Origin of the sequence: Devosia ginsengisoli, assembly GCF_007859655.1 — a bacterium.
Taxonomy (GTDB): domain Bacteria; phylum Pseudomonadota; class Alphaproteobacteria; order Rhizobiales; family Devosiaceae; genus Devosia; species Devosia ginsengisoli.
Window position 1 is genome coordinate 2,599,029 of sequence record NZ_CP042304.1, and the last position, 188,472, is coordinate 2,787,500.

Annotated in this window: 169 protein-coding genes, 1 tRNA gene, 2 rRNA genes and 7 pseudogenes (2 of these 179 running past the window's edge); 60 read left to right on the forward strand and 119 right to left on the reverse strand. The window is 62.0% G+C overall.

Annotated features, from left to right (window positions below):
- Positions 1 to 483, forward strand: the 3' portion of a protein-coding gene (hpt, locus tag FPZ08_RS12685; protein ID WP_146290360.1) for a hypoxanthine phosphoribosyltransferase. Its footprint begins 57 nt before the window's first position; the window shows 483 of its 540 coding nt (coding positions 58–540); the start codon falls outside the window, past its left edge; it ends in the stop codon at positions 481 to 483.
- Between the two features lie 193 nt (positions 484 to 676).
- Here the strand turns inward: hpt and FPZ08_RS12690 are convergent, their stop codons facing one another.
- Genes FPZ08_RS12690 through galE form a run of 3 tightly spaced genes read right to left on the reverse strand, consistent with a single transcriptional unit; the run spans position 677 to position 4,094 of the window.
- Complete coding sequence (locus tag FPZ08_RS12690) at positions 677 to 1,834, reverse strand: SGNH/GDSL hydrolase family protein (RefSeq protein ID WP_146290361.1); 1,158 nt, start codon at positions 1,832 to 1,834, stop codon at positions 677 to 679.
- A 52-nt stretch (positions 1,835 to 1,886) separates the two neighbouring features.
- Positions 1,887 to 3,092 carry a lytic murein transglycosylase gene (locus tag FPZ08_RS12695; protein ID WP_146290362.1) on the reverse strand — a complete coding sequence of 402 codons (1,206 nt, stop codon included), beginning with the start codon at positions 3,090 to 3,092 and terminating at the stop codon, positions 1,887 to 1,889.
- 15 nt (positions 3,093 to 3,107) lie between these two features.
- Positions 3,108 to 4,094, reverse strand: a complete 987-nt coding sequence (galE, locus tag FPZ08_RS12700; protein ID WP_146290363.1) for a UDP-glucose 4-epimerase GalE — start codon at positions 4,092 to 4,094, stop codon at positions 3,108 to 3,110.
- A 95-nt stretch (positions 4,095 to 4,189) separates the two neighbouring features.
- Here galE and galU point away from each other — a divergent pair, with 95 nt between their 5' ends.
- Positions 4,190 to 5,074, forward strand: a complete 885-nt coding sequence (galU, locus tag FPZ08_RS12705; protein WP_146290364.1) for a UTP--glucose-1-phosphate uridylyltransferase GalU — start codon at positions 4,190 to 4,192, stop codon at positions 5,072 to 5,074.
- Here the strand turns inward: galU and FPZ08_RS12710 are convergent.
- The 3 genes from FPZ08_RS12710 to FPZ08_RS12720 all read right to left on the reverse strand — a co-directional run bounded on the left by FPZ08_RS12710 (position 5,071) and on the right by FPZ08_RS12720 (position 7,902).
- Positions 5,071 to 6,351 carry an outer membrane beta-barrel protein gene (locus tag FPZ08_RS12710; RefSeq protein ID WP_186766980.1) on the reverse strand — a complete coding sequence of 427 codons (1,281 nt, stop codon included), beginning with the start codon at positions 6,349 to 6,351 and terminating at the stop codon, positions 5,071 to 5,073. The genes galU and FPZ08_RS12710 overlap by 4 nt on opposite strands.
- A 97-nt stretch (positions 6,352 to 6,448) precedes the next feature.
- On the reverse strand, positions 6,449 to 6,898 hold the full coding sequence (locus tag FPZ08_RS12715) for an NfeD family protein (protein WP_146290366.1): 450 nt from the start codon (positions 6,896 to 6,898) through the stop codon (positions 6,449 to 6,451).
- 11 nt (positions 6,899 to 6,909) lie between these two features.
- The gene (locus FPZ08_RS12720) at positions 6,910 to 7,902 is read right to left on the reverse strand and encodes an SPFH domain-containing protein (protein ID WP_146290367.1); all 993 of its coding nucleotides are present in this window, start codon (positions 7,900 to 7,902) and stop codon (positions 6,910 to 6,912) included.
- Between the two features lie 136 nt (positions 7,903 to 8,038).
- On the opposite strand from FPZ08_RS12720, the gene FPZ08_RS21980 reads away from it, so the two are divergent.
- A complete protein-coding gene (locus FPZ08_RS21980) occupies positions 8,039 to 8,209 on the forward strand; it encodes a hypothetical protein (protein ID WP_186766981.1) in 171 nt (56 codons plus the stop codon).
- Between the two features lie 197 nt (positions 8,210 to 8,406).
- Here the strand turns inward: FPZ08_RS21980 and modB are convergent, their stop codons facing one another.
- The 4 genes and pseudogenes from modB to eda form a co-directional block, all read right to left on the reverse strand.
- The gene (gene modB / locus FPZ08_RS12725) at positions 8,407 to 9,087 is read right to left on the reverse strand and encodes a molybdate ABC transporter permease subunit (RefSeq protein WP_146290368.1); all 681 of its coding nucleotides are present in this window, start codon (positions 9,085 to 9,087) and stop codon (positions 8,407 to 8,409) included.
- An 11-nt stretch (positions 9,088 to 9,098) separates the two neighbouring features.
- Entirely contained in the window at positions 9,099 to 9,830 is a 732-nt protein-coding gene (gene modA / locus FPZ08_RS12730) for a molybdate ABC transporter substrate-binding protein (RefSeq protein ID WP_210246794.1), read from the reverse strand.
- A 66-nt stretch (positions 9,831 to 9,896) separates the two neighbouring features.
- Positions 9,897 to 10,265 (reverse strand): winged helix-turn-helix domain-containing protein, encoded by a 369-nt coding sequence (locus FPZ08_RS12735; protein ID WP_146290369.1) that lies wholly within the window; start codon positions 10,263 to 10,265, stop codon positions 9,897 to 9,899.
- A 5-nt stretch (positions 10,266 to 10,270) separates the two neighbouring features.
- A pseudogene (eda, locus tag FPZ08_RS12740) lies at positions 10,271 to 10,907 on the reverse strand (bifunctional 4-hydroxy-2-oxoglutarate aldolase/2-dehydro-3-deoxy-phosphogluconate aldolase).
- A 121-nt stretch (positions 10,908 to 11,028) separates the two neighbouring features.
- Here eda and nadA point away from each other — a divergent pair.
- Positions 11,029 to 12,096, forward strand: a complete 1,068-nt coding sequence (gene nadA / locus FPZ08_RS12745) for a quinolinate synthase NadA (protein ID WP_146290370.1) — start codon at positions 11,029 to 11,031, stop codon at positions 12,094 to 12,096.
- Here the strand turns inward: nadA and FPZ08_RS12750 are convergent.
- The gene (locus tag FPZ08_RS12750; protein WP_146290371.1) at positions 12,093 to 12,536 is read right to left on the reverse strand and encodes a hypothetical protein; all 444 of its coding nucleotides are present in this window, start codon (positions 12,534 to 12,536) and stop codon (positions 12,093 to 12,095) included. The two genes, nadA and FPZ08_RS12750, sit on opposite strands and share 4 nt — an antisense overlap.
- 1 nt (position 12,537) lies before the next feature.
- Between FPZ08_RS12750 and FPZ08_RS23030 the strand changes: the two are divergent.
- The 3 genes and pseudogenes from FPZ08_RS23030 to FPZ08_RS12765 all read left to right on the forward strand — a co-directional run bounded on the left by FPZ08_RS23030 (position 12,538) and on the right by FPZ08_RS12765 (position 14,802).
- Positions 12,538 to 14,201 (forward strand): annotated as a pseudogene (locus FPZ08_RS23030) (L-aspartate oxidase).
- A 51-nt stretch (positions 14,202 to 14,252) separates the two neighbouring features.
- On the forward strand, positions 14,253 to 14,519 hold the full coding sequence (locus tag FPZ08_RS12760) for a type II toxin-antitoxin system ParD family antitoxin (protein ID WP_146290372.1): 267 nt from the start codon (positions 14,253 to 14,255) through the stop codon (positions 14,517 to 14,519).
- Positions 14,509 to 14,802: a type II toxin-antitoxin system RelE/ParE family toxin gene (locus FPZ08_RS12765; RefSeq protein ID WP_146290373.1), complete on the forward strand. Its 294-nt coding sequence runs from the start codon at positions 14,509 to 14,511 to the stop codon at positions 14,800 to 14,802. Before FPZ08_RS12760 ends, FPZ08_RS12765 begins: the two co-directional genes overlap by 11 nt.
- Before the next feature lie 24 nt (positions 14,803 to 14,826).
- Here FPZ08_RS12765 and FPZ08_RS12770 read toward each other — a convergent pair whose 3' ends face one another.
- Positions 14,827 to 15,804, reverse strand: a complete 978-nt coding sequence (locus tag FPZ08_RS12770) for a carbohydrate kinase family protein (protein ID WP_186766982.1) — start codon at positions 15,802 to 15,804, stop codon at positions 14,827 to 14,829.
- A 320-nt stretch (positions 15,805 to 16,124) separates the two neighbouring features.
- On the opposite strand from FPZ08_RS12770, the gene FPZ08_RS12775 reads away from it, so the two are divergent.
- Complete coding sequence (locus tag FPZ08_RS12775; RefSeq protein WP_146290375.1) at positions 16,125 to 16,688, forward strand: TRAP transporter small permease subunit; 564 nt, start codon at positions 16,125 to 16,127, stop codon at positions 16,686 to 16,688.
- Positions 16,688 to 18,079 carry a TRAP transporter large permease gene (locus tag FPZ08_RS12780; protein ID WP_146290376.1) on the forward strand — a complete coding sequence of 464 codons (1,392 nt, stop codon included), beginning with the start codon at positions 16,688 to 16,690 and terminating at the stop codon, positions 18,077 to 18,079. Before FPZ08_RS12775 ends, FPZ08_RS12780 begins: the two co-directional genes overlap by 1 nt.
- A 123-nt stretch (positions 18,080 to 18,202) precedes the next feature.
- Here FPZ08_RS12780 and FPZ08_RS12785 read toward each other — a convergent pair whose 3' ends face one another.
- Entirely contained in the window at positions 18,203 to 19,303 is a 1,101-nt protein-coding gene (locus FPZ08_RS12785) for a TRAP transporter substrate-binding protein (protein ID WP_146290377.1), read from the reverse strand.
- A gap of 229 nt (positions 19,304 to 19,532) precedes the next feature.
- Between FPZ08_RS12785 and mctS the strand changes: the two genes are divergently transcribed.
- The 5 genes from mctS to FPZ08_RS12810 all read left to right on the forward strand — a co-directional run bounded on the left by mctS (position 19,533) and on the right by FPZ08_RS12810 (position 23,370).
- Entirely contained in the window at positions 19,533 to 20,915 is a 1,383-nt protein-coding gene (gene mctS / locus FPZ08_RS12790) for a two-component system sensor histidine kinase MctS (protein WP_146290378.1), read from the forward strand.
- Positions 20,912 to 21,556, forward strand: a complete 645-nt coding sequence (mctR, locus tag FPZ08_RS12795; RefSeq protein WP_146290379.1) for a two-component system response regulator MctR — start codon at positions 20,912 to 20,914, stop codon at positions 21,554 to 21,556. Before mctS ends, mctR begins: the two co-directional genes overlap by 4 nt.
- Positions 21,557 to 21,649: 93 nt before the next feature.
- Entirely contained in the window at positions 21,650 to 22,048 is a 399-nt protein-coding gene (locus tag FPZ08_RS12800; protein WP_146290380.1) for a COG4315 family predicted lipoprotein, read from the forward strand.
- A 15-nt stretch (positions 22,049 to 22,063) separates the two neighbouring features.
- Positions 22,064 to 22,570, forward strand: coding sequence for a sigma-70 family RNA polymerase sigma factor (locus tag FPZ08_RS12805; RefSeq protein WP_146290381.1), 507 nt, complete (start codon positions 22,064 to 22,066; stop codon positions 22,568 to 22,570).
- Positions 22,567 to 23,370 (forward strand): anti-sigma factor family protein, encoded by an 804-nt coding sequence (locus FPZ08_RS12810; RefSeq protein WP_146290382.1) that lies wholly within the window; start codon positions 22,567 to 22,569, stop codon positions 23,368 to 23,370. The genes FPZ08_RS12805 and FPZ08_RS12810 overlap by 4 nt, the downstream gene beginning before the upstream one ends.
- On the opposite strand, the gene FPZ08_RS12815 is transcribed toward FPZ08_RS12810, so the two are convergent.
- Positions 23,342 to 24,544 carry an alpha-hydroxy acid oxidase gene (locus tag FPZ08_RS12815; protein ID WP_146290383.1) on the reverse strand — a complete coding sequence of 401 codons (1,203 nt, stop codon included), beginning with the start codon at positions 24,542 to 24,544 and terminating at the stop codon, positions 23,342 to 23,344. The genes FPZ08_RS12810 and FPZ08_RS12815 overlap by 29 nt on opposite strands.
- Before the next feature lie 428 nt (positions 24,545 to 24,972).
- Between FPZ08_RS12815 and FPZ08_RS12820 the strand changes: the two genes are divergently transcribed.
- The gene (locus tag FPZ08_RS12820) at positions 24,973 to 25,887 is read left to right on the forward strand and encodes an SMP-30/gluconolactonase/LRE family protein (protein ID WP_146290384.1); all 915 of its coding nucleotides are present in this window, start codon (positions 24,973 to 24,975) and stop codon (positions 25,885 to 25,887) included.
- Positions 25,884 to 26,528: a class I SAM-dependent methyltransferase gene (locus FPZ08_RS12825; protein WP_246132646.1), complete on the forward strand. Its 645-nt coding sequence runs from the start codon at positions 25,884 to 25,886 to the stop codon at positions 26,526 to 26,528. Before FPZ08_RS12820 ends, FPZ08_RS12825 begins: the two co-directional genes overlap by 4 nt.
- On the opposite strand, the gene FPZ08_RS12830 is transcribed toward FPZ08_RS12825, so the two are convergent.
- From FPZ08_RS12830 to FPZ08_RS12840, 3 genes are read right to left on the reverse strand one after another with little or no spacing between them, the layout of a single operon-like run.
- On the reverse strand, positions 26,525 to 26,797 hold the full coding sequence (locus tag FPZ08_RS12830) for an acylphosphatase (protein WP_146290386.1): 273 nt from the start codon (positions 26,795 to 26,797) through the stop codon (positions 26,525 to 26,527). The genes FPZ08_RS12825 and FPZ08_RS12830 overlap by 4 nt on opposite strands.
- 4 nt (positions 26,798 to 26,801) lie before the next feature.
- Complete coding sequence (locus FPZ08_RS12835; protein ID WP_146290387.1) at positions 26,802 to 27,131, reverse strand: TfoX/Sxy family protein; 330 nt, start codon at positions 27,129 to 27,131, stop codon at positions 26,802 to 26,804.
- On the reverse strand, positions 27,128 to 28,678 hold the full coding sequence (locus tag FPZ08_RS12840; RefSeq protein WP_425457542.1) for a UxaA family hydrolase: 1,551 nt from the start codon (positions 28,676 to 28,678) through the stop codon (positions 27,128 to 27,130). Before FPZ08_RS12840 ends, FPZ08_RS12835 begins: the two co-directional genes overlap by 4 nt.
- A gap of 190 nt (positions 28,679 to 28,868) precedes the next feature.
- Here FPZ08_RS12840 and FPZ08_RS12845 point away from each other — a divergent pair, with 190 nt between their 5' ends.
- The 3 genes from FPZ08_RS12845 (at position 28,869) to FPZ08_RS12855 (ending at position 30,942) form a co-directional block, all read left to right on the forward strand.
- Positions 28,869 to 29,555: a GntR family transcriptional regulator gene (locus tag FPZ08_RS12845; protein ID WP_186766983.1), complete on the forward strand. Its 687-nt coding sequence runs from the start codon at positions 28,869 to 28,871 to the stop codon at positions 29,553 to 29,555.
- An 8-nt stretch (positions 29,556 to 29,563) separates the two neighbouring features.
- On the forward strand, positions 29,564 to 29,995 hold the full coding sequence (locus tag FPZ08_RS12850) for an RbsD/FucU family protein (protein WP_146290389.1): 432 nt from the start codon (positions 29,564 to 29,566) through the stop codon (positions 29,993 to 29,995).
- 95 nt (positions 29,996 to 30,090) lie between these two features.
- Positions 30,091 to 30,942, forward strand: a complete 852-nt coding sequence (locus tag FPZ08_RS12855) for a fumarylacetoacetate hydrolase family protein (protein WP_146290390.1) — start codon at positions 30,091 to 30,093, stop codon at positions 30,940 to 30,942.
- Between the two features lie 91 nt (positions 30,943 to 31,033).
- On the opposite strand, the gene FPZ08_RS12860 is transcribed toward FPZ08_RS12855, so the two are convergent.
- The 11 genes and pseudogenes from FPZ08_RS12860 to FPZ08_RS23035 all read right to left on the reverse strand — a co-directional run.
- The gene (locus FPZ08_RS12860; protein WP_146290391.1) at positions 31,034 to 32,689 is read right to left on the reverse strand and encodes a DUF3987 domain-containing protein; all 1,656 of its coding nucleotides are present in this window, start codon (positions 32,687 to 32,689) and stop codon (positions 31,034 to 31,036) included.
- Positions 32,690 to 33,057: 368 nt separating this feature from the next.
- Positions 33,058 to 37,158 carry a GH36-type glycosyl hydrolase domain-containing protein gene (locus FPZ08_RS22815; protein ID WP_342780187.1) on the reverse strand — a complete coding sequence of 1,367 codons (4,101 nt, stop codon included), beginning with the start codon at positions 37,156 to 37,158 and terminating at the stop codon, positions 33,058 to 33,060.
- A complete protein-coding gene (locus FPZ08_RS22820; protein WP_342780134.1) occupies positions 37,040 to 41,536 on the reverse strand; it encodes a glucoamylase family protein in 4,497 nt (1,498 codons plus the stop codon). Before FPZ08_RS22820 ends, FPZ08_RS22815 begins: the two co-directional genes overlap by 119 nt.
- 250 nt (positions 41,537 to 41,786) lie before the next feature.
- Positions 41,787 to 42,011, reverse strand: a complete 225-nt coding sequence (locus FPZ08_RS12875) for a hypothetical protein (RefSeq protein ID WP_246132647.1) — start codon at positions 42,009 to 42,011, stop codon at positions 41,787 to 41,789.
- Between the two features lie 72 nt (positions 42,012 to 42,083).
- A complete protein-coding gene (locus FPZ08_RS12880; RefSeq protein WP_146290393.1) occupies positions 42,084 to 42,434 on the reverse strand; it encodes a hypothetical protein in 351 nt (116 codons plus the stop codon).
- Positions 42,435 to 42,529: 95 nt separating this feature from the next.
- Positions 42,530 to 42,796, reverse strand: coding sequence for a hypothetical protein (locus tag FPZ08_RS12885; RefSeq protein ID WP_146290394.1), 267 nt, complete (start codon positions 42,794 to 42,796; stop codon positions 42,530 to 42,532).
- Positions 42,797 to 43,202: 406 nt separating this feature from the next.
- A complete protein-coding gene (locus FPZ08_RS12890; RefSeq protein WP_146290395.1) occupies positions 43,203 to 43,451 on the reverse strand; it encodes a hypothetical protein in 249 nt (82 codons plus the stop codon).
- 73 nt (positions 43,452 to 43,524) lie between these two features.
- Positions 43,525 to 43,732 (reverse strand): annotated as a pseudogene (locus FPZ08_RS12895) (cold-shock protein).
- Between the two features lie 440 nt (positions 43,733 to 44,172).
- Entirely contained in the window at positions 44,173 to 45,243 is a 1,071-nt protein-coding gene (locus FPZ08_RS12900) for a DUF3829 domain-containing protein (protein ID WP_186766984.1), read from the reverse strand.
- Positions 45,244 to 45,496: 253 nt separating this feature from the next.
- Positions 45,497 to 45,841 carry a DUF3592 domain-containing protein gene (locus FPZ08_RS12905; RefSeq protein ID WP_146290397.1) on the reverse strand — a complete coding sequence of 115 codons (345 nt, stop codon included), beginning with the start codon at positions 45,839 to 45,841 and terminating at the stop codon, positions 45,497 to 45,499.
- Positions 45,842 to 45,967: 126 nt separating this feature from the next.
- Positions 45,968 to 46,152 (reverse strand): annotated as a pseudogene (locus FPZ08_RS23035) (integrase); the annotation flags it as partial.
- Positions 46,153 to 46,314: 162 nt separating this feature from the next.
- Here FPZ08_RS23035 and FPZ08_RS12915 point away from each other — a divergent pair.
- The 6 genes and pseudogenes from FPZ08_RS12915 (at position 46,315) to arsK (ending at position 50,598) form a co-directional block, all read left to right on the forward strand.
- Entirely contained in the window at positions 46,315 to 46,671 is a 357-nt protein-coding gene (locus FPZ08_RS12915) for an ArsR/SmtB family transcription factor (RefSeq protein ID WP_146293136.1), read from the forward strand.
- The gene (locus FPZ08_RS12920; RefSeq protein ID WP_146290398.1) at positions 46,664 to 47,191 is read left to right on the forward strand and encodes an arsenate reductase ArsC; all 528 of its coding nucleotides are present in this window, start codon (positions 46,664 to 46,666) and stop codon (positions 47,189 to 47,191) included. Before FPZ08_RS12915 ends, FPZ08_RS12920 begins: the two co-directional genes overlap by 8 nt.
- A 6-nt stretch (positions 47,192 to 47,197) precedes the next feature.
- A complete protein-coding gene (arsB, locus tag FPZ08_RS12925) occupies positions 47,198 to 48,259 on the forward strand; it encodes an ACR3 family arsenite efflux transporter (protein WP_146290399.1) in 1,062 nt (353 codons plus the stop codon).
- Positions 48,256 to 48,678, forward strand: a complete 423-nt coding sequence (gene arsC / locus FPZ08_RS12930; protein WP_146290400.1) for an arsenate reductase (glutaredoxin) — start codon at positions 48,256 to 48,258, stop codon at positions 48,676 to 48,678. The genes arsB and arsC overlap by 4 nt, the downstream gene beginning before the upstream one ends.
- Positions 48,671 to 49,377, forward strand: a pseudogene (arsH, locus tag FPZ08_RS12935) (arsenical resistance protein ArsH). Before arsC ends, arsH begins: the two are co-directional and overlap by 8 nt.
- 6 nt (positions 49,378 to 49,383) lie before the next feature.
- Entirely contained in the window at positions 49,384 to 50,598 is a 1,215-nt protein-coding gene (gene arsK, locus FPZ08_RS12940; protein WP_146290401.1) for an arsenite efflux MFS transporter ArsK, read from the forward strand.
- An 865-nt stretch (positions 50,599 to 51,463) separates the two neighbouring features.
- On the opposite strand, the gene FPZ08_RS12945 is transcribed toward arsK, so the two are convergent.
- Positions 51,464 to 52,507, reverse strand: a complete 1,044-nt coding sequence (locus tag FPZ08_RS12945; protein ID WP_186766985.1) for a helix-turn-helix domain-containing protein — start codon at positions 52,505 to 52,507, stop codon at positions 51,464 to 51,466.
- A gap of 312 nt (positions 52,508 to 52,819) precedes the next feature.
- On the opposite strand from FPZ08_RS12945, the gene FPZ08_RS12950 reads away from it, so the two are divergent.
- Positions 52,820 to 56,593, forward strand: a complete 3,774-nt coding sequence (locus FPZ08_RS12950; protein ID WP_186766986.1) for an autotransporter domain-containing protein — start codon at positions 52,820 to 52,822, stop codon at positions 56,591 to 56,593.
- Positions 56,594 to 56,917: 324 nt separating this feature from the next.
- On the opposite strand, the gene FPZ08_RS12955 is transcribed toward FPZ08_RS12950, so the two are convergent.
- On the reverse strand, positions 56,918 to 57,259 hold the full coding sequence (locus FPZ08_RS12955; RefSeq protein ID WP_146290404.1) for a hypothetical protein: 342 nt from the start codon (positions 57,257 to 57,259) through the stop codon (positions 56,918 to 56,920).
- 241 nt (positions 57,260 to 57,500) lie between these two features.
- On the opposite strand from FPZ08_RS12955, the gene FPZ08_RS12960 reads away from it, so the two are divergent.
- From FPZ08_RS12960 to FPZ08_RS12970, 3 genes are all read left to right on the forward strand, one after another.
- Complete coding sequence (locus FPZ08_RS12960) at positions 57,501 to 57,899, forward strand: hypothetical protein (RefSeq protein ID WP_146290405.1); 399 nt, start codon at positions 57,501 to 57,503, stop codon at positions 57,897 to 57,899.
- A gap of 4 nt (positions 57,900 to 57,903) precedes the next feature.
- Positions 57,904 to 58,782 (forward strand): hypothetical protein, encoded by an 879-nt coding sequence (locus FPZ08_RS12965; RefSeq protein WP_146290406.1) that lies wholly within the window; start codon positions 57,904 to 57,906, stop codon positions 58,780 to 58,782.
- A gap of 457 nt (positions 58,783 to 59,239) precedes the next feature.
- Positions 59,240 to 61,234, forward strand: coding sequence for a BCCT family transporter (locus FPZ08_RS12970; protein ID WP_146290407.1), 1,995 nt, complete (start codon positions 59,240 to 59,242; stop codon positions 61,232 to 61,234).
- 431 nt (positions 61,235 to 61,665) lie between these two features.
- Here FPZ08_RS12970 and FPZ08_RS12975 read toward each other — a convergent pair whose 3' ends face one another.
- From FPZ08_RS12975 to FPZ08_RS12985, 3 genes are all read right to left on the reverse strand, one after another.
- Entirely contained in the window at positions 61,666 to 61,908 is a 243-nt protein-coding gene (locus tag FPZ08_RS12975) for a hypothetical protein (RefSeq protein WP_146290408.1), read from the reverse strand.
- Between the two features lie 243 nt (positions 61,909 to 62,151).
- The gene (locus tag FPZ08_RS12980; RefSeq protein WP_146290409.1) at positions 62,152 to 62,412 is read right to left on the reverse strand and encodes a hypothetical protein; all 261 of its coding nucleotides are present in this window, start codon (positions 62,410 to 62,412) and stop codon (positions 62,152 to 62,154) included.
- 129 nt (positions 62,413 to 62,541) lie between these two features.
- Positions 62,542 to 63,507: a DMT family transporter gene (locus FPZ08_RS12985; RefSeq protein WP_246132648.1), complete on the reverse strand. Its 966-nt coding sequence runs from the start codon at positions 63,505 to 63,507 to the stop codon at positions 62,542 to 62,544.
- A 111-nt stretch (positions 63,508 to 63,618) separates the two neighbouring features.
- On the opposite strand from FPZ08_RS12985, the gene FPZ08_RS12990 reads away from it, so the two are divergent.
- From FPZ08_RS12990 to FPZ08_RS22645, 3 genes are all read left to right on the forward strand, one after another.
- Positions 63,619 to 64,065 (forward strand): DUF1236 domain-containing protein, encoded by a 447-nt coding sequence (locus FPZ08_RS12990; protein WP_146290410.1) that lies wholly within the window; start codon positions 63,619 to 63,621, stop codon positions 64,063 to 64,065.
- Positions 64,066 to 64,133: 68 nt separating this feature from the next.
- Positions 64,134 to 65,636, forward strand: coding sequence for a DUF6600 domain-containing protein (locus FPZ08_RS12995; RefSeq protein ID WP_146290411.1), 1,503 nt, complete (start codon positions 64,134 to 64,136; stop codon positions 65,634 to 65,636).
- A 176-nt stretch (positions 65,637 to 65,812) separates the two neighbouring features.
- Positions 65,813 to 65,935 carry a hypothetical protein gene (locus FPZ08_RS22645; RefSeq protein ID WP_281285632.1) on the forward strand — a complete coding sequence of 41 codons (123 nt, stop codon included), beginning with the start codon at positions 65,813 to 65,815 and terminating at the stop codon, positions 65,933 to 65,935.
- A gap of 9 nt (positions 65,936 to 65,944) precedes the next feature.
- Here FPZ08_RS22645 and FPZ08_RS13000 read toward each other — a convergent pair whose 3' ends face one another.
- The 7 genes from FPZ08_RS13000 to FPZ08_RS13030 form a co-directional block, all read right to left on the reverse strand.
- On the reverse strand, positions 65,945 to 67,309 hold the full coding sequence (locus FPZ08_RS13000; protein ID WP_146290412.1) for an ATP-binding protein: 1,365 nt from the start codon (positions 67,307 to 67,309) through the stop codon (positions 65,945 to 65,947).
- Positions 67,306 to 67,968, reverse strand: coding sequence for a response regulator transcription factor (locus tag FPZ08_RS13005; RefSeq protein WP_146290413.1), 663 nt, complete (start codon positions 67,966 to 67,968; stop codon positions 67,306 to 67,308). The genes FPZ08_RS13000 and FPZ08_RS13005 overlap by 4 nt, the downstream gene beginning before the upstream one ends.
- Before the next feature lie 2 nt (positions 67,969 to 67,970).
- Positions 67,971 to 68,471, reverse strand: coding sequence for a PepSY domain-containing protein (locus FPZ08_RS13010; RefSeq protein ID WP_146290414.1), 501 nt, complete (start codon positions 68,469 to 68,471; stop codon positions 67,971 to 67,973).
- A gap of 427 nt (positions 68,472 to 68,898) precedes the next feature.
- Positions 68,899 to 71,496, reverse strand: a complete 2,598-nt coding sequence (gene ligD / locus FPZ08_RS13015) for a DNA ligase D (RefSeq protein ID WP_146290415.1) — start codon at positions 71,494 to 71,496, stop codon at positions 68,899 to 68,901.
- A 3-nt stretch (positions 71,497 to 71,499) separates the two neighbouring features.
- Complete coding sequence (gene ku, locus FPZ08_RS13020; RefSeq protein ID WP_146290416.1) at positions 71,500 to 72,336, reverse strand: non-homologous end joining protein Ku; 837 nt, start codon at positions 72,334 to 72,336, stop codon at positions 71,500 to 71,502.
- A 158-nt stretch (positions 72,337 to 72,494) separates the two neighbouring features.
- A complete protein-coding gene (locus FPZ08_RS13025; protein WP_146290417.1) occupies positions 72,495 to 73,493 on the reverse strand; it encodes a site-specific integrase in 999 nt (332 codons plus the stop codon).
- Between the two features lie 499 nt (positions 73,494 to 73,992).
- On the reverse strand, positions 73,993 to 74,970 hold the full coding sequence (locus FPZ08_RS13030) for a hypothetical protein (protein ID WP_146290418.1): 978 nt from the start codon (positions 74,968 to 74,970) through the stop codon (positions 73,993 to 73,995).
- 566 nt (positions 74,971 to 75,536) lie between these two features.
- Here FPZ08_RS13030 and FPZ08_RS13035 point away from each other — a divergent pair.
- The gene (locus FPZ08_RS13035) at positions 75,537 to 76,370 is read left to right on the forward strand and encodes a hypothetical protein (protein ID WP_146290419.1); all 834 of its coding nucleotides are present in this window, start codon (positions 75,537 to 75,539) and stop codon (positions 76,368 to 76,370) included.
- A gap of 741 nt (positions 76,371 to 77,111) precedes the next feature.
- On the opposite strand, the gene FPZ08_RS13040 is transcribed toward FPZ08_RS13035, so the two are convergent.
- Both FPZ08_RS13040 and FPZ08_RS22380 read right to left on the reverse strand, forming a co-directional pair.
- Positions 77,112 to 77,693, reverse strand: a complete 582-nt coding sequence (locus tag FPZ08_RS13040) for a histidine phosphatase family protein (RefSeq protein WP_146290420.1) — start codon at positions 77,691 to 77,693, stop codon at positions 77,112 to 77,114.
- Between the two features lie 228 nt (positions 77,694 to 77,921).
- Positions 77,922 to 78,143 carry an NAD-binding protein gene (locus tag FPZ08_RS22380; RefSeq protein ID WP_246132910.1) on the reverse strand — a complete coding sequence of 74 codons (222 nt, stop codon included), beginning with the start codon at positions 78,141 to 78,143 and terminating at the stop codon, positions 77,922 to 77,924.
- 784 nt (positions 78,144 to 78,927) lie between these two features.
- Here FPZ08_RS22380 and FPZ08_RS13050 point away from each other — a divergent pair.
- From FPZ08_RS13050 to FPZ08_RS13060, 3 genes are all read left to right on the forward strand, one after another.
- On the forward strand, positions 78,928 to 79,770 hold the full coding sequence (locus FPZ08_RS13050; protein ID WP_146290421.1) for a hypothetical protein: 843 nt from the start codon (positions 78,928 to 78,930) through the stop codon (positions 79,768 to 79,770).
- A gap of 127 nt (positions 79,771 to 79,897) precedes the next feature.
- Complete coding sequence (locus FPZ08_RS13055; protein WP_146290422.1) at positions 79,898 to 81,763, forward strand: AAA family ATPase; 1,866 nt, start codon at positions 79,898 to 79,900, stop codon at positions 81,761 to 81,763.
- Positions 81,760 to 82,170 carry a DUF6634 family protein gene (locus tag FPZ08_RS13060; protein ID WP_146290423.1) on the forward strand — a complete coding sequence of 137 codons (411 nt, stop codon included), beginning with the start codon at positions 81,760 to 81,762 and terminating at the stop codon, positions 82,168 to 82,170. Before FPZ08_RS13055 ends, FPZ08_RS13060 begins: the two co-directional genes overlap by 4 nt.
- An 85-nt stretch (positions 82,171 to 82,255) precedes the next feature.
- Here FPZ08_RS13060 and FPZ08_RS13065 read toward each other — a convergent pair whose 3' ends face one another.
- Both FPZ08_RS13065 and FPZ08_RS13070 read right to left on the reverse strand, forming a co-directional pair.
- Positions 82,256 to 83,428 (reverse strand): FAD-dependent monooxygenase, encoded by a 1,173-nt coding sequence (locus FPZ08_RS13065; protein ID WP_186766987.1) that lies wholly within the window; start codon positions 83,426 to 83,428, stop codon positions 82,256 to 82,258.
- A complete protein-coding gene (locus FPZ08_RS13070) occupies positions 83,425 to 84,003 on the reverse strand; it encodes a TetR/AcrR family transcriptional regulator (protein WP_146290425.1) in 579 nt (192 codons plus the stop codon). Before FPZ08_RS13070 ends, FPZ08_RS13065 begins: the two co-directional genes overlap by 4 nt.
- 487 nt (positions 84,004 to 84,490) lie before the next feature.
- Here FPZ08_RS13070 and FPZ08_RS13075 point away from each other — a divergent pair, with 487 nt between their 5' ends.
- The gene (locus FPZ08_RS13075; RefSeq protein WP_146290426.1) at positions 84,491 to 84,931 is read left to right on the forward strand and encodes a VOC family protein; all 441 of its coding nucleotides are present in this window, start codon (positions 84,491 to 84,493) and stop codon (positions 84,929 to 84,931) included.
- Here FPZ08_RS13075 and FPZ08_RS13080 read toward each other — a convergent pair.
- On the reverse strand, positions 84,928 to 85,314 hold the full coding sequence (locus tag FPZ08_RS13080; protein WP_210246893.1) for a RidA family protein: 387 nt from the start codon (positions 85,312 to 85,314) through the stop codon (positions 84,928 to 84,930). The genes FPZ08_RS13075 and FPZ08_RS13080 overlap by 4 nt on opposite strands.
- Positions 85,315 to 85,406: 92 nt before the next feature.
- On the opposite strand from FPZ08_RS13080, the gene FPZ08_RS13085 reads away from it, so the two are divergent.
- The 3 genes from FPZ08_RS13085 to FPZ08_RS13095 are packed head-to-tail and all read left to right on the forward strand — an operon-like array spanning position 85,407 to position 87,102.
- Entirely contained in the window at positions 85,407 to 86,123 is a 717-nt protein-coding gene (locus FPZ08_RS13085) for a DedA family protein (RefSeq protein WP_146290427.1), read from the forward strand.
- Positions 86,124 to 86,175: 52 nt separating this feature from the next.
- Entirely contained in the window at positions 86,176 to 86,742 is a 567-nt protein-coding gene (locus tag FPZ08_RS13090; protein ID WP_146290428.1) for a tetratricopeptide repeat protein, read from the forward strand.
- A gap of 57 nt (positions 86,743 to 86,799) precedes the next feature.
- Positions 86,800 to 87,102, forward strand: coding sequence for a GNAT family N-acetyltransferase (locus FPZ08_RS13095; protein ID WP_146290429.1), 303 nt, complete (start codon positions 86,800 to 86,802; stop codon positions 87,100 to 87,102).
- Here the strand turns inward: FPZ08_RS13095 and FPZ08_RS13100 are convergent.
- Positions 87,096 to 88,145, reverse strand: a complete 1,050-nt coding sequence (locus FPZ08_RS13100; protein WP_146290430.1) for a DUF3298 domain-containing protein — start codon at positions 88,143 to 88,145, stop codon at positions 87,096 to 87,098. The genes FPZ08_RS13095 and FPZ08_RS13100 overlap by 7 nt on opposite strands.
- 54 nt (positions 88,146 to 88,199) lie before the next feature.
- The gene (locus tag FPZ08_RS13105) at positions 88,200 to 89,969 is read right to left on the reverse strand and encodes a sensor domain-containing diguanylate cyclase (RefSeq protein ID WP_246132649.1); all 1,770 of its coding nucleotides are present in this window, start codon (positions 89,967 to 89,969) and stop codon (positions 88,200 to 88,202) included.
- A gap of 131 nt (positions 89,970 to 90,100) precedes the next feature.
- Between FPZ08_RS13105 and FPZ08_RS13110 the strand changes: the two genes are divergently transcribed.
- Positions 90,101 to 90,547, forward strand: coding sequence for a hypothetical protein (locus tag FPZ08_RS13110; RefSeq protein ID WP_146290431.1), 447 nt, complete (start codon positions 90,101 to 90,103; stop codon positions 90,545 to 90,547).
- On the opposite strand, the gene FPZ08_RS13115 is transcribed toward FPZ08_RS13110, so the two are convergent.
- Positions 90,544 to 91,161, reverse strand: coding sequence for an alpha/beta hydrolase (locus FPZ08_RS13115; protein ID WP_146290432.1), 618 nt, complete (start codon positions 91,159 to 91,161; stop codon positions 90,544 to 90,546). The genes FPZ08_RS13110 and FPZ08_RS13115 overlap by 4 nt on opposite strands.
- 151 nt (positions 91,162 to 91,312) lie before the next feature.
- Between FPZ08_RS13115 and FPZ08_RS13120 the strand changes: the two genes are divergently transcribed.
- From FPZ08_RS13120 to FPZ08_RS22825, 3 genes are all read left to right on the forward strand, one after another.
- Positions 91,313 to 92,707: an L-serine ammonia-lyase gene (locus FPZ08_RS13120; protein WP_146290433.1), complete on the forward strand. Its 1,395-nt coding sequence runs from the start codon at positions 91,313 to 91,315 to the stop codon at positions 92,705 to 92,707.
- 185 nt (positions 92,708 to 92,892) lie between these two features.
- Positions 92,893 to 94,782: a polysaccharide biosynthesis protein gene (locus FPZ08_RS13125; protein ID WP_146290434.1), complete on the forward strand. Its 1,890-nt coding sequence runs from the start codon at positions 92,893 to 92,895 to the stop codon at positions 94,780 to 94,782.
- The gene (locus FPZ08_RS22825) at positions 94,783 to 95,856 is read left to right on the forward strand and encodes a sugar transferase (protein ID WP_342780135.1); all 1,074 of its coding nucleotides are present in this window, start codon (positions 94,783 to 94,785) and stop codon (positions 95,854 to 95,856) included.
- A 30-nt stretch (positions 95,857 to 95,886) separates the two neighbouring features.
- On the opposite strand, the gene FPZ08_RS13135 is transcribed toward FPZ08_RS22825, so the two are convergent.
- From FPZ08_RS13135 to FPZ08_RS13285, 32 genes are all read right to left on the reverse strand, one after another.
- The gene (locus tag FPZ08_RS13135; RefSeq protein WP_210246795.1) at positions 95,887 to 96,831 is read right to left on the reverse strand and encodes a Gfo/Idh/MocA family protein; all 945 of its coding nucleotides are present in this window, start codon (positions 96,829 to 96,831) and stop codon (positions 95,887 to 95,889) included.
- 24 nt (positions 96,832 to 96,855) lie between these two features.
- Positions 96,856 to 98,340, reverse strand: a complete 1,485-nt coding sequence (locus FPZ08_RS13140; RefSeq protein ID WP_146290435.1) for a hypothetical protein — start codon at positions 98,338 to 98,340, stop codon at positions 96,856 to 96,858.
- Positions 98,337 to 99,476, reverse strand: coding sequence for a hypothetical protein (locus FPZ08_RS13145; protein WP_146290436.1), 1,140 nt, complete (start codon positions 99,474 to 99,476; stop codon positions 98,337 to 98,339). The genes FPZ08_RS13140 and FPZ08_RS13145 overlap by 4 nt, the downstream gene beginning before the upstream one ends.
- Complete coding sequence (locus FPZ08_RS13150; RefSeq protein WP_146290437.1) at positions 99,473 to 100,498, reverse strand: phosphotransferase; 1,026 nt, start codon at positions 100,496 to 100,498, stop codon at positions 99,473 to 99,475. Before FPZ08_RS13150 ends, FPZ08_RS13145 begins: the two co-directional genes overlap by 4 nt.
- On the reverse strand, positions 100,476 to 101,564 hold the full coding sequence (locus FPZ08_RS13155) for an N-acetylneuraminate synthase family protein (protein WP_146290438.1): 1,089 nt from the start codon (positions 101,562 to 101,564) through the stop codon (positions 100,476 to 100,478). Before FPZ08_RS13155 ends, FPZ08_RS13150 begins: the two co-directional genes overlap by 23 nt.
- Positions 101,565 to 101,578: 14 nt before the next feature.
- Positions 101,579 to 102,982: a glycosyltransferase family 28 protein gene (locus tag FPZ08_RS13160; RefSeq protein ID WP_146290439.1), complete on the reverse strand. Its 1,404-nt coding sequence runs from the start codon at positions 102,980 to 102,982 to the stop codon at positions 101,579 to 101,581.
- 46 nt (positions 102,983 to 103,028) lie between these two features.
- On the reverse strand, positions 103,029 to 103,757 hold the full coding sequence (locus FPZ08_RS13165; RefSeq protein ID WP_146290440.1) for an acylneuraminate cytidylyltransferase family protein: 729 nt from the start codon (positions 103,755 to 103,757) through the stop codon (positions 103,029 to 103,031).
- A gap of 3 nt (positions 103,758 to 103,760) precedes the next feature.
- Entirely contained in the window at positions 103,761 to 105,617 is a 1,857-nt protein-coding gene (locus tag FPZ08_RS13170) for an ABC transporter ATP-binding protein (protein ID WP_146290441.1), read from the reverse strand.
- 27 nt (positions 105,618 to 105,644) lie between these two features.
- A complete protein-coding gene (locus tag FPZ08_RS13175) occupies positions 105,645 to 106,964 on the reverse strand; it encodes an N-acetyl sugar amidotransferase (RefSeq protein ID WP_146290442.1) in 1,320 nt (439 codons plus the stop codon).
- Between the two features lie 51 nt (positions 106,965 to 107,015).
- Positions 107,016 to 107,831 (reverse strand): SDR family oxidoreductase, encoded by an 816-nt coding sequence (locus tag FPZ08_RS13180; RefSeq protein WP_146290443.1) that lies wholly within the window; start codon positions 107,829 to 107,831, stop codon positions 107,016 to 107,018.
- Positions 107,824 to 108,732, reverse strand: a complete 909-nt coding sequence (locus FPZ08_RS13185) for a Gfo/Idh/MocA family oxidoreductase (RefSeq protein ID WP_146290444.1) — start codon at positions 108,730 to 108,732, stop codon at positions 107,824 to 107,826. Before FPZ08_RS13185 ends, FPZ08_RS13180 begins: the two co-directional genes overlap by 8 nt.
- On the reverse strand, positions 108,732 to 109,502 hold the full coding sequence (locus tag FPZ08_RS13190) for an SDR family oxidoreductase (protein WP_210246796.1): 771 nt from the start codon (positions 109,500 to 109,502) through the stop codon (positions 108,732 to 108,734). Before FPZ08_RS13190 ends, FPZ08_RS13185 begins: the two co-directional genes overlap by 1 nt.
- Before the next feature lie 19 nt (positions 109,503 to 109,521).
- Entirely contained in the window at positions 109,522 to 110,214 is a 693-nt protein-coding gene (locus tag FPZ08_RS13195; RefSeq protein ID WP_146290446.1) for an acylneuraminate cytidylyltransferase family protein, read from the reverse strand.
- Positions 110,205 to 111,233 carry a Gfo/Idh/MocA family protein gene (locus FPZ08_RS13200; RefSeq protein WP_146290447.1) on the reverse strand — a complete coding sequence of 343 codons (1,029 nt, stop codon included), beginning with the start codon at positions 111,231 to 111,233 and terminating at the stop codon, positions 110,205 to 110,207. The genes FPZ08_RS13195 and FPZ08_RS13200 overlap by 10 nt, the downstream gene beginning before the upstream one ends.
- A gap of 24 nt (positions 111,234 to 111,257) precedes the next feature.
- Positions 111,258 to 111,899: an imidazole glycerol phosphate synthase subunit HisH gene (gene hisH, locus FPZ08_RS13205; RefSeq protein ID WP_146290448.1), complete on the reverse strand. Its 642-nt coding sequence runs from the start codon at positions 111,897 to 111,899 to the stop codon at positions 111,258 to 111,260.
- Complete coding sequence (gene hisF, locus FPZ08_RS13210; RefSeq protein WP_146290449.1) at positions 111,896 to 112,657, reverse strand: imidazole glycerol phosphate synthase subunit HisF; 762 nt, start codon at positions 112,655 to 112,657, stop codon at positions 111,896 to 111,898. Before hisF ends, hisH begins: the two co-directional genes overlap by 4 nt.
- A gap of 52 nt (positions 112,658 to 112,709) precedes the next feature.
- The gene (locus tag FPZ08_RS13215; protein ID WP_146290450.1) at positions 112,710 to 114,092 is read right to left on the reverse strand and encodes an aminotransferase class I/II-fold pyridoxal phosphate-dependent enzyme; all 1,383 of its coding nucleotides are present in this window, start codon (positions 114,090 to 114,092) and stop codon (positions 112,710 to 112,712) included.
- 86 nt (positions 114,093 to 114,178) lie between these two features.
- Complete coding sequence (locus FPZ08_RS23040; protein ID WP_425457603.1) at positions 114,179 to 114,745, reverse strand: NeuD/PglB/VioB family sugar acetyltransferase; 567 nt, start codon at positions 114,743 to 114,745, stop codon at positions 114,179 to 114,181.
- 50 nt (positions 114,746 to 114,795) lie between these two features.
- Entirely contained in the window at positions 114,796 to 115,929 is a 1,134-nt protein-coding gene (gene neuC / locus FPZ08_RS13225) for a UDP-N-acetylglucosamine 2-epimerase (RefSeq protein WP_146290452.1), read from the reverse strand.
- The gene (gene neuB, locus FPZ08_RS13230; RefSeq protein WP_146290453.1) at positions 115,926 to 116,954 is read right to left on the reverse strand and encodes an N-acetylneuraminate synthase; all 1,029 of its coding nucleotides are present in this window, start codon (positions 116,952 to 116,954) and stop codon (positions 115,926 to 115,928) included. Before neuB ends, neuC begins: the two co-directional genes overlap by 4 nt.
- A 21-nt stretch (positions 116,955 to 116,975) precedes the next feature.
- A complete protein-coding gene (locus FPZ08_RS13235) occupies positions 116,976 to 118,217 on the reverse strand; it encodes a glycosyltransferase family 4 protein (protein ID WP_146290454.1) in 1,242 nt (413 codons plus the stop codon).
- Positions 118,218 to 119,348 (reverse strand): UDP-N-acetyl glucosamine 2-epimerase, encoded by a 1,131-nt coding sequence (locus tag FPZ08_RS13240; RefSeq protein ID WP_146290455.1) that lies wholly within the window; start codon positions 119,346 to 119,348, stop codon positions 118,218 to 118,220.
- Positions 119,345 to 120,451: a UDP-2-acetamido-2,6-beta-L-arabino-hexul-4-ose reductase gene (gene wbjC, locus FPZ08_RS13245; RefSeq protein WP_146290456.1), complete on the reverse strand. Its 1,107-nt coding sequence runs from the start codon at positions 120,449 to 120,451 to the stop codon at positions 119,345 to 119,347. Before wbjC ends, FPZ08_RS13240 begins: the two co-directional genes overlap by 4 nt.
- Positions 120,452 to 121,486: a polysaccharide biosynthesis protein gene (locus FPZ08_RS13250; protein WP_146293150.1), complete on the reverse strand. Its 1,035-nt coding sequence runs from the start codon at positions 121,484 to 121,486 to the stop codon at positions 120,452 to 120,454.
- Between the two features lie 20 nt (positions 121,487 to 121,506).
- Positions 121,507 to 122,931, reverse strand: coding sequence for a glycosyltransferase family 4 protein (locus FPZ08_RS13255; protein ID WP_186766989.1), 1,425 nt, complete (start codon positions 122,929 to 122,931; stop codon positions 121,507 to 121,509).
- A complete protein-coding gene (locus tag FPZ08_RS21985) occupies positions 122,871 to 124,130 on the reverse strand; it encodes a hypothetical protein (RefSeq protein WP_186766990.1) in 1,260 nt (419 codons plus the stop codon). Before FPZ08_RS21985 ends, FPZ08_RS13255 begins: the two co-directional genes overlap by 61 nt.
- Positions 124,131 to 124,229: 99 nt before the next feature.
- Positions 124,230 to 125,690 (reverse strand): hypothetical protein, encoded by a 1,461-nt coding sequence (locus FPZ08_RS13260; protein ID WP_146290458.1) that lies wholly within the window; start codon positions 125,688 to 125,690, stop codon positions 124,230 to 124,232.
- Positions 125,691 to 126,917, reverse strand: a complete 1,227-nt coding sequence (locus FPZ08_RS13265; protein WP_186766991.1) for a lipopolysaccharide biosynthesis protein — start codon at positions 126,915 to 126,917, stop codon at positions 125,691 to 125,693.
- Positions 126,918 to 126,955: 38 nt separating this feature from the next.
- Positions 126,956 to 128,056 (reverse strand): DegT/DnrJ/EryC1/StrS family aminotransferase, encoded by a 1,101-nt coding sequence (locus tag FPZ08_RS13270; protein ID WP_186766992.1) that lies wholly within the window; start codon positions 128,054 to 128,056, stop codon positions 126,956 to 126,958.
- Entirely contained in the window at positions 128,056 to 128,517 is a 462-nt protein-coding gene (locus tag FPZ08_RS13275) for an acyltransferase (RefSeq protein WP_146290461.1), read from the reverse strand. The genes FPZ08_RS13270 and FPZ08_RS13275 overlap by 1 nt, the downstream gene beginning before the upstream one ends.
- On the reverse strand, positions 128,514 to 129,575 hold the full coding sequence (locus FPZ08_RS13280; protein ID WP_146290462.1) for a Gfo/Idh/MocA family protein: 1,062 nt from the start codon (positions 129,573 to 129,575) through the stop codon (positions 128,514 to 128,516). The genes FPZ08_RS13275 and FPZ08_RS13280 overlap by 4 nt, the downstream gene beginning before the upstream one ends.
- Positions 129,576 to 129,678: 103 nt before the next feature.
- Positions 129,679 to 130,398 carry a class I SAM-dependent methyltransferase gene (locus tag FPZ08_RS13285; protein ID WP_186766993.1) on the reverse strand — a complete coding sequence of 240 codons (720 nt, stop codon included), beginning with the start codon at positions 130,396 to 130,398 and terminating at the stop codon, positions 129,679 to 129,681.
- A gap of 144 nt (positions 130,399 to 130,542) precedes the next feature.
- On the opposite strand from FPZ08_RS13285, the gene FPZ08_RS13290 reads away from it, so the two are divergent.
- The 3 genes from FPZ08_RS13290 to FPZ08_RS13300 all read left to right on the forward strand — a co-directional run bounded on the left by FPZ08_RS13290 (position 130,543) and on the right by FPZ08_RS13300 (position 134,166).
- Complete coding sequence (locus FPZ08_RS13290; RefSeq protein ID WP_146290464.1) at positions 130,543 to 131,487, forward strand: hypothetical protein; 945 nt, start codon at positions 130,543 to 130,545, stop codon at positions 131,485 to 131,487.
- 93 nt (positions 131,488 to 131,580) lie between these two features.
- Entirely contained in the window at positions 131,581 to 132,900 is a 1,320-nt protein-coding gene (locus tag FPZ08_RS13295; RefSeq protein WP_146290465.1) for a UDP-glucose dehydrogenase family protein, read from the forward strand.
- Between the two features lie 72 nt (positions 132,901 to 132,972).
- A complete protein-coding gene (locus tag FPZ08_RS13300) occupies positions 132,973 to 134,166 on the forward strand; it encodes an O-antigen ligase family protein (RefSeq protein ID WP_186766994.1) in 1,194 nt (397 codons plus the stop codon).
- A 57-nt stretch (positions 134,167 to 134,223) separates the two neighbouring features.
- Here FPZ08_RS13300 and FPZ08_RS13305 read toward each other — a convergent pair.
- Both FPZ08_RS13305 and FPZ08_RS13310 read right to left on the reverse strand, forming a co-directional pair.
- Positions 134,224 to 134,618, reverse strand: a pseudogene (locus tag FPZ08_RS13305) (transposase); the annotation flags it as partial.
- A gap of 58 nt (positions 134,619 to 134,676) precedes the next feature.
- Positions 134,677 to 135,812, reverse strand: a protein-coding gene (locus FPZ08_RS13310; RefSeq protein ID WP_210246797.1) for an IS3 family transposase whose coding sequence is annotated in 2 segments (ribosomal slippage) — positions 134,677 to 135,560 and positions 135,560 to 135,812 — 1,137 coding nt in all. Because the reading frame shifts where the segments join, the coding sequence is not laid out codon by codon here.
- Between the two features lie 449 nt (positions 135,813 to 136,261).
- Between FPZ08_RS13310 and FPZ08_RS13320 the strand changes: the two are divergent.
- Positions 136,262 to 136,465: pseudogene (locus FPZ08_RS13320) on the forward strand (IS481 family transposase); the annotation flags it as partial.
- Between the two features lies 1 nt (position 136,466).
- On the opposite strand, the gene FPZ08_RS22830 reads toward FPZ08_RS13320, so the two are convergent.
- The 8 genes from FPZ08_RS22830 to FPZ08_RS13360 all read right to left on the reverse strand — a co-directional run bounded on the left by FPZ08_RS22830 (position 136,467) and on the right by FPZ08_RS13360 (position 145,338).
- Positions 136,467 to 136,928, reverse strand: a complete 462-nt coding sequence (locus FPZ08_RS22830; protein ID WP_186766996.1) for a hypothetical protein — start codon at positions 136,926 to 136,928, stop codon at positions 136,467 to 136,469.
- A 697-nt stretch (positions 136,929 to 137,625) separates the two neighbouring features.
- On the reverse strand, positions 137,626 to 139,065 hold the full coding sequence (locus FPZ08_RS13330) for an aldehyde dehydrogenase family protein (RefSeq protein ID WP_146290469.1): 1,440 nt from the start codon (positions 139,063 to 139,065) through the stop codon (positions 137,626 to 137,628).
- 22 nt (positions 139,066 to 139,087) lie between these two features.
- On the reverse strand, positions 139,088 to 140,236 hold the full coding sequence (locus FPZ08_RS13335) for a fumarylacetoacetate hydrolase family protein (protein ID WP_146290470.1): 1,149 nt from the start codon (positions 140,234 to 140,236) through the stop codon (positions 139,088 to 139,090).
- A gap of 8 nt (positions 140,237 to 140,244) precedes the next feature.
- A complete protein-coding gene (locus FPZ08_RS13340) occupies positions 140,245 to 141,195 on the reverse strand; it encodes an MBL fold metallo-hydrolase (RefSeq protein ID WP_210246798.1) in 951 nt (316 codons plus the stop codon).
- 12 nt (positions 141,196 to 141,207) lie between these two features.
- Positions 141,208 to 142,035, reverse strand: coding sequence for an enoyl-CoA hydratase/isomerase family protein (locus FPZ08_RS13345; RefSeq protein ID WP_210246799.1), 828 nt, complete (start codon positions 142,033 to 142,035; stop codon positions 141,208 to 141,210).
- The gene (locus FPZ08_RS13350; protein ID WP_146290471.1) at positions 142,032 to 143,210 is read right to left on the reverse strand and encodes a CaiB/BaiF CoA transferase family protein; all 1,179 of its coding nucleotides are present in this window, start codon (positions 143,208 to 143,210) and stop codon (positions 142,032 to 142,034) included. The genes FPZ08_RS13345 and FPZ08_RS13350 overlap by 4 nt, the downstream gene beginning before the upstream one ends.
- Positions 143,211 to 143,220: 10 nt before the next feature.
- On the reverse strand, positions 143,221 to 144,345 hold the full coding sequence (locus FPZ08_RS13355) for a type 2 periplasmic-binding domain-containing protein (protein ID WP_146290472.1): 1,125 nt from the start codon (positions 144,343 to 144,345) through the stop codon (positions 143,221 to 143,223).
- A 30-nt stretch (positions 144,346 to 144,375) separates the two neighbouring features.
- Positions 144,376 to 145,338 (reverse strand): 3-hydroxyacyl-CoA dehydrogenase family protein, encoded by a 963-nt coding sequence (locus FPZ08_RS13360; protein ID WP_146290473.1) that lies wholly within the window; start codon positions 145,336 to 145,338, stop codon positions 144,376 to 144,378.
- 153 nt (positions 145,339 to 145,491) lie between these two features.
- On the opposite strand from FPZ08_RS13360, the gene FPZ08_RS13365 reads away from it, so the two are divergent.
- Positions 145,492 to 146,499, forward strand: a complete 1,008-nt coding sequence (locus FPZ08_RS13365) for a LacI family DNA-binding transcriptional regulator (RefSeq protein WP_146290474.1) — start codon at positions 145,492 to 145,494, stop codon at positions 146,497 to 146,499.
- Here FPZ08_RS13365 and FPZ08_RS13370 read toward each other — a convergent pair.
- From FPZ08_RS13370 to FPZ08_RS13385, 4 genes are all read right to left on the reverse strand, one after another.
- On the reverse strand, positions 146,489 to 147,355 hold the full coding sequence (locus FPZ08_RS13370) for a carbohydrate ABC transporter permease (protein WP_146290475.1): 867 nt from the start codon (positions 147,353 to 147,355) through the stop codon (positions 146,489 to 146,491). The two genes, FPZ08_RS13365 and FPZ08_RS13370, sit on opposite strands and share 11 nt — an antisense overlap.
- Positions 147,356 to 147,368: 13 nt before the next feature.
- Positions 147,369 to 148,304 carry a carbohydrate ABC transporter permease gene (locus FPZ08_RS13375; RefSeq protein WP_146290476.1) on the reverse strand — a complete coding sequence of 312 codons (936 nt, stop codon included), beginning with the start codon at positions 148,302 to 148,304 and terminating at the stop codon, positions 147,369 to 147,371.
- A 90-nt stretch (positions 148,305 to 148,394) separates the two neighbouring features.
- Entirely contained in the window at positions 148,395 to 149,735 is a 1,341-nt protein-coding gene (locus FPZ08_RS13380) for an ABC transporter substrate-binding protein (protein WP_210246800.1), read from the reverse strand.
- A 52-nt stretch (positions 149,736 to 149,787) separates the two neighbouring features.
- Entirely contained in the window at positions 149,788 to 150,876 is a 1,089-nt protein-coding gene (locus FPZ08_RS13385; RefSeq protein ID WP_146290478.1) for an ABC transporter ATP-binding protein, read from the reverse strand.
- Positions 150,877 to 151,275: 399 nt separating this feature from the next.
- Between FPZ08_RS13385 and FPZ08_RS13390 the strand changes: the two genes are divergently transcribed.
- Positions 151,276 to 151,530: a hypothetical protein gene (locus FPZ08_RS13390; protein WP_186766997.1), complete on the forward strand. Its 255-nt coding sequence runs from the start codon at positions 151,276 to 151,278 to the stop codon at positions 151,528 to 151,530.
- 941 nt (positions 151,531 to 152,471) lie between these two features.
- On the opposite strand, the gene FPZ08_RS13395 is transcribed toward FPZ08_RS13390, so the two are convergent.
- A tRNA-Met gene (locus FPZ08_RS13395) sits at positions 152,472 to 152,548 on the reverse strand.
- 317 nt (positions 152,549 to 152,865) lie between these two features.
- Between FPZ08_RS13395 and FPZ08_RS13400 the strand changes: the two genes are divergently transcribed.
- Positions 152,866 to 153,903, forward strand: coding sequence for an aldo/keto reductase (locus tag FPZ08_RS13400; RefSeq protein ID WP_146290480.1), 1,038 nt, complete (start codon positions 152,866 to 152,868; stop codon positions 153,901 to 153,903).
- A 148-nt stretch (positions 153,904 to 154,051) separates the two neighbouring features.
- Positions 154,052 to 154,747: a DUF599 domain-containing protein gene (locus tag FPZ08_RS13405; RefSeq protein ID WP_146290481.1), complete on the forward strand. Its 696-nt coding sequence runs from the start codon at positions 154,052 to 154,054 to the stop codon at positions 154,745 to 154,747.
- A 114-nt stretch (positions 154,748 to 154,861) separates the two neighbouring features.
- Here FPZ08_RS13405 and FPZ08_RS13410 read toward each other — a convergent pair whose 3' ends face one another.
- Complete coding sequence (locus tag FPZ08_RS13410; protein WP_146290482.1) at positions 154,862 to 156,127, reverse strand: tetratricopeptide repeat protein; 1,266 nt, start codon at positions 156,125 to 156,127, stop codon at positions 154,862 to 154,864.
- 211 nt (positions 156,128 to 156,338) lie between these two features.
- Here FPZ08_RS13410 and FPZ08_RS13415 point away from each other — a divergent pair, with 211 nt between their 5' ends.
- The 4 genes from FPZ08_RS13415 (at position 156,339) to FPZ08_RS13430 (ending at position 158,635) form a co-directional block, all read left to right on the forward strand.
- Complete coding sequence (locus FPZ08_RS13415; RefSeq protein WP_146290483.1) at positions 156,339 to 156,650, forward strand: (2Fe-2S)-binding protein; 312 nt, start codon at positions 156,339 to 156,341, stop codon at positions 156,648 to 156,650.
- Entirely contained in the window at positions 156,616 to 157,101 is a 486-nt protein-coding gene (gene bfr, locus FPZ08_RS13420) for a bacterioferritin (RefSeq protein ID WP_146290484.1), read from the forward strand. Before FPZ08_RS13415 ends, bfr begins: the two co-directional genes overlap by 35 nt.
- Positions 157,102 to 157,210: 109 nt before the next feature.
- Complete coding sequence (locus FPZ08_RS13425; RefSeq protein WP_146290485.1) at positions 157,211 to 157,633, forward strand: VOC family protein; 423 nt, start codon at positions 157,211 to 157,213, stop codon at positions 157,631 to 157,633.
- A 135-nt stretch (positions 157,634 to 157,768) separates the two neighbouring features.
- Positions 157,769 to 158,635, forward strand: a complete 867-nt coding sequence (locus FPZ08_RS13430) for a polysaccharide deacetylase family protein (RefSeq protein WP_146290486.1) — start codon at positions 157,769 to 157,771, stop codon at positions 158,633 to 158,635.
- Here FPZ08_RS13430 and FPZ08_RS13435 read toward each other — a convergent pair.
- The 4 genes from FPZ08_RS13435 to FPZ08_RS13450 form a co-directional block, all read right to left on the reverse strand.
- Entirely contained in the window at positions 158,598 to 159,230 is a 633-nt protein-coding gene (locus tag FPZ08_RS13435; protein ID WP_146290487.1) for a nucleotidyltransferase family protein, read from the reverse strand. The genes FPZ08_RS13430 and FPZ08_RS13435 overlap by 38 nt on opposite strands.
- 133 nt (positions 159,231 to 159,363) lie before the next feature.
- Positions 159,364 to 160,356 carry an alpha/beta hydrolase gene (locus FPZ08_RS13440; RefSeq protein WP_246132651.1) on the reverse strand — a complete coding sequence of 331 codons (993 nt, stop codon included), beginning with the start codon at positions 160,354 to 160,356 and terminating at the stop codon, positions 159,364 to 159,366.
- Positions 160,357 to 160,529: 173 nt separating this feature from the next.
- A complete protein-coding gene (locus FPZ08_RS13445; RefSeq protein WP_146290488.1) occupies positions 160,530 to 161,741 on the reverse strand; it encodes a lytic murein transglycosylase in 1,212 nt (403 codons plus the stop codon).
- 128 nt (positions 161,742 to 161,869) lie between these two features.
- Positions 161,870 to 164,053 (reverse strand): mechanosensitive ion channel domain-containing protein, encoded by a 2,184-nt coding sequence (locus FPZ08_RS13450; RefSeq protein WP_146290489.1) that lies wholly within the window; start codon positions 164,051 to 164,053, stop codon positions 161,870 to 161,872.
- A gap of 130 nt (positions 164,054 to 164,183) precedes the next feature.
- On the opposite strand from FPZ08_RS13450, the gene FPZ08_RS13455 reads away from it, so the two are divergent.
- A complete protein-coding gene (locus FPZ08_RS13455; RefSeq protein WP_146290490.1) occupies positions 164,184 to 165,014 on the forward strand; it encodes an alpha/beta fold hydrolase in 831 nt (276 codons plus the stop codon).
- Here the strand turns inward: FPZ08_RS13455 and FPZ08_RS13460 are convergent.
- The 5 genes from FPZ08_RS13460 to FPZ08_RS13480 form a co-directional block, all read right to left on the reverse strand.
- On the reverse strand, positions 165,001 to 165,951 hold the full coding sequence (locus tag FPZ08_RS13460) for a carbohydrate ABC transporter permease (RefSeq protein ID WP_146290491.1): 951 nt from the start codon (positions 165,949 to 165,951) through the stop codon (positions 165,001 to 165,003). The genes FPZ08_RS13455 and FPZ08_RS13460 overlap by 14 nt on opposite strands.
- A complete protein-coding gene (locus FPZ08_RS13465) occupies positions 165,948 to 166,829 on the reverse strand; it encodes a carbohydrate ABC transporter permease (protein WP_146290492.1) in 882 nt (293 codons plus the stop codon). The genes FPZ08_RS13460 and FPZ08_RS13465 overlap by 4 nt, the downstream gene beginning before the upstream one ends.
- 59 nt (positions 166,830 to 166,888) lie before the next feature.
- Positions 166,889 to 168,163 carry an extracellular solute-binding protein gene (locus tag FPZ08_RS13470; protein WP_146290493.1) on the reverse strand — a complete coding sequence of 425 codons (1,275 nt, stop codon included), beginning with the start codon at positions 168,161 to 168,163 and terminating at the stop codon, positions 166,889 to 166,891.
- A gap of 89 nt (positions 168,164 to 168,252) precedes the next feature.
- The gene (locus FPZ08_RS13475) at positions 168,253 to 169,332 is read right to left on the reverse strand and encodes an ABC transporter ATP-binding protein (protein ID WP_146290494.1); all 1,080 of its coding nucleotides are present in this window, start codon (positions 169,330 to 169,332) and stop codon (positions 168,253 to 168,255) included.
- A gap of 188 nt (positions 169,333 to 169,520) precedes the next feature.
- Positions 169,521 to 172,298, reverse strand: a complete 2,778-nt coding sequence (locus FPZ08_RS13480; protein ID WP_146290495.1) for a glycoside hydrolase family 2 protein — start codon at positions 172,296 to 172,298, stop codon at positions 169,521 to 169,523.
- Between the two features lie 144 nt (positions 172,299 to 172,442).
- On the opposite strand from FPZ08_RS13480, the gene FPZ08_RS13485 reads away from it, so the two are divergent.
- A complete protein-coding gene (locus FPZ08_RS13485) occupies positions 172,443 to 173,465 on the forward strand; it encodes a LacI family DNA-binding transcriptional regulator (protein ID WP_146290496.1) in 1,023 nt (340 codons plus the stop codon).
- A gap of 3 nt (positions 173,466 to 173,468) precedes the next feature.
- Here FPZ08_RS13485 and FPZ08_RS13490 read toward each other — a convergent pair whose 3' ends face one another.
- The 5 genes from FPZ08_RS13490 to FPZ08_RS13510 all read right to left on the reverse strand — a co-directional run bounded on the left by FPZ08_RS13490 (position 173,469) and on the right by FPZ08_RS13510 (position 177,691).
- The gene (locus tag FPZ08_RS13490; protein WP_425457544.1) at positions 173,469 to 174,548 is read right to left on the reverse strand and encodes a LacI family DNA-binding transcriptional regulator; all 1,080 of its coding nucleotides are present in this window, start codon (positions 174,546 to 174,548) and stop codon (positions 173,469 to 173,471) included.
- An 89-nt stretch (positions 174,549 to 174,637) separates the two neighbouring features.
- Positions 174,638 to 175,018 carry a carboxymuconolactone decarboxylase family protein gene (locus FPZ08_RS13495; protein WP_146290497.1) on the reverse strand — a complete coding sequence of 127 codons (381 nt, stop codon included), beginning with the start codon at positions 175,016 to 175,018 and terminating at the stop codon, positions 174,638 to 174,640.
- A gap of 147 nt (positions 175,019 to 175,165) precedes the next feature.
- Complete coding sequence (locus tag FPZ08_RS13500; protein ID WP_146290498.1) at positions 175,166 to 175,894, reverse strand: ABC transporter permease; 729 nt, start codon at positions 175,892 to 175,894, stop codon at positions 175,166 to 175,168.
- The gene (locus FPZ08_RS13505) at positions 175,894 to 176,688 is read right to left on the reverse strand and encodes an ABC transporter ATP-binding protein (RefSeq protein ID WP_146290499.1); all 795 of its coding nucleotides are present in this window, start codon (positions 176,686 to 176,688) and stop codon (positions 175,894 to 175,896) included. The genes FPZ08_RS13500 and FPZ08_RS13505 overlap by 1 nt, the downstream gene beginning before the upstream one ends.
- Positions 176,689 to 176,713: 25 nt before the next feature.
- Positions 176,714 to 177,691 (reverse strand): ABC transporter substrate-binding protein, encoded by a 978-nt coding sequence (locus FPZ08_RS13510; RefSeq protein ID WP_146290500.1) that lies wholly within the window; start codon positions 177,689 to 177,691, stop codon positions 176,714 to 176,716.
- A 383-nt stretch (positions 177,692 to 178,074) separates the two neighbouring features.
- Between FPZ08_RS13510 and FPZ08_RS13515 the strand changes: the two genes are divergently transcribed.
- Entirely contained in the window at positions 178,075 to 178,743 is a 669-nt protein-coding gene (locus FPZ08_RS13515) for an EthD domain-containing protein (protein WP_186766998.1), read from the forward strand.
- Between the two features lie 53 nt (positions 178,744 to 178,796).
- Positions 178,797 to 179,480 carry a GntR family transcriptional regulator gene (locus tag FPZ08_RS13520; protein WP_246132915.1) on the forward strand — a complete coding sequence of 228 codons (684 nt, stop codon included), beginning with the start codon at positions 178,797 to 178,799 and terminating at the stop codon, positions 179,478 to 179,480.
- Positions 179,481 to 179,514: 34 nt separating this feature from the next.
- On the opposite strand, the gene FPZ08_RS13525 is transcribed toward FPZ08_RS13520, so the two are convergent.
- From FPZ08_RS13525 to FPZ08_RS13565, 9 genes are all read right to left on the reverse strand, one after another.
- The gene (locus FPZ08_RS13525) at positions 179,515 to 180,438 is read right to left on the reverse strand and encodes an ABC transporter substrate-binding protein (RefSeq protein ID WP_186766999.1); all 924 of its coding nucleotides are present in this window, start codon (positions 180,436 to 180,438) and stop codon (positions 179,515 to 179,517) included.
- A gap of 22 nt (positions 180,439 to 180,460) precedes the next feature.
- Complete coding sequence (locus FPZ08_RS13530) at positions 180,461 to 181,792, reverse strand: amidase (protein WP_146290504.1); 1,332 nt, start codon at positions 181,790 to 181,792, stop codon at positions 180,461 to 180,463.
- Positions 181,789 to 182,358, reverse strand: a complete 570-nt coding sequence (locus FPZ08_RS13535; protein ID WP_146290505.1) for an amino acid synthesis family protein — start codon at positions 182,356 to 182,358, stop codon at positions 181,789 to 181,791. The genes FPZ08_RS13530 and FPZ08_RS13535 overlap by 4 nt, the downstream gene beginning before the upstream one ends.
- A gap of 57 nt (positions 182,359 to 182,415) precedes the next feature.
- Complete coding sequence (locus tag FPZ08_RS13540) at positions 182,416 to 183,165, reverse strand: sulfite exporter TauE/SafE family protein (RefSeq protein ID WP_186767000.1); 750 nt, start codon at positions 183,163 to 183,165, stop codon at positions 182,416 to 182,418.
- Positions 183,166 to 183,188: 23 nt separating this feature from the next.
- Complete coding sequence (locus FPZ08_RS13545) at positions 183,189 to 184,619, reverse strand: NAD-dependent succinate-semialdehyde dehydrogenase (protein ID WP_146293162.1); 1,431 nt, start codon at positions 184,617 to 184,619, stop codon at positions 183,189 to 183,191.
- 66 nt (positions 184,620 to 184,685) lie between these two features.
- A complete protein-coding gene (locus tag FPZ08_RS13550; protein WP_210246801.1) occupies positions 184,686 to 185,903 on the reverse strand; it encodes an FAD-dependent oxidoreductase in 1,218 nt (405 codons plus the stop codon).
- Positions 185,904 to 185,925: 22 nt separating this feature from the next.
- Positions 185,926 to 187,122, reverse strand: coding sequence for an amidohydrolase family protein (locus FPZ08_RS13555; protein WP_146290508.1), 1,197 nt, complete (start codon positions 187,120 to 187,122; stop codon positions 185,926 to 185,928).
- A 243-nt stretch (positions 187,123 to 187,365) separates the two neighbouring features.
- A 5S ribosomal RNA gene (gene rrf / locus FPZ08_RS13560) occupies positions 187,366 to 187,481 on the reverse strand.
- A 129-nt stretch (positions 187,482 to 187,610) separates the two neighbouring features.
- Positions 187,611 to 188,472 (reverse strand): 23S ribosomal RNA (locus FPZ08_RS13565) (it continues 1,861 nt past the right edge of the window).

Sequence of the window (188,472 nt, forward strand, 5' to 3'; positions counted from 1 at the left end):
CGCGTTGAAGCTCTCGCCCGCGAGATTTCCGCCCATTATGCCGATACCGACAAGCTGGTCGTCGTCGGCCTGTTGCGGGGCTCCTTCATCTTCATCGCCGACCTGGTGCGCGAGCTCGACCTGCCGGTCGAGGTCGATTTCCTCGAAGCCTCCTCTTACGGAAATTCCACCGAATCCAGCCGGGAAGTGCGCATTCTCAAGGACCTGCGCGGCGAGATCGCCGGCCGCGACGTGCTTGTCGTCGAAGACATCGTCGATACCGGCTACACCCTCAAGCACGTCCTCGAAATCCTCGAGACCCGCCATCCCCGTCGCATGGAAGTCTGCGCCTTGCTCAACAAGCCGAGCCGCCGCGAAACCGACGTCACCGCCCGCTGGGTCGGCTTCGACATCCCCGACAAATTCGTCGTCGGCTACGGCATCGACTACGCCCAGCGCAACCGCAACCTCCCCCATATCGGCGCCGTCCGCTTCACCGATTGAACCCGGTCGCATGAGGTAGTTGTCACGCCCACCAGCCGTCACCCTCGGGCTTGACCCGAGGCTCTTCACTTACCGCTCTCTCCGCAAGTGCAGGCCCCTTGGGTCAAGGCCGAGGGTGAACCGGAAATTGAGCGAGAAGCAAAAAACTTATCCCCACCGGCAATGGCAGCGGCATAATGGCGTCCGACGCGGATCAACGTCCGCCGTCATTCTCCGCCGCACCGGCCGCCGGATCGACCCCCACGCCGAACGCATCGACCCGCCCCACCGGCGCCGTCACCAGTTGCTCGAGTGTGAAGGGCGCCGTGGCTGGCACACTCGCCGCCGTCACCAGGTCGGTGGCCCGCGCCGGCACCCGGCTGATCGGGATCACGGCGCCTGCCACTTCCAGCAGCCGAGCCGCCCCCAGGCCCTGATAGGGCGGCCGCAACATCGCCGCCGCATCGGTGCCCAGCAGCGGATCGGCCACCGCCATGGTCACCCCGCCGCCACGATAGAACGCCCTGATGGTCTGGCTCAGATAGAAGGCCAGCTTGTCCGAACCGGCCGAGGAAAAGTGGATGCCGTCATCCTTACGCATGCGGGCATTCTGCCCGTTCACGTCAGGCCCATAGGACGAATATTTGCCGTCCTCGCCCAGAAATCTCTCATAGATATCAAGGAACTCCGCGCCGCCCGAGAAGCTGGCGAGCCGCTGGATATTGCTGATCTGGCTGATCGCGGCCGAATATTCGCTCTTGGACATCGGCGGCAGTCCCACCCAGATAACAGGCTTGCGCGCCGCCCGCAGCTTGCCGAGAAAATCGGTAATCCGGCCCTGATAGGCGGCAGTCCATTGCTCGCTCAGTGGCGCAAAGCTCCCCCCACCCGTTGTGATCTCCTGCCGGTCATTGATGCCGATGATCACCACCGCCAGGTCGAAACTATCAGCCGCGATCTGCTCGGTAATCGCCTTGTCCCAGTCGAAATAGTCGAACCGCACGAAGCCCGACGAGCTGACGCCCTGATTGACCACGACCAGGTTGGGGTCTTCCGCGTAGAACCGCTCCAACGCCTTGCTGAGGTCGATAGCCAGCGAATCCCCGAACACGGCCAGCCGCGTGGCGTCGGCCGCCTTTTCCACCTGCGGCTTGGGCGGCGGCAAGGCCGCAGCAGGGGCAGCCGCTGCCGGGCGCGGCGCCTGCTGCACCGGGGCTGGCGCCGGTTCCGGTTCGCCGAACAGCAGATCGAACAGTGTCCGCCGCCGCTGCTCCTGCGCCACGATGATCGTGCCGTCGCTCTGGGCAAAAACCGGCGCCACGTCGATGAAGACGAGCATGCCGACCAGCAATGCAACCACGAGGCGGATCATTCCAACCCTCTAGCAAAACCGCTAAGGCAACGCCATCGGCGTCCCCGTGATGTTACCGCGCGGCCGCGGCCAGCGCCTCATACGAAGCCCGCGTGATGAAGCCATCGGCCACCTGCCCCTGGCTCGCCTGGAAGCGGGCATAGGCCTCCTGGCTGATCGGCCCCAGCCGCCCGTCGACGATCCCGTCGTAGAGCCCCAGCCGCGACAAAGCCTGCTGGATCGCCTGCCGCTGCGCCAGGTCGGGAAAGACGGTATTGCGCGGCCAGTCATCGACAAAGGCCCCGCCGCCCTTCAGCCGGTCGGTCATATGCGCCACGCTCATGGCGTAGCTGTCGGAGAAATTGTAGCCCTTGAGCATCAGGTAATTCTGCGTCATCAGGAATTTGGGCCCGTCCTTGCCCGCAGGAACATAGAGGAAAACCGGCAGGTTGAGGTCGGCAAACTGCCGCCCCGCCACCCGCGCAATGCCCCGCTCGGCAAAGAACGACACTGGCCGCAATTCCGTCCGCGTCGCCAGCAGGTAATCGAACCCCTCGGGCACCACCACTTCCATGCCCCAGTCCACGCCCGGCTGATAGCCAAGCGCCCGCAGGAACCGCGCGCTGGTCGCCAGCGCATCACCCAGCGAATGGTGCAGGTCCACCCGCCCGTCGCCATCCCCATCCGTGCCATGCGCCATGACATTGGACGGATTGACCTGCAGATGCCCTATGGCCCCGGCCCAGGAGCCGACCAGCGATTGCGCATCGAGCGGCCCCTTCTGCACTAGCAGCAAGGCCGCGATGAGGTCCGCCTCATCCTCCACCAGTCGCGTCCGCCGCTGATGCACCAGCGTCGCCAGAGAGCGCACGATCGGCCGTATTAGCCCATCATTGCCAAGCACCGCGCCATAATCGGTCTCCATGCCCCAGATGGCGCCCAAGATATAGGGATCGACGCCATAGCTCTGGCCCACCGCGGTAAACAGCGCCGAATTGCGGGCAATCGCCGCCTTGCCGCGCTCGATACGGCCGGATGTGACGCGGCCCTCGATATAGTCCCAGACCGGCGTGGTGAATTCGGGCTGCGTCGTCACCAGGTCCGGCACGCGCGTATCGGGGGTCAGCCCGCCCATGGCCGCATCATAGACCGCCCCGCTCACCCCCGCGGCCAATGCCTTGCTGCGGAAATTGGTGATGAAACTGTCAAAGCTCTCAACGGGTTGGCCAACGGCCGGAGCGGCGAGCAGAACGAAGAAGAGCGCAATCAGCCGCTTCATGCCCTGCCCCTCCGCTTACCGGTTCCGCGTCATCAGGTGGCGTTCCCACCAATAGGCCGATTCAACGATTTCCTGGAGGTCGTCATGCTGCGGCACCCAGCCCAGCAGCTTCCGCACCTTCTCGCCGGTCGCGGTGATCGAGGCCGGATCGCCCGCCCGCCGTGGCCCTTCATCGGCCCGGAAATCGACACCCGACACCGACCGCACGGTCTCCACCACCTGCCGCACCGAATAACCCTGCCCATAGGCGCAGTTGAGCGTCGTGCTCTCCCCGCCGCCGCGCAAATGCTTGAGCAGCAGCGCATGGGCGGCGATCAGGTCGGTGACATGGATATAGTCGCGAATGCAGGTGCCATCGGGCGTTTCGTAGTCGGTGCCGAAAATATCCATCTTCTCGCGCTGCCCGAGCGCCGTCTGGCAGGCCACCTTGATCAGATGGGTAGCAAGCGGTGTCGATTGCCCGCTGCGCTTGCCCGGATCGGCCCCGGCCACGTTGAAATAGCGCAGCACGCCATAGGTCATGGGATGGGCCGCCGCGACATCGGCCAGCATCCATTCGGTCATCAGCTTGGACCGGCCATAGGGCGACATCGGATTGAGCGGCGTGGTCTCGACCACAGGCGCCAGCCCGGTCATGCCATAGACGGCGGCGGTCGACGAAAAGATGAAATGCTTCACCCCACCCTTGATCGCGGCCTCGATCAGGTTGCGCGAAGTGGCGGTGTTGTTGCCGTAATATTTCAGCGGATCGGTGACCGACTCGGGCACCACGATGGAGCCGGCAAAATGCACGATTTCGGTAATGCCATGCTTGTCGATCAGCCCGCGCACATGGTCGATATCGCCGGCATTGCCGGGCTCGAAAATGGCGCGCCCATCCACGGCCCAGTCGAATCCGGTCACCAGATTGTCGAGCACGACGACCTTTTCGCCCGCATCGGTCAGGTTCAGCACCATATGGCTGCCGATATAGCCCGCGCCGCCGGTTACCAGAACCGCCATGGATTAACTCCGTATTTCAACCGCTTATTCGCCTTGATGATATTCTAGACAGATTGAGATAGTTTTACGTCCGATCCCAGAATGGAGTGCATGATTTGCCCAAGCGCGTCAGAACGGCTGTGTTTCCCGTCGCCGGTCTCGGAACCCGGTTCCTCCCGGCCACCAAGGCCCTGCCCAAGGAAATGCTGACCGTGGTCGATCGCCCCCTGATCCAGTATGCGGTCGATGAGGCGCGCGAAGCGGGAATCGAGCATTTCGTCTTCGTCACCGGCCGCAACAAGGGCGTGATCGAGGACCACTTCGACCGCCAGTTCGAGCTGGAAACCACGCTCGAAAGCCGCGGCAAGACCCAGGCGCTCGACGAATTGCGCAAGGACCTGCCATCAGCTGGCCGCACCAGCTTCACCCGGCAGCAGGAGCCGCTCGGCCTCGGCCATGCCGTGTGGTGCGCCCGCGACATCGTGGGCGACAGCCCCTTCGCCCTGCTGCTGCCCGACATGCTGTTCAAGGGCGAGCCGGGCGTGCTGAAGCAGATGATGGACGCTTATGAAGAAACCGGCGGCAATGTCATCGCCGTCGAGGAAGTGCCCGAAAGCGAGGTCTCGTCCTATGGCGTGATCAAGCGCGGCGAAGGCGCCGACAACAGCTTCGAAGTCACCGACATGGTGGAAAAGCCCAAGCGCGAAGAGGCTCCGTCCAACCTCATCATTTCCGGCCGCTACATCTTGCAGCCCGAAATCTTCGGCCTGCTGGCCAATCAGCAGCGCGGCGCCGGCGGGGAAATCCAGCTGACCGACGCCATGCAGACCCTGATGCACAACCAGCGCTTCACCGGCGTCAAATATGCCGGCCAGAGCTTCGATTGCGGCTCCAAGATCGGCTTCCTCACCGCCAATGTCGTCTATGCACTGGACCGCGACGACATCCGCGACGGCTTCGTCAGGGAACTGCGCAAGCTGGACCTGGAAGACCACCTCTAGCGGGTTAGCGTAATCCCGACGGTCACCCGATGCGCGTCCTGCACCCCATTGGTGCTGCTTTCGGAGTGATCATAGCCGTAATCGGCCGAAACGGCGGTGTGGGCGTTGACCTTGTAGTCGGCGCCCGCCCCCAGCCCATAGCCGGTCTCGGTATTGGCGCTGCCGGCAAAGCGCGCGCTGTTCCAGTCGGCGAGCGCCCGCAGCGCCAGCCAGGAATTGACTGTATAGGCGACCTCGGCATTGGCCGCATAATCCACCCGCGCCGTGCCGCCGGCATTGGGACCGGGCGGGGCTACGGTCGTCCCAAAGTCTGCCGTCATGCGCCAGGTCGGATCGGGCGTGAAGCTGACCTGGGCGCCATAAAGCTGGGTCACCACCTCGTCGAGCCCGGCCGCATCAAAGCGCCGCAAGCCGACGCCGGTCGATGCCGTGACTTCCAGAATGTCGTTCCAGCGACCGGTCACCCCGCCTTCGAGCGTGATGTCGGTGGCATTGGGATAGGCCAGCAGCGCTGCCGAAGGCCGGTCGAAAATATCGCGCCCGAGCCCGGCCCGCCCAAACACTTCGAAGATGGGCGTCGCCTGGAAACCGACGCGCAAAGCGGAATCAAGCGCCCAGTAATTCTGGTCCGAATTGTCGATCACCGCGCCCGTGGTCAGCGTCGTTTCGCCATAGATATTGCGCTGCGCCGCCCCGGTCGCCCCGACATTGAACTTGCCGAATTGCCTGGTAATGCCGGCATCGAACCCACCGCTGGTCGTCTGCGGGGCAATGGCGATATTGTCGGCCAGACCCGGCGTGCCCGGCGTGGCGCGGGTCAGTGACAGGTTGCCATTGGCCGTCAGCCGCGTGACGCTGTCGAGATCGTAGCCGGTTTGCAGGCCGAGCCGCAGCGCGCCGACATCGACCTTGCCATCGCCGCTGGGCCGCACGATTTCCGCACTGGCATCGAAATTGACCGCCGAGCGGCTGCCGATATGCTCGAGCCCGACCGCGGGCACGACCAGGATATCGAAGCGCTCGCCTGAAGTGGACTTGGCGTAGCTGCCGCGCAACGCCACCGACCAATCCACATCGAAGAACGGGTCATAGGGCTCGCGCAGCCAGTCGCTATTGGCCAGCACCGGATCGGCCGGATAGTCATTGGGCAACAGCCGCTCATTGTCGGTGCCCGACCCATCGCCTTCCGCCTGCGCCAGAGCAGGCACGGCAAGGCACAGCGCGCAGAGCGCCGTGGCGCCTGCAAGTCCCGCTGTCTGCCGCCACCACAAGGGCAAGATGCTCTCCGCCAACCAAAATCGGCCCGCGACGCACCGCCCGAACCTGCGGCGATCTTTCCATCTTATGGTTAATGAAGCCTTGCCTTGGCGGCGATCAGGTCGCCTCGACCTTGAGCACGGCGCCTTCATTGCCGACAATGCGCACGCGCTGCCCGGCCGGCATGTCTGCCCCCGAAACGCGCCACACCGTGTCGCCCAGCACTATGCGGCCGAAGCCCTGCTGGATCGGCTGTTCGAGCACCGCCTCCTGGCCGATGAAGTGATCGGCGCGGCGATTGAGATAGGGCCGGTCGGTCGCGGCCGGCCGGGTGCGTGTCCAGCGCACCCAGATTGCGATCGTGACCAGCGACAGCACGCCGAAGATCAGCCATTGTAGCGGCCAGACGATGGGCTGGAACAGCACCACCAGTCCGGTGACGATGCCCGAAATCCCCATCCACAGCAGGAACCCACCCGGCACTACCAGCTCCAGCGCCAGCAGCACCAGTCCGGCCACGATCCAGGCCCAGGGTCCATTGGCCGCGATGAAGTCGATGACCTGCATTATCGCTCCTTTTAGGGCTGACCCGCCGATGGCGGGCGACCCGGCCGCACGGGCGTCGATGGCGCTCCGCCCCCGAACGTCTCGCGGGCGATTTCGGCAATGCCACCGATCGAGCCGATGACGCTGGCCGCCTCGACCGGCAGCATCAGCACCTTCTGGTTGGGCGAGGTGGCGATCTTGCCCAGGGCCTCGATATAGTTGTTGGCCACGAAATAGTTGATGGCCTGCACGCTGCCCGAGGCGATGGCGTCGCTCACCATCTGCGTTGCCTTGGCTTCGGCTTCGGCGGAGCGCTCGCGCGCCTCGGCATCGCGGAAGGCCGCTTCCCGGCGGCCCTCGGCTTCCAGCACCTGCGCCTGCTTGGCGCCTTCCGCCTGCAGGATAGCGGATTGCCGCCGGCCTTCCGCTTCGAGAATGGTGGCGCGCTTCTCGCGTTCCGCCTTCATCTGGCGGCCCATCGAATCCACCAGGTCCTTGGGCGGGTCGATATCCTTGATCTCGATACGGGTGATCTTGACGCCCCAGGGCGACACGGCCGTATCGACCACATTGAGCAGGCGATGGTTGATCTCGTCGCGATTGGACAGCAGTTCGTCGAGGTCCATCGAACCCATCACCGTACGGATATTGGTCATGGTGAGGTTGAGGATGGCATTCTCCAGGTTGGACACCTCATAAGCCGCCGCGGCCGCATCAAGGATCTGGTAGAAGGTCACGCCATTGGCGGTGATCGAGGCGTTGTCCCTTGTGATCACCTCCTGGTGTGGCACGTCGAGCACCTGCTCCATGACGTTGATCCGCTTGCCGATGCCATCGATGAACGGCACGATCAGGTTTAGGCCGGGCTTGAGCGTGCGGGTATATTTGCCGAAGCGCTCCACCGTGAAGTTATAGCCTTGCGGCACCGTCTTGGCGCCGGCGAACAGCACCAGGAGCGCGAGGATACCCAGGCCGATCAGCGTGATGCTGAGCCCGTCGAGCGCGAAGCCATCGAATAGTTCCATCGCTGATTCTCCCTTGGACTTCATGGACCTGAGTGTAGGGTTGCCTGCAAGCCAGCGCAACGCACTGGAACGCGGAACAGCGCGCAACGTTGAACAGGCGGGCGACAGGACGCCCATCACCGGCAGGAGGCCTGTAGTGACCCAGCCAACCCCGCTCGACCCCAATTCCGGCCTCGCTGCCGCCGAGGCCGCCGGCATCAAGCTCACCAGCCCCGATCGCGTGGTCTATCCCGGCCAGGGCGTCACCAAGGCCGATCTGGTCGCCTACTACGCCGCCGTGGCCGAGCGCATGCTGCCCTATATCTAGAACCGCCCGCTGAGCCTGCTGCGCTGCCCGCAGGGCCGCTCGAAATTCTGCTTTTCCAGAAGCACGATACCGGCGGTTTTCCCGATGCCATGGCCTCGTCCCCCATCACCGAGAAGGCCTGACCCGTGGAAATATTACGCCTCCACCACCCAATCGATCACCAAGGCCATGTGGAGCGCCGTCGCTTCACCCGCGAGCTAGGGCATCGGCACGTTGATCCGTCTGTCGATGATCAGCGTCACCGCGATGACCACGAAGGCGAAGATGACCATGCCCAGCGCGATCACATGCGCCTCGCCCCATTGCAGGCGCTCGACATAGTCGTAGAGCGCGATGGCGATGACCTTGGTCTGGCCTGGAATATTGCCGCCGATCATCAGCACCACGCCGAATTCGCCCACCGTATGGGCAAAGGTCATCACCGCGCCGGTGATATAGCCCGGCCGCGCCAGCGGCAGCGCCACGTGCCAGAAGCGCTGCCAGTTGCTGGCCCCCAGGCTCGACGCCACCTCCAGCGGATCATTGCCGATGGCGGCAAAGCCATTGCGCAGGGGCTGCACCATGAAGGGCAGCGAATAAAAGAACGAACCGATGACCAAACCCGTGAAGGAAAAGGCCAGCGTACGCCCGCCCCAGAGCCCCGCAATCCACCCGCCCGGCCCATTGGGACCCAGCGCGATGAGCAGGTAGAAACCCAGCACCGTCGGCGGCAGCACCAGCGGCATGGCCACCACCGCCCCGACCAGTTCGCGATAACGGCTCTTGCTGCGCGCCAGCCACCAGGCGATCGGCGTACCGATAACGAGCAGGATGAGCGTATTGATCGCCGCCAGCGTCAGCGTCAGACTGACCGGCGTCCAGATATCACCGAAGCTCATCCCGCCCCCGCCTATTCGACGACATAGCCCGCCGCTTCAATCACCGCGATGGCCTGTTCGCTCTTGAGAAAGTCGACAAAGGCCGTGGCAGCAGGGTTCGCCTCACCCGTCTTGAGCAAAACCGCATCCTGCCGGATCGGCTCGAACAGGTCGGACGGCACGATCCACACGCCGGACTTACCCACCACCTGGCTGGCGGCGACGAAGCCGAGTTCGGCATTGCCGCTTTCGACGAATTGCAGCGTCTGGGAGATATTCTCCCCGGTCACCAGCTTGGGGGTAATGGCCTCGGTGAGACCGAGAGCGGCAATGGTCTCGGTCGCAGCCTGTCCATAGGGGGCGGTGGCGGGATCGGCGATGGCGAGCTTGTCGAAGGCCCCGGCCTCCAGCACGGCCTTGCCGTCCGTCACATCAATCGACGCACCGTAAAGCGCCAGCGCGCCAACGGCATAGGTGAAGACGCTGCCCTCGACACCGAAACCTTCCGTCACCGCCAATGTCGGCCGCACATCGTCGGCGGCCAGGAATACCTCGAAGGGCGCGCCCTGCGTGATCTGGGTATAGAGCTGGCCGGTAGCGCCGAAACTATAGCTGACGTCATGGCCGGTCTCGACCTTGAATAGCGGCGCCAGTTCCTCGGCCACCTTGGTGAAATTGGCCGCCACGGCGACGCTGACGCTCTCGGCATGTGCGGCGGTGGAAAGCAGCAGGCCGGCCAGCGCGCCCAGGATCATGCGGTTCATCGACAGCTCCGATATGGTTTGAAATCCATATCGGTTTTCACCCAGCCACGACGGACAAGGCAAGCGTTATTTCCGTTCGGACATATCGAATTTACGGCGCAGGGCCGCGACGTCATCGGCGATGGCCTGCCGTGTCTTGTCCTGCATGGCCCGATAGTGCGCGAGCACCAACCGCCCGGCTTCGGTCAGTTGCGCCCCACCCTGGCTGGCGCCGCCGCGGCTGGATTCGACCAGTGGCTGCCCGAAACCATCATTGAGCGCCTGCACCAGCCCCCATGCCCGTTTGTAGCTCATGCCCATGGCCTTGCCCGCGGCGGAAATGGACCCGGTGCTATCGATCAGTTCAAGCAGGTCGGCCCGGCCGGGTCCGATATAGGCGGTCTCGCTCAAGGTGACCCTAAGATGGGTAAGGCCATCCTTCGAAACGCCGGCCATGGCAATCACCCCCGCAGCGCGGAGGCTTCGCGCGCCAGTGCCTCGATACGGCCCCAGTCATTGGCGGCCAGCGCATCTGATGGCATGATCCACGAACCGCCCACGCAGATGACATTGGGCAGGCCGAGATAAACCTTGGCCTTGGCAGGATCGATGCCACCCGTCGGGCAGAAAGTGATATCCGCCAGCGGCGAGGCGAAAGCCTTTGAGCACCGGCGCGCCGCCATTGGCTTCGGCCGGGAAGAATTTGAGATAGCTGTAGCCCCGCTCGGACGCCGTCATGGCTTCGCTGGGCGTGGCAATGCCGGGCAGCAGCGGAATGCCGATATCGTCAGCCGCGTCGAGAATGCGCGGGGAAATGCCCGGCGACACCATGAAGCGGCAACCGGCATCGACCGACTGCTTCATGTGCAGGGCGTTACGCACCGTACCCGAGCCGACAATGGCACCGGTTACCTTGGCCATCTCTTCCATCACCTTGAGCGCATTGGGCGTGCGCAGGGTCACTTCGAGGATCGGCAAGCCGCCTGCAACCAGCGCCTCGGCCAGCGGCCGCGCCTGGCTCACGTCATCGAGGATGATCACCGGCACGACCGGAGCCAGCGACAGGATGGATCGGATGGCGGCGGTATCTTGCGGCATGGCTGTCCTCGTAGAGCTGTTGGGGAAGCGTTAGGACCGAGACTAATTTACCGCAACCCCGTTCATTGAAATGGCGGCAAAAAATCCCTAGGTTCCGCCTCGATTTCGGGAGGACACGGCCATGGTGCAGACGATCAACGCGGTGACGCCCCTTGATGAGGCCCGCGCCATCCTCGCCGGTCACTTCGATCTCAAATTCTCCAAGGCCGTCGAGCGCGCCACCGCCAAGGTGTTCGACCGCGTCCGCGACAAGATTCCCGAGATCGAATGGCCCTTCTATGCCCCGCTGATCTTCGAGATCAACCGGCTGAAGAAGGAGAAGGATGCCGTCATCCTGGCCCATAATTACCAGACGCCGCAGATTTATCACGGCGTGGCCGATATCGTGGGCGACAGCTTGCAGCTCGCCATCGAGGCCACCAAGGTCAAGCAATCGGTCATCGTGCAATGCGGTGTGCATTTCATGGCCGAGACCTCAAAGCTGCTGAATCCCGAAAAGACCGTGCTCATCCCCGATAGCCGCGCCGGCTGTTCGCTCGCCTCCTCCATCACGGCCGACGATGTGCTGATGATGAAGGCGAAATATCCCGGCGTCCCCGTTGTGACCTATGTGAACACCTCGGCTGCCGTGAAGGCCGTCACCGATGTGTGCTGCACCTCGTCCAACGCGCTCGACATCGTCAACCGCGTCGAGGGCGACACGGTCATCATGATCCCCGACCAGTATCTGGCGCAGAACACTGCCAAGAAAACCGGCAAGAAGGTCATCACCTGGGCCGGCGCCTGCGAAGTGCACGAGACCTTTACCGCCGAAGACATTTCCGAGCTGCGCCACGCCTATCCTACGGCCAAGATCATCGCCCATCCCGAATGCCCGCCCGAAGTGATCGACGCGGTGGACTTTGCCGGCTCGACCGCCGCCATGATCGACTGGGTCAAGACCACCAAGCCGCCGCGCGTGGTCATGGTCACCGAATGCTCGATGTCGGACAATGTGGCCAGCGAAACGACCGGCGTCGACTTCCTGCGCGGCTGCAACATCTGCCCGCATATGAAGCGCATCAACCTCGAAAACGTACTGTGGAGCCTCCACACCATGACCGAGGAAGTCACCGTGCCCGAGGGTATCATCCCGCCCGCAAGGCTGGCGGTAGAGCGGATGATCGAGATGAGCCGGAAGGGCGACTAGGTGCCCGGCGGCATTGCGCGGTGAAAAGCCAGGTAAGCCGGATTGGGCCGGAACAGCTGCTCGGCGGGCACCAGCAGGCGCCCATCCGCATGCGGGCGCAGACCCGCATGGAAAGCGCCGGGATTGCGGATCACCACCCGATAATCATCCTCGACGACGAAGTGGCCAAACCGGAAGGCGCGCGCCGCATGCTCTTCGAGCGCCAGGTAATTGTCGATCGCCAATGGCCCACCGGCCTCGCGCGGGCGGATCGCCACCACTTCGAGATGCGGATGCACCAACCCGGTATCGGGCGCGAACTGCTCGCCGGTCAGCGCACAGCGATAGCCATAGGCGGTCATCACCAGCCGATAGATCGCCTCATAGACATCGAGCGATGCACCGGTGGCAAATCCACCCTGCGGATTGTCGCCGAAGCCATCGCCATTCGCGCTTGCCATAATGCAGGGTCCCGGTCTTGTTACGTGCAAGACCTTACGGACAAATACCAGGTCTGAAAACACTCCGGAGCGGCCAGTGACCACCTTCGACAACACCCTCAATGCCGATGGCGCCCTGATCGTGGGCGCGGGCCTGGCCGGTCTGTTCACCGCGCTGAAACTGGCGCCGCGCCCGGTCACTGTGCTGTCGCCCAAGCCGCTCGGCACCGGCGCCTCCTCGGCCTGGGCGCAGGGCGGGGTGGCCGCCGCAGTGGGCCAGGGTGATAGCAGCCATGCCCATGCCCTCGATACCGAAATGGCGGGCGCCGGCATCGTCGATCACGGCACCGCTGAAAGCGTCACCTCAGAGGCGGCCGCACGCATCGAAGACCTGGCGCGCTGGGGCACGCCCTTCGACCGCGACGATTTCGGCCATTACGAGCTGGGCCGCGAAGCCGCCCATTCGGCCAATCGTATCGTCAAGGTTGAGGGCGACCGGGCCGGCTGGGCCATCATGCAGGCCATCATCGCCGAAGTGCGCCGCACCCCCTCCATCCGCGTGGTGGAAGGCATCACCGCCCTGAGCCTGGCCCGCGACAATGGCCGCATTGTCGGCGTGTTCTGCCGCCGGCTGGGCGACCGCTATTCCGAGCCGGTCTTCATCCGCGCCCGCGCCACCGTGCTGGCCGCCGGCGGGCTGGGCGGGCTCTATGCCGTCACCACCAATCCACCCGGCGTGCGCGGCCACGCCATGGGCATGGCGGCAAGAGCGGGCGCCCTGATCGCCGATGCCGAATTCGTGCAGTTCCACCCCACGGCCATCGCGACCGGCGCCGATCCCGCGCCCCTCGCCACCGAAGCGCTGCGCGGTGAAGGCGCCATTCTGGTCAATGACCTCGGCGAGCGCTTCATGCCGGCAATCCACCCGGACGCCGAGCTTGCCCCCGCGACGTGGTCGCCCGCGCCAATTTCCGGCAGATCCAGGCGGGCCGCAAAGTGTTCCTCGACACGCGGCAGGTGCTGGGCGAAGCCATCCTCACCCGCTTCCCCACCGTCTCCAAATATTGCCGCGATGCGGGCATCGACCCGGTAGCGGGCCTGATCCCGGTCACCCCTGCGGCCCATTTCCATATGGGCGGCGTCAAGGTCGATGAGCGGGGCCGTTCGTCCCTGCCCGGCCTCTGGGTCTGCGGCGAAGCTAGTTGCACGGGCCTGCATGGCGCCAACCGGCTCGCATCCAATTCGCTGCTCGAAGCCACGGTCTACGGCGCCCGCATCGCCGAGGATATCGGCGGACTGGAGCCACCCCGCGAACTGGCGCCCTTCAAGGGCATCGAATGGGACGAAGTCGAAGGGCAGAAGGCCGAGGACGTACTGCGCGGCACTGTGGCGGTGCAGGACTTGCGCCGCATCATGACGGATCTGGTGGGTGTCGAGCGCGATGCCGCAGGCCTGCGGCAGGCGCTACGCGGCATTGCTCACCTCGAAGCCACCGCCGAACAGGTCACCAGCGCCTATCTCAACATGACCACCTCGGCCACCCTGGTCGCTGCCGCCGCACTCAAGCGCACCGAAAGCCGCGGCGGCCATTTCCGCACCGATTACCCGGAAACCGACGACAAGAACTGGGAACACCACACCACAATGGCGCTGGAGGAAGCCCTGGCAATCCGCGCCGGGGCTTGAACCCACGCCCCACCGGAACTATCATAAATTGATAATTTCGGAGTATCAGCCATGCCCTCCAGCTACTCGATCGGCGAGCACTACGAAGCCTTCGCCAAGGAACTCGTCGCCTCCGGTCGCTATGCCAGCGTCAGCGAAGTACTGCGCGACGGCCTGCGCCTGATGGAAGAGCGCGAAGCGCTGCGGGCGTGGAAACTCAACGAGCTGAAAAAGGCCATCCAGGACGGGCTGGACAGCGGCGAACCGGAACCCATGGAGAGTCTGGAAGATTTCCTGGCGGAAGCGCGCGCTCGCCGGGCCGCTGACGATGCCGCTTAAAATCAAAAGACTCCCGCTCGCCAGGCGAGACCTCTTCGACATCTGGGACTACATCGCGCCCAATAGTCAAAGGGGCGCAACGCGGATCATTGAGGACCTGTATGCAGCATTCTCGATGCTGGCGGATCAGCCTATGGCAGGCCGCGACCGCCCCGAACTCGGAATTGCGCAGCTTTCCTGTAGGCAGCTATTTGATCTTCTATCGGTGCGATTCCGCCACGTGAGCATCGTCCGCATCCTACACACCGCACGCGATATTACGCCCGACCTGCTCTCCGAATAGCGTGCATCCACCTGGCCATCACGGCTATTTCCCAAGCACCGCGTCGACTTCGGCGCGGGTGGGTGGCTTGCAGCCTTTGCGGCCACAATTGATACCGGCCACGACAGCGCCGAAGCGCAGCATGTCGGACAGGGCGCCATCGCCCAGTCCATCGAGTTTGCCGGGCTTGAGCAGACCGCGCTCATGCAGCCACGACAGGATGCCGGCCATGAGGCTGTCGCCCGCTCCCACCGTGTCGCCGAAAACCGGCGGTGCGTAGATCGCCGCCTGTGCCTGGCCAGCCTTGGTGAAGGCCCGCGAACCCTTCTCACCGAGCGTCACCACGACGAGCTGGCAATTGGGCCGCGCCAAGAGGTCCGCAGCGTGCTGCTCGATATTCCTGGAACTATCGAGGGCGTCGAGGTCTTCCTCCGAGACCTTCACCACATGGGCCAGGTCGAGGAAGGTGGCGAGCCGGGCCTTGTAGCCGGCAAAATCGTCCACCAGGCTCGGCCGCACATTGGGATCGATGGAAATCGTCGCGCCCTTGACAATGGCGGCCTTGACGATGTCGAGCCAGATCGCCGCCTCATCAGGCAGGATCGGACAGAACCCGCCGATCTGGTAGAGATCGAGTTGCTCCGGCAGCGCCGCGATGCCCTTTTCCGCCTCGATGGCGCCATCGGCCTCGCGATAAAAGCCGTAGCGGGCATTGCGGTTGGCGTCGAAATTGACCACGGCCAGCGTGGTATAGTCCTTGACCCGCTCGGGCAGCAGCGGCGTAACGCCAGCCTCGCCGAGCGGCCCCAGCAGGTAGTCGCCAAAGGCATCGGCCGAAATGGGGCAGAGAAAGCCGGTGGGATTGCCCAGCTTGGCCAGCGCGATGGCGCAATTGTAGGGCGAACCGCCCGGATGGGCCGTCATCACGATCTGGTTCTCGCCGTCGCGGCCGATCAATGCGCCATCGGGCAGCGCCACTTCGGCCTTGAGATCGATCAGGCTTTCCCCACCAACCACGAACATGCAGATGCCCTCCCCGGCCAATGTTGTGCCACCCAGGCGCAACCGGCAGCGACATAGCATTTTTGCCGGGCCTGTCACCAGCGGCGTGAGCATATGCCCAGCCTGCGGGCGCGATCCCCCCTTGCCTACCCACTATTACGGGCTTGGTCTCACTTCCTCCCGGGCGCACCGTTGTGGCGCAAGCGCCTTTCCCATATCGGTCGGCTGTATGCCGGACGCATCTTGCGATGGTTAACCAGCCGTGTTCACCTGATCGCCTGATGCCGTCGAACGGCCCAAGAATGCCGGGAAACATCCTGGCGGGGAGAGGGGAGGATAATATGCAGGCCCTTGCTTTGCTTGTCCGCGCGATCAGCGGTTTGAACCGCATCGTCGGCGAAGTGTTGTCATGGCTGGCGCTCGGATGCGTGCTGGTTTGCTTCGCGGTTGTCGTGGAGCGCTATGTATTCAGCTCATCCACATTGTGGATGCAGGATCTCTATGTCTGGCTGGGTGGCGCCATGTTCACGGGTGTCGCCGGCTTCGCGTTGATGCGCGACGACCATGTACGCGTCGATATCTTCTATCGCCCGGCACCGGTGCGAAAGAAGGCAATGGCAGACCTGTTCGGTGTCGTGTTCTTCCTGCTGCCGTTCATCTACGTCGTGTTTCACTATGCCTGGCCCGCCGTAGCGCGCTCGTGGAGCTATCAGGAAGGCTCGGCCAATATCGGCGGTATGCCGGGGCTGTTCGTGCTCAAAGGGTTCATCATCGTGTTCTGCGTGCTCGTGGGTCTGCAGGGCCTGGCCATGGGTGCCCGTGCCGTCCTGACGCTCACCAACCGCGACGACCTGCTGCCCGATGACCAGCGCTACATCGCCGATGACGCCAAGGAAGTGCATTGATGGATCCCGTTCTCATTGGTGAAATTCTCTCCGGCCTTATGTTCGTTGGCGTTATCGGCGTGCTCATGCTGGGCTTCCCGGTCGCCTTTTCCCTGGCCGGAACAGCCCTGATCTTCGGCCTCGTCGGCTGGTTCCTGGGCGTCTACGACCCCTCCAACTACGGCTCACTGGTCGGCCGCTACCTCGGCATGATGACCAATGAGGTGCTGGTGGCCGTTCCGCTCTTCATCTTCATGGGCGTGATGCTGGAGCGATCCGGTATCGCCGAGCAATTGCTGCTTACCATGGGCAAGCTCTTCGGCAATCTGCGCGGCGGCCTGGGCCTCTCGGTCATCGTGGTGGGCGCGCTGCTCGCGGCATCGACCGGGGTGGTCGGCGCCACCGTGGTCACTATGGGCCTCATCTCGCTGCCCGCCATGCTGCGCGCCGGCTATGACCCCAAGCTGGCCACCGGCGTCATCTGCGCCTCCGGCACGCTGGGCCAGATCATCCCGCCCTCCACCGTCCTCATCTTCATGGGCGACATGCTCTCGGGCATCAATGCCCAGGTGCAGATGGAGAAGGGCAATTTTGCTCCGGAGCCCGTTTCGGTAGGCGCCCTGTTTGCCGGCGCGATCATTCCCGGCCTTCTGCTGGTGGGACTTTACGCGTCCTGGGTGATCTTCAAGGCGGTGACCGACCCCAAATCCTGCCCGGCAACGCCGGTACCGGAGGCCGAAAAGGCCGGCCTCATGCGCGAGGTTTTTGTTGCCCTCGTGCCGCCCCTGCTGCTGATCGTGGCCGTGCTCGGCTCGATCCTGGCCGGCATCGCCACACCCACCGAGGCCGCATCCGTGGGTTCGGTCGGTGCAATGATCCTGGCCGCTTTGCGTGGCAAGCTGGGCCTCACCATCCTGCGCCAGGCGGTGATTTCGACGGCCACCATCACCTCGATGGTGTTCATCATCCTGTTCGGTGCTGCGGTCTTCTCCATCGTCTTCCGCACCATGGGTGGCGACAACCTGGTTCATGAATTCCTCTCGTCCATGCCGGGCGGAGCGATCGGCGCCACGATCATCGTGATGTTCATCATGTTCCTGCTCGGCTTCATCCTGGACACATTCGAGATCATCTTCATCGTGATCCCGATCACCGCGCCGGTGCTGCTGGCCCTGGGCGTCGATCCGATCTGGCTGGGCGTGATGGTGGGCGTGAACCTGCAGACCAGCTTCCTGACGCCGCCCTTCGGCTTCTCGCTGTTCTACCTGCGCGGCGTGGCCCCGGCCCGGGTGACCACTGGCATGATCTACCGGGGCGTCGTGCCCTTCGTGATCCTGCAATTGTTGGGCCTGATCATCCTGTTCGCCTTCCCGCAGCTCATCACCTGGCTACCTGGCGCGATCTACCACTGAGGCAGGTAAGCGAACTGCAAAGGGCCCGGATGGCAATGCCATCCGGGCCCTTTTCTTGTGCAGCAAGGAAAAGGCCCCACCGCCGAAGCGATGGAGCCTTCCAAGTTCTGGCGCTGTGCGGGATCAGCTGAGCGTGAAGTACTTCTCGCGAGCCGCCAGGAACAGCGAGTCGGTGCCGTCGGTCTTCTGGCGCACCACGTTGAAGGCCGCGATGAAGCTCTCGGCCGTCTTCTTGGTGAGGGCATCGCCACCTTCGCGGAGCTCGGCGAGTACCTCGCTGGCAGCCTTGGCACCGGCCTCGAGGATTTCCTCGGGGAACTGCCTGATCTGCACACCATGCTCGCTGACCAGCGCCTGCAGGGCGCGCGGGTCGTTGGCAGCGAAATCGGCCGCCACATTATCGTACTCGGCCTGGCAGACATCCTTGACCAGGGCCTGCAAGTCAGCCGGCAGTTCCTGATACTTGGCCTTGTCGACCACCAGTTCGGTGGCCAGGCCCGGCTCGATGAAGCTGGGGAAGTAATAGTTCTTGGCGATCTGGTAGAAGCCCAGCGCCAGGTCGTTATAGGGGCCGACGAATTCGGCGGCGTCCAGCGTGCCCGACTGCAGCGCGGCGAAGATTTCGCCGGCGGCAAGGTTGGTCACCGAGGCGCCCAGCTTGGCCCAGACCTGACCGCCCATGCCCGGCGTGCGGAAGCGCAGGCCCTGGACATCGGCAACACCGGTCAGCTCATTCTTGAACCAGCCGCCCGCCTGGGTGCCGGTATCGCCCGACAGGAAGCCCTGCACGCCGAACTGATCGTAGATTTCATCCCAGATTTCCTGGCCGCCCATATGGCGGACCCAGCCGGTCAGCTCGCGGCTGGTCATGCCGTAGGGCACGCCGGTAAAGAACGACAGGCCCTGGCTCTTGTTCTGCCAGTAATAGGCAGCGCCGTGGCTCATTTCGGCCGAGCCGTCGATGACGGCGTCGAGCGCCTGCAGGCCTGGCACCATTTCGCCGGCCGCAAAGACCTGGATGGTCAGCCGGCCACCCGAGGCGGCGGTGATGCGATCAGCCAGGCGCTGCGCGCCCACACCCAGGCCGGGGAAGTTCTTGGGCCAGGTGGTCACCATGCGCCAGTTGATATTGCCCTGCGCAATGGCCGGAGTGGCCAGCGTGGTCGCAGCCGCAGCGCCGATCGTGGCGACCGAGGCGGTCTTGAAGAACTCGCGTCTTTTCATAATTCCTCCCAACAGGATGCGGCATTGGTGCCGCCGATTTTTGGCTTGCCACCGTCGCCAGACAAGGCGCGAGGGCAGCCGGGCACAGACTATTCCCCCCGCGGCCCCTGTCCAGTATGGGCAGATCGGGCAGGTGATGATCTGACGGCCGGCCTACCCACTAATACGCAGAACAGCTATCAATGGACGTGCTAGATTGGTCTCAAAGAGGTGGGGGAGCCTCGCGAGCATGAACCTCAGACAGAAAATCCTGGCGCTGTCCGTGCTGCCGCTGGTGCTGGCTATCCTCGCCATCACCGCGCTGGTGACCTTGCAATCCACCCAATTGGCGCGGGCGAGCATCGCCACATTCGAGCGCAATCTGCTCACGGCCAAGGAAAACGAACTGCTCAACCTCACCAATATGGCCGTTTCGGCCATAGCCGACATCTATCAGGCCGCCGACGCCGATGATGAGGCCGCCAAGCAGCAGGTGCAGGCCATCCTCTCCGAGCTCGACTACGGCCCGGACGGCTACTTTTTTGCCTATGACTATGACGGGGTGAATATCGTCCATCCGCGCCAGGCCTTCCGCCACGGCCAGAACTGGTTGAACATGACCGACCCCGACGGCAATCGCGTCATCTACAACCTGATCGAACGCGCCAAGGAAGGCGGCGGGCTGCACCAATACAAGTGGGAAAAGCCCTCCACCGGCGAGATCGCCGACAAGCTCTCCTGGGCGGTCGGGCTCGACAAATGGCGCTGGATGCTGGGCACCGGCGTCTATCTCGATGACGTCTTCGCCCAGACCGCGGCGGCCGAGGACGACCTGCGCAGCCATATCAACACCACCTTCATCATCGTTGCCGCCATTACCGTACCCATCGTCTTCGCGGTCTTTCTCGCCAGCTTCCTCATCACCCTGCGCGAGCGGCGCCTGGCCGACAGCAAGCTCAAGGAGCTGACCCAGCGCGTCGTCGATACCCAGGAAGAGGAACGCGCCCGCATCGCCCGCGAACTGCATGACGGCATTTCCCAGACCATGGTGGGCGCCCGCTACATGCTCGACCTGGCCGCCACCAAGGTGCGCTCCGGCGCCCCCGACGCCGCCGATGTCATCGAGCGCGGCGCGCTCGGCCTCAACGATGCCATCAAGGAAGTGCGCCGCATCTCCCATGACCTCCGCCCCGGCATGCTCGACGATCTTGGCCTCACCGCGGCGCTCGAAGCGCTCACCGACAGCTTTGCCGAACGCACCGGCATCCATGTCGAGCTCAAGTCCGTCGCCTACAAGAACATGATCCTGCCCGAGGCGCGCACCGCGCTTTATCGCGTGGCGCAGGAGGCCCTGACCAATATCGAGCGTCATGCCAATGCCACCCGCGTCAGCATCATCATCACCAGCGCTGGCAATGGCCCGCAAATGCTGATCGAGGATGATGGCCAGGGCTTTGCCCAATTGCCGGCCGGCCGTAGCGGCCGGGGCCTCGGCTTGCGCAACATGCAGGAGCGCATGGAGCATTTCGGCGGCTCGCTGGATGTGCGCACCACATCGGGAGGCACCACGCTCAAGGCGCGGCTGCCCAAATCCACCTACATCACCCAAAAGCCCGACGCCGTTCCCGCATGAGCGCCCCCCTCCCCATCAAGGTACTGATCTGCGACGACCACCCCCTGGTGCGTGAAGGCATCCGCGCCGTGGTGGAAACCTTCGACCATATCCGGGTCGTCGGCGCCGTCCGCTCGGCCCTCGCCGCGCTGGAATTGGCCGAAGCGGAGCATCCCGACGTCGTGCTGATGGACATCAACCTGCCCGAAATCAGCGGACTCGACGCCATCGAACTGTTCCGCGAGCGCCTGCCCCGCACGCGCTTGCTGATGCTCTCCATGCATGACAACCGGGAATATATCTCGACGGCGGTATTGCACGGCGCCGCCGGCTACATTCTCAAGGATGTGCCGCCCGCCGAGATCATTTCCGCCATCGAGGCAGTGGCCGCCAACGGCTCCTATTTTTCCTCCGGTGTCACCGAGGCCCTGCTGGAAAAGGGCCAGAAGCAGAGTGCGATCGTACCGCTAACCACACGCGAACAAGCCGTGTTGTTGCTGCTCGCCCAGGGACAGTCCAACAAGGATGTGGCGGGCGAACTCGACATTTCCGTGCGCACGGTCGAAACCCACCGCAAGAATATCAAGAAAAAGCTCGGCATCGGCACCACAGCCGGCCTCACCCGCTATGTCATCGATCACGGTTTGATGGCCGGCGACTGAATCTTTGTCCCGGCCGGGATTATTTCCGGCCCGCCGGTGTTTCTCCTGTCGAGGGCCGCAATGACGGCCCCGCAACATGGAGGGAGACATCCCATGAAGTTCCGTTCGATTCTGGCCGGCGCCACCGCTCTCGCGCTTTTGGCCACTTCCGCCTTTGCTACCGATTATCTCGGCGGGGCGGTCAAATCCACCGATATCGGCGGCAAGATGGTGCTGACCGACGCCAACGGCATGACCCTCTACACCTTCGACAAGGATACCAATGGCGACGGCAAGAGCGTCTGCAACGACGACTGCGCTGCCAAATGGCCCCCGCTGGCGGCCGATGCCGGTGCTGCGGCTGAAGGCGACTTCACCCTGGTCACCCGCGACGATGGCTCGACCATGTGGGCCTATAAGGGCTGGCCGCTCTACTACTGGTATGAAGACACCGCACCCGGCGACATTTCCGGCGACGGCGTCGGCGGCGTCTGGCATCTTGCCATCGAATAAGCCGCAGGACCGGACTTGAACGATTTCCTCGACCAGCTCGAAACCTGCGTGCCGGCCCTCAGGCGCTACGCCCGGGCCCTGACGCGCAATGCCGACCTGGCCGACGATCTCGTGCAGGATTGCCTCGAACGCGCCATTTCCAGGCGCGGCCTGTTCCGGCCCACCGGAGCGGTCCGCGCCTGGCTGTTCACGATCCTGCTCAACCTGCATCGCAACGCCCTGCGCGCATCGCATCGGCGCGGCGAGACCGTGGATATCGACATGGTTCCCGAACTGTCCACCCCGGCCGCCCAGCCGGGCCATATCGCGCTGGCCGAACTGGCGCGAGCGATAGACACCCTCCCTCCTGAGCAAAAGGAAGCACTCCTGCTGGTTACACTGGAAGGCATACCCTATGCCGAGGCGGCGGGGATAATTGGCATCCCTCTGGGCACCCTGATGAGCCGGCTGGGCAGGGCCCGCGCCGCCCTTCGGACCCTGACCGGACATCCGGCCGAGCCGCATCTGAGGACCGTCAAATGAGCGAGATCACCCGCGACCAGCTGATGGCCTATGCCGACGGACAATTGCCCGAGCCCGAGCATGCCGCCATGGAGGCTTTCCTTGCCGCCAATCCTGATGCTGCGGCCGATGTGGCGCTGCATCAGCGCCAGAGCGATGCGATCCGGACGCTGTTCGGCCCGGTCGGCGCCGAAGCCGTGCCGGCCCGGCTCAAGCCGCGCCGCCTGGCCGCCGAAATGGCGCGCCGTCGGACCCGCAACTGGGGCTGGGTTGCCGCCGCCGTCGTGCTGGTCGGCCTGGGCCTCGGCGCCGGCTGGATCGCCCGCCCGCTGTTTGACGCAAGGCCGGCAAGCCAGTTGCTCATCGCCGACGCCGTCAATGCCCATGCCGTCTATGTCGCCGAAAACCGCCACGCCGTCGAAGTCGGCAGTGACGACAGCGAACACCTTTCCGGCTGGCTCTCCAACCGGCTCGATACCCGGCTGCGCATGCCCGACCTCGCCACCGAAGGCTTTACCCTGGTCGGCGGCCGTCTGCTGCCGGGCGAGCCGCATGCCGGCGGCCGCGCCGCCCAGCTGATGTATGAAAACGCCACCAGCGACCGCGTGACCATCTATGTCACCGCGGCCCTGCCCGACCGCGCGCCGGGCTATGAATTCGCCAGCTATGACGGCGCCGAAGTCTTCTACTGGGCCAATGCCCGCATCACCTGCACCGTGGTCGGCACCCTGCCCGAGGAGCAGATGAAAACCGTCGCCAGCTCGATTTATCGCCAGTTGACCGAAGGCGATGTCAACGCGGGACGGCCCTATCGGGGCTAGCCACCGGCGCATGCCGCGGCGGAATGTCGTTGGAATAGATATTATGCAGGCCGACATTGAGAATGTCGCGCTCGCCGCACAGGGCCATGGTGGTGTCGAGTTCCTTGGCGATAATGTCGAGCACGCGGGTCACCCCGGCTTCGCCGCCTGCCCCGAGCCCATAGAGCATGGGCCGGCCGATAAAGGTGCCCTTGGCGCCATAGGCCAGCGCCTTGAGCACATCCTGTCCCGAGCGGATGCCGCTATCGAGATAGACCTCGGTCTTGTGGCCGACCCGCTCGACGATATCGGGCAGCACCCTGATGGTCGAGGGCGCGCCATCGAGCTGGCGGCCGCCATGGTTGGAAACGATGATGGCATCGGCCCCATTGTCGATGGCCGACTGCGCATCATCGGGATCGAGCACGCCCTTGACGATGACAGGCCCGCCGAAGCGCTTCTTGACCCAGGCGATATCGGCCCAGTTGAGCGTGGGGTCGAACTGGCTGGAGGTCCAGGCCGAGAGCGAGGCCAGATCGTGGTCGCCGCCAACATGGCCGACAATGTTGCGGAAGGTGTGGCGCTTGGTACCCAGCATGCGCGCGCACCACAGCGGGTGCTGCATCATCTGCCAGACCGAATAGGCGTTGAATTTGGGCGGCGTGGAGAGGCCGTTATGGATGTCCTTGTGGCGCTGGCCCAGGATCTGCAGGTCCATGGTCAGCACCAAAGCCGAACATTTCGCCGCCTTGGCCCGGTCGATCAACCGCTCGATAAAGCCACGATCGCGCATCACGTACAGCTGGAACCAGAAGGGCGCCGTGGTGTTCTCGGCAATGTCCTCGATGGAGCAGACCGCCATGGTCGAGAGCGTGAAGGGAATGCCGTATTTTTCGGCCGCCCTAGCCGCCTTGATCTCGCCATCGGCCACCTGCATGCCGCCGGTCGCCGCCGGGGCGATGGCCACCGGCATGGTGATCTGCTGGCCCAGCATCTCGGTCTTGAGATTGCGGCCTTCCAGATTGACCGCGATCTTCTGCTTGAGCTTGATCTTGTTGAAGTCGCTCTCGTTGTCGCGATAGGTGCCTTCGGTATAGCTGCCGCTATCGGCATATTCGAAGAACATCTTGGGCACGCTGCGGCGCGCCCTGGTCTTCATCTCGTCCACGGTGAGAATCTTGTCGAGTGCGGCCATGTCGGGCTCCGGTGTTGTCCTGCCCTAGCAACTAACATGTTAGTCGTCAATGCGACGTGCGGAGACCCCGCCTGTGATGCGGTTACGATGGGTGGGCGAGCCCCGAGACGGCTTTCGCCTCGTGAGTAAATTTTAGTGAGACGGAAGCCGTCTCGGGGCGCCGGTTTTTGGAGCAATAGACGGTGATCGCGCGTCCCAAACGCTCGAAGGGAGCGGCCGCTACTCGAACCTGCGCGGCAGCGAAGCCGGCCCGGCGCCCTCCACCACTGTTCGCCTGCAGGCCGCCCATGCGGAGGGATAGGGGGAGTATGCACGAGGTTTTGTGGAGGGGACAAGATGGATAAGTCGGTGCTTGTGCCCCCACTTCCACGCGCCCCCTTGCCACTATCCTGCCCTTCCCCTCAAATGCCACCAACGGGAGGACGGCCATGGCCATCGGCGGCGACGCGCTCGAGTTCATCGACAAGAAATTCTACGACCTCACCATCGGGATAGCCGCGCTCGAAGTGCTCTTTGACGGCTGCCGCTGGGCCGAAGGACCGGTGTGGTTCGGCGACGGTAATTTCCTGGTCTGGAGCGACATCCCCAACAACCGCATGCTCAAATGGGTGCCGGACCTCGGCGTCACCAGCTTCCGCACGCCCTCCAACTACGTGAACGGCAATACCCGCGACCGGCAGGGACGGCTCATCTCCTGCTCGCATGGCGCCCGCGCCGTGTTGCGCACCGAATGGGATGGTACGGTGACCACGCTGGTCGACCGCCATCAGGGCAAGAGGCTCAATTCCCCCAATGATGTCGTGGTGAAATCGGATGGCACGATCTGGTTCACCGATCCTAGCTACGGCATCCTTTCCGACTATGAGGGCTACAAGTCCGATCCTGAACAGGACGGCTGCTTCGTCTATCGGTTCGATCCGGCGGACGGTTCATTGACCGTCGTGGCCGACGACTTCGCCAAGCCCAACGGGCTGGCCTTTTCGCCCGACGAGTCGGTGCTCTATGTCTCCGACACCGGTCAAAGCCATGACCCGGACTGGCCGGCCCATATCCGCCAGTTCAATGTCGATGGCGCAAGGCTGACCAATCCCGGAATCTTTGCCGATGTGGATTCCGGTCTGCCCGATGGCTTCCGCCTTGATATCGAAGGCAATGTGTGGACCAGCGCCGGGCTGGGCGTGAATGTCTATGACCCAGGCGGCGCCCTGCTGGGGCGGATCAGGACGGGCGCCAAAACGTCCAATGTCGTGTTCGGCGGACCGCGTCGGAACCGGCTTTTCATCACCTGTAGCCAATATGTGATGGCGACTTATGTCAGCGCGACGGGCTTGCAGACACCTTGAAACCGGCCGATTTCATTCGCGCCAATCTGCGGCTCGAACCGGTGCCATCGCTGCCCGAAATCCGGCTCTATACCGCCCATCCCGGCAGCCGGCTGTCGCGGTTGGCGGCGCCGGATGATGCTGCGCCCTATTGGGCCTGGCAATGGGCCGGAGGATTGGCTTTGGCGCAGCATTTCGCGGCGCATCCGGACGTGGTGGCGGGCAAGCGCGTGCTCGACCTGGGGGCGGGATCGGGGTTGGTGGGCATTGCCGCTGTGCAAGCGGGCGGCATAGCCAATGCCGCGGAAATCGATCCGAACGGGCAGGCGGCCATTGCGCTCAATGCGGCGGCCAACAGGGTGTCTGTGCCGCTGGTCGAGATCGACATTGCGGGCGATGCGCCTGAGGGGTTCGATCTCATCGCGGCGGGCGACGTGTTCTACAATCCCGAGGTCGGGAAGCTGATGCTGCCGTTTCTGGAGCGGTGCGTTGCGGCGGGGATCGCGGTGCTGGTCGGTGACCCCGAGCGGCGGGATCTGCCGGTGGAGCGGCTGGAACGGGTCGCGTCCTATGCCGTGGGCGATGTGGGGGACGCGCGGGACAGTGCTGGGCGGGTGGGGTCGGTATATCGGCTGCGGCCCCCAAGCACCACATCCCGCTAAACCGTTGCGCGAATCTCGAATCCCGCCGGTCTTTCGTCCGTTTCCGAAACCGCAACATGGTTGACCAGCGCCATATCGGGGCCGTTCCAACAGACGTCCAGCATGCCGCCGACATCGCTTGCTTGGCCCCGAAACACTGCCTCGACCGTCCCGTCTCGACGGTTGCGCACCCAGCCGCCGAGGCCGCGCGCCACCGCTTCCGCCTCGACCCAGACGCGAAAGCCGACCCCTTGAACACGTCCGGTTATGATGACGTGGGCGCTGCGCATCGCATCACTTTTTCGTCTTCTTCGGCTTGGGCAGCGGCAGTTCCGAAGCCGTAACCCGCACGAGGCCCGCGAGCCAGTCGGCGTCGTCCCAATGACCGCCGTCGATGAGGAAATAGGGGGTGGCCTTGGAAAACGGCAAGCCCTCGGTGACCACGCCGATATAGTCGCGGCCGGCCGCGGTGGGCTTCATGAACAGTTGATCGTCGCATACCAGCGCGACGATCTTGCCGTCGCAATAGAGGCCATATTCGCCGAACATCTTCTTCGCCGTCATCGTGCCGGCGTCAGCGCTCTGTTCGAGGATATAATCGACCGTCTTCTGCTGGCTGCTCACATCACCGCCCCGACCTGCCACGGCACGAATTCATTGTCGCCATAGCCCAGATTTTCGGACTTGGTGCGCTCACCCGAGGCGATGCGCAGCAGCAGGTCGAAGATTTCCTGCCCCTTGACCTCGATGGAAACACCCTCGACGATATCGCCGCAATTGATGTCCATATCCTCGGTCATGCGGGCATACATGTCCGAATTGGTGGCGAGCTTGATCGACGGCACCGGCTTGCAGCCATAGGCCGAACCACGTCCGGTGGTGAAGGCCAGGATATTGGCGCCGCCGGCCACCTGCCCCGTCGCCGAAACCGGATCGAAACCGGGCGTGTCCATGAACACGAAGCCCTTTTCGGTCACCGGCTCGGCATATTCGTAGACCGCGGTGAGCGGTGTCGTGCCGCCCTTGGCCGCGGCGCCGAGCGACTTTTCGAGGATGGTTGTGAGCCCGCCCAGCTTGTTGCCGGGGCTTGGATTGTTGTTCATCTCGCCGCGATTGCGCTGGGTGTAATCCTCCCACCACTTGATGCGGCTGATGAGCTTTTCGCCCACTTCGCGCGACACCGCACGGCGGGTCAGCAGGTGTTCGGCGCCATAGATTTCCGGGGTTTCCGAGAGAATGGCCGTGCCGCCCTGGCGCACGAGGATATCGGCGGCAACACCCAAAGCCGGATTGGCGGTAATGCCCGAATAGCCGTCCGAACCACCGCATTGCAGTGCCAGCGTGAGCTCGGACGCATCGACCGTCTCGCGGCGGGCGCGCGCCGCCACAGGCAGCATCTCCTTGATGCGCTCGACGCCCCAGTCGATCATCTTCCGCGTGCCGCCGATCTCCTGGATGGTCATGGTCTGGAATGTGTCGGTCTCGGTGAGGCCGTAGCTTTCCTTCATTTTGCCGATCTGGAAGGCCTCACAGCCGAGCCCGACCAGCAGGGCGGCGCCGAGATTGGGATTGGCGGTATAGCCCCACTGGGTGCGGCGGAAGATCTGGTAGCCCTCGCCGGAAAGGTCCATGGCGCAGCCGGTGCCATGCACGAAGGGGATGACGCCATCGATATCGGGATAGTCGGCGAGGATGCCCGAGCGGTTGATTTCCTCGGCCATGAACTTGGCCACCGTGGCCGAGCAGTTCACCGAGGTCAGGATGCCGATATAGTTGCGGGTGCCCACCTTGCCATTGGCGCGGCGATAGCCCTCGAAGGTGGCGCGCTGGCCCACCGGCACCATGTCGGGCGCAATGGCGCCTTCGGCAAAGGCGTAATCATGCGTCAGCGAACCATCGGCGCCGCCCATGCCGCAATTGTGCTCATGCACCCAGTCGCCAGCCGGAATGGCCTCCTTGGCAAAGCCGATGATCTGCCCGAACTTGATGACAGCCTCGCCGGCGCGGATCGGCTTGACCGCGAATTTGTGCCCGCGCGGCACGCGGCGGACAATGGTCACGCCCTGCGGCGTTTCGGTGCCGATATCGAGATTGGCAAGCGCTACCCCGATATTGTCTTCGGCGTTCAGCAGCAGGGTACGGCCCTGGGGGCGGGTCATGGTTTCGGACATGGATCGGGGGACTTTCGCGGCTCTGGTCTCAACTGCGCTTTACGCCGGACCCGTTTGCCGCCAGATTGCGCCCGCAATGGCAGCGACGGGCGTTGTAAAGCACCTCTTCACTAACTAACATGTTAGCATGACAAGCGCAGCAAGTCCCTACTCTTTTCTGGTCCGCCCCCCCGCTTTGACGCGCGGCAGCGTGACGGCTGATGTGACCAATGCCATCCGCCATGCCATCGTCACCCTGGCCTTGCCGCCCGGCAGCGCCATCGACAAATCGCTGATCTGCGCCCAACTGGGCGTTTCGCGCTTTCCGGTAAGCGAAGCACTGGCCCGGCTGCAAATCGAGGGGCTGGTGGATATCGCCCCGCAGCGCGGCTCGACCGTATCCTTGGTGCGCCTGGCCGATGTCCGCGAATACATGTTGATCCGCAAGGGCCTCGAATCGGAGGCCCTGCGCGTGCTGATCGGCAGCCACGACCTGAGCCTGATCGAGGCGCTCAAGGCCAATATCGCCACCCAGCGCGAAGCGGCCGAGCGCGACGACGCCGAAACCTTTCACCAGATCGACGTCGAATTCCACGACATCATCTACCGCTCGATGGGCTTCACCAAGATCAAGACCATCATCGATTCGGCCCGAGCCAATCTCGATCGGGCGCGCCGCATGATCATCACGCCGCGCCGGCTGGCGCTGACCATTGCCGAACACCAGGCCATTCTCGATGGCATTGTGGCTGGCGACCAGGCACAGGCCGCCCGCGCCATCCGCGCCCATATTGATGCCGTGATGGTAGAACTGTTCGCCTTTGCGCGCGAACATCCCGGCCTGTTCGCCGATGGCGCGACGCTGGGCAGCGACAGCGATTCATTCCCCTTCGGTTAGGAACAGCCATGCTCAAGAATATCCCGCCGATTCTCGGCCCCGACCTGCTCGGCATTTTGCGGGCCATGGGCCATGGCGACGAAATCGCCATTGTCGATGCCAACTACCCGGCCGATTCGGCCGGCCCGGCTTTGGTACGGCTCGACGGGGTCAGCGCCACCGATGCGCTCGACGCCATCCTGACGCTGATGCCGCTCGACGATTTCGTGGATGAAGCGGTCTTCACCATGCAGGTGGTGGGCGATGCGGGCAAACGCGAACCGGTGATGGACGCATTCGAGATCATCGTGAAAAAGCATGAACCGAAAATCGGCCTCGCCTCGCTGGAGCGCTTCGCCTTTTACGAGCGGGTGAGCCAGGCTTATGCGATCGTGCAGACCGGCGAGCGCCGGCTTTACGGCAATATCCTGCTCAAGAAGGGCATTCTCCGCCCCGTATAAACGCATCGGGCGAACCGATTGGACCAAGGTCGCCCTCGACAGGCTAACATGTTAGCGGTTAGGACCGTGTCCGAAGCCAACAGGAAGACCCCCACATGAAACTGCTCCGCATTGGCGCCAAGGGCGCAGAAAAGCCCGCCATCCTGGCCGAAGACGGTTCGATCCGCGACCTTTCCGGCATTGTCGGCGATATCGGCGGCCAGACGCTGACGCCGGAAGGCCTGGCAAAAATCCGGGCCACCGATATCGGCGTGCTGCCCAAGCTCGATGCCGGCCAGCGCATCGGCCCCTGCGTGGCCAATGTCGGCAAGTTCATCTGCATCGGCCTCAACTATGCCGACCATGCAGCCGAAACCGGCGCCGCCATTCCGGCCGAGCCGATCATCTTCATGAAGGCCACTAGCGCCATTATCGGCCCCGACGACGATGTCATCATTCCCAAGAATTCCATCAAACCGGATTGGGAAGTCGAGCTGGGCGTCATCATCGGCAAGGAGGCCCGCTATGTCGACGAGGCCGACGCCATGGACCATGTCGCCGGCTATTGCGTGGTCAACGATGTCTCCGAGCGCCATTTCCAGACCGAGCGCGGCGGCACCTGGGACAAGGGCAAGGGCAGCGACACTTTCGGCCCCATCGGCCCCTGGCTGGTGACCAAAGACGAGGTGGCTGACCCGCAAAATCTCAAGATGTGGCTCGACGTCGACGGCAAGCGCTACCAGGACGGCTCGACCAAAACGATGATCTTCGGCGTTGCCCATGTGGTGAGCTATGTCAGCCAGTTCATGAGCCTGCAGCCGGGTGACATCATCTCCACCGGCACCCCGCCCGGCGTCGGCATGGGCATCAAGCCGGACCCGGTCTGGCTCAAGCCGGGCAATGTGATGCGCCTCGGCATTGAGGGCATGGGCGAGCAGACCCAGAATGTGAAGGCGTATTCGGCCTGAAAGCAGCAGGGCTCCCATTGGGAGCCCTTTTTTGGCGAGACAGCGAAAAATACGCTGACTGAATAACCAGCAAGGGCGCCGGACGAAAGGGTTAGATCTTGTCCGCGAACACTTCGGGATCGGACAAACGTGGATTCCAGACGTATACCGTTGTCGGGCGTCCGCCCGTGGCGCGTATTTCCGGGCGCAGGTAGCCATGGCGAAACAGCTCATGCAGCCCCTTCTCGACCGCCGCCTTGCCGAGGCCGCTCCAGCTGGAGCGGTAGATGTCCCGGGCGGTGAAGCAGTCGGGAAGGTGGAGACGCTTGTCCAGAATACGTTCAGCCTCCGCCGTCCCGCTGGCGCCGAGCGCGTACAGGCGCTCGGCATGGGCTGCCAGGAACGGCGCCCAGCGCAGCGCCATCTGCATCCCGGCAAACGACACCTGCTGACGCCCGCCCCTCATGAGTTCGATCAGGAGCGCCAGGCTGGCAATGGTCTTGACCGACTTGACTAGGTGCGACTGCAGGGCCGGCGCCCTGGTCGCGGCTTCTGCGAGATTGCGCGCCGACCAGCGATCGAACAGGTCCTGTGCGGCCAGCTCGCATCGCAGAATTTTGGGGCCGATGCTGCCGCGAGAACAGTCATAAGCGTCGCGGAAGATCGCCCGTACTGCTTCCGCCGCGGCGACGTCCGGACGCCGGTCGATGCCTTGCCGGTCCGGCGCGGGATCGGGCCATACACTGAGCTGAAAACGTGCAAGCAACCCGTCCGCGCCGTTCCCATTGGCGTCCCGGACGATGGCCGTGAGCCGCGCAGGCTGGATGCCCCCCAGCAAGGACAGGGTTAGGTGGGGGATGTCGAGACGCGCTCGCCCGGCGCGATCATGGCTGTGGCGCACATCACCGGTGGCGGCCTTGAGCAACATAGCGCGCTCGCTCGACCCGCTCCGCTTGATCAGGCGCGAGAAGAAGGCGGGCAGTTCGTCATGCACTGCCAAAAGGCCAAAAGGGTTCTCTGCCAGCAGCTGCACCATACGGGTTTCGCTGACGTCGCCAACTTGCAGCCGGATCTGGGCTTGCTGCACGACCTGCGGACGCATGGAGAGAAGACGATGTGCCTCTTCCAGGTTCCGCGCCCGCAGGGCAAGTTTGGCCTGTGAGGCCAGTTCCTGATTGAGCAGCCGCGCCAATTCCATCTCGACGACAAGGCCCTCGCGCTGTTTCGCGTAATCGCGGTCAAGCCGGGTCTGCAGGTCATCCAGCGGCATCAGGCCCGCCTGTATGGACGGCGTCTTCATCATGCTGGCTTCCCCGATCAGCATGCCCCACAGGGCCGGCACCACGGCCCAGTCGTCACACGACCGCGGTGCGATGCGGATGCCGTTGCCGACGACACCAGCGAAGGCGCCGATCAGCGACACGGCGATAAATTCAGGGGGAGAACCCTGCCGGTCAGAAACGTCCCGCACATAATCCGATACACTAGGCGGCAGCATGTCCCAGGCGAAAGCAGGCACGGCTGGCATGGCGCCCAACGGGATCGGCTCATCCCATCGCGCGTTCTCCCCGCCGGATGGACCATCGGCTGCACCGAACGCGGTGTCGGCCATACCGACATTGGCCTCGGCGGTGCTTGGGGCGATTTCCTCGCTGTCGTAAGTCAAATGTGCCTCGCAAACTCTTGCGAGAAAACTGTCGCCCGAATCCCTGACGATGAAAAACGCAATCTTGTAGAAGAAATGCTTTTTGCGATCGACGACCCCCATATGACGTGCCTCAGCTCTACCCTCCCCCCGGCAGAGCGGACCTCCAACCCTGCCGGCTGCTGAACATTCAAAGGCTCAAGCTCTTCCCTTCCGTCGACGCAGTTGACGCCAATAGAACGAGCGGGCCTACGGCGAGCAGCCAGGTGGCCTTTTGTCAGTTTTGTCGCGTTTATCACTGCCGGCCCTGCGGTGGCTTGCGTCACCATTACCGGCCCCGACGTTCCTCTCGGGCCCAAGGCTGGGCTTTCACTATCCCTGATTTTTCATGAGCTCGGAACCAATGCCGTCAAATACGGAGCATTATCGAGCCAGGACGGAAGGGGCGATGTCTCCTGGAAGTAAGGAAGCGGTGCCTGCGCTTGCCACGCTTAAGGGTCAAGCGGGGCCTTACGTCCCAGTTCCACGACAAGGACATGCTTGGCGCCATCGAGCGGGAGCTCGAAGACCCCTCTTTGAGGCAGTAACGGTATCCCGTCTATTGTCGCGCTGCTGGGTGCTTCAGATGGTTCACTTCGGCGGCGCGCGATGACGTCGCAGCTTGTGCCCGCCAGGAACAGGGTTGCGGAAAACTCCGGCCAATCCGCCGGGATGCAGGGATCGACAACCAGCACGTCGCCTTGCCGTCGTAGACCCAGAATGCCTTCGATCCCGGCGCGATACATCCAGCCTGCCGATCCCGTGTACCAAGTCCAGCCGCCTCGCCCGACATGCGGCGTGACCGAATAGATATCGGCCGCCACGACATAGGGTTCCACCTTGTAGCGCGCGGCGGACTGAGTATCCCAAGCGTGGTTGATAGGGGTGACGAGAGCAAAGAGTTCGTGGGTCTTTTCGCTGAGGCCGAGCTTGGCAAACGCCATTATTGCCCACATCGCCGCATGGCTATATTGGCCCCCGTTCTCCCGCAGGCCCGGCGGATACCCCTTAATGTAGCCTGGGTCACGTGCCGTCCCGTCGAATGGTGGCGTGAACAGCAACGCGATGCCGTCCTGCTTGCGGATCAGGTGCCGGTCCAGTGAGGTCATGGCCGTAAGCGCGCGGATCGGATCGGCCGCACCCGATAGCACTGCCCAGGATTGGACGATGGAGTCGATGCGGCACTCGTCATTGTCTTTTGAGCCCAGCCAGGACCCGTCATCAAACGTGGCGCGGCGGTACCAGGCGCCATCCCAAGCCTCGCGCTCCAGCGCGGTCTTGAGGCGGGCGGCATGGTTTTTCCAGCGTTTGGCGCGCATGGGGTCGCGCGGTTCGGCGAAAGGCATGACGAGATCGATGGCGCTGATCAACAGCCAGCCCAGCCAGACGCTCTCGCCTTTGCCACCTTCGCCGACCCGGTTCATGCCGTCGTTCCAGTCCCCTGTCCCCATGAGCGGCAAACCATGGGCACCTGTGAGCTTGATGGCCTGGTCGAGGCCGAGCGCGCAATGCTCGAACAAGGATGCCGAGCGTTCGGAGGTCATGGGTTGAAAAAACGCATCGTGCTCGCCCCCAGCCAGCTTCTGGCCTTCGAGAAACGGGACGACTTCATCGAAGATGGTTTTATCCCCTGTCGTGGCGGCATAGCTGGCGGCGGCGAAGGCCAGCCAGACCCGGTCGTCGGAAATGCGTGTGCGCACGCCCTGACCGGAATGGGGCAACCACCAATGCTGCACGTCGCCTTCGATGAATTGCCGTCCGGCAGCGCGCAGGATATGGGCACGGGTATCCTCGGGCCTGGACAGGGTCAGCGCCATGCCGTCCTGCAACTGGTCGCGGAAGCCGTAGGCGCCGCTGGCCTGGTAGAAACCGGAGCGCGCCTGGATGCGGCAGGCCAGAGTCTGATAGAGCAGCCAGCCATTGAGCATGATGTCCATGGCTCGATCGGGGGTGCTGACCTGCACTGTGCCCAAGACCGACTGCCAATGGTCGGCGACTTCGGCTAGCACGGCGTCGAGGTCGGCAGCGCGATAACGCGCAATCAGTTCGTGCGCCGACGTCTCGGATTCCGCTTCGCCCAACAGGCAGACCAGTTCGATGCTTTCGCCTGCTGCCAGTTCGATATTGGTCTGCAGCGCGGCGCAAGGGTCCAATCCGGCCCCGGTTTTTCCGGACAATGACGCCTGGCCGACAAGCGCGGCCGGTGCCGCGGCATCGCCATTGCGTCCGAGAAATTCGGTGCGGTCGGCTGTCCAGACGGTTTGCTGTCCGCCCATATCGGCAAAGCCGACCCGGTCGGGAAACACCATCGCCCATCTGTTACGCGTGAACAGAGCGCCGGTCTGTGGATCGAGAGCCGTGGTGATAAACGGTGCGGTCGTACCGCGCTGCGTGCCGAGCACGAATTCGGCATAGCTGGTGACCGACAGCCGCCGCGCTCGTTCCGAGCGATTGGTGAGGGTGAGCCGCGATATCCTTATCGGGTCGGCGAGCGGCACATAGGCGAGCAGATCGCTTTCGATGCCATGAGCCTGATGGGCAAAGCGACTATAGCCGAAACCGTGGCGCGCCACATACCGTCCATGGTCGCGAATGGGTTGTGCCGTAGGGCTCCACAGAGCTAGCGTTTCCTCGTCACGGATATAGATCGCCTCCCCAGCCGGGTCGGCGACCGGGTCGTTCGACCAGGGCGTGATCTGGTTTTCGCGGCTATTGCCGGCCCAGGCATGAAAGCTGCCTTCGCTCGATACCTGAAAGCCGAAACCCTCATTTGCGACGACATTAATCCACGGCGCCGGGGTTGTGGCACCGTTTTCGAGCACGGTGACATATTCCGTACCATTGCGGGCGAAGCCGCCCAATCCGTTGAAGAATTCCAAAGAGTCGGGCTGCTCGACATTTTCAGCCGAGACGAGACCGCTTGGCACCTCCATAGGAAGAACAGGAGTCTTCTCCATGCCAGCATGGTAGGCGAGCTGGTCGCTGATGGGGCCGCGACGCGCCGCCAGCACCAGGCGTGCGGCGGCGTTGAGCAGGTTGCGCGTTTCCAGATTCATTAGGTCGGCGCGGAGCACATGCACCGAGCCTTGTGCCGGCCTGTCGTCATAGCGCGGCCGGGACTGGCTGGAGCGCACAGCCGCTTCGATGGCGTTCTGCAAATCCTGCACATAGGAGGAGCCACGCTCATTCACGATCACCAGGTCAACGGCCAATCGCTTGATGCGCCAGTATTCGTGCGCCCGCAGAATTTGCCGCACCTGCGCCATATCTTCCATGGCATCTATGCGCAGAAGCACGATGGGCAGGTCACCGGAAATGGCCTGCGGCCACAGGGCCGATTGCGGCCCCATGCCGTTGGCAATGATATCTGAGGCGGGCCGAAAGCGTGGATCGGCGTAAAGGATGGGCGCGGCCAGCCGCTGGAAGTCGGCAGCTTCATCGAGCGCGATGCCAAGGTGATAGAGTTGAACCTGGGCCTGCGTCCAAGCCAGGGTGCGGGCGCGTCCATAGGCGCTGCGGTCGTGATGCTTGTCGATCAGTTCCATCAGTTCGGCGCGCGATGAGGCCACCAGCGTCCAGAAAGCAATCCGGGCGACCTTGCCGGGTGGGATGCGCACATGCCGGCGCAGCGAAAACACCGGATCGAGCACGGTGCCGACCATGTTCGACAAAGCCTTCCCGTCATGGATGGCAGCGGCATTGCCGACGGCACGGTTGCGCCCAAGAAACCTGGCACGGTCGGATTCATGCTGCGGATCGGCGATGACTTCGCCTTCGACGACGGCGAAATGGGCGGCCCAGATTTCAGGTTCGGAGGGTGAACGCCGGCGGCGCGTGGCGATCAGGGCGTCAAACTCGGCGAGATACTCGGTTTCCACGAACATTTTGGCGAAGGCGGGGTGGGCATTATCGGTTGCCGGCGTGGTCAGCACCAGCTCCGAATAGGAGGTCACCTCGATCTCGCGCGCCCGGCGACCGCTATTGGTCAGGCAAACCCGTCGCACCTCGCCATCGTCCTCGCCCGAGACCAGGACATCCATTTCAGTCGCCAACGTTCCGTCCCGGCGCATGAACTGGGCATGGTCTTCACCGAACACGACCGAGGCTTCGCCTGTCTCGTTCATCGGCTGTGCTGTGGGAGAAAAGACCAGTCCGGTTTGCGTGTCCTTGAGGAAGATATAGGCCCCGCAATCGTCGCGGGTGGCATCTTCGCGCCAACGGGTGATGGCAATGTCGCGCCAGCGGCTGTAGCCGCTGCCCGACGCGGTCAACATCACCGCATAGCGCCCATTGGACAGAAGATGGGTAGCGGGCGCAGCATCGCGCGGCAAAGTCAGGCGGCGGCCTGAGGGTGCTGCGTTGATCGCAACACCAACGGAGGCCCTGACCTCTTCGGCGCGCGGCCGGATAACGGCAACATCGCGCGGCATGCGCTCAGACAGCAGCAATTCGCTCGCCTTGATGATCGGATCGCGGTGAAACCGCTCCCGCATACGTCCATTGTCCAGCACATTGGCGAGGGCGACCACGGTCATGCCCTGGTGATGCGCCATATAGGAGCGCACGATGGCGACATTCTCCCCCCTCCGGGAGCCTTGAGCGGGTGAAATCGAGCGCTTCGTAAAAACCATGCACACCCAGGGCGCCCATTCTCTCGAAGCGCCGAAAATTCTCAGCGGCCTCCTGCGGGTCGACCATTGCGGCGAGGCCAGTCGCATAGGGCGCGACAACCATATTGCTCGCCAACCCGCGTTTGAGACCCAATCCGGGCACGCCGAAATTGGAATATTGGTAGGTGAACTCGTAGTCGCGCGCATTGTAGGCGGACTCTGAAATGCCCCAGGGCACGTTGCGCGCCCGGCCATAGGCCTGCTGGCGGCCGACGACAAGCCGGTTGGTGTCGTCGAGAAGGCTGCCGGCCGGCGCACGCATCACCAGCGAGGGCATGAGATATTCGAACATCGAACCCGACCACGAGATCAGGGCCGAACCATCCCTCAGCGGGGTGGCAGTGCGGCCGAGCCGGAACCAGTGCCTTGTAGCGACATCGCCCTTGGCGATGGCGAAGAGGCTGGCAAGCCGCGCCTCGGAAGCCAGCAGGTCGTAGCAATTGCTGTCGAGGCCATTGTCGGCCAGTGAATAGCCGATGGACAGCAGCTTCCTGTCCGGGTCGAGCAGGAAGGCGAAATCCATGTCGAGCGCCATGCGGCGCGCGGTCTGCGCCAATGCGACAAGGCGCTTGCCGAGAGCCGCGGGATCGTCGTGGATCAACTGCCGGTCCCGGGCTCCCTCGGCCAGGGCGCGGCGCAGGGCCAATATCCAGAAAAGATCCGGGCCGGTCTGGTCCGAGACCGGGCCGGTTGCATTCGCCAGCTTGAGCGCCTTGTCCGTCAGCCGCAACAACGCCGGAGTGACGAGGTCGAGGGACTGCGGTCCCTTGAGCAAGAGGGCGATTTCCTCAAGAACGGACGAAACTAGGCTATGGCCTTCACCCGGACTGTCTTTGCTCGCCGCTGTCGCAAGCGCCAGTGTATCAAAAAGCCCCTGCGAAGAGGCTGCCGGCGGCACTTCCGCCCAGTCTTCGCAGGCATTGGCGAGTGCGATCAGATGGCCCGCGAGATTGCCGCTGTCGACCGACGACACGTAGGCCGGATCGAGCACCCTCAAGTCGCGCGTATCATACCAGTTAAGGAAATGGCCCCTGTAGCGGGGGAGCTTGTCCAGCGTGGCAAAGCCGGCCTCCAGCCGCTCGATGGTTTCGAGTGTCCCGGCCCAGCCGAAATCGCGCGCTGCCACGGCCGACAGGAAATAGAGCCCGATATTGGTCGGAGAGGTCCGGTGGGCAATTGCCGGTCTTGGCGTTTCCTGGAAATTGTCGGGCGGCAGCATGTTCTCTTCGGGCGTGACGAAGGTCTCGAAAAACCGCCATGTGCGCCGCGCCATCAGGCGCAGATAGTCGGCATCTGTCGCGCTGAGGGCTTTATCCATCCGGGCCTGCGGCGCACGGCTGACACGCAGGGCAATAGCAGGAGCGGCCAGCCAGATCGTGCCGAAGGCCATGGCGAGCGGCCAGGCTGGCGGTGCGGCGATCACCGCCGCGGCCAGCATGAGAAGCGCCAAACCGATGCCGCCGGCCATGTCGCGATAGAACCCGCCCAAGGCCAACCGCGCCCTGCCGCCCGAACTGGCCGAAGTCGTCCATTCGAGCAGATGCCGGCGCGTCACTGCGAGGCGGAACAGCGTGCGCAGGATGGCGTCGCCATTGCGCCAGGACTGATCGGGAAGAAAGGCAAGACCGAGCCCGATCTGCAATCCCGCCATTCTGAGATCACCGAAGAGGCCGCGCAGGTGGGCGCGCCATTGCAGCCCAGGGCGCCCTGGAATGATGGCAAACAGAGCCGGCAGGAGCGCGGGGATGGCCAATGTGACCAGGATTGCCCCGGCTGCGATAATGCCGATCCGAAGCGGCATCAGGCAGCAGAGCGCCAATGCGAGGAAGGCAGCCGGTGCAAGCAGCGACCGGCGCAGATTGTCCACCATCTTCCAGCGGCCCACGGCCGGCACGGCGCGATCCGAGCCGATCCAGGGCAGCAATTGCCAGTCGCCTCGCGTCCAGCGATGCTGCCGTCGTGCGGCCACGTCGTAGCGCGCGGGAAAGTCGTCGACCACTTCGATGTCCGAGGCCAGCCCCGCCCGTGCGAAAGCGCCCTCGAACAGGTCATGGCTTAGCAATGTGTTTTCGGGAATGCGACCGGCAAGCGCCGTCTCGAAGGCATCGACATCATAAATGCCCTTGCCGGTATAGGAGCCTTCGCCAAACAGATCCTGATAGACGTCGGAGACAGCCGCCGCATAGGGATCGATGCCGCCGGGCGCCGAAAAGACACGCTGATAGAGCGAACCCTCGCGCCTGAGGGGCAGAGATGGGGTGACGCGAGGTTGCATGATGGCGTAGCCATCAATAACGCGTCGGCCTGTCGCGTCGAAGCGGGGCCGGTTGAGCGGATGGGCCATCTTGCCGATCAGGCGCAGCGCCGCATCGCGCGGCAATTGCGTGTCCGCGTCGAGGGTGATGACATAACGCACATCCGTGGGCACTGCTGGCAACGCGCCGGTTTCGGTAACAAAGCTGGTATCGGTCGCCCCGCGCAGCAGGCGGTTAAGCTCATGCAGCTTGCCACGTTTGCGCTCCCACCCCATCCACACGCCTTCGCTGACATTGAAGCGGCGATCGCGGTTAAGCAGCAGGAAGCGATCACCCGCGGGGCCGGGACCATGCCTGGCATTGAGCGCAGCGATGGCCTCCCGGCCGAGGCCGAGAAGCGCGGCATCGCCGTCGAGGATTTGCGCCTTGGCGTCCAACCCGTCTGTCAGCAGGGCGAAACTGATATCGCCACCCGCGCCGGAAAGGTAGTGGACTTCGAGCCGCTCGATGTCCTCGAGAAGCGTATTCTGATCCACGAGCAGCGTCGGGACCACGACCAGGGTGCGCAGCTCGGGCGGCACGCCCTCCGCCAATTCAAGACCAGGCAGACTTGCGGACCCCAACCCCCAGCCAATGGCGCGATTGACGAGCGCGGTCGCCAGCTCGCTGGCCGGGAGCAGCGCCAATGCCAGAAAAATGCAGAGGGGCGCCAGGGGAAGCCCCAGGGCCATCAGACTCCAGCCGGTCAGCGCGAGCAGCGCGAAGGTGATAACGGTTATGGACAGGACATATCCGCCTATCCCGAGGCGACCGGCCAATCGCCCGAAACGCAGCCTGGCGGGCATGCGAAAGCCGATGGCCTGTTCGAGCGCCGGCCGTCCGCGTCCCAACAGGTGATAGCCCGTATCGCCCTGCCGGTCTGCTTCAATACCTGTATCGATTTGTCGGGCTGCCGACAGGGCTGTCTGGGCGATATCGAGCTCTGAGAGCTGCGAACCCCGCGCCAGATGCTCGATGGCGCTGCGATAGAGATCGCGCGTGGCGAAATCCATGCGGGCAAAGCCATCCGCCTCGCCCAGCTTTGCATCGACCAGGCTGACGCTTTCGAACAGGTCCGCCCAGTCGATGTCGGAAATCAGCCTCATGCTGGTGATGATATTGCGCACCGTGACATTGGATGCGCCCTGGCGCTGCTGGGCGTGCAGCACGACCGTCTCGATGGAGGTTTTCTGCCCGGAAAGGCGTGCTTCGAGCCAGCCATGAGCCGGTGTGGTGCTCGGATCATGGTCGCGCAGCCGCTTGGCCAATTGCGCCGCAAACAGCTCGTTGAGGGGCTCGTCCGATAGGCGCGCCATTGCTGCTTCGCCGCCGGAGGCGAGCAACAGGTCGGCCAGTCCGTCGCCCTCGGCGCGCGCCTTGCGTCCGGCGGTAATCTGGTCCGCCAACCGGCGTAAATTCTCTACCAGCACGATGCGCAGAGTGATCGCCACCGCCCATAATTCGCCGATAGTCAGTGGCTGGACCTGCTGGTAGGCGGCGATGAACCGAGCCAACGTTTCCGGGTCGAAATGGCTGTCGGTATGGGCGATGAACGCCCAGGCCAGCCCGAAAACCCGCGGATAGCCTGCGAAGGGACCATCGGCGAGCTTGGGCAGTTGCCGGTAGTAATTTGGTGGCAGGTCGTCGTGGATCTCGCGGATCTGCTCCTCGACCAGATGATAGTTGTCGAGGAGCCATTCGGCAGCCGGCACGACGCCACGATCGCTGTCCATCTCCATGGCGCTGGCACGATAGGCAGCCAGGAGGACGACAGCATTACTTTTGAGCCTTTTGTGCAGCGAGAGCACGGCTGGCGGACGCTCGGTAATGCGCTGGGCCAAAGCAAGGCTTTGCGCATGTTGTTCGAGCCGCTCGACACCGAACAATTCCTCGCGCACCGGAGCAGTATCGAGCCAGGGACTGACGGGCCGCATCTGACCGCCGGCAGTTGCAGCCGCACGGGTCATCGTTTCTTCTTTGAGACCACGATCCGCTCCAGCACTGCTTTGCTTGACAGCGCTGCTGCCTCAGCCACCGGTTCCCGCACTTTTTGGGCTTCTTGATCTCGCGATTACCGCGTTTCTGTTCCTTGGCCATGATTGATCCTCGGCCCGGATGCGGCCGGACGGCCGTCCGGAAAAGCCCGGATTGGTTGTCTTTGGATAAGGAGCGGCAATGGCGAGACTGGAGACTGCCGTTTGCTCCTCGCAGCCAAGGCTATTCCAGGAGCCCTGGTGGCAAATTGCCCAGCTTGAGCAATATGCGGGGCTCGTCATAGGCGTCAGTTTCTACATCGACCTCCTGTGAAAAGGCGATGACACCAGCGCGCATCGGCGCAAGCCTCTCGGCCGTTGCCATCGCTTTTTCGGCCGTCTTAACGGCTTGTACCGGATCGGCGACGAACTTCCGGCCGACTTGCTTGAACGCCTGAACCAGATACATCGTTGCCATTCCTGCCTCGCTACACTTTGAAATTCGGAGCCATTGCCATCATTGCGCTTACCGGAGCGATCGTCAGGTTCCGGCTTGCAAAGCGAGCTGGCAGGACTGCGCCAGCCCGCGGTTGGGCACTTCAGATCCCAGTGGAGTGGCCCATCCTGCTTTTTCGAGGATGGCCCGACGGCTCGAGGCATTGGCCGCATTGAACTCGACCAGTACGGCGGCGGCATTGGGGTCGTCGAGCGATCGCTGCACGCAATACGGGGTCAGGGCAGAGACGACATCGGCGGCCGACTGCTTGGCAGCCAAGTCTCGCGCACTGCCGCCGGTGACCCAGCCGCCCCAGGCAAAGCCAAAAACTGCCAGGGCAATAGCGCCGACACCCGCACCGTAAAGTGCGGGTTTAGTCCAATCCGGGAGGTTCACGAGAAAGCCGATCTGTATCGGGAAAACGCGCGGGATAGCGCGCCGGGTTCAGCTTAGCAGGTTGTTCGGGCATTGACGAACGCCGATCCTGACGTTCAGGACAGCGTCGACTTCACGCCCGAATTGCGATCATTGAGGATCGCCTCTTCAAGATCTCCGGCGGTGACGGGCAAGGCTTCGATGCGCCCCGGATAGCGCAACAGAATGCTCAATGTTGTTCGGCGCGCGTCCCACATGACGTCGAGCTGTTCCTCTTCAGCAAGAATGTCGAATGTGCCCGCCGCATGCGGCTCCTGCATGCCCGGCATTTTGAAGGGGAAAAGAAACGTCACCGTACGGCTAGTTGATCGGACGCTGCTCATGCTTTCCCCCCGAGTCTGGCAATATCCTTGGTGGAAGTCCGCTGCGGACGCGTTCCGCTTCAAAACGTGGATAGTCTGTCCCCCGCGCCGCTGGGACCAAGGCCGGATAGACTTTGCGTTGGAAGGGAATGATCTTGCTCGGAATAGTCATCGATATTCTCCTTTGGGTTCATCTCGTTATGAGTGCCTCGCGATATCGCAGGGTGCGGACAACATGCAGGACAATCCCGGCAGCAGCGGCCAGTGCCATCACGCCGACCGCTGACATGGCATGACGCGTTGGGTCGATCTCGTAAAAGCTAGCGACTGCGAGCAACAACAGGATAACTGAGATCGATCCATCACACCGCAAGTCAGGGCCGGCCGTCCGGTGCTGGAGTATCCGCTTTGACGTGCAGCTTGCTATTCATGTGCGTTCTGCCCGAACGAGCGGGAAAGCGTCAGCGTCGTAGAGGCTACGAATTTGAGTGCCGTCGAAGCGCTGCTCGTCGACTTCCAGCAGGGAGCCGCGCAGCAGGGGCGCCGGCATGTCCTCAATGGCATAGCGCACCGCCTCGGCAGCGGTGGCAAAGCGCCTATAGCTGACCTGGGCTGACTTATACGGGCTTTTGCTCGGAAAGAGCTCAGCGGCGGCGGCATAGTCGAACCGGATCATCTCCATTTCTCCTTGTGATTATATGATGGCTGAACGATTTCAGTTTTTAAGTCACGCGAAGGCAAGCTACTGATCAGGGAAGTTTGAGGTTGATGGCCACTGCGCGACCGTCCCGTCCATTTTCGATGTCGTAGGAGATCTTCTGACCCTCACCCAGGCTGGAAAGCCCGGCCCGCTCGACGGCGCTGGCATGGACGAACGCGTCCCTGCTGCCGTCATCTGGTGCGATGAAACCGAAAACCTTTGGTGGTATTGTAGAATTTGACGGTGCCGCTGGTCATGCGCTGCTCTTTCAATGCCCTAGCCGATGGCAGGGACTAATGCCTCGCCGCGGAATGCAGCAGGGGATAAGCGTTCACAAAATCAGAGGGATCGCCAAGCAACCGGCTGTGCCGGGGGATCAGGTCGCCTTGGAGGCTGGAAACGTATCATAACATGTGGATATGCAATGCGCGATTTGCAAGGCGGCACCCTGCCAACTTCGAACTTCTGAAAATAAACCTGCAATCACACAAGCGCCCCATGATCCGCCTATCATTGGGGCGACTGGGTAAATGCAGGGCCAACGCCACCCGACAATGATCCAGCGGAGCGGTGGCTTCATGTCCGCTTTGGCGACGCGAAATAGGTGTTCGAAAGGCATGAACGGGGGCGCACGGCGGAACGGCATGAGATCGGCGATTCGCGCCGGATCAGCTCGAGTGGTGTCGTATCGCTCAGACTAATTCAGAAACTGCAGCCCACTGCGCGAAAGTCCACTGCTTGCCGACACCATCGAGAAGTATATCTGGGCAACCTGGCCAACCTGTTGTCCGGAGCCATCAAAGTCGCGCCCTTGGCTTCGGGCCAGCGATTCCTGCAGGACGAGCAGGCTGGACAGGAACTGCCGCGGCAGATCTTTGAAGTCCTCGATTTCCTCGGGAGTCTCCGCGGCGAAGCGTTCGAACAGATCGACCGCCTCGGCATATTCCTCCACAGCAGGATCGAACAGCGCCAGGTCGACCACCACGTCTACAGGTTTCGCGACGCCGGAGATAATCTCGTCGAATTCCTCGCCCGACGTATTCGGGCCGATGCCGTCAAGCATCTGCTCGAACGTGTCGGGGTCGATTGGCGTGGGTCGCGTTTGTGGGAAAAGATCGACGACCTGGTTGGCGGCGTGCATGACCTGGGCGGTCTGCCAGGCTAGCGACCGTCCCTCGCGTTCCTCCATCGCCGTCATCTCCTGCCGTTCCACCTCGCGGACGAACGGGCGCAATTCCCGAAGCATCGCTTCACGCTCCGTCAGAAACGCGGCGACGAGCGGTACCATCTGAGCATGCAATGCGCGCCCCTCGGTCATTGCGTCGGTCCGATACAACTCCCGTTCATAATAGTCATTTGCCCGGTTCATGACCGGGAACAAAGCTTCATAGGCATCCAGGTATCGCGTGATCGTCGAGTCGAGGTCAGGCGTGCTCGGCTCGAGCGCCGCCCCGCGGCGCGCCGCCTCCAGGAAGCCGGACAGATCGTCGATCGGGTACATACCGTCGGAGATGTAGCGTTCCTTTCCCGTCGGTCCGGTCTTTACGTTCACCCAGCCAAGGTAGCGGTCCCAGGAATCGACGGCATGCTCGGTGTACTCGGCGATGTCGATATAGAGGTTCGCTTTCTCTATGGCCGACTGGATGTCCTGGGCGGCGTCTTGCGCGTGCGGCATCAGCGACAACATAGCCATCAATCCCGCAATCAGCATCGACGCGGAGGGCCAGATAGCGCGGCCTACAAACTGCCAGAGCGATGACGAGCGCATGAACTGCTCCATTGAGAGAGAGGAAGGACGTCGTGCGACGCGCGCTCATTGTAGTCAGCCTTGCGCAAAACGGCTTGGACGCGGACGAAGCATCGCCCGGCCTGAGACGAACAGAGTGCACGGCCTGAGCCTTGACGGCTTCCGAGGACAGAATCGTCACGGGTGTCGCTCTCTAGTGCCGCATCATGTGCCTGGCGGCGAAAGGCTGCGACCAGAACCAGTCCCAACGCCAGAAGGCAGGCAACTCCCACACTTACCGGGGTGTCCAGCACGGTTCGGGCAGCGATGGCATGGCGAGCATGCCATTGGCGGCGAGCAGTATAACCACGAGCCCGATGGCCACGGCAGCCGTGGTGCCTATTTCGTTAACGAAGAACCTCAGCGTCGGAGGATCACGATCAAGAACGCAGTTCCTGGGATTCGCGGGATCGTAATAGACGGTTACCTCGGCAGTACGCGGATATCGCTCCGGCATCTCCGCCAGGTGAACATTGCTGGGGTCGTCGCCGAGGTGGATGAGTGTGCCTTGGAATTTTCTCTCACCGACATTGAAGGCATAGCGGATGAAGGCAAAGTTCCGGACTTCATCGACCTGCACATATCGTCGCTGTCAGCTATTCGGGAGACCTTCCTTGCCTGCGTTTCTGAGTATCCGACCCTTCGCCGAGGCCATTTGCTGGCGACGGCGACGTCACGCCATTTGACGAGGAAGGCGAGCAAGATAACGCCGTCGATCGCCAATGCACAGGTCGAAGAAGAGCCCGGTCTCTCATTCGTCCCTCGCGGTCCAGAAAAAAGCGGATTGACCAGATCTGCCTGATCTTCAATGCGCGTTTGGCGCCAACCTGCCTGCCAGCGTTCCACGCAGGTCTCCCTGCCGCAGCAGGGTCCGTACTGTAAGATACCCATTGTTGTATTTCTCCATCGGCCAAAGCGGCCGCAGGAGGAACGACTATGGCAGCCGGACCGGTGGCGAGTGCCGGCCCCATTCCTGCCACCGGGGCGCCGCTTCCCATGATCCACCCCCTTAAGCTGTTGACGTTCGTTCAATACATCGATAATCGTCGATATATGGAATCAACTCACGCTATCGAAGTCTTCGCCGCCTTGTCCCAGTCCACCCGTCTGGACGTGTTCCGTTTGCTGATGGAGCACGAACCCCAGGGCCTGCCTGCTGGTGAGATCGCGCGACGCATGGACGTGCCGCAGAACACAATGTCCAGCCACTTGGCCATCCTGACTCGCGCCGGCCTGATCGAATCCGAGCGTCACAGCCGCTCGATCGTCTACCGCGCCGTCGTCGATCGCGTTCGCGAAATCGCGAGCTTCCTGGTGCAGGACTGTTGCGGCGGTCGCCCGGATCTGTGTGAGCCGCTCGTCGCCGAATTCACCCCGTGCTGCTCTCCGAAGGAGTCGAGCCATGTCTGAACGCGTCTACAACGTCCTGTTTCTCTGCACCGGCAATTCAGCCCGTTCGATTCTTGGCGAGGCCATCCTCAACCATGTCGGCCAAGGCCGCTTCAAGGCCTACTCAGCAGGCTCCACGCCGAAGAACGCAGTGCACCCGATGACGCTGGAAACTCTGGCTAAGGTAGGCATTCCGACCGAGCGGTTGCGCTCCAAGGCATGGGACGAATTTGTCGTACCGGGCGCGCCGAAGATGGACTTCATCTTCACGGTTTGCGACAACGCCGCCGGCGAGACGTGCCCGATCTGGCCGGGTCAACCGATGACCGCGCATTGGGGCATCGAAGATCCCGCAGCGGTCGACGGCCCGGAGTTCAAGCAGCGCGCCGCCTTTGTGGACGCTCTCCGCTATCTCCGCAATCGCATCGGCGCCTTCATCAACCTGCCGATCGCCAGCATCGACCGCATGGCGCTGAACTCGAGGCTCGAGGGCATCGGCGCAATGGACGGCACCACCACCAAGTCTTCCAGGGTCGCGTAGGCATCCATGTCCATTTTCGAACGCTACCTGACCCTTTGGGTCGCGATCTGCATCGTCGTTGGGATCGCCGCCGGCCACTTCTTTCCCGCCGTGTTCCAGGGCCTGGGCTCGTTCGAGTATGCCCAGGTGAACATCCCCATGGCGTTGCTCATCTGGCTGATGGTCATCCCTATGCTGGTCCGCATCGATTTCATGAGCCTGCGCCAAGTGGGCTCCTACTGGCGTGGCATCGGCGTTACCGTCTTCATCAATTGGGCCATAAAGCCGTTCTCGATGGCGCTCTTGGGTTGGCTCTTCATAGGTTGGCTGTTCCGACCGATGCTTCCCGAGGTGCAGATCGACAGCTATATCGCGGGCCTGATAATCCTTGCCGCAGCCCCGTGCACCGCAATGGTCTTTGTGTGGTCGAACCTGGTACGCGGCGAGCCCCACTTCACCTTGTCCCAGGTGGCGCTGAACGACGCGATCATGGTCGTTGCATTCGCACCCATTGTGGGGCTGCTGCTGGGGTTGTCCGCGATCACGGTTCCTTGGGACACGCTGCTGCTCTCGGTCGGTCTGTACATCGTCGTGCCGGTCATCGCCGCCCAGCTATATAGGAGCTGGCTCCTAGCCAATGGCGGCATCAACGCCATGAACCGGGTGCTGTCCGTCCTGCAGCCGATGTCCATCGGCGCGCTCCTGCTGACGCTCGTTATGCTCTTTGGTTTTCAAGGCGAGCAGATCATCGCGCAACCCACCGTCATCCTCCTCCTGGCCGTTCCCATCCTGATCCAGGTCTATTTCAACTCAGGCTTGGCCTACATCCTGAACCGGATCTCCGGAGAGCAGCACTGCGTCGCCGGGCCGTCCGCGCTGATCGGTGCCTCGAACTTCTTCGAGCTTGCCGTCGCCGCGGCCATCGCCCTGTTCGGCTTCAACTCCGGTGCGGCCCTCGCGACAGTCGTCGGCGTTCTCGTCGAGGTGCCGGTCATGCTGTCCGTGGTCTGGATCGTGAACCGGTCAAAAGGCTGGTACGAACGCGGTGTCGCCGTCCGTCACAACACCGAAACGAGGGCTGCCGAATGAGCGTCACGATCTATCACAACCCCCAATGCGGCACCTCCCGGAACACCCTTGCCATGATCCGTCAGTCGGGTGTCGAACCGACCGTCATCGAATACCTCAAGACCCCGCCGACCCGTGACCGCATAGTCGGGCTCGTTTCGGCTGCTGGTATTTCGCTGCGGGATGCATTGCGGAAGAAGGATACGCCCTTCGAAGAGCTGGGGCTGGCAGATCCCTCCAAGACCGATGACGAGCTGCTTGATGCTATCGAACAGCACCCCATCCTGCTTAACCGTCCGTTCGTCGAAACATCGATCGGCACGCGCCTGTGCCGTCCCTCCGAGGCCGTGCTCGACATCCTTGAGAACCCCAACATCGGGCCGTTCACTAAGGAGGACGGCGAGGTCATTCTCGACGCCGAAGGAAAGCGTATTGTCTGATCTGCCCAACGTTGTGCCAGCCGCCTTCCATGTTCCCGATTTCTCTCAGCTCATCACTCCCGCTCTTGGACATAAGCCGCGGATTCTGATGCTCTACGGCTCGCTGCGGGAACGCTCCTGCAGCCGGTTCTTGACCTTCGAAGCGCAGCGTCTCCTGGAGGCTTTCGGCGCCGAGGTGCGGGTCTTCCATGCGAACGGGCTGCCGCTGCCAAACGATGCACCCGATACCCATCCCAAGGTTCAGGAGCTGCGTGACGCCATGCTGTGGTCCGAAGGCCAGGTCTGGACGTCGCCGGAGCGGCACGGCGCAATGTCAGCAGTGCTGAAGTCGCAGATCGACTGGATACCCCTTCCCGGCGGTGCCATCCGTCCGACGCAGGGGAGAACCTTGGCGGTCATGCAAGTTTCGGGCGGATCCCAATCGTTCAACGCCGTGAACCAGATGCGCGTCCTTGGCCGCTGGATGAGGATGGTCACCATCCCCAACCAATCGTCGGTGGCCAAGGCTTTCCAGGAGTTCGACGAGGACGGCCGCATGAAACCGTCATCCTATTACGATAGGGTGATCGACGTCATGGAAGAGCTTGTGAAGTTCACGCTGATCAACCGTGGCGTCTCCGGATACCTGACCTCCCGCTATAGCGAGCGCAAGGAGCAGCTGCCAAACTCGAGGAGCGGGTCGGCCTGAAGTCGATCTAAGATACGATGGCCGATACCTATTCCACCGCCAGCTGCATCTGGGCACTCGGCGTCACCCAGATCATCGGGTATGGCACGCTGTACTATAGCTTCAGCATCCTGGCGCCTGGCATCGCCGTCGATCTCAGCGTGGCAGTGGAATGGATCTACGGCTGCATTTCGCTGGCATTGCTGGCTGGCGGCCTGATTTCGCCATGGGCCGGTGGCCTGGCCGACCGGATCGGTGCCGGCAAGGTCATGTCGATTGGCTCGATCGGGGCTGCGGCCGCGCTCGCGGTATGCGGCCTGGCCGGCAGCACGATCGCTTTCCTGGCCGGCATGATCCTGGTCGAGCTGACATCGGCTTTCGTGCTCTATTCGACGGCGTTTGCCTTCCTCGCGCAGACCACCGGGACGCGGGCGCAACGCAGTATCACGTACCTGACGCTGATCGCCGGTTTCGCCTCTACGATCTTCTGGCCGCTGACGACTTGGCTGCTGCACGGTATAGACTGGCATCAGGTTTACTTCCTGTTTGCGGGCCTGAATCTGGCCGTCTGCCTACCGCTGCACCTCTGGTTGTCCCGCTTCGCCCGGATCGCCGCCGCCGGGCCCGTGGAAACTGAGGAAGTGTCTTCGCCGATGGTGATCGGCAACGCCAATTTTGTGTTTGTCCTGATCGTGCTCGGGTTCTCGCTGGCCGGCTTCGTCTCGGCGGCGACGCTGTTCCACTTGGTGCCCATGCTCGGGTTACTCGGACTTGGGACCGCGGGCGTGTGGGTGGCGTCGCTGCTCGGGCCCGCGCAGGTCGCCAGCCGCCTGATCAACATGACGTTCGGTAAGGACCTGCCAGCCACCATACTAGCGGTCGTTTCGGCCATTGCTATGCCGCTGGCGCTGGGCACCTTGGCGCTGTCCTCACCGTCGACCGCCGGTGCCATCGCGTTTGCCATCGTCTTCGGTCTTGGCACCGGCCTATTTAGCATTGTGTCGGGCACGCTGCCGCTGGCGATCTTCGGCAAGGCCGGGTTCGGCAAACGCCTTGGCTGGATCGGAATGGGTCGCCTCGGGTTGTCAGCGCTGGCACCGTTCGCCCTGTCTTTCGCGCTCGGGGCCATCGGTCCGAAGTCATCGCTGTGGATCCTGGCAGGAGCCGGGCTGCTGTGCGTCGGCGTTTTCGCCGAGGTCTGGCGCCGCTGTCGTCCAGTTGGATCAACAGTGGCGAGTTCGTCAATTCGCTAAAATGAAGTCCGCTTCCTTGTCGTTGGCTGCAAAGCGGGAAGTCTGCAGACCGCCCCGGTATTGCCGGATAGGAACGTCTGAGCTGGCCATGGGAAGCGGTCGAGCTGCTACCGACCCCGTCGCGGACGAACCAGTCACCACGGTGCTAGTCTGTCGGACGGGTAGAATCGAAGAGGTGATGTGGAGCTGAGGCGCAGAAGGCGGACGCAGCACGCTGGGACGCGAGTTGCAAACTCTTCGCCAACCCTGCCAGGGGCGGACCGATTGATTGCTAAGCACGGTAGAGTGCCGACGTTCCACGATGGCAAGATCGAGGCCGTCCATCTGACCAAAAGGGATCGAGTAAGGTCAGCGTCGCGATTAACTGACCGGACATCTTCGGCATCGACAAGATCGTGGTCACGGCACGGCCAACCAAGTGATCGACGTCGCGCTAGAAGGATTTAGCCTCCAGAATATCATCGGGGAGCTTTGGGTCCGCGTCTCGGGCCCTCAGCCCGGCTACGAGGTGTCGAAGGGTGATGTGGAGTTGGAATTGGAGCCGATTTACGGCATCGGCGGCACTCTTCGGCTGCGGGACGAACAGGTCAGCTGGACTATGCGACGGTCCTTGGGAAAGTAAGCCGAGAGCTAATGTCCGCTTGCACAACCAGATCGCCCAAAGCGGACCGAGGGTTTCCACCGGTGGATACCGGTCTGTCCGGTTTTGGACAAGGCTCAGGAAAGCGGGCGTCAGTCGAGCGCGCACGACCGCAGCAATGGCTGCCCAGTGCGTACGATAGAGAACTGAATGGATCGGATGGCCAACGCACCTGTCCGTAACGACCGATCTACCCTTGACGAAATCAAGAAAGATCCACCGAACTCAGTGTGACCGCAGGTTCTTCAGCCAGTCCTCGATGAAGGTTCCGGTTGCGGCCTGTCCCGGCGATGGCATGACGCGCATACGCGCAATATCCCGGATGTCGCGTGGCGAACATCCGAACAGATTGCGAAAGGCGCGACTGAAATGGGCGGCACTCGCGAAGCCGTAGCCATAAGCCAGTTGCGAGATGGTGCGCCACTCGGTGGGTTCGCGCAATGCGGCATTGGCACGCCGCAGCCGCCGCTCCTGTATGTAGTGGGCAACCCCACCGGAATGCCGGAACAAATGGTATAGATTCGATCGCGATACGCCCACCGCCGCACAGATCGCCGCCGGCGTAAGATGAGGATCGTCGAGCCGGCTTTCGATGTATCGCCTGGCCCGGTCAAGCATGGTGTGCTCGACAATGCCACTGGCTTGGGCAAGGCGATCGGCCGAAGGAGCAAGGCACGCGCTGACCAGCGCCACTGTCGCTTCCGAGGCCAAGCCAGCCTCGGCCCGCGTCATCGACGGAAGATGGCGATACAGGGACAGCATATGGTCGCGCAGGAGCTGGTGGCGTCCCGGCCCGCTCATCCTGATTCCGTGCAGGTTTTCAATCCCGGGGCAATCGCGGTCGAGGATCGCGCGGGGTATGGTCAGCGTGATCGAGAGGGAGTTCGTCGTCTTCAGGGCGGTGGTCTGGCCGAGATCGAGTACGACGATGCTCCCGGCTTCGATTTCGGCGGTTCCGTTGCGACCCTCGCAGAGATACCCGTCGCTTTCCAGGCATAGCTCGATGGCGTAATGGTCCAGGTCACTGCGACGGATCAGTTCCTTCGACCGCAGCCCTGTCTGCGACACGCCGCCAAAGGCAATCTGCGCCACGACCATCGTCGGCAATTCGAACGCATCGATGTCGGCCCTGAATGTTGCCGGCTCGTCCGCCTCCTCCTTGATGTCGAAGAGGGGCGCAAAGACGTTGCGCCAGGCTTCCCATCCCTCGTGGCTGGACAGTCCGTCGGTTGAAAACCCTGTTCGCGGGACGGCTGTATGCTCCGTCAAATGTGCTCCCCCCGGGATCATTCCGGACGGACCCCTCGGTCGCCAATACCCCGCACAATGCATCCTGACGTAATGGGACCCCACGGGCAACCCTGCGATTGGACTCCGGGACAAGAGATATGGACACCCGGCAAAGTATATCGACCGCGCTTTCCCTATTATCCACCTGCTCAAGTAGGGAGAAGGATACTGCGGAGGCATTGCCGCCAGATTGGCTATCGACTTGACGGTGGAACAAGCCTGCGTTCGGGGCCGCTGGCCGGCTCAATCATGCCCTCGTGCCTTCCTCGTGCTGGGCTTGCCGGTGTCACGGTGCTGGCGCTGCTGTTCGGGGCAACTTCCGTCCAGGCACAAACCGTAATCGACGTTCCCGCGGGCGAAACCCATACCATCGCCGGCACCTACCCCTCCGGCCATGCGAACGGGGGAAATGTGGCGGCGACGGGCACGCTGCGTCTCCACAACGGCTGGCTCGTCAATGACGGGACGCTCTCCAACTACGGCGACATTTTTGAGGAGGCGTTGGAGTTCCAGTTCACCAATCAGGGGACGCTGAACAATTGGGGGAGTTTCGACGGTCCCGTCATCATCAACGGCCTCGCCGGCACGATATACAACTATGGCGATTTGGATAACTCGTACCTACTCCAAAATGACGGGCATATTGTCAATCACGGATCATCGGATTTGACCGGCATCATAAATAAGGGAGAGATAGACAACTACGGTGACATGATTATCAATTACTACATGACTAACTACTACGTCATAAATAATGAAAGAAATTTGACATTTAACGATCACGGCGTGGATAGTCTATACAATTATCTCAGTTTCTTCAACAAAGGGAATTTTACACTCAAGGGCGCTTTCATAAACGGCAAATATCTGACGAACGCGACCGGGTATATCGAAAATCTGGGACGCATCCAAAACAACGATACAGTGACGAATACCGGCACGATCGACAGTCACGGCACAATCCAGAACGACGGTACATTCGACAATCAGGGCACGCTGAACCTCTACGGTTCGCTGGTGAACACCGCCGCCTTCGACAACGGCACGAACGGACAGGTGTTTGTCGGCCTTGGCGGGAATTCCGGTTCATTTTCGGGCGACATCGACAACGGCGGATCGCTGATCTTCGATCGATCCGACGCGGCGGTCTATGACGGCTCGATCTCGGGCGCCGGAACGGTCCGGAAGCAGGGCTCCGGCGTTTTGGCCATGTCGGGCGATAGCGACGCCTTCACCGGGCATGTCTCTGTCGATAGCGGCACCCTGCTGGTGAACGGCTCGATCGCCAATTCCACGATGACGGTTGGCAGTGGCGCCACCTTGAGCGGCAACGGCACCGCGGGCGACGTGACGGTGCTGGATGGCGGCATACTCGCGCCAGGCAGTTCGCCCGGTCAGCTTACGGTGGCCGGTGATCTTGTCCTTTCGTCCGGCTCGGTATTGAACTTCGAACTTGGTCCTGCCGGTGTGGTTGGAGGCGGTGTCAACGACCTGACTGAGGTAACCGGAAACCTGACGCTGGACGGGGTGCTCAACGTCACTGATCAGGGTGGGTTCGGTGCAGGTGTCTATCGCATCTTCGACTATGGCGGCACGTTGACCGATGACGGCATTGCGATCGGAATCCTGCCCGGCGGGACGGTTGACGACGACATCTTCATTCAGACAGTGGTGGACAAGCAGGTCAACCTCGTCTCGACGGCGGGTTCTGTCCTCGGCTTCTGGGACGGCGGCGACATCGCCCTGCGCGACAACGGCGCCATCGACGGCGGTGCTGGAACATGGCGCGCGGACGGGCGCAACTGGACCGGCGCCGATGGCGCGCTGAACGGCCCCTTCCAGCCGAACCCGACCTTTGCGGTATTTCAGAACACCGGAGGCGTGGTGACGGTCGATGCCTCGGCCGGAGCGATCGGCGCGACCGGCTTGCAGTTTGCCGCAGACGGTTATGTGATCGAGGGCGATGCCATCGCGCTCCAGGGTGCGGGCGGTGAAACCATCATCCGGGTCGGCGACGGCTTCGCCACCGGCGCGGGCATGACCGCCACCATCGCGTCGGAACTGTCCGGCAACTCCACGCTGGTCAAGAACGACCATGGCGCGCTGATCCTGACCGGGAACAACAGCTACACGGGCGGCACGACGATCGTCGGCGGCACGCTGCAGCTCGGCAATGGCGGCGCGACCGGCTCAATCGCGGGTGATGTGCTCAACGATGGCGTGTTGGCCTTCGACAGCTCTGACACGTTGACCTTCTCCGGCGCGATTTCGGGGAGTGGCGCCGTCCAGCAAATCGGCCCGGGCACGACGATCTTGACCGAGGACAACGCCTATACGGGCGACACAACGATCGCGGACGGCACGCTGCAGCTCGGCAACGGCGGCACGGCCGGCTCAATCGTTGGCGACGTCGTCAATGACGGTGTTCTGGTCTTCGATCGCGCCAACGCGCTGACCTATGCTGGAGCGATCAGCGGGACTGGCGCAATCCGGCAGATTGGGGTGACCAGGACCGAGTTTACCGGCAATTCCAGCGGGTTTGCCGGCACGACCACGGTTGAGGATGGTGTCCTGGCGGTCAACGGCCATCTCGGCGGTTTGGTCAGCGTCATGTCGGCAGGCCGGCTGCAGGGCAACGGTATGGTGGGGGATACCGTCGTCGCAGGCACGGTCGCACCCGGCAATTCGATCGGCACGCTCAATGTCGCCGGCAACATCCTGTTCAACCCGAACGCGACCTACGACGTCGAAGCGAATGCGGCAGGACAAGCGGACCGGATCGATGCGACGGGCATGGCCACCATTGAGGGTGGCGCCGTGCAGGTGCTCGCGGGAACGGGCAACTATGTCCCGACCACGCACTACACGATCCTCACCGCTAACGGCGGGCGCGACGGCACCTTCGACACGGTCACCTCAAACTTCGCCTTTCTCGATCCGTCGCTGAGCTACGATCCGAACAACGTCTATCTGACGCTGACTCGCAACAATATCGACTTCGGTCGTCTCGGCAGCACACCAAACCAGATTGCCACGGGTGTCGGCACTGAGAGTCTGGGCTTTGGCAACCCGGCCTACAACGCGGTATTGAACTTGTCGACCGGTCAGGCGCGGTACGCGTTCGATGAACTCTCGGGCGAACTGCACGCCTCCGCCCGCACCGCATTGATCGAGGATAGCCGCTTTGTGCGCAACCTGGTCGATGACCGTATTCGCGCAGCTTCCGGTGCCGCCACCACTGATAGCCTTGGGGTCTGGGGGCAGGGTTTCGGTTCCTGGGGGTACACTGGCAGCGACGGCAACGCCGCACATCTCGATCGCTCGACCGGCGGCTTCTTCATCGGCGCTGACGGTCCGGCATTCAATACCTGGCGCCTCGGCGCCGTCGCCGGCCACAGCAGTACAACCTTCAAGGTGGACGATCGCTCTTCGTCCGGCACAAGCAACGACTACCATGTCGGTCTCTATGGTGGAACGCAGTGGAGCAACCTCGCCTTCAACATTGGCGCCGCCCATACTTGGCACGACATCTCTACCGGCCGCATCGTGGCCTTCCCCGGCTTCGGGGATAGCCTCCATGGCCACTACAATGCTGCCGCCACTCAGGTGTTCGGAGAACTAGGCTATGACATCCAGGTCAGTGATTTCGTCGTCGAACCCTTCGGTAGCTTCGCCTATGTGAACCTGCATACCAGCGGCTTCACTGAAAAGGGCGGCCCCGCGGCGCTCACCAGCACGCCGGTTAACACCGGCACCACCTTCACCACCTTGGGCCTGCGCGCCTCGACCAGCTTCAGCATGGGCGGGACGGTCGTCACTGCCGGGGGCATGCTCGGCTGGCGGCACGCTTTCGGTGACGCTGCACCACTCTCTCAGATGCAGTTCGCTAGCGGCGATATGTTCGCCATCGGCGGTGTGCCGATCACGCGCGACGCCGCCGCGGTCGAGGCTGATTTCGATTTCACACTGTCGCCCGCCGCCACACTCGGCATGTCCTATGGCGGCCAGTTTGGCCCTAACCTTTCCGACCAATCCTTCAAAGCGAACTTCAACGTGAAGTTCTGAGGGAGAGGACGAATACGCACACGCGGGCCTTGGGCCGTTGGAATCCGGCGCTTATGGTGCGCTCGCCCCCCAAGAGGCTGAGATGACCATGACAGGGCGATGTCGGCCGGGGCAACCGCCGCCGCTTTCGCGCGAAGCTATTGTCCACAGGGCCGCCAGAGAACTGTGGCAGAATTCGGCGACGCCGATCGGGATTGCGCACGTCGCTGAAACTGACCTTACCGTTTGCACAATTTGGCAGCTACTCTAGTAGTGGCGTGGCGGACTGAAGCCCGGCAGCCACCGGTCGGTGTCGCGGTGATAAGGGTCCGCGAGGATCGATGCCTACAAGTGCGCAAAGACCAGCGCGATGGAGCAAGAGAGGAAAGCGACGCCAGCGGCGAGCTTGATGGCTCCGGCTTTCTTCGGCCCCAAGTTGCGCGTCATATCGTCGGTAGACGTCATTTTGCCGATGAGGTTCATCACCCCGATAAGCATCAGAACCAGCCCCATGACACCGCTGAACACGGCAATGACACGACCGATCCTTTGGGCGAAGAAATCGCCGGCTTCGGATGTAACGCCGATCATGGTCGGATTGAGGGTCAAGAACGCAACTGCTGCAATTAGCGCCATGATCGCCAAGCCGATGAAGAAGCTGATAGTCGTCCTGTTATCTTCGGTCACTTCAACTCCATTCTTCATGTCAATCTTGGCGCACAAGGGGCGTAACAAGCGTAGGATTAAGATCGACTGAATCCTTGTTATTTACCCTGCACCGGGCAAATCTTGCTGTCGCTCAGGCCGCTCCGACCGGCGCGCCCGGTCACATCTGCTGCCCGAGTTCCGCTTCGTCGGCACCTTTATCGCTCCACACGACCCTGGCGACGGCGATCTGCCCTGTTTCGTCCACGACGCCGAAACCGGATTGCAACTCGGCCTACCGATCGGCTGGGCCATACAGCAACCCGTTTCGCTCAGGACGGCGGCGGGTGTCGATACGGGCGGGGTATTTACGATATTCGAGCCACTGCGTGCCGACAGGGGCGAAACCATGGTTGCGCTCAATCCGCGCCAATGGGACGCCATGCTCGGTCCATGCGAGGACATTCCCGCTGGCCGCCTGTGCCGCAGCGCGGCGATGACGGCGGGGGACCTGCAGGCCTATCGCATCCTGCGGGCTACTCTGGAACTGGGCGAGGTCGAGCCTGTTGGCCAGGCGGACCTGGCGGGTAATCTCGTCACCCGCATCCACGGCGTGGCATTGCCTGCGCCAGACGGGCTGGGCCTGCTGGACCTGATCGCACCCCAACTGGCAGCGGAGTAGGACAATGCGGCGCCTGCTTATCCTGGCTGCCATGCTTTTCGCCTCGCCGGCATTTGCGCAGCCGACGGGCGAGAAGCTCGTCGTGGTCAAATGCGATGGCGGCGGCTGTGTCTGCACTCTGACATCACTGACCGCCGACGACCTCACATTCCTGCTCGGGCCGAATATCCCGCCCAATGCGGTCAGCATGACCTATGTCAGCCGCGGCGGAGAATCCTATCTGTCGCCCTTGACCCCGGATCAGGTCCATCAGGTGGCGGGCGGCAATGGCCGCTGCGAGATGGTGCTGTTCGATCCGATCCAGCCGCTGGACGGCGACTGGATCGGCACGGTGCGGATCCAGACCACTACCGGATGCCCTTCCCAGGTCGATCAGATGATACGCCCCGTTGTCGCTGGCATGGTGATGCGGGCGCGCGTGGCCTGGGGCGGCCGCTATGACCCGGCCAAACTTGGCGGGGACAGTTCCGCGCTGGTCCGGTGGGTCGGAACGATCGCCGGGGCATTTTGTTGGGCGCCTTCAGGTCGAAACCAATCCGGTTCTGAGCGTGACCGGAGCCCTGACCTCGACCCTGGTCACGCCGGAGCGGGCGACGGCGTCGATGCAGATACGGATCGGCGCAGCCGACAGCGCCAACACGTCCGCCCTCGCCATGCTCGGCATGGCCGACTGCCGAACGACCGCCATCTACGATTTCGTGCGCACGGGATCATAGGTCAGAGATCCATAACTCTCGCCCCAAATAGCCGACATAGCACTGCACAGCCCACCTTGGGTCGGGAGCCGCCAGTCAGCAAGCCCCGTTTCGGCCATTCAGGCTACGTTTCAAGCTGTACCTTGAACGTGGAGTTGCCTCGGAGATCGATGAGATTGCCGATGTGATACGAGACTTTGCGGCGCATGTTGATGGCGTCCGCTGAAGACCGGCAATCTGACTCCATGGCTGACAGCGGGGCTGCGGGCAGAAGACTTCAGCGTTGTCGTCATGGAGCCGTCAGGTGAAGACCACCCCATCGAGCTTGCACAACAAGACCGACCGAAACGATGCGCGCGGGCATTGCGCAGATACGGCGTACCGGGCGGTATCGCGAAGTGCATGTGGAGCCTTGAGAGCCAGCGGCTGAAGACGCTGCCGCGGCTCGCAAAGCGCTGCTGCGGCACCGGGCAAGCACGTTGCCCAGCCTTGAGATGCGTTTTCAAAATGCTGCCGTGCCTTAGCAGGGCATTTGCGGTGGGCATTATAAGGCGATGGTTTTTCCGTCGGCAACACATAGCCGCTTGGAACCCCAGCTCTAACGAGAGCTTATAACTCAGGAACACAACCACAGCAGCAGGCCCCATGTTCAAACCCTTCATCATCAATCGACCGGTTTTCTTTGGCTCGCTGCTGGTCATCGGTGCCTTTCTTGCCGTCGGAATAGTCTTCCCCAACCAGGCCGATGAGGTGTTTGGTTCCGTTCAAACCGGTATTTTGCAGAGTTTCGGTTGGTTCTACCTGTTGTCCGTCGGGGTCTTCCTCATCACGGTGTTGCTGCTTTGTTTTGGCCGCTATGGCTGCCTGAAGCTGGGACCCGACGACGCCACGCCCGATTTCAAGTTCACCTCATGGATCGCCATGCTGTTCGCCGCCGGCATGGGCATCGGCTTGATGTTTTACGCTGTAGGCGAGCCCATGACCCACTTCATGGCGCCGCCCACGGCAGAGCCGCGCTCAATTCAGGCGATGCGCGAGGCCATGACCGTCACCTTCTTCCACTGGGGCATCCACGCCTGGGCTATCTATGCCGTGGTTGGGCTGTCGCTGGCCTATTTCGGCTATCGCTACAACCTGCCGCTCACCATCCGCTCGGGGCTCTATCCATTGCTCAAGGAACGCATCAACGGTCCCATAGGCCACGCAGTGGATATCTTTGCGATCGTCGGCACCATGTTCGGCATTGCCACTTCGCTTGGTGTGGGCGTGTCGCAGATCAATGCGGGGCTTGCCTACCTGCTTGGCGCTCCCGTCGGCCCGATCGTCCAATTGCCGCTCATTGCCCTCGTCACTGCCTTGGCCACCGCGTCGGTTGTCAGCGGACTGGACAAGGGCGTGCGCATTCTATCCGAGACCAATCTCGTTGTCGCAATCCTGCTGATGCTGTTTGTCCTTGTGGTCGGACCTACTGCACAGCTGTTCCGCGACCTGGTGCAAAATCTGGGGCTTTATCTCGACACCCTTGTGCTGCGCACCTTCAATATCTACGCTTACCAGCCGACACCTTGGATCGACGCCTGGACCCTGTTCTACTGGGCCTGGTGGATTTCCTGGTCGCCCTTCGTCGGCATGTTCATCGCCCGCATTTCGCGCGGTCGGACGGTGCGTGAATTCGTGACCGCCGTGCTGTTCATCCCGGCCGGTTTCACCTTCATCTGGATGACGGTGTTCGGCAACACCGCGATGTTTATCGATACCGGCGTTGCGGCGGGTGACGTTGGTCAAGCCATCGCCACCGACATTTCCACCGGACTCTTCCACTTCTTCCAATATCTGCCCTTCAGCGGCCTCACCTCCACGCTGGCTATTATCCTGGTCGCTATTTTCTTCATCACTTCCTCCGATTCCGGCTCGCTGGTGGTCGATTCCATTGCCGCGGGTGGAGAAACTGAGACAACGACTGGACAGCGCGTCTTCTGGTGCGTGATGGAGGGCGTGGTCGCAGCATCCCTCCTGCTCGCCGGTGGTCTGCCTGCGTTGCAATCAGCGACGGTTGCCAGCGCCCTGCCCTTCGCCATCGTCATGCTGGGCTTGGTCTGGTCGCTGTATCTGGGCATGCGTTCGGACCTTGCCCAGCAATATGCGCGCCCGGCCGCACCAGCACCTGTTGCACCCGCTCAGGCAGCCGGCCTGACCTGGCAACGCCGCCTGACCCTGATGATGCGCGCTCCTACCAAGGAGGACGTAGCGGCTTTCATCACCGAGGAAGTCCGTCCCGCCCTCCAACAAGTGGCCCGAGAACTCACCGATCGTGGACGACCCGCCCGTGTCGAGACAGATGAGACCGGCAGTATCGCCCTGCGATCACCCGCCGAAAACTTGCGGGATTTCGTCTATGGCGTCAGCCTTGCGTCGTTGCCGATCCCCAATTTCGCGCCACTCGCCACGCGGCGGCCGGAACAACGCTACGAAGCGCGCACCTATTTCTCTAGCGGCGGTCGCGGCTATGACATCATGGGCCTGCATCGCGATCAGCTCATCGCCGACGTTTTGGTACAGTTCGAGCGCTATCTGCATCTCACCCAATCCCCAGCGTCGCAGTTGCTGCATGGGGCGCCTGAGCATACGTCCAACGAATAAATCCAGCACACGCACCGAAGTGATAGCAATCAGCTTGACCTCAGGCGGGGGCGGAGTGGTTTGTGAGAGCAATAGGCTAGGACCAAACCTTATATCGATTCCTCTCTCACCCCGCCTCCGCGAGAGTGGTGGACAGGAAGGCCTGGTTTACCTGAACTATTGAGCCATCGGCGCCGCGGAGGGAGTGGCATCCGTGGCTGCCGCGGGTGCGCTCGCGTCAACTACAGTGGGTAGGTGCATTGCTCATAGTTGAGCCCTTGCAGGTTGCCGCGAGCATGATGACGACGCCAACAATCCAAAGCGCAGCCATGCCAACGAAAAGGGCCCGAGGAACCTGCCATACATCTGCCGCTGCGCGTTTTCGACTTGATCCTCACAGGTCATCTTCGATCTCCAGGTCCCGAGGATAATCACAGGACGCGACAAAGATTTCAGCGCGAGGTTCCTGGCCCGAACCATCGTTCAGCCAAGCGTTGCCGCCAGGCTTTCGTCTGGATGTGGCCAGACAGCAGACGGCGCACCGCCTCGTCTGATGTTTCGGCACCGGTCACCAGGCTGATCATTTTCCCGCCGATCCTGGCATGCAGCATGCCATTCTCAACATAATAACTGGCCTTGTGGACCTGCCTGCCGTCCGAGATTTCGATATCGCGGACAATGCTCTCTTCCTGCATGCTGGCCTCCCGCTCTCCAAAGAATGCACTTTCCCCTTTGGAGAGTCCAGCAATGCCAGTCCGAGATGAACTTGTTCTTGGAAACCGGCACCAAAGGGGCGAGTTGGTCCTACGTAATGACAAAAGCCGCCGACATGCTGGCCGAGATGGCGCGGAGACCCCATCCGGTCACCCCGGTTGTAGGGTCTTCGGACCTTGATATCCCGGGGAAGAACAGTCCCCGTCTGTCAACTTACTGTCTACCTACTCGCACTTCGTATGCGGGTGCCCATCGGGTGGCCCGAGGACATCCGGGGCGTTGTCATTTGCGACATTGAGGGCGGATACCGGCTTCAATGGTTGTGAAGACAATGGCCGGTAGGCGCATTCGAGTGCCAGATCGACTGCCTCCTCGATATTGTCTCGTATGGTTTGGGCCGCCACTTCATTGTGCAATATAGCAGCGGCCCTTTCCAGGTGATCGCGCACACGTTCAAAGAGTGCGTCGGGATAAGCTTGTGACATCGAGTATCTCCATCCCCCACCGCTGGCTGGATATAGGGATGCGGCTGACGCCCGCCTGACAGGCCTGACCCGGATTTTATGAAAAGCCAAGCTATTTGCTGTTTGCCCCCGACGGGAAGCATCCGCCCGTTAGTGGCTCCCTTCCGGAGCGACTTTGGTCTTGCCATGTCGGGCCGCCATAATCGCCAGAGCGACGCCCCCAACGACACCGATAGTTGCGATCACCAACCGCGCCGTCAAAACCTCGTTGATGAAGACGACACCGCCGAAAGCGGTAATGGAGGGCACGGTCAATTGAACGAGTGCGGCGCGGCTTCGTGAGAGTTGTGGCAGGACACTATACCAGATGGTGTAGCCGAGGCCGGACGCAATTGCGCCCGAAGCTACGGCATAGACCACCCCTGCCATGTTCGGTTTGAATACAAGCATTCCGATTACAATCAGGAGGATGCCCACCGGCAGGCAGCGGATGAAATTGCCCGCAGTGTCGGCTAGAGGCGATAGCGAGCCCTTGCCCAGCAGACTATATGCCGCCCACGAAAGGCCGGCGACAACCATGAGCACGGCTCCTGAGAGCGACGGCGCAACCAGACCGGGTGACACCAGGTAGGCGAGGGCAAAAAATGCGATGGTAATTCCGAGCCATTCCAGAAGCCCTGGCCTTTCGCCTTTGAAGACTGCCCAGGCCAACATCCCCATCTGGACGCTGGCAAAGAGAATGAGCGCTCCAGGTCCGGCCCCAACCATGACATATGCAATGGAGAACGCCACGGCATAGAGCAGCAGAGCAACGGCGCCCGACCAGCTCCCCATGCCTTTGCCCGCCCCACGCTGCCGCCTGAAAAATACCAGCACAGCAAGGACTGCTGCTCCAGAGACCAAACGCATGCCGGTATAGCTCAGGGGGTCGATGCCTCCGCCCGATAAAGCAAGCCTGGCCAGCACCGAGTTTGCGGCAAAGGCCAGCATGGCGATGATCGTTAATATGGTCACTTTCATCGGCGTGCAGCTAACCTCTGATCCCCGCAGCGAGACGGTCGGTCCGTGCATTTCTTCGCAGGTTGCAATGGCCAGAGTATATGCCTGGCCGCTCACCTTACAAATCGATTAATTCTCCAGAAAGACAAATGTAATTCAAGTACTTAGGAACCATTTCCAAGCCATTTCATTCTTCTCCATCATCCCATTTCGAGCAAGGAGAAAGAAATGAATAAGTTTCTCGCTGGAATTGCGGCGATTGCCCTGCTGGCCACTCCAACGCTGGCCTATGCGCAATCCGCCGATGCGGACGCTGATGCCGACGCGGTGGTCGGCGGCGGCGCCGGCGGCGCAGCCGGGGCAGTTGTCGGTGGCCTGATCTTCGGGCCGATCGGTGCTGTCATCGGTGGGTTCACCGGCGCCACCATCGGTGCCGCAGCAGGCGTCGAGGCCAGTTCGGTGGAATATGTCCGCCTCAACCCCACCGAACCGGTGGTCATCGATGGCGACATCGACGTCGGTTTCGTAGTGCCTGCCGAAATCGAGCTTCATCCGATCGAAGGCGACGCGACGCACGGCTATTTCTACACCAACGACCGCGTCTATTTCGTCAATCTGAGTGACCGCACAGTGGTCTATTCGCCCGGCGTTGTCGTCGCGGCGGAAGCCGACTGAACCTGCCTCGCGGCCGCCCACCGGGCGGCCGTAGTTTTGCTGGGGGGCAATAACCAATGAGGTTTCCCATGTTTAAGTCCCGACTTCTCGCGGGCGTCGCGCTCGCCACACTCAGTCTTCCCCTCGCCGCCTTGTCGCCCGGCATGCCGCTTGGCGTTACGGCGGCCCAGGCACAGTCCGCCAGTGTCAGCTTCCAGCTGTTCTTCGAGCAGCTCGAACCGCACGGCGTCTGGGTCCGCCATGCCCGCTACAATTATGTGTTTTGTCCCACGGGGGTCGATACCGACTGGCGCCCCTACAGCCATGGCCGCTGGCTCTATATCGCGGATCGCGGCTGGTATTTCGCCTCCGACGAGCCCTTCGCCTGGGCCACCTATCACTATGGCCGCTGGTTTCCTGACCAAGAGCTTGGCTGGTGCTGGGTGCCGGGCACCAAATGGGCTCCGGCCTGGGTCAGCTGGCGCCGCAGTGATACCGTCGTCGGTTGGGCGCCTCTGCCGCCGGAAGACGATGGCTTCGCCATATCGGTCGAGGTTTCGCGTCGCGATCTGCCCGAGGGCTATTGGGTCTTTGTGCCCACCGAGCAGTTCGTCGAGCCGGATCTGTCGGTCAGCATCATCATCGGCAGCGAACAGCCCGACTATTATGCCCAGACCCAGTTCCTCGGCCCCGTGGTGGTCGAGGGCGACCTGGTGGTCAATAATGTGATCGACGTCACCTATATCGAGCAGACCATCAACCAGGAGATCATCATCTATCAGCCGCAGGAGGTCGAGGACCCGACGGCCCAGTCGGTGGATATCGATGCCCAGGCGATCACCATTTTCGATCAGGACGTCGCCGAGCCAACCGAAGAAGTCGCTCCGCCTGAAGCAATCGAGGAGGCCGACGCGGCCGCCACGATCGAATCCGAGGGCGGCACCGCCGGCGCCACGGCTGATCTGCCCGAAGAGACCGGAGACGGTGCCGAAGCGCCGGCCGAAGGCGACGTCACCAGCCCCGATGCCGCAGCTGAACCGGCCGCAGAGCAACCGGCGGCGCCCGCTGAGCCGGCAGCCCCTGCCGACGCATCCGCACCCGCTGAATCGACAGCACCCGCCGAGGGCGACGCCGCCCCCGTCGAGCCTGAGGCTCAGCCTGATGCCGCAGCCCCGGCCGACCAGCCCGCTGCGACTGAGGAAACCGCTGCCCCCGATCAACCGGCCGCCGGAGACGAAGCCTTGTGCCCGCCGGAAGCGATGGTCGATGGCAAATGCCCGCCCCTGCCCGGCGAGGAGGAGCAGCCGGCCCCTGCCGAAGCGGCTCCGGCCGAAGAAGCGGCTCCGGCGCCCGACGCCGCACAGCCTGAGGCAGCGCCCGCCGAAGCGGCTCCCGAGCCCGCACCGGCGCCCGAGCCATCCCCCGAGCCTGAGGCAGCCCCTCCGACCGAGGCCGCTCCGGTCGAAGAACCGGCTGATGTCGAAGCCGTCGAACCGGGCGAGACAACCGCGCCCAAGACGCCGCCCTGCCCGGTTGAACTGGTGGATGGCAAATGCCCCGTGCTGCCAGGCCAGGAGCCTACCCAGCAGTAGTGGCGACCCGTCCGATAAGGGCGGCCTACGAGCCGCCCTTTTTCGTGCCGGCTCCCCCCACCTTGCAAAGGCCTTACGTTTGAGATCGGAATATTTTAAACCTCTAAATCAATAGGTTAAGAACCTTCTGTTTCTGCTGAGCATTGGTTTTCAGTCAGATAATGGAGGATGGAAAGATGATCACGCTCATGCTCGCCGCCGGCTTCATCCTGGCCTTGTGCCTGGCGGCGGCGAGCCTCATCGCCAGCACGCTTCGGAGCGACGATACCCGCCAGGCGCCGACATCGAACCGGCGCTGACCTCGGCACCTAGGGTTCTGCCAAAGCGCCGGGTTTGACCAGCGGCAAGGTGATGGTCACGATCAACCCGCCTATCTGGGCGCGGCTGAAGCTCATGCTGCCCTGGTTCATCTCCAGGATATCGCCGGCGATGGCCAGTCCCAGGCCGGAGCCGGGCAACGACTGATCGAGCCGCAGACCCCTCATGCCCAGTGACTTCAGCTGGTCCTCCGGAATGCCCGGGCCGTCGTCGCAGATCTCCAGCACGGCATTGTCGGCGTCGCGACCGCTGCGGACGATGACCCGACTCGCGGCCCATTTGGCGGCATTCTCCAGTGTGATGCCAACCAGCTCCATCAGGTCCTGCCGGTGCACATCGACCCAGCAATCGTCCGACAGTTCGGCGATCCAGTGCAGGCTTTCTCCCCGCCCGGTCTTCTTCAGCACCGTCAAGGTTCTGATGACGGCAGTATTCAGCGAAGAGCGTGCCGAATGGGCGGTGGTGCGCACCCGCAACGCGGCCAGCCGCATTTGGTAATCCACGCGCTCCGACATTTCGAAGCTGAGATTTTCCAGCAGATCGGCTTCCGCATCATTCCCTTTTTCGCGTAGCCGGTCGACGATGCCATGCAACGCGGCGAGCGGCGTCTTGAGGCCATGGGCCAGGTCGGCAGCGCGTGACCGGGCGCGATCCATCATCGCCTCGCGCGCATCCAGCAGGCGATTGACCTCCTGGACGAGCGGACCGAGTTCCCTGGGGAACGCACCGTCAAGTCGCTCGGCATCGCCGGCACGAACAGCCTCGATCGCTCGCTTCACCCGGCTGATGGGCGATAGTCCCAGTTTGATCTGCAGCCAGGCCGCCAGGGTGATCAGAGCTCCCAGCAGCAGCAGCACCTGCACCACGTCCCTGCCGAACTGCTGGGTCGCGTCGTGAATGGGGCCGTGATCCTGCCCCACGGTAACCAGGAACATCCTGGCGTCCTCGCCGTCCCCAATCTCGAAGCGGCGGGTCAACAGGATCAGATGGCGGTCATCCGGCCCTGTCTCGTGGTGAACGACATTATCCACGCTCGGTGCGTCGATGACAAAATCCCACAGCGAGCGGGAGCGTGCGATCTCGCCGGTATCGAGCGCCTCGATCTGCCAATAGCGACCGCCGAACGGGATCGCGTATCTGGGGTCCGGCAACGGCTTGCTGAGGCTCGGCTCCTCTGTCGACGGCACAATGGTCGCCGCGAGCCGCATCAGCGTTGCCTCCATGTCCTCGCGGCTGGAGCGCTCGATATTGACGCTGAACAGGTATTGCAGCGCGACCCCCGCGGCAATCAGCGACACGGCGACCCAGACGACCGCCAGCCCCATCATGCGCAGGCGGAGCGAGGGCAGGGTCAAAATCCATCACCCAGCGTATATCCGAACCCTCGCCGGGTCTTGATGACATCCGGCCCGAGCCGCTTGCGCACCCGGGCGACAAGAACCTCCACCGCGTTGGAATCCCGCTCATAATCCTGATTGTAGATATGCTCGGTGATTTCCAGCTGCGAGATGACCTGGCCGCGCCGATGCACCAGGTAGGAGATCAGCTTGAATTCCTGCGGCGTCAGCTCCATCGGCACGCCGTCGGCCGTCACCTCCATGGTCCGCAGGTCCAGCAGGTACTTGCCGAAGGCAATACGCGACGATGCCAGGCCATTGGCCCGGCGGACCAAAGCACGGAGCCGCGCCACGATTTCCTGCACATGAAAGGGTTTGACGACATAGTCGTCGGCACCCGCCTCGATCCCGTCGACGCGCTCCTCCCACTGGCCTCTGGCCGTCAGGATGAGCACGGGGGTCAGTCGTCCCGCTTTGCGCCAGCGTTTGAGAATGGTAAGGCCGTCGACCTGCGGCAGGCCTAGATCCAGCACAATGGCGTCATAAGGCTCGGTGTCGCCGCGAAACCAGGCGACCTCCCCGTCGCGTTCGCGCTCCACGCCGAAACCCGCCTTGCCGAGCGAGGTCATCAATGTTTCGGCAATCCTGTCGTCGTCCTCAGCGATCAGCACCCGCATCGTTAATTCTCCACGTGCAGACCCGAACGGGCATAGTAATATTCAGTGGCCACCTTGCCGGCCGGGGTCAGGACCGTGACCGCATAGAGCAGGAAGCTCCCGGCTTGCTGCAATTGCGCGTTGATCACCTCGCCCCCAGTCCGCGCCCGTATGTCGGGAAGGATCGTCGACAGCGACACCGCCTGTCCAGCATTCACCGCGGCCAGCACGTCGCTTTCGGAAAGCTCCTCGATAGCTGCGTCACCCTGGTCAGGCGCAACCGGCGCGCCGCTGGCGGACCCGTTAGGGGGATTGCTCGGGGGCTCAACCTGAATTCCGCCCGTGATCGAGCCTGCGCCGGCATTCGCATGACCATTTGCATTCCCATTGCCATTTGCATTCCCATTGCCATTTGCACTCGCAATGGCGTTTGCATTGCCATTGCCATGTCCCTGAGCCGTGCTAGGCGGGGAGATGGCCAATGCGGCGGCCAGTACCAATGCGAAGGCGACATGTGGGTTCATAATAGCTACTGCAATAGACGCCCAAGGCTGACAAAACGCTGACAACCATCATCACGGCTCCATCAGCGGACGTCTGCTAGCCTCTCCTTATTGGCGCCCGGAGATCCCATGCTGCTTTCCGCTCGTCAGTACAGGTAGCCGGCATCGACAACATACCGCCCCCACGTTGTCGATGCCGTCGCCCCTCGATACAAGCACCCGTTCGGCGCCCATGGCCGTTCCCTGGTGGGCATTGGCACAAAGATCGTCCTGAATGGGCGCGAGGGAACTTGCAATCGCCTGCTGCGTTTATCGGTCGCCAGGGTTTTGCCCTTGCCGTATTGTTCTTTCCTGATCCCCGGCTGTCCCTGGCCGGGGCCTTTTATGGTCCCGCCCATGAATGCCTTGGGACTTGGTGGCCAAAGTCTGCCGGCAACCCGTCGGCGAACTAGCGCTGCCTGGCGGGCGGCTCTTCGGCCACGGTGGCGCTCCACATCGCCTTGGTGATCGACTGCGTGGTGGAGAAATAGTCCTTCCATGGATCGGGCTTTCCTGCCCGCTCGGCTGCGTCAGCCAGGGTGAACTGGTTGGCGGCCTTGATGGTCTCCAGCTCATCCCAGCTGACCGGCACAGCCACCGGCGCACCCTGGCGTGAGCGGCTGGACCAGGGGGCGATGGCGGTGGCACCGCGCTCGTTGCGCAAATAGTCGATGAAGATTTTGCCCTTGCGGCTGGCCTTGCGCGAATTGGCGGTGAAGCGATCTGGAAACTTGTCGGCGAGGCGCTGGGCAAAGGTCTTGCAGAAGCTCTTGATCTCCGGCCATTCGGTGGTCGGGCGGAGCGGCGCGATGACATGAATGCCCTTGCCACCACTGACCAGCGCATAGCTTTCCAGCCCCCAGGCGCCGAGTTCGCTGCGGATATCGACGGCGGCGGCGCGGACATGCCCGAAGTCCAGTCCCTCATCGGGGTCGATGTCAAAGATGATGCGCTCGGGCTTTTCTAAATCCCTGGTGCGCGACCCCCACAGGTGCCATTCGAGCACGTTCATCTGCGTGCCGGCGATCAGGCCGGCCAGTGTGTCGATATAGAAATAGCTTTCCTTCTCACCGTCCTTCTCGGCGATCATCAGCGATTTCATGGCGTCGGGAAAACCGCCGGTGTCGTGCTTCTGGAAGAAGCAGTATTTCGCCCTGCCCTGCGGGCAGCGCAGCAGGCTCAGTGGCCGGTTTTCGATATAGGGCAGCATGCGATCGGCCACGGCGGCATAGTAGGCGACGAGGTCGGCCTTGGTGACGCCCTGGCCGGGATAGACCACCCGGTCGGGACTGCTGAGCTTGATGCCAGCCGCCTCGGCGGCGTTGATGCCCGCCTGCGTGCTGAGCGGCGCGGCAGCGGCTTTACGAGTGTCGGGCTTGTCCAAGGTCACGTCTCCCGCCGGTTTGTCCTCGCGCAAAGTGAGGAAGGAGGGGTGGCGCATTATGCCATCCGGGGTGAATTCGGTGTAGCCGATTTCGGCCACCAGTTCGGGCGACACCCAGCGGGCGGTCCTGGCGACGGCCCTGGGCACATTGGCGAAGGGATTGGTCTTGCGGGCGCGGCTGTTGAGCTGCTGCTGCAGGGCCTGCGCATCGTCCACGGAAAAACCGGTGCCGACCCGGCCGCGATAGACCAGCTTGCCATCCTCCCAGGTACCGACCAGCAGAGAAGCGAAGGTCTTCTTCTTGCTCGAGGGCGACCAGCCGGCGATGACGAATTCCTGCCGCTTGCCGCATTTGATCTTGAGCCAGCTTCGAGTGCGCTCGCTGCGATAGGGCGCATCACCCCGCTTGGCGATGATGCCTTCGTGGCCTTCGCGGCAGACAGTGTCGAACACCTTCTGGCCATTGCCGGTCACATGCGTCGAGAATTGCACCAGCGAGGATTTTTCGATCCTGCCGAGCAGCGTTTCGAGCCGTGCTTTGCGTTCTACGAGCGGCAGTTTTGCCAGTTCCTCGCCATCCTGCTCGATGAGATCGAAGGCAAAATAGGTCAGCGATCCGCCATTCGAGAGGTGATCCTTGAGAGTCGAGAAATCGGTGCGGCCCTTGCTGTCGAAGGCGCAGAGTTCGCCATCGATCAGCGCCGTGCCGGCAGTTACGCGGGATAGAGGCGGGACGATGGTCTTGAATTGTTCGGTCCAGTCCTTGCCGGTCCGCGTGTAAAGCCGGACCTGCTCGCCGGAAATGGCGGCAAGGCAGCGATAGCCGTCATATTTCATTTCGAACAGCCAGCCGGACTCTTCCGGGATATCGGTGACCAGGGTGGCCAGTTGCGGCGGGCGGAAGTCCGGCAAGTCGGCTGCCTTGCCCTTGCGCCTGGCCGAGACGGGGTTGTCGACAGCCTTGTCCTCATCGGAATGCCAGACGGCCTCGTTGGGCGTATCGGTATTCTTTTTGGCCTTCAGCCCCTTGGCGATACCATCAAGGTCGCGGCCGGTGGAGACCGACCGGGTGAAGCGCCCGGTCAGCGTCTCTTTATCCCTGGCATAGTCGTCGCGATGCTTGATGAGCAGCCAGTTTTCCCGTGGCGGACCGGATTTGCGCTTGCTGTCGCGGCCTTTCATGTGGACCAGCACCCATTCCCCTTTCATGCGGTGACCATGCAGCCGCATCTTGAGGTCGCCATCTTCAAGTGCGTCGCGGGGGTCAGCCAGCGGCTCCCAGGTGCCCTCGTCCCACAGCATCACCGTGCCCCCGCCATATTCGCCTTCGGGGATGGTGCCCTCGAAGCTGCCATAGTCGAGGGGATGGTCCTCCACGCGCACGGCGAGGCGTTTGTCCGCAGGGTTGTCGGATGGCCCCTTGGTCACCGCCCAGCTCTTGAGCACACCGTCGAGCTCGATGCGGAAATCGTAATGCAGCTGCCGGGCGTCATGTTTCTGCACCACGAAGCGACGGGCCTTGCCATTCGTCTTCGCCTTGCCGGCACCAGAAGGCTCCTGCGTCTTGGTGAAGTCGCGTTTGGCCTTGTAGTCCCTGAGCAGGGCTTCGGCTTTGGTCGCCATGGCCTAGCTCGCCTTCTTGCGCGGGGTGGCCTTGCCCGTGGCCTTCTTGCCTTCAAGGCTCGATTTCAGCGCGTCCATCAGGTCCACCACGTTGGATTTGGTGGGCTTGCTCTCGGGCGGTTCGTCCCTGGTGGTAATCTTCTTGCCCTTGCTCTTGAGCTTGCGAGCGATGAGCTCACGCAACGCAGACTGGTAATGATCCTTGAACACCTTGGCGTCGAACTTGTCGGTTTTCTTGTCGATCAGCGCGGTGGCGACCTCCAGCAGGTCTGCATCAGCTTTCTTGGCCGGAATGTCCGAAAAATAGGGATCGGCCTTGCGAAGCTCGTCCTGGTAATGGAGCGTTTCGAGCAGCAGCCCCTTGCCGGCCGGCTTGATGGCCACAAGATATTCCTTGCCGCGCAACGCCAGCTGACCGAGCCCGATCTTGCTGGATTTACGCAGCGCATCGCGAATAACGATAAAGGCGTCTTCGGCCAGATCGTCGGAGGGGACGAGGTAATAGGGCTTGTCGAAATAGAGCGGATCGATCTCGTTGCTGCCGACGAACTGCGTCAGTTCGAGCGTCTTTCGCGTTTCCAGCTTGACCGCGTCGATCTCCTCGTCAGTCAGGAGGACATAGTCGTCCTTTTGGTATTCGAACCCCTTCATGATCTCGTCCTTGTCGACGGGACCGATGCCGTCCACCACCTTCTCGTAGTGAATAGGCTTGCCGGAGGGCTCGTGGATTTGCCGGAAGCTGGGTTTGGCATTGGCCTTGGTGGCCGTGTAGAGTTCTACGGCGATCGATACGAGCGACAGGCGCAACTGGCCTTTCCAGATGGGACGAGATGCGGGCATGGAGAGTTTCACCTCTACGTGGTGAGCTAGAAACGATCCTGTCCGGCGCTTCGTTCCGACAGCGAAAGAGGGAAGCAAGTCAAGGCCGGGCGGTTGGGCTACCACCGCGTTAGCTCTCCACCGCTAGCCGGCAAAACTGGGGTCAATTGCTATAGCCCTCAATCGCTCTTTGATGCTGGCCCGTCACGATCGTCGTCGACGCGATGGGCGGCATCCCTGGCTTCGCGCTGGCGTTGCGCACGCGCAATGTTGGCTGCAATCTCCTTGGGATCCCGGGGATCAATTAAGCCGTCAAGATGGCGGCGCACCTCTTTGGCCGATAGTGCAGGACGGCTCGTATCACGCTTGAAAACCGGTTCGGGCATGTCCTCAATTACAAAGCCTGGCTCCTGATCTGGTGCCGTCGGGTTGGTAGGGTCCGGGGACAACATTTTCGGCGCTCTTTCGTACCCAAGCTTGCCTGCAGGCGGAACGGGCTCATTTTGCGGCACGACAACCGCACGGGCTACAGCCTTGCGTTTGTGGCCGACGCCGGCACGCGCGTAATGGGTGTGGGCGGTGTGCACCGACAAGTGCCCGCACAGGAGTGCGATTTCCGGGGGAGACAGTCCCGCCGCGGCCCAGGAGGCAATCGCCACGTGACGAAAGCTATAGAGCGAGAGGACACGAGCGCCGATACGTTCGCAGGCGCGCTCGAGCTGCCCGGCCAGGCATTTCTGCCATTTGGCGAATTCGCGCTTGCTCAGATCATGGTCGATCATGCGCAGGAGCAAGTCGACGCCAGCTCGGACGTCCTCGTGCATCTCGGATAGATTCAGCTTGCGGGTCGGCGTCTGGCCCGGGCGCTTCTTGGCATTGGGAAGGGTGAGCCATGCTCCGTCGAATGTTGCGCCCCGCAATTCGATGGGCCGGAATCCGCTATGCCCCGCCACGAGGACAAAGAGCGCGGCAAGTATCGAATTCGGATTTTCGTATTTGAGTCCATGGCGCTTGAGTTCGTAAAATAGCGCCCTTGCTTCGGCGTCTGTGGCATCGACCACCTTTTTGGCCGACGTGCGTCGCTTCTCTTTGGGGATTGTTGCCTTTCGCGCCGTAAGTGCGGCACCGACCTTTTCCCAGGCCGTCGGGAAGCTGGCGCCCCGCCCGGTGGCCTCCATTTCCTCGGCAAGAGCATAGCGGAGATCGGCGCGATAGCGGGGATCGACCGGCGCGCGAGCGGTCCGCTCTGTCGCTGAACGGCGGCAAGGGCATCTTCAGGCAGGGCATCAGGAAAGAGCATCATGGCATCGGCAAGCCAGCGACGGCCGATGCGCAGATGATCTTCTATCGTATCGGGGGCAGCGGGCCCCGAGGGCGGCAAGTGGTGGCGCGGCATGTCGATCTGTGTCAATTGCATTACTCCACGAATGTATCATGCAAAGTCGCATTACTCCATGAATTTATGTTCCATCCAGCCAAGGGCTTTGGCCTCTCGGATCACCGTTTGATCACCAGGTGATCAACACCTGATCGACAGATGGTCAACAAGCCAAAGGGCTCCAGAAGGAGTGAACGCTTGATGATCGACATTTGATCTACATCCGACCAACAACCTGCCACCATCTGATCAACAAGCTCCCGTCAGGTTCCGCGATTTTTCCAAACTGGTCACCCGGGTTAGCCAAGGGATGGTGCCTCGTCGAAGATGTCACCGAGCAGCGAGCGGCGCGTTGAGATCATGATCGCGCGCTCCCCGAAGCGGGCAATGACCGGTCGGCTGCGGCAGGGGTGGTCCCTGTCGCGGCGCGGAACGGAAGCCTGGGGATGGTTGATCCAATCGGCCCCCGCGATAGGAATCCGGGACAACATATGTCGCCGCGCGGCTGACGAGGGCAGCACGAGAACAACGAGGCCGCCAAAATAGACATTTGCCGCAATGGCGCGCGTCCAGATCGGTCGGGCCTCGGTCCTGTAGCGCTCCAAGGTGACCATCTGGTCGATCTCGATAAACCCGATAACCATCGACTGGTCGCGGACCGTCAAGAGGAGGCTGGCATCGCCGTTATCCGCTTTGCTGGCTTTGACAACAACCGCGCAGGTAAGGCCGAGAAATCTCGAAAGGGGATCGCGGGTATCCGCCAGAGCAAACCGGTCATCGCGGGGACGGTCAATGATTTGGGGAACGGAGCGGATGATTTCGTTTCGCCATGCGAGGCGGGGCGCTTCAACCACGGCTTTGAGCTGGACGGCAACGTTGGGGGGTGACGGCATCCACCTATGCCGCACCGATGGGACCGGAGTTGGCCTTGCTACACGCGCGGCCCTGAGCAGCGCCCGGTCATCGACGATCCTGGGTGGATTCCCGGCAAGCCCATTTCGCAGATAGTCATGGACAGCATCGGGGTCGCGGCGAAACCAGCGTGCTGTTGTACTGGCCGCGACGGCGCTTGAGCGAAAAAGAAGCGTTCTGAGTCCGTGCTCGGGGATGTCGCGAACCAGTTTGACGGCGTCCGCATAATTGCGCAATGCGCCCCGCGACAGTCCGAGCCGCGCCGCCAGATCGGCTTCGAATGCCAGCCTAGCATCATCCGGTTGGCGTGACCGCACTATGGCGGCCAGACGGCCCAGGACTGCCCATTTTCGAATACGTTCCATGCCGATTTAGCTGCACGAACTGCACGCTGTTGACAAGTCGGGTTGTCCATCACACAATGACGCTAATGAAATTTCATTAGCAATCAAATTGATGACTGACTTGGACCATCATCGCCGTTTTATCGAGGCGCTTAAGTCGCGCTGGGATGCTGTGGGCGGACCCGTGTCGCTCACGAGCTTTCTCAATGAGTGCCGGTCGGTGATTGCGCCGCTTCTGGTGCGCCGGGTTCCCTGGTCATGGATCGCGCCGCGGGTGGTTGCCGTCTACCTGAACCCCAGCGCCAATGTGCCGGTCGATGTTGCGCCGCTCGGAGTGGCAGAGAAGAAGACGCTGATCCAGCTTTATTCGAGGACGACCCTGCGCAACCAGCGCCTTGGGCTTGACGCCGCACGTGCCATCGCGCCTGAACCGGCTCCTGCGGTTTCCATCGCGGCTCCGGTGCATGCGGAAACAAAGATTCACCCGCCCAAGCCGCCGCAGATGGGCGATCCCCCGATGAGCGCCGCGCGCGACGGGCCCGCATTCGCCAGGGTGCCGATATCAGCAAACGACTTGGACAATTTGAGTGAGCATCATGAGTTATCCTTTTCCCACCCTTTCTATCCCTGCTGGCATCCGTATCGGCTTTTTTGTGACGGTGAGCCCCAAGAAATCCGCAAAGACAACGGTATCGCGTATTGCGGCAAATGAGTTCGCTGATGGCGGATTTGAGCTGGTCGTTCTCCAGCACGACATCCACCACCTGCTCGAGTGCTTTGCGCCGACGGTACGGATCGATCTCGCCAAGGCCTCGCAGATCATGCGCGGCAAGACGTCGATCGATCTCCACAATCACTCGCCGTTGAGCGACGCCCTTTTGTCGCTTCCCGACCACCCCCGCCGCGTTGTCTTGCTCGACGCCTCGGCTCAGGGCTCGGAGCGCATCGGCTCGATCCTGAACGCCGGCCGGTTCAACAAGTGGCTGGCCAACCGGGGAATTCACGCCATGTTTGCCGTTCCGATGCGCCCTATCCACGATTCCGCGCTCGGTGCCGTCACCATGATCGAGGAACTTCATGCGGTGATGCCCGATCATTTCGTCGTGCCAGTGCCGGTCTGCGATCCCAGCGATCTCGCATTGTTGCCCAAGGACCATCCGTTCTTCGATGCAATCAAGTTGGCCCGCCATGGCGTTATCCATCTGCCGGCGCTTGGTGAGGAGATCGCTGCCGGCCTCGAACGTCTGGAACGCCCGCTCAGCGAGATTGCCGATCCCGACAGCGAGGAGACCCTCAAATATATCGTGGAAGCGTCCGGTCACGACCGCCTGGTCTCTGGCCTTATTTCCGAAGGGGCGCAGCAATTGGTTTCGGCTTTTGAAAGCGCCATTGCCCCTTTGGAATTGGCGCCGGGCGGGTAAGGCTCGGCGCACCGGCCCGACCGCCCATTTCCCGTCGCTGGGTACGCTGGGCGACTTCTCACATGGAAGCGGGCCACTACAGATGGATGAATGGCCTGGCATCCGCTGCCGGATATCTGTCCGAAACGGAACTTGACGACCTTTTCCGGGCAATGCGGCGCAGGCTTGAGCGCAGTGAGGATGCCGCGCTCGCCTGGCTTGCTGAACAGCAGGGCGGGAAGAAGTTTGCAAGGCGCTATCCCAAGCTGTCCTCGGCCTCGATCAGACAGGTTAATACCCGGTGGCGAGGCGCCACCCGGCGCGCCATAATGCGTATCAATCGTTCGAGACCGCTGCGGTCAGGCCATGACGTCGAGCTTGAGCGACTTCTGCTCCGGCTATCGCCTTGGCGGTTGATCGCTATCCACGTCTGCTTCTGGCGCCATCGGGTGCTGGATACCTACTGGAGGCGGCGCGCCAGACGCTTGTCGAAGCGGATCGCGAGTTCAATCAGAGAGGATGCCAGGCGCTTCTGGCACTGGATTTCACAGGCAAGACAACGCTGAAACGGCGATCGAACAGACAGCAGATTGATTCATGAACCCGCTGCTATTGCGACTCCCCCGATAAAAGGCGCTGCGCCGGTATTCGGCCGGTCAGTCAGCGCGGTGAAGCCGAAGGTGGCGTAGAGGTCTGCGGCCTTTCCGTTAATTGCGTCGGCAAATATGGCATGTGCGCAGCCTCGGCCACGGTCCTGAGTCATCAGCTCAGGAACGTGACTTTCCCGTCCGCAAGGCAGGCCAGCCCGCCATCGGGCACCGTAAGCCGCAGCGCCTCGTGACGCGGCACTCCAAGATAAACTCCCATGAGCACGCGACCTGCGACCCCGTGCGATACGGCTATAGTGGAACCGGAAACCGACTTCAGCCAGGCTCCAAGCCGGGCGCTCGCACCCTCGAAGCTCTCGCCATCGGGAGCTCTGAAGAACCAGTCAAAGGCCCCTGCACCGTCCAGCGCACCTGGGTATTCAATGCTAATCTCGTATGCTGTCATCCCGTCCCAGGAGCCGAAGCTGACCTCAGCCAGCCGATCGTCGGTCTTGAGGCTCACCTGGGACATGTTCGCGAGCAGGCGTGATGCCGTAACCTGCGCTCGTTCCAGCGGGCTGACTTGACACTGCAGGGGTTCGTCCCTGCCTTCGAGTGCGTTGAGCAGCACTTGCCCCATCCGGTCGACCTGCCCCAGCCCATATTCCGTAAGGGGGGAATTCTGCAGGCCCTGCAGTCGCCCCAGTGTGTTCCAGACTGTCTGACCGTGTCGCACGAGATAAATTACCTGACCCATGATCAAAATACCTGTTCCGCACCTTGCTCTTGGCCGCCGTGCCGGCAATTGACTATCTACAGCGAAAAATTGAGAAACATCTACATTTGGACGCCAGGTACAGAGGGGCAAAATGAAAGTGACTGACGCTCGCCGTTATGGCGATAACGTTTGCTACGGATACACTCCACCACTCCTCCATCCGGCATCATCACGCACCGGTGAAAGGCAGGCTGCCAGACAGCGTGTTTAAGCCCTCGGCCATCGTCGGATCGGCGAGAATGGCATCACGTAAGGCAGTTGTCCGAGCATGGCGGCCTGCACCACTGCCATCACTTCACCCGACCGTCCCCTCACCTGCTTGACATCGGCGGACAACAACACCTCGATGCCGTCCGCCTCCAGGATGGCCTTCACCGCCTGTGAAACATCGGCGTCTTTGCGCCGCAACAGCCGGACGCCATGATCGATGGCCGTTACGCGGCTGCCGAAGCGCCGATAGGCCTGGGCGAGTTCGAGGCCGACATACCCCCGCCAATCACAATCAGATGGCCCGGCAGGCGATCCAGTCGAGTGCCTCGATGGGTAGGCGGTTCAGCCTCGTCGAGACCCGGAATTGGCGGGATGTTGGGATGCGTGCCCAGATTGAGGAATAGTTTTCGGTGGCAAGTCGCCACGTTCCGCCATCCAGACGGGCCAGTTGGCATCAGAGCAAGTCCTCAGGTTTCAGGCTTATGGGTATGGAAATGTTCGAGCTGGACAGATGCGGGGCTTTTGTCAGTTTTGTCGCTTCCGTCAATTCCGGCGCAGCCGGCCACCCGCCCGTTAACCCTTGTTTACTATTTGTTCCGGGCGGGGTTGATTGGATCGGGGATCCAGTGGAGCCTAGCTATGTCGATTCGCACTGCCGAATCGATGTCGGACCGGGGCCGCCGCAAGGCGGCCGACCCGCTGTTACCAGCAGCAGGCCGGCCTGACCAACGCAACCCTGCTTACACAGGAGTGTACGATGGCTATGTCCATGTACCGGCGGCGCACCTGCGCCTGCAAGGCCCCGAACACAGTTTCGGGGGGTAATCCCAACTCCGATCGGGTGACCACCGTCCAGGCCGCGGCCTGGATCTGCGTCGGCGCTCCGGGCGCGCGGCGGTCCTGACCGACCCCGGCGAGGCGCTGTTCCTCGCCATGTACCCGGCGCCTCGCCCCTACCCTCATTGGTTTCCCGTCATGTCCGGCCCCGCCGGAGGAGTTTTTCATGTCCCATGCCCATGCGCCCCTGGCACCATCGGATCTGCCTGCCCATCCCCTCGCGCATTTGCCGTTCGAACCCGTCGTCGAACGGCTCACTGCCAAATGGCCCCAGCACCGAGCCGCCCTCCTGTCGGCCTCTCCCGGCTTTGCCCTGATCGCCAGCGTCGATGGCAACTGGCTGCTCGCCCCCTGCGGTCCCGATGCGGATCCTGCCGTGATCGAAGGGCGTATCGAGCGCTATATGATCAACCGCTTCATCCTGATCACCGGCGCACCTACGCTCACGATCGCTCAGGCCGCCGCGGCACGCCGCATCGCCCACCAGACGCTGAGTGGTCCTGCCGCCATGCCGATCCTGGGGCCTTGCCCTGCCGGCGCCGCGGTCGGACCGTCCGACTATGCCGCGCTCCGCATCATGGTGGGCATGGCGCTCCACCGTCTCCATGACGAAGGCGTCCTGCCTGCCCAGGCCGCGCCGAGACAACTCGAGACCGGTGTGGTCACTGCCGCCGATGCCGCGGCCGCCGCTGCCCTGGCCGCCTTTAACCCGATCGCAGCATCACCCCTCAGGCTCGAAGGCGACCTGCATGTCCGCGTCGTGGAGGTGGTGGGCGGCTATGTGCTGCTGCCGGGCTCCTGCATCGACCTAGCGGCTAGCGGGGGCGCCGAGCGCATCAGCCGGCTGCTGGAAGACAGCCATGCCGGCCTGCTGTTGGCCCAGCAGGGCGGCATCTACTGGCTGCAGCAGCCGATCGGCTTCGCCACGCTCGAGGCCATCGCGATCTATTGCCTGGGGGACCGCGCGGCGTCGGAGGCGCGCTGGCATTGGATGACCGAGGTGCCCTAGCAGGGCTTGCGCGGCGACGCCTTGTTCGTTCGCCTCACCAGCATGCCACTCACCCTATGAACCTGCCGTGCTCGAACCACGGCATGTCACCGAGACCAATCAATACCCCTCCTCTTCAGGCAGTCCGATGACTCCTTCCAACTCCACTCCATCCTCCCTGCGACGGCTCGGCATCGCCCTGCTCGAGGCAACCCTTGGACCCGACCGCCTGATTGATCTCGCCGGCCACAGCCACCGCGTGCTGATCATTCGCGTGCCCGACAAAACCTGGCTCACGCCGCTGCACGAGGCGGCCGAGCAGTTCCTGCCCGAGGTGCGCCCGCTCAGCATTATCAGGCGCGATCGGGACGATGCCGACCGCCTGGCCAGCCTCTATCTCGAAGCGGGTCCATCATCGCTCTGGCTCACCCATGATCCTGAGCTGCTGCCCCCGGTGATCCGGCTGGCCGCCGACGAGGTACTGTCCCTGGCGCCCATCACAACTGCCCTGCTGGGCCAGGTCATCGCCGGAAGCACCGGCCGCGTCCCTCGCCGGCTGCGTCCCACCGATCATGCCGGACTGGGCCTGTTCGAGATTGCCGCCGCCATCCGGCCCGATACCACCGCCGACCAATGCGTCACCCGCCTGCGTCACATGGCGCGCCGCCAGGCCGAGGCCGGCATCCATCATCCCGATCCGGACCTGCTGGCCCTGCCCATTGTCGGGGCGGCGGCCAGGGACTGGGCAAGCGGGGTCGCCAGCGCCTTTGCCGCCATCCGGGCGGGAACGGCGAACGCTTCCCTGCTGCGCCATACCGTACTGCACGGCATGCCCGGCACCGGCAAGTCGCTGCTGGCCCGCGCCGCCGCCGCCAAGGCTTGCGTGCCGGTACTCGAGGCCAGCATTCCCGGCTTCTTCAGCGGCAGCGACGGCCATCTCAACACCGTTCTCTCCGGCGTGAACGGTTTCATCGACCGCCTGATCGCCAGCGCACCGGCCATCGGGGTTCTCGACGAGGTCGATGCCATCAGCGCCCGCTCCGCCCAGCGCGAGTACCAGGCCTATTGGACCAATCTCGTGGACGGGCTGCTCCTCGCCATCGATCGCCTCAATGCCTCCGGCGCAGCCGTGCTACTGGTCGCAACCACCAACCTGCTGTCCCATGTGGACCAGGCCATCGTCCGGCCCGGTCGCCTCGGGCACCACATCCTGATCGAGCCCCCCACCCGCGCCGACGACATCGGGGCCCTGTTGCGTCATCATCTGGAACGGCAGGCGCCGGCCCTGAAACTCTCCGATGCCACCCTGGCGCCACTGGTCCGCGCGCTGATCGGCCGCACGCCCGCTCGCATCGCCGATATCGTCAGCGCCGCCTGCGGCGCCGCCACCCTCGCCCGGCATTCACCTGACCTTGCCGATCTGTGGAAAGCCATGCCGCAGGGTCCCGATACCCGCGATAGCGACGGCGCCGCGCTGGCCGTGACAGCCCGCCACGAGGCCGCCCATGCCGTACTGGCGCTGCACCTGGGCCGCCACCTCATCAGCATGAGCCTAATTCGGGACGGCGATCGGATCGGCCACACCCTCATCGCTGCCCTTGACCGGCCCGCCACCTTGGCCGACCTCGAAGCCGAGGTGACCATCCTGCTGGGCGGACGCGCGATGGATCGGCTGGCCGGTCCCGGTCTCTGCGCCGGCGCCGCCGACGACCTGGAGCGGGCGCTCACCCTCATCGGCCTTGGCTACACAAGATGGGGTCTGCACGCCCTGCCCCTCAGCATGCCCGGCGAGACCATCGCCCAGCGCTGCGCCCGCGATCCCACCCTGACCGCCGCCATCGATGCCGACCTGACCCGCCTGCAGCAGCGGGCCACCGACCTGGTCTCCACCCTTGCCGAGCCCATTGCCGCCCTTGCCGCAACCTTGCTGGCCGAGCGCCATCTGGATGCCGACCGCATCCACGTCATCCTCGAACCTTTTGACGTCACAGACCCAACGGAGCCACAGCCATGACCCCCTTGCCCGAGTTCGACCTTCACTATCCCGACGGCCTCGCTTTGCTCGATCTCGGTGCGCTCATCGACCCCGATGCCATCCCCCGGACCCAACACCACCTCCCCCTTGTCGAAAAGCTGTCCCGGGCCATCGCCGACATCGAGCGCCTCAAGCAGGGCTGGCGGCCAACGCCCCAGGACCTCGCCCAGGCGCCGCTTCTCTCATCCTGGTCCTTCGCCGGTAGCCTCACGCCTGGCGGCACCTATCTGTCCGGCATCGTCACCGGACATCCGACAATCCAAAGCGGCGCCTTCTGCACGACATCCGTCCTCGTCGCCATCGAGGCCAGATCATGGACATGGGCGAGAACCGCATCACGCTTCTATCGCATCGAGCCGGGCGGGCCAGCCGCCCGGAGACGATGAAACCGGCCGCACCCTGGATCAACGTGCTCGATTAGGAGCGCTTGGGCGTAGGCGCATACCAACAGGAAAACACGCGCCTTCCCCGTTAATGCGAAGACAGTGAAAAGCCCTTTGAGCTGAACGAGAAGAACCGGTTCAGCAGGCCCGATAGCGGCGGCCAGGTCATGATGTTGACTGAGGTATCGCGGATGGCGGCATGGAACGGGGTGGCCGGCACGAACCACTTGGCCATGCGCCGCCCCGCCCGCTGCTTTTCCAGCACCAGCGGCCGCAGGTCCTGTTCGAACCGCGCCAAAGCCGCCGCGATATCAACAGCACCATCGAGCACCTGCCCCAGCGCGCGACCACCGGCCAGCGCCAGTGACGCGCCCTGCCCGGCCATCAGCGACACCGCATAGGCCGCATCGCCCACCAGAACCGTGCGCTGGCTCTGCCAATGGGCCATCTCCACCTGCGCCACCACGTCGTAGTAGATATCCTCGGGGCCCGGCGCCCCCGCCAGTGTTTCCGGCAGCACCCAGCCGAGATCACCAAAGGCGGCCTTGAGCCGCGGCAGCGGATCCTGCGGGCGCTCACGGCTGTCGTCGCGGATGACGAAAAAGGCCATGATGCGACCCGGATCAACCTCATAGAGGCCCACCATCCGGTCCCTGATCGCCATCATCTTGAAATCGCCGGCCAGCATTTTCGCCACCGCGGCACTGTCGAAGAAATAGGCGGCGGTGTGGAAGCCCAGATAGCGCAGGAAGCGCTCTTCCGGCCCGAAGGCCATGTGGCGCACCGCCGAATGAATGCCATCGGCACCAACCAGCAGGTCGGCCTCGAGACTGCCGCCATCGGCCAGGGTGACCGCAACGCCCCTGTCGCTGTTGTCGAACGACGCGATCTCGCTGGCATATCGAACCACGGCGCTATCGGGCAGTGCATCGTGCAGAACCTGCTCGATATCGCCACGCAGGATGGGGAACAGCTTGCCGCCAGCCGCCGCGCCGATCTGCTCGTAATCCATCTGCGAGCCGATACGGCCCGTGCCATTGACGAAATCGACCTTGTCGACGCCGCGCGCATGCGCCTTGAGGGCGGCGATGACGCCCAGGTCTTCGGCCGCCTCATAGCCGGGACCGAAGAAATCCAGCATATAGCCGCCGGCCCGCAGGCTTGGCGCCTTTTCGAGCAGGGTTACGGTCCATCCGGCCCGGCCAAGGGCGATGGCGGTGGACAGGCCGGCAATGCCGGCGCCGGAGATAATGGCTTTCATGATGTTTCGCTTTCTTCCGGGGCGATGGAATCGACAAAGGCGGTCCATGCAGCCAGTTGGCTGTCGCGCCGCTTCGGGAAGAGCTGCCGATGCAGGGCAAGACCATCGCCGGTGATGAGGATGAGCGCGGCAAGCCTGCTCCGCTCGTGCGGGGTGAAACGCTCCGGCGCCAGCAATTCGAGGGCTTCGACAAAAAGCGCTTCCGCCGCCCCGACCATGCCCGCCAAGCGCTGGCGCAGGTCGGGATCGGACTGCGCCCGGGCGGCAAAGGCGAAATAGGCGCCGGCCAGCGCCGGATCGTCATCCATCTGCGCCACCGTCTCGGCACCAAGGGCCAAAAGCCAGTCGCGTAGCCTGGTGCCAGGCTGCGGCCGCATATTGTCCATGCCCAGCAGAAAGACTTCGAAAGCCGCCAGCACCACGGCATTGAGCGTTTCGAAATGGTGGAACACATTGGCCTTGCTGACCCCGGCCTCCCGCGCCAGGCTGGCCGCCGTCAGCCCCGCCGCCCCCTCGCGCGCCAACAGCCGCATGGCCGCCGTAATGATCTCTTCGCGTTTTCCCGCTTTGGGCATCGATATCGTCTCCACGACAGCATTATACTGACCAACCGATCGGTCAGCAACCCTCAGGGGTGATTTTTGTGGGTGTGGGGCTTAGCCCATACCGACAGCCCCCATCCGAACGTCATTCCCGCGCAGGCGGGAATCCACTCTTCTGCGCTGAACTGAAGCGAGAATGGATTCCCGCCTACGCGGGAATGACACGGCGAGTGGGCAGGACGGGCGGGCAACGGCATGTCCGCGCCTTGCCTTCTCCCCTCGTGGGAGAAGGTGCCCCTCCGGGTCGCGTAGCGCCCGAAGGCAGGCTCCGGGCGGATGAGGGGGGCGCGGAGTTTCCCGCCGGCATTGAAGCATGGGAGGACCCAGCCCCCTCACCCGGAAATCCGCTGGACGCGGATTTCCACCCTCTCCCACAAGGGGAGAGGGTGGGCCCCACCACCATCCGTTGTGAGGCCGAACGACAGCCTGTAGGTTGCAGCGACACCCTGGAGATCGGAACATGGCGCTCAAGCGGATGGATAATATGGGGATCGTCGTCGACGACCTCGACGAGACGATCGATTTCTTTCTCGAACTCGGCCTCGAGCTCGAAGGGCGGGCCACGGTCGAAGGGGAATGGGCCGGGCGTGTCACGGGCCTGGGCGACCAGCATGTCGAGATCGCCATGATGCGCACGCCCGATGGCCACAGCCGGCTCGAACTCTCGCGCTTCATCAGGCCCGCCGTCGTCGCCGATCACCGCACGGCCCCGGTCAACGCCTTGGGCTATCTCCGCGTCATGTTCACCGTTGATAATATCGACGCGACGCTTGAAAGGCTCCGCAAGCGCGGCGCCGAGCTCGCCGGCGAAGTCGTCGACTATCAGAATGTCTATCGTCTCTGCTACATCCGCGGGCCTGGCGGCCTGCTGATCGGCCTCGCCCAGGAAATGGGCGGCTAAGGCCTTTTGGCCACCAGGTCGATCTCGACCAGCGCCCCCACGGCCAGCGCGGTGACACCCACCGTGGTCCGCGCCGGCAGTTTTCCTGGCGCGAAGAAACTCGGCCACAGCGCATTGAGCGCGGCATAATCGCGCTCGAACTGCGTCAGGTAGATCCGGGCCATGGTGACATGCTCCAGCCCCAGCCCGATGCCATCGAGCACGATCCTGAGATTGTCGACCACCCGCCGCGTCTGCGCCGCGATACCGTCGGGCAAGGGCGCCTCGGGCGCCGCCGGATCGGTCGGCATCTGCCCGGTAATGAAGACCCAGCCATCGACCTCGACGGCATGGGAAAAGGGGGCGACCGGGCGCGGGCCGCCCGAGATCATATGATAAACCATGTCACTCATAAGACACTCCGGCGTGATAGTGCTTGAGCGTCGCCTTCTTGGCGGCGATAAGTCAATCTTCGGTGGGCGTTGCGCACCGCGCAATGACACGGGTGCACATGTTCGACATCTTCCACACCGTCTCCACCTATCTCGAGAGCTTTCTCGACGCCATTTCCGGCAATTTCTGGCTGACCTTCTGGTTCATCTTCGCCGTGGCCATTGGTGAGGCGGTGTTCATCCTCGGCCTGTTCGTGCCCTCGACCCCGGTCCTGCTGATGGCCGGCGGCATCATCGCCGAAGGCCGCCTGCCCTTCTGGGAGGTCTATTTCGCCGCCGTGATCGGCGCCATTATCGGCGACGCCATCTCCTATACGATCGGCCATTTCCTCAAGGATTCGATCAAGGAGGTGTGGCCCTTCAAGAACCACAAGCCGCTGATCGCGCGGGGCGAGGTATTCTTCGAGCGCCATGGCGGCAAGGCGGTGTTCATCGGCCGCTTCATCCCCGGCGTGAAAGCCGTGATACCCGGCGTCGCCGGCATCATGGGCATGCGCTACGGCCACTTCACCATCATCAACGTCACATCGGCCTTCGTCTGGGCCGCCGCCCATATCCTGCCCGGCATGCTGCTGACCGCCTGGCTCAAGTCGATCGGCCTGTCGCTGGAGCTGGTGATCGTGGTCGGCACGCTGATCCTGGCCGGCCTGTTTATCCTGGTACACTACCACCGCCGCATCCTGCTGTTCTGCGCGCCCTGGCTGGGTGGCCTGGGCCGATCGATCCAGGCGCGCTGGGGCGCCCAGGAATCGACCCACTAGGACGCAAGCGAAATGCCTTGCGGCGGGCTGCAAAGGGCGTAGGCTCACGCCCATGAAGCCCCGCCGCATTGTCCTCTTCGGAGCCATGCTGGCCGCCCTTGCCGGGCCGGTCACGGCAGGCTTTTGGACCGTGCCAGCCTTGGCCCAGAGCCAGGCGCAGCAGCTCGATGAACTGTTTGCCACGCTCAAATCGGCCCCCGATCACGCGGCGGCCCAACGCATCACCACGCAAATCTGGACGCTGTGGACCCAGCCCGATGATCCGGCTTTGGCCGAGCGCATGTCCCTGGTGCTGCTCCGCCTCGGCATGTCAGACCTTGGCGGCGCAGTTGGCCTGCTCGACGCATTGGTGATCGACTATCCCGATTATGCCGAAGGCTGGAACCAGCGCGCCACCGTGCATTTCCTGCTCGGCAACTACGACCAGTCGCTGGCCGATATCGAAAAGACGCTGCAGCTGGAACCGCGCCATTTCGGCGCCCTTGCCGGCCGGGCGCTGATCTACCTGCAACGCGACCGGCGCGACCTGGCGCTCAAGGCGATCACCGAGGCACTGGACATTCACCCCTTCCTCGGCGAGCGCGCCCTCTTCCCTGAACTGAACGTCATCCCCATCTAACCTTGCAGAGACCTGCCGCAGTCGTCACACTGGCAGGGCAATATATCTGGAACCACCATGACCGAAACCGAACTCACCGTGCTGCGCGAAGACGGCGCCACGCGCGGCCGTTATGTCATCCATCTGGCCCCCGGCTATGAGGCGGAAATGACCTTCCGCAAGGGGGCCGATGGCACCATCACCATCGACCATACCGGCGTACCACCGGAATATGAGGGACGCGGCATTGCCGCCAAGCTGGTCAACAAGGCCATAGCAGATGCCCGCGAGCAGGGCTTCAAGATCGTGCCCATCTGCTCCTATGTCGTCGCCCAGTTCCGCCGCCACCCCGAATGGGCCGACCTGCGCGCCGCTCAATAGCCGTAGCGCACCTCGTCCTGCGTTTCGGCCTTGATGGCGTCGAGCTTGTCCCACGGAATGGTGATGGTCGGCGCGCCATAGGCATAGGCCGACACTTCATAGGGCTGGAACTGGATGATCAGCCCATGGTCGTTGGAGAGATCCCAGCGGCTCGGCTCGACCACGATTTCGGCAATATCGCCCGCCGTCTCCACCTGTAGCCATTCCGCATGCTCGGCCTGCAGCTCGGCCCAGGCGGCATCGACCAGCGTGCTGGCCCAGTCGTCGCCGGCAAAGATGTCCGAGGCGATGAGGCCACGATCCTGGTCGGCCAGGTAATGCAGGTAGCTGACGCTCCAATTGCCATGCGCCGCGCCGTGGCCGTACCAATAGGTGCTCACATCCATGGTGATGCGATTAGTGCCGCCCAACTCCTTGACCTTGATGATGACGCTGGTATCCGAGGACCCGTCGACGTCATCGATATCGCCGCCACCGGCCAGCGACAGAATATCGGACTTGTTCGCCCCCATTTCGGCAATGAAGCGGTTGAACGCCTCGGCCAGCGGATCATCGCTGTCGAGCTGCGGCATGACCACTTCGTGGCTCGCCACCTTCCAGTATGAATCGGGATTGTCCGCCTCATTCGGGTCGGGCAGCACCGCATAAGCCGACTGCAGGAAGAAGCGGTGCCCGGAAATCATCCGGCTCTGCTCCAGCACCCCGCTGCGCGTATTGAACTTTTCGACCAGGCACGAGGCCCCGTTGTCATCGTATCGGCCGCTGGTCATCACCTCGGCATCGTCGGTGCAGGCGCGCTGGGCATAGTCGAGCCAGTTGCGCTGGTCGGCCCGCATCAGCCCCACCGCGCCCTTGGTGAGCCCGCCCGTCGCCGTGGCGAAGCTCTTGGCCAACAAGTCATCGGCCGCCGACAAGTCGGGCATGTCGCAAATGGCATGTTCGAACGGCGTCGCGGCCTTGGTGCAATCGAAACTGGCGGCGCTGGCCGGAACGGCGGCAACAGCCAGCAAAATCGCTGGCAGCACAAGGCGGAAAGAGGACATGGCACAAACTCGACTGGGAACTGACCCCGACGCTGGCAGGCGACGAAGGCAGCGTCAACCCGTCGGTTGCACGGTGCGGGATGCCTCGGCGGCATCGGACGGATCGAAGATCACGACGCGATTGCGCCCCTCGCCCTTGGCCATGTAGAGCGCCGCATCGGCCATTTCGGTGACGGTCTCGATACTGTCGCCCGGCTCGACCAGGCTGGCGCCGACGCTGACGGTTACCGCGGCCGAACGGCCATCGGGCAGTTCCACCGGCCGGTCGCTGATAGCAGCCATGACCCCGAAGGCATTGGCCCGCAACAGCTGCGGCGCGCTGTCGTGCAGCAGCACGATGAATTCGTCACCGCCCCAGCGGGCGCAGACATGACCCTCGCCGACACAATCGACAATGCGACGGGAAATTTCCGTGATCACCGCATCGCCCGCAGCATGACCGAACGTATCGTTGATGGCCTTGAAGCGGTCGATATCGATCAGCAGCAGGCCATGCCGCCGCCCCGTCGCGGCCTCAAAGGCGGTGACGAAGCCGCGCCGGTTGGCGATGCCGGTCTGCGCATCGCGCGAGGCCAGGGTTTCGAGCGCCTCGGTTCGCGCCCGCACTCGTGCCTCGAGCAGCCTTGTATTGTCGCTCACCGCCACCGCCATTTCGGTAAAGGCCGTCGACAGCCGCCCCACCTCGTCCTGCCTGTCATCGGCCATAGCGCGCGCCGGGCCATATTCGCCCCGCCGCGCGCTATGAACCACCTCTTCGAGCCGCTTGAGCCGGTCCAGCACAGCCCGCTTGAACACCAGCACCATGATGGCCGCCACCAGCCCCATTACACCAGCCAGCAACAGCCCGATGGGCAGGAAGAGCCGCTTGTCGATGATGGCGTCGATATCCATCAGCGTGACATTGAACCAGCCGAGCTTGTCGAGATAGCCGATGCCGACCAGCGTCTGCTTGCCGCCTATGCTCATGAAGCGCGACAGGGCCACCGCCTCGCCGCCGGCCACCTGATCCATCAATTCGCGCAAGGCCGCTTCGTCTTCCGGCTTGTCCAGCAGCGAAAACACCGTGCGCTTGGCGCTCATTTCCGCGGTAAGGCTGCGCAGGTCCACCATGTCCTGGTCGCGATGCGCCTGCACTGCGCCCTGCCGGTCGACGAACATCGAGGTCACCCCGACCTGGGGAATATTGACCACTTCCTGGATGAAGCTGGTGAGATCGATGCCGGTGCCCAATATGCCCAACACCCGCCGCCCCTCGCGGATGACGCAGTTCATCCATACCTTCGTGACGCGCAGATTGGCGTCGTTATCCACATTGAGGTGGCAGCCCTCGCCCAGTGCCACGGTAGAATAATACCAGGCATCGCGCGGATTGTCTGATGTGACCGTGTAGCGGAACTGGTCGCCGGCATAGGAATTGGCGGCGTCATTGAAATAGTAATTGCCCGAGGCGCCGATGGTGAAAAAATAACTGTGATCAGCAAAGGACTGGCGGAAATGCTCCAGTTCGGCAATGCCGCGGCGCTTGAGATCGGGATTGGCTTCGTCATTGGCCCAGTCGCGGATCGACTGCGACCCGGCCAGCGTCTCGGCCAGCGACACCTCGCGCATCAGCGCTTCGAGGCCCCGGTAGCGATCGTAGAGAATCTGCTTTTCGGCAAACAATGTGCCGAGCTGCACGACGGTGGAGGCCACGATCCAGTTGAACGCCATATAGGCCGGCGCCGCCACCGCGGCAAAGCCGAGCAGCACCAAGATCAGCACGCGAATGCGCAGGCTGCTGGCAATGGTGTCTCGAAGCCCGCTGATTTGGCGCCTCGCTTGCATCAGGATCAGTCCCTTGGGAGACTGTTCCACACTGTTAGCCCGCACCCCTATAGAGTTCGTTAAGAAAGTGCTGCCACTGCCCGGATGAACCCGGTGGCGGGTCTATACGTTGGTCGAAAGAGGAGATCGGCATGACCAAGCTCGAAACCAAGATTCGCGCCCTGTTCGACGCCTATGCCAAACGCAGTGACGACGCCCTGCAGGACCCGCCGCTGGAGGACGTCAATGGCATCGTCAACGCTTTCGCCCCCTTCTTCGTCGAATCCAGCCCAAGGGGCGTCATCGGCGGGGCCAACGACAACAGCTTCCGCGAAATGATCCCCAAGGGCTTCGCCCGCTACCGCGCCGTGGGTGGCAAGCATATGACGATCAAGGGGCTGAAGGTCATCGAGCTCGACCATTGCCACGCGGTCGCCGATATCGACTGGGATTTCGCCTATACCAACAAGGCGGGCCAGAGCGGCCACGTGACCTTCACCAATTTCTACTTCGTCACCATAGCCGACGGCACGCCGAGGATTTTCGGCTATGTCACCCCCGACGAGCAGCAGGCGATGCAGGATCACGGCCTCGTTTAGGCGCGGATTGTGCCCAGCCCGCTGAGGAAAGCCTGCGTCTCGCGCAATTCCTCCTGCCGCAGCTCATGCCCGCCCGGATGCCAGAACAGATTCGTCTCGGCCCCCTGCCCGGCAAAATAGTCGCTCAGCCCCTGCGTCATCGCCGCCGGGGCCATCGGGTCGCGCTGGCCCGCCGTGATCAGCACGCGCTTGCCGGTCAAATCCACCTTGGGCGGGCTGAACGGGATCATCGGATGCATCAGCACGCTGGCATCGAACAGGCCGGGCACCTCGAACTGCACCGCAGCCAGGATATTGGCGCCGTTGGAATAACCCAGCCCCACCACCTGCGCCGCATTGCCCTCGGCCTTGCGCGCCTCGACAAAGGCCACCATCTGCGCGACACGCAAAGCCAGGTCGTCCATGTCATAGACGCCCTCGCCGGTGCGCCGGAAATAGCGCAGCGCCCCTCCCTCGCTGACATCGCCCCGTGGTGCAACCACCCGGGCGCCGGGCAGCAATTGTCCCGCTAGGTCGAAAAACTGGTTCTCATCGCCACCGGTACCGTGGAACACCAGGAATAGCGGCGCCTGCGCCGTGGCGCCCTTGCCTTCGCGATAGTGATAGTCGGCCATGGCCGGAACTCCTCAAATGCCGTTGGCTCCCATATCGGCCGCCGGCCGACGTGGCGCAACCGCCCAGCCCGCCACGCACTGTTGCCGTTTGCGAAACAATAAGCGCCGGCTGCCGATTGCTGGCCGGTCGCTTTCATTGCACAATGGCCCTATGTTCCTTTCGATTTTCGACGTCTTCAAGATCGGCATCGGGCCATCCAGCTCCCACACAATGGGGCCGATGACCGCCGCAAGGCGCTTCCTTGACGAACTCAAGGACGGGTCCTGGCCCCATGCCGCCAATGCCCGCCCCGCCGCGCTGACCGCGAGCCTGCATGGCTCGCTGGCGTTTACCGGCATCGGCCATGGCAGCGGCCGCGCCGTCATTCTCGGCCTCTGCGGCGAAGACCCCAAGACCGTCGATCCCGACGCCATGGACGCCATTATATCAGGCGTCGAAACCCGTGGCATGGTGCATCCATCAGGCCACCGGCCCTACCGTTTCCGCCCGGCGGTCGATCTGGTCTTCGACAAGCGCAACGCCTTGCCCGGCCACCCCAACGGGTTGCAATTTGCCGCCTACGATACCGACCGGCAATTGCTGTTGCGCCGCGCCTACTATTCCATCGGCGGGGGCTTCGTGGTCAGCGCCGAGGAACTTGAAGCCCTCAAGGACGCTTCGCCGCATCAGGCCGACGTGCCCTACCCCTTTGCCGATGCGAAAAGCATGCTTGATATGGCCGCATCCTCCGGCCTCTCCATAGCAGGCATGAAGCGGGCCAATGAGGAGGCCACGCGCAGCCGCCTGGCGCTCGATCGCGGCATTGACGAAATCTGGACCGTGATGAGTGCCTGCATCGACCGCGGCATCAGCCAGGACGGCATCATGCCCGGCGGCCTCAACGTCAAACGCCGCGCCCGCAGCATTTTCCACCAGCTCGACGCCCAATGGCAGCGCAATGAACTGACCCCGCTCATGGCCAATGACTGGCTGAGCCTCTATGCCATGGCCGTCAACGAGGAGAATGCCGCCGGCGGCCGCATCGTCACCGCCCCGACCAATGGCGCCGCCGGCGTCATCCCATCCGTCATGAAATATTTCCTCAAGTTCAACGCCGCCGCCGGCCCGCAGGCCATCCGCGACTACCTGCTGACCTCGGCCGCCGTGGGCGGCATCATCAAGCACAACGCATCGATCTCGGGCGCCGAAGTGGGCTGCCAGGGCGAAGTCGGCTCCGCCTCGGCCATGGCCGCCGCCGGCCTCTGCGCCATCATGGGCGGCACGCCGGCCCAAGTGGAAAACGCCGCCGAAATCGCCCTCGAACACCACCTCGGCATGACCTGCGACCCCGTCGGGGGCCTGGTCCAGATCCCCTGCATCGAACGCAACGCCTTCGGCGCCGTAAAAGCCGTCACCGCCGCCTCCCTCGCCCTGAAGGGCAACGGCACCCACGCCGTGCCGCTGGACGCGTGCATCGAAACCATGCGGCAGACGGGACTGGACATGAGCGAACGGTATAAGGAAACGAGTTTGGCGGGGTTGGCGGTTAATGTGGTGGCGTGTTGAAAGGTTCTGGGGGGCTGGCACCCTTTCGCCCAATGCAGCCTCATCCCCATTTTAGGCCGGTGCTAAGCTGCAACTAGTTGAGCCCGACGCACGCAAAGGACGCCGATAGGGTTCCACTCGTATCGGTATTGACGGGCGCCCCTATTCATGGGACCTGCACCTCTGCTGCACCGCAATGAAGTCCCATGATCCAAAAGCTTCGATCTCGCCTCGCCGGGATGCCGCGCAATTCCAAGCGGATCCTTCTAATTGCTTTCGATTTCACGACGCTGGCCTTGGCGCTGTGGGCAAGTTTCTGCCTACGCCTCGACAGGTGGATTCCGCCCCAGAGCATTGCTGAAGTCATAACCATTCTTTCGGGCCCACTAGTCGCATTACCCGTATTTATTCGTAGTGGCCTCTACCGTGCCGTAATCCGATATCTACCCGAACGCGCATTGCTGACAATGATCCAAGCGGTCACACTGTCAGTCCTGCTTTGGGTATTGTTCGCCTTCCTGTCGCAAATGTTTGGCCGGCAGGTTGTACCGCGTACAGTGCCGATCATCTATTGGGCTCTGGCAACAATAATTGTGGTGGGAAGTCGCTTTGCCGCAAAGTGGCTGTTCTGGCCCTCGAATCGCAATGCCAAGAACCGCCCCTCAATTGCAATCTATGGTGCCGGGGAGGCTGGTACCCAACTGGCGCTGTCGCTTCGGGCGAGCCATTTCGTCGTCGGCTTCCTTGATGACAATACTGCGCTCCACCGCCGCGAAGTGGCCGGGCTACGTGTATATGCCCCCGGACATCTCCCTACGCTCATCAAGAATTATGGGGTAAAGCAGGTCATCCTCTCCATCCCTTCCCTGACCGGCGCCCGCCGCAGAGAACTTGTGGCTTCGCTCGCGGGACAGGGGGTCAAGGTGCTCTCGCTACCTGGCGCTACTGACCTCGTGACCGGACGATATCTGATCAGCGAAGTGCGAGAGATCGAGATCGACGACCTGCTCGGTCGCTCTTCTGTCCCCCCTGATCCGGAATTGATCCGTGAAATGATCATCGGGCGAACGATCATGGTCACGGGCGCCGGCGGGTCCATCGGCTCAGAACTTTGCCGCAAGATCGCCAAATGGGCTCCACAGCGCCTGGTTTTGTTCGAAGCCAACGAATTTGCGCTCTACCAGATCGAACGCAGCCTGACCGACAAGGATGTGGCCATAGTGCCGATGCTGGGCTCGGTGACCGATGAACGAACCTTGGCCCGGGCGATGTCCGAGCATAGCGTCGATGTGGTCTTCCACGCCGCGGCGCACAAGCACGTGCCGCTTGTGGAAGCCAATGCGTTGGAAGGTATTCGCAACAATGTTTTCGGCACGCTCGCTGTCGCCGACACCGCCTTCCGCCTTGGGGTGAAGAACCTCGTTCTTATCTCGACTGACAAGGCCGTGCGTCCAACCAATGTCATGGGCGCTTCCAAGCGCTGGGCCGAACTCATCGTGCACCAGAAATCTGAGCAGGCGCGTATTGGTGGAACCGGGCAACGTTTCTGCGCCGTACGTTTCGGCAATGTGCTGGGTTCGAACGGATCGGTCGTACCCCTATTTCGACAGCAGATCGCCCAGGGCGGACCGATCACGCTGACTGACCCCAATATGACGCGCTATTTCATGTCCATTCGCGAGGCCGCCGAGTTGATCGTCCAGGCCGGCGCATTGTCACAGAATGGCGATGTTTTCCTGCTCGACATGGGTCAGCCGATCTTGATTTCTGACCTAGCGCAAAACATGGTGCGGCTAGCAGGGCTTACCGTGCGCTCCGAGGATAACCCGGATGGCGATATTGAAATCGTCTCCATCGGCAGGCGCCCAGGCGAGAAGATGTATGAAGAGCTGTTCTACGACAACGCGTCCGCAGAGCGGACACGCCATTCCAAGATTTTGCGGAGCACCAACACCACCATTGCGGCCCTCGACACGGCCCTGGCAAAGCTCCGTGCAGCCGTCGACAGCGAAGATGAAGTTGCTGCCCGCCAATTGCTGTTCCATATCGTCGCGCAAAGCGACAAAATGCCTCCCGGCGCTCAACAGGATCTCTAGATGCGCGTCGTGATCGCGGGCCGGATCGGGACAACAGGGCAAAAGCTGATTCGGCATCTGCAGGCGCAGGGCCATCATCTTCTGCTTATTGGAAGCAAGCCTGATGTGACAATCTCAGAATTGGGCGACATTGCCACCGCGGGGAGCTCGACGCTGGCAGCCGCCGGACGCGGGTACGACCTTCTGGTCTATCTGGCCGAGACGGATGATGCCGCTATTGGCATTGCCGAGCCCCCTCCTCTGGCCAGCATGCTCTCCGAGCAGGCGCATCTCGCTGGCATTGAGCGCCTTGTCTATCTTGCTGCGCCGGGCACACCGGCGGCCGACCTGCAGCCGATCGAGGACCTCGGCTTTGAAACGCTGGAACTGCCGCCGCTGGCGGAAAACGAAGCTGGTGTGGCTTCGCATGACGAATTGGGTCTGAACCGCTTGATCGAAAGCATTGTCTTGCCAGTTCAAGACCTTGATGGCACGCAGGTTGCCGTTATACCGCATAACAGCAACGCCAGCTTTCGGATTCTCAAGCGCGTCATCGATCTGGCACTCGCCATCGGTCTCGTGCTCGCCATTTGGTGGGCAATGATCATCATATGGGCTGCGGTGCGGCTACAATCGCCAGGACCGGGTATCTACCGGCAGCCGCGCATCGGCCAGAATGGCCGCCTCTTCACCTGCTTGAAATTCCGGACAATGCTGCTGTCCACGCCAGACCGAGGCACGCATGAAATCTCGGATACAGCCGTTACGGGGCTCGGGCGCTTCCTGCGCCGCACCAAGCTGGACGAATTGCCACAGGTATTCAATGTCATCCGCAATGAAATGACATTTGTCGGCCCTCGCCCCAGCTTGCCCTCCCAGAGCGAGGTTGTCATTGAGAGGGAAAGGCGTGGAGTGCTGCAGGCCAAGCCGGGAATAACCGGGCTGGCACAGATCAATGGCATCGACATGAGCGATCCGGTCCGCCTCGCCGAATATGACCAGCGCTACCTGGAACTGCAAAGTCCGCGTCTGGACTTCCAGATCATGCTGGCCACGCTGGTCGGCCGCGGGGGTGGCGACAGGACCAGGAAATAGCCCTGGTCCCAGCCGCCAGCAGCCCGAGTGTCAATCACGCCGTTGGAAAATCCGGCTGATCAATTCCATCGTCTTCATACTGTCCGCAATATCCGGCGCCGCCTGACGGTCACCCGCCATGCTTTTCAGAACCGCTTCGGCTTGCAACTTGAAGCCGGGTTTGAAGGCCCTGTCATCCTCGCTCATCTCCAGCGCATTGAGCCTGCGCTCCCCGGCATTCTGATAGCTTGCCACTTCGAGCGGCTGCAGGTTCCAGCGCCGGCTGGGCGTGCTCACAGAGCATGTCCAGGGACCCGGACCACGCCACACCCCCTGGTAGAGAGCCGCATCGCCGCTGTCGAAGGCGATATGGGCCAGAACCACTTCGGTTTCCTCGCCGTGCCAGGGCATGATCGGCGTTACCGACGCGATCTCCCCACGGGAAAATGTGCGGATCATGTCGATCACATGTATGGAGTTCGCATACATGAAGTTCTCGACCACCTGCTCGGGATGATTGTATCGGCGCGCTTCGGCAAAGCTTTGCTGATCCTGGATATGAATGAATCGACGCTCGGCGGAGGCATCGAGGTCGGCCAACGCAGCCCGTGTACTGGAGTAGAAACGGCGATTGAAGCCAACCATGACTGGTTTTGCGTGGCCCGACGCTGCAGCGGCAATATCCTGCGCATCGGCCAGATTGTAGCCAGCCGGCTTCTCCAGCAGCACCGCCCAGTCGCGCGCAAAAACAGCCTTGGCCACCGCATTGAGGGCTAGTTCAGGCACAGTCACCACGACCAGATCTGCCCTTGTCGCCTGCCAGAGGGCATCGATATCATCACTGACTGTTGCAATACCGAATTCTGCCGCGAGGACTTCGGCACGCGAGCGGGTGCGGCTCTGGATACCGGCGACGCGAACACCAGGCAGCGCTGAAAACGCCTTGATATGCTCCCGGGCCATATTTCCCGCGCCCACGATTGCCACCGTCGTCATACCAGTCTTCCTTTTGATCGATCGTTATTTCGCAGTTCTTGTCACCACGGGCAACGAGCAGAAGCCGTTGATGAGTTCGGCTATACGGAGCGTGGATCGCCCATCCAGCATGCCCCACCGTGGTGCGGACCCAGCAATTCTGGATTGGAGGTCGGCCAGTTCGGGCCGCCCTGGGGCCAGCGTCGGCAGGATTGCCGTCAGGTGGGACAGCCTGTTGAGATGGACGACGCCATCCACCCCCCGGTAGTCGGAATAGTCATAGTGGAAGACATCATAATTTATAGCCGGAATGCCACAGGCAATGGCCCAGCGAATCGTAGCAGAGCCAAATGCCAGATAGATGTCGCTCGCCGCCACCAATCCCGCCGTATCAAACAGGGTGCAGGGTACCCCTTCCTCAGCCATAATCCTGCCCATCTCGGTATAGTTCGGATGGGGCCGCACTACGATGTGATAGCTTTGCTGCAAGGGACGCAGGGTCTGAGCAAGACGTCGACAGAACTCCTCCATATCGGCGAATTCGAAACCAGGCGGCGATGACTTGGTCTGATCCGGGCATCCGCCGACCAATAGCAGCGGCTTATCCCCCACCAAGCCGAGTTCCGCATGCAGACTGGCGAGCAGCGCGGTTCGATTGGCGCGATGATGCGCCAGTTCATCGTCATAGACCGCCCCCACCACCTTCAGCTTGGAAAGCGGGAGCCCCGCATCGCGATAATAGTCGAGCATAGCCTGGTTTTCGACAGCGACGGCATTGGCAAAGCCGGAGTTCATCATCCAGGGATCGGGGGGACTGGTGCGGGTGAGCACTTGGCCCACGATATAGGGCGCCGGCAACCGCACCAGCGCCCGCCCGTCCTGCCGCATCACCCAGCGGGGAAACACCAATCCGATCAGACGATTAGGAAGAAAAGCGAACTGGTAGACAGGGTTGGAACTTAGGCTCCGGAACGCCTCCTGCTGATTGGCGATCGTATAGGGCAGAATGACCGAAGGCAGGTTACGGTCATGGCCGGCTTTGATGACCAGCGGCAGTACCGGTCCCACGATATCTTCCGGCAACAGGATCGCATCGGGGCGGAACCGGTCAATGACTGAGCCAATCGCCCGCTGGTTGTGGAAATAGAGCCGGATAACGCGAACGGCCGAGCGCATATTGCTGATAAAGCCCATTATTAGGCGATAAACCGTTAGGAATACGCGGCGAGCCCATTCCGGAAGGCGATTGCGCGCTCGTCGCACAGGCTTGGCGAGTCTCGTCCCCGACGAGCCCGAACTGCCACCCCCGACAAGCTGATAGTCCTCCAGCGTCCCATTCCGCTTGCGCCCCTCCAATTCTTCAAACAGACGGGCTTCCTCGGGACTAGGCGGCGCCGGACAGAAATAGATCAGCCCCACCCGCCAGCCGAGACGGTGCAAGGCATCGATCGCCCGACGCATTTCCGAAAAATCCGAGGGACGCTGGGCCACCACGAGCACTTTGCGCGCCGGAATATCCATAGCACTCATTGTCCAGTCCTCGGCCGAGAACCAACCCCACCCTGCATCACGATATCAAGTATCCGATTGGAAGCATTGACTGGATTTGCCAGCGACTGCGCTTTGCGCCAATACCACGTTCTGTCCTCCTCGCCCGCTGCGGCGGCCAAGGCACGCGGCAATTCAGCAGCATCATAAACCGGCTTCACCAAGCCTGCCTTGAGATAGGGGAACTCGGCAAGCTTCACCATTCGCTTGAAATAGCCAACGATTTCTTCGTCAAAAAACAGCGAAACCGGTGTCAGGAGGGGATTGGCAGAAAAGTAATTGAGATAGGCGGCATCGTAGCTGCAATTGGAAAACGCACTGCAGACCACATCGCAGGCCACCAGCGAGGCCTCAACGGTTTCATCTCCGGCAATGATGCATTCCACACCGAAGTGCCTAAGAAAATCGGTGGTCCAGGTACGGTCCCTTGCGCTCTCGCGCGGATGCGGGCGGTAAAGCGCCAGAAAACCATCATCAAGGTTGGCCACCGCCTTGATCCAAACATCCAGCGTACGCCGATAGCCTTCGAGGTGATGCAGTCCCTGGCCGAAAAGACCAATAACCCGCGCATCGGCGGGAATACCTAGCCGTGCCCGCTCCTGCCTACGCATTGCGGCGATATCGAGCCCCGCATAGGTGGCATGGCGCGGAGATCCGACCGCCACTGCGGGGAGGCTATGGCGTTCCTTGCTCAATCGGACGCCTTCCTCGTCCAGCGCCAGATAGATATCAGCCCGCTTGCCCAATGCCAGGTTTGCCTCGCCCCAGAAGTCCTGAAACACGAAGCTCGGCCCATCGAATTCGGCGACGACAGCTTCATCGAAGCCGCTATCGAAAGGCGTCGAAAGACCGCATAGAACGGCATCGGGCTTAAACTGGTCGATAGCGTTGCGCGCCGCCCCCCTCAACGCTGCCGCGGCAGCATCATCTGGTGAATGCGCCGAAGGCAAGTCAACCAGTTCGGTCTCGATCCCGGCGGCCTCGAAATAGCCTCGCGCCGGTAACTGGGAATGAATGCGAATTTCGAGGCTCTTTCGCAGGCGAGCAACCCTGGCAATTTCCACCAGATGCAATGCGGCGGCGGCATCGCGTGCGCTCATCAGCAGTCTGAAGCTCACGCCACCCCCTCCTCGAAAATCAAAGCAATGGCATGGGCGCGGCGGCCTGCCAACTGTTCAAGCAGAAAGAACTTGTTCCATTCCTCGTCCGGCATTGCCGCTCCGTGCTGCTCGGCGCTAGCCAGAACACAAAGCGACCGCAGCGCAAGCGAACGAAATACGCGCACCAGATCAGTGGACCCAGTGACTGTCGCTACACCCATGTTGGATTGCCATGCTTTGACGAATGCCCGTCCCGCCGAGACAGCATGCGCATCGTTTTCTACGACGACAAGAACGTAGCGCTCGATCGCCAGAACCAGTTCCAGAATAGGGGGTAGCACGGAATGGAACACATCCTCCAAGTCGAGCAGAATGGCCTTTCCGTCAACAATGAGCACATTGCCGGGGTTAAGATCGCCATGCAATGGCACGCGCTCCATATCCTGGAGGACGAAATCAAGCATGGGATCGCGCGCTAGCGTAGCAAGGCGCTCCGGGTTGGGGCCGCAGGAAAGCCTGCCCGTTGCCAAGGACGACCGCACCACCATGAGGTCAGCCAGTCTCTCGGCCGTTGCGCGTTCCCAGCGCAGCCGATCGGGATGACTTGCCAGCTTCTTTTGCACCTGCGCCACGGAGCGCCCAAGCAGAGCCATGTCCTGCTCGCTAGCCTCTACCCGCCGACCATGCAGATAGGGCATCACAACGATGCCATAGTCGCCATCCCACACGGGATAGCCGGGCAGCGCAGCTACCACCGGAGCATCTCTTGCCGCTAGCCATGTCGCAATGTCTTCGGCCTGCATCATTGATGAGCGGCGACTTTCCGGGACGAGCTTGACCAGCTTGGCGTCTCCGCCGGCTGGCTGGAACCGGAACATGCCGACCGCGCAACCACCCAACAGCAATTGTGAAATCGCGCCATATTCTCCCAACGTCCGGCATATGAAGTCAGTGACAGCTGGCTCCGCGGCTACATATTCGGGTAATGCCGGACGCAGGCCCCTCCAGGAGGGTTCTCTAAACAGTTCGCTGCTGGACATCGGACCATTGCAGTGGCTGGTTGGCACGCACCGAGGTTGTCACAACCCAGCCATCGACGAGATCCCACTGCTCCACCGGAATGCCGCGGCGCGGAAAAGCAAAGCGTACCGTGTCATAGGAGATGACATCACCGGGGCGAAGATCGGCCTTAGCAACGAGGCATTGTCGCTGCGACGTGCCGATGACGCCCTCGATTTTCGTCTCCGGATCGCGGTAAGGACTACCGAGCAGGTGCCAGGTCTCATAGACGGATCGCAGGATGCCTTCTAGTTTCTCGATGGGCGCAGAATGGGATATATCTTGATCCAGTTCGCTCGCATCGACATGTACGCCCTTTTCAAGCAGCACAGCCCCCAGCGCCATCGAGGCGTAAAGCGCCTCAAGCCCCATATGATGATCGGACAGCCCCACCGGAAGCTGGAAGGCGTCGCGATAGGTTTGCAGCAAACGCAGATTGTGCGCCTTGGGCAGTGCTGGATGACCATCCGGGCTGTGCTGGATGACGATGTCGCTGCAGCCGGCAGCCCGTGCGATGGCTACCGCCCGGTGCACCTCGCCCAGCGTCGACCGGCCGGTATCGATCAGCAGCGGCAGGCCTTGTGCTGCCGCGTAACGGATGAGGGGAATGTGCACGATATTGGAGGACGGAATCTTAATAGACGCGGCGCCATGCGCCACGGCAAAATCGACCGCGACGAAATCGTAGACCGAAACGATCAGCGGGACCCCAGCATCGGTGGCTAACTTGAACAGTCTCGCATAACCCTCCAGCGGAACGACCTTGCGCTCGATGAGCTCGCGGTAGTTCTCGACGCGCTTACGGCCATCCTTGGCCATATAGGTTTCCGTCGTATCGCCCGGCAGGCAGATTTCGGCATCGTTAAGAATTTCGGTTTTGAGGGCGAGCGGCTGTTCCGGCACGGCCTTGGCCGCCTCCAGAATGCGCGAGATCATTCCCGCAGCCAGATCGACGTCACCGTTGAAGTAACTACCTATCTCCGCGAGGAAGAGCGGCGGTTGACTGTCAGCGAGCTGAAATGGACCGATAGTGAAGGCACGGGTCATCGGGTCGTTCTTTCCTATAGGGAGGAGGTCTGCTGGCGCATCGATATAGCACGATAGCTCTCCGCCAGGGCCCGTGCCGTACATTCGCCGTCAAGTATTCCCCAGCGATGCGCATCGCTGGCCTGCCGGGCCGCAATTTTCGCATATTCTTCAGGATCCGACAGGTGCCCAAGGAGTTGCTTGAGCGTTTCGAACGAGTTCGTATTCAGAAAACCGGGAGCCGAATCAAACTGGGTCAGTCCCAGCTTGTACGCATCGTAATTTGCCACAACCTTGCCGGCGGCGAGCGCCCAGTGGGTCGTTGTTGAGTAATACGGAATAATGACATCATGCCGGGCCAGCAGACGAACCACATGCTCGCTTGTCGGCTCTATTCCCAACTCGTCCAGAACCGACAATATGCCCGGGCCTGCCGCTGGATGGACCGACAGCGTCAGCTCAACCCCGGGCAACGCGTTGAGATAACCGAGCACCTCCCGCGTCATACCCTCATAGGTCGCAAACTCGCTCGTTTCGGGCATGCCCTCGTGATAGCTAGGGGGCCACGAGACCAACAGCTTCAGTCGGCCCGGCTGAATATGGCGCGCTTTCAGCAAGGCCTCCGAGGCTTGCTTGTCAGCCCGTAGCCCGTCGATCATATCGTCGCAATAGGGTGTTCCGGTCAGAACCAGCTTGTCTGCGGCAATCCCTTCGGCGGCATATTGGGCCCGCAGTTTCTCGCTCTGCGCACAAACCCGAACGCTGTTGCCTCCGTGGACGATCCATGCATTGCGCAGTTCGATCCCTGCAGCGGCGGAAGCGAGCGTGAATTCCGGGCTGAACATAAGTGCCCCGGCCCGCTTGCCCGTTTTGATCCATTCCGGACACAGTAGACGGATCAAAGTGCCATTGGAGCCACTCGCAACCTTCAGGTCATCAGCGGCTGCCTTGCGATCAAGATCCTTCTCGAAATCCTCCCGGTCCGCACAACCATAGGGAATATCGATGACGGGGATACGCTGTAATCGTGCTGCGGCCAGCAATGCCATCGGGCCGGAAATGCCGTCCTCACTGACCAGTATGGCGTCGGGTTTCAGATGCCGAAGCAGACGACCGGCTGCCAGCACCGCCGCCTGCTGGATATCGAACAGAACCGAAGCGCGCCTCTTTGCGACGAGCTTGAGCAGCATGCGCCGTGGCGACAGTGATCTGGGCGGCATCCATTCTGTTCCGGCCGCTTCAATGACGGCCTCTTCCATGGCGCGGACTGCCAGGCCACGACTGCCGGCCTCTGCCTCAATAACCGAGAAAGTGGCATCGCGGCTGCCGGTATAGAGCAGGACCGCACGATTGCCATCCTGTTGGCTCCGCAGCGCAATGGTCGCATGAAGACGAAACGACCCGATATTGGAGAAAGCGAACAGGATATTCGAAGCCAAGAGCAACTCCTCCACTACTGACCGATCCAACAGCTCTGACCGCGTGTCAGCCCCCTGCCCTGCTCCGGGCCTGGAATACCGCATCAGCAAGGCCGAGATCGAATTCATCATCAATATCGATACTGTCGCGGCGCTCCATGGCGTAGCCTAGGCAGGGTCGAGCGTAGAACCGGCCATTGCTGAGAAAGTCATCCACGCCAACAACATAGATTGCGCCATTCTGCCGGAAAACCTCAGGAAGATCCTGGCGCCTGGCCTCCATGTCATGATCATTGGTGAAGGGCTCTAGCAGCCCATCTCTTATCGTTACTGCCTTGCCTGGATGATGATCGACCGGGCAGACGCTCACCACGGTACGCGGCTTTTTATCGAGGAAGAGCGCAACGCAATTGTCGATATCAGACGGTCGGCGCAGGGGTGAGGTCGGTTGCAGCAGCACCGCAACCTCAGGATTACTGCCGGAAGCCCTGATGACTTCGAGCACATGGCGCACGACGGCGTCGTTCTGCGCCGTATCGCTGGCCAGTTCGGCTGGGCGGCGAATGACGATCGCCCCGCAAGCCTCCCCCACAGCGGCGATCTCGTCGTCTTCCGTCGAAAGATAGGTCGCTGAAACACTGCTAGCCCGGCGGCCTGCGAGAAGCGAGTGCGCCACCAGCGGCTGTCCCCCGATCACACGCAGGTTCTTGCGCGGCAGCCCCTTGGAGCCGCCGCGTGCCGGAATAATGGCAACCACCCCTTTGGCCGCTGGCTTTCCCATCATACCGCGCAGCATCTGTTAGGGAGCATCGCCCTGCTCCTTGAGTTTCAGCTGTGTCAGCTCGACAAGTCGGCGGAAGGGTGCGCAACGCTCATGCAGTTCATCAAAGGGCGCGGAATCCAGCACCTTTCCATCGTCCAGCATGATGATGCGATCGCAATCGCGCAGCGTGGTCAGCCGATGCGCGATGATAATGAGTGTCCGCCCACGCCGTAGCCGCATTAGTTCATCACTGAACGCCCGCTCAACTGCATTGTCCAGCGCCGAGGTAGCTTCATCGAAAACCAGCACGTCGGGATCCTGGTACAGCACGCGGGCAATACCTATGCGCTGACGCTGACCACCCGAGAGCCGCGAACCCTGCTCGCCCAGGAAATGGTTCAGTCGGTCAGGTTGACTCTCGACAAAATCGCGCAACTGGACAACCTCCAGCGCGTCCCACATGCGCGCCTCGTCCCTGGTTTCATGGGTCTCGCCAAAAGCGATATTGGCTGCAATCGTGTCTTCGATGAGAAACACCCCCTGCGGCACAAAACCAAGATGGCGCTGCCAGGCACGAATGCTGGACTGCGTATCAAGCGGATGATCATCGATGAGAATCTGCCCCATCTGGGGCGGCACCAAGCCCATGAGCAGAGCCGCGAGCGTGCTTTTCCCCGCGCCGGACGTGCCCGTAATGCCGATAACCTCACCCTTTTCTATGGATAATGACATGCCGCGCACTGCCGGCTTGCTACCGCCGGGATAGGTGTATTCGACATTTTCAATCGCGATGTCACGATTGAAGCTGAGCGCTTCTGGCTCGACATCGGGCTGGAAGACTTGCTGCTCGAGTAGGGAGAATTCCTTGCCAAGGATATCCACCGAGTTACGGCTGCGATTGATGAGCTGCAACGAGGACATGAGCCGGTTGATTACCGGCGTGAGGCGGAACAGGGTAGCCGCCAGCAGCCCGAGAATGGCCACGCCGGTATTCTGATGGGCGCTGAAGAACAGAATATAGCTGATGATGCACAAAATGGCGACGATGATCGCCCCTTCAACGACCAGCGGCGGGATAATGGCAAGAAAGTTGAAGCGGGCCTGCCGCGAGAAGCTGAAGCGCTCGATTTCCACAAACGCGTCGAGAAAGAAATTCTCTTTGGCGCGGAGCTTGGTTTCCTTGATCATGCCGATGGCCTGTAGCAGGACCGACTGACGCCGCTGATAGATCTCGTTCTCCTGCCGCCCAATGCGCTCGAACGCCCCGCGCATGATCGAATAGAGACCGTAGGCGGCGGCCCCAATAATGACTAGGCTGACAAGTGTTTCGGGTGGCAGAACGAAGGTGAGCACGACGACCAGCCCCACCATCAGTAGGCCATTGGCGAAGACAGCCAGCAGACCCGCGACAAACTGATCATATACCGCCGCCGACAGCGAGACGTTGCGGATGATCTCCGATGTGCTCTTGGCCAAGTGGACGCTGTAGTCGGAGAAGAGATAGAGCCGCATCATGCGCCGGCTGAGGTCGGTCTTCCAGCGGGCCAGCGTCCGCATCTGCAGCCAATTGAAGAACAGCATGTAGGCATTTTTGCTGACCATGATCACGCCGATCAGGCCGATCAGCAGCAGGGACAGCGTCCGACCCCGGCCCACTCCCAGCGCGTCGATAAAAGTCCCTAGCATAGGAACACGGTCGATATTGGCCGGATCGACCACTATCAGCAGCAGCGGAAACACCAGGCCAAGACCCATCATTTCCAAGCTGGCAGCCACCAAGCTCAGCAGGAAAAAGCCGGCAAGCGGCAGACGGCGATCGGCGATTTCTCGCCGAATGAACGCTCCGCCTTCCGGCGACAGGTCGGAGCCCAGGATCCGCTTTAGGAGACCCATGGAATATCCCGGGTCGTGAAGGATACGTCAGACCGCATCAGCAAACACGGTCTTGCGCAGTTTCCAGGTGCCGTCATCGAACTTCCAGATATGCGGCGAGCGGAACTGGTCGGTCAGGCGCTCGAAATAGGCCCGGTCTACGATCGGCTGCTCGAACATTTTAGACGCCACCGGAAAGTGCTCGGGCGACAGCGAAATATAGCCAAGGTTTTCCTTCTCGAAGCGCTCGGAATATTCTCCATCGAACTTGCGAACGAGACGCAGTGCTTCCTCGCGGTCGATTTCCTCGTTGCGGATTTCCTGTGAGGAGTCATAGCTGGCCCGGCCGATGCCGAACTTGATGAAAGTCGTATAGTAATGCAGGTCGTCGATCTTGTCGTCGATCGAGCTGTACTTGCTGTAGGTGCCTGCCGTCCGCTCCGGAGCAGCCTGGAACCCGCCGTGTTCGACGGAATAGTAGTAGCATTCCTGCGGATGCCAAGGCATGTAGTAGCCTAGGTACTGCACGTTCAGCTTGGCATCTGCCAGCAATTGCGGATCGGTTGGCATATAAGGCGCCAGATCATGGTTGGTCAGCCCGAAATTGCCCTTTAGAGCGGCAATCGACGTACCGGCCAGGAATATCTGCGACTGGTCAGGGCTGGTGAAATATTTCCAGTCCTTTGTCGCCTTGTTGTCCGCTCCAGCAGCATTGCCATATTCGGTAGGGTTCTCACCATAGAAGACCAGCGGAATCTTTAACTCTGCGGCAATGCGCGGCGGAAAATACATCTGCCCCATGATGAAAGGCTGGAAGGGATGGAACATCTGCTCCAGCGCCAGGCGCGTGAGCAGGCGATGGACGCGACCATTGGGCGTGAAAAGGTAATTGTCGAAACCAGCATGCATCCAGGCCTGAAAGTTCTTCCAACCCCAATCGGTATAAATATGGGGAGCCCAGGTCACGGTCAGCGGGTTCATGCCGTATTCGTGCTTCAGCTTGTGCGCGGCATAGAAACTATCCTTGCCGCCCGAGCCTGGCACGATGCAGTCATAGGCACCGTCATGCCGGCGATACTGGTCGCATAGCGCGCGCAATTCCCGGTCGCGCTCCGCCCAGTCGATCGCCTTTTTCTTTTCGGCCACGCGACAGGCTGAGCAGATGCCCTCCTCATCGAAATGCACGGTAGGCTTGTTGGTCGCGCGCGTATGTTTGTATTCGAGATCCGAATTCGGCTTCTGATTACTGTAGGTGCAGCGCCGGCAGAACACAACCTCTTCAGGCAGGCCATAAAACCGCTCAGGATTCTTTGCGTCCGGTGCATAGCGCGACAGATCAACGGCCTGCGGATAGGGAATCTTGTCCATGTAAAGAATCCTGGAGGATAAAGTTGGAAGGATTGGCGCGCGCGGGCAGTCTTACCACGCGCTGAGGCCGCCATCGACGATTAGATTCTGTCCGGTCACATAGCTGGAGGCATCCGAGGCCAGATAGATCAGCGCGCCGTGCAATTCGCTATCGGCCCCCATGCGCCCTAAGGGAACCCGATTGGCATAGCGGGTGCGGAACACGTCGTTCTGGCCGCTCTCGATACCACCCGGCGTCAGCACATTGACCCGGATACCGGCCTCGGCCCAATAAGTCGCCAGATAGCGTGCCAGCCCAATCACAGCTGCTTTTGAGGCACTGTAGACGGCAGGTGTGTTGATCGCCCGGCCCATATAATTTGAGCCTTCATAGATACGTTGATCAGGGGCGACGACGCCATAGATCGACGCCGTCTTGATCATGCTACCGCCGCGTCCCTGCGCCAGCATCTGCCGGCCTACAGCCTGTGCGACAAGAAACATGCCATCGATATTGACGCCCATGATCTCGCGCCAGATGCTCGGGTCGAAGGTCTCGAAGGGCTCGAAAAAGGCATTGAGGTCGCCCGACTTGGTCGCCGCATTGTTATGCAGGATGTCAATGCCGCCCAATTGTCCAACGATTGTGTCGACAGCGGCCGCTACGCTTGCGCTATCGGCCACGTCGCATTCCACCGGCAATATCGTGGCGCCGGGCACGGCATCACGAATCTGCCTAGCGGCATTGTCCGCTGCATCGCGGCTGAGATCCACCAGCGCCACGGCGGCCCCGTGCTCCGCGAGAACCTGACAGAAACCGTGCCCGAGAATTCCGGCACCTCCAGTCACCATCGCGATTTTGCCGGAGAGATTGAATAGATCAGGCATCGGACACATCTCTGGTCTGGCCCGGCTCCATGGCAAGGGCTAGCCGGATGAGGTCCATGGTTTCGACTAGGCGCGCTGGCGCTATGGGCGGGCGGCGGGTGCGAACCATTTCGACAAATGCGCCCATAGTTCGGCGAAAGGCGGAGAAATTATCGTGCAGATCGACATGCACGTGCCCGCCCTTGCCAAAAACACTCAGGTGAAACGTTTTTGCGACGGAACCAAGGCAGTTGAGATTGACGGTGACGCCGCTGTCGAGCAGCAGAGCAAATGCCTGATGACCCGCAGCAAGGCGGGTGATTTGCCTCGGCTTGCCCAAGCCGAACGTATCGATGGCATCCAGCATGTGGATGCCATATTTATCGAGACCATTGAGCACCGTAGCTGAGATCAGGCTGATCGGGCCTAGATCAGGCAGCTTTTCGACAATGGCGTCAAGCTCCTGCGCGAACCGCAGACCTGATGTCGACATCAGCATGCCTTGCTCGACATACGGCCGGAGCGCCACGAGTTCGCCGGGATCGAGCGTCAGCGGCTTGTCGATAAAGACCGGAATGCCCGCCTGCAGGAAAGGCGTGGCAAGAGCGGCATGGGTCTCCCAGTCGTCACGTGCGATGATCAGCGCATCGATATCGCCAAGCATGTCTTCCGGGCGGTCTACCGCATTGGCAATGCTGCATGCGGCGCAAAGCTTCTGCGTCAGGTCCGGAAACTGCGTCCAGGCATGTGTGACACGGGCATCGCCGAATCCGAAATTTTCGGCCGGCTGCTTGTCGAGATAGGCCAGGATGACGGGCCAGTCGGCAGCCTCGAAGCCCTTCCGCTCATAGCCATTGATAATGGCCGAGAAGGAGAAGGGGTGGCCATTGCCCTCACTGAAGCCGATGATCCCCAGGCGCATTACCAGACCGCCCAGCCACCGTCGACGCAGATATTCTGTCCGGTGATGTAAGAGCCCGCATCCGTGCAGAGCAGCGCCGCCGCGCCCTTCAGGTCAGGCGGGCTGCCAATGCGATTGAGCGGATTCTTGGCTTCCAGGCGCGCGATGAAGTCGGGATTCGCCTGCTGCGTGCTTTCAAACGGGAAAGGTCCGGGACTGATGCAGTTGGCGCGGATGCCCTGCGGCGCCAGGAAGCTGGCGAGATATTTCGTCAACTGGATCACGCCGGCCTTGGCCGCGCCATAGCTCGGCGGATTGGCAAATCGGTCGCTGTCATAGAGGCGGTAATCTGGTGCCACGTGACCATACATGGAAGCGATGGAAAGGATGGTACCACGACGCGTGGCCAACAGGGGGGTGGCCGCCTTGATGGTGCGGAACACGCCATTGAGGCACACTTCGATATCGAGGTTCCAATCCTCGTCCGAGATGGACTCGAACGTATTCTTGCGACCCGACCAACCGGAATTGACCAGAACATCGAGTTCCCCGCCGGTCAGCGCGGCCGTATCTGCCAGTACGCTGCGGATCGAGGCACTGTCGGTAATGTCGATCGCCAGTGCCTCATGCTTGCCTGGATGGATCGATCCCAAGGTCTCGACGAATGTGCGGCATTTTTCGACATCGCGGCTGGCCACGATGATGCGGGCGCCGAGTTCAGCGAGAGCATAGGAGATTTCGCCCCCTAGCAGCCCAGCCCCGCCAATGATGAGAGCGACACGCCCCTCCATTGACATAAGCTGGGAAAGGCTAGGCGCCTGTGCGGGATCTGAGTATGGCATCGGCTATTATGAAGTCCTTCTGATGATCAATGTCGACCAGCTCATCTGCAGGGATCACCTCTGCCCCCATCCGGCCGAACAGGATGCTCGGGCTATCGCTTGGCAGGAGATGTGGTCGAAAGGCGTATACAGCACCGTTGAGCTGATAGGCGGGAGTCAGCAATTGGCGGGGTTTCCACGGCACTGCCCCCTCTATAAACGGTACCGGCATGTCGTCAACAAGGCGCCATGTCCGTTCAGGATTGACCGACGCCTCATTGAAAGTAGCGATAGAATCCAAGTTTTCGGCGACCATGCGGTCAATGCAGCGGCCCACCAGTTCTGGCGTGCGGAATGGCGCAGTCGCCTCCAAAAGGACCATGATGTCATCGGCCGTGCCCCTTTCGGTCAACTGACGATACAGGTGGCGGATCGTATCGATGACCAGGGCTGTGTCGGTGGCTAGTTCTGGCGGACGCCAATGAATTTCGGCGCCGTGGGATTGAGCCGCCGCGGCAATCTTTTCATCATCGGTGGAGACGATAACCCTGTCGATGGAATCGGTAGCCAGAGCCGTCTCGATGGGCCAGGCCAGCAGTGGCTTTCCGCCCAGCGGATGCAAATTTTTGTAAGGAACGGATTTGCTGCCACCTCGGGCAGGGATAACAGCAACTACGCCCATGGGAAAACCCGTCCCGTATTGGCGTCGGCCGTTTCAATCGCGATCTTACGACTATTCTGCTCGGCAGAGTCATAGCATCGCGCTACCGCACGGACGATCTGCAAACCAGTGCGACCATCGGGGAAGTTTTCCCCTTTTAATAGAGCCTCGAGCACGCGTTTGGTTGGCTGCACATTGTCAGCAGGAGCAAACCGGTGCGTAATGCGCTCCCATGGCATGCCATAGCGGGTCATTGGCGCACCGCGATGAGCCCGCTCGCGCGCCGTGACGATGGCCTCGCCCTGGAGTTCATCGATAATGATATGCCCATATTCGCCGGCATAGGTCACCGTCATCCCGTGTCCCTGATCATGCCCGATAATCAGGTTGAGGCGCTGCCCGCTATCGGCAATGAAACGGAACTCTCCGCCCTGATCGAAAAATTCCACGCCGCGCGGATTGTTGATTGGCTCGCCGGTGAAATGCGCCGAAACCCAGCCTGGCCATGCACCCGTCAGGAAATTGAAGGCCTCAATATAGTGAGACCCGTTCATGGCCAGCCCGAGCGAGCCGGCAACCACATTCATGCTGCCCAGCCGGCCCAGCAGCCCCTCGTCGAGAATAGTTTTGACTAGTTCATATTGCGGCATGAAGCGCATCTGGTGGTTGATACCCAGCCGGGTGCCTGCCTGCGCGCAGCACTCCACCATGCCGATGCATTGATCGACGGAGGCAGCCATGGGCTTTTCGCACAGAATGGCCTGTGCACCCGCCGCAACGGCAGCACGCACGAGATCAAAATGCGTATTGGCCGTCGTAGCGATGACCACGAGGCGTGGGTCAGGAAAGGCCGCCAGCATCGCTGCCGCCTCGGCGAAACGGGCCGATGGGGCAATGGAAAACTCTTCGCCCATTGCGTCGCGGGCCTCGGTCCGCAAATCGCAAACGGCGGCCAGCGACAGGCCCAGTTCACGCACGGCCATGGCATGCGAGCGCCCCATCCGGCCGGCACCAATCAACAAAACGTCTTTTGAACTCATCGTGTCTCTTCCGGGGCAGCCGGTCTAGCGGGCGTTTACAAATCTGGAGAGGATACGCAGACCCACTTTGCCGCTCTTTTCAGGGTGGAACTGCACTCCGACAAGGTTGTCCTTTTGCACCGCAGCGCAAATCACGCGACCATCATAGTCGCAAGTCGCCAGTACTTCTGAAGGGTTAATGGGATTGGCCGCGAAAGAATGCACAAAATAACAGGCGTCACCCGGCTCGGTATCCTCAAAAATAGTGCCCTGCCAGTCGACTTGGTTTGGCTGCAGTCCACTCCACCCGATATGCGGAATCTTGTGCGGCTCACCATCCGCCCCCGTCGACGGGATGGACCGCACTTTGCCTGCGATGAGCCCCAGCCCGGCATGAGTACCGAACTCTTCGCTTTCGTCCAGCAACATCTGCATACCGACACATATACCCAGAGTTGGGCGGCCAGAAGCGATGACAGCGAGAACAGCCTCGCGCAAGCCGTGGCTATGCAATGCGGCGGTGCAGCTGCCGAAGGCGCCCACACCCGGCACGACCATGATGCTGGCGACCTCGACCTGTTCGGGGGTCGTTGCAAAGATCGGCTCCGCGCCCACGCCGACAATGGCGCGGGCAACGCTCTGCAGATTGCCGACACCATAATCGACAATGACAACTTGCCGGGTCATAGCTTCCTCAGCGGAACGCCGGCCGCCTGCACGCGGGCACGAATATCTTGGAATGGAATGCGGTCATAATGGAGCACATCAGCCATAGCCACAGCATCGGCATGCCCCTCGTACACCGCCTCGATCAGGTGCTCGACCGTACCCATGCCTCCGCTCGCGATGACCGGGATCGGCACGGCATCAGAAACCGCGCGGATGAGTTCGAGGTCGAAGCCCTTGCGAGTTCCTTCCCGGTCGACCGATGTCAATAGGATTTCCCCCGCCCCGCGCTCAACTACCTGCCTGGCCCAGGCGACAACATCCAGCCCAGTCTTCTCGCGACCGTTATCGACATAGGCCTGCCAACGCCCCGTCGCCTCCTGCTTGGCTTCAATGGAAACAACCATACACTGCGCACCAAAGGTATTGGCAATATCGGAGATCAATTCGGGCCGTCTGATGGCAGCCGTATTGATGGCAACCTTATCCGCACCCGATCGCATCATGGCCTGCACGTCCGCCAAGGAGCGGATGCCGCCGCCCACGGTTATGGGAATGAATACGGCGTCTGAGGTCCGACTCACGATATCGCCGAGGCTGTTCTGATCGTAGAGACTGGCAACAATGTCCATGTAGATGATTTCATCGATGCCGGCGGCATAGTATTTCTGCGCGAACTGGCCTGGTTCACCCAGCTTGCGCAGGCCCTCAAGATTGATCCCCTTGATCAGATTGGGCGCCTTCACATCAAGGCGAGCAATGAGCCTTTTGGCCGTCACGAACCAGTTCTCCCGAGCACCGACAGATGCCAAAACCTCGACAGCGCAAGCATCAGATCGACCTGAGTGTTTTCACCACTCGTTCCAGATCTGCATCCGACATATTGGAGCCGGACGGAAGGCATATGCCACGCTCGAACAGCCCATCCGAAACCGAGTGGTTGGAGTGCTGCACGTATTTGAAATTCTCAAATACAGGTTGCAGGTGCATAGGCTTCCATACCGGCCTAGCTTCGATGAACTCATCGGCGAGTCGCCGGATCACGTCAACGGTAGTGGTCGGCGCATCCGGCAGAATCTCGCACACTGAGAGCCAGTGGGTGGAATAGCTCCAGTCGGGCTCTGGCATCCATGACAGCCACTCCACCGATGCGAGTTCGGTGCGATAGGTCTCGAACACGCGCCGCCTCGCGGCGACGCGCTCCTCCAGTACCTTGAGTTGACCGCGCCCGACGCCCGCCAGTATGTTGCTCATCCGGTAATTGTAGCCGACAGTGGAATGCTGGTAGTGAGGCGCCGGGTCTCGGGCTTGCGTGGCCAGAAAACGGGCCCGCTTGGCAAGGTCTTCCTCCTGTGTGAGCAGCATGCCCCCGCCCGAAGTAGTGATGATCTTGTTGCCATTGAAAGAATAGATGCCGAGCCGGCCAAATGTGCCCGACGCCTTGGATTTGTACTTGGCGCCAAGCGATTCAGCCGCATCTTCGATAACATCGACGCCGTAGCGCTTGCATATATCCATGATCGGATCCATGTCGGCGCTCTGCCCGTAAAGACAGACCACGATCACCGCCTTGGGCAACCGCCCCTCGCGCCGCGCCTCCTCCAGCGCGCGCTCAAGCGCCAGCGGGGACATGTTCCAGCTTTCAGGCTCGGAATCGATGAGGACGGGCTCTGCTCCCTGATACATGATCGGATTGACGCTAGCGGCAAAGGTCAGTGTCGAGCAGAACACCGTGTCGCCCTGCTTCACATCAAGCATGCGCAGAGCGAGATGGATTGCAGCAGTGCCGGAACTGAGGGCGACGGCATGCGGTGAGGATACCCTTTCGGCCACTTCGCATTCGAAGGCATCGACGTTGGGGCCAAGGGGCGCGATCCAGTTCGTGCGAAAGGCGTCTTCGACAAATTCGCGCTCGGCATCTCCCATATGAGGCGTGGATAGCAGCACCTGCTCATCCAGTTCGGATCGCATGAGAACGTCGACGACCTTGCCGTCTTCATCGACTACAGGCAGATGATTGATCACATGCGCCTGCATGATTTCAAGCGCATCGCGTCGCGAGTGCCTCTTCGTAATGACAACGGATTCTGCAACGGGGATGCCCGCCAGGCTGTCGGTCAACTCGCCCCCCGCCAGCATCAACCGCCGAATATCGCCATCGGTCACGGTTCTCTCGAAGCGACCGGCGGCATCCACCAAAAGCAGCACACCCATTCGTCGCTTCTCTAAGAGAGCCAGAGCATCTCTCACGGTAAACGAACGCTCAACACAAAGCTCTAAAATATCCAAGATGCTACCTACTATGTCCGTCGCCCCGCAGGCACGCCCACGACCGTCTCGCCGCCTAGTACGTCCTTGACCACCACGGCACCGGCACCCACCACCGCATTGCGATTAACGATTACCCTCGGCAGGACATTAGCCCCTGCCCCCACCAAAACGCCATCCCCAAGGATAACCCCACCCGCCAAAGACGACTGGGGGGCAACATGGCAAAATACCCCAACCCGGCAATCGTGGTCTACCACCGCCCCATGATTGACAATAGTGCCCTCTCCGAGGCGGGCGCGAGGTGCAATGACGGCTTGCGCCGCAACAAAGACGCCGCCGCCAAGGTCTGCCTCACCGCCAATGCTAGCTTGCGGGTGCACAATCGTAAAAAGGCTTGCCCCAACCTTGCGAGCATCCTCCCACAGACGACGGCGGATTGCATTGTCGCCGATGCAGACATGCACCGCCCGCCCCATAAGGCTCGGCCACTCGAGCATACCGATCTCGATGCCCAGTATCTGTTGCCCGGTCCGCATAGCATTTTGGTCAACGACAGCTATCTGATCCCGCCTATGCCCCCCCCTTGAGCAGCGCATCGACCACCACTGTCGCGTGGCCGCCAGCACCGATCAGGGTCACGTCGAGATCAATAGACATTCACCTTGCCCAGGATTTGATCCAAGGGGGTCTCCCGCAGATAACGAACGATACGCGGCGCCGCCTGACCATCGCCGAAAACATTGCTCGTCCTGCGCGACTGCGACCTGGCCTCTGTGATGGCCACGCGAATGGCCGCCGGGAATGGTAGCACATCGATAACATTACTGTTGCGCTGACGCAGCATCTGACGACTGCCAACATTGACGACCGACGTACCGAATGTCGCCGCTTCGATAATCCCGCTGCTGGAATTGCCCAACAGCATGCGGGCATGGCGCAACAGAGCCAGATAGTCGTTGCGTGGAGCATGGGTCACCAGCTTGACCCGCCCCGCCTTTTCGGCGGCGTCCAACGCCGCAAGAATAGGTGCGCTGCCGGCATCGGAATTTGGCCGAAAGGCGAGCACCTGCGTATCCTGCTCCGAGAGTTCGGCGATCAGGACATCAACCACGCCAGCCCCTGCCTCAGCCTCTTGCAGCACAGGATGATAGAGCAGAAGTGCTAGTTCCCTTTGCGGATCGAGTCCATAGCGCGGCAGAAGCGATTCGGCGGGTTCGCTGGCCAACTCGACAATACCGTCGAGTCCAGGGGCGCCCACAACATGGACGCGATCGGCCCGTTCTCCCATGCGAACCAGACGGTCGGCGCTTTCTTCGGTCGCCACAAGATGAACATCGGACAGTTTGGAAATGGCATGGCGTACGGGTTCGTCGACAGTGCCGGAGCGCTCGCCGCCATGAATGTGGAAAATTGGAATATTGAGATGGATGGCCGCCAGCGCCGCCGCGATCATTTCGCCACGGTCACCCAGCAGGAGCACCGCATCGGGCTTGAAAACCTGTAGTGCCGCAACGATGCCGGTCATCATCACAGCAATATTACCCGCCATCCCGGCGCCGTCGAGCTTGCCATCCGCCACAGGAATTCTGGCAACGATAGGCAGGCCTGCGCGTTCGATGTCGCCCACGGTCATTCCAAACATCGGCGAAAGGTGCATGCCCGTCGCAATGATGCCCAGCTCAAGATCAGGGCAGGCATCGATCTGCTGCAGGCAAGCCTGCATAAGGCCGTAATCGGCTCGCGTACCGCTTATATAGCATATGCGGCGGCACTGATTCATTGCAGATCCGACCAAACCACGGTTTCGCCAGCTGCAATCCGGCGGGCGGTACGCCGGCCATAGACTTTGTCGAGATCGGCGGGGGGGATGCCAGTGCCGGGGCGTAGCAGAGTAATATCCTCCGCGCGGACGGTGGCGTCCGCCTCGATGTCACGTACTGCCGTCACGCTGCGGCGCACAAGCGCCCGGATCGGCACTTCGGATGCCGTAGGTTGCTTCACGCCATCCCCAAGAGCCTTTTCGATATCGCGTATGGCGCGAACCAGCGCCTTCAGTTCCTCCGGATCCAGCGACGCGCCGTGGTCGGGGCCGGGAAGCGATTTGTCGAGCGTAAAATGCTTCTCAATGGTCTTCGCGCCCATCGCCACGGCGGCGGTCGAAACGGCTATGCCCAGCGTATGATCCGAATAGCCCATGACAGCGCCGGTAGCATCGGCAATGGTCTGCATAGCCCGCAGATTCACGTGCTCGGGCATAGCCGGATAGTTCGAGGTGCAGTGCAGAATAGCCAAATCGTTGGGCACCGGGACGATCCCTGCGGCTTCCCGCGTCGCCTTGATTACGCTCACGGCGTCCACCACCTCTTCCAGCGTCGCCATGCCGGTGGAGACGATCAGTGGCAAGCCAGACCGCGCCATGTGACGCAAGAACGGGGTATTGGTCAGCTCGCCCGAGGGCACCTTAACCCGCTTCAGGCCCAGAGCGACGAGAAAATCGAAGGACCCCTCATCGAAAGCCGTCGACATGAATTCGATGCCCCGCGCGTGTGCGCGCTCGAACAGAGCATGATGCAGTTCCTCGGAAATTTCCAGCGCCTTCAGCATGTTGTACTGGTCGCTGTGCCCCGTGGCCGCCCTCTGGTATTCAGCAGTATCGGCGCCAAGTCGGGTCAGCTTGTCGGCCGAAAAGCTCTGGAACTTGATCGCATCGGCGCCAGCATCAGCCGCGACATCGACGAGCCGCAGGGCCATGTCGGCATTGCCATTGTGGTTCACGCCGGCCTCAGCAATGATGAACGTATTCATGGGCACAAATTCTCCGAAGCGCTAGGCCGTATGGGCAGGAGGAATGCGGCCTGCCGAGATATCATTCAAAATGACTTCAATACGATCAAAGAGCGCATCCCGGTCAAACTCGCGGCTCGCATAACGACGCCCATTTTCGCCCATTTCCTGACGCACAGCCGCAGGCGTGGCAATCATGGCAAGGACGGCTTCGGCCAGATCGTCGGAATGGCCAGCCGCAACCGCTAGACCAGCCCCCGCTTCGCCTACCACTGCCGCTCCCTCCCCATTTAACATGGCGATGATGGGCAAGCCGGCCTGAAGATAGCTCTGTATTTTCCCCGGTATAGTCATGGCAAATATCGGTTCGTCCCGCAAGGAAACGAGCAGGGCGTCGGCATGACGCTGGAACGACGGCATCCTTTCGAGCGGGAAGCGCCCGGGCATCAACACCTGCTCGGTCAACCCAAGCCGCGCAACCTCATCACGCAGCCACAGCGCCTTGCGTCCGTCGCCGACAATAACCCAACGAACCGGTCGATCACGCAGCCTGTCTGCAGCATCGAGAATGGCCGGAAAATCTTGGGCCTCGCCGACATTGCCGGTAAAGACGATCGTGAAGAGATCAGGCGCTGGCGGTATTTCCGGAGCGGCATCGGCAGTTTCGGCGCTGCCGGCTTCGTCCGGCCAGCTCGGAAAATAGATCGCGCGGCGTTGATCTTGAAGGTAGCGGCGGATTTCGGTCACGAAGCTGCGCGATTGCCCCAGAACCACGGCGGATTGCCGATAGATGAACCGAACTAGGAGGGCAATGGCGCCCAGGATCGGACGTGAGCGCACGGCACCGACGGCGATCAGGGATTCCGGCCACAGATCGAGAACCCAAAAGGCGACCGGGGCCTGCTTCAGCCAACCCAGAGTAATGGCGGGTAGACCGACCGTTACCGGCGAGGGCTGGAAGACGAAGATGGCGTCGAACTTCCGGCCCCGCAACACCAGCGGTCCTAGGAATATGCCCGAAAGCGCAAAGATGAGATAATTGAGCGCGAGCCGCAGACCACCCCTGCCCCGCGCAAGCATTGGGACGCGAACCACATCCGCGTCAGCGAAGCGCGAAAAAGCTTCCGGCTCCGCGGCAAACTCCGCAAACACCTGGCCATCGGGATAATTCGGCCGCCCGGTCAGCACGGTAACCTCGTGACCGCGCGCGGTCAGTCCAGCGACCAAGTCGTTGATACGGAAAGTCTCCGGCCAAAAATACTGGCTTATTACGAGTAAGCGCACCTAAATAATCTCTCGCCACACGGTGCGCTTCACATAGTCCCGGTAGCTCAGCACGATCCGGACAACCTTTTCCGAAACATTGGGCACCATATAGTCGGCCACCGGCAGCAGGGTGCGGGTCTGGCCGCTTTGCTGCGATGCAAGGATGGACAGGCCCTGCCTGACCCGAGACAAGTCGAGGCCCGTCATCATGACCGATGCCTGTTCCATCCCTTCGGGCCGTTCGTGGGCCTCCCGAATATTGAGTGCCGGAAAATTGAGTATAGAGGATTCCTCGGTGATTGTGCCGCTATCAGACAGAACCGCCTTGGCCCCTGTCTGCAACCGCGCATAGTCGAGAAAGCCGAGCGGCTTCAGCAATTGGATCGGACGCTCGAACCGGACGCCCGCTTCGTCGAACCGCTTGCGCGTACGCGGATGGGTGGAAACAATGATCGGCAGATCGTAGTCGGATGCCAGGCCGTCGAGCATGCTCACGAACTTCCGAAGGTTGATCTCGGAATCGACATTCTCCTCCCGATGCGCACTGACGACAAGATAACGTCCTTCTGTCAGCCCGAGGGTTTGACAGATGGTCGAGGCGTCAATACCTGCCCGGTAATGGGTGAGCACTTCATACATCGGGCTGCCAGTCTTGATGACACGGTCCGGCGGGATACCCTCCCGCAGCAGGTATTCGCGTGCAATGTCGGAATAGGGCATGTTAATGTCGGCGGTATGGTCGACGATGCGGCGATTTGTTTCCTCCGGCACGCGCTGGTCGAAACACCTGTTGCCGGCTTCCATGTGAAAAATAGGAACATGCCTGCGCTTCGCGGGGATAACCGACAGGCACGAATTGGTATCGCCCAATACCAGCACGGCATCGGGTTGGCGCTCGGCCAGCACCTTGTCGAAGGCAGCAATGATCTTGCCGATCGTCTCCGCAGCACTTTCTCCGGCAGCCTCGAGAAAGACGTCGGGCGGACGGATCCCCAGTTCGGCAAAAAAAATGCCGTTCAGTTCATAGTCGTAATTCTGCCCCGTATGGACGAGGATGTGTTCGAAATGCTGGTCCAACGCCGCCAACGTTCGGGACAGCCGGATAATTTCAGGCCGGGTACCAACCACGGTTATGACACGCAATTTCATGGCACCTTTGCGGAAAAAGTGTCGGGGCGTTCGGGATCGAACAATTCATTCGCCCAGAGCATGCAGATCAGCGTATCGCCGCCCGTATTAGTAACGTCATGCGACCAGCCGGGCACGGTTTCAACGACCTTTGTGTCCTCGGCGCGCACCTGAATTTCGGCATACTCGCCCGTCACGATATTGCGAAATCGGAACAGAGCCTGGCCTGATACGACCAAGAATTTTTCCGTCTTGCTGTGATGGTAATGCCCGCCACGCGTTATGCCGGGATTGGCGGTGAAGAAGGAGACCTGTCCCGATTGCGGCGTGCGCAACATCTCAACGAAGGTTCCGCGTGGATCGGTATGCTTCGGCAAATCATAGGCGAAATGTGTTGCATCGAGGAAACTGAGATAGGTCGCGTGCAGAGCGCGCGCGAGCCCGGTGCCAACCGGACCCACCAACAGCGACCGGCGACTATCTCGAAACGCCTTGATTTGCTCGGCCAACGCACCCACCGTCGTGCTGTAAGTAGGCCGCAGCATATCGTCCGAGCGGCGGGCCGGCTGGGCGATCAGCGCGACGATGATTTCGACCACATCGTCCACATAGATGAGTTCCAAGGGAGCAGAGGGGTCAGAAATGGCGATTGGCAAATCCCGCGCAATATTGTGGCAGAATGTCGCCACCACGGAATTGTAGTTTGGTCTTGACCACTTGCCGAAGACATTGGGTAACCGCAGAGCGTGTATCGGGGCGCCGCTGCGTCGCCCATAATCGACCAGGATATCTTCCGCGGCGCGCTTGCTGAGGCCGTAAGGCGTATCGTTGCCTGCCTGGGTAGACGACGCATAGATCACCGGCGCCGCTTTGCCCAGGGATCTCAGAGCGCCCGCCATCGCTTGGGTCATCCCGGCATTGCCTGCAGCGAATTCCTCCTCCTCCTTCGGCCGGTTGACGCCGGCCAGATGTACGACGACATCCGCGCCGGTCAGCGCCTGCTCCAAGGTTGTACCGCGCAGGTCATGCCCTATCACCACAACCGGGATTTTCAACTCATCCAGCCGGAAGCGGACATTCTTGCCGATGAAACCACTGGCTCCCGTTAGGGCTATTCTGGTCATCTAGACGCCCAATCCGGGCGAGCGCCCTTCACGCAAATCACGAATGAAATCGAGACTTTCCAGCAGACTCCGCATCCCCGCGACATCCAACCGCCGCGTATTCTCCGAATTATAGTCATGCGCCGTCGAAATGTCGGATCGGCCGTCCTCGACATAAGGGGCATAGTTGAGGTCGCGCTGATCGGCCGCGATGCGATAATAATCGCCCAGGTCTTCTGCCCGCGCCATCTCCTCGCGGCTTAGCAGCGTTTCGTAGAGCTTTTCGCCATGCCGTGTGCCGATCACTTGGATGGGGTGATCGGGGATTTCAAGCACGCCACCCATGGCCAGCGCCAAATCTCCGATCGTGGCCGCCGGCGACTTCTGCACGAAAATGTCGCCGTTATTGCCGCGATGAAAGGCGAACAGCACCAGTTCCACCGCATCCTCCAGACTCATCATGAAACGGGTCATATTCGGATCCGTCACCGTCATCGGTTTGCCGTTCAAGATCTGTTCGGCAAATAGCGGGATGACCGAGCCGCGCGATGCCATGACATTGCCGTAACGAGTGCCGCACAGCACCGTCCCACCGCCCCCCAGCTCTCGGGACTTCGCCACCATGACCTTTTCCATCAGGGCCTTGGACATACCCATGGCATTAACTGGCAACACCGCCTTGTCGGTGCTGAGGCAGATGACCTTTTTCACACGGTTGGCATTGGCTGCCTCAAGCACATTATCGGTACCGATGACATTGGTCTTGACGGCCTCCATCGGATGGAATTCGCACGATGGCACCTGCTTGAGTGCAGCGGCGTGAAAAATGAAGTCCACGCCACGCGTCGCCGTCAGCACGCTGGCATAGTCGCGCACATCGCCAATATAGAACTTCAGCTTGGAACCGCCAAAACGCTTGCGCAAATCGTCTTGCTTCTTCTCATCCCGGCTGAAAATACGAATTTCGCGCAAGTCGGAATCGAGGAATCGCTCAAGGACGGCGCTACCGAACGATCCCGTTCCGCCGGTGATAAGAAGGCAGGACTCTGCAAACATCGAAGACATAGTACTCATTGTTACCGCCCGCGTTTTGGCAGGGATTGCGCGAACTCGCTACCCTTTTTCCTTGACCCACCGGTCTGGTCCGACGACAGGACGCGGCGGTAGATCGCCAAAAGATGCTGCGCATTGGCGGAAATATCGAAATTCGACCGCGCCAGCTCGCCAGCCGCAATGCCAAGGCGCGCACTGTAGGCCCGGTCCTCGGCCAGCAGAGCAATGGCATTGGCCAACTGGCCCGCATCGCGCGGATGAATGGCGATCCCGGTAACCCCGTCGACCAGCGTATCGGCCAGCGGAGCAGTAAGCGCTACGATGGAGGGCACCTCCGAAAAGGCGGCTTCGAAGATTGGCCGACCTGGCGCGTCATAATGGGAAGGGAAGCAAAGCACATCGAAACTGCGATAGACGCTGGCGATATCGGACTGGAAGCCCACCAGATGCACATTCTTTCCTAGGTCATGCGCCGCAATTTCGGCTTCGATTTCCGCCCGCATGTCCTGTGCCAGTCCCAGCCGTTTGAGGATGCGCGCCTTGAGTCCCTTGGAAGGGCGCGCATCGTCGCCGACGAGGATGAATTCGACATCCACCGCCCGCGCCTGCAGTTGCCTGGCGGCTTCGATTAGTTCAGCCACGCCCTTGACGCGCAACAGGTTGCCCACAAAGCCAACCTTGAATGAACTGCCCCTTAGCGGCAAAGCAGCAATGGCCGCATTGGTTTGCTCAGCCACTTTGGGCAGAAAACCATTGTGCACCACATCGACGTCCAGCACGGCAGGTAGGCTCGCTCGCACCGTCTCGTCGATGGCGACGACAGCCGCCGCGCTATCGAGAAGCCTACGCAGCAGGGCGCTACGAAGTCCCCTGCCGTCCTTCTGCATGACAGAGCGGACATGAACTATGACCGGTGCTCGAAACAGCCAACGGGCGAGCAGCAGTGGTACAATGGCCGTGACCTCATTTGCGTGGATCAAATCAACGTCACCCCAAGCCTTGCGGGCGCGCAGTAGGGCTAGGACGGTCGCGGGCAGAAAAGCGATCTCCCGCAGCAGGACCAGCCAGCGCAATCGCCGGTAGCGTCCATACCTTGTGTGGTCGAACTGGCTGATCCCCCTGGCGGCGATCACCGGCCCGATTTGCGAGAAAAAGGGAACGACAGTGCCCTTCTGGGTGACGAAATGAGACTGTACAATTCCCAACGGCAAGGCGCGCAGAGCCTCGAACAGGCTGCGCGATGCGCCACCAAACGCCCCTATCGTATGCAAGTGGAGTATTCTCAAGATCAACCCTTTGGGGTTCGTGAAACGATGGCAAAAGCCCGGACGCCAGGACAGTGTGCTGCCTTCCAGGGAGATGTTAGGCCCCTTCTCGTCGCGCAGCCCTAGCCGACTTCTCGCCGGTAAGGAAATCTCCGGTTCGCCAGCGCTCCAAAAATGATCCATTCGCCAGACACCCAGATCAACATGAGCCACAGGGTTATCAGGCCTGTGATTGCGGAAATGTGGAGCAGTTCCGCCAGACCGCCGCCAATAATCCATGCCATCACGCCGACAATGGCATACGCGGCGGCTGTCGTCGCCATAACATAATTTCTCGCCCCGATCTTGTTGTCCAGAAAGGCGTGAATGGCCACCATGACTGCCCCGCAAAGGACGGCAAACATCCCGAGACCGACAATTCCGCCGGCCAGCAAGCCCTCTGAGAACACATGGGCGGAGCCGTTATGGCCCTGACGGATAATTTCCTCGGCCGGGAAACCGGCCAGATGCGTCGCCAGAAGGCTGAAGTGAGCCTGCACCCATTCCAGTGGCTGCGCCCGTGAAATTCCAGTGACCATTGTGAAAAAACGATCACCCGGTATGGTCAGAAGCGTATCGACATAAGGCGGGAAATCGACTCCCAGCCGGTACTGCCCCCATAGACTCCACGCAATATCACCCTGCAGGACGAACAGCCTGTTAACCATGGCCTCGACCAGATTGCCGCGCTGCCAGCCGAATTGCAGATAACCTATTGCGATCAGAGCCGCGCCGCCGACAACGACCGGCACCAGTGTCAACCAGCGCGCGGACCAGAAAAAGATAATTACCACGGGCAGAAAGGCTATCACTATGCCGGCCTTGTAGCCAAAAGACAGCGCGATCAGGGCGACGCATACGGCCACGACCAGCACATCGACCGACCAAAGCCTTTGCCCGGCGGCGTGTCGCACCGCGATAAGATAGGCCATCAGGCCCGGTGCGTAATATTTGATGACCAGATAGCCAACGGGCCCTAGCCCGCCCATCGATATCCTGAACTCGCCCGACCCCACGGAACCGGCAATCGTATGAATACCCCCCATCACAAAGAGGGCGAAGAGCGTCATCGGAACCAATAGCACCAGCACGCGCCGGCCAACCTGGCGCGTGTCGGGCGGCATGTTGAAAAAACTCTGCTGTCCCAACCGGCCGAGCGGCGTGAAACGCGCCAGCAGGAAGGCCGCGAGAAAAGCCAGTGCACCGAAGCAGGCAAAAGCCGGCGCGGCGCCATTGGCATAGCCGCTCGTCCAAGTAGAGCCGGAAAAAGCACCCTGCTCCACCATGATAATGCCCACGAGCGGGCAGAAGAAGGTCGCCGCGAGAATGAACCTCAGAACCATATGTAAAATCCCGACTCGTCACCCCCTCCCCGACCTAACTTCTTCTCTTCCTCATTGCTAGCCCCAGACGGACGCCTTTCCTTGCGCGTCTGACAGCGATCAGATACCTACGCCTTGCGCCTGAAGAAAGCGGGCATAGTTGTCCTGCCAGTTGTCGGCCCATATGGCTTTGGTCAGGCTGGTCGCTGTCTGTTCGGTTGCCGCGTCAAGCAGCCTCAGCAGGTCATCGATGGTCCGAAACAGCGCGAACGAGCCATCGGGATAGTTGAAGCGGGTCTTGGCGGTATCACGCACCAGAATATGAGGAACGAGACCGAGGGCCTCGAAGGCGCCCGTCGTGACTTCACTCACCACGGCCAGCGCGGAATCGAAGGAATCGTAAAGATCAATATTTTCATCAAGCACCACCCCGGTGGGCAGTTGACCCCGCCAATCCCGACTGTCACGCTCTACAGGATGGGGGCGGAACACTACGCGCATCCTCCTTGTGGTCAAGGCCTCGGCTATTTGGGCGGCTAAGTCGATAAAAATGTCGGCGTCCACGCCATCGCTGAGCACGAGGACATCCCGGCGCGCAGACGCGTCTAAGCCAATCCCCGACCTCTTGGTCATGACGGCAGATCGATGCGGGCTGCCTATGGCAACTGGCACCACCGGCAATCGAAACTTGTCGTTCCACCAGGGCCCGAAGGTCAGCAGGTAATCCGGCAGGCAGGATTTGTAGGCCTCACTACCCGCCAATTCGGAACCGATATTATAGGCATCCATGCCCTTAGAAATAAGCCCATGCTGGTGCTCCGCCGTGACGATGCCCATTCTTCGAGCGGCCACGATGGGCGCTACCGATGCCCCTCCATAGCAACCACCGCCCTTGAGCAGCAAGCGCGTGCCCAGCCTGCCGAACAATCGGCCATACATGGCTAGGGTGGCCGGCAGTGCGGCCGAAACTTCCGCCAGTTTTCCGATAAGCATATGGCGCTCTCTGACCGCCATCTCCCATCCAATGCTGTCCCTGGCCCGGCTATTTACCAAGTCCACCAGTGCGGTGGCCGCAGAGTAATCCGCCTTTCGCACGAGCGTCTTGCCCAGCATTACGCTCCACGCCATGGAAGGAGCATTGTAGCGGATGCGCTCGAAATGGCGCGGCCCCGGATAATGCCAGTGCAGATCATCTTCCACGACGCAGCTGATATCGGGATAGGCCATGGCGAAATGGTCGGTCAATCGGTTGAACCATCGCCCGTCACGCGCCCCACCGCCCAAAGCAGTCGACATAAGCGTGATCCGGCCTTGGGGTGAAGGCGAGAAGGTATTGTGAAGTACGTAGCGCCCCATTGCGGCAAAAGCCTTGCCCGGCTGGCCTAGTGTTACCCGCTGACCAGCCAGATCGCCGGAAAAGAGCAGGTCACCCAAAATTTGGCGCAGAAACCGTATACGCACCAGCGGCCACATCGGAACGCCCGTATCCCTGGCTTCGAAGGCCATAAGCTCTCGGGTGTCTTCGAGAACCAGGATGTCGTCCAGCGTGAGTTCGGGTACTTTAGCGGCCAGAAAAGGCATTCACCCTTGCCCCGTCAGGGCCCGCAGCCAGGGCATGGGGCGAGCCCGTTGCGCTGCAAACCAAGTCAATAGGAACAGGGCAAGTTGTGATGCGGCAAAGGCCTGTGCAGCGCCAATGGCGCCATTGAGCGGCAGAAGCACATAAGACAGTCCGACATTGAGTGCGCCGCACGATATCGTTATGAGGGCCAGCCGCCCTGTCTGCCCTGCATAGAACAGATAATTCGTGACCATCAGATACATTCCTCCGAAGGCGAAGCCCAAAGCCGTGACGCCGACGATCGGAGCGGCGGCCTGGAAAGCCTCACCCACCAGCAAGGGTAGGATAAAAGGAGCGAGCCAGCCAACCAAGATCGCCCCTGCAAGCAGGGCGGTAGAATAAGCATATGTCATACGGACCGCAGCGATATCGCGTGGATAGTCATTGATACGCAAGGCCTCGATGAGCCAGGGAGCGTAGGCGCGATTGACGGATTCGGTAATCAGCCTGATAGCCAGCCCGATTTGCACCGAGACGAAATATATGCCGGTTTCGGCGACACCAAGCATACTGCTGATCATGAAACGATCCGCCATGGCTAGCAACATGCCGCCCAGCACATGCGGTATTAGCGGTACCCCGTAGCGCAGTGCGTTGAGCACATAATCCTTCTTAACTTGGCGCCCGATCAACCCACTGCGGAACAGGCTGATCACTGCCAACGCCCCCACGCCGCCGGCCGCTATTGCCATTCCTGCCGCCCGCCCCTGCCAGGCAAGCCCCAATCCAACGACCAATGCCAGCGTCAGCGCGGCATCTCCAACAGATTGCGAAATTCTGAGCGCACCGAAGTGCCAGGGTTGCTTTGCTGACTGCCATATGCCCAATCGCACTTGGAGAACGAACTGCACCATTGCAACCAAGGTCGCGATCACAAGCCAGGATGTGGGCAGATGCGTGACCTGCTCCAGCCGGTCCGAGAACAGCAGCACAACGAGCATCAGCACAGCAGAACTCGCACCCAGAATCGCAAAACAAGACGTCACATAGTTGGGGAAATTCAGTTCGTTGCGTTCGAAATACCGGATACCGGTCGCTCCGTAGACGCTGAGGCCAGCCAACGCGCTGAGCGCCACGATGGTCACGGAAAACATACCTACGCGACCATAGTCCTCTTGACTGAGGATCCGCGTAAGAAGGGGCATAAGCAAGAGCGGCACCCCCGCCGCAACGGCGTTGGCGCTCATGTAAATCGCAACCGATCCCAGCAGGGAACGTGTGCCAGTCATGCGGTGAAGAAGTCGCGAACAGCTTCGCTGACAGCAGTCACATCCGACAAGCTCATATGTTCGCCGATCGGCAGACTAAGAAGTTGACTGTCCATGGCGCAGACATTGAGCGCCTCCCCGTGCTGTGGATGGTTGCGATAGGCTTTCAGCCTTGGCAACGCGGTGGGGTAATGCACGCCCGTTTCAATGCCACGCGCCTTGAGGTATTCCGCCAGCTCCAACCTTCGCCCTGTGCGGATGACGAAGAGATGATAGACCTGACGCGCCCAGTTCCGGCGGACAGGCAAGGTCACTTCTGCAATATCGGCCAGCCCGACGAGATAGCTGTCGGCCAGCGCAATCCGCTTGTCGATCCAGCCTTCCAGATGCGGCAACTTGGCACTGAGAATGGCAGCCTGCAGCCCGTCGAGGCGGGAGTTTCGCCCCTCAAACTCATGGTCATACTTCCCGACCCGGCCGTGATTGGCAATCATCTGCGCGCGCCGGGCGAGCCCAGCGTCCTGAGTGGTCAACGCCCCCGCATCGCCGAAAGCACCCAGATTCTTGCCCGGATAAAAGCTCCAGGTCGCCAGGTCACCGCATGTCCCGACATTCTGACCGTTGAACTTGGCGCCATGCGCCTGGGCGCAATCCTCGATCACCCGCAGGTCATGCTCGCGCGCTATAGCCATCAGCGATTTCATGTCGCACGGATGGCCATAGAGATGCACCGCCATCAGCGCTCTGGTCCGCGGCGTAATCTTGGCCCGAACGCTTTCCGGATCAAGCGTGTAGCTTCCCGCATCGGCGTCGGCAAACACAACGGCGTGCCCGGACCGGGATACCGCTTCCGATGAGGCGATGAAGCTGTTGCCCGGAACGATGATCTCCGAACCCGGCGGCAGGTCGAGCGCTTCGATGGCGATTTCCAGCGCGTCGGTGCCGTTGGCAACACCCACGCAATGCGCCACGCCAATCCAGTCTGCAAAGGCCTGCTCGAACCTGGCGACATGGGGGCCGCGGATGAACGCACTATTGGCGATCACATCCGCGATGGCCGCGTCCACATCGCTCTTGATGGACATGTACTGAGCATGCAGGTCCAGAAACTTTATCATCATGCTTTCCTGAGCAGGCGGGCTGGGTTTCCGGCGTAAACGCCGGCCACTTCGATTGCCCTGGTGACGACAGCACCTGCGCCGATTACCGTATTATTACAGATTGAAACCGGCAGAATTGTCGCATTGCTGCCTATGGAAACATTATCACCCACGATCGTGCTTCGCCATTTTGCACGATCTCCCCGCGCGGGCCCGCCATCCTCGAAAAGGTCATTGATGAAGGTGACACCATGGCCGATGAAACAGTCGCGGCCGATCGTCACCAGTTCGCAGATAAAGGTGTGGGACTGTACTCGTGTTCCCGCCCCGATGGTGACGCCTCTCTGCACCTCGACGAAGGGGCCGATGAACACACCGTCGCCCAGCACGCAGCCATAAAGATTGCTGGGCGCGGTAATGGTGACGCCCACCCCGCATTCAACATCGACGACGCCGATGTCACGTATCGCCGGGGTCATGTTCTGGCCAGCCCCAATCTGGTCTCATGACGCCCCCCAAGCTTGATCTCACGCCCGGTTTCGATCGACTCATAGATCGCATTTATGAGTTCCACGCTGCGACGGCCGGCCCGCCCGTCGACCAGATGCGGCGTGCCATCAGTGAGGCTGGCGACGACGTCCTCGTAATAGGCCTGATGCCCGAAGCCATAGACATTGGGCGGGTTGACCGAGAATTTCTCCATCACGGCATCGTCACCGTCCTGCGCGGTCACAAAATCCCAGACCTTGAGCTTGTTGACGGCAAAGCCGCCAATCTCGACCGAGCCGGTTTCTCCTAGAATGGAGATAGACCCTTCTAGATTATTGGGTCGCACGGCTGTAGTGGCTTCAATAATACCAAGCGCGCCGCTCGTAAATTTGAGCACCACCGCAGCCGTGTCTTCTGCCTCGATCCTCACGAGCGCCGTCGCACTCCGCGCGAATACGCTTTCCACCGGCCCCATCATCCATTCCAGCAGATCGACATGGTGGCTGGCCTGGTTGGCCAACACCCCGCCATCAAGCGCCCATGTTCCGCGCCATGAGTCCTGATCGTAATAAGCCTGGTCCCGTGTCCAGCGAACACGAACCGTCCCCAGTACCAGCCGACCGAAACGTCCCCGCTCGAGTGCCTCGCGCAGCTTTGCTACCGGCACATTGAACCGATTCTGCTTGACCACGAACAGCTTAATGCCAGCATCGGCGCATGCCTTGATCATGGCATCGGCGCTTTCCAGCGTCAACGCCATGGGCTTTTCCACAACGATGTGTTTCCCATAAGGAGCCAGCGCCAGAACGTGGTTCGCATGGTTGCCACTTTCAGTCAGCACGACCACAACATCAGGGGCAGTTGCCTGCATCATCTCGTGCATATCGGCGAAATGAGGCACCTTGAAGCGCTCGCCATGGCGACGAGCCTTCTCCACAACCACATCACTGACCGCCACAAGCTTAGCGCCTTTGATCGCACCCAAGCCCAGCAGTTCGGCATGCCTATTCGAAATGCGTCCACAGCCAACCAAGGCAAACCTGATCATTGGGTCTTCAAACTCCGACACTGGCTAACCACCCCGCAAAACCGCATGGTGGCAAACGACGCCGTTGATGCGCCTTGCCGCTCATAAAAACAAGAATGGATTGCTAGTTCGCTCGACGGACAACCATGAAGTAGTGATTGATCAGCAACTTTAGGCCATTGGTCAGTTGCCGCGGATTGTCGCCGGTCGCTACTGTCCAGGTACGAACTGGATCATCGGCCTGCTCCAGATCCAACCCAATCTGGAAGGGCACGAACGTTACCTTCCAGCCGAGCTCTTCTACAATTTCACGGATAGTCTCGAACGAATAGACGCTCCAGCCCTGCTCCCAATGCCCTGCAACACGATCACGCCGCTTCCTGTGTGTGACTTCGATATCGCAGCCAAACTCGTTCAAAGGCGACAGAACCACCAGCATTCCGCCATCCTCCACCATCGCTGTCAGATTGCGCCAGAAGCGCTCCAACTGCGCAAAGCTGAAGATCGACATGACCCCCATCGCGGTCACGAGATCATATTTACCCTCGGGAACGGCGTCATCGACCACTGAAACCCGCGCGAAATCGGCCGTCGGAAACAGGCGTCGACCCGTTTCCAGCAATTCCTCGAAAACGTCCCATCCCACCGATTTGTCGATCGGGAAACGGGAGCGAGCATAGGACAGCAGCTCGCCGGTGGCACAACCAACATCAAGGTGACTGCGCGGTTCGCTCCGCATCTCGATAATTTCAGCCAGGGCTTTAAAGGTTTCCTTCGGCTCCTTGGCCCAACCCTCCCGGATGTAGTGATGGTGATTCTGGTATCGGGCATCTTGGCCGGGCATTAGCGTGTGGAACTCCATTCACACATGGCTTTTTGCACGACTATATGTTGCGGGGCCTGCTTCGTCATGTGGAAAGCACGCAAGATAGGTCTACATAGACGTTGACCTTGGCATGCTGAACCCGAGCAACTATGACCATTTCTCATGGATAGCTTTCAAAAATTCTGCCTTACCATGGCCGCGGTTTTCGTAGTGACGGGCGGCTACATGACATTTTCGCCTGGAACCCCAGGTACACCGACCGCGACACAAGCCAGGGAGGTCCCTGCTAGCGGCAACATATCCGAGCCAGGGCAGTACACATTGCGCAGCAATCGGAACAATGGCCACGGTTCAAATACCATCATTTCAATTACGGCTTCAGGCGTAGAGCTCGATCTTGACGGCAACATTCTTCAGTGCGCGCCTCCCGCTAGTCCAGATACGGTCACTACCGGGATCAACATAGCTGGAAATGATGTGATCGTTCGGAATGGACAATTGCTGGGCTGTTTTCAGGCAATCAGCATTGCTGGATCGATGGTTACTCTTGAGGACCTCATAATTCACGCACGCTATATGGGTGTTACGGCCACGGATGACGTCGCGAATCTCACCGTAAAGAGTAGCGAATTCCACGATATTGCTGGCGCTACCGAACTTGTCTATGCGGTTGGCATCAATCGCCCGGGAAATGACTGCTTGATTGAAGGCAATTTCTTCAGAAATATCCATCGTCAACTCGGTGCCAGATCGGATGCTGATGGGGAAGGGGTAGCGGTGATATTTACCGCTGGCTCCAGCGGATGTGTGGCTCGCGAGAATCGGCACGAGAACACTGAAATAAACCACCTTGAGATAGGGTATTGGGTTGGCAACGCCCAGGTGACCATCCAGGGCAACACCCTCATCAATATCGGACGTGGCGTCGCGGTCTCCAAGGGTACGGATGCTTATGTAGTCGGCAATTCGTTCACAATGCGGCAGCCGACAGCCGAATCCTATGCGATCGGGGCAACCCAAGGCCTTGCCGCCGATAACACGATCGTTGGCTATGAAACGCCGCTTCTGGAAGGAATAGCGGGCGGAGGCAACGTGATTACCCCCTGACTCGGCGTATTGCTTTGGCCGGCTTCAAGGCCAATGACCGGGTCCGGCACCCAACCCTATTTGTGAACTCAAATATCAATCTGGTGAACACGCATGCAAATCACTGTTGTTGGGACAGGTTATGTCGGGCTTGTCTCAGGCGCCTGTTTTGCCGATTTTGGGCATCGGGTCATTTGCGTCGACCTGGACGAACAAAAGATAGCTGCCTTGAAGGCCGGATATACCCCGATCTTCGAGCCGGGCCTAGAACAGTTGGTCGCCAGCAATGTGGCGGCCGAGCGACTTTCTTTCTCGACTGATCTGGCAGCGTCGGTCGCCGATGCAGACGTAGTTTTTATCGCCGTGGGCACTCCATCGCGACCGGGAGACGGCCACGCAGACCTCTCGCGTGTCTATGAGGCCTCAACCTCGATTGCCAAGGCAGTCCGCGGATTTACCGTAGTGGTTAACAAATCGACAGTGCCGGTCGGTACTGGCGATGAAATAGAGCGGATTATCAGAAGCACTAGTCCTGCAGCGGATGTAGTCGTTGTTTCCAATCCGGAATTTCTCCGTGAAGGTGCGGCAATTAACGACTTCAAACTGCCTGACCGTATCGTCATTGGTTTGGACGACGAGCGCGCCCGCGCACCAATGATAGAAATCTATCGCCCCTTTCATCTCAATCAGGGACCGTTGATGTTCACTGGGCGCAGAACGGCCGAGTTGATAAAGTACGCCTCCAACGCGTTTCTCGCGATGAAGATCACCTTTATCAACGAGATAGCCGACCTGTGCGATCGCACTGGAGCCAATGTGCAGGAAGTCGCACGCGGCATGGGCCTGGACAACCGCATTGGCACCAAGTTCCTCCACGCCGGGCCGGGCTATGGTGGCTCGTGTTTCCCAAAGGATACGCTGGCTTTGGCAAAAACCGGCCAGGATCACGGCAGCCCACTGCGCCTTGTGGAGACGACTATCCAAGTAAACGAACAGCGCAAGCACGCCATGGGTGAGAAGATCGTTCAAGCCATGGGCGGGGACGTACAAGGCAAAACTGTCGCCGTATTGGGTCTCACATTCAAACCCAATACCGACGATGTACGCGATGCCCCCTCGATTGCAATCATTCAGTTGCTGAAACAGGCAGGCGCACGGATTCGCGCTTTCGACCCCCAGGGCATGACGGCGGCGCGCACAATCATCTCAGATATCGAATACGCCAAGGATGCCTATGATGCCGCCACCAGCGCGGATTGCCTGGTTCTGGTTACCGAATGGAGCACTTTCCGCACACTTGATCTGAAGCGGATAAAATCCGCAATGACAACTGCAAAACTCGTGGACCTGCGCAACGTGTTTCGGCGGAGCGAGGCGGAAGCACTGGGCTTCTCATATCACGCCGTGGGCATGCCTGGCCCTTCCGCAGGCTGAGCAACATCATCGATGCGCTCTCCACCGGATAAGAAAAACCAGCAGCAAACACCGTCTTCGTTGGCGAGTGCGATGCTGCTGATTGCTATTGCCGCGGCCATTCTGCCCCCCGGATATCCCGCTTATGTCGGTGCCTATATATCGCTGGCGATCGCCTTCCTCGCGTTGCTTTGCTACGGACGGGCAGAGTGGTCCATCGTCAAACAACCGACGTCAACGGACATTCTAATTGCCATCGCGCTTGTAACCGCAACGGTGCCATTCGTTTATCGCAGTGAGGCCGACTTGTTCGCGCCGGTCCTGCTTCTTCCCATGCTCACTACAATTGCGCTCGGCCTTCTTGCACGGCCAGCCAATTGGATCCCCAGTCCCTCCTTTTTTGCCTGGCTGTGCCTTCTTTCGTCGCTGATCGCATTGCTTGGCGGCGCCTATGAGCATTTCGTCCTCGGCGTCCATCGTCCGGGGTTAGGCAATAATCCGATTCATTATGGATCGCTCGCCGCTATGATTGGTGGCTTGGCGTTGGTCGGAGTGGTCTACGGCACATCGCCCCGGCGTTACCTTTTTCTCCTAGGCCCCGTGTTTGGCCTAGCTGCTGCTATGATATCGGATTCTCGTGGCCCCATGGTCGGCGCCATGGCCATTACCATTGTCGGGCTTGTGATACTGCTCTTCTGGCTATGGCGAGAAAGGTTCTATCGCTATTCGATGCTTGCTTCCCTGGCTGCCGGGATTGGCTTTGTTGCCTGGATCGGAACCGGCAGCAATCGTATTGCCCACACTCTCGACAGCGCTCTTAACATTTTCCGCTTCACCGGCGGCCCTGACGACATTCGAGCAGCGCTTTACACCTCCGCGGTAGAGGTGCTGAAAACATCACCCATCGTTGGTGTAGGCCTAGGTCAGATTATGGACACCGCCCAGGTCCTCTTTCCCGGACAACCCGAAACGCACACTCTCGACAACCTCCACGCCGATTGGGCCAACTTCGCTGCCATGGGGGGCAGCTTCGGACTACTGGCCTGGATTTTGTTGCTTGCAGCGCCCCTTATGCTGCTGGCCAATGCTCGGGTGCGACAGGATCGTCCCATTGTGCTGGGCGCAATTCTACTGTTCGTCGGCCAGTTTACACTGGGTATCAGCAATGCGACGTTCGGCATTCTGCCGCAAACCACGGTTTATGCGGTCTCGCTGGGCTACTTTTTAGCCCGTGCGCGGCGGCTGGCTTTGACCACCCCCACAAAGAGATTGGAACGTGGCGCTTAGCGCGATGACCTAAGAACGAACTTGGGCAGTCGGGTATTTTTCTTTATGCCCGGATCGAGACACAGCAATGTGCAGCCTGGCGTAAAACCCGGCGCGAGCCACTCGCAAGACGCGGCACATCAGCGTGATGGCGTAGTCATGGCGGTGCTCGTTCATGAAGCGGTACTTCACTCGGGTTCCCTGGCAAAGTACCGCGCGGCTTTTTTTAAGAGATCCCGCTCCTCCTCCGTACGGCGCAGTTGCGAACGCAGGCGAAGAACCTCGCTTTTGGCTTCGAGAAGTTCCTGCGATTGCTGCTCGGATCGGTCGGGTGAAACGGCCTTGACCCATTTGTACAGGCTATGGGCCGACACGCCCAGGCGCGCCGCCACATCCGGAACGCGATAGCCGCGTTCAACCACCTGCCTGACGGCTTCTTCTTTAAATTCTGCGGTAAATCTCTGGGTACTCACAAGCTGCCTCCTATGCTCAAAGGTGGACTGCCCCCGGTTTGGCAGACAATTCCCAGCCTCACGCCGCGGCGGTTTCGAACGCCTCGGGACTGACGCCGCCGATATGGGAGTGGCGGCGGGTTCGGTTGTAGAAGACCTCGATATAGTCGAAGATGTCGGCCCGAGCGAGGTCGCGGGTTTTATAGATGCGTTTTCGAATGCGCTCCTTCTTCAGGCTCGAGAAGAATGACTCGGCCACGGCATTGTCCCAGCAGTTGGCACGCCGGCTCATGCTGGGTTCGAGGTTGTTGGCCTGACAGAACCGCTTGAAGTCATCGCTGCCATATTGGCTCCCCTGATCTGAGTGGACAAGGACGCTGCCGGCAGGCTTTCTGCGCCAGACGGCCATCAGCAACGCATCCATGGCCAGCTCTCTGGAGAGGCTGGGCTTCATCGACCAGCCCACCACCTTGCGTGCGAACAGGTCCACGACGACCGCCAGATAGAGCCAGCCCTGCCAGGTCCGGATATAGGTTATGTCGGTCACCCAGACCTTGTTGGGCGCATCAACGGTGAAGACACGCTGCAGGCGGTTCGGAGCAATGATTGAGGGGCGGCCAGCAATGGCTCGCGGCTTCTTATAGCCGCGCACTGGCTTGATGCCGTTCTCAGCCATGATGCGTTCGACACGGTGGAGACCGCAGACTTCGCCAACTTCGCGCAAGTCGCCGAAAATGCGACGCGCGCCGTAAACGCCATGGCTGGCGCTATAGGAAGCCTCAATAAGCTCGAGCAGGCGAGCATCTTCCCTGGCGTGATCGCTCACCGGCTCGTGCAACCAGGCGTAAAACCCGGCGCGAGCCACTCGCAAGACGCGGCACATCAGCGTGATGGCGTAGTCATGGCGGTGCTCGTTCATGAAGCGGTACTTCACTCGGGTTCCCTGGCAAAGTACCGCGCGGCTTTTTTTAAGAGATCCCGCTCCTCCTCCGTACGGCGCAGTTGCGAACGCAGGCGAAGAACCTCGCTTTTGGCTTCGAGAAGTTCCTGCGATTGCTGCTCGGATCGGTCGGGTGAAACGGCCTTGACCCATTTGTACAGGCTATGGGCCGACACGCCCAGGCGCGCCGCCACATCCGGAACGCGATAGCCGCGTTCAACCACCTGCCTGACGGCTTCTTCTTTAAATTCTGCGGTAAATCTCTGGGTACTCACAAGCTGCCTCCTATGCTCAAAGGATAGGCGGGGCCTGTCTACCGGGCTAGGGGCAGTCCAATCGGGCATCGTTCACTTCAGCGTTCCTGGAAGCAATTAATACGATAGTAGCTAGAGGGGGGTGAAAGTTGGCCCATATCTCCCCTCAAATCGATGGCCGGTTTGCGCCCCATTCCGGCCGTTCGACTAGACTTCCGGAAATCCCAAAAGCGGACAGCCTCATTCAGATCAGCGGGTGACTAGATTGGGGTGAATTTCGGACCGGCGGCTTTTTGAACTCATGTTTTGCAAGGCTACCGATCGTTCAGGGAGGTACCAATCCGGCCATGAGAGGCAGGTAATCGGCCCTGTTCGGGTTACTGCGGAAATGGTGACATCGGCGAGGTGCGGATCGAGCGGATCTGCCGATCACGTGTTCTACTCCGCAGGTTCACTCTACGCGATTTCCACGAATGAAAGACCCTGCTCCGGCTGAACCTTTCGTGCGCTACGAGTATGCCGAACCCGGCGGCCTGATCCATCTCGACATCAAGAAGCTCGGACGATTTGAACGGGTCGGGCATCGCATCACAGGCGATCGAACAGGCCAGAGCAACTCACGCGGAGTCGGCTGGGAGTACGTCCACGTGTCAATCGACGATGCCTCCCGCATCGTCATGCGGCCGGAGCGGCATGCGAGCGCACGACCGAATAGCTGGCCGCACGAAAGCCCGACCCCGCGCTTTTGACCGAGGTCGACAAGACCGAACGGGACAAGGCAATGCCGGGCTGCGGCGTGAGCCCGAGCTTCCCGATCACGTCGCCATCGTCAAGGAAACGCGGCCGAAGAGTCCAGCCGAGGAGTTCCGGGGTGTGCTCGACAACGATCCCGACCAGGCGGCGCACCAGCGGCAGGCCATGCGCCGGTACATGGGTGGACTTGCACGGCAGGCCTCCCTCAATCCTGATGACGGCATCGAGCTTTGAAAGGAACGATCCTGCGTGGTCGAATAAATGCTTCCCTGCCGGTTGGCTTGATCTCGCGGGTGATAGATCTGGAAAACGAAAAGGCACGACGCGCTCGGCCATGGTCGAAGCGGCGCTGGAATCCTTCCTGTCGCCCGACAATTCTGACATGCAAGAGGCGGCCTTCACCCGGCGCCTGGACCGCCTGTCGCGGCAGACAGCGCGGATCAAACGTGACCTGCACATCGCCACCGCCGCTCGATCCCAACGCCAATGCCAGTGCCCAGGCCAAAGGTCGAGAGCGGTTCGAGGGTTTGTCGAGGTGCTAGGCCAGAAGCTTCAATCGAGAGAGCGCCTCCGCGATCAAATTCCCGACGACGTTGAGCAACACGATGGCGCGCCCGCTCGATCATGACAGAATGATCCACTAAGCGAGTCACGAACAATGTGGCGTAGTGCTCCCGCACCCTGAGCGAAACGCGCTGCAGCGACGACCTCTTCCGCGAAAGTAGGCGGGGATAGGCGTTGTGGCCAGACCAGCGCAGGCAAAGTCGGTGGCGAAAGACCTCAATCGTTGTGCCGGGATTTGGCCACTGGCCACGCTAGCAGTCTGTTGTCCATCACAATCGAAAAAGAGGCAATTTGGGGTCTCCCGGGACTCGCTCACTGATCCAAGCCCAGTGAGCCTGGTTTTCACCGCGACAGGAATGGGTAGTCGTATGTGAGATCACGTATAGAACGGCCGATGGCAGGGACTTATTTACTCGCACCGTCATTCATTACGCCGCACCTGGCTTTCAAGAGCACACGACAACCAGCAGCGCTGCGCCCCAACATCTCGGCTTTAGTCGCCAAAACAGAGGCTGTCTCACCCCGCCGCCGTATAGGCAGTCTTCACCACGCTGAAGAACTCGGCGGCATACTTACCCTGCTCGCGCGGCCCGTAACTCGACCCCTTGCGGCCACCGAACGGCACATGGAAATCCACCCCCGCCGTCGGCACATTGACCATCACCATGCCCGCCTCGGCATTGCGCTTGAAATGCGTCGCATATTTGAGCGAGGTGGTGACGATGCCAGCGCTGAGCCCGAACTCGGTATCATTAGCCGTCGCCAGCGCTTCCTCGTAATCCTTGACCCGGATCACGCCGGCCACCGGCCCGAAGATCTCCTCCCGGGAGATGCGCATCTGGTTGGTCGCTTCGGTGAACAGAGCCGGCTGCAGAAAATAGCCCTCCGTATCCGCCTTTACTCTCTCGCCTCCGGCCACAAGCCTGGCGCCCTCCGCCTTGCCGAACTCGATATAGTCGGTGTCCTGCCGGAGCTGGCTCGGATCGACCACCGGCCCGATTTCGGTATCCTTGCCCAGCGCATGGCCGACGCGCAGGTTACGCACCCGCTCGGCCAGCGCGTCGACGAACCGATCGTGAATACCATGGGTCACGATCACGCGGCTCGATGCGGTGCAGCGCTGTCCCGTCGAAAAGAAGGCCGATTGCGCCACCGTCTCCACCGCCACATTGAGGTCGGCATCGTCAAGCACGATCGTCGGATTCTTGCCGCCCATTTCCAGCTGGAACTTGCGGTTGTGCTCCACCGAGGCTGCCGCCACACGCTTGCCGGTGCCCACAGAGCCGGTAAAGGAAATAGCGGCAACATCCTTGCTGTCCAGCATTGCCTGGCCCACCACTGACCCCTTGCCCATCACGAGGTTCAGCACGCCCTTGGGCAGACCCGCGCGCACCAGAATATCGACGATGGCCCAAGCCGAGCCCGGCACCAGATCGGCCGGCTTGATCACCACCGTATTGCCATAGGCCAGAGCCGGTGCGATTTTCCAGGCCGGGATGGCTATCGGGAAGTTCCACGGCGTGATGATGCCGATCACCCCGATCGGCTCGCGGGTGACCTCGACGCCAACGCCCGGACGGACAGATGGCAGAGTTTCGCCAGCCAGCCGCAGCACCTCGCCAGCGAAAAAGTCGAAAATCTGCGCCGCGCGGGTCACTTCGCCAATGCCTTCCGGCAGCGTCTTGCCCTCTTCCCGGCTCAGCAACTCCCCCAGTTCGGCCTTGCGCGCCAGCATTTCCTGGCTCGTCCTCGAGAGGATCGCATGCCGCTCGAGAATGCCAGAGCGCGACCAGGCCGGGAATGCCGCCTTGGCGGCAGCGATTGCCCGCTGCGTTTCATCAGCGGTGGCCCGGGCATAGATCCCGACAATCTCGGTGATATTGGAGGGGTTGATGTTCTCGACACCCTCTGTACCGACCCATTCCCCGTCGATTAGGTTCTTATGCAACTCAGCCATAAACGTACCTTTCGGGGTGTTTCTAGAGCAGGTCAGCCTTGGCCAAATCGCGTATCAGGTGGCTGGCGCCGTAAGTCCATGGCGGGCATTTGGTGGAGAGATTCACCCGGTTGCGCAACGTGCCCAGCGTCGGCGTCGATATAGACACCACATCGCCCAGCTTGTGGGTGAAGCCCTTGCCGGCCCCGTCGCGGTCCTTTACCGGCGCAAACATGGTGCCCAGATACAGCACCAGTCCGTCGGGATATTGATGATGCCGCCCGATCGTCGCCGAGACCAGCGATTCGGGCGTCCGCGAAAGCTGGCTCATCGAGGAATGCCCCTCGAGCACGAAGCCGTCCTCGCCCTCGACACGCAACGCGATCTCGGCCTCTTTGACCGTTTCCAGAGTGAAATCGCTGTCGAACAGCCGGATGAACGGACCCAGCGCGCCGGACGCATTATTGTCCTTTGCCTTGCCCAGGAGCAGCGCGGAGCGCCCCTCGACATCGCGCAGGTTGACGTCATTGCCCAGCGTCGCGCCGATAATGTCACCCTTGCTGGTCACCAGCAGCGCCACTTCAGGCTCCGGATTGTTCCAGCGCGATACCGGATGCAGGCCCACTTCGGCGCCATAGCCCACCGAACTCATCGGCTGGCCCTTGGTGAAAATCTCGGCATCGGGGCCGATACCGACCTCCAGATACTGGCTCCACACGCCGCGTTCGATGAGCGCCGCCTTGACCTGCATGGCCGGTTCCGAGCCCGGCACCAGCTCGCTGAGATCGGTGCCGATCAGGCCCAGGATCTCTCCGCGCAGCGCATCGGCTCGCAATTTATCCCCCCGCGCCTGCTCTTCGATCACCCGCTCCAGGAGTGAGACGACGAAGGTCACGCCCGACGCCTTGACCGCCTGCAGGTCGATCGGCGCTAGCAGCTTCGCCACGCCTGGATCGGGCTGTTGCGCAGCCGAATTGGCCAGCACGTCCGCGACGCTGCCGACAATCGTGCCGGCCGCACCCCGCACATCCCGCGCCGCGTCCCCGCGCTCGGCAATATCCCGCACCATCGCCAGGCCCGGCGCCGTGATATCCACCAGATCGCGATCGCGAACCGTCACGATGCGGGGATAGTCATATCCAGGAACATCTGCGCGACCGAGCAAAATGCCGTCGGAATAGTGCAACGCCATTTCCGTCTTCAAGCGCTCGCCCAACCGTTGCCATCACGACGAATCCTGCCCTGCGCCTCGAAGGCCCGCAAGCTCGCATCGATCGACACCAGAGCGCGCCATTCGCGCACCTTGCCATTATCGTCGCAAACCTTGTCGCGCAAAGCCGCGAACCCGATGCCGGGATGGCTCTCGATATTGGCGAGAATGGAGGCTTCGACCTTGTCGACCCGGCGGCGGCAATCATCGATCAGCGCCAATGTCTGCTCCCCGGTTTGCGGATCGTCATGGGCCAGCAGGACCAGTTCGACGCCCCGCTCGCGAATCAGCCGTTCCAACTTGTCGAAGGTGCGTCGCATCTCTGCGGGGTCCTCGTAGAGGTAGAGCACGGGGTTGAAGGCCGGAAGCAACGGATCGGCGATGATGAGTACCCGCTCGTTTGGCTCAAAGAATCCGATTTCAGCGGCGGAGTGTCCCGGCAGCCCGATCACCTCCAGCACGACACCGCCCAGGTCGATCGTGCTGCCATCTTCAAGGAACGCGTCGATCGGACCGGGTTCCGGCCCCATCCAGTCGAGATATTCACTCCCTAGGTCGAAACCCTCGCCTTCGGGAAAAGCATGCACGATCGTGGTGGCATTGAGCATATTGTCGGCCACCCGATCCGCCCGGGCCCTGTGCCCCAGGATCGTACAGCCGCTGGCGCGCTTGAGGGCGCCGTTATTGCCGACGTGATCCATATGTTCATGCGTCAGCAGCAGCAGATCGAGTGCCTTCAGATCGAGGCCGAGCTCTTCGAAGCCGCGCTGGAGCGAGGGATAGCCGGCAAAAAGTCCGCTATCGATCAGCGCGGTCTTGTCCTTGCCCATGACGAAGAACACGCGGACAGCGGTTTGCCCCTCATGGTCGCCGGGCAGACCCATATCCACCGTGGCGAAGGGTCCGCGCCGAAAGCTGATCACCGATTTATCGTCCTGCATTGTTTCCTCCAGCTATCGAGCAGAAAAATTGGGTAGGCGTTTTTCGACAAAGGCCGCAATGCCTTCCTTGGCATCGTCGGTCGCATAGAGCGCGCCAAGCACCCGCTGCTCGAAGGTCAGTGCCGACGGCAGCGCGGCCTCAAGCCCGTCATCGATAACGCGCTTGGCCTCGGCCAGGGCCAATGGGGCCTTTTCGGCCAGTTCGTTGGCGAGAGTGAGAGCACGACCCAGCAAATCATCGGGCGCGCAGGCTTCGAGCGCAGCACCATAGGCAACTGCCTCCGCCGCCGAGATCATGCGGCCCGAAAAGATGAGTTCCTTGGCGCGCATGGCGCCGACCAGGCGCGGCAGGCGCTGCGTGCCCCCGCCACCCGGCAGCAGCCCCAGCTTGATCTCGGGCAGGCCGAGCTTGGCCTTGTCCGATATCAAAATGAGGTCGCAGCTCAGCGCCAGTTCGAACCCCCCGCCAAGCGCGTAGCCATTGACCGCGGCAATGGTGGCCTGCGGCAGTCCGGCGATGGCGTCGAACATGCGACGCGAGCGGCGCTGATAGGCATTGAAGTCGCCCAGGCCTGCGCCGTGATAGATCTTGATATCGGCGCCGGCGACAAAGCTCCGGCCCGTTCCGGTCAAGACCAGCGCGCGAATCTCCGATCGCCCCGCGACCCCGATCGCGTAGTCGGTGATCGCCTCGATCATGCCGTCGCCCAGCGCGCCCAGCGCGTCTTCACGGCGGATGCGCAGCAACTCGACCGCGCCGAACCGTTGCAGTTCGATATGAGGATGCAGCAGCGCCGTTTCGGCCTCGACCAGCGCCCGGCCCCAGTCCGGCTCGCTCACGATGCCACCTCCGCCGGCCGGTCGCGGCCCAGCACGTCGCGCAACACGTCCTCGGTATGCTCGCCTACATCGGGCGACGGATAGCGCAGATCGGCCGGCGTCCTGCTGAAGCGGATCGGGCAGGCGATGGCGGTCAGCGTACCGGCACGGGGATGCTCGAACCGAATCAGCCGGTCCGAATTGGTGGCCACCAGATCATCCATGACCTCGCGCGATGTGCGCACGGGCGCAGCCCACACATCGGCCAGGGCGAAGTCGGCCATCCAGGCATCGGTGTCGCGCTTGCGGGTCAGCATTTCCACCCGACGCTTGATCGCATCGCGATCGACCCAGGGATCGAGTTCGGCAAGGCTGGGATCTTCGACCAGCCGAGCGAGCTTGTCGAGCGGACACATTGCGATGGCCACCCAGCCGTCTGCCGTTGGATAAACGCCATAAGGCGCATCGTTCCAGCAGGTGGACAATCCGGTTTCGGTCCGCTCGAAATCCACGTCCTGATTGAGAACGACGAAATTCTCCTGCGACATGACGTTGAGCGTGGACGAGAACAGGTCGACTTCAAGCCGCTGCCCGACGCCATGCTGATGGCGCGCCATGAGAGCAGCCAGGATGCCGATCGCCATAGATTGGGAGGCCGCATAGTCGGCTATGGGGGTACCGCAGGCAGTCGGGGGATCGCTGCGGCGGCCGGTATTCTGCATGACGCCGCTCATGGCCTGCACCAGCAGGTCCTGTCCCGGCCGGTTCAGCCTGGCGAGTTCGGTATCCTGCCCCCAGCCCGATCCCGACGCATAGATGATCCTGGGATTGACCGCCTTGAAATCCTCGTAGCCCAGGCCCAGGCGGTCCATCACCCCGGCCCGGAAGTTCTCGGTCACCACATCGCATTCGCGCGCCAAATCGAGCAGGGTCTGCCGGCCGGTAGCATCCTTCAGGTCGATGGCGATCGAGCGCTTGTTGCGGTTGAACGAGTGAAAGGCGGATGAGGAGCCGGCAATACTGCCGCCCATCATCGGCATGCCGCGCATCCACTCGCCGGCGCCGGGCCGCTCCACCTTGATGACATCAGCCCCAAGGTCGGCCAGCATCTGCGTGCAGAGCGGGCCCATCATCATCTGGGTGAAGTCAAGAATGCGGATGCCATCGAGGGCGCGCATCGGAGTGCTTTCAGTCATCGTCTGTTCCTCAATGTGCCAGGCGCGCCGCCGCATAAGCGGCCTCGACGCTGTCGAGAATAGTCGTGGCCGATCGATGGGCCCGCAGACCCTCGACCAGTGTCTGGCCCGCGGCAATCTGGGCATGTGGCCACCAGGCCGCCTGCGGCCGCACCCAGGCCGAATGGAGGATGGGGCGGACGGCGCCAAAGAAGCCGGCCGCCACCCGGTCGGGGTCGTCAGCGGACCACGCCGTGATGCTACCAGGCTGTGCGCCCGAGGCGACCAGACGCTTCAGGGTCCCAGGCTGACAATACCAGGCAACGAACCGGCTTGCGGCTTCCACCATCGGCGACGCGGCGGAAACGGCGAGACCTGCTCCGCCAAGCACGCTGCCGCGACCGGCGGGCGACAGCCCCATGGTCCAGGGCCCGTAGGGCGTGTCGGCATAGGCCAGCCGGAGATAGCAGAACATGAACGGCAGATAGGCCACCGGCCGCTCCGCAGCGAAGGCGAAGGCCCGTTGCGGCGTGAAGTCCCAGCATGCTGGGTCCATCAGCCCCGCCAGTTCGGCCATGGCCTCGATGGCCGCAACGCCCCTGGCCCTGTCGCGGCAGAATGGGCCCTCGACAAGCGGCCCCGCCTCGTCTGCGGCGAGCAGACTCAGCAGCGAACTGACGGCATCGGTATGATAGAGCGGCCAGACCACGGCGCCGGAATGACGTCGCGCCAGCCCGACAGCGTCGGCCATGCTCTGCGGCCAGGTCTCGCCAAGGGAATCCAGCAACGTCTGGCGGACGGCGCCAAGCTGGCACGCCGCATCGGCATGAAAGGCATAGGGCGTGTCGCCAACCACATAGCAATCGTAGTTGCGACCCAACGCATCGGCGCGGATCGCCGCCAATTCCTCAGCCGGCACGTGGCGATCCAGCGGCGCAAGCGCGCATGCCGCGACCGCAGCAGCGACATGCGGGTGATCGATGGACATCACATCGCATTCGCGCGCCAGATCTTCGAGCGGTTGGTCGTTGAACGCCGTCAGCGGCCGCGTGCCGATGTCGTAGTCAAGATTGTGGCGTCCGCACCATTCGTCCAGCGCCGCACGCAGCGGATCGATGCATCTTGGATCGTCCCAGCCGATGGCCCGCAATATCACGACACTCTCCTCCCGATCCCACCAGACATTCTATTCGCCGGCCGGCACGACGCGGGCGCCGCGCTGGATCAGTACGCGACGGACGATTTCCTCGTCGCGGTTGCGCCGGAACGCGTCCGCATTCCGCTTGCTCCAGTCGTAAAAGCCCGCACCGGCGCGCATGCCGGCCTTGCCTTCCGCCAGCAGGCGGCCGACGGATGTATTGCCCGGCTGGCTTTCGGTACTGAGATCGGCCCAGACCGCTGCCGATGCCCTGCTTGCCATCAGGTCAAGCCCGGCCAGATCGGCATGTTCGAAACTGCCCATTGCAGGCAGGCGGACGGCGTAGCCCTCCTTGAGCACGAGGTCGCAGGCTTCTGGTGTCACCAGGCCCCTATCGACCAGCGACACGAATTCCCGCAGGATTGCATGCTGGATACGCGCCCACAGGAAGCCCGGAACATTGGGGGCCAGCACGGGCAGCTTGCCGCTGCGCTCGAGAATCGCCGACACCGCCGCGACTGTTTCGGTCGATGTCGCATCGCCTGCGACGACCTCCACCAGCCGCATCAGATGGGCAGGCTGGGCAAAGTGGGCAACCGCAAATCGTTCCGGGTGCTGCAGGCGTTCCTGCAGGATCGTGGCGCTGATACCGGATGTGGTGCTCGACAGCAGCGTTTCGGGCAGCGCGAATTGCTCGGCCTGGAGCAATATCGCCTGCTTCAGCGCGGCATCCTCGGCCACCGCCTCGATGACGAAACCGGCGCCGTCCACGGCGTCCGCCATATCGGATGAGCGGCGGATACGGGCGATGCCGGCATCGGCGCCTGGCTGGTCAAGCAGACCGGCCTCGACCATCCAGTTCGCCGCGGCCTCGATAGTCTGACCCGCGGCATCCAGCGCCTCCGGGCGCCGGCCCCACAGCACCGTGTCGGCCCCGCCCAGCGCCAGCACCAGCGCAATCTGCCCACCCATGGTTCCGCTCCCCAGCACGGCGGCGCGCAACTCGCTCATATTCTGCCTCCCTGCGCGTCACAGCGCGCTCCCGGTTGTTTTCCTCGCATTCAGCGAGTTTGAAAACACGTGTTTCCTAACTAGGTAATCGATTTTTCTTTGTCAATACCGGCGACCACGCTATTCCTGATTCCAGGATGGAGGCAGCACGTTTTGGCGACATTGAAGGACATTGCCCTGCGGGCCGGAGTTACGCATTCGATCGTGTCGCGCGTGCTTACGGGCGATCCCACCCTGCGCGTCAGCCCGGATACGCGAAGCCTGATCCAGAAAGTAGCCGACGAGCTCGACTACGTCCCCAACGAATCGGCGCGCAGCCTGCGCAAGGCGCGCCCGCAGGCCATCGCTATGGCCATGCACGACATCACCAACCCCGTCTTCACGCAGATTTTCGTGGGCGCGCAGGAAGAGGCCGATGCGCGCGACCACATGCTGTTCGTCAGTGAAGTCAGCGCGCTGGCGAGCGGCAATGCCCGTCTGGGCAAACTGATACGCGGCGGCGCCATTGACGGCGTCATCTTGCTGGGCCTCGGCACCCAGCAGGACGCAACGGTGCGCGAAATCGTCATCGCCAATGCCCGCCTCGTATGCCTGCAGGACGAGCCCAATGCCGACTATGGCGTCGTGCGCATCGCCGACCAAGCCGGCACGATGATCGCGACCCGCCACCTCCTGGACCTCGGACATAGCCGCATCGGCATGTTGGCCACCAGTTCCGGCGCCGGCTTTTCCCAGCGTCGCGTGGCGGGCTGGCAGCAGGCGATGGTCGATGCTGGGACGCCGCCGCCATCCTGGTACGAACAGGCCGGTTCGGACATTGCAGCCGGCGAGACCGCAGTTATGCGTCTCATGCAGCGGGAGCCTGGCCTGACCGCCATCGTGGTCGCCAATGTCATGTCCGCCATCGGCGCGCTGGCCGGCCTGCACGCGATTGGCAAACGCGTGCCGGAGGACGTTTCCGTTATTTCCCTGCTCGACACGCCCTTTGCCGGTCATACCAACCCAGCTTTGACCACCGTCGACATGCCTCTGGCCCAGCTTGGTCGCGAAGCCGTCCGCCTGTTGCTGGCCGAGGAGCAGCCGGCGGGAAGGCAGATTGACATCACCTCGCCCGAACCCCGCCTGGTCATCCGCTCCTCGACCGCGCCGCCTAGCCCTTGACCGCCCCGGCCGTCATGCCGGCAATGATCTGCCGCGCCGCGAAGAAAGTGAACAGCAGCGGCGGAATGGCGATCAGCGTGCCCATGGCCATGATGCGCCCCCATTCGACGCCAGTATCGGTGATGAAGGTGGAGGTTGCCACGGGCAGGGTGCGGCTCTGCCTTCCGGTAAGCAGCAAAGCGAGAATGAACTCGTTCCAGGCAATGCGGAAAGTGAAGATGGCCGCAACGGCATAGCCGGATTTCATCAGCGGCATCAGAACCTGGAAGAAGACCTGCAGGGGTGATGCGCCATCGACGATCGCCGCCTCTTCGAGCTCCACCGGAATCTGCTGGTAGAATCCGAACAGCAGCCAGATGGCGAAGGGTAGGTTGAGGGCGGTATAGAGCAGAATGAGCACAACGAAATCGGCATCGATCGCAAAGCCGGTCACGATGGCAAAGACCGGGATTGCCAGCACGGCCGGCGGCACCATGCGGATCAGCAGCGTGCCGTTGGCCAGGAAGCTGCGGCCACGGAACTGGGCGCGGGCCAGGGCATAGGCGCACAGCCCGCCCGCCAGCAGGGTCAGCAGCGTTGATGACAGCGCGATGATCAGCGAATTGCCGAGATAGCGGTCGAAATTGCCGCGACCGAAAATGTTCACGTAGTTATCCAGCGTGGGGACAAAGAAGAACCACATGGGCGTCGAGGACTGTACCGCGACATCGGGTTTGAACGAGGTCGAGATCATGATCCAGATCGGTGCGAGGCAGATCAGGGACAGCACGATCAGCACGACATAATGGAATATGCCATTGTTGCGCCGGCGATAGACAGGGGTGGCTGCGCCTGCGGGCGAAGATGTTTGCGTCATGTCGATTGGCCGATCAAATGTTGGATTTGCCGCGCATGGGATTACCCAGCCGCAGGATGAGCAGGCTGAACGCCGAGACCACCAGGATGAGCAGCACGGCGATAGCGGACGCATAGCCAAGTTGCTGGGTGGCGAATGCCCGATTGTAGATATGCAGGCTGAGCAGTTCGGTCGATCGGCCCGGCCCCCCGCCGGTCATGATGTACATGACCTCGAGCGCTCGGAACACGTCGATCAGGCGCATCAGCAGCGCGATCACCAGGATCGAACTGATCATGGGCAATTTGACCAAGAAGACCTGCTGCCACCAGTTGGCACCATCGATGCGGCTGGCTTCGATCACTTCCGAGGGCAGCGCCTGCAGGCCGGCGATAACGATGATGAAGATGAACGGCGTCCACTGCCAGATATCGGTGACGACGATGGCGAAGAAGGCCAGTTGCGGATCACCCAACCACACCTGGGGTTCGATGCCGATGAAGCCGAGGTAATAGTTGATCCAGCCGATGCGGGCGTCAAAGAGATAGCGCCAGATCAACCCCACCACGACGGGCGAAATCATCAGCGGCAGGATGAAGACGGTGCGGAAGAAGGACGCGCCGCGAATGGGACGTTCGAGCAGCAGGGCCAGCCCGATCCCCAGCACCATTTCGAGCGAAATGGTCCAGAAGCCGAAGCGCAGGGTTACCCACAGCGACTCCATGACATCGGGATCGCTGAGCAGCCGCTGGAAATGCGCCAGGCCCACGAATGGCGCATTGGCGAGGCTCGTGCCGACCTTCCAGTCGTAGAGCGCCAGGTAGAAGGCCTGCAATACAGGATAGACAAGGCCCAGGGCCATGATGGCCACAGCCGGAGCAACAAAGAAGTAAGGCGTCAACACGAAGCGCCGTCTGCGCGGTGCGGGCTGGGCCGGTTCCGCCCCTGCGGACTGAACGCTTGCGGGCATCGGGGTAAACTCCATCAGATTGCCGGACACTGCCGGATTGAAAATGGTCGGCGAGCGCCCCCGCCGACCATTCGTGCCGATTGGGTGAGACTAGTTTGCGGCAGCCCGGTAGTCGTTCCAGGCATAGTAGCCTGCCCGTTCCATCATCGCCCGGGCCTTTTCGACGGCGGCATCCATGATGGGCTGGATTGGAGAATCCGTGGTGATGATCTCGGTCAGCGCCTGGCCGAGAATGTCGACATTGAGCTCATTGTATTCGGGGATGAGCGGGCGCCAGTCGGCGTCGGCGCAAGGCAGCTGCTCCAGCACCGTCTGGTATTCGGCGAAATTGCCAACATTGGCTTCCAGCGTCGACATGCGGATCGGGTCGCCCCCGAGCTCGACGATGCGCTGATCGCCCAGCTTGGATGTCATGTACTGGATGAACAGGAATGCCGCCTGCTGGTTCTGGCTGTTGGCCGGAATGCCCAGCGCGAAGCCACCGGTTTCCGCGCCGCAGCGGTCGCCCACCGGATGGAGAGCATAGCCGACCAGGCCGTCAACCCTGGAGAGATTGGGATCGCGCACCTGCGCCGCGATCTTGATCGTATCCAGATACATGGCGGCATCGCCCTGCAGGAAAGCGGCCGATGCCTCGCCTAGACCGAAGGCGGGAATGCCGACCGGTCCGGTACGAACCACTTCGCGAAGCACCTCGGCCGCCTTGACCCCCGCCGTATCGTTGAAGGTCGGGTTCCAGGCTTCGTCGAAGATGCGGCCACCCAATGGGGCAAGATGCATCAGCCATGCGGCGGTGACCTGATGGCCGGTGGCGCCACGCGAGGTCATGGCCGGGATGCCTGCGGCCTTCAGCCGGTCGAGCACGACCAGCAATTCGTCATAGGTGCGCGGCGGCTCAAGGCCCTGTTCAGCAAAGATATCTTCGCGATAGGCGAGAAACGAGGTTTCCGCACCGAAGGGAATACCATAAAGGGCGCCCGACTTGCCGGCGAGATACCCCTTTTCGCCGCCGACGACGCCGCCATTCTGCAGATAGGCATCAGCGATGTCGTCGATGTCATAGTCTGGATCGACCAGAGTGGGATCGGCGAAGAACTGCGACAGGGGCGTCAGCAGGCCTTTGGTGACATATTCGCCTTTCCACATCACCACCCAGGAAACGACATCATAGTCGCCGCGTGGCTTGGACATTTCCAGCAATTGCCGGTCACGTAGCGCCAGATACTGCAGGGTGTCGAACTCGACCTCGATACCGGTCTCTTCGGTAAACTCGTCCACCAGTTTCTCGGCAGCGGCAAAGTGGGTCATCGCCGGCCAGGACACCACGATCGTGGTGCCGGCAAAGCGTTCATACGGACTGGCCAGGGCCGTGCCCATGCTCAGTGCGACGGCCAGAGCCGCCGTCACGCAGGTTCCCGCGAATTTATTCAAGTGTCGTCCTCCCATGTTGAAGAAGCTGCCACCCTCCCTGGCGGCAGTGTAGTCAGATCGCCGTGCCGCTGGCCTGGTCGAACAGGTACATGCGGGCGGTGTTGAAGTAGTAGGTACCGTCGCCGAGCCGGTCGGTATCCGGCCCGACCTCGATCGCCGCGGTGATCGTGCTGCCGCCGAATTCGGCGGTCAGGAACTGGCTGGAACCGATATATTCGGCGACCTTGACGCGCAGCTCGACCGGCGCGCTTTCATCACTCTGCGATTCAGCCGAAAAATGCTCCGGCCTGAGGCCAAGCTTGACCGCGCGCGCCGGCGCCGCGGCTGCCCGGGCGGCGAGCCGTGCCGGCACCGGCAGGGTAAAGCCGGAGCCCCGCACCGACAGCCGGCCGGCATCGTCCACCAGTTCCCCATCGAGCAGGTTCATCGCCGGGGAGCCGATGAACGAGGCCACGAACAGGTTGCATGGCGCGTTGTAGACATCGCGCGGCGAACCTGTCTGCTGGATGACCCCGTCCTTCATGATGACGATGCGATCCGCCATGGTCATGGCTTCGATCTGATCATGCGTGACGTAGATCATCGTGCGGCCCAGCCGCTTGTGCAGGAGCGCCAGTTCGGTGCGCATGGTGGCGCGCAGCTTGGCGTCGAGGTTGGACAACGGCTCATCAAACAGGAAGCAATAGGCGTCGCGCACGATGGCGCGCCCCATGGCAACGCGCTGGCGCTGTCCCCCGGACAGGTCGCGCGGGCGGCGCTCCAGATAGGGCGTGAGCTCCAGCATGTCCGCCACATTGCGCACGCGAGCTGCTATCTCGGCTTTGGATGTACCCGCCAGGCGCAGCGCGAAGGACATGTTTTCCGCGACATTCATATGCGGGTAGAGAGCGTATGATTGAAACACCATGGCGATGTCGCGATCCTTGGGCGGCGCCCAGGTAACGTCTCGTCCGCCAATATGGATGGTGCCGCCGGATACTTCCTCCAGCCCGGCGATCATCCGCAGGGTCGTTGACTTGCCACAGCCCGAAGGCCCGACAAACACGACAAATTCGCCCTCGGCCGCAGACAGATTGAGGTCGCGAATGATATTGACGTTGCCGTAGGATTTCGACACGCCATTAAGCTGAATGCCGGTCATGATTGTTCGCCCAAATTCAGCTCCTGCATTGCTATCCTCTACAGCTTCACACTAGGAAACACGTGTTTCCTATTTAGAGACACGATTTTTCAAAGTCAATTGCTTTGCGTGCTTCATGTTTGAAGGTTCTATTTCCGCCGGGCATGCGGCACAACCGAGGTAACGTGACCGCGAGATTCCGCTGCCTGCCTCTCCTATGTCATATGACACGCACTCCTTAAGCTCCCTACCCGATACGTTCAGGCGCGTTGCACGGCTTCATGCTAATGTGTTCACGTCCCTAAAATCGACAAATGCGCGCCTGACTTCGCCACGATCACTGAGACCGTTGGCCTCGAGGGCTTTGCTCAAGCCGGCGCGCCGGCTCTGCAGGCGTACCAGGGCGGTTCTTATGGCGTCATGATGGAGCGGAACGAGGCGCTCTACAGGATTACCGTTGGCGAGAATCCCGATTTCAAGATCGCCGCCTTCGCCTCTCGCGGCACGCCGACTGGCATCGACGTGTTCAAGGTTCTTGAGGAAGGCGTGCTGCCTGTTAGGGACATTGGTATGGCGGGCAAGGGCGGCGGCCAAATCGGCGCGGGCATTGTCAGTGCACCAGTGGAGTGCTTTCGCGAGGCAGCCGAACGGCTTTCGGTTCCCAGCTTTAGGTAGGAGCGTCTATCGTCCTGGTCCGCGAGCGACCTTACCGAACGACCCTGACCACCAAATTTGACCTTCTTCAATTCGCGTGGCAACGAGCCCACCAGGCACGCGATCTATCATTTTGTCGGTCACTGTGTTCCAGGCCAAAGCCGCCGCAGTACGAGCAACGTCCGGTCCAATCTCTGTTGTTAGGACTAGCGTGATTGTGGCACGGCGCCAAATCCGCGATGGAGCTTCCCGTCAACTGATACTATTCCGGTGTGAATGGACAGAAATCAATGCCAAAGGAAAAGCCTCGTTGATTTCACTGGGATTTTTTCGTGGCGGAGCAGGTCATGAACCTGCGTCCTCCAGGTCGAAAGTTTTCAGGCGCGCGTTAGCGGCAGCAGACAGAAATGTCTGTGCGCCTATGTGCAAGTCGCCTGCATAACCATCAATAACCAATTGTTTTAGTTAGTTAACCCGCTCCATCCATCATTGGACGGAGAACAGGAAATGCCGATAATAGCTGTGATACTGGCGCCGACGAACGGACCCGACCATCGAGCAGTGAGGCAGGCCTAGAACCGACAAAGCCTAAGGAAGCTGATTTTGCAGCCGCTGCAACTGCCAGTAGAACCAGACCGAGACGCACTAGCGCGAATGCTACGGCGATGGTGTGCCGCCAAAAATGCTTTCTGAGGGCGCGGGCGGCGCGGATACCGATGGGTTACTGCATCCGCTGGAATTGGACGGCGCGGCGTTCGTAGGCCCTGGCTAGTACACACAACTCTTCAGAGCGAAGCGGCACTCCCGCGGGCAAATGCAAAATACAAATCGCTCTCTTGAAGCAGCCGATTGCGCGCTGCTGCTCGCTTCTTGCTGATTCCTATTTGATTCCGGCGTATCGTGGTGCCGACTGAGAGACAAAGGAAAACCCCAGATAAGCGCTTGGCTTAACTGGGGTTTTTTGGTTGCGGGAGCAGGATTTGAACCTGCGACCTTCAGGTTATGAGCCTGACGAGCTACCGGGCTGCTCCATCCCGCGTCAAATAGTCGATAACAGTGCCGGTGGGCCGTCATCACTGCGACCGTGGTCGCGACGTGAGGCGTATATAGGGGCTCGGGGCCGATAGCTCAACCCCAAAAGCAGGCTGCATGACGCTTTTTTGACGATGCGATTTTCCGGCCCCGCCACTCCGTCCATTCAGCCGGCACCGGCCAGCGCGTTTCCAGCAGCAGGGATCACCGCCCGCGGCTCGGAAACGCGACGGAACAAGGATTTAGAGCATTTCGGCGTTTCAACCAGACGACGAAATGCTCTATTGTGGCCGCCCTTCCATACCAGTTTCCGAGATACACCTGATGAAATTGAAGCCGCTTGGCCGCACCGACCTGCTTGTGACCGAACTCTGCCTGGGCACCATGACCTGGGGCAGCCAGAACACCGAGGCGGAGGGCCATGCCCAGATCGATATGGCGCTGGAGGCGGGCCTCAATTTCATGGACACGGCGGAAATCTACGCCGTGCCGCGCAGCCCCGAGACCTCGGGCCGCACCGAGGAAATCATCGGCAGCTGGTTCAAAAGGACCGGCAAGCGCGACAAGTGGATTCTCGCCTCCAAGGTGGCCGGCGGGCCGGTGGATTTCATCCGCAATGGCAGCCGCACCAGTGGCAAGACCCTGCGCCAGGCCTTCGAGGCCAGCCTGCGGCGCCTGCAGACCGATTATCTCGATCTCTACCAGATCCACTGGGCCGGCCGCGGCAGCTACAATTTCGACGGCTCCTGGGATTACACGCCCCACAAGCAGGATACGGCGGACGTGCTCGCCAATATCGAGGACATGCTGGAAACGCTGGCCGCGCTGGTCAGGGAGGGCAAGCTGCGCCATGTCGGCGTCTCCAACGAGACCACCTGGGGCATTGCCCAGTGGCTGCGCATTGCCGAGGCAAAAGGCCTGCCCCGCCTCGTCTCCGTGCAGAACGAATATAACCTGCTGCGCCGTCAGTTCGATCTCGACCTGGCCGAGCTCAGCCACCACGAGAATGTCGGCCTGCTCGCCTATTCGCCACTGGCCGGCGGCCTCATCACCGGTAAATATTTCGACGGGAAGATGCCCAAGGGCAGCCGTGGCGATTACCAGAAGGGCTTCTGGCGGCTCAACGAACATTCCGAAGCCGCCGGCAAGCACTATCTGGCTCTGGCCGCCCGCCACGGGCTCGATCCGGCGCAGATGGCCATCGCCTTCGCGCTGACCCGCCCCTTCATGACCTCGGTCATATTAGGCGCCACCAGCCCCGAACAACTGGCCAATGCCATCGGCGCGCGCGACCTGACGCTGTCGCCGGAGCTGTTGGCCGAAATCGACGCGATCCACCGCCGCTATCCACGCCCGATCTAACACGGAAGCGTCTCACCGTCTGTTCCAACGTCATTCGCGCGAAGGCGGGGAATCCATTCTGGTCAACTCAGAGGTTGAAGAGTGGATTCCCGCCTTCGCGGGAATGGCACAGTGGGTTATCAAGCAAGAACCTGCACCGGGGCATAGAATGTCGACGACACTGATCTCCACCCTGTTTCCGCTGATCTGCTACTTCGCCTACAATATCGTCGTGCCGCTGGTGGAGCGGATGCGGCCGTCGCTCTCGGCCATCATGAACATGCAGCGCCGCCGCTGGGTGGCCAATGCCGCCCTGCGCGAATCCCCGTTCGACGCCATATTGTCGGGCAATATCATGGGCTCGGTGAGCTTCCTGGCCTCCACCGCCGTCCTGCTCATCCTGGCCGTCTTCGCGGTGTTCGGCCAGGTGCCGGCGCTGATGACCACGCTCAATTCACTGTCGCTGGACCGGGTCTACACCACGCTGGATGTGCAACTGCATCTGGTGGTCATGCTGACCATGTTCGTGCTGGCCTTTTTCGCCTTCACGCTGTCGCTGCGCCAGTTCAACCATTTCTGCATCATGCTGGGCGCGCTCGATCATTCCAGCCCCATTTCGGAGCCCGAGATCGAGGCCATCACCGCCATGAACGCGCTGGGCGCCCGCAATTTCAACAGCGGCGTGCGCGCCTATTATTTCTCGGTAGCCACCGTGGCCTGGTTCGCCTCCGAATGGCTGCCGATCGTGGCCTGCCTCGTGACCATCCTGATCCTGGCGCATCGCGAATTCTTTTCCTCGGCCCATCGCACCGCAGCCTCGGCCGCCATCATCGCGGCCCGCCGCCAGCAGGAAAAACGAGGCTAAGCGCACCCACCAGAGACCTCATGGTGAGCTTGTCGAACCACGAGGTCGAGCGAGTGGAGGCTTGGGTGCCACGCCCCCATGGTTCGACGAGCTCACCATGAGACCTACCAGAGCCTACTTCGTCTTGGTCTTGCCTGACGCGCCGGTGCCGGCCGGCCCGGTCAGCCGCACCAGGTTGTCGGCGGCGAGCTGATAGCCCTGGTCGGCCGCCTGCTGGTAATAGCCGATCGCCGTGGCCCGGTCGGCCGTGACGCCCAGCCCGTTCTCATAGATATGGCCCATATTGTTGAGCGCGATGGGCTGGTCGCTATCGGCGGCAAGCTGGGTCCATTTCAGCGCCTCTTCATAGTCGACATCGGTGCCCAGCCCGTCGAGATAGAGCAGGCCCAGATTGACCGCAGCGCGCATTTCTCCGCCTTCGGCCGCTTCCCGATACAGCTCCAGCGCCCGCTCATAGTCCTGCGCCACGCCATTGCCGTCCTCATAGAGCAGCGCCAGGTTGTGCTTGGCCAGCGCCAGACCCTGGTCGGCCGCCTGCTGATAGAGCTCCGCCGCAGCCGCGACATCGGCCTCCACCCCCTCGCCATTCTCCAGCAGGAAGGCCAGGTTGTTCTGGCCATACATGTCGCCCTGGTCGGCCGCCAGCCGATAGAGCTCTGCCGCCCGCGCCAGGTCGGTTGGCCGCCCCAACCCGTCCTGCAGCAGCTTGCCCAGATTGACCTGGCCGGATGCATCGCCCTGCGACACCGCCAGTTCGAACCAGGCCGCGGCGGCGACATAGTCGCGTGGCACGCCCAGCCCTTCTTCATACATCAGCCCCAGATTGGACTGCGCCTTGCTCATGCCCTGCTCGGCCGCCGCGCGATACCAGCGCGCCGCCTGCGTATAGTCCTGCGTCAGCCCCTCGCCGAAATCGTAGCTTAGCCCAAGGCTGTTCTGCGCCAGCGCGAAGCCGGCTTCCGCCCCCTCCGTCAGCAGTTGCGCGCCGCGTTCCATGTCCATCGGCACGCCATCGCCGGTGGTCAGCATGTCGCCGAAAATGGCCAGCGCCACCACATTGCCATCCGCCGCCGCTTCCTCGAACAGCGGCACCGCGCTTTGCGTATCGCCGTCGGCATAATAGGCCCGCGCCAGCCAGCCCTTGACCTGGGCCGAGCCCGGCTCCGCGGCCAGCGCCTTGGTGCAGGCGTCGATGGCGGCATCGGTGTCGATCTCCCAGCTTTCGCGGCCGATGCTTTCGAACCCGGTCTCGAACTGGCTCGCCGCTTCCGCCGCACAGGCATCGAATGCCGGCCCGGCCAGAACGGGCGAGGCCATGCCCACCGGCGCAACAAAGGTCCATGCCAACAGACCCCGCCGCAAGCCCTTCAATCCGCTCATCGCACTCTCCTCCACCAGCCGCCGCCACACTCTACCCAAGCCCCACACAGGAGCAAGCGGGCGCAAGCTGCATGACCGCAAGCGCGGCGCAGCCGCAGCGCGGCCATGGAATGGCACGCCCCGTTAGGGACGTGACATTACATGACCTTGACATTCACCTAATCCGGTCGCTTTATGCGCGCCAGCAAGCCCAACCGACCCGTCGCAGCCCATGCTCGTCTGCCAGTGCAACATGATTACGTCGAAGGAGATCGAGGATATCGTCCTCGACCTGCTCCGTGCCGATCCGTGGCAGCTTGTCGTGCCCGCCAAGGTCTATTCGGAACTCAATCGCCGCGCCAAATGCGGCGGCTGCGTGCCGAATGTGGTGGACATTATCGTCCGCGTCACCGAAAACTACCACTCGCAGCAAGCCCAACAGTCAGGCGAAGTCCTCTCGCTTCCGACTGGGCTCGAAAAGCTCAAGCAGCAACGGAGTGGAGTACGTCGTGAAAGGCGAAGCACAAGTCATCGAGCGGCTTAACGAAGCCCTCTTTCTCGAACTCGGTGCGGTCAATCAGTATTGGGTTCATTTTCGTCTTCTCGACGATTGGGGCTACAAGAAGCTGGCTTCCAAGGAACGCGCCGAATCCATTGAAGAAATGCATCATGCCGATCGCCTGATCGAGCGCATCATCTTCCTCGAAGGCCATCCCAACCTGCAGCGCGTCGCGCCTTTGCGAATCGGCCAGACCATCAAGGAAGTGCTCGAAGCGGATCTCGCCGGCGAATACGACGCCCGCGCCGCCTACAAGGCCAGCCGCGAGCTCTGCGAACAGCTCGGCGACTATGTCTCCAAGAATCTGTTCGAGGCGCTGCTGACCGACGAGGAAGGCCATATCGACTTCCTCGAGACCCAGCTCGAACTGCTCGACAAGATCGGTCCCGAAAAATACGGCCAGCTCAATTCGGCCTCGGCCGACGAAGCCGAATAACATCGAATGCGGGGCGGCAGTGCCGCCCTCCCCCCCACGGAGTCATCCCTGCGAAAGCAGGGACCTCCGTTTCTTTTTTGCCCTTGCCGTTCTGGCAACGGAGACGTCCATGACCTGGCATACCGGCCGCCTCATCGACCATGTCCATCTGCGCGCCAGGAACTACATGGCCACCCGCTATTTCTACGAAAAGGTGCTGGCCGCGCTCGATGTCAAGATCGAACATGCCGGCGAAGGCTGGTTCCAGGTCGATGAACTCTTCGTCGATGGCGCCGATGCCCGCACCCTGCCGACCCATGTCCACCTGGCCTTCCAGGCCCGCAGCCGCGACATGGTCGATGCCTTCCACAAGGCCGCCCTCGCCGCCGGCGGCAAGGACAATGGCCGGCCCGGCGAACGCGACTACCACCCCGGCTATTACGGCGCCTTCGTGCTCGACCCCGACGGCAACAATATCGAAGCCGTCTACCACGGCCCCGTCCGCCGCTCGGCCGACTCGGTCAGGCTCGATCCCGTTCCGCCGTCGAATTGATGCCGCATTGCCCGCCTAACATTACCCGGTGAGCGAAAAAGGGATGGCGGCAGAATCGTCCTGGACCGCGGCGCTGCGGCGCCGGGACCCCGAACTCGATAAGCCAGCGCATGTCGCGCTGACCCCGAGAAAGGTGTGTCCCATGACCTCCCCCACTCCCGCTTTGTCGTGATTCACGAAGACGACCTCGGCATGAGCCATGGCGCCAATCAGGCCTTTGTCGAACTGGCCGAGGCCCGCATCGCCACGTCGGGCTCCGTCATGGTGCCCTGCCCCTGGTTTCCGGAACTCGCGCAATTGGCGCGCGAACGGCCGCAACTGGATATCGGCGTTCACCTGACGCTCAATTCCGACGCCAGGCCCTATCGCTGGCGGCCATTGACCGGGGTCCGTGACAACGGCCTGACCGACCCGGACGGCTACTTCTGGACCGATGTTCCCAACGTGCGCCGGCACGCCCAGCCTGACGCGGTGGAGACCGAGTTGCGTCTCCAGATCGAAACGGCGCTCGCCGCCGGCATCGGCGTGACCCATCTCGACTGCCATATGGGGACGGCGATGATGCCGGAATTCGTCGCTATCTATGAACGCCTCGGCGCCGACTACAGGCTGCCGCTGCTGCTGATGGACGATTATCGGACCTTCTCGGTCATGGACTATGTCGGGCCTGTCACCACCGCCGAATACAACGCGGCCCGGGACCGCGCCGCGGCACGAGGCAATCCGGTCGTCGCGCTGCAGCTCGAAACAGCCTGGGACTGGCCCGATGGCATAGAGACCGCCTATCGCAATCTCTTCGCGCGCGTCCCACCCGGCGTGTCATGGCTGGCCTTGCACTTCACCGCGCCCGGCGATGTCGAGCTTTTCGATACAGAAGCGGTGATCCGCACCGGCGAGTACGCCTTCTTTCGCGATGGACGAGCCAAGGCGCTGATGGACGAATTCGGGCTTGTCCCCATTGGCCTCAAGGACTGGCAGGCGCGCCTTCTGGCCACGGAATAACCGTCAATTCCGGCCACACCGCCTTGGCCCGTGCTGCCTTGGTCGCATGCGTGGCGGCATTGTCGAGCGTCGGATTGGGCGTGATGCGGAACGAGAAAATATCGTCGAGCCCGAACGGCGCAAAGATGCTCAGCCGGCCATCTTCCTCCAGCCGCACCGCCACCGCATGGGTGCGCGAGGCGAAATAGAGCATCATTTCCGCGCTGGACTTCAGTTGCGGATAGGGCGTGCCGAACTTCTGCGGAAACCAGATATGCACCCGCGCCTGGTTGCGCAGCTCGACCGGAACCGGCAGACCGGCAAACTGCGCCGCGGCGCGGCGGATCACCGCATCCTCCGCCTCGTAGGACAGGTCGCTATCGTCGAAATAGACGACATCGGCATCCTTGATCCCGGTCAGCGACGGCCGGCCCGTCAGCACGTTCCAGACCGTGTTGTAGATCGCCCCCGACCCCAGCAGCATATCGGGCAGCGCCAGATCCCGCATCCCACCCAGCACATCCATCAGCAGCGCCGAATTGCGGACAATCGCCTCGAGCGCATCACGCTGCGCCTGCTCGGTCGCGCCGGAGAATCGGAGATGGTCGGTCGGCATCGGTCCCAACGGCCCTCATGGTGAGCCTCCTGAGCTTGCCGAAGGGCGAACCACGAGGGCGTGGCAACATACTGCCACGACCTCGTCCTTCGACAAGCTCAGGATGAGGTCTACTGCTTGATTCTGCGATGCGTTAGTTCTCGATCGGCTGGAACATCGCGTTGAGCTCGTCCACGATCTGCTCCATCGGCGCGATGGCCTCGGGCAGTTGCTCGGGCGGGTTGGGCGCCACGGCCACATAGGGCACGCCGCTGGGAAAGGCCCCGAACATCTGGAAAAATGCCACCATGTCGTCCAGCACAGGCATGCGCCAGCGCCACATCGCGCCCATGGCGATAACCGGCTCCATATGCCCGAACCCCTCGTAATAGCGCGTGGTGACCCACACCCCGCTATCCTTGAGCTTCTGCGCAAACCGCTCGGTATTCTGCATGCGTACGATCGGGTCGGTCGTGCCGGTCGCCAGATACATGGGCGGCGTTTCCGGCGTCACCAGGTTGATCGGCTGCGTGCCCTGCGGATTGGGCGCGGCGCCAAACGCATTCTGCACCTCGCCATATTCGAACGGGTAGAAATCATACGGCCCCGACAAGGCCGCCACGCCCAGGATCGGCATGGTCACGCCGTATTCCCGCAGGAATGACGGGTCCATCGCCAGCATGACGGCATTATAGGCCCCCGCCGAATGGCCGGCGAGAAACAGCCGCGTGGGATCGCCGCCATAGGAGGCGATATTGTCCTGCACCCAGCGCAGCGCATTGGCGCTGTCCTCGAGAAAGCCCGGATAGGCCACTTCGGGCACCAGCCGATAATCGGCGATCACAGTCACGAAACCGCGCGACGCCAGCGCCCGGCCGACAAACTGGTAATCGCTGCGCTCGCCCCGGTTCCAACCCCCGCCATAGACGAAGAACACCACCGGCGCCGACGTCCCCCGCGCCTCGGGCGCATAGACGTCCAGCTTGTGCCTCGGCCCGTCGGCATAGGCAATGCCATCGCCCACCTTCACCGTGCCGCCATCCATGGCCGCCGGCAGATTGAACGGGTCCATCACCGACAGCGCAAAGGCCTGAGCCGGCAGGACGAACAGGAAGAGGAGCACCGCAAGGGCGCGACGAAACGGCATGATCATTCACGAACCAGAGAATTGGGAGACCGCCCGCCTAGCGAGCAAAGCCGGGGATTTTGTGGCAATGGAGGGCGCCGGAAATGGGCGAGGGCAGGCGCCTCGAACTCCCGAAGCAAAGCCTGCCCTCTACTTAAGCGCGTTAACACTGTGCCGAATTTGTTAACAGACTGTTAACGTTTGAGCGCATCCAGCAGCCTCCCGGAGATGTGACCATCCGCCGGCAATCCGACCCGTCCCTGATAGGCCAGAACCGCCGCCCGCGTCCTGGGTCCCACCACGCCATCGGGCGATCCGGCATCGAATCCGGCCCGGCTCAGCAGCGTCTGCAATTCCGCCCTCTGCGCCTTGGTCAGCGCATAATCGCCCGCCGGCCATGGCGTCGCAAAATTGCCGCCGCCCAGGATGCGGTCGGCCAGATGCCCCACCGCCAGCGCATAGCTGTCCGAATTGTTGTAGCGCTTGATCACATCGAAATTGGGCAGCAGCAGGAAGGTCGGGCCGTTGGCGCCGGCCGGCATATAGAGCCGCCCCACATCGCTGGGCCGCGGGAAGGCCCGGCCCGACACGCGCTGTATGCCCATGGCCTGCCACTGGCTCAGCGGCGCTTTCTCGATCCCCCGCGCCGCCGCAAAATCGAACCCGCTGGGGAGCTTGACCTCATAGCCCCAGGTCTCGCCCTTGCGCCAGCCGAAGCTGTGCAGGTAATTGGCGGTCGAGCCCAGCGCATCCTGCACCGAATTCCAGATATCCTTGCGCCCGTCGCCATTATAGTCGACCGCATAGCGCATGAAGCTCGAGGGCATGAACTGGGTATGCCCCATCGCCCCGGCCCATGATCCCGTCATGTTACGCGCGCTTACATGCCCGTCCGAAACGATGCGCAAAGCGGTCAGCAATTCCTCGCGGAAGAAATCGGCGCGATAGCCGCCCTCGGTCAGCGTCGCCAGTGCATGGATGGTGTTCTCGCCGCCCATGAAGCCGCCGAAATTGGTTTCCATGCCCCAGATGGCCAGCACGATTTCCGGCTGCACGCCCCAGCGCTGCTCGCTGCCTGTGAGCGTCTGGTTCCATTCGGCGCGCATGGCCTGGCCCTTCTGCGCCTGTCCCGCCGTGACCCGCTTGTCGATATATTGCTGCACGGTCTGGGAAAATTCGGGCTGTTTGCGCGTCAGCTCCATGACCTTGGGCAGGTAGTTATAGCCGGAAAATGCCGCTTCGAACGCCGCCCGGCTCACCCCGCGCGCCTCGGCCTGCGGCCACAGGCCCCGCACGAAATCGGCGCTGTTGGCCCAGGCGGGCGCCATGGCGGAAAGGCTCAGCGCGCCGGCAATGGCCAGCGCCGGGAGAAATCGGGCAAGGCACCTGCCCCCTAAAAACAACATGACGGGCCTCGTGATACGCAAAGACTGAAAGTCACGACTGCGCCACCGCAATTGGCGCGCGTATCACTATTTTAACCCACCAAATTAAGATCGGCTTAAGGCAAATGCCCCGCCCGATCACGATCCGTTCAGGCGTCCGGCTTCCCCTTATCCTCGCTCGGCCGCGGCGGCAGCACGCGGCCCGAAGCCCGCGCCTCGCCGCCCTGCACATAGGTCACATGCGGATAGGGGATTTCGATATTGCGTTCGGCGAAGATGGCCTTCAACACCTCGTTATAGGCCCGGCCCACGCCCCAATGCTTGCCCGGCAGCGTCTTGATGCGCGCGCGCACCGTTACCGCCGAGGCCGCGAAGGCGATGATGCCCTGCATGTCGAGGTCGTCGATAATGCTGTCCTTGTGCTCGGTCTGCATGAGCGCGTCGAACGCGTCATGCATGGCCTGCTTCACCTGCACGATGTCGCTGTCATAGGCCACACCGATCTCGGCCACATGGAACGAGAAGCCCCGCATCATGTTGGAGACCTGGTCGACCGACGAGAACGGGATGAGATGCACCGTGCCGCCAAGGTCGCGGATGGTCACCGAGCGGATGGTGAGCTTTTCGACGACGCCGGACGTGGTGCCCACGGCCACCACGTCGCCCTCGTTCATCACATTCTCGAACTGGATGAAGATGCCGGTGATGATATCCTGCACCAGCTTCTGCGCCCCGAAACCGATGGCCAGGCCGATCACCCCGGCGCCGGCCAGGAGCGGGGCGATATTGACCCCGATCTGCGCCAGCGCCAGCATCAGCCCGAACACCACTAGGGCGATGGTGAAGGCGTTCTTGAACAGATTCAGCAGTGTCTTCTCGCGCGCCGTCGGCACCTTGCCGACGCTGGTATTGAGCCGGTATTCGACCCACGACGCGACCACCACATGCAGCACGATACAGGCCAGCACGATCAGCGCCGCCGAGATCACCGAGCCGGCCACCTGCTGCCCGGCTTCGCTGCCGATCCAGCCGACGAAGTCGAACAGGGCCCAGGCCTGCGCAATGGCCACCACCACGCCTGCGATCACCACCCAGCGCACCACTTCCATCACCGTGGGCACGAAGGCGCGCAGCCGCGCTTCCAGCAGCGGCAGCCGCTGCTTGATATCGCCCGGCAGGCGCAGGCCCGCGCTGACGAAGCGCGAGATGAAGCCGACAATCACCACCCCAATCAGAACAGCCACCAGTGATTGCACCGTGGCTCCCAGCATGAAGGGCAGTGCCTCTTCGGGGTTGGCGAACCACACCACCAGCAGCGTCACCAGATAGATGATGGCCAGCATGTGCCAGTATCGCCCGAGCAGGATCAGCAATTGCCCGGTGCCGTCATGGCCGCGCTTGGTCGCGATTCCGGCCAGCCAGGTCCGCACGTCGTCCTTGTTCTGTAGCACGACGATGATGCCTATCGTCACCGCCGTCGCCATGACCAGCACCTGCACTGCCGATGCCGCGCCAACCGACAGGTTCGCCGCCAGCAGCGGCGTCACGAACAGGAAGGTATAGCCGAGCAGCGAAATGATCCGCCCGATCCAGAATGACCAATAGGCGGCATTGTCGTCGCTGACAGGGATCAGCCGCAGCGGCTCGAAGCGCGGCGACAGGATGACGCGAACCGCCAGCTTGCTGAGCTCGACCAGCAGGAACGCATTGAGCAGCAGCGACTGGTTGATGCCCATCTGCCCCGTGGTCTGGCCCACCAGCGCCAGGGCCACCACATAGCCCACCGCCCAGGCCAGCAGCACCGAACCGAAATCCACCAGCGCCGCCGCCAGCGCCCCCAATATGCGCGACATCCAGCCCCGCCCGGCCACCCGCTGGGCGACGCGGCCCCTGGCCCAGGTGACGATGATCCGGATGATCAGAAAGCTGGCAAGCAGGCCCAGCGCCACCAGCAGCACACCCACCGCCACATCCCAGAAGGCTTCGAGATCTGCCTCCAGCGCCCCGCTCAGCCCCTGCTGCAGGTCGACGAACACCCCGGCCAGCGAGCGCAGGGTCGCCGAGGCCCCTTCGGCGACGGTCTTGGTATATTCGGCCAGTTGGCGAACGATATTGAGGTCGGGCGCGGTCTCGGCCGGCGCCGTCACCTCCGTCCCGCTCTGCTTCAGCCGCTCGATCAGCGCCGCCCGCGTTTCGTCATTCTCGATAATGCGGATCAGTTCGTCGATTCCGGCGTCGCTGCTCGTCGTCGTTTCAGGGGTGATCCCCGGAACCTGCGCCATGACGGCGACAGGGGAGAGCACGAACAGCAGCAGCAGGAGCAGGTGGCGCATTGGACAATATCCGGCAAATTCGGCGAAGGGCGGATCGGGCGACATTACAGCGCCACCCGATGTGGATACGCTGGGCCGGCAGGAAGGTTCAATCTCTACCCGGCCCTTTTGCCCGCGAATGGAGCACGAAATGACCCAGCACGACACCCCGGCCGCCTTCACCGACGACGATCTCGTCCTCTTCGAACGCGACGGCACCCCGCCTCTGCCCACCCCGCAGCATGCCGGCCACCTCACCCATGACGGCGCCGATATCTGGTATGTCAGCATCGGCCAGGGCCAGCCGGTCATCCTGCTGCATGGCGGTCTCGGCCATTCCGGCAACTGGAGCCATCAGGCCGCCGCGCTCGTCGCCGCAGGCTATCGCGCCGTGCTCGTTGATAGCCGCGGTCACGGCCGCAGCACACGCGACGGCAAGCCCTATAGCTATGACCTCATGGCGGGCGACGTCCTCACCCTCATGGATGCCCTGGCCATCGAGCGCGCCGGTTTTGTCGGCTGGAGCGACGGCGCCTGCATTGCCCTGATCCTGGGCGCCACCCATCCCGATCGCGTAGCGGGCGTGCTCTACTTCGCCTGCAATATGGACCCGGATGGCGCCCTGCCCTTCGTGCCGACACCCACCGTCGATCGCTGTTTCTCGCGGCACAAGCAGGATTATGCCGCGCTCTCCGCCACCCCTGATGATTTCGACGCCTTTGTCGAAGCCGTCGGCCTCATGCAGCGCACGCAGCCGAACTACACGGCAGCGCAGCTCGCCGCCATCGCCGTGCCGGTGACGATCCTGCAGGGCGAGGGCGACGAATTCATCAAGCCCGAACATGCCCGCTATCTGGCCGACACCATTCCCGGCGCCACGCTGGTCATGCTGCCCGGCGTCACCCATTTCGCCCCGTTGCAGAGACCGGCCGTGTTCGACGCTGCCATGCTGGCCGCCCTGGCCCATTTCACGGAGCAGTAGCCCTCATGGTGAGCCTGTCGAACCACGAGGGCGTGTCCAGATGCCTCCGCGTCACCCCCTTGACGCCCGCCGACAGCATGATCGCCTGCGTCACCCGGCGCTGGAAGATCAGGTAGACGATAGCCACCGGCAGCCCGGCCACCACGGCCGAAGCCATGAGCTTGCCATAGACGATGCCATAGGCATCCTTCACCTGGGTAATGCCGACGGGCACGGTCATCGTCGCCTCGCCCGTCGCCGCGAGGAAGGGCCAGAGGAAGGCGTTCCAGGCGCCGATAAAGGTGATGATGCCCAGCGCAGCCGTCACGCCCCAGTTCATCGGCAGGTAGATGCGGAACAGGATCTTGAAATGGCCGGCGCTGTCCATCATCGCCGCCTCGCGGAACTCCTTGGGCACCGAGTCGAAGAACTGCTTGTAGACGATGATCACCACCGGCACGATCAGCTGCGGCAGGATGATGCCGGCCCAGGTATTGAGCAGCTTGAACTGCGCCATCAGCACGAAATGGTTCACGATCAGCGCCTGCATCGGCACCATGAAACAGGCCAGGATCAGCACATAGATCAGCCGCCGCCCGGGGAAATCGAGCTGGCTCAGCGCATAGGCGCAGCCGGCCGAACTGACGATGACAAGCACCGTGATAACCAGCGACGTCACCATGGAATTGACGTACCAGATGGCGATATTGGTGTTGTTCCAGATGTGGATATAGCTGTCGAACACGAAGCGGCCGGGCCAGAGCGAATTGCTGCCCGAGATCACCTCGCCATCGGGTTTGACCGAGGTGATGATCGCCCAGTAGATCGGGAAGAACGAGGCCAAAGCCACGAGCAGGGTGATGGCGGTCAGGACAATGCCGACCAGGTCGAGCGGCCGGTCGCGCCGGCTGCGTTCGGCGACGGCAGCCTGGCTGCCGGAAAGGGCTTCAGCGCTCATTTTTCACCTCGCGCCCGCAGCAATTGATATTGCAGCACCGACAGCACGATGATCATGCCGAACAGCAGCACGGCTGCGGTGGCGGCCTCGCCGCCCTTGTTCTGCTGGAAGGCCAGCTTGTAGATATACTGCACCAGGGTGATCGTCGCATCCTGCCGCCCGCCGATCGAGAACAGGTAGACCTGGTCGAAAATCTTGAGCTGGGCGATGAGCTGGATGGTCAGCACCAATACGGTCACCGGCCAGACCAGCGGCCAGGTGATGCGCATGAATTGCCGCCAGCGGCCGGCGCTGTCGAGCTGCGCCGCCTCGTAGATTTCGGGCGAAATGTTGCGCAAGCCGGCAATGAACAGCAGGATATTGAAGCCCATCGTCCACCACACGGTGACAAAGGCCACCGTGGGCATGAACAGGGGAATGGTGCGGGTCAGCGATTTGGGCTCGCCGCCATTGAACAAAGCCACCACGCCCTGCGCCAGCCCGTATTGCACGTCGATGATCCAGTTCCAGGTGAGGAACACCACCGAGACCGGCAGGATATAGGGCAGGAAGAAGCAGGCCAGCACGAAGCCCTGGAGCCAGCCATTGAGCCGGTTCACCGCCAGCGCAATGGCCAGCGAGATCAGCGTATTGGGAATGACGGTGAGGACCACGAACCAGGCGGTGTTCCAGAAGGCCGAATGGAACAGTTTCTGGCTGAGGATTTTCACATAATTGTCCCAGCCGACCCAGTCGCCCGCCCCGATCAGCGGCGCCTTGGTGAAGCTGAGCAGCACCATCTGGATGGTCGGCCAGACGAAGAGAGCCCCATAGATCAGGATGAAGGGCCCGACCAGGATCAGCGCCGTCAGATATTCCTGTTTCCTGTCCCGCAGCATAGCCATACCTCCCGGGTCTGGGGATGGCCGGCACCCGCGCGGGCGCCGGCCACCGGATTCTACAACTGGCCGTTGAGGTCGTCACGCATCTGCGCGGCGGCATCGGCCGGTTCGATCTCGCCCGTGGTGGCGGGATTGATGTAGTTGCTCCAGGCATCGCCCAGCGGCGCGGCCGGCCCGGCCAGGATCGTGCGCGGATCGAACACGGCGGTATCGGCAAAGCCGGCATAGTCCGATTGCGGCTTCAGCGCCTTGAATTCGGCACTCTCGCGCACCGCATTATAGGCCGGGATATGGCCCGCGCCGGCCCAGTCGAGGCTATGCTGGTCCATCCAGGCGATGACCTGCATCACCGCCGCGCGCTTGTCCGGATCGGCATCCTTGCCCGAATTGGCGGGAATGACGAAAGCATGCGAATCCGACCAGGCGGCCTTGTTCTCGAACAGCACCGGCAGCTCCACCGCCCCCCATTCGAACAGCTCGCCCTTGGCATGGAGGTCGACGAAGGTCGGCACTTCCCAATTGCCCATGATGAAGAACGGGCTCTGGCCCGAGCTGAACAGCGCCAGGGCTGCCGGGCTTTCCACCTGCACCGGCGTATAGCCGCTATCCACCCAGCCTTTGACCACCTCGATGGCATTGGTCAGCTTGGCCAGGTCTTCGTCGGTGGGGAAGAACCCGCCGGCGGCTTCGTCGAACATGGTGCCGCCCTGCTGGCCGAACAGGCTGTAGATGGTGCGGTAGCGGTCGCCGGTCGGCGTGGAGATGCCGTATTTGCCGTCGCCGGTGAACTGGGCGAGGATCGCATTGAAGTTGTCGAGCCCGTCGAGACCCGTTGGCAACCCGTCTTCACCGAGCAGCCCGGCTTCGGCCAGCATGTCCTTGTTGTAGTAGAGGATCAGCCCATGCTGGTCGAACGGCACGGCATAGCGGGTGCCATCGACCTTGCCGGCATCCGAGGCGGCCGTGGTGAAGTCGGTATTGGCAATGCCGGCGCCGGCCATATCCTCGTCGGTGATTTCGCTCAGCGTGCCGCTATCGACGGCCAGCGGAATCCGGCTCAGGTGATAGGTGGCGATATCGGGCCCTTCCCCGATGGCCGAGGACGTCTGCAACTTGGTGTAGAACGGCGTACCCCATTCGAGCGTCGTGCCCTCGATGGTGATTTCCCCTTCATGTTCGGCATTGAACGCGTCGATCAGCGCCTTCATGCGCACGCCATCGCCACCGGCAAGGAAGTCCCACCACACCACGGTCTGCTGTGCGAAGGCGCCGGATGCGAGCGCAAGGAATGCGGTCGAAGCCAAAGCAAGGCGACGTAGATTTTTCGTCATTCTTTCCTCCCAAAAGGTTGCTGCTCTATGCTTGGATCTGCGGTTGGTGCGTCGCATTGAGCCTGTAGCCCGCACCCCGGAAACCGTTGTCAGCTGGAGTGATAGGCGGCGCCTTCGGCATCGAAGAGATGCGTCTCGCTGCGATCGGCCGCGAGGCTGACGGCCACGCCGGGCTCCAGCGTGCTCTTGCCGCCATCCTCGGCCACCACAAGCGCCCCATCGGCCAGCCGCACATGCAGCAGCGTCCGGTCGCCCAGCCGCTCCACCAGCTCGACCACGCCATTGAGGCTCCCGCCCTCGGCCACCTTGAGGGCATCGGGCCGCACGCCCAGCGTCAGCCCGTTGCGCGTTGGCAGCACCGAGATCGCGATATCGGTCGGCACCACGCCGCCGCCGGCATGGATCAGCGCCTTGCCCTCGGCCTCGCTCACCTCGGCCACATCAAGGAAATTCATCGAGGGCGAGCCCACGAAGGCGGCGACGAACCGGCTGGCCGGCCGCGAATAGACCTCCATCGGCGTGCCGATCTGCTCGATGCGGCGGTTGTTCATCACAACGATGCGGCTGGCCAGCGTCATGGCCTCGGTCTGGTCATGCGTCACGAAAATCATCGTCGTGCCGATGCGCTGGTGCAGCTGCGCCAGTTCCACCCGCGTGCGCACGCGCAATCCGGCATCGAGATTGCTCAGCGGCTCGTCGAGCAGGAAGGCCTTGGGCTCGCGCACGATCGCCCGCCCGATGGCAACGCGCTGCCGCTGGCCGCCCGAAAGCTGGCTCGGCCGCCGGTCGAGCAGCGCGCCGATTTCCAGCATCCGCGCCGCATCGTCCACCCGGCGGGCGATCTCGGCCTTGTCGGTGCCCACATTCTGCAGGCCGAAGCTCATATTCTCGCGCACCGTCATATGCGGATAGAGCGCATAATTCTGGAACACCATGGCCACGCCGCGCTGGTTGGGCGGCAACTGGTCGACCCTGGTATCGCCGATATGGATCTGCCCGGCATTGACCTCTTCAAGGCCCGCAATCATGCGCAACAGGGTGGATTTCCCGCAGCCCGACGGCCCGAGGAACACGATGAACTCGCCCGAGCGAATATGCATCGACACGCTGTCGAGCACCTGCACCGTGCCGTAGGACTTACTGACCTCGTTCAGAACTATATCGGCCATCAATTCCTCCTCGTTTCTGTGAACCGTCAGCTCTCCGGCCAATCGGCTCCTGCGCCCCCTCTCCCCTGAGGGGAGAGGGTTGGGGTGAGGGGTTCAGGGTCAGTAACGAGCACAATGCCCATGCCAACCGCTGAACCCCTCACCCGACCCTATGGGTCGACCTCTCCCCCTGAGGGGAGAGGTGAAGTTCAGATCGTTCCCCGATCCACCGACAGCTCCTTCGTCGCCACCACCAGCGCATCGAACAAAGCCGCCGCCACCGGATCGGCGCCCGGCGCCTCGCTGGTCAGCCGGAACGTGGTTGCCACCACCCCGCCGCGGCCCACGCGTTTTTCCCCGATGATGGCCGCGGGCTTGTGCACCCAGCCCACCACCATACCGGCATGGACATTGTTGCCGAATTCCCAGGGCCGGAATCCGGTCAGCAGGTGATGCGGTACCACGCCCGAAAAGCTGAGATCGAAGATCGGCCCGCCCGGAATATTGGCGAACGGTCCGTCGCGCCGTATCCAGGAGAAGCCGGCAATCCAGTCGCCGCGCCAGATCGTGCCGTCGCGTTCCACGAGGCTGATCCCCGGCAGATGCTGGTCGAGGCTGGGACGGAACACCTTGCCATCGGCGACGATGCTGCGATGCGGCAGCTCGCCGTCGGGCATGTCGGTACGCAGGTTCTTGTTGGTCTCGACCGAACCGTCGGCCAGGATCAGGAAGCGCCCGCCCGCCTTCATCACTTCGACATCGGCACCGTCAACGGCGTGGCACAGCACGATATCGGCTTCGCCCGCCGGCACCACGCGATAGCCCAGCCCCGTCGCATAGGTGGCCAAGCCCGCATCGGCGGCGGCAATCGTCGGCAAAGCCGTGGTGTCGCGCCTGGCATAGAGGGCGATGTCGCAGCTATTGCGCGCCACGACATCGCCGCCAGCCTCGAGCACAAAATCAAGACGTACCATGCGGCTCGCGCCGCCGGCCGGGAGGTCGATCTTGAGCACTTGCGGGCTGGTAGCAGAGACAGGGTCGGTCGCCGCAATGGCGAGCGAGCCGGAAGCATCGCCCGACCAGCGCAGCGTCGCGCCATCTGATAGCGCCTTGCCGCCCGTCGCGATGGTCACTTCGATAGCAAGCGTTTCGCCGGCATAGGCCGCATAGCGCTCGGGCCGCGGCACGATCACCGTATCGGTATTGATCTGGGCAAACACGTCATGGAACACACGCGGATTGCGCTCCATGTCCATCAGGCCATTGGCCTCCCAATGCACATCGGTCAGCTCGGTGATGACATAGCCCATGATCGAAGGATGCAGCCGCATCTGCTCGATCTGGTAGCGCAGGTTCATGAACTGGTACCACTGCACGTTTTCGATGAAGGCATCGAACGAGCCGAAGGTACGGCCCAGGTCCAGCGCGCCGAAGCGCTCCTCGACGCCATGCGGCAATGCCGCCCCATCGCCCCAGGGCGAGCCGGTCTCGAACCAGTCGGGCTCGCTGCCGTCTTCGCGACGGAGCTTGCTCGGATCGGGCAGGCCCCACACGCCGAATTCGGAAACGATCAGCGGTTCATCACCCCGCCGCTCGGCATCGCCCAGCGTCGAATAAGTCCAGTCGGCGCCGGCGGCAAATTGCGCCGTGATGTCGTCCCATTCCTGGCGGCGCTCCGGCACCGAGCGGTAATAGTGATAGTCGTTGAGGTCGGACTTGACGTGGAAATTGGGGAAACAGGCGGAATTGTCGACCACCAGCCGGGTTGGGTCCTCGGCCTTGAGCCAATCATAGCTGTCCTTGAGCCACTGCCGATGCTCGGCATTTTCCACCAGCCGCGTGCCCCAGTCCTCGTTGATCAGCGTCCAGGCGATGATCGAGGGATGGTTGCGATCGCGCTTGAGAATGCCTTCCATCGTCTCGCGCATGCGCCGCGCGGAATCGCTGGTGAAATTGGCGACATTGGGCACTTCGGTCCACACCAGCAGGCCCAGCCGGTCGGCCACCTCGTAATAGCGCGGGTCCGGCACCTTGATATGGCAGCGCAGCAGGTTGAGCCCGAGATGCTTGGCCTTGCGCGCCTGGTCTTCGAGGAATTCCAGCGAGGGCGGCGTATAGATGCCGTCAGGGTAATAGTCCTGGTCCAGCGCGCCGCGCATATAAAGCGGCTGGCCGTTGAGCAGGATTTGCCCGTCGCGCGCCTCCACCGTGCGGAAGCCGAACGTCGTGACCACCTTGTCGCTGCCGAGGTCCACGACCAGCGAATAGAGATTGGGTTCGTCCGTCGACCACAGCAGCGCCCCGGCCACGGCCAGGCTCGCGGAAACCGCATTGCCCGCCGTCACGCTGGTCTCGGCCACGACATCGCCATTGGCGTCGAGCACTGAAAGCTGCGCCGCCATGCCGGCAGCAGGAGCCGAAAAGCCCAGCGCGACCGAAACCGTGCCGTCCATGCCTGCCGACACCACGACATCGTCGACATGGCGCGGATCGCGCGCTTCCAGCGCCACCGACTGCCACAGCCCGCCAATGCGGCCATACCAGCTGATCTTGCCATGCGGCACTTCACCGAACGGATAGTCTGGATAGACCCTGCGGTCGGCCGAAGGCATGGTCACGCGGACTTCCAGCTCGTTCTGCGCCTTGAGCGCCGATGCCGGCAACACGATATCGAAGGGCAGGAAGGCGCCTTCATGGCTGCCCACCACCTGCCCGTTCAGCAGCACTTCGCAGAAATAGCTGACGGCGCCGAAATGCAGCACCAGTTCCTGCGATGCCCAGCCGTCGGGCAGGGTGAAGCTGCGCTTGTAGACGGCGCGGCCGCTGGTATCGACCAGGTCGGAAAATTCGGCCTGCCACGGGCCGGGCACATGCGCCTCGCGCCAGGGACCATCCTCGTGCCGGAACTGCCAGACCCCATCCAGCGACAGGCGCCGGCGCATGCCCGTTTCCGTATCCGCCACCTGCGCGAGACCCGTGCGCTCCATTTCCACCCTCAACCAATATTAGTTATATATTTATCACCATAGGACCAGAGTGATCTCGTTGACAAGAGGGGTTCTTGCGTGGCGCAGGAAGGCCGCAATCTGCTAGAAGGACAAAAGCGAACAAACAGCGGGAAAAAGGCAGGCATGCCCGTGGAAAAACGAGCGACGATGGTGGACGTGGCCGAGCTGGCCGGCGTGTCACAGGCAACCGTTTCGCTGGTTCTCAACGGGGTTCCCAATGCCCGCGTCTCCAAGGCGACCCGCCGCCGCGTCATCGAGGCAGCCGAAACCCTGTCCTATCGGCGCGGCAAGGCCCACCCGGTGCCCGAGGGCCGCAAGCGCGTCATCGGCCTCATGCTCGATGAAGTTTCCACCACCCCTTTCGCCACGCCCTTCATCGAAGGCGCCCGCGACGAAGCGGCTTTGCAGGACGTAACCGTCGCGACATTCTGCACCCGCTCCGACCCGGCGCTGGAACAGGCGGCCATCGATCTGTTGGTCTCGCAGAAGACCATCGGCATCATCTACGCCTCGCTCATCACCAGGCAAGTCACTGTTCCCGAAGCCTTTTCCGAGCTGCCGCTGGTGCTGCTCAACTGCTACGAGCGCAAGCTGCGCTACCCCTCGGTCGTGCCCGGCGACCTGGTCGGCGGCTATACCGCGACGCGGGCGCTGCTGCGCGCCGGCCATCGCCGCATCGCCCATATGACCGGCGAAATCATCGTCGAGGCGGCCGTCGATCGCGAAAAGGGCTTTCGCCAGGCCATGGCCGAATGGAACGCGCCGGTCGACGAATCGCTGGTCATCCAGGCCGGCTGGACCATTCGTGGCGGCCGCGAAACGGCGCTGGCACTGATGTCGCTGCCCGAGCCGCCCACTGCCATCTTCTGCTTCAACGACCGCATGGCCATGGGCTGCTACGAAGCCGCCCGCATGCTGGGCCTCTCCGTTCCCGGGGACATTTCCATCGTCGGCTTCGATGATGAAGACCTGGCGGTCAATATGGAGCCGCCCCTCTCCACCATGGTGCTGCCGCATGACGAAATGGCCCGCTGGGCCGTGGCCGAACTGCTCGACAGCTACAATGATGCCGACCAGGACGAGCGCCAGCAGAAGGTCAAGATCGAGTGCGAACTGATCGAGCGCAACTCGATCGCCCCGCGCTGAGCGCTAAGCTTTTGGCTTTGCAACCGAATCCCGCTCGACCAGTGGGCATTCGAGCTTGACCAGCGGATAGCGCCCCTGCCCCGGCACGAATTCGCCGAGCTGCTCCACCACCCAGGCCCCCATGGCCCGATGCGGCAGGATGGACGTGGTCAGCCGGGGATGCAGGTGCCGCGAGATTTCCTCGTCGTCATAGCCCACCACGGCCATGTCGGTGGGAATATCGTATCCCGCCTCCTTGAGCGCTTCATAGCAGCCGATGGCCGTCCGATCATTCTGGCAGAAGATCGCCGTCGGCGGCTCGGGCAGCGCCAGCAGCGTGCGCGTCGCGTCATAGCCCGAACTGGCCGACCAATCCCCTTCCACCACCAGCGCCGGATCGAACGGAATATCGGCCGTGGCCAGCGCCCGCCGATAACCCTTGAGCCGGTCCTGCGCCGCCTCCATCCAGATTTCGCCTGTAATCGTGGCGATGCGCCGATGCCCCTGCTCGATCAGGTGCCGCGTGCTGCGCTGCCCACCGGCAATCTCGCTGGGCACCACGGCCGGACAGATCTGGCTGGCCGTATAGCAATTGAGCAGGAAAACCGGCATTTCCAGCCCCAGCAATTGCTGCGGCAGCTCCACTTCGCGCGTGAAAATCGTCATATAGACCAGGGCTGAAACCCGCTGCTCCACGAAGGTGCGGATCAGCTCGGCTTCCAGCTCCTCGTCATTATGGGTATGGGCCACCAGCACCACATCGCCGCTGGCCCGCGTCGCCTGCGTCAGCCCCTCGATGGCCACCATGGCCTCCGGGCTCGTCGCCAACTGGTCCGCGATGAAGCCGATGCGCCGCCGCCGCGCCGTCGATACCGCTGCCCCCGCAACCGGCGGCATCGCATAGCCCAGCCGCCGCGCCGCCTCGAACACCCTCTGCTTGGTTTCGGCCGAGAGCTTGATCCCCGGCGCATGATTGAGCACGAAGGAAACCGTCGCCTGCGAACACCCCGCCTCGCGCGCCACGTCGGTCATGGTCACCCGCCGCCCACCACCGCGCTTTCCTCGCATTATCTGCGGCTCGATTGTGTCGGCTGACCTGGGCATGGGGAATCCGTTTCGATCTGCCCCAATGCTAATACATGATCAGCACTCATTATCAAGTATTAGCAAACAGGTCCGGCCAACGGACGGCGTCAGGCGTCCTTGTCTGCGTCGAAGACCTCGCGGGCCAGACGGAAGGCATCGACCCCAGCAGGCACGCCCGCATAGACGGCCACCTGCATGAAGATTTCGCGGATCTCGTCCTTGCTCACGCCGTTTCGCAGGGCGCCCCGCACATGCAGTCGCAGCTCATGCGGGCGATTGAGGGTGGCGATCATCGCCAGGTTCAGCATGGACCGCGTCTTGAGCGAAAGGGTCTCGCGCCCCCAGACGGCGCCCCAGCAATATTCGGTAACCAGCTCCTGCATGGGCAGGTTGAAATCATCCGCCGAGCGGAAGGCCGCTTCGACATATTCGGCGCCGAGCACGCTTTTGCGTATCTCCAGCCCGCGCTCCTGCACGTCCTTGCTCATCGCGTTTCCCTTCCATCAAGATAGGGGGAGGGTCACCCGTGGCACCCTCCCCTGCTCGCTACTCGGCCTGCCCGGTCACCTGGATATGCCAGGGGGCGATCTTGTTCTCGAGCCACTGTACGCAGGCGTTGAGAGCAATGGCGAAGGTCAGCAACACGATGATGGGCGCGAACATTTCGGCCGTCTCGAAATTGTTCGCGGCGGTGAGGATGATCCCCCGAGCCCGGAAAGGGCGGTGAAGAACTCCGCCACGATCATGGCGATGATGCCTTTGCCCACGGCCAGCCTGATGCCGGCCATGATGTAGGGCACCGAGGCCGGCAGCACGATCTTCTGCAGGATATCGCGGCGGGTGCCGACAAAGGATTCGCCGACTTCGATCAGCGATTTGGGGATGGATTTCACCCCCGACCAAGTGCTCATGCAGATCGGGAAGAACGAGAGCGTGGCGACGATGGCCACTTTCACGGTGAAGCCCAGCCCAAACCAGAGCATGAAAAGCGGCGTGATGGCGATCAGCGGCATGGCATTGCCGGCAGTGACATAGATGCTGAAGGCCGCTTCGAGGAAGCGGAAACGACCCAGCAGCATGCCGATCGGGATGCCCAGGATGGCGGCCAGGCCGAAACCCACCACAAAGGGCTGCAGGCTCTGGAAGAAGGCCTTCGGCAGGCGACCATTGGCGGTCAGCTCGAACATCTTGGCCGCGATAGCCGATGGATAGGAGCCGAACAGCGGGTTGACCTGGCGGCCAAAGATTTCCCACAGCAGCAGCGCAATGGTGACCGAGGCGATGGTGATCACCCGGCGGTTTGTCAGGATAGTCGTCAGGTCCATGCGCAGGCTCGACGGTGCGGGAGCGTGATCGGTGGTCATCAGGCGGCCTTTCTCGCGTCGGCGTCCATTTCGTTCTTCAGCAATTCCCACAGGCGCAGTCGCTTTTCGCCGAATTCGGGGTTGCCACGCAAAGCGGCCAGGCTGGGCCGCGGGCGCGGCAGGCGCATTTCCAGGGTCTCGGCGACACGCCCCTGGCTCATCACCACGACGCGGTCGGCCAGCAGCACGGCCTCGTCCAGGTCGTGCGTGACCAGGATAATGGTCTGTTGGGTCTGGGCCTGGATGGCCATCAATTCGTTCTGCAGGCCCTCGCGGGTCTGAGCATCCAGCGCTCCGAATGGCTCATCCATCAGCAACACATCGGGACCGATAGCCAGGGCCCGGGCGATGCCGACACGCTGCTTCATGCCACCCGACAATTGATGCGGCAGCCGGTCGGCGGCATGGCCGAGACCAACCAGTTCGAGGTAACGCCGGGCCTCGACATCACGGGTCTGCTTGTCCATGCCCTTGAGTTCGAGCCCGAAGGCCACGTTTTGCACAGCATTGCGCCAGGGCAGCAATTCGGAGTGCTGGAACACCATGCCCCGATCATAGCCACAGCCGCTCACCTGGTTGCCGTTGACGATGACCGAACCGCCACTGGCTTTCTCCAGGCCCATGATGATGCGCAGCATCGTGGTCTTACCACAGCCGCTGGCACCGGTGATTGCAACGATCTCTCCCCGTTCCAGGGAAAAGGAGACCCCGCTCAGCGCGTGCACGTCTCTTGTATTGCCCGCTACCTTGGTTCTGAACGTCTTGCTGACATTCTGGATTTCGACCAACGCCATCGAGGGGGTCTCCTTTGTCTGTCGTTTATTGGGCGGCGAGGAGCGCCTTGGCGTCCTCGAGCACTGACGTGTCGACCATGGTGGCCGGATCGAAGCCGGCATCCATATTGCCGGTTTCACCGAGCAGGTCGCTCAGCCACTTCAGCTTTTCGACGTCGACCGTCATCTCCGGATCGACCGCGCCAAATTCCACCACTTCATCATAGATCATGACGGGCGCTTCATCCTCGGGAGGAAGCTCTGCCTTGTCATAGGACAGGGCAAGCGTGGCCTCCTTGTTCTGCAGGGCGAAGCTGAAGCCCTTGAGCTGGGCCGCCAGGAAGCTCGCGATATAATCAGGGCTGTCACGCACGATATCGCCGCGGGTCATGATGCAGAAGCGCACATATTCGGGCACCACGTCGCGGGCATGGACCAGCATGTGCAGCCCCAGCTCGGGCGCCTTGGCATTGAACTCGCTGGAGCTCGGCGCGGCGGTGATGAGGTCGGCCGAAACGGCGGCAATGCGCTCGGCATCGCTGCCGGCCACGGTGAAATTCACGGCATCGAGCGGGATGCCGGCAGACTTCACCACGGCGCGCGAGAACAGGTCGGGCAGCGATCCGGGCGCCGAAACGCCGATCGTGCCGCCGGCAAGCTGGTCTACGCTGGTGATCTCGGGCTTGGTGAACAGGGCATAGGTCAGCCCCGGCCACGGACAGGCAATGATCTTGATGTCGGCGCCCTTGCTCGCAGCGATCATGGGGCCGCCGGGATTGCCGATATAGGCATCGAGCTCGCCCGCCAGCAGGCCGCGCAGCAGGATGGAGTCGCCCTTGAAGGACTGCATGTCGATATCGAGGCCGAAGCTGTTATCGAAGCCGTCTTCGGCGCCCATATAGACAAAGCCCGCATCGCCCTTGGTGGCGACGGTGCCGTAGCGGAACGGCTCCAGCGACTGGGCCTGAGCCAGGCCGGTGGTAACGAGAATGGCTGCAGCGGCAAGGCCGGCGCGCTTTTTCATGATTTATCCTCCAGATTGATAATGGGTCTAGGCACTCTCACCGTGCTCACTGCGAAGTGTGGTCACGGGCACATCGTTCACGCTTCTGCCCAGGGATGAAATCCAGGCCGCCTCGGCACCTTCTCCTCCAGATGCGGCAGCCCGAAACCCGATCATCCCAAGCCAGGTCCTGTTCGGCCGCAGGTCGAGCCCGACTGGCTCGTGCCTTGTCCATGCACCCACGCCTTGAGACGGAGCGGGCCGGTGGCCTTGAATGTGGATTGCGGATTCCTCAGGTTTCCCTTTGCTGGACAATCACAGACGAGATGACGTAGTATCGTCATACAAGATTTGTCACGTCAAGAGAGGTAATGATGCGACCTGGCGGTATACTTTTCTCCGAGATGACGCCCGAGCCCAGTTGGGAAGCCGAATTTCACGACTGGTATGATACAGAGCACATCCCGGTCAGGATGGCGGCGCCGGGCTTTTTGGGCGCACAGCGCTACAATCGCCAGGAGGGTCCGGGCTTCCTGGCGGTGTACGACATGGAAGCGCCGACCGCCCTGCAGACCGAGGAGTATAAGCGCATCAAGGGTGAGCCGAGCGAGCGCACGGCGCGCATGCTTCGCGATGTTTCGGGCTTCACGCGCTACACCGGCAAGCTGCTCAGCTGGCAGCAGCAGGAGGGCATCAGTGATACGGAGGTTCTCGAAAGCCCCGTGCTCTATCCCGTATTTTTTACCGTTCCACCGGATCGGCAAGCGGATTTCAACGCCTGGTACACCGAGGATCATGTGCCCAAGCTGCTGCAGGAGCCCCAATGGCTCGGTTGCCGCCGATATGAAATCGTCGATGGCGCTCCGCATGACTATTCCCATATTGCCCTGCACCACCTGGCTTCCGCGCAGGCTTTGGAAAGCCCGGCGCGTGCTGCCGCGCGAAACACGCCCTGGCGGGACCGTTTGGCGAGCGAAAGCTGGTTTCGCGGCACCTATATGATATTCCTCAGGCGCGGCGCGCGCTTCTCGGCGCAGCAGGCCGGCCAGAAACTGGAGAGCGACGATGAATAAGATGGAGGGGGCCGGCAACCGCTTGGGGGGGAGGAGCATCGGGCGTGCAGGACATGCCCGATTTGCGCATCGTACAGCCACGAGCCCTGTTGCGGGAGCAGGTGCTGGACAAGCTGCGCAACGCCATCATCGAGGGCTGGTATCCGCCCGGTACCCGCCTTATCGAGCGCGAACTCTGCGAAGCACTGGCCGTCAGCCGCACATCGGTGCGCGAAGTTCTGCGCCAGCTCGAGAGCGAACAGCTGGTCACGGTTGAGCCGCGCCGGGGCCCCACAGTCGCCTCCATAAGCCTGGCCGAGGCCGAAGCCATCTACGAAACGCGGGCCATCTTCGAAACCGCCGTCGTTCGTGCCTTCATCGAGCGTGCCGGCAAAGCCGAATTCAGCACCTTGACCCTGGCCGCCCGGGAGTTCGGTGAAGCCGCCGAGACGAATGATCGCCACAAGCTCCTGTCGAGCATGAGCCTGTTCTACGACACCCTGCTGCATGGCGCCGGCAACCCGGTCCTGCAGGGGGTGGTGCGCCAGCTCATGGCGCGCGTGGCCTTCCTGCGCAGCAAATCCCTGAGTGAACCGGGCCGGTTGAAATACAGCGTGGCCGAAATACAGGAAATGTGCAGCGCGATCCTGGCGCGGGATGCGGAGCGGGCCGAAAAAGCCGCTGCGAACCACGTGGCGCGGGCCAGGGAAGCGGCGGTGCGCCAGCTTTCCCTCGAAATACCGGCAAGCGCCCGCTGATTGCTCGCGCCGGAACCGGCGCCAGCCCGTTCGGTCAGTTGGACCACAATGCGCTGAATTGCGTGGCGACTATGTCTTCAGGAGCCAGCATCCGCTTGGACAGACCATTCGCCATGGCAAACCTGTTGAGGCCTTCGATGGCGTCCGGCCCGATGCTTGCGTCATAAAACGGCGCGTCCCGGGCAACGAGCACCGGTATGAGCTCAGCCTGGTCCTTGGGGAAGAGATCGTCACCGACCTTTCGTGCGAGATTGGGATCGGCCTGCAGCGCGCGCTGGGTGGCCCGGATCGCGCGGATGGCCGCGGCGGCCACTTCCGGCTCCTTTTCAATCAGGGCGTCGGTGGTGGTGAGCGCCGCGAAATTATAGAACCGCGCGCCCGGCGGGCCGTCACCACGCCGCAAGTCGAGATGCAGCTTGGCGAGACCGGCTTTCTCGGCCAATGCCAGCCGCATGCCATTGCCCCAGAACGCATCCGCGTGGTTCTCGCGGATCGCCCTTATGCCATCAAGGCTGTGCCACTCCGAATGCGTCGCCAGGCTCTCGACGATCTGGACCTCATCGCGGTCCATGTCCATTCCGGCCTCGGAAAGCATGTATTTCAGCGCGGTGCGCGGAAAGGCGAATGACGAGGCAACGCGCAGGCCCTTGAGGCCGGCAATATCGCCGCGCTCGATCTCGATATCCTTGCGGATGCCCATGAACCAGTAGGAATATTGCGACAGGGCGCAGAGCAGCTTGGCGCCCTTCCACATCGGAAACGCCCGCGTCGCCGCGAAGGCCGGCCCGCCGAAGAAATGAATGGAGCCATCGCGCAGCTTTTCCGGCCCGTGCTTGGCGCCATATTCCGGGATGAACTCGATCTCGACGCCTTCAGCCTGGAAAAAGCCAAGCTTAACCGCGGCCGTGGCGACGAAATAGGAAGGCGAGTCAACGTCCGCAACCATCATCTTGTACATTTCGCGGTCCTTCCGACCAGTTTCAGGCGTGTTCGAGGCGCCAGCGCGCCACCGCCATGAGATCGGCATCTTGCCCGTTCCTGCCGATCAGCTGCAGGCCCATGGGCAAGCCGCTATCCTGCAGGATCGGCAGGGTGAGCGCCGGCACGCCGAGCAAGGACGCCGGCACATTCATGGCGGGGCTGCCCGTATTGTCGGTGACACGCGGCGCGGCCCCTGTTGCCGCCAGGGTGACGAAGCAGTCGACACGCTCCGCCAGACGGCCGAAACGCTGCCGGATGGCATCGCGACGAGCCAAAGCCGCCTCGTAGTCGTCCCGGTTCATCGCCTTGCCGGCCGCCAGCCGCTGCTGCATCGGCGGGCTGAGTTTTTCGTGGGGATAGCTGCGCAGCGGCCAGGCGAATTCCCACGAAAGGATACGCTCCGTCAGCTGCCATGCGTCCAAAAGTGCGGCTTCCAGCTCGGCAAGCTCGCCGTCTTCATCACTCACCAGTTCCACGCCGGATTGCCTGATGGCATGGATCTCCTGGTCGAGCGCGATCCTGGCGCCCGGCTCGATCTGCGACCATCCGGCGGTCTTCAGCAGCGCCATCCGCTGCGGTGCCCGACTGGCAGGCAGACGCTCGCTACCCCTAAGGGTGACGCGGCCCGGATCCCCGCCGACGCGCGAGGCAATCGCCGTCGCCAGGCCCCAGGCGCCGTTCAGGCTCGTTGCGATCGTGCCCAGGCAGCTCTGGCTCAACTGGTCATTGGCGCCGCCCCGGTTAAGCGCGCCGAAGCTGGGCTTGTAGCCGACCACGCCGCAATAGCTGGAAGGCCGGATGATCGAGCCGACCACCTGGGTACCCAGCGCGCCGCCCAGCATGCCTGCGCCGACCGCTGCGGCCGAACCGCTGCTCGAGCCGCCCGGCGTCCGCTCTATGTCGTGCGGATTGCGCGTCGCGGCAAAACTGTGACGCGTCGCGAATTCGGTCGTGGTGGTCTTGCCCAGCACCACAGCACCCGCCTCGCGCAAAGCCTGCACGGCGGCGCCGTCGCGCCGGGTGTGAAAGCCCGCCCAGATCGGCGAGCCCTGTCCGGTGGGCATGTCTTCCGTCTCGATGACGTCCTTGATGCCCACCACCATGCCGTCGATCGGCGACAACGGCTCGCCCGCCTTCCAACGACGGGTCGAGGCTTCGGCCGCCGCCGCCGCACCGGCCCGGTTGAGCGCGGTGAAGGCGGCAATCTCGGACTCGCGCGCATCGATCACCGCCAGATGGGCGGCGAGCACGCTGCTCGGGGTAGCGGTGCCGGCGCGATAGGCGGCATCCGGCTCGATCAGGAGGGGATGCGGCGCCGCGTCCTTGCTCATGCCGACGCCAGGATCTCTTCGTAGCGCATGCCGCCGACGCGCGCATTGATGCGGCCGCCCGTGCCCATGCAGAAGATGATCGCCACTTCATCGGGCATCGGGCCGTCGGGGATCAGCAGGGTCATGCCGTCATAGTGGGAGCGGACATAGACATCGTCCTTGCAGTTCATCGGCACGTCGATCACGGCGCCGGGCGCGGCCACCTTGGTCATCGACGAAATCCACGCCTTGGCGCCGCCAATAGCCTCGCGGAACGGGTTGGCGAAGGTGGTGGTGAGCAGCGCATTGGCATGCTCCTGCTCGCCCAGCAATCCCACGACGCCACCCTTGCCGTAGCTTTGCACCCCCATGCCGTCCAGCGCCCGCACGGCACTGGCGGCCATCTGGCGCCCAAGGCCTTCGCTGGCCTCGATCAGCGGGGAGAGGTCCTCGACATACCGCCCGATATAGGGGTTTTCGAGGATGTAAATGACCGCAACCTTGCGCAGGGGCACGTTGGCCTGCCGGCCAGCCTCGACCCGCTTGTCGTCGATCAGGGTGAAGGTGCGGCGGATGTTAAAGTCCATGGAACAGCTCCAAATATCACTATCGATCTTTGTCATACAATAATATGGCAGTCAACCTTAGCCAGCCGGGATCAACGCTTCCCACAGCATCTTCGCGGCAAGCCCCGCCAGAAGCAGCATGACCAGCCGGTCGAAGACCTCCCGGGAAATCTTCCGGGCGATAAACGTGCCGAAGGACATGCCCATGAGCATGGGCAGCAGCGCCACGCAGCTCAGGAGAAAGCCGAGCGGGGTGAGGACACCGGTGAAGGCAAGCGCCGGCAACTGGACCGACGCAAAGGTCACGAACAGCATCGATGTCGTGTTCATGAAACTCTGCCGGTCGAGCCCCATGGCATTGAGAAAGCTCAGGGAAACCGGCGCCGAAATGCCCGCGGAGCCCTGGACGACACCGCTTATGAAGCCGAAAACGGCGGCGAGCCGAAGCGCCAGCGGCGCACTCAGCCGCCAATTGCTCTTGGTCAGCCGCAGCACGAGATAGAGCACGACCGCCAGGGCGACGACCAGCGACAGGGTTCGCGAATCCAGCCCCACCAGCGCCCAGGTGCCCAGCGTCACGCCAATGGCGGCGGAGAGCAGGAAGGGCACCAGGAAATTGGCGCGCAGATGATGCTGCCGGTTCTGCCACATCTGCATCGCATTGGTGATGAGGTTGGGCACCGTCATGATCACGATGGCAAAACGGACATCGTGAAAGGCGACCAGAGCGGGCACGGCCAGAAGCGGCGCCCCCGCCCCGGTCGCACCCTTCAGGATTCCCCCACAGGCGAGGCTGACGACGACAATCACCAGTTCAAAGACGGGCAAGGTGCTCTCCATTTGGCGGAGCGTCAGGCGGCGGACGCGTCGAGGCCGCCCATGCAGACATATTTGACCTCGAGATAATCCTCGATGCCGTGGCGTGAGCCCTCCCGGCCCATGCCGGATTCCTTGACCCCGCCAAAAGGCGCGACCTCGGTGGTTACCAGCCCCTCATTGACCCCGACAATTCCATAGTCGAGCGCCTCGGAAGCGCGGAAAGCGCGCCCCAGATCGCGGGTGTAGAAGTAACAGGCCAGGCCATATTCGGTATCATTGGCCAGCCGCACCGCCTCCTCTTCGGTCTCGAAGCGGAACACCGGCGCCAGGGGCCCGAAGATTTCCTCGCGCGAGAAGCGCATGGCGGCACTGGCCTCGGCGATAATGGTCGGTTCAAAGAAATTGCCACCCAGTTCATGGCGCCGGCCACCGGTCACCACCTGGCCGCCCTTGCCGACGGCATCGGCAAGCAATTCCTCGACCTTGCCGAGCGACTGGGAATCGATGAGCGGGCCCAATTCGACCCCCTGCTCCGCCCCGGGCCCGACCCGCAATTTCTGCGTGGCGCGGGACAGCTTCTCGACGAATTCATCGTAGACGCCCGCCTGGACATAGAAGCGATTGGTGCAGACGCAGGTTTGCCCGGTATTGCGGAACTTGGCATTGATGCCGCCTTCCACGGCCCGGTCGATATCGGCGTCGTCGAAGACGATAAAGGGCGCATTGCCGCCCAGCTCCATCGACACCTTCTTCACCGTGCCCGCCGCCTGGGCCAGCAGAACCTTCCCCACCTCGGTGGAGCCGGTGAACGTGATCTTGCGCACCAGCGGATTGCTGGTGAGCTCGCCACCGATCTCGCGGGCGGAACCCGTGATCACGTTGACCACACCGGCAGGGAAACCCGCACGGGCGCAGAGCTCGCCCCAGGCCAGCCCCGAATATGGCGTCTGGGTTGCCGGCTTGCAGACGATGGTACAGCCCGCCGCCAGCGCCGGGGCGATCTTGCGCGCCAGCATCGACGAGGGAAAATTCCACGGCGTAATGGCGCCGACAACGCCCACCGGCTGACGGGTGGCGAGCAGCCGCCGCCCATGCCAGGGCGATGGGATGATTTCGCCATAGACCCGCCTGGCTTCCTCGGCGAACCACAGGACATAGGCCGCGCTCATGCCGATTTCCCCGCGGGCCTCTGCCAGCGGCTTGCCCTGCTCGCGGGTCAGGATCTGCGCCAGCTCCTCCTGGTTTTCCAGGATCAACTGGTGCAGGCGGCGCAGCATCTCGGCCCGCTCACCCGCGGTGGTCTTGCTGAAGCTCAGGAAAGCCGTATGCGCGGCCTCGATGGCGCGCCTGGTCTCGGCCGCACCGCCATTGGCGATCGTGCCGATCGCGGTGCCGGTGGCCGGGTTATCCACATCCAGCGTCCCGCCGGACTGGGCATCACACCACGCGCCGGCAATATACATCTGCTGGCGGAACAGGGGGCTGTCGCGAAAATCTTGCTGCACTTGCTTTTCCTTTGCTGGGAACCGTCACGCCGCCTGCAGCGCCGTGGCCTTCCGATTGGCTTCCAACATGGATGCCCGCATGAGATAGGCCTTCGCGCTGACCGGATCGGCAGCGATGCGGCGCATCTCATCGAGATTGGCCCGGCGCGTCTCGGGGTCCTTGGCCTCCAGCCGCTTCTTGTTCTGGATGGTCTGGGCCTGCACGAAATCCACGGTCAAGGTGCGGCGCTGCAGGTCATAGAGGTCGAGCAGCGTATCGGACGCGCCATGCCAGACGCGGGCGAGCTTGTCTGCAAGGTTGACCGCGTCCTGGATGCCGCCATTGAGGCCCATGCCGCCAATCGGATTGTTGACATGGGAGGCGTCACCGGCCAGCAGGATCCGGCCCTGCCGGAAGGTCTTGGCGACGCGCTGATGCACCCGGTAGAGATTGCGATGCACGATCTCGTAGCCCCCGTCTTTGGGGAAGAAGCGCTCGAGCCGGGCATGCACGGCTTCATCGGAGAGCAGTTCCGCCTCGGTCTGGTCGGGCGAGGTCGGGAACACTGTGCGCCAGAGGCCTGGAGGGCCATCGGCCGCGACCTTAAAGCAATTGCACCATTCCTCGGGGTCAGCAAAATAGCTGCGGAAGCAATAGCCGCGGCTGGCTTCGAAATCGAAGGGCGTGGTGAGAACCAGGAATTGCTCGGCCCAGGTAAAGCCCTCGAACTCGATATTGGCCCCCTTGCGCACGGCACTGCGGGCACCATCGGCACCGACAAGATAGCGCCCCTCGAACAGGCGCTGGCCGTCCGGCGTCTTGACCGTCACCTCGACCCGGTCGTCATGGCTCACGAAGCTCACCACTTCATGGTCGAACAGCACTTCGGCCATGGGCTCGTTGCGCAGATGCCTGAGGACGATCTGCGCCGTCTTGAACTGCTCGCACTGGACCACATAGGGATAGGCGGTTTCGTCGGCGATCAGGGCGTGATCGAATTCGGCCACCATTTCTCCGCTGGGACGATCCCAGAACTGGAAGATCGGCGCCACCAGGCCTGCAGCGCGCAGGTCCTCTTCCAACCCGAGCGCGCCCAGCATTTCCAGCGTCGCGGGATGGGTGGTGGCGGCCCGGGGATCTTCCTGCAGGCTGGCAAAGCGCTCGAGGACGGTCACCGGCACGCCGCTGCGCGCCAGGCTCAGCGCACAGATGAGGCCGACGGGGCCGCCGCCGCTGATGATCACGCGATTCTTGTCGGACACGGCTTTCTCCTTGAAAATGGGTTCAATGCGCCGCGGCGCTGAAATCGCGCGGCAGGCGGTTTTCGGCAACCCGTATCGGGCGGGTAGGTGCCGGGGTATTGCGGCTGCGCCCGACGAAGCGCGGCACGCCATCGCTGAATACGGCCCCTACGGCGACCGGGTCACCGTGACGAAGCGCGCCAAGCGCGCTGTCCTGGGTGCCGCCGAGTGGCGCATCCACGAGGATCAGGTCGGCATCCCGGCCGGGGCGCAGATATCCCGAACTACGGCCATAGACCCGGGCATTGTTGCCGGTTGCCGCCCCGATGACCATTTCGGGCGGCAGGTCGAGCAGGCTCGACAGGTGGGTGATGGTGTAGAACATACCCAGCGGCATGATGCCCGACCCGGTCGGCGTGTCGGTCGCAATAAGCAGCCGGTCGAACTGGTCATGGGCGATGGCCTGCCGGGTGCAGAGCAGCGCCGTACGCAGATTGCCGGCCGTGCAGAGCTGCAGCGCCACCTGGCTTTCGGCCACCACGCGCTCGAAATGCGCATCGGGCATGGCGACCGGCCCGCCATTGATGTGGAACGAGACATGCGGATCGATGGCCAGCACATGCTCGCCATCGATCGGGGACGAACCGGGAATGGAGGCACCGCCGGTATGCAGCGTGGTGATCATGCCGTGTTTGCGCGCCATGGCCACCAGCGGCGTATAGTCCAGCGGATCGGCAAAGGCGCCGAAGCCGGCCTTGGCAAGCCACACGCCGGCGGCGGCCAGTTCGGCAAAATCCGCCTCGGTCAGTCCGGGCTCCAGGATCACCGATCCGGCCCAGACCCGCATACCGCCGGGGCGGTATTGGGCAAAACAGCGCTGCGCCGCGATGGCGAGGGCCTTCACACCGACAGGATCGGACGGACGGCCGGGAACATGCACTTCCGAGGCACTGATCGCCGTGGTGACCCCGCCATGCAGATAGCTTTCCAGATAGCCCACCGTCTTCTGGCGCGGCGTATAGTCACCGAAGGTGATGTGGACATGGGAATCGATAAGGCCCGGCATGGCGGTAGCGCCCGCCGCATCCACGACGACGTCGCAGGATGCCAGCGCGGCTGCGTCAGCCGTGCCGACGCTCTCGATCAGGCCGTCCTGCATGAGGATCGTGTCACCGCTGGCCAGGGGCTGGCGCCAGTCACCACTGACGATGCACCCCAGATTGACGACAGCAGTACGCATTTCACCCTCCCGACTTGCGACACAGCCATTCTTGTATGACAAGATGACGATATGTCAACACCGACCAAGGGAGTGATTGTCAGATTTTGCCGCCGCCGCTCAACCAGGCGAGCGAAGCCTTTAAGCAGGCCGCGGCCTAGGCACCCGCAGGACCGGCGCCAAAACGCAAAAACCCCTCACCGTTTCCGGTGAGGGGTTTTCAAATTTCATTCGACATCTAAAGAGATCATACGTTTTTGGCAGACCTTGCAGCGACCTACTCTCCCAAGCCTTGAGACTTAGTACCATTGGCGCAGAGGAATTTGACGGTCGAGTTCGGGATGGGATCGGGTCTTGGGCTCCTCGCAAAAACCACAAGGTCAGCGAAAAACGTATGAGTGAATTCTGGTTTGTTGTTTGGACAATCGCTTTCCCATGCAAGAAGCGATGTCTGGTGTATTTCTGAACCGATCGAATTTCACAGTCTATGCGGACATAGATTAATGAGAACGATCAAGCCAATCGAGCTATTAGTACCGGTAAGCTTCACATATTGCTACGCTTCCACACCCGGCCTATCGACGTGGTGGTCTTCCACGGCTCTCAAGGGAATACTAGTTTTGAAGGAGGCTTCCTGCTTAGATGCTTTCAGCAGTTATCCCGTCCGAACTTAGCTACCCTGCAATGCGGCTGGCGCCACAACAGGTCCACCAGAGGTTCGTCCAACCCGGTCCTCTCGTACTAGGGTCAGCTCTTCTCAATATTCCTACACCCACGGCAGATAGGGACCGAACTGTCTCACGACGTTCTAAACCCAGCTCACGTACCACTTTAAATGGCGAACAGCCATACCCTTGGGACCTGCTCCAGCCCCAGGATGTGATGAGCCGACATCGAGGTGCCAAACAATGCCGTCGATATGGACTCTTGGGCATTATCAGCCTGTTATCCCCAGCGTACCTTTTATTCGTTGAGCGATGGCCCTTCCACGCGGGACCACCGGATCACTATGACCGACTTTCGTCTCTGCTCGACTTGTCAGTCTCGCAGTCAGGCAGGCTTATGCCATTGCACTCGAGGAACGATTTCCGACCGTTCTGAGCCTACCATCGCGCGCCTCCGTTACTCTTTGGGAGGCGACCGCCCCAGTCAAACTACCCACCATACGCGGTCCCGGACACTGTTATGCCGCGGTTAGACATCTATGACGATAAGGGTGGTATCTCATCTTGCGGCTCCACAAGAACTGGCGTCCCTGCTTCAAAGCCTACCACCTATCCTGCACATGCCGACACAAATGCCAGCGTAAAGCTATAGTAAAGGTGCATGGGGTCTTTCCGTCTGACCGCAGGAACCCCGCATCTTCACGGG

Excerpts from the sequence above, each read along its gene's own strand:
- FPZ08_RS12690 (WP_146290361.1), bottom strand. The coding sequence starts at position 1,834 with ATGATCCGCCTCGTGGTTGCATTGCTGGTCGGCATGCTCGTCTTCATC.
- FPZ08_RS12695 (WP_146290362.1), bottom strand. The coding sequence starts at position 3,092 with ATGAAGCGGCTGATTGCGCTCTTCTTCGTTCTGCTCGCCGCTCCGGCC.
- galE (WP_146290363.1), bottom strand. The coding sequence starts at position 4,094 with ATGGCGGTTCTGGTAACCGGCGGCGCGGGCTATATCGGCAGCCATATG.
- FPZ08_RS12715 (WP_146290366.1), bottom strand. The coding sequence starts at position 6,898 with ATGCAGGTCATCGACTTCATCGCGGCCAATGGACCCTGGGCCTGGATC.
- FPZ08_RS12720 (WP_146290367.1), bottom strand. The coding sequence starts at position 7,902 with ATGGAACTATTCGATGGCTTCGCGCTCGACGGGCTCAGCATCACGCTG.
- modB (WP_146290368.1), bottom strand. The coding sequence starts at position 9,087 with ATGAGCTTCGGTGATATCTGGACGCCGGTCAGTCTGACGCTGACGCTG.
- modA (WP_210246794.1), bottom strand. The coding sequence starts at position 9,830 with ATGAACCGCATGATCCTGGGCGCGCTGGCCGGCCTGCTGCTTTCCACC.
- FPZ08_RS12735 (WP_146290369.1), bottom strand. The coding sequence starts at position 10,265 with ATGGCCGGCGTTTCGAAGGATGGCCTTACCCATCTTAGGGTCACCTTG.
- nadA (WP_146290370.1), top strand. The coding sequence starts at position 11,029 with ATGGTGCAGACGATCAACGCGGTGACGCCCCTTGATGAGGCCCGCGCC.
- FPZ08_RS12750 (WP_146290371.1), bottom strand. The coding sequence starts at position 12,536 with ATGGCAAGCGCGAATGGCGATGGCTTCGGCGACAATCCGCAGGGTGGA.
- FPZ08_RS12760 (WP_146290372.1), top strand. The coding sequence starts at position 14,253 with ATGCCCTCCAGCTACTCGATCGGCGAGCACTACGAAGCCTTCGCCAAG.
- FPZ08_RS12765 (WP_146290373.1), top strand. The coding sequence starts at position 14,509 with ATGCCGCTTAAAATCAAAAGACTCCCGCTCGCCAGGCGAGACCTCTTC.
- FPZ08_RS12770 (WP_186766982.1), bottom strand. The coding sequence starts at position 15,804 with ATGTTCGTGGTTGGTGGGGAAAGCCTGATCGATCTCAAGGCCGAAGTG.
- FPZ08_RS12775 (WP_146290375.1), top strand. The coding sequence starts at position 16,125 with ATGCAGGCCCTTGCTTTGCTTGTCCGCGCGATCAGCGGTTTGAACCGC.
- FPZ08_RS12780 (WP_146290376.1), top strand. The coding sequence starts at position 16,688 with ATGGATCCCGTTCTCATTGGTGAAATTCTCTCCGGCCTTATGTTCGTT.
- FPZ08_RS12785 (WP_146290377.1), bottom strand. The coding sequence starts at position 19,303 with ATGAAAAGACGCGAGTTCTTCAAGACCGCCTCGGTCGCCACGATCGGC.
- mctS (WP_146290378.1), top strand. The coding sequence starts at position 19,533 with ATGAACCTCAGACAGAAAATCCTGGCGCTGTCCGTGCTGCCGCTGGTG.
- mctR (WP_146290379.1), top strand. The coding sequence starts at position 20,912 with ATGAGCGCCCCCCTCCCCATCAAGGTACTGATCTGCGACGACCACCCC.
- FPZ08_RS12800 (WP_146290380.1), top strand. The coding sequence starts at position 21,650 with ATGAAGTTCCGTTCGATTCTGGCCGGCGCCACCGCTCTCGCGCTTTTG.
- FPZ08_RS12810 (WP_146290382.1), top strand. The coding sequence starts at position 22,567 with ATGAGCGAGATCACCCGCGACCAGCTGATGGCCTATGCCGACGGACAA.
- FPZ08_RS12815 (WP_146290383.1), bottom strand. The coding sequence starts at position 24,544 with ATGGCCGCACTCGACAAGATTCTCACCGTGGACGAGATGAAGACCAGG.
- FPZ08_RS12820 (WP_146290384.1), top strand. The coding sequence starts at position 24,973 with ATGGCCATCGGCGGCGACGCGCTCGAGTTCATCGACAAGAAATTCTAC.
- FPZ08_RS12830 (WP_146290386.1), bottom strand. The coding sequence starts at position 26,797 with ATGCGCAGCGCCCACGTCATCATAACCGGACGTGTTCAAGGGGTCGGC.
- FPZ08_RS12840 (WP_425457542.1), bottom strand. The coding sequence starts at position 28,678 with ATGTCCGAAACCATGACCCGCCCCCAGGGCCGTACCCTGCTGCTGAAC.
- FPZ08_RS12850 (WP_146290389.1), top strand. The coding sequence starts at position 29,564 with ATGCTCAAGAATATCCCGCCGATTCTCGGCCCCGACCTGCTCGGCATT.
- FPZ08_RS12855 (WP_146290390.1), top strand. The coding sequence starts at position 30,091 with ATGAAACTGCTCCGCATTGGCGCCAAGGGCGCAGAAAAGCCCGCCATC.
- FPZ08_RS12860 (WP_146290391.1), bottom strand. The coding sequence starts at position 32,689 with ATGGGGGTCGTCGATCGCAAAAAGCATTTCTTCTACAAGATTGCGTTT.
- FPZ08_RS22815 (WP_342780187.1), bottom strand. The coding sequence starts at position 37,158 with ATGGCGCATCACCAGGGCATGACCGTGGTCGCCCTCGCCAATGTGCTG.
- FPZ08_RS22820 (WP_342780134.1), bottom strand. The coding sequence starts at position 41,536 with ATGACCCGTGCGGCTGCAACTGCCGGCGGTCAGATGCGGCCCGTCAGT.
- FPZ08_RS12875 (WP_246132647.1), bottom strand. The coding sequence starts at position 42,011 with ATGTATCTGGTTCAGGCGTTCAAGCAAGTCGGCCGGAAGTTCGTCGCC.
- FPZ08_RS12885 (WP_146290394.1), bottom strand. The coding sequence starts at position 42,796 with ATGAGCAGCGTCCGATCAACTAGCCGTACGGTGACGTTTCTTTTCCCC.
- FPZ08_RS12890 (WP_146290395.1), bottom strand. The coding sequence starts at position 43,451 with ATGATCCGGTTCGACTATGCCGCCGCCGCTGAGCTCTTTCCGAGCAAA.
- FPZ08_RS12900 (WP_186766984.1), bottom strand. The coding sequence starts at position 45,243 with ATGCGCTCGTCATCGCTCTGGCAGTTTGTAGGCCGCGCTATCTGGCCC.
- FPZ08_RS12915 (WP_146293136.1), top strand. The coding sequence starts at position 46,315 with ATGGAATCAACTCACGCTATCGAAGTCTTCGCCGCCTTGTCCCAGTCC.
- FPZ08_RS12920 (WP_146290398.1), top strand. The coding sequence starts at position 46,664 with ATGTCTGAACGCGTCTACAACGTCCTGTTTCTCTGCACCGGCAATTCA.
- arsB (WP_146290399.1), top strand. The coding sequence starts at position 47,198 with ATGTCCATTTTCGAACGCTACCTGACCCTTTGGGTCGCGATCTGCATC.
- arsC (WP_146290400.1), top strand. The coding sequence starts at position 48,256 with ATGAGCGTCACGATCTATCACAACCCCCAATGCGGCACCTCCCGGAAC.
- arsK (WP_146290401.1), top strand. The coding sequence starts at position 49,384 with ATGGCCGATACCTATTCCACCGCCAGCTGCATCTGGGCACTCGGCGTC.
- FPZ08_RS12965 (WP_146290406.1), top strand. The coding sequence starts at position 57,904 with ATGCGGCGCCTGCTTATCCTGGCTGCCATGCTTTTCGCCTCGCCGGCA.
- FPZ08_RS12970 (WP_146290407.1), top strand. The coding sequence starts at position 59,240 with ATGTTCAAACCCTTCATCATCAATCGACCGGTTTTCTTTGGCTCGCTG.
- FPZ08_RS12975 (WP_146290408.1), bottom strand. The coding sequence starts at position 61,908 with ATGCAGGAAGAGAGCATTGTCCGCGATATCGAAATCTCGGACGGCAGG.
- FPZ08_RS12980 (WP_146290409.1), bottom strand. The coding sequence starts at position 62,412 with ATGTCACAAGCTTATCCCGACGCACTCTTTGAACGTGTGCGCGATCAC.
- FPZ08_RS12990 (WP_146290410.1), top strand. The coding sequence starts at position 63,619 with ATGAATAAGTTTCTCGCTGGAATTGCGGCGATTGCCCTGCTGGCCACT.
- FPZ08_RS12995 (WP_146290411.1), top strand. The coding sequence starts at position 64,134 with ATGTTTAAGTCCCGACTTCTCGCGGGCGTCGCGCTCGCCACACTCAGT.
- FPZ08_RS22645 (WP_281285632.1), top strand. The coding sequence starts at position 65,813 with ATGATCACGCTCATGCTCGCCGCCGGCTTCATCCTGGCCTTGTGCCTG.
- FPZ08_RS13005 (WP_146290413.1), bottom strand. The coding sequence starts at position 67,968 with ATGCGGGTGCTGATCGCTGAGGACGACGACAGGATTGCCGAAACATTG.
- FPZ08_RS13010 (WP_146290414.1), bottom strand. The coding sequence starts at position 68,471 with ATGAACCCACATGTCGCCTTCGCATTGGTACTGGCCGCCGCATTGGCC.
- ligD (WP_146290415.1), bottom strand. The coding sequence starts at position 71,496 with ATGGCGACCAAAGCCGAAGCCCTGCTCAGGGACTACAAGGCCAAACGC.
- ku (WP_146290416.1), bottom strand. The coding sequence starts at position 72,336 with ATGCCCGCATCTCGTCCCATCTGGAAAGGCCAGTTGCGCCTGTCGCTC.
- FPZ08_RS13025 (WP_146290417.1), bottom strand. The coding sequence starts at position 73,493 with ATGGAGGCCACCGGGCGGGGCGCCAGCTTCCCGACGGCCTGGGAAAAG.
- FPZ08_RS13030 (WP_146290418.1), bottom strand. The coding sequence starts at position 74,970 with ATGGAACGTATTCGAAAATGGGCAGTCCTGGGCCGTCTGGCCGCCATA.
- FPZ08_RS13040 (WP_146290420.1), bottom strand. The coding sequence starts at position 77,693 with ATGGGTCAGGTAATTTATCTCGTGCGACACGGTCAGACAGTCTGGAAC.
- FPZ08_RS13050 (WP_146290421.1), top strand. The coding sequence starts at position 78,928 with ATGTCCCATGCCCATGCGCCCCTGGCACCATCGGATCTGCCTGCCCAT.
- FPZ08_RS13055 (WP_146290422.1), top strand. The coding sequence starts at position 79,898 with ATGACTCCTTCCAACTCCACTCCATCCTCCCTGCGACGGCTCGGCATC.
- FPZ08_RS13060 (WP_146290423.1), top strand. The coding sequence starts at position 81,760 with ATGACCCCCTTGCCCGAGTTCGACCTTCACTATCCCGACGGCCTCGCT.
- FPZ08_RS13065 (WP_186766987.1), bottom strand. The coding sequence starts at position 83,428 with ATGAAAGCCATTATCTCCGGCGCCGGCATTGCCGGCCTGTCCACCGCC.
- FPZ08_RS13070 (WP_146290425.1), bottom strand. The coding sequence starts at position 84,003 with ATGCCCAAAGCGGGAAAACGCGAAGAGATCATTACGGCGGCCATGCGG.
- FPZ08_RS13075 (WP_146290426.1), top strand. The coding sequence starts at position 84,491 with ATGGCGCTCAAGCGGATGGATAATATGGGGATCGTCGTCGACGACCTC.
- FPZ08_RS13080 (WP_210246893.1), bottom strand. The coding sequence starts at position 85,314 with ATGGTTTATCATATGATCTCGGGCGGCCCGCGCCCGGTCGCCCCCTTT.
- FPZ08_RS13085 (WP_146290427.1), top strand. The coding sequence starts at position 85,407 with ATGACACGGGTGCACATGTTCGACATCTTCCACACCGTCTCCACCTAT.
- FPZ08_RS13090 (WP_146290428.1), top strand. The coding sequence starts at position 86,176 with ATGAAGCCCCGCCGCATTGTCCTCTTCGGAGCCATGCTGGCCGCCCTT.
- FPZ08_RS13095 (WP_146290429.1), top strand. The coding sequence starts at position 86,800 with ATGACCGAAACCGAACTCACCGTGCTGCGCGAAGACGGCGCCACGCGC.
- FPZ08_RS13100 (WP_146290430.1), bottom strand. The coding sequence starts at position 88,145 with ATGTCCTCTTTCCGCCTTGTGCTGCCAGCGATTTTGCTGGCTGTTGCC.
- FPZ08_RS13105 (WP_246132649.1), bottom strand. The coding sequence starts at position 89,969 with ATGCAAGCGAGGCGCCAAATCAGCGGGCTTCGAGACACCATTGCCAGC.
- FPZ08_RS13110 (WP_146290431.1), top strand. The coding sequence starts at position 90,101 with ATGACCAAGCTCGAAACCAAGATTCGCGCCCTGTTCGACGCCTATGCC.
- FPZ08_RS13115 (WP_146290432.1), bottom strand. The coding sequence starts at position 91,161 with ATGGCCGACTATCACTATCGCGAAGGCAAGGGCGCCACGGCGCAGGCG.
- FPZ08_RS13120 (WP_146290433.1), top strand. The coding sequence starts at position 91,313 with ATGTTCCTTTCGATTTTCGACGTCTTCAAGATCGGCATCGGGCCATCC.
- FPZ08_RS13125 (WP_146290434.1), top strand. The coding sequence starts at position 92,893 with ATGATCCAAAAGCTTCGATCTCGCCTCGCCGGGATGCCGCGCAATTCC.
- FPZ08_RS22825 (WP_342780135.1), top strand. The coding sequence starts at position 94,783 with ATGCGCGTCGTGATCGCGGGCCGGATCGGGACAACAGGGCAAAAGCTG.
- FPZ08_RS13135 (WP_210246795.1), bottom strand. The coding sequence starts at position 96,831 with ATGACGACGGTGGCAATCGTGGGCGCGGGAAATATGGCCCGGGAGCAT.
- FPZ08_RS13140 (WP_146290435.1), bottom strand. The coding sequence starts at position 98,340 with ATGAGTGCTATGGATATTCCGGCGCGCAAAGTGCTCGTGGTGGCCCAG.
- FPZ08_RS13150 (WP_146290437.1), bottom strand. The coding sequence starts at position 100,498 with ATGTCCAGCAGCGAACTGTTTAGAGAACCCTCCTGGAGGGGCCTGCGT.
- FPZ08_RS13155 (WP_146290438.1), bottom strand. The coding sequence starts at position 101,564 with ATGACCCGTGCCTTCACTATCGGTCCATTTCAGCTCGCTGACAGTCAA.
- FPZ08_RS13165 (WP_146290440.1), bottom strand. The coding sequence starts at position 103,757 with ATGCTGCGCGGTATGATGGGAAAGCCAGCGGCCAAAGGGGTGGTTGCC.
- FPZ08_RS13170 (WP_146290441.1), bottom strand. The coding sequence starts at position 105,617 with ATGGGTCTCCTAAAGCGGATCCTGGGCTCCGACCTGTCGCCGGAAGGC.
- FPZ08_RS13175 (WP_146290442.1), bottom strand. The coding sequence starts at position 106,964 with ATGGACAAGATTCCCTATCCGCAGGCCGTTGATCTGTCGCGCTATGCA.
- FPZ08_RS13180 (WP_146290443.1), bottom strand. The coding sequence starts at position 107,831 with ATGCCTGATCTATTCAATCTCTCCGGCAAAATCGCGATGGTGACTGGA.
- FPZ08_RS13185 (WP_146290444.1), bottom strand. The coding sequence starts at position 108,732 with ATGCGCCTGGGGATCATCGGCTTCAGTGAGGGCAATGGCCACCCCTTC.
- FPZ08_RS13190 (WP_210246796.1), bottom strand. The coding sequence starts at position 109,502 with ATGGAGGGGCGTGTCGCTCTCATCATTGGCGGGGCTGGGCTGCTAGGG.
- FPZ08_RS13195 (WP_146290446.1), bottom strand. The coding sequence starts at position 110,214 with ATGGGCGTAGTTGCTGTTATCCCTGCCCGAGGTGGCAGCAAATCCGTT.
- FPZ08_RS13200 (WP_146290447.1), bottom strand. The coding sequence starts at position 111,233 with ATGAGTTCAAAAGACGTTTTGTTGATTGGTGCCGGCCGGATGGGGCGC.
- hisH (WP_146290448.1), bottom strand. The coding sequence starts at position 111,899 with ATGACCCGGCAAGTTGTCATTGTCGATTATGGTGTCGGCAATCTGCAG.
- FPZ08_RS13215 (WP_146290450.1), bottom strand. The coding sequence starts at position 114,092 with ATGGGTGTGCTGCTTTTGGTGGATGCCGCCGGTCGCTTCGAGAGAACC.
- FPZ08_RS23040 (WP_425457603.1), bottom strand. The coding sequence starts at position 114,745 with ATGCGCTGCTCAAGGGGGGGGCATAGGCGGGATCAGATAGCTGTCGTT.
- neuC (WP_146290452.1), bottom strand. The coding sequence starts at position 115,929 with ATGAATCAGTGCCGCCGCATATGCTATATAAGCGGTACGCGAGCCGAT.
- neuB (WP_146290453.1), bottom strand. The coding sequence starts at position 116,954 with ATGAATACGTTCATCATTGCTGAGGCCGGCGTGAACCACAATGGCAAT.
- FPZ08_RS13240 (WP_146290455.1), bottom strand. The coding sequence starts at position 119,348 with ATGAAATTGCGTGTCATAACCGTGGTTGGTACCCGGCCTGAAATTATC.
- wbjC (WP_146290456.1), bottom strand. The coding sequence starts at position 120,451 with ATGACCAGAATAGCCCTAACGGGAGCCAGTGGTTTCATCGGCAAGAAT.
- FPZ08_RS13250 (WP_146293150.1), bottom strand. The coding sequence starts at position 121,486 with ATGTTTGCAGAGTCCTGCCTTCTTATCACCGGCGGAACGGGATCGTTC.
- FPZ08_RS13255 (WP_186766989.1), bottom strand. The coding sequence starts at position 122,931 with ATGGATCATTTTTGGAGCGCTGGCGAACCGGAGATTTCCTTACCGGCG.
- FPZ08_RS21985 (WP_186766990.1), bottom strand. The coding sequence starts at position 124,130 with ATGGTTCTGAGGTTCATTCTCGCGGCGACCTTCTTCTGCCCGCTCGTG.
- FPZ08_RS13260 (WP_146290458.1), bottom strand. The coding sequence starts at position 125,690 with ATGCCTTTTCTGGCCGCTAAAGTACCCGAACTCACGCTGGACGACATC.
- FPZ08_RS13265 (WP_186766991.1), bottom strand. The coding sequence starts at position 126,917 with ATGAGCGCCAACGCCGTTGCGGCGGGGGTGCCGCTCTTGCTTATGCCC.
- FPZ08_RS13270 (WP_186766992.1), bottom strand. The coding sequence starts at position 128,056 with ATGATAAAGTTTCTGGACCTGCATGCTCAGTACATGTCCATCAAGAGC.
- FPZ08_RS13275 (WP_146290461.1), bottom strand. The coding sequence starts at position 128,517 with ATGACCCCGGCGATACGTGACATCGGCGTCGTCGATGTTGAATGCGGG.
- FPZ08_RS13280 (WP_146290462.1), bottom strand. The coding sequence starts at position 129,575 with ATGATCAGGTTTGCCTTGGTTGGCTGTGGACGCATTTCGAATAGGCAT.
- FPZ08_RS13285 (WP_186766993.1), bottom strand. The coding sequence starts at position 130,398 with ATGCCCGGCCAAGATGCCCGATACCAGAATCACCATCACTACATCCGG.
- FPZ08_RS13290 (WP_146290464.1), top strand. The coding sequence starts at position 130,543 with ATGGATAGCTTTCAAAAATTCTGCCTTACCATGGCCGCGGTTTTCGTA.
- FPZ08_RS13295 (WP_146290465.1), top strand. The coding sequence starts at position 131,581 with ATGCAAATCACTGTTGTTGGGACAGGTTATGTCGGGCTTGTCTCAGGC.
- FPZ08_RS13300 (WP_186766994.1), top strand. The coding sequence starts at position 132,973 with ATGCTGCTGATTGCTATTGCCGCGGCCATTCTGCCCCCCGGATATCCC.
- FPZ08_RS22830 (WP_186766996.1), bottom strand. The coding sequence starts at position 136,928 with ATGTCAGAATTGTCGGGCGACAGGAAGGATTCCAGCGCCGCTTCGACC.
- FPZ08_RS13330 (WP_146290469.1), bottom strand. The coding sequence starts at position 139,065 with ATGGCTGAGTTGCATAAGAACCTAATCGACGGGGAATGGGTCGGTACA.
- FPZ08_RS13335 (WP_146290470.1), bottom strand. The coding sequence starts at position 140,236 with ATGGCGTTGCACTATTCCGACGGCATTTTGCTCGGTCGCGCAGATGTT.
- FPZ08_RS13340 (WP_210246798.1), bottom strand. The coding sequence starts at position 141,195 with ATGCAGGACGATAAATCGGTGATCAGCTTTCGGCGCGGACCCTTCGCC.
- FPZ08_RS13350 (WP_146290471.1), bottom strand. The coding sequence starts at position 143,210 with ATGACTGAAAGCACTCCGATGCGCGCCCTCGATGGCATCCGCATTCTT.
- FPZ08_RS13360 (WP_146290473.1), bottom strand. The coding sequence starts at position 145,338 with ATGAGCGAGTTGCGCGCCGCCGTGCTGGGGAGCGGAACCATGGGTGGG.
- FPZ08_RS13370 (WP_146290475.1), bottom strand. The coding sequence starts at position 147,355 with ATGACGCAAACATCTTCGCCCGCAGGCGCAGCCACCCCTGTCTATCGC.
- FPZ08_RS13375 (WP_146290476.1), bottom strand. The coding sequence starts at position 148,304 with ATGCCCGCAAGCGTTCAGTCCGCAGGGGCGGAACCGGCCCAGCCCGCA.
- FPZ08_RS13385 (WP_146290478.1), bottom strand. The coding sequence starts at position 150,876 with ATGACCGGCATTCAGCTTAATGGCGTGTCGAAATCCTACGGCAACGTC.
- FPZ08_RS13390 (WP_186766997.1), top strand. The coding sequence starts at position 151,276 with ATGATGGAGCGGAACGAGGCGCTCTACAGGATTACCGTTGGCGAGAAT.
- FPZ08_RS13400 (WP_146290480.1), top strand. The coding sequence starts at position 152,866 with ATGAAATTGAAGCCGCTTGGCCGCACCGACCTGCTTGTGACCGAACTC.
- FPZ08_RS13405 (WP_146290481.1), top strand. The coding sequence starts at position 154,052 with ATGTCGACGACACTGATCTCCACCCTGTTTCCGCTGATCTGCTACTTC.
- FPZ08_RS13410 (WP_146290482.1), bottom strand. The coding sequence starts at position 156,127 with ATGAGCGGATTGAAGGGCTTGCGGCGGGGTCTGTTGGCATGGACCTTT.
- FPZ08_RS13415 (WP_146290483.1), top strand. The coding sequence starts at position 156,339 with ATGCTCGTCTGCCAGTGCAACATGATTACGTCGAAGGAGATCGAGGAT.
- FPZ08_RS13425 (WP_146290485.1), top strand. The coding sequence starts at position 157,211 with ATGACCTGGCATACCGGCCGCCTCATCGACCATGTCCATCTGCGCGCC.
- FPZ08_RS13435 (WP_146290487.1), bottom strand. The coding sequence starts at position 159,230 with ATGCCGACCGACCATCTCCGATTCTCCGGCGCGACCGAGCAGGCGCAG.
- FPZ08_RS13440 (WP_246132651.1), bottom strand. The coding sequence starts at position 160,356 with ATGCCGTTTCGTCGCGCCCTTGCGGTGCTCCTCTTCCTGTTCGTCCTG.
- FPZ08_RS13445 (WP_146290488.1), bottom strand. The coding sequence starts at position 161,741 with ATGTTGTTTTTAGGGGGCAGGTGCCTTGCCCGATTTCTCCCGGCGCTG.
- FPZ08_RS13450 (WP_146290489.1), bottom strand. The coding sequence starts at position 164,053 with ATGCGCCACCTGCTCCTGCTGCTGCTGTTCGTGCTCTCCCCTGTCGCC.
- FPZ08_RS13455 (WP_146290490.1), top strand. The coding sequence starts at position 164,184 with ATGACCCAGCACGACACCCCGGCCGCCTTCACCGACGACGATCTCGTC.
- FPZ08_RS13460 (WP_146290491.1), bottom strand. The coding sequence starts at position 165,951 with ATGAGCGCTGAAGCCCTTTCCGGCAGCCAGGCTGCCGTCGCCGAACGC.
- FPZ08_RS13465 (WP_146290492.1), bottom strand. The coding sequence starts at position 166,829 with ATGCTGCGGGACAGGAAACAGGAATATCTGACGGCGCTGATCCTGGTC.
- FPZ08_RS13470 (WP_146290493.1), bottom strand. The coding sequence starts at position 168,163 with ATGACGAAAAATCTACGTCGCCTTGCTTTGGCTTCGACCGCATTCCTT.
- FPZ08_RS13475 (WP_146290494.1), bottom strand. The coding sequence starts at position 169,332 with ATGGCCGATATAGTTCTGAACGAGGTCAGTAAGTCCTACGGCACGGTG.
- FPZ08_RS13480 (WP_146290495.1), bottom strand. The coding sequence starts at position 172,298 with ATGGAGCGCACGGGTCTCGCGCAGGTGGCGGATACGGAAACGGGCATG.
- FPZ08_RS13485 (WP_146290496.1), top strand. The coding sequence starts at position 172,443 with ATGCCCGTGGAAAAACGAGCGACGATGGTGGACGTGGCCGAGCTGGCC.
- FPZ08_RS13490 (WP_425457544.1), bottom strand. The coding sequence starts at position 174,548 with ATGCCCAGGTCAGCCGACACAATCGAGCCGCAGATAATGCGAGGAAAG.
- FPZ08_RS13495 (WP_146290497.1), bottom strand. The coding sequence starts at position 175,018 with ATGAGCAAGGACGTGCAGGAGCGCGGGCTGGAGATACGCAAAAGCGTG.
- FPZ08_RS13500 (WP_146290498.1), bottom strand. The coding sequence starts at position 175,894 with ATGACCACCGATCACGCTCCCGCACCGTCGAGCCTGCGCATGGACCTG.
- FPZ08_RS13505 (WP_146290499.1), bottom strand. The coding sequence starts at position 176,688 with ATGGCGTTGGTCGAAATCCAGAATGTCAGCAAGACGTTCAGAACCAAG.
- FPZ08_RS13510 (WP_146290500.1), bottom strand. The coding sequence starts at position 177,691 with ATGAAAAAGCGCGCCGGCCTTGCCGCTGCAGCCATTCTCGTTACCACC.
- FPZ08_RS13515 (WP_186766998.1), top strand. The coding sequence starts at position 178,075 with ATGACGCCCGAGCCCAGTTGGGAAGCCGAATTTCACGACTGGTATGAT.
- FPZ08_RS13520 (WP_246132915.1), top strand. The coding sequence starts at position 178,797 with ATGCCCGATTTGCGCATCGTACAGCCACGAGCCCTGTTGCGGGAGCAG.
- FPZ08_RS13525 (WP_186766999.1), bottom strand. The coding sequence starts at position 180,438 with ATGTACAAGATGATGGTTGCGGACGTTGACTCGCCTTCCTATTTCGTC.
- FPZ08_RS13530 (WP_146290504.1), bottom strand. The coding sequence starts at position 181,792 with ATGAGCAAGGACGCGGCGCCGCATCCCCTCCTGATCGAGCCGGATGCC.
- FPZ08_RS13535 (WP_146290505.1), bottom strand. The coding sequence starts at position 182,358 with ATGGACTTTAACATCCGCCGCACCTTCACCCTGATCGACGACAAGCGG.
- FPZ08_RS13545 (WP_146293162.1), bottom strand. The coding sequence starts at position 184,619 with ATGTATATTGCCGGCGCGTGGTGTGATGCCCAGTCCGGCGGGACGCTG.
- FPZ08_RS13555 (WP_146290508.1), bottom strand. The coding sequence starts at position 187,122 with ATGCGTACTGCTGTCGTCAATCTGGGGTGCATCGTCAGTGGTGACTGG.